Source organism: Curtobacterium sp. SL109, from assembly GCF_026672405.1.
In the GTDB taxonomy this organism is placed as follows: Bacteria; Actinomycetota; Actinomycetes; order Actinomycetales; family Microbacteriaceae; genus Curtobacterium.
The window spans coordinates 1,584,721-1,813,126 of record NZ_JAPPRB010000002.1 but is presented as its reverse complement, the minus strand read 5'-3'; the positions used below and the strand labels follow the sequence as shown (position 1 = coordinate 1,813,126).

Genomic DNA, 228,406 nt, shown 5'->3' with positions numbered 1-228,406 from the left:
CGGTAGACGGCGTTCTCGTTGCCCGGGATGAGCGAGGACGCCAGGATGACGGTGTCGCCCTCGCCGATCTCGATCTGGTGTTCGAGGTTCGCCATGCGGGCGAGGACGGCCATCGGCTCGCCCTGCGACCCCGTCGACATGTAGACGATCTGGTCGTCCGGGACGTTCTTGGCCTTCTTCGTGTCGATCAGCACGTTCTCCGGCACCCGCAGGTATCCGAGCTCGGCGGCGATCGTCATGTTGCGGATCATCGAGCGACCCATGAACGCGACCTTGCGGTTCGCGGCCGCGGCGGCGTCGAGGACCTGCTGGACGCGGTGCACGTGCGAGGAGAAGCTCGCGACGACGACCTTCTTGCGCGCCCGCATGATGATGTTCTCCAGCACCGGGCCGATGTCGCGCTCCGGGGCGGTGAACCCGGGGACGTCGGCGTTGGTCGAGTCCGGCAGGAACAGGTCGACGCCGGCCTCGCCGAGCCGCGCGAAGGCACGGAGGTCGGTGATGCGGTCGTCGAGCGGGAGCTGGTCCATCTTGAAGTCGCCGGTGTGCAGCACGCGCCCGGCGGGGGTGGTGATGGCGACGGCGAGGGCGTCCGGGATGGAGTGGTTCACCGCGACGAACTCGAGGTGGAACGGGCCCATCTGCTCGGTCTGGTCCTCGGCCACGACGAGCGTGTACGGCTTGATCCGGTGTTCCTTGAGCTTGGCCTCGACCAGCGCGAGGGTCAGCGTCGAGCCGATGAGCGGGATGTCCGCGCGGAGCTTCAGCAGGTACGGGACGGCGCCGATGTGGTCCTCGTGGCCGTGCGTGAGCACGACACCGAGGACGTCGTCGAGGCGGTCCCGGATCGGCGAGAAGTCGGGCAGGATCAGGTCGACGCCCGGCTGGTGCTCCTCGGGGAAGAGCACGCCGGCGTCGACGACGAGCAGCTTGCCCTCGTACTCGTAGACGGTCATGTTGCGACCGATCTCGCCGAGTCCCCCGATGGGGATGACACGGAGGGTGCCCGGCTCGAGGGGCTGGGGTTCGGAGACTTGCGTGGGCATTCGGTCCTGACTGCTTCGGCGGCGCGCACCCGCGCGCCGCGGTCGATCAACGGGTGGTGCCTGGCACCTTCGGAAGCGCACCGCCGGCGGCCGCGTTGCGGTCGGGGCGGAAGTTGGAGAAGTCGGCACCGGGGATCCCGTGCACGGCTTCGAGCGAGGTCTCGATGGCGTACGCCTCGGAGTCCTCGGGGCCGACGAGCGGCAGACGGACGCGCGGGCTGCCGATGCGGCCGAGCCCGTGCAGGATGTACTTCGCGGCGACGGTGCCGGGCACGTGCGTCATGACGGCGCGCACGAGGGGCTCGAGGCGCTGGTGCTCCCGCGTGGCGGTCGCCAGGTCGCCGGCGTTCACGGCGTCGACGATCGTGCGGTACGGCGCGCTGGTGATGTTCGCGGTCACCCCGATCAGCCCGGTGGCACCGATGGACAGGTGCGGGAGGACGTTGGTGTCGTCCCCGGAGAAGTACATCAGGTCGGTGTTGTTCAGCACGCGGGAGACCTCGGCGAAGTCGCCCTTGGCGTCCTTCACGGCGAGGATGTTGGGGTGCTTCGACGCCCGGAGGATGGTGTCGTACGTGATGGGGATGCCCGTGCGTCCGGGGATGTCGTACAGGATCACCGGCAGGTCGGTGGCGTCCGCGATCATCCGGAAGTGGGTCAGCACGCCCGCCTGGGTCGGCTTGTTGTAGTACGGCGTGACGATCATCACGCCGTCGGCGCCGGCCCGCTCGCTCTGCTTGTAGAGGTGGATGGCGTGCGCGGTCTCGTTCGAGCCACCGCCCGTGATGATCTTCGCGCGACCGGCGGCGACGGACTTGCCGACCTCCACCAGACGGAGCTTCTCGGGGTCGGTGAGGGTCGAGGTCTCGCCGGTGGTGCCGGTCACGACGATGCCGTCGGCCCCGGCGGTGATGCAGTCGTCGATGTGCCGCTCGACGCCCGCCCAGTCGACTTCGCCGTCGGCGGTGAACGGGGTCACGAGGGCGACGAGGACCTGACCGAAGGGATTCTCACGCGTGGACACGGGAACCAGCGTACCGGGGATGCGCGTCGGAACGGCCGTCCGGACAGACGGTGACGGTCATGCTCGGCGGCGCCACTCGAGGAACCGGTGGCGCAGGCCCGCGCGGGACTCCTGCCACGGCCCGTCGTCGACGAGGTCCCAGCCGTCGTCGAGCACCGGCGCGACGGTGTCGCCGTCGACCTCGACGTCGATCACGGTCTCGGAGACCCGGTCGGCGAACGGCAGGGCCGCGGCGTACACCTGGCCACCACCGATGACCCACACGGGCTCGTCGGTGTCGAGCGCCGCCGCGAGGTCGTGCACGACGACGGCCCCGTCGGCGCTCCACCCGGTGTCGCGGGTGAGCACGACGTTCCGGCGGCCGGGCAGCGGGCGGAAGCGCTCCGGGAGCGACTCCCAGGTCCGACGGCCCATCACGACGGTCGACGAACCGGTCACCTGGCGGAAGTGCGCGAGGTCCTCGGGGACGTGCCAGGGCATCCCGCCGTCGGCCCCGATGACTCCGCCCACGGAGCGTGCCCAGACCATGCCGATCCCCCGGACGGGCTCGACCCAGGTGCCGTCCGCCATCAGACCGCGACCGCGCCGGAGATCGCCGGGTGGTGGTGGTACCCGACGACGGTGAAGTCCTCGTACCGGTAGTCGTCGATGGAGTCCCGCGGGGCGAGCTCGAGCGTCGGGGGCGCGTACGCCGTGCGGGACAGCTGCTCGCGGACCTGCTCGACGTGGTTGTCGTAGATGTGGCAGTCGCCGCCGGTCCACACGAAGTCCCCGACCTGGAGCCCGGTCTGCGCGGCGATCATGTGCGTGAGCAGGGCGTAGGAGGCGATGTTGAACGGCACGCCGAGGAACATGTCCGCGCTCCGCTGGTAGAGCTGGCACGAGAGCTTGCCGTCGTTGACGTAGAACTGGAAGAACGCGTGGCAGGGCGCCAGGGCCATGTCCGGGATGTCCGCGACGTTCCACGCCGACACGATGAGCCGGCGGGAGTCGGGGTTGTCCTTGATCTGCTCGATCACCTGGGCGATCTGGTCGACGTGCGCACCCGACGGGGTCGGCCATGAGCGCCACTGCACGCCGTAGACCGGGCCGAGGTCGCCGTCGGCACCGGCCCACTCGTTCCAGATCCGCACGCCGTGCTCCTGCAGCCAGGTGGCGTTGCCGTCACCGCGGAGGAACCAGAGGAGCTCGTACGCGATCGACTTGAAGTGCACCCGCTTCGTCGTGACGAGCGGGAAGCCCTCCGACAGGTCGTAGCGGAGCTGCGCGCCGAAGACGCTGCGCGTCCCCGTGCCGGTGCGGTCGCCCTTGGGCGCGCCCTCGTCCAGCACCCGCCGCAGGAGGTCCTCGTACGGGGTCGAGACGGAGGCGTCGGGCAGGACGGTCGCGGTGTCGGTCACCAGACGATCGTAAGCGCGACCACCCACACGCGCGAGACGCGGGGCGGGACGCGCGCCGAGCCTCCAGGCTGCTGAGTACCGTGGCAGCCATGGAGGCCCACATGGCGGAACAGCCGCTCTCGATCCTGGTGGCCGGCGCGTCCGGCTTCATCGGGACCCCCCTGGTCCGCGCGCTGCGCGAGGCCGGGCACCACGTGTCGACCCTGGTCCGACGCGAACCGCACACCCCCACCGAGTTCCGCTGGGCACCCGGGCAGCGGCCGCTCGACCCGGCCGTGCTCGACGGCGCAGACGTGGTCGTCAACCTCGCCGGGGCGAACATCGGCAAGCTCCCCTGGACGGACGCCTACAAGCAGGAGATCGAGCGCTCCCGCGTCGACGCCACGAGCACGCTGGTCGAGGCCATGCGCCAGGCGACGACCCCGCCGCGCCTGTTCCTGTCCGGGTCAGCGTCAGGGGTCTACGGCGACCGGCCCTCGGACGTGCTGCAGGACGACGCCGCGCCCGGCAGCGGGTTCCTCGCCGACGTCTGCACCGCCTGGGAGGCCGCTGCCGCGACGGCACCGGAGGGCGTCCGCGTCGTCATGCTCCGCACCGGCATCGTCGTCGGTCAGGGTGGTGGCGCGCTCGCGCCGCTCATCCCGCTGACCCGCTTCGGCCTGGGCAGCCGGCTCGGCACGGGCGGCCAGTTCTGGCCGTGGATCGCGCTCGAGGACGAGGTGGGGGCGATCGTGCACCTCGCCACCGCCGCCTCGGCGTCGGAGGTCCGGGGCCCGGTGAACCTGGCCGGCCCGGAGCCCGCCGTCGCCGACCGCATCACCAAGCGCGTCGCGGAGGACCTGCACCGGCCGTACGTCTTCCGTCTGCCGGAGTTCGCACTGAAGGCGCTGCTGCGGGACGCGGCCGACGAGATGCTCCTGTCCAGCCAGCAGATGGTGCCGACGAAGCTGCTCGAGTCGGGCTACGTGTTCCGCTTCACGCAGGCCGAGATCGCGGTCGACGCGGCGTTCTAGCCCCTGGCGTGCGCGAGTGCGGTCCGCATGGCCGCCCGCGCACGCTTCCGGTCCCCCGCGGCGTCGTACACGACCCCGAGGCGGAACCAGGCACGCCAGTCGTCCGGTGCTGCCTCGACCTCGGCCTTGTACTGCGGGAAGAGCTCGTCCGCCGCGGCGCGGTCGGGACGCCCCGACGGTCGGAGGGGCACGACGTCGGCCGGTGTGCCGTGCTCGCGTTCGAGCCGCGCACCGAGCCGGGTGATCCGCAGGCCGAACCGGAACTCCAGGACGAGCAGGAGCGCACCGATCACCGCGAAGACGGCGAGGGCGACCCCGATCGCGATGCCGATCGGCAGCCCGGTCGCGATGAAGGCCACGGCGCGCTGCCCGACGAGCACGATGTAGAGCGCGAGCAGCAGGGCCATCAGGGCGGCGCCCCAGAACGGCGAACGGAGACGCATCGGCGCTCTCCGCTAGCCGATGCCGAGCACGGAGCCGAGGCCCACGGTGAGCCCGCGCATCGAGCCGACCGCCGCCAGCGCGGCACGGATGCCCGGGGCGTAGGCGACGTCGTCGGTGGTGTCGTGGCGGATCGTCAGGGTCTCCCCCGGGCCGCTCAGCACGACGTCCTGCAGCGCCTTGACGCCCGGCAGCCGCAGCGAGTGGATCGGCACGCTGGCGACCTGCTGGCCGCGGGCGCGCTGGTCGACGTGCGGGGCGTCGACGGGGCCGACGTCGCGCCGGGCCTCGGCGATGAGCTCGGCGGTGCGCACGGCCGTGCCGGACGGGGAGTCGACCTTGCCGGCGTGGTGGGTCTCGACGATCTCGATCGACGGGAACCACGGCGCGGCGATCGTGGCGAGGTGGGTGCCGAGGACCGACCCGATCGAGAAGTTCGGCACCACGAAGGCGCCCTGCTCCGGTCGGTCGGCCAGGGACGTCCGCAGCGACGCCAGCCGTGCGGCTGACCACCCCGAGGTGCCGACCAGGACGTTCGCGCCGCTCGCCAGGGCGTGCTCGACGATCGCGGGGCTGAGCGCCGGGACGGTGACGTCCACGACGACCGCTGCGCCGTTGAAGACCGCTGGCCCGGCTTCGTGGGCGCCGTCCTTCGACGACAGCCGCGCGACGAGCTCGAACTCGGGCAGGTCGTCCACCACGGCGGCCACGAGGCCCCCGAGACGACCGGTGGCGCCGACGACGGCGACGGGAGTGACCATGCGCCCATCCTAGGATCGACCCATGACCACCGATCGCATCCCGGTCACCGTGCGCACCGTCCCGGCGGACCTGCCGGAGGTCGACGCCCTGCTCGACGCCTACCTCGACGAGCGCGAGGCCACCTTCCCGAGCGCGCAGGGCTCCTACTCGCGCAAGCGCACCCCGGCCGAGGAGTTCACCCCACCGCGCGGGGTGTTCGTCGTGGCGTACGACGGCGACACCCCCGTCGGGTGCGGCGGGCTGCGGCGGATCGCCGACGACGGGGACGACGTCCGGTACGAGGTCAAGCACGTGTTCGTGACGCCGGCGGGCCGCGGCCGCGGGGTCGCCACGGCCGTCATGGACGCCCTGGAGCAGGCCGGCGCGGCCTTCGGGGCGACGGCGGTCGTGCTCGACACGAACGACTCGCTCGCCGCCGCCGGCGCCATGTACCGGAGTCGGGGCTACGACCGCGTCGAGCCCTTCAACGACAACCCGAACGCGACCGCCTGGTACCGCCTGGGCGTCTGACCGCTAGAGCGGCTGCTCGACCGGCAGGCCGGTGCGGAGCTCGACCGGCAGGTGCGCGGTGTCGTTGAGGGTGACGAGCTCGGCGGGCTTCGCGGAGCGGATCCGGATCACGGTGAGCGCGGTGTGGGCGACGTTCGTCCCCATCCACCGCCACTCGGGTGCCTGGAAGACCTCGCGGACGAACCAGCCGATCACCGCGTTGTGCGTGATGACGAGGTCGTGGCGGTCCTGCATCGCCGGGGTGAACCACTCGGCCACGGCGTCGCCCATCTGGGCCTGGCCGGCGATGATCTCCTCCTCGGTGATCCCGCCGTAGAACTTCTTGTAAGCCGTGGGCATGTCGGGCGTCGGGCCGGACGGGATGCAGTCGAACAGCAGCGTCGACGGCTCGGGCTGGATCGCGGGCAGGCGCTGCGCCAGGAACGACGCGGTCTCGCTCGGGGCCTCGAGCGGCGAGTGGTACACGCCGTCGAAGGGCACGCCACCGAGGCGGTCGGCGATGAGCATCGACTGCCGCTTGCCGCGCTCGGACAGCTTGCCGTCGCGCAGGCCGTGCTCGGCGTCCTGGTGCTCGCCGTGTCGGACGAGGTAGAGGTAGTGCGACATCTCCGTCATCGACCGCCGGTGCCCAGAGCGGCCTCGAGCGCCGACCGCTCGACGTCGCCGACCACCGCGGTGATCGTCGGGCGGGTCAGCAGGTCGCGGGCCAGGTCCAGGACGTCGCCGGTGGTCACGCGGTCGACGCGCTCCAGCGCGGTGTCGAGGTCGGTGAACTCCCCGGTGCCGAGCTCGGCGCGACCGAGGCGGGTCATCCGGGCGTCCGAGTCCTCGAGCGAGAGCGTCAGCGCGCCCTCGATCTGGCCCTTCGCGCGGCGGAGCTCGTCCTCGGTGATGCCGGCGTCGACCATGCGGCGGAACTCGGCGTCGATGATGTCGATGACCCCGGCGACGTTGTCGGGCGCGCAGCCGGCGTAGACCCCGAAGGCGCCGTTGTCGAGGTAGGCGGGGGCGAAGGAGGACACGGCGTACGCGAGCCCGCGGCGTTCACGGACCTCCTGGAACAGGCGTGAGCTCATGCCCCCGCCGAGGACGGCGTTGAGGACGCTGAGCACGGGACGCCGCTCGTCGCGGAGGTCGAGGCCCTGCGACCCGCGGAGCATGCTGACCTGCTCGGTCGGCCGGTGCACGACCGAGAGCTTCTCGGCGACCGGGTCGGCCACCGGCTTGGCGGTGCGACGGTCGACGGGCCGCGCGCGTCCGGCCGAGGAGAAGACCTCGTCGACCAGGGCGCAGAAGCGCTCGTGGTCCACGGCTCCGGCCGCGGTGATGACCAGGCCGTTCGGGGCGTAGTGCTCGACGTAGTGCGCCATCACCTCGTCGCGCTGGACGGCGCGGATGCTCTCCGGCGTGCCACCGATCGGCCGGCCGAGCGCGTGCCCGTCGAACGCCGACGCGAAGAAGGCCTCCCCGGCGAGGTCGGCCGGGTCGTCCGCGGCCATCGCCAGTTCCTCGAGGATGACCCCGCGCTCGATGTCGAAGGCGGCGGGCTCGAGCACGGAGTTCGTCACCATGTCGCCGATGACGCGCACGGCCATCGGGACGTCGGCGTCCCGCACCCGGGCGTAGTAGCAGGTGTACTCCTTGGCCGTGGCGGCGTTGTGCTCGCCCCCGACCGAGTCGAACGCGACGGCGATGTCGAGCGCGCTCCTGGTGGTCGTGCCCTTGAAGAGCAGGTGTTCGAGGAAGTGCGTCGAGCCGAACTGCCCCGCGCGTTCGTCCCGCGACCCGACACCGACCCAGTACCCGATGCTCGTGGAGTGGGATGCCGGAACCGCCTCGGTCAGCACGCGTACGCCCGAGGGGAGCACGGTTCGGCGGACGAAGGATCCCCCGGACGTCAGGAACGACGTGTCCGGGGCCTCGAGGGGCAACGGCACTGGGTGGTTCATCGCGGTCGAGCCTACTGATGATCCGGCGCGGTCCTGCCAGCTTGTGCGTGTGGGCTCGTTGTGCCGCGAACTGGGGTACAGAAATCGAGGACAGACCGACTCGTCTGTCTGTCCTCCTTCGTGCTACAGTGATGCATGCCGGATCGGAAGCCCCCGCTAGATGCCGATCCGGTGGCTCGGGACATCAGTCCTCGGCGGCACCGAGTTCCCCCACTCAGCCGCGGAGCCGATGACCACCGAGGAGCCATGCTGTGACGGTCGATTCCCCCCAACCGACCGTCCAGCGTCTCCTCGGGAAGAGCACCAGTGGCCTCGCGTCGCCGGACGGGTCGAGCGTCCCCCCGGCTCCCCGTTCCGGCGGCGCGAAGGTCCGCATCCTCGAGACCGCGAACCGGCTCTTCTACGAAGAGGGCATCCACAGCGTCGGCGTCGACCGTCTCATCTCCGAGGCCAGCGTCACGAAGGCGACGTTCTACAAGCACTACGGGTCCAAGGACAACCTGATCCTGGCCTACGTGCACACGCAGCACGACCGTGTGCAGCAGGCCTTCGACGCCCTGGTGGCGGACGCCGGCAGTGCCTCCGACGCCGTGCGCACCTGGGTCACCGCCGTGGCGGACGAGGTGAACGCGCCGACCTTCCGCGGCTGCGCGTTCCTGAACGCCGCGGCCGAGTACCACGACCCCCGCGACCAGATCCGGGTCGTCGTGGCCTCGCACCGCGACTGGTACACGGAGCGGCTCGCCGACCTGCTGCAGGACGCGGGCCACCCGCTGCCCGGCGACGGCGCCGACGAGCTGATGCTCGCCCGCGACGGCGCGATGTCCGGCGCGTACGCGGGCGACGCCATCGCGGCCACCGCCGCGCTCGGCCGCGTCGCCGAACGCGTCCTCGCCGGCTGACCCCGACCGGTTTCCGCGTCGCCCCTGGTGGACGCCCCCGTCCGGGGGTAGCTTCACCCCCACGGTCGACCAACCCGCCGACCGTGCCCAGCCGACCCGTTTCCCTGCAGCGTCGGCAGGGTCAGTGCTGCCAGCACGTCACGAGGACACCGATGTTCGACAACCGATTCATCCGTCACGCCATCGACCGGAGCGCCGAGAACGCTCTCGATCGACGTCGCTTCTTCGCAGCCGCCGGCGTCGCCGGCGCCTCAGCCGGCATCGCCGCGCTGGGCTCCTCGGTGCTCACCACCGACCGAGCCTCCGCCTCCCCCGCTGAGGACGGTGCCGTCTCCGACGCCGCCATCCTCAACTTCGCGCTCAACCTCGAGTACCTCGAGGCCGAGTTCTACCTCCGCGCCGTGTTCGGCACCGGACTGACAGCCAGCATGACCACCGGCATCGATCCCCAGGGACCGGTCGTCGGCGGCAGCAAGGTGCCGTTCAAGACCGCGGCCATCCGCGGGATCGCGACCGAGATCGCCAACGACGAGCGCGCGCACGTGGCGTTCCTGCGGTCGGCGCTCGGTGGTGCGGCCGTCTCGCGCCCGAAGATCGACTTCACGAACGCCTTCACCGCGGCCGCCCGGGCCGCGGGCGTGGTCGGGCCGACGGGGACCTTCGACCCCTTCGCCAGCGAGGAGGCCTTCCTGCTCGGCGCCTACGTGTTCGAGGACGTCGGGGTCACCGCCTACAAGGGCGCGGCTCCGCTCATCACCAACAAGACGTACCTCAGCGCAGCGGCGGGCATCCTGGCCGTCGAGGCGTACCACGCGGGCATCATCCGCTCGAAGCTCTTCGACAAGGGGCTGCAGGTGCCGGCGAACAAGATCTCCGACGCCCGCGACTCGCTCGACGGGCCGACCGACGACGACCAGGGCATCACGACGTCCACCGGCGCGGTGAACTTCGTCCCGACGGACGCCAACTCGTTGGCGTACGGCCGCACCGCGGAGCGCGTGCTCAACATCGTGTTCCTCACCCCGAACCAGATCGACAAGGGCGGCTTCTTCCCCGAGGGCGTCAACGGCGCCATCGTGGCGAGCGGCAACCCCGGGAGCGCGACCGGCCCGGCCTGATCCGCGACGGTCGCGGTGAGCGCGACCACCAGGACGGGAGGCCCGGTGCCAGCTGGCACCGGGCCTCTCCCCTGTCTCCCGGTCACCACCAGTGCCTCCCGGTCTCCACCCGGGCACGGGTGGTTGCCTGGGGACATGGCCAACGACCCGCTCTGGCGCCTCCCCGAGGTGCCCTCCTTCTCCCTCACCAGCACCGACTTCACCGACGGTGGCGAACTGCCCACGTCGGCGCGCGGCTCCGACGTCGGCGGTGAGGACCGCTCCCCCGCCCTCGCCTGGACCGGCGCTCCCGAGGGCACGCAGAGCTACGTGCTCACCGTGTACGACCCCGACGCGCCGACCGGTTCGGGCTTCTGGCACTGGAGCCTCACCGACATCCCGGCGTCCGCGACCGAGCTGGCCGCTGGTGCCGGCACGGACGACGCGCTGCTGCCGGCCGAGGCGCTCCGCCGCCGCAACGAGTTCGGCACGGACACGTTCCTCGGTGCCGCCCCGCCCGCCGGACACGGCTCGCACCGCTACGTCTTCACGCTGAGCGCCCTCGACGTGCCCGTGCTCGAGGCCCCGGCCGACGCCACCCCCGCGGTCGTCGGGTTCGTCCTCCGCGAGCACGTCATCGGGCGTGCACAGCTCACCGGCACGCAGGAGACCCCCGCGGGCTGAGCATCCGCACCCCGCAACGCGGAACGGCCGCCACTCCAGCAGGAGTGGCGGCCGTTCGGTCGTGCTGGGGCTCAGCCCTCGGCGGGAGCCTCGGCGTGCGACCCGTGGTCGTCGCGACCCTCGGTGTCGACGTCGTCGGCCACGACCGGCGCGAGCGAGAGCTTGCCGCGGTCGTCCACCTTGGTGACCTCGACCAGGATCTTCTGGCCGACGCCCAGGACGTCCTCGACGTTCTCCACGCGCTTGCCACCGGCGAGCTTGCGGACCTCGGAGACGTGGAGCAGACCGTCACGGCCCGGGAGCAGCGACACGAAGGCGCCGAACGTGGCGATCTTCACGACGGTGCCGAGGAACTGGTCCCCGATCTCCGGGTTGGTCGGGTTCGCGATCGCGTTGACCTGCGCACGCGCGGCCTCGGCGGACGGACCGTCGACGGCACCGATGTAGACCGTGCCGTCGTCCTCGATCGAGATGTCGGCACCGGTGGTGTCCTGGATCCCGTTGATCGTCTTGCCCTTCGGGCCGATCAGCTCGCCGATCTTGTCGACGGGGATCTGCACCGAGATGACGCGCGGAGCGGTGTCGGCCATCTCGTCGGGGCCGTCGATCGCCTCGTTGAGCACACCGAGGATGGCCGAGCGGGCCTCCTTGGCCTGCTTCAGCGCGGCGTCGAGCACCGACGACGGGATGCCGTCGAGCTTGGTGTCGAGCTGGATCGCGGTGACGAACTCGGACGTGCCGGCGACCTTGAAGTCCATGTCACCGAGGGCGTCCTCGGCTCCGAGGATGTCGGTCAGCGCCGCGTAGCGGGTCTGACCGCCGACGGTGTCGGACACCAGGCCCATGGCGATGCCGGCGACGGGGGCCTTGAGGGGCACACCGGCGTTGAGCAGCGACAGGGTCGAGGCGCAGACGGACCCCATCGAGGTCGAGCCGTTCGAGCTGAGCGCCTCGGAGACCTGACGGATGGCGTACGGGAACTCGTCACGCGACGGCAGCACCGGCACGAGGGCGCGCTCGGCGAGGAAGCCGTGCCCGATCTCGCGACGCTTCGGCGAACCCACGCGGCCGGTCTCACCGGTCGAGTAGGGCGGGAAGTTGTAGTGGTGCAGGTAGCGCTTCTTCGTGATGGGCGACAGCGAGTCGATCTGCTGCTCCATCTTGAGCATGTTCAGCGTGGTGACGCCGAGGATCTGCGTCTCGCCGCGCTGGAACACCGCGGAACCGTGGACGCGCGGGATCACGGCGACCTCGGCGTCGAGCGGACGGATGTCGGCGAGGCCGCGGCCGTCCATGCGGACCTGCTCGGTCAGGATGCGGCCGCGGACGACCTTCTTCGTGACCGACTTGTACGCGGCGCTGACCTGGCTGTTGGCGACCTCGGGCAGCGTGCCCGCGGTGACCTGCTCGGCGATGGCGGCCTTGACGCGCGACTTGAGCGCGTCGTCGGCGTCCTGACGCTCGGTCTTCGCGGCGATCTTGTAGACGTCACCGAGCTCGGCGAGCGCGATGGACTCGACGGCGGCGTAGACCTCGTCGGCGTACGGCGGGAAGACCGGGTAGTCCTGGATCTCCTTGGCCGACTGCGCGGCGAGCTTGGCCTGGGCCTCGACGAGGGACTTGAGGAACGGCTTCGCCGCCTCGAGACCCTGCGCGACGACGGCCTCGTCGGGCTTGGTGGCGCCGCCCTGGATGAGGTCCCAGCTGTGCTCGGTGGCCTCGGCCTCGACCATCATGATCGCGACGTCCTCGTTGCCCGCGTCGTCCGTGACGACACGGCCGGCGACGGTGAGGTCGAAGACGGCCTCGGCGAGCTGCGACGCCTTCGGGAACGCGACCCACTGGTCACCGATGAGCGCGAGGCGCACACCGGCGATCGGGCCGGAGAACGGCAGACCGGAGATCTGCGTCGACGCGGACGCGGCGTTGATGGCCAGCGCGTCGTAGAACTCGTCCGGGGCGATGCTCAGGACGGTGATGACGATCTGGACCTCGTTGCGGAGACCGTCGACGAACGACGGGCGCAGCGGCCGGTCGATGAGCCGGCAGACGAGGATCGCCTCGGTGCTCGGGCGGCCTTCGCGGCGGAAGAACGAGCCGGGGATCTTGCCGGCGGCGTAGGAACGCTCCTCGACGTCGACCGTCAGCGGGAAGAAGTCGAAGCCCTCCCGCGGGTGCTTGCCGGCGCTGGTGGCCGACAGCAGCATGGTCTCTTCGTCCAGGTACGCAGCGACGGCACCCTGTGCCTGCTGCGCGAGACGACCGGTCTCGAACCGGACCGTCCTGGTGCCGTAGCGACCGTTGTCGATGGTCGCTTCAGCGAACTTGATCTCGGGACCCTCCAAGAGGATGCCTCCTTGCGTCTGTGGTGCAGCAGACCCGGCCTCGGGCACACGTGTGTGCACGTGCGCTCCACGACGCGGAACGCATGCCTGGCCAGCAGTAGAAGCAGTCGGGAGCGATCGGCCCGCATGCCACCACCGATGACCAGCTTCGTGCCGGTCTGCGTGCGATGTTGTGTGGCGTCTCGGGAAACGGTCCCCGGACGCCCTGACTTTAGCATTCAGCAGTGCATCGGCGGCGAGGCTGGCGGCGAACGGGCGTGTCCTCGGTACCCTGCCCTCATGCGTCGTGTTCCTGGAAGACGCGTACTCGTCGCGGCCGTCGTGGTCGTGGGTGCGCTCGTCGGCCCCCTCGTGACCGCGGTGCCGGCCAGTGCCACCGAGTACCCGAGCTGGCAGGACGTCCAACAGGCCAAGGGCAACGAGACCGCCAAGCGGGCCGAGGTGCAGCGCGTCGAGGTCGCACTCCGGTCGGCGCAGGCGGACGCCGCCGCCACGTCGCAGGACGCGCTCGACGCCTCCGCGGTCGCCGCGCAGGCCGAGGCGGACCTGCAGGCGGCCACCCAGGCCGCCACGAGCCTCCAGGCTCAGGCCGACGCCGCCAGGGCGACCGCCGAGCGCGCGCGCACGCGGGCCGGACAGCTCGCCGCGAGTCTCTACCGGGACGGCTCGGGCGACCAGATGACCACCAGGATCGCCACGACGAAGGACCCGAACCAGCTGCTCTACCAGCTCGGGGCCATCGACCAGCTCACGACGACGTGGTCCGGCGTGATGGACGACGCCTCCGTCGCGGCGGGGACGGCGTCGTCGCTCGGCGACCAGGCGCGACGGGCCGAGTCCGAGCGGGCGTCCCTCGCCGCGGCAGCCGAGACGAAGGCGACCGCGGCGAAGACCGCCGAGGACCGCGCCGACCGCGCCGTGGCGTCCACCGAGTCGCACAGCACCGAGCTGTACGCGCAGCTCGCCTCGCTGCAGGACTCCACCGCCGAGACGGAACGCCGGTACGCGGTCGGGCGCGCCGTCGCCGCCCAGGCGGCAGCGCAGGCCGCAGCAGCCCGGGCCGCGGCACAGGCCACCGCGGCCGCGCAGGCGTCCGCCAGCACCCCGGTCGCCGCGGCGCCCGGCAACGCCTACCCGGACACCGGCGGCGTCACCGTCGACCCGGCGGCCGCGCAGGCCTACGCCCGCAGCGTGCTCGGCAGCTACGGCTGGGGCGACGACCAGTTCGGGTGCCTGGTGTCCCTCTGGACACAGGAGTCCGGCTGGCGCGCGAACGCCCTCAACGCCTCGAGCGGTGCCTACGGGATCCCCCAGGCCCTGCCGGCGTCGAAGCTCGCCGCTGCCGGCGCCGACTGGCGGACCAACCAGGACACCCAGGTCAACTGGGGCCTGGCCTACATCAAGAGCAGCTACGGCACCCCGTGCGGGGCGTGGAACCACGAGATGAGCGTCGACCCGCACTGGTACTGACGCATCGGCTCGGCAGGGCGGTCAGTGCCCGAGTCCGCCGAGCAGGCTCGCGAAGTCGGTGACCTCCGGCAGGGCGGTCGCGTCCTGCCGCACCCGACGGGAGGCCCCGATCATCCAGGCGAGGTCGGCACCGGCCCGGCGGATGCGTCCGTCCAGAGCCGCCTGGTCGCCGTCCGTGCCCCAGTCGTCCGTCGCGGCGAACACACCGGTGGGCACGACGGCTGCGCGGAGGTAGGCGAACACGGGGCGCATGCCGTGCTCGATCGCGAGCGAGTGGCGGGACGTGCCACCCGTCGCCGCGAGGAGGACCGGCATGTCGGTGAGGGCGTCCGTGTCCAGGACGTCGAGGAACGACTTCGCCAGGCCGCTCATGCCGGCGGTGAAGACCGGCGAGACGAACACGACGGCGTCGGCCTCGAGGACCGCGGCCGTGGCGGCAGCGAGGGCCGGCGCCTGGAACCGGGTGAGCATCGCGTCGGTGATCTCGTGGGCCAGCGGACGCAGGTCGACGTGCACGACGCGGGGCGCAACTCCGTGCTGTGCCTGGAGCGCTGCGACGGCGGACTCTGCCAGGCGGTCGGCGAGGAGACGTGTCGAGGACGGCTCGGAGAGCCCGGCGGAGACGACGGCGATGGTGGTCATGGGATCTCCCGATCTTTCAATGCGTTTGCATGAACACTGTACTGAACTCGGGAGGTCGTGTGCGCATTCCCGCCGCCGTGCCGACCGGGAACGAAGAACGCCCCGGTCCTCACGAGGAGGGCCGGGGCGTTCGGTCAAGCGGTGCGGCGACGACTAGCGGCGCAGGCCGAGACGCTCGATGAGCGCACGGTAGCGGGCGATGTCGACGTTCGAGAGGTAGCCGAGGAGGCGGCGACGCTGGCCGACCATGAGCAGCAGACCACGACGCGAGTGGTGGTCGTGCTTGTGCTCCTTGAGGTGCTCGTTCAGGTCGTTGATGCGACGCGTCAGAACGGCGACCTGGACCTCGGGGGATCCGGTGTCGCCCGGGTGGGTCGCGTACTCTTCGATGATCTCCTGCTTGACCTGTGCATCAAGTGCCATGGTGATCCCCTTCTGTCCGTTGCGCGGTGCCCATGCCTGATGCATGAGCGCTCTTTGTCCGCGGCCGTTCGACGGCAACCTGGAGAGCCTACCAGAGCAGCGGACCGCCGAGGAGCCCAGCTGGGTCAGACCGTGCGGGCGTGCAGGCGCCGGCGGCGGGGTGCCGGCAGCAGGCTGCGGACGAAGCCGACGAGCGTGGCGCCGAGGAGCCCGCCGAGGCCGTTCGAGAGGACGTCACGCGGGTCGGACACGCGGTACGGCAGCAGGGCTCCCTGGGCGAGCTCGATGCCCGCGGACAGTGCGACCGCGACGACGGCCGCGAGGAACCACCAGCGCCGCGGCAACCACATCGCCGCGATCATGCCGACGGGGACGAACATCGCGATGTTGGCGAGGAACTCGGTGCGGTCGTAGGTCAGCCACGACCCGTGAGGCAGGTGCTGTGCCCACGCGATGGCGTGCAGGACGAGGGAGTTCTCCGCCGAGGTGAACACGTGCGGTGTCAGCGTCATCCGCCAGATCACCCAGGCGTAGGCCGCCGTGAGGGCGAGCAGGAGGAGTTTCCGGAGCATCCGGACAGTGTGGGGCACCGTCCTGCGCGCCACCTGGAGCGCTCCTGGGCAGCAGCGGCGGCGATGCTGGGCGATCGCCGGTGCGGGGTGGCCGAGGAGGCCGACGGGATGGAAGCATGGGCATCGTCGCGACGCGCGGTGGTGACCAGGGAGGACCGCTCGATGCCGGACCAGCAGCTGCCACCGGACGACCACGTGCCCATGCCGCGTCGACCACCGAGTGCCACGCGCCAGTGGGCGTGGATCGGCGGGGCCGCCGCGGTCGTCGTCGCGGTGGTCGTCGGGGTCGCCCTCTGGCTGCCGACCGTGCCGAACGGGCCGGACGGCCGCCGGATCGTCGAGCGGCAGAGCGCTGCGCAGGCCTTCCCCGGCGGACTCGCCCGACAGCCGGCCAGCGAGAACCAGCCCGGCCGACGCGAGACCCAGGCACGTGCGGACGGCGACACCACCACGGCGCAGCGGATCGCCGTCATCGCCGACGAACCGATCGCGACCTGGCTCACGGACCCCTCCGTCACGACGACCCGCGAGACCGTCCGGGAGGTCGTGGCGAACGCCCGCCGGCAGGACAAGACCCCGGTGTTCGTGCTGTACACCATCCCCGACCGGGACTGCGGCCACTACTCGAAGGGCGGCTCCACCCCGGCGGAGTACCTGCCGTGGATCCGGTCGGTCGTGCGGGCAGCGGCGGGGTCGCACGCGGTCGTGCTCGTCGAACCCGACGCGATCGCGCAGATCCACGTCTGCAAGCGCCTGTCGGACTCCCGGTTGCCACTGCTCCGCAAGGCCGTGGACGAGCTCAGCGGGCACGGGCTGACCGTGTACCTCGACGGCGGGAACGAGAACCGCGTGCCGACCGCCACGATGGCCGGGTGGCTGCGGCAGGCCGGGGTCGACCGGACGCAGGGCTTCTTCACGAACGTGTCGAACTTCTACCGCGTCGACCAGGAACGTGCCTACGCCGACCGGCTCGCCGACGCCGTCGGCGGCGACCCGCACTTCGTCATCGACGTGTCCCGCAACGGCCGCGGGTGGCTCGGCACCTGGTGCAACCCGGAGGGCGCGGGGCTCGGGCAGTCGCCGCACGTGACGGCTGGTTCCTCGCGGCTGGACGCCCTGCTCTGGGTCAAGACGCCCGGGCTGAGCGACGGCACCTGCAACGGCGGGCCGGCAGCCGGCCAGTGGTGGGAGTCCTACGCGCTCGACCTGGTCGAGAACCGGAAGGACGGCGACGGCTGACGCGAGTGTCGGTGCCGAGGGGTTGCATGGCTGCCATGACCGCTGCCCCGCTCCGCTCCGTCGTCCCGCCGTACCTGCTGCGCGCCATCGCCGACGCGCCGACCGACGCGTTCCCCCGTGCCACCCCGGCGGCACGGACGGCGCTGGCGTCACTCGACGCCGTCCAGGCACCGAAGACCAGGTCCCTGCGTGCGCCGCGCACCGCCACCGCGCCGGATGCGTCACCGCAGCGCACCATCGCTGACGCACACGGCACGACCACGCTGCCGGGCACCGTCGTCCGGAGCGAGGGCGCACCCGACACCGGCGACGCCGCCGTGGACGAGGCCTACGCGGGTCTCGGTGCCACGCACGCGTTCTGGCTCGACGTCTTCGGGCGGGTGTCGATCGACGGCGCCGGACTCCCCCTCGACGCCACCGTGCACTACGGGCAGGACTACGACAACGCGTACTGGGACGGCTCCCGGATGGTCTTCGGCGACGGGGACGGCGAGGTCTTCACCCGCTTCACCATCGCGCTCGACGTCATCGGCCACGAGCTCACCCACGGGGTCACCCAGTACACCGCCGACCTGACGTACCAGGGGCAGTCCGGGGCGCTGAACGAGTCGGTCAGCGACGTCTTCGGGTCCCTCGTGGCGCAGTACACCGCCGGGCAGACCGCTGCCGAGGCCAGCTGGCTCATCGGCGAGGGCCTCTTCACGCCCGCCGTGCACGGGGTCGCACTCCGCTCGATGCGGGCTCCGGGCACCGCGTACGACGACCCGGTGCTCGGCAAGGACCCGCAGCCGGCGACGATGGCCGACTACGTCGAGACCGACGACGACGCCGGCGGGGTGCACACGAACTCCGGCATCCCGAACCACGCCTTCTTCCTCGCGGCCACGGCGATCGGCGGCAACGCCTGGGAGGGTGCCGGCGCGGTGTGGTGGGACACCCTGACCTCGGCCGAGGTGACGGCGTCGATCGACTTCGCCGGCTTCGCCCGGGTCACGGTGTCGGCAGCCGACGCCCGGTTCGGGTCGGGCTCGCAGCAGTCGGTCGCGGTCGCGGATGCCTGGCGCACGGTGGGTGTGCTCGACTGACCACCGACCAGGCGACGGCCCGGCGTAGGGTCGGGCGCATGCAGATCCTCGTGCGTCGGAGCGGTGGGTTCGCCGGCCTCACCCGGGGCTGGCGGATCGACACGGACGTCGACCCCGACGGCTGGTCCGACCTGGTCGACGCGGTGCCCCGTGCGGCGCGGCAGCCGGTGGCACCGGTGCCCGACGACTACGTCTGGACGATCACGGTCGCGAGCACCACGGTGCGGGTGCCCGGCCGTGCGCTGGACGGGCCGCTGGCCGCACTCGTGGAACGGGTTCGGACCGAGGGCGAGCCGGACTGACGGGGCCGACCCGGGCCTCCCGTCCGGACCCGGCCGGCCCCTCGCCGGACCCGACCCGGGCCTGCCGTCCGGGTCACGCCACGTCGATGACGGTGAGCCGCCGCGTGGGACGGGTCATCGCGACGTAGACCGCGGCGGCGGCACGGGCGGCGTCCGCCCCGACCCCGTCCGGGTCCACGAGCACCACGCCGTCGAACTCCAGGCCCTTGGCGTCCGCCCCCGTGAGCACCGTGACCGAGCCCGGTCGTGGCGACCCGAGGCTCCGGACGTCGAGGTCGCCCTGCGCGAGCCGCTGCCGGACGACGTCCACCTGGGCCTCCGGCACGATCACGCCGATCGTCCCCGAGCCGATGTGCGACCGCTCCCCCGCCACCCGGGCGGCGACGGCGTCGAGCACCTCGGCCCGTGACACGGACACGCGCTCCACCGGGTCGCCGTCCCGGACCGCCTGGTTCGCGGTGACGGTGAGCCCGGCCGCTGCGGCGAACTCGCCGGCGGCCTCGACGATCGACCGCGGCGTCCGGTAGTTCACCGTGAGCTCGGCGACGCGGTGGTCGAGCGGTACCTGCGGGGCGCGACCACGGCGACGACGGGCGAGGGCGCCGATGACGTCCTCCCACGTGCGGGCGGCACCGGGTGAGGAGCCCTGCGCCATGTCCCCGACGATCGTGAACGACCGGAGCGGGTTGCGTCGGGCCAGGACCCGCCACTGCATCGGCGAGAGCTCCTGGGCCTCGTCGACGACGATGTGGCCGTAGGTCCACTCGCGGTCCTCGGCGGCGCGCTCGGCGGTCGTACGGGGGTCGCCCCCCTCGGCGAACGCACCCGCCACCTCTTCGGCAGAGACGATGCCCTCGACGCCCATGTTCTCGATCGCCTGGCGGGCGTTCTCGATGTCCCGGTTCCGGCTGGCCTTCGCCTGGCGCTTCGCCGCACCGCCGGTCGGGTCGAACGTGCCGAGGAGCTCGGCGGCCTCGTCGAGCAGGGGGACGTCCTCCACCGTGAAGCCGGCGCCGCGCTCCCGGGCGAGCAGGGCGCGGCGCTCCGGCGACCAGTTCGGCGTGAGGGACGCCAGCCAGTTCGGCCGCGCGTAGAGGTCCTCGAGCAGCTTCTCCGCCGGCAGCGGCAGCCAGGCGGTGTTGAGCAGGACGCGGGCGTCGTACGAGGACCGGATGTCCTCGCGGAGCACCTTCATGTCGGCGTCGTCGACCGTGGTGCCGCGCTGCCGCAGCTGTTCGGCGAGGAGCTTCGTCATGGCGTCGAGCGCGCCCTTGTTGAACGACACCCGGGCGACGTTGTGCGGCTTGCCGCGGTCCTGGGCCCGGTGCATGGCGTCCGCGACGAGCTGCGGCGGCACGACGAGCCGCTCGCCCTCGACGTCGAGCTCGACGGACTCCGTCGGCACGACCTGGCGCGAGCGGACCGCCCGGCGGAGCAGGTCGGCCATCTCGCCCGAGCCCTTGACCGCGGCGACCTCGCGGCGGTCGTGACGGGTGGCGTGGAGCCCCGGGTAGAGCGAGCCGAGCGACGCCATCACCACACCCGTCTCGCCGAGGGACGGCAGCACCTGCTCGATGTACGTCAGGAACGCCGGGGACGGCCCGACGACGAGCACGCCGGACCCGCGGAGGCGCTCGCGGTAGGAGTACAGCAGGTACGCGGCGCGGTGCAGTGCCACGGCGGTCTTGCCGGTGCCGGGGCCGCCCTGCACGATGAGGACGCCCTCGAGCGGGGAGCGGATGATGCGGTCCTGCTCGCCCTGGATCGTGGCGACGATGTCGGTCATCCGGCCGGTGCGCTCGGCGGTGACGGCGGCGAGCAGGGCCCCCTCGCCCTGCAGGTGGGTGCGCTCGTCGTCGTACAGGGTCGCGTCGAATACCTCGTCCTCGACGCCGACGACGCTGCGGCCCTCGAGCGACAGGTGGCGACGGGCCCGCATGCCCATCGGGTACGCGGCGGTGGCCTGGTAGAACGCGCTGGCCCCCGGCACACGCCAGTCGAGCAGCAGCGGGCGGTGCTCGGCGTCACGGAGTCCCACGCGGCCGATGTACCGGAAGGCGGACTCGTCGGCGGGCGGGTCCGCGACCTCGAGCCGACCGAACACGAGCCGGTCTCCAACGCGCTCGAGCGTGTGGATGGTGTCCTCGTAGAGCCGAGCGAAGGCGTCGCGTTCGCTGCGGCTCTGGTGGTTCCCGCCGACGGCCTGACGACGGGTCTCAGCGAGGCGCTGTTCGGCCTCGGCGGTCAGCTCGTCGAGGCGGACGAAGAGTCCGTCGACGTACGTTCGCTCGCGGTCGATCTCGGTCGGTTCGGACACACGCAACCCTTCGGGACAGGGGTATCCAGTGTAGTCCCCCTGCCCATCGGGCTGGTGCCGCGGGCCGTGGTGCCGGACCACGGACGGACGGGAGGCGCGGTGCCAGCTGGCACCGCGCCTCCCGTCAGCGCGTCGGCGCTACATCTCCTCGTGCGTGTCCGGGTCGCCGTCCCAGAGACGCCCGCGCTCGAGGCCGGAGATCGCGGCGACCTCGTCGCCCGTCAGCTCGAACCCGAACACGTCGAGGTTCTCGCGCTGGCGGTCGGCGTCGCCGGACTTCGGCACCGGGACGGCACCGAGCTGGACGTGCCAGCGGAGCACGACCTGGCCGGGCGTGACCCCGTGGGCCTTCGCTGCCGCGAGGACCGGTGCCTCGGTCATGAGCTCCGACTGCTTGGCGAGCGGGCTCCAGCTCTCGGTGACGATCCCGCGCTCGGCGTGCACGGCACGCAGGGCTGCCTGCGGGAAGTACGGGTGCAGCTCGACCTGGTTGACGGCCGGCGCGACACCGGTCGCGTCGATGATCCGGTCGAGGTGTGCCGGCGTGAAGTTCGAGACGCCGATCGAGCGGACCTTGCCGCTGTCACGGAGGTCCACGAACGCCTTCCACGTGTCGACGAACTTGTCCACCGACGGGTTCGGCCAGTGGATCAGGTACAGGTCGACGTGGTCGAGCCCCAGGTTGCCCAGGGTCTCGTCGATCGACCGGTGCGCCTCGTCGTAGCCGTGGTGGCGGCCCGGCAGCTTCGACGTGACGAAGAGCTCGTCACGCGGCACGTCGGCGTCACGGACCGCTCGGCCCACGGCGTCCTCGTTGCCGTAGTTCAGCGCGGTGTCGAGCAGGCGGTAGCCGCTGGCGATGGCCGTGCCGATCACCGCGGCACCCTCGTCGCCGTCGAGCGAGTAGGTGCCGAGGCCGAGCACCGGCATGCGGTGCCCGTCGTTCAGCTCGACGGTCGGGGCGACGGGCGCACCGGACGTCATCAGCGGACGCCGAGCAGGTCGATGACGAAGATCAGGGTCTTGCCGGAGAGGAAGTGTCCGCCGCCGGCCGGGCCGTAGGCGAGCTCCGGCGGCACGACGAGCTTGCGGCGCCCGCCGACCTTCATGCCGGGGATGCCCTCCTGCCAGCCGCGGACGAGCGCCGCGAGCGGGAAGTCGATCGGCTCGCCACGGCCCCAGGAGCTGTCGAACTCCTCGCCGGTCTCGTACTCGACGCCGGCGTAGTGGACCTTGACGGTCGAGCCGGCCGTGGCCTCGTCGCCGGAGCCCTCGACGATGTCGGTGATGACGAGGTCGGTGGGGGCGGGGCCCTCGGGCGCGTCGAACTCGGGCTTGCTGTTCAGGTCAGTCATGTCGGCAAGTCAACCAGACCGCGCACCGAGCAGACGCAGCACCGCTCCAGGCCGCAGAATGGTTCCACCGTGACACCACCGACTCCCCCGCAGGACACGCCCGCACCGCCGCGCCGCCTGTTCGCCGACCTCACGCCGCTCCGTCGGTCCCCCGCGTTCGCCCGACTCTGGGCCGGCACGGCGATCGCCGGGATCGGCACCCAGATGACCACCGTCGCCGTCGGTCTCGAGGTGTACGACATCACGAGCTCGACGTTCGCGGTGTCGCTCGTGGGCGTGATCGCGCTGCTGCCGATGATCGTCGCCGGGCTCTACGGCGGGATGCTCGCCGACGCCTTCGACCGCCGCACCGTGGCCCTGGTGTCCTCGATCGTCGCCTGGGTCGCCGTCGCGATGATCGCCACGCACTCGTGGCTCGGGCTGCACAGCGTCGCCCTGCTCTACCTGCTCGCGACGGTGAACGCCGTGGCGGCGACCGTGAGCGGTGCCTCCCGCTCCGCGATCGTCCCGCGGCTCGTCGGCACCGACCTGCTCCCCGCGGCGAGCGCCCTCGGTGGCATCGCGTCCGGCTTCCAGGTCACCGTCGGCCCCGCGATCGCCGGTGTCCTCATCGCCACCGTCGGGTTCGCCCCGACGTACACGATCGACGTGGTGCTCTTCACGTGCGCGTTCCTCGGGGTGTTCACCCTGCCGAGGATGGCCGCCGACCAGGGCGCCCTCCGCCCGGGGCTCGGTTCCCTGGTCGAGGGAGCGCGGTTCCTGCGGAAGTCGCGGAACATCACCATGACGTTCGTGCTGGACATCATCGCGATGACCTTCGGCCAGCCGCGGGTGCTCTTCCCCGCGATCGGCGCGCTCGTCATCGGCGGCGGGGCCATCACCGTCGGCACCCTGACCGCCGCGTACGCGATCGGGGCGCTGCTCTCGAGCGTGTTCTCCGGTCCCCTCGGCCACGTCCGCCGCCAGGGCGAGGCCGTCGGCTGGGCGATCACCGTCTACGGCGGGGCGATCTCGGCGTTCGGCGTCGTGGTGGCGCTGGCGCACGTGCTCGGCGGGCGCGAGGGCGAGTCCTTCAGCACCGGCATCCTGCCGGCACTCGCAGCCGCCGCGGTGTTCCTCGCCGTCGCGGGCGGCGCCGACAACGTCAGCTCCGTCTTCCGCAACACGATCCTGCAGGCTGCGTCGCCCGACGGCATGCGTGGCCGCCTGCAGGGCATCTTCACCGTGGTCGTCACGGGCGGGCCGCGCATCGGCGACCTCTACGCCGGGCTCGTCGTCGCCGCCGGCATCGCGGTGCCGCCGATCCTCGGCGGGGTCGCGATCATCGGGCTCGTCGCGCTGCTCCTGCGGCTCGTGCCGTCCTTCCGCCGCTACGACGCCCTGCACCCCGACGCGAACTGACGCCGCGCCTGGACGGGGTGGTCCTGACCACCGCCGGACGGGAGGCCCGTGGCGGCGCCGCCACGCGCCTCCCGTCCGGTGGCGGGCCGCCGACGACGTGGGCTGCTCACACAACGGATATTCTCGGGACCATGCCGGACCGCATGACGCGTGACCTCCAGCGGACCGGGGTCCGTGCGGTCGTGCGCCGTACCTACCACTCGGTGATCCGGCACCGGGTCGTCGACGCCGCGGCGTCCCTGACCTTCTTCGCGCTGCTGACAGTGTTCCCGACCACGCTCGCGGTCATCTCCGCGCTGTCGATCGTCGACCGGCAGGGCGACAGCGTCAGCGACGTCATCGAGATCCTCGGGTTCATCGTCCGGCCCGAGACCGCCGTGCACCTCGAGCAGCCCCTCCGGCAGCTCCTCAGCCTGGACAACCCGTGGCTCGGCTTCTGGATCGGCGTCCTGCTGACGCTCTGGTCGATGTCCGGGTACGCGACCGCGTTCGGCCGGGCGATGAACACGGCGTACGAGGTCGAGGAGGGCCGCCGGATCTGGAAGTTCCGCAGCATGATGCTCCTCGTCACGCTGCTGATCATGGTCGGCGGTGCCATCGCGATCGTGATCCTGCTCGGCACCCCGACGATCTCGGCGGCGATCGTCGCGAGCCTCGGCTGGGCGCCCTGGATCGACGACGTCTGGGACGTGGCGAAGTGGCCCGTCCTGGCGGTCGACCTCGTGGTGATGGTCGCGGTGCTGTACTACGCGACGCCGAACGTCAAGACGCCACAGCTGCGCTGGGTCTCCGCGGGCGCCGGGTTCGCGATCGTCACGTGGGCGATGGCGACGTTCGGGTTCGCGATCTACGTCGAGACGATCGGGGGCAGCAGCATCGCGTACGGGTGGCTCGGCGGTGCGCTGCTGCTGCTCGTCTACCTCTACATCTCCAACTTCGTGCTGGTCGTCGGCGGAGAGCTCGACTCCGAGGTCATCCGGCTGCGGCAGCTCCTCGCGGGCATCGACGCCGACGAGTCCATCCGGCTGCCGCTGCGGGACGTCACGCGGAACTTCACGCTCGCCCGGTGGCGCGACGCCGACGTCGCGGCCGCCCGGCAGGTGCGGGTGTCCGCGGCGGAGCTGCCCGGCGAGGAGCCCACGCCGACGCCGCAGCAGCAGCACCTGCGTGACGTCGCCGAGCAGGTCCGGGTGGGCGAGCGGCCGATGCCCTGAGGGGTGTCGGTTCCCCGGCTCGGTCAGCCTCAGTGGCGCCGCGCCTCGGCGTCCAGCATCTCCTCGGTGATCACGGGGATCGCCCCCGTCGCGAGCTCGATCCCCGACAGCCGGGCGGGGCTCAGCACGCGGTGCACCTGCGTCTCGTCCATCAGGCCGGCGGCGGTGACGAGCGTGCTGATCGGCGTCGAGGTGGTCAGCGCGGTGTGGGCGATCGAGGCGGCGGCCGCGTAGCCGATGTACGGCGTCAGCGCCGTGACGACGCCCACGTTCGTGTCGACCTGTGCCGCGAGCTTGGCCTCGTTGGCCTCGATCCCGGTGACGCAGTGCTCGCGGAGCGTCGCGCAGCCCCGGGTCATCCACTGCAGCGACTGCAGGATCGAGTGCGCGATGATCGGCTCGAAGGCGTTGAGCTGGAGCTGCCCGGCCTCGGCCGCCATCGTCACCGTCGTGTCGGCCCCGGCGACCGCGAAGGCGATCTGGTTCACGACCTCGGGGATCACCGGGTTGACCTTGCCGGGCATGATCGACGACCCGGCCTGACGCGCCGGCAGCGTGATCTCGCCGAAGCCGGCCTGCGGCCCCGAGGCGAGCAGCCGCAGGTCGTTACAGATCTTCGAGAGCTTGACCGCGCTCCGCTTCACCGTGCCGGAGAGCGTCATGAACGAGCCGGCGTCGCTCGTGGCCTCGATGAGGTCGGGCGCGGTGACGACGTCGATGCCGCTGGCGACCTGCAGCTGCCGACGGACCTCGTCGCGGTACAGCGGGTCAGCCGTGATGCCCGTGCCGATCGCCGTCGCGCCGAGGTTCATCTCCGCCAGCAGCGGGGTGACCCGGCGGAGCAGCAGGGCGTCCTCCTGGATCGTGTGCGAGAAGCCGGTGAACTCCTGCCCGAGGGTCATCGGCACGGCGTCCTGCAGCTGGGTGCGCCCGACCTTGAGGACGTCCGCGAACGCCTGACCCCGCTCCGCGAAGGCCGCCGAGAGCTGCTCGATCTGGTCGATGAGCCGCCCGACGCCGAAGATCATCGCGATCTTGATGCTCGTCGGGTACGTGTCGTTCGTCGACTGGCTGCGGTTCACGTGGTCGATCGGGTGCAGGTACGCGTAGTCCCCACGCTCGCGCCCGAGGATCTCCAGCGCCCGGTTCGCGAGCACCTCGTTCGTGTTCATGTTCGTGCTCGTACCCGCGCCGCCCTGCACCACGTCGACGACGAACTGCTCGCGGAGGGCACCGTCGCGGACCTCTTGCGCTGCCTGGTCGATCGCGTCGGCACGTTCGGCATCGAGCACGCCGATCGCCTTGTTCGCCCGGGCGGCGGCCTGCTTCACGGTCGCGAGGGCCTCGATGAGGTCCGGGTACACCGAGATCGGGACGCTCGTGATCGGGAAGTTCTCCAGGGCCCGGAGGGTGTTGATGCCCCAGTAGACGTCCGTGGGCACCTCCCTCGTCCCCAGGGAATCGGTCTCCGTGCGGGTCCCAACACTCACGTGCGCCTCCTCGTCGTGGTCCACCACCCGAGGCTAACCCAGTCCGTCCGGCCGGTCCGGTACCCGGGCTGCGGCGGGCACGCACGGTGCGAGTTCCTCGTGCGGTGCGGCGGGCACGCACGGTGCGAGTTCCTCCGCCCGGTGCGAGGGTGCGCACCCCGTGCGCGCCGACGAGCGCGCACCACGTGGGCAACGTCGCACCAGCCGGGCACGCGGCGGACGGGAGGCGCGGTGCCAGGCCGCCACGAGCCTCCCGGCTGGTGGGTCGCGAGCGGGCGGAACCGCCGGCGCGTCAGTGGAACTGGGGGACGATGAGGTAGATGCCGTACAGCACGGTCGCGGCGCAGACCACGAAGCACGCGATCGCCAGGGAGCGGAGACCCCGGACGGCGCCGGTCGAGCCCGCCGGGTTCGGGAAGCCGGCCGTCGCCGGGCCGATCGTGCCGTCGTCCTTCACGGTGAACTTGCCGGCGCGGGTGTCGGCGGCGCTCCAGAAGCGCAGCCCGACCGAGTACACGGAGACGACGAAGCACGAGGCGACGACCGCGACGACGGCCACGGTCAGGAACGCGAACCAGTCGATGCCCATCAGCGGCGTCCTCCCTTGCGAGCACCCATGCGTCGGAGGGTGCGCTCGCGGCTCAGCTCGGCGCGGCGCGCGGCGACGTTCTCGGCGCGCTTCTTGCGCTGCAGGTCACGCAGCTCCTTGCGGGTGTAGACCGCGTTCGCGGCGACGTCGACCTCGATCGCGGAGGCCTGCTCGTGCGGCTTGCGGAGCGACCAGAGGTACAGGCCGAGGATCACGACGCCGCCGATGACCGCGTCGAGGACGAGCCCGACGACACCGAAGCGGGCGATGCCCGAGGCCACGGCACCGACGGCAGCAGAGGCCGGGAGCGTGATGAACCACGCGATGACGATCTTGCCCGCGGTGGACCACTGGATCTTCGAGCCGCGGCGTCCGAGGCCGGCACCGATGATCGAGCCCGAGGACACCTGCGTGGTGGACAGCGCGAAGCCGAGGTGGCTCGACGCGAGGATCGTCGCGGCGGTGGAGGCCTCGGCGGCGAAGCCCTGCGTGGCGCGGATCTCGGTGATGCCCGAGCCGAGCGTGCGGATGATGCGCCAGCCGCCCGTGTAGGTACCGAGGGCGATCGCGAGGGCGCAGGCGATGACGACCCAGAACTGCACGCCCTGGTTCGACGACTGGGCCCCCGACGCGATGAGCGTGAGCGTGATGACACCCATCGTCTTCTGGGCGTCGTTCGTGCCGTGCGCGAGCGACACCATCGACGAGGTGAAGATCTGTCCGACACGGAACCCGCCGCGCTCGTTCGGGAACACCGGTCGACGCGTGATCCGGTACGCGATGCGCGTCGACAGGAAGGACACGAACGCCGCGATCACCGGGGAGAGGAACGCCGGGATGATGACGACGGTCATCAGCGCGACGTAGTTCACCGACTGGAACCCGGCGCCCACGATCGCCGCACCGATGAGCCCACCGAAGAGCGCGTGCGAGGACGACGACGGCAGGCCGCGCAGCCACGTGATCATGTTCCAGACCACCGCGCCGATCAGCCCGGCGAAGATCATCTCCGGCGAGATCGCGACCCCACCGGGGCCTTCGTTGATCAACCCGTGCGAGATCGACGTCGCGACGGCGGTGCTGAGGAACGCACCGACGAGGTTGAGCACCGCGGCGACCGTGACCGCCACCTTGGGCTTCATGGCCCCGGTGGCGATCGGTGTCGCCATCGCGTTGGCGGTGTCGTGAAATCCGTTTGTGAAGTCGAAGAAGAGGGCCAACGCGATGACCAGGACGACTATGAGTGTGATGTCCACCGCGGGCCAGTGAACCAGTCCGCGGCATCCGGGGCAAACCCAGATGGTCACCCGATGTTCACACGGCCTTCAAACTCGTTCAGGTTCGGAAGCATGCCGATGGGAGAATGAGGGCATGGACACCGCCGAGCTCCTCATCCTGCTGGTCGGATCGTTGCTCGTCACCGGGTTCGCGCGGTCGAAGGGACTGCCCGCCCCGCTGCTCGTCACCGCGGTGGCGCTCGCGGCGTCGTTCCTGCCGGGGCTGCCGCCGATCGAGATCGACTCCGAGCTGATCCTCACGGTGATCCTGCCCCCGCTGCTCTACTCGGCGGCGCTCGACGTGTCGTGGCAGAGCTTCCGGACGTCCATCAAGCAGATCCGCCGACTCGGCATCTTCCTCGTCATCGTGACGGCGCTCGCGGTCGGCCTGGCGGCGTACATCATCATCCCGGACATGGACTGGCCGGCGGCGATCCTGCTCGGCGCCATCGTGGCCCCGCCGGACGCGGTGTCCGCCGCCGCGATCGGTCGCAAGCTCGGGCTCCCCCGCCGGGTCATGACGGTGCTGTCCGGCGAGAGCCTCATCAACGACGCCGCCTCGCTGACCCTGGTGCGCGTCTTCACGCTCATCGCCGCGGGCACCTCGCTGACGATCTGGCAGGACCTCGGCATCTTCGGCCTGGCGATCGGGGTCGGACTGGCGGTCGGGATCGTGCTCGGCGTGCTCGTGCACTGGATCCGGATGCGCATCAACGACCCCGTCGTCGAGACCATCATGAGCATCCTGCTGCCGTTCGTGGCGTACATCCTCGCCGAGGACCTCTCCGGCTCCGGCGTCATCGCCGTCGTCACGGCCGGGCTCTACATCGGCTACAACTCGCCGAAGGAGGGCTACGCCACCCGCCTGCAGGAGCGCCCGCTCTGGACGAGCATCGACGTCATCCTCGAGGGCTTCGTCTTCGCGCTCATCGGCCTGCAGCTCAACACCGTCGTGCAGGACCTCATCAAGAGCGAGCGGAGTCTCGGGCAGACCCTGACCGCGGCGGCGGTGGTGCTCGCGGTCGTGATCGTCGTCCGGCCGCTGTTCGTGTTCGAGTCCTACGTGCGCAACCGCTTCAACGGGCGATGGCTCCGACCACTGCGGATCAAGCTGTCCCGCGGGCACCCGTCCCTCCGTTGGATCCGCGGGTCGGCCGAACCGAAGCTGAACTGGCGGGAGCTGACGGTCATCTCGTGGACCGGCATGCGCGGGGTGGTGACCCTGGCCGCGGCGGTGTCGGTCGTGGCGAACCCCGTCGACATCAAGGCCCAGGACACCATCTTCGTGATCGCGTTCATCGTGACCGTCGGCACGCTCCTGCTGCAGGGCCTCACGCTGCCCTTCGTGATCCGGTCGCTCAAGGTGCAGGACCCGGCCGAGGGCGAGGAGGACGTCCGCAGCGAGATGCGTCTCAACCAGCGCACCACCGAGGCGGCGATCGAGCTGCTCGACAAGCGCCGGCCGGAGTGGGCGAAGCAGTACGGCGACCAGGCCGTCGACTCCGTCGTCAGCCGGCTCAAGAGCCGCCTGCAGCGCCAGGCGGAGGTCTTCCGACAGGACGCGATGGAAGAGGAGTCCGAGGACCGCAACGCGCCCGCTCGCCTCCGCGGGTCGCAGATCCAGGACATCCGCCGCGAGCTGCTCGACCGGCGCCGCGAGATCGTGCTCGAGGAGCGCGAGCGCGGGAACCTCGACGAGGAGGTCATGCGCCGCGTGCTCGTCACCCTCGACGCCGAGGAGCTGGCGATGGACTCCGCACAGGCGTCCCGCAGCCGGTCGTAGCGGCGCCGGGCTGCTGCGGCCACTCAGGAGCGCGGTCAGAGGCCGGGCGTATCCTCGGGGGACCCGACACGAGACCAGGAGCACAGCGCGCCAGTGAGCACCCCGCGGAACGACGTCCCGAAGCACTCCGACACCCCGGACCGACCCGGCGCGTCCGGACCGCGACCCGCTCCGAAGCAGCGCACCACGCGCCCCTCCGCCCGCGGCACCGCGCCCCGCCGCGGCGCGAAGGTCGCCGGGTCGTCACGGCCCGTCCGCCGCCAGGCCCCGGTCCCCCAGCCGCAGCACATCAGCGCGTACCGCCGCTGGTTCTCGACGCTGCACCCCTCGCTGCAGCTGATCGGCCTGCAGCTCTGGATGCCGCTGTTCTTCATCGTCGGCTTCTGCCTCTGCTACGTCTTCGCGTTCCACGCACCGCACCCGCACGACGTGCCCGTCGCGCTCATCGGCAGCGACCCTGGCTTCATCGCGGCCGTCCAGAAGGCCCTGCCCGGGGAGTTCGTCTTCCACACGTACGACTCCCTCGTCGCGGCGAAGCGGGACGTGCTCGCCGGCTCGATGGCGGTCGCGTACGACCCGTCGACGAACGAGTTCTTCAAGGCCAGCGCGCACCAGTTCCAGGTCGCGAACCTCGTCCCCGCCACGCTGACCGCCGTGCTCACCGCGATCGGGGTCGCCACACCGAAGGTCACCGAGCTCGCAGCGCTCCCCGCGTACGACGAGTACGGCACCGTCCCGATGTACGTGATGCTCGCCTGGTGCATCGGCGGCTACATGGTCGCGATGTTCATCGGCATCATGGGCGGCCCGCTGCGGCACCGCACCCGGATGACGGTCATCGTCGTCGGCGGCCTCGTCATCTCGCTCATCACGAACACGCTCGCCGGCCCCGTCGTCGGCGCCATCCACGGGCACTGGATCGAACTCGTGCTCATCGCGTGGGGCTGGATCGTGGCGATCGGCCTGGCGGTGAACGGCCTGAGCTACTTCGTCGGCCGGTTCATCGCCGCGCCCGCGATGATCTGCTTCGTCTTCCTGTCCATGCCGTCCTCCGGCGGCGCCTACCCGAAGTGGTTCATGCCAGAGCCCTTCGCCTGGCTCAACAACGTCGTCGTCGGCTCCAGCATGGTCGACATGATCAAGCACCAGATCTACGGCGTCGGCCCCGGCCCCGCCCGCGGCCTGATCACGATGGCGTGCTACGCCGGCGCCGGGCTGGTGCTCATGTACTTCGGCAAGATGTGGTGGGAGCGCCGCCGCATCCGCGCCATCGTCACCGGGCGCACCACGATGTTCCAGGACGCCCAGAACGCCAACCGCGAGTTCCTCGGTCAGCAGCGCGACGTCGAGCTCGAGCGGCACGGGCTGTCCTCCACCGAGACCGGCACGCTGCAGGTCCTGCGCGACGAGGACTGGCAGGACGACCGCGTCGGCGGCGACGTCTTCACCGGCGGACGCGACGGCCTCGAGAACGAACCCCTGACGACGGGGCGCATCCCGGTGGTCCGGCAGACGGACCGGCAGGCGGCGGGCAACCGGACGGGAGGCCCCGGTGCGGGCCCACGCACCCGCCCCGTCCCACGGGCCGACGGCTCCGGCACCCCGGCCGGTCCCACCAGCACGTCCCACAGTCGGCACGCGGCCCGCTGAGGACCGCGGCGCCTGGCGGTATCCTGGGCCGATCATGACCCGCACCGCCTGGCACCGCCTCCTCGTCACGCTCGTCGTCGTCCTGCTCGCGCTCACCGCGGCGCTCTGGGTCTCGAGCGTCGTCCTGGCGCCGGCGGACGGCCGCGACACCGCCGGGCTCTTCGTCGGGTGGGCGATGTTCGCGCTCGTCGGCGCGATCGTGGTGGGCATCGTCGACTTCTTCGTCCGCCCGCTCGGCGGCCGGAGCGGGGACGCCGACGTCATGGCGGAGGCCGAGGAAGCCCGCACGGGCAGCACGCGCACGCAGCAGCGTCGCTGAGACCGACGCCTGCTCCCGACGGCAGTTGCCCGAGCTGTCTAGCGGCTCGGTGCGTCGACGCCGGTGCCCGTGAACCCCGCGACGGTCGCGTCGTCCTCCGCGAACGTGAAGCGTGCGTCGACGGTCCCGCCGCGGAGCACGCCCGGCAGCCAGTAGCGGGCGTCGTCCCACATGGCGTCGTACGGCACCGCGTCGACCGGGACCCATCGTGCTTCCAGCTCGTCGCTCGCGGTGGGTGTGCCGGACCAGCGCCTGCCGACGAAGACGTCGGAGACCTGGGACCAGGACGGGCGGAACGGGAACCGGTAGTCCAACGTGCCACGAGCCTCCAGGTCGGCGGGGTCGAGCCGCAGGCCGACCTCCTCGGCGACCTCGCGGACGGCGGTCTCGACCGCGGACTCCCCCGGCTCGCGCTTGCCGCCGGGGCCGACCACACGTCCCGTCCCGAGGCCGCGGCGCTTCTCCCCGAGGAGCACCTCCTGCCCGTCGGCACCGTCGCGCAGCAGGTACACGACGACGACTCTGGGGTGCTGGTTCTTCGTCTCGTCACGGGTCGGCACGTGTCCAGTCTGGCCGAAGAACTGGCGTACGCTCGTTCCATGGCAGGTGGTCTGCGGGGGCACCATGGCTGAGCACCGTCGGTTCGGGCGCAGCCTCGAAGTGCTGCGTGCCGAGGCTGCCGAGGAGATCTCGATGATCGTCGAGCACCGCAGTCGTCAGGGCGACGACCCGTGGGAGTTCATGCCGATGCTGCCGAGCGTCGACGAGCAGGTCGTGCTCATCCTCCGCGAAGAAGCGCTCGAGATGGACGACGCGATCGGACGCCGGAGTGCGCAGTGGTCGATGCACCCCGCCTCCGGGCAGGGCACCCGGCTCGGCGAGGAGTACCACCGGCTGCGCCGCATCGCGCTGCAGCACCCGGAGCTGACCGAGGCCGTCTGGAAGCTCATGGGAGCCCTGCCGAAGCAGACCTGACCTGCGGTTGGATGGTCGCATGACCGAAACCGTGCTCGCCGTCCTGAACCAACCCTCGCGCGAGGCCGCCGCGCACGACCCCGCCGCGGACGCCTTCACGTACGAGGCGCCCCTCGGCACGAACCTCCAGGTGCAGGACCTCGGGATCATCCGCGGTGACGGCGTCTTCGAGACGATCACCGTCGTCGACGGCCGTCCGCAGGCCCTCGAGGCCCACCTCGACCGCTTCGTGCGCTCCGCCCGCATGCTCGACCTGCCGCTGCCCGACCTCGACGCCTGGCGCCGCGCGGTCGAGGCCGTCTGCGCCGAGCTCGACCCCGTGCACGAGGCCTTCGCGAAGACGGTCATGACCCGCGGCGTCGAGGGCTCCGACCGCCCCACCGGCTGGGTGTACGCGGCGGCCTCCGGCGACTCGACGCCCGCCAGGACGCAGGGCATCTCCGTCGTGACGCTCGACCGGGGGTACCGCCACGACGTCGAGCGCACCTCGCCGTGGCTGCTGCAGGGCGCGAAGTCGCTCTCGTACGCGGTGAACATGGCAGCCCTGCGCGAGGCCGTCCGACGCGGGGCCGACGACGCCCTGTTCGTCTCGAGCGACGGCTACGTGCTCGAGGGCACCCGCGCCAACCTGGTGATGGCGGTCGGCGGACGGCTCGTCACGCCGCGCACCGACATCGGGATCCTCGCCGGCACCACGCAGGCGGACGTCTTCCGGTTCGCCGAGGCCGAGGGCATCGAGACGGCCTACGAGCTCGTCACGATGGCGGACCTGCGGGCGGCGGATGCCCTGTGGCTCGTGTCGAGCGTGCGACAGGCCGCCCCGATTCGACTGGTGAACGGGGACGAGCAGGCGATGGACCTCGACCTGACGGAGCAGATGAACGAGTTCCTGCTGTCGCGGGAGTCCTGAGGCTCGCTACCAGCGGGGCGTGGTGGTCCCCACGCCGTCGGCCCACGCGAAGACCTGCTGGCCGTCGATCCACACCCGGGTCGCCCGGCTGGTGGCGTCCAGCGGGTCGCCCGACCACAGGACCAGGTCGGCGTCCCAACCGGCTTCGAGGCGCCCGACGCGGTCCCCGAACCCGAGGAACGTCGCCGGGTTCACGGTGAGGGCCTCGAGCGCCGTCTGACGGGGCAGGCCGTCGCGGACCGCCATCGTCGCCTGCGTCACGAGCATGGCGATCGGGACGACGGGCGCGTCGGTGGTGATCGCGACGCGGACCCCGGCGGCGGCGAGCGCCGCCAGGTTCGGGATGCCCCGGTCACGGAGCTCGACCTTCGACCGGCTGGTGAAGAGCGGTCCGTAGATCACCGGGATGTCCTTGGCTGCCAGGACGTCGGCGATCTTGTGGCCCTCGGTGCCGTGGTTCACGACGAGCCGGTAACCGAACTCCTCGGACAGGCGGATCGCGGTCGCGATGTCGTCGTGGCGGTGCGTGTGCTGGTCCCAGACGAGCTCGCCGTCGAGCACCCGGACCAGGGTCTCCTTCGTCAGGTCACGGGCGAACGGCTCGCCCTTCGTGGCAGCGGCGTCCCGTGCGGCACGGTAGTCCTGCGCGTCGACGAAGGCCTCGCGGATGACCTTCGCGACGCCCAGCCGTGTCGAGGGCGTCTGGCCCTTGTCGCCGTAGACGCGCTTCGGGTTCTCGCCGAGGGCGCTCTTCACGCTCACGGCGTCCGAGATGAGCTGCTCGTCGATGGTCCGCCCGCCCCAGGTCTTGATCGCCACGGACTGGCCGCCGATCGGGTTGCCGGACCCGGGCTTGACGACGATCGCGGTGACGCCGCCCGAGAGGGCGTCCCGGAAGCCCTCGTCGTCGATGTCCACGGCGTCGATCGCGCGGACCGCGGCCTGGTTGGGTCCGGTGAGCTCGTTCGTGTCGTTGCCGGCCGGGCCGTTCGCCTCCTCGTGGATGCCGACGTGCCCGTGGGCCTCGACGAAGCCGGGGAGGAGCCATGCGCCCGCGGCGTCGATCACGGGGACACCGGGCGGCGGCGCGACGTCCGGACCGAGCGCGGTGATGCGGCCGTCCTGCACGACGACGGCTCCCCCGTCGAACTCCTGGGACGTGACGGGGACGACGTGGGCACCGGTGATCGCGAACGTGTTGGTCATGTCGTCCACGGTAGCCACGGCCGGTGACGACAACGGCGAGATACAACATCCCGACGATGCCCGGCTGGGGCGACGCCGTGCCTACGGTCGGAGGGACGACAGGAGGACACGTGGACGACGACGGCCCCGGTCTCGCCCCGGAGTGGGCGGTCCACGGCACGGCCGAGCGGCCGTGGCGCAGCTCGCGCCGTGGTCCTCGTGCCGACCGGCTCTGCACCGTGGTCACGACCTCCGTGCCGCCGCCCATCGCCGACCGCCGGTACGACCCCGTGCCCGATGACCTCGCGCTGCTCGACCGGGCAGCCGCGGCCCTCCGGAGCCTCGACGAGCACCACGGGGACCGGCTCGGCGCACTGGGCGGACTGCTGGCACGGACCGAGGCCGTCGCGTCCTCCCGGATCGAGGACGAGCACGCCGACCTCGACGACTACGTCCGCGCCGTGGTCGGTGTGCGGGCGAACGGCAGCGCGACGCTGATGGTCGCCGCGACGACCGCGCTCCGCCGACTGACGGCCGACGCCAGCACGGGCTGCGGCGCGAGCACCGGACGCATCACCGAGCGCTCGATCCTCGCCGCACACCACGACCTGATGCGCGACGACCCGCTCGACGGCCGCGCCGCCGGTCGGTACCGCACCGTGCAGAACTGGATCGGCGGGGGTGGCAGCCCACGACTTGCGACGTACGTCCCACCACCGCCCGAGCTCGTCCCCGACGCCATGGCGGACCTCGTCGCCTTCCTCGAGCGTGACGACCTGCACCCCGTCGCGCAGGCAGCGATCGCGCACGCCCAGTTCGAGTCCGTCCACCCCTTCACCGACGGCAACGGGCGCATGGGTCGTGCGCTCATCGGGGCGGTCCTGCGCCGCCGCGGGCTCACCACGACGATCACCGTGCCGGTCGCCACCGCACTCGTGGCCGACCGGTCGCGGTACTTCGAGCATCTGGCCCGGTACCGCTCCGGCCTGGTGCACGACTTCGTCGCCGACCTCGCGGTGGCGATCGGGACGGTCTGCGACGAGGCTGCGCTGGTGGCACTGCTGCTCGACGAGCACGCCGAGGACACCCGTCGGCAGCTCCCCTGGCCGCTCCCCGAGCTCTCCCGTGACGCCGTCCTGACCGAGGACGCCGCCGAGGACCTCGTCGTCGCACTCCGCCGACGGTCACCGGGGTCCGGGCCGGCATCGGTCGACGCCCTGGTCCGGACGCTCGAGCGCAGCGGAGCCGTGCGTCCGGTCACGCAGCGCCGCCGAGGCCGGGCCTGGCTGGTCACCGGGGTCGCCACCGAGCTCGACGCCTTCGCCGAGCGGGTCGCCGTCGGGGTGCACGACGGCGTGCGCCGCGAGCTCGTGCACGAGGACGCGGCCTAGGCTGGCACGGTGAGCAGCGAGCACGAAGCGACCACCCCGCCCACCGCCGACAAGCGGCCCGTCACGCGGACCCACCACGGCATCGACTTCGTCGACGACTACGAGTGGCTCCGGGACAAGGAGTCCCCGGACACCATCGCGTACCTCGAAGCCGAGAACGCGCACACGGCCGCGTCGACCGACCACCTCGCCGCACTGCGCGAGCGCATCTTCGGCGAGGTCAAGGGCCGCGTGCAGGAGACGGACCTCTCCGTCCCGGTCCGCATGGGCCATTGGTGGTACTTCACGCGCACGGCCGAGGGCAGCCAGTACGGCGTCCAGTGCCGCGCCCCGATCAGCGGTCCGGACGACTGGACCCCGCCGTCGCTCGAGGAGAGCGCGGCCACCCTCCCCGGCGAGCAGGTCGTCCTCGACGGCAACACCCTGGCCGACGGGCACGAGTTCTTCTCGCTCGGGTCCTACGACATCTCCGACGACGGCACCCGGCTGCTGTACGGCGTGGACGTCGCCGGTGACGAGCGCTACACCCTGCACGTCCGTGACCTGACCACCGGCGAGGACCTGCCCGACGTCGTCGAGAAGACCGGCTCCGGCGCCACGTTCGACCCCTCCGGCCGCTACGTGTTCTACCCCACCGTCGACGACTCCTGGCGCCCGGACCGCATCTGGCGTCACACCGTGGGGACCGCCTCGACCGACGACGTCGTCGTGTTCGAGGAGCCCGACGACCGCTACTGGGTCGGCATCGGGGTGACCCGCTCGTCGCAGTACATCGTCATCGAGCTCGGTTCGAAGATCACGTCCGAAGCGTGGGTCCTCGACGCCGCCGACCCGACGGGCGAGTTCCACGTCGTCTGGCCCCGGCGCGAGGGCGTCGAGTACGAGATCGAGCACGCCATCGTCGGCGGCAGCGACCGCCTGCTCGTGCTGCACAACGACGGCGCCGAGAACTTCGAGCTCGTGGACGTCCCCGCCGACGACCCGACCTCCGAGACCGACCGCCGCGTGGTCGTCGCGCACCACACCGAACGCCGCATCGAGTCCGCCGACGCCTTCGCCGGCCACCTCGCGGTCGAGTACCGCGCCGAGGCCCTGCCCCGCGTCGCGATCATCCCGATCGAGGGCGACGGCTACGGCGAACCGCGCGAGGTCCCCTTCGAGGAGGCCCTGTTCTCCGCCGGCCTCGGCGGCAACCCGGAGTGGGACCAGCCCACGCTCCGCATCGGGTTCACCTCGTTCGTCACGCCGTCCGAGGTGAGCGACCTCGACCTCGCGACCGGCGAGGTCACGGTGCTCAAGCGCCAGCCCGTGCTCGGCGGCTACGACCCCGACGACTACGTGCAGGAGCGCGACTGGGCCACGGCCGAGGACGGCACCCGTGTGCCGGTCTCCCTCGTGTGGCGCCGGGACGCCGTCGACACCGACGCCCCGGCCCCGCTGCACCTGTACGGCTACGGCTCGTACGAGTACTCGATCGACCCCGGCTTCAGCGTGATGCGCCTGTCGCTGCTCGACCGCGGGGTCGTCTTCGCGGTCGCCCACGTGCGTGGTGGCGGCGAGCTCGGCCGGCACTGGTACGAGAACGGCAAGACCCTGACGAAGAAGAACACCTTCACCGACTTCGTCGCGGTCGCCGACCACCTGATCGCCACCGGTCGCACCAGCCCCGACCGGCTCGTCGCCGAGGGTGGCAGCGCCGGCGGACTCCTGATGGGCGCCGTCGCCAACATCGCCCCGGACCGCTTCGCCGGCATCGTCGCAGCGGTGCCCTTCGTCGACGCGCTGACGAGCATCCTCGACCCGGACCTGCCGCTGACCGTCATCGAGTGGGACGAGTGGGGCGACCCGCTCCACGACCCCGAGGTCTACCGGTACATGAGCGAGTACAGCCCGTACGAGAACGTCCGCTCGGACGTGAAGTACCCGGCGATCCTCGCGGTCACCTCGATCAACGACACCCGCGTGCTCTACGTCGAGCCGGCGAAGTGGACGGCGAAGCTCCGCGAGGTCGGTGCCCCGGTGCTCCTGAAGACCGAGATGGCCGCGGGCCACGGTGGCGTCAGTGGCCGGTACGCCTCGTGGCAGGAGCGTGCCTTCGAGCTCGCGTGGATCCTGGACACGCTCGGACTGGCCGACGTCTCCCCTGCGGCGGCCTCGGCAGCGCCGATCGCGGCGGGCTAGCGCCCGGACAGCATCGAGGGAGCAGACGACGTCGGGTCGCGGTCACGCACCCGACGTCGTCTGCTCCCTCGATGGGTACGCACCCGCACGGGCACGCACGCGCATGCGCGAGCGCGAGCGCACGCAGCGCGTCACACGCGGTTGAGCGCGTGCACCGCCTCGTCGTAGGACTCCTCGGCCAGGCGCACCCGGTCACCGGCCAGCACGCCGTACCCGAACGTCGACTCGCCACCACGCTCAGCGATGGCCGCGTTCGCCCGCAGTGCGTCGAGCGCGTACAGCGACCGCACCCGCTCCGTGAGCACGTCCGCCGCCGCGCCGATGCGCTTCCACAGCGCGTGCGGGAAGGCGTCGTCCCCGAGCAGGTCCATCGCCATCCGGGCCCGCATGGTCGCCTGCCACGCCAGCTCGGTGGTGGCACGGTCGGCGGCCTCGCGGGCAGCGGCGGTGTCCGAAGTGTCGTCGGCCACGGCGTCGCGGACGAGTTCGCGCACGTGGGGCTTCACGATCGCGGAGACGTCCTGCGCGACGTGCTTCGGGGAGCGCAGCGCCCACGCGGTCGGCGCGGGGCGCTCGACGGCGTCGTCGAGGGCGTCGAGGAGCTCCAGGAACGCCTCCGTGTGCAGGAACGCCACGACGTCGCGCGAGGCCTGGTCGCGGCGCTCCCGGGTCGACGCCAGGATGCGCTCGCGGGTCATCGCGTCGACGAGCTCGTCCTGTGCCGGCGACGACGCCCGCGGCAGGCGCTCGATCAGGTACTCGGCCAGCGCGGCCTTCGCGGTGACGGCAGCCAGGGCGTCCGCCGCCTCGGCGGCGCGGTCCAGGTCCTCGGTCGCGGCGAACGCCGGACGGTACGTCTGCAGGACGGCGGCGACTCCGAGTGCGGTCTCGGCCGTCTCACGGAGGCCGGCGGTGTCGCCGGAGCGGAGCCGGGCCTCCTGGCCGAGCAGCGCGGAGCGCAGCTTCTTGAGCCGCTTGGCGACCGCGCGGGCGACGGTGCCCTTGTCCGGCTTCTCGGCGGACTGGAGGCGCAGCGCGGGTGCCCCTGCCAGCCCACGTGCCAGCTTGGACGCGACGGCGGCGGGGCCGGCCCCGACCGCGGCGAAGCGGCCGTCGAGGGACCGGAGGAACTCGTGGGCGACCTGCTGATCGACGCCCTCGACGGTCTCGACCTCGGCTTCCCGCCAGGTGCGGGGATCGGCGGGGGCGTCGTCGTCGAGGCGCTCGGCGCTGACGCGGTCGTCGGCGAGCTCGGCGATCTGGTCGCCGTCCTCGTCGAGGAGTCGCGTGACCGTGCGGGTGGTCGTGATGCGCACGACCGGACGGAGACCGCGGCCGCGGCGCTCGGTGAACAGGGCGGCGAGGACCTCGACCGGCACGGTGTCGGCGTCGTCCGTGAGCGGGAAGTGCTCCTCGTGCCGGACGGTGTCGGACTCGGCACGCTTGATGTGCCAGCCGGCGTCCGTGCCGCCCGTGCGCCGACGGACCGTGACGTGGGCGGCGACGAGGTCGTACCGCTCGGTGTCCCAGTAGGTGGCGTCGAGCTCGAAGGGCTCCTGGTGGTCGACCTGCATGATGCCGCCGACCCCGATGAGGTCGGGGAGGCTGGCGTCGTCGGGCAGGTCGTACGTGCGCTCGATCTCGAGGTGCGTGTCCGTCACATGCCCCTGTCTACCAGGGTGCAGGGTCTGCTCACGACACGGCGGGTTAGCCTGTGGAGATGAGCGAGACGATCACCCGCGACGCGTTCGTGCCCCAGGCCGGCGGCGTCACCATGTTCACCACCACCTGGTGCGGCTACTGCGCGCGTCTGAAGAACCAGATGTCCAAGGCCGGTGTGCCGTTCACCGAGGTCGACATCGAGCAGACGCCGGGCACGGCCGAGCTCGTCGCCGAGGTCAACGGCGGCAACCAGACCGTGCCGACGCTGGTGTTCCCCGACGGCAGCACCGCGACGAACCCGTCCCTGGCCGAGGTCCAGTCGCGCATCTGACGCGCGACCCGGGCGGCGCCTCCCTGCGTCGGGCCGTGATGCAAAACACCGGTGTTCGTGCTCCAGGCCGCGGGAATCCGCGGCGCGACGCACGAACACCGGTGTTCCGCGTACAGACGCACCGGCTCAACCGACCTCAGCCGCCGAGCGCCTCCGTCAGCAGCGCCGCCATGGCGTCGAGCTGGATGTCGCCCGAGTCGACGACCTCCTCGTCGGAGCCGTCGAGCGCACGCGCTGCCAGACCGGCCTTGGAGTCGATGAGCTCGGCGATCTTCGTGTCGATCGTCTGTGCGGCGATGATGCGCCACGCGGTGACCGGTTCTTCCTGCCCGATGCGGTGCACACGGTCGATCGCCTGGGTCTGCTCGGCACTGGTCCAGGAGAGCTCGGCGAGGACGACGTTGGACGCCACCTGCAGGTTGAGCCCGACGCCGGCCGCCGTCAGCGAGCACACGATCACGGCGACGTCGGGGTCGTTGACGAACGAGTCGATCTCGGCCGTGCGCTGCGCCGCGGTCTGGTCGCCGCGGATCGTCGCGGTGCGCAGGTGCCGGCGGGCGAAGACCTCTTCCGCCTGGTCCATCACGTCGAGGTGCTTGGCGAAGAAGACGACCTTGCCGACGTTCGCCGCCAGCTGCGCCGCGTAGTCCGCCGCGAGCTGGGCCTTCGCGCGGCCGATGCGCCGGACCATCGAGAACACGTTCTCCCCGGTGGAGGACGCGTCCTGGTCCTCGAGCTCCCACCGTGCGACCTGGCGGACGAGCTTGTGGTCGATGCCGTCGACCGGCGCCTGGCCGGTGCGGGCGTCGAGCGCCTGGTGGTAGCGCTTGACGAGCTTCGCGGTGAGCTCGCGCTCGGCGTCGCGGATGGAGCGGCCCTCGTCGCCGTCGAGCTCCACCGGGATGTCGGCGATGCGACGGGCGGGGATGTCAGCGGCCACGTCGACCTTGCGGCGCCGGACGATGCCCATGTCGATCACGGCGCGTCGGGCCTCGGCGAAGAAGCCCTGGTCGGCCGGGGTGAGCCCGATGTCCTCGAGCTCGTTCATGAGCTGCGCACGGGGCTTCTTGTCGTCGATCCAGCCGAGGTACTCCCAGATCGTGCGGAAGTCCTCCACCGAGTTGATCAGCGGGGTGCCGGTGAGCGCCATGAGCAGCGGGGACGAGGTGCGCGCGCGGATCTTCTCGGCGAGCTGCAGCACGAACTTCGAGCGCTGCGAGTCCTTGTTCTTGATGAAGTGGGCCTCGTCGACGACCATGCCCTTGAACCCGAAGGCCCCGAGCCAGCCGAAGTGCCGGTCGAGGATCTCGTAGTTCACGATCACGACGTCGGCGAACCCGTCGAGGTCGTCCCCGTCGCCGTGGATGACGGTCGCGCGGCGGTTCGGCACCCAGCGGGCGGCCTCGCGGGCCCAGTTCGTCTTGACGACGTTCGGCACGACGACGAGCAGCGGGTACGCCCCGGCGGCCTCGGCGGCGAGCAGCGACTGCGCGGTCTTGCCGAGTCCGGGTTCGTCGGCGAGCAGGAACGTGCGGTGGCCCTGCGCGGCGGCCGCGACGAGCTCCGCCTGGTGCTGCATCAGCGTGGTGCCCGAGATCGTCTGCACCGAGGTCGGGTCGGGCAGCGGCATCGAGGCCGATCCCCCACCGGCGCCGTACTCGAACGACTTGAAGAGCGGTCCGAAGAGCTCCCAGTTCGCCAGGCGCCGCGGGTGCGCGACGGGCTGGTCGGCGAGGGCGAAGTCCGGCGGCAGGAACGGGTTGGCGAGCTGGCGCTGCACGACGGCCTGCGGCACGACGGCACGCTCCTGCGCGGTGACGACCGGCGCGGGCTCGGCCGCGATCACGAGGTCCTCCGGCTGCATCTCCACGCCGCCGGCGATCATCATGTCGCGCTTGACGGTGCGGGTCGCCTCGGTGACGGGCGACTCCTCGGCCAGGAGCTGGATGACGCTGGTGTCGCGTGCCGCCGTCTTGGCGAGGATGGTCGCGACGCCGTCGAGCCGCTTCATCTGCTCGGCGCGCTGGGCGTCGGTGAGCGTCGTGTCCGCCTTGACGCGGGCACGTTCCTCGCGCATGAGCAGCGCGACCGCCTGGAACTTCGTGCGGTTCGACGCCTTCAGCGGTCCGCGCTGGGCGGCCGCCTCGACCTCGCGCACCGCGCGGGCGAGCACGGGGATGACGCCGTCGTTGTCGAGCGGCCGGGTCCGGCGCGACGCGGTCCGCGTCCCACCGGCTGCACGCCGCGTGCCTGATCGAGCCAAGGCTCCTCCTTGTTCCGTCCCGAGACCGGGGCGAGCCGCCGTCCTGGCGGAAGTCGTCGGTGCGTCCGTCGCACCACTGCCGTGGCGGGCCGATGCGGCCCACCGGTGCGCCGATCCCCACGACGGTCTGGCTGTCGACCGTGCCCGTCGTGGTCACCCGGGTGGTGTCCGATGGGCACGATCTGCGCGGAGGATCCGGCGCTGTCGCACGCACGCGACTCACCGGGAGCGGTCGCGGACCCGGTGCCCGCTCGGCCAACCGGTCGAGTGTCGTGTCCGGAATCGACGCGACGTGCGATCACGCGGTGCGTGCGCGGTCAGTGTACTCCCGGACCACCGACGGAGGCGACTCGGCGCACCCCGCGCGCGTCGGGCCTCCAGGCGGTGGCCGTGGGCCAGACCGCGCGTGGTGGGTGGGATCGCGCGTACCGGGTCGGATCGTCCGACGCTCCACGCGCGTTCCGACGCACCGCGTCACGCGCAGCAGGCAGGAACGCGCGTCGCGAGTGGGAACGCGCGTACCGGGTCCGATTTCCCGACCCACTACGCGCGTTGCGACCTGCCATACGAACAGCGGCAGGCGGGAACGCGCGTCTCAGACGCGGGGTGCGGACCGCGGGCGGCCGGAGCCGTCGGCCGGGAGGCTCGGGGCCGGTTCCGCGAGCGCGGCCCGCGTCGCCCGCAGCAGCTGTTCCGCGGTGGCGATGCCGTTCGCGGAGCCCGTGGTCGCCTGGCCGCCGGCGTGCGCCAGCAGCTGAGCACCGATGGCCGGTCCGAGTCGCTCGGCGGCGGCCGGGTTCCTGGCGGCCCAGTCGCGGGCGATCGCGTCGGCGAGGCGTTCCGCCGCTGCGCCGCGGTCGGCGTCGCCGCGGGAGCGGTGCCACAGCCCGGTGACGACGAGGTGCGCCACCACGGCACCGATGTCGCGGACCGGGTAGCCCCAGCCGGCGGTGTCGATGTCGAGCAGGCCGGAGATGCGCCAGGGCTCGTCCTCGTCGACGAAGACCTGCTCCAGGTGCAGGTCGCCGTGCACGACCTGCTTGTCCGTCGTGGTCCAGCCGATCGACCGTCGGCCGATCGCGTCGTAGAGCTCATCGATCTCGAGCGCGTCCTGCGGCAGCGCCGTGACGAGCGTCTTCCGGTGCCAGTCGGCGTGGTCCATCGCGTCGGCGCGGGCCTGCTGGGTCATCGGCACGGTGGCGATCCGGCCGGTCAGCGCTGCGAGCGACGCCACGAAGCGCGGGTCGTCGGCGATGTCGAGGATGCGGCTGCCCGCCGGCACGCCGCGGATGCGCTCGAGCACGAGGAGCCCGTCGCCCCGACTGGAGAGCACACGCGGCACCGGGAGCCCGGCGGCGACGAACTGCTCGTGCGTGCGGACGATCGGTGCGACGCGGTGGGGCCGGACGACCTTGAGGAAGAGCGTGCCCTCGGGGGCGTCCACCCGGACCACGGCGCGCTTGCCCGGGCGGTAGGCCGCGACGGTCAGCACCGGGTTCGTCACCGGCATGCCGAGGGTGGTGAGGAGCTCGGCCACGGCGTCGCGGTAGGTCACCTGCGGCAGGACCGGCAGACCGGGGTCGTTCGGGTACGCCCAGACCGAGACCGGCTCGTTGGTCGCCGGGTCGGTCACCAGGGCGCTGTTCTGGTCGTGGGTGCCGCCGGTGTCGACGTACGTCAGGACGGTGGCACGCAGGTTGTTCCGGTCGAGGGTGTCGACCTCGTACCCGTAGAGGTACCCGTTGCCCGACGGTTCGACCGAGTGCGCGCGCGCGGCCACCACAGTGGTCCCGGAGCCGACGAAGGCCTCCGGGATGACGCGCTCATGATTCGGCCACACGACACCAGTCAACCGTGTCCGTGCGGTTTCGTCGCGTTCGTGCACGGCTCGGCGTGCGGATGCGTGGCTAGCGTGGTCCTCGTGAACCCGGTCTCGCGCCTCCGCAGCTCGAGCCGCTCCCCCTTCCTGCAGGTCGTCAAGACCGCGGTCGCGGTGGTCGCGGCGGTGCTGCTCTCGGAACTCGTCATCCGCGGACCCTTCCCGACCTTCGCGGCCATCGCGGCGCTGCTGGTCGTGCAGCCGAGCATCAACCAGTCCTTCGTGAAGGGCCTCGAGCGGAGCGCCGGTGTCGTGCTCGGCGTCGTGTTGGCGACCGGGCTGCACTTCCTGCTCGGTGACGCGGTCTGGGTCGTGCTCGTCGTGATCGTCCTGTCGATCCTGATCGCCTGGGCGCTCCGGCTGACCCCGACCTCGGCGACCCAGGTCGGCATCAGCGGGATGCTCGTGCTCACCGCCGGGGTGGTCACGCCGAACTACTCGGCCGACCGGGTGCTGGAGACCGTGCTCGGCGCGGCCGTCGCCCTCGTGGTGAACGCCGTCATCGTGCCGCCGGTGCTGCTCCGGCCGGCACACCTCGCCGTCGGCCGGTTGGCGCGCGACACGGCGGTGGCGTTCGAGCGGGTCGCGATCGGTCTCACCGAGGGCTGGGACCACGACCGGTGGAACGACGCCCTGCTCCGGGCCCGCTCGCTCCGCCAGCAGCACACCAAGGCCGACGCAGCGCTGACCGCGGCGCGGGAGTCGCTCACGATGAACCCGCGCGGCGGCCGACACCGGACGATCCTCGACGGGGACGTCGCCGTCACCGAGCACCTGCGCGTCCTGGTCACCCGGGTCACCGGCATGACGCGGGCCATCCGCGACAATGCCACGCCCGACCTCCGCGCCGACCCGATGGTGGGTCGGATCGCGACCGAGGTGGCGAGGATCGGCGCCGACGTGCGGGCGCTCGGGCGACAGGTCGAGTCCACGGAACTGGCGCAGGCGGAGCCAGAGGCCTTCGCGGAGGAGACCGAACCCGCCCTCACCGCACCGCTCGAGGTCGTCCGGCCGAACTCACGGCACTGGATCCTCATCGGCGCCCTGCTCGAGGACATCCGCCGCGTGCGCGAGGAGCTGCTCGGCGAGGACGACTGACCGCGGTGTCGCGCGCCGGCCCCTCCTACGACAGGGTCGTGGTGGCGGTGGCCGCGACGGTGGCGGTGCCGACGATGTCGCCCCAGATCACGCGGCTCGGCACGGTGGGGTCGGAGGCGACCACGTCAGCAGCTGCGAACCGACGGATCTCGGCGACCACGGCCTCCTGTCCGGCTTCGCGAGCAGCGCGACTGGCGACGTCCGGGACGGCGGCGCGGAGTTCGGCGACGACACGGTCGCGGCTGACGTGCTCGAGCTGCGCGAGCGCTCCGACACCCTTCCACGCGGCGTCGAGCTCGGCTCGCAGTCGGATGACTGCCGGGTGGTCAGAGTGGTCGTCCATGTGTCCCCCAGAGACAGGACGGTCTGTCGGGTACATCCCGTCCTGCCGGGGAGCCTAGCAACGAAGCAAGCAGTCCTCACGTCCCTCGATCACGGGGCACGCTGTGACGAGATTCAGTCAGGATCATGGTCGGAACACCACCGGACGCCGGTTCGATGCCACGATGGGTCCCAGGAGGTCACTATGCGGCTGTTGGTGGTCGAGGACGACGACGAGATGCGCGCCCTCATGGAACGCGGTCTCGCCGCCGAGGGGTACCGCGTCACCGCGGTCGAGAACGGTGTCGAGGCGCTCATCGCGCTCGGGGACAACGCGTTCGACCTGGCGGTCGTCGACGTGATGATGCCCGGCATGTCCGGGTTCGAGCTGGCGCGGCGCATCCGTGAACGAGAGGACCCCGTGCGGATCCTGCTCGTCACCGCCCGCGACGGCGTCGACGACCGGGTCTTCGGCCTGGACGCCGGTGCCGACGACTACCTGACGAAGCCGTTCGCCTTCGCCGAGCTCACCGCCCGGCTCCGTGCGCTCGGCCGCCGTGAGGCCGCCGGGGCACCGCGCATCATCGAGGTCGGCGACGTCGCCATCGACTCCGAGGCCCGCCGTGTCTCCATCCAGGGCCAGCGCGTCGCCGTCAGCCCCACCGAGTTCGCGCTGCTGCGGCTGCTCGCGCGCTCCGTCGGCACGGTGGTCGACCGGCCCAAGATCCTCGAAGAGGTCTGGGACGGCTCGCAGCACGTCGACCCGAACGTCGTGGAGCAGTACATCTCGTACCTCCGCAAGAAGCTGACGTCGCACGAGGCGACGGTCGCCATCTCCACCGTGCGCGGACGCGGCTACCGGCTCGACCTGCTCGGGTCCTGACGCGCCCCGACGTGCTGCGCTTCATCCGGCCGCTCCGGCTGCTCTCGCTCCGGTCACGGATCACGATCGGCTCGACGGCGATCGCCGCGGTCGTCATCGTGCTGCTCGTCCTGGTGATGCGGTTCCAGGTGGTCAGCGTCGTCGCGTCGGCCACCAGGACGCTGCTCGACGCCGACGCCGACCCGTACGTCGCCACGCTCGAGGTCGACAGCAACCCGGACTTCTCGCCGCCGGGCAACCTGCAACTCGTCGCCGTCGTCTCGCCGAAGGGCGACATCGTGCTGTCCACGATGCCGTCCCGGGTCGAGAGCGCCCTCGGCAGCCTGACCACGACCGCCGCCGGCACGAGCGTCATCGACGTGTCCGGGTCGCAGTACCGCGTCGTCGTCGAACACCCCGTGAACCAGGCCGGCCGGTGGACCGTCGTCGCCGCCCGCAACGCGCAGGCCGAGGCGATCGTCGTCGACGACCTCACCACGACGCTCTCGGTCACCGGGCTGGCGATCCTGGTCGCGTTCGGGGTCGCCTCGTGGATCCTCGCCACCGCAGCCCTCCGGCCGGTGAACCGGATGCGCCGCGAGGCTGAACGGCTCTCCGTCGCGCCCGAACGCGCCGAACTGCCGGTCGGGCCGGCGCAGGACGAGCTGGCGTCGCTCGCCGTCACCCTCAACGCGTTCCTGGCACGGACCCGGCAGGCGACCGAGCGCGAACGGCAGATGGTCTCCGACGCCAGCCACGAGCTGCGCACCCCGCTCGCGATCCTCACCACGCAGCTCGACCTCGCCTCGCTCGACACCGGTGACGCCGCCGCGCTGGCCGAACACATCGAGCGCGCCAAGAACAACGTCGCGCGGTTGTCCCGGCTGGCGAACGACCTGCTGACGCTGTCCCGGATCGAGGAGTCCGAGCGCGCTGGTGACACGGACCAGCAGGCGCTCTCGACGTGGTCGGACCTCGGTGACGAGGTCATGGCCGCCGTCGACCGGGTCCGGTTGATCGCGAGCACGAAGGACATCACGGTCGACTTCGACCTGGAGCCGCCAGCGGCGTCCCCGACACCCGACGAGGCCCGGTACCGGCTCGACGCCGGCGGTATGGCCCAACTCGTGACGAACATCGCCGGCAACGCCGTCTCCGCACTCCCCCGAGGCGGCGGCGTCCTCGTCACCTGGCGCAGCACACCCGAGTTCGGCGAGCTCCAGGTGACCGACGACGGGCCCGGCGTACCCGAGTCCTTCGTGCCCGTGGCGTTCGACCGCTTCACCCGACCCGACGAGGCGCGGAAGTCCCGCCCCGCTCCCGACCCGGCGACCGGCGCGATCCCCCTGCCGGGCGGTTCCGGCCTGGGGCTCGCGATCGTCCGTGCCGTCGCCGAACGGGCAGGAGGCACGGCGTCCCTCCGCAACGTCCGCTCCGGTGGTCTCGAGGTCACCGTGCGCGTCCCCGCGGCGCGGTAGCGCGGCGCGGTAGCGCGGCGCGGTAGCGCGGCGCGGCGCCCTCGCCCGCGGTCCGCATCGAGGGAGCAGGAATCGTCGGGTCGCCGCCCGCACCCGACGGTTCCTGCTCCCTCGATCCTCGGGCTGCTGCGCCGCCCCCTTGTGCCAGCCTCGAGTGGTCATGACGCCCCGCGTGCGTTCCGCCGAGAGGGCGGTCGTCGTCGCTGCGCGACGCTCCCACCGACTGGTTGTGGCCGGTCGACGGACCTGAGCGGGGTGTCGCGACCGCTGGTGGTGCGGCGCGGACGGACGGGAGGCTCGGTGCCAGCCCGCGCGGAGCCTCCCGCCCGGCATGTGCCGACGTCCCTCGGCGCGGCCGGCGCAGCGGGCGCAGCCGGCGCGGCCGGCGCAGCGGGCGCAGCCGGCGCGGCCGGCGCAGCGGGCGCGGCACACGTGCCGACGTCTGTCAGCACGGCGGGTGCGGCGGGTACGGCGTCGCGTTGCGCAGATGGGCGAATGGGCCCGTCCACGCGCATGCGCCGCTCCGCACGACGCCGCTCCCCGCGTTGCGCCCCGTGGCGCACATCGCGCCCCACACGGCACCTCGGCGCCGCGGCACCGCGGCACCTCGGCGAGGCACCCGCCTCACTGGAAGTCGCGGGACCTCGTCCTGACCGCCAGCGGGAGGCGCTCGATGCGGTCGGCCACGACGTTCACGACGCCGTCCTGCGAGCGCTCGAGGATCCCGCGCACGACGACCGCCGGCGACTCCCGGGCAACTCGCCGGTACCGCCCCCACACCCCGACGCTGCAGATGACGTTGACCAGGCCGGTCTCGTCCTCGACGTTCAGGAAGGTGATCCCCGATGCCGTCGCCGGACGCTGCCGGTGCGTCACGATGCCGCCGACCTCGATCCGCCGCCCGTTCTCGGCCGTGGCGAGGTCCCCGACGCTGAGCACCCGCTTGGCCCGCAGCCGGTCGCGGAGGTGCCCGACGGGGTGGTCGTCCGTCGTCATGCCCGTCGACCACATGTCCGCGATGAGGACGTCGCCGCTCGTCATCTGTCCGAACAGCGGCGGCTGCACGACGACCTGCGTGTCGGGCAGCTGGTCGGGACGCTCGGCAGCGGCCTGGGCAGCTGACCACATGCCGCCACGGCGGTCGACCCCGAACGGCGCGAACGCATCGGCGGCGGCCAGGGCCTCGAGCTGCGGCGTCGTCAGTCCGACCCGACGGGCGAGGTCGGACATGTCCGTGAACGGCCCGTTGGCGTCCCGCTCGGCGACGATCCGCTCGGCGCTCTTCCGCCCGAGCGAGGCCACCTCGGCCAGCCCGAGCCGGACCGCGGAGGCACCGTCCCGCCGGTGCTGTGCGGTGTCGTCGGGCCGTGCCTTGTCGAACGGCAGCACGGGTGGCTGCTCGCCGGCCAGACAGGCGTCGTCACCATGCGGACCGGCGGTGTGTCCGTCGAGGGGCTCCAGGGTGGCGTCGACCGCCGAGCGCAGGATGTCCGGACGCAGCACCTCGACACCGTGTCGGCGGGCGTCGGCCACCAGGGTCTGCGGTGAGTAGAACCCCATCGGCTGGGCCCGGAGCAGCGCCGCGAGGAAGGCGCCCGGGTAGTGCAGCCGCATCCAGGCGCTGGCGTAGACGATGAGCGCGAAGCTGATCGAGTGGCTCTCCGCGAAGCCGAAGTTCGCGAACGCCTGGATCTTGGCGTAGATGGTGTCCGCGTCCGCGCCGTGGATGCCGTTGTCCGCCATGCCCGCGTAGAGCTTGTCCCGCAGCCGGTCGATCTTCTCGTGTCCGCGCTTGGACCCCATGGCACGCCGCAGCAGGTCGGCGTCGTCACCCGAGCAGTTGCCGACGGCGATCGCCATCTGCATCAGCTGCTCCTGGAACAGCGGCACACCGAGGGTGCGTTCGAGCACGGGCTCGAGCGACGGGTGCATGTAGGTGATGGGTTCCTCGCCCGTGCGGCGCCGGATGTACGGGTGCACCGCGCCGCCCTGGATCGGCCCGGGGCGCACCAGCGCGACCTCGATCACCAGGTCGTAGAACCGGCGTGGGAGCAGTCGAGGCAGCGTGCCCATCTGCGCGCGGGACTCGACCTGGAACACCCCGATCGTGTCCGCCCGGCACAGCTGGTCGTAGACGCCCTGCTCCTCCTTCGGGATGGAGTGCATCTCCCAGCGCTCCCCGCAGTGCTCCGCCGCCAGGTCGAACGAGTACTGCAGCGCCGCGAGCATGCCGAGCCCGAGCATGTCGAACTTCACCAGCCCCATGTACGCGCAGTCGTCCTTGTCCCACTGCAGCACGGTGCGGCCGTCCATGCGGGCGTGCTCGATCGGCACGACCTCCCCCACCGGCCGGTCGGTGAGCACCATGCCGCCGGAGTGGATGCCGAGGTGTCGAGGGAACCCGAGGACGTCGCTGGCCAACCCGACGACCTCGGCCGGGATGTCGTGGTCCTGGCTCTCGGTGACGGACCCCCAGCGTTCGACCTGCTTGGACCAGGCGTCCTGCTGCCCGGGGCTGTGGCCGAGCGCCTTGGCCATGTCCCGCACGGCGCCCTTCGGCCGGTAGGTGATGACGTTCGCGACCTGCGCGGCGTTGTACCGGCCGTACTTGTCGTAGACGTACTGGATCACTTCTTCCCGGCGGTCCGAGTCGAAGTCGACGTCGATGTCGGGCTCCTCGTCGCGCATCGCCGACAGGAACCGCTCGAACGGCAGGCCGTAGCGGATCGAGTCCACCGCGGTGATCTCCAGCAGGTAGCAGACCGCCGAGTTCGCCGCGGAGCCGCGTCCCTGGCAGAGGATCCCCCGCCCCCTGGCGTACTGGACCATGTCACGGACGATGAGGAAGTACCCGGGGAACTTCTTGTCCTCGATCACCGCGAGCTCGCGTTCGATGCGCTCCCGCTTGTGCGGGTCGACGCCGTCCGCGCTGCCCGGGTACCGGCGACGGGCGCCGTCCCACGTGAGCTCCCGCAGCCACGACATCGCGGTGTGGCCGTCGGGGACGTCGATGTCGGGCAGTCCGGGCTGCACGGTCTTCAGGCGGAAGCCGAGTTCGTCGGCGAGCGTCACGCTGTGCTCGATCGCGCCCGGGTACCGCGCGAACCGACGGGCCATCTCGGCTCCGGACCGTAGGTGGGCGGTGTCGGCGGCCGGCAGCCAGCCGTCGATCTCGTCGAGACTGCGCCGTGCCCGCACCGCGGCGAGTGCCGTCGCCACAGGGAAGCGGTCGGGTGTGGCGTAGTGCACGTTGCCGGTCGCGACGACGGGCAGCGCGTGCGCGGTCGCCAACGCGGCGAGGGCGTCGTTCCTGGCGCTGTCGAGCGGGTCGCCGTGGTCGAGGAGCTCGACGACCACGTTACCGGTCCCGAAGCGGTCCAGCAACGCGCGCAGGGCGGTGTCGGCCGCGGACTCGCCGCCGTGTTCGAGTGCCTGTCGCACGGCACCCTTCCGGCAGCCCGTCAGCACCCGCCAGTGGCCGCCGGACCGCTGGGCGAGGTCGTCGAGGTCGTACTGCGGGCGGCCCTTCTCGGACCCGGCGCGCAGGTGGGCGCTCGTGACGGCGCCGGCCAACCGGTGGTAGCCGTCCTGTCCGTCGGCCAGCAGCAGCAGATGGGAGCCCTCGGGGTCGGGGACCCCGTTCTGCGGTTCGGTCAGGCCGAGGGAGAGCTCGGTGCCGTACACGGTGCCGACGGTCGGGTACGCCTCGGCGACCTCCGCCATCCGGGCAGCGCCGTAGAAGCCGTCGTGGTCGGTGAGTGCGAGGGCGTGCAGGCGCAGCCGGGCGGCTTCCTCGAACAGGTGCTCGGGCTGGCTGGCGCCGTCGAGGAAGCTGAACGTGGAGTGCGCGTGCAGTTCCGCGTACGGCACGGTGGGTGCGTCGCCGCCCCGGGCGACCTCGGACGGTTCGTACGGCGCACGCTTGCGCGACCACGCGGGGCTGTCCCCGCCGTCACCTTCGTGCGCCGTCCCCGGGCTGCGCTTGTCCGACAGCGCCCGCTCGAACTGCGACCACGGGATCGGTGGGTTGTTGTACCCCATCAGCTGCTCCTGTTCACGTGGCGACCGCCTCTGCCCACCAGCGGTGGTCCGCGAGGACCAGGTACCAGGCCCGCCCCTCGGCGTCGACGAGCTGCAGCCGGTGCAGGCGCCGACCGCCGGCGTCCCACCAGCGCACGACGAGCGGCCAGGGACCGGCCCACGCGGTCACCGCGCCGAAGCCCCCGCCGCGGTCGCCCTCGGCCCGGAACCGGCCGGGCGTCCCCGAGAGCACACCGCGGTCGTCGACGTCCACGCTGCCGCCGTCGACCGTGACGACGTCCACGGGACGGGGACGCTCGAGGACCGTGGCCGGGGGCGGGCCCGGGAGCTTGCCAGGCCAGGGACGGTCCCGCACGGCGCCGAGGTCGGCGGGTGGCGCGTCACCCCACGGCACGAGCACCATCCGCTCGGACAGGGTGCGCCCACCGCCGATGCGCGGGGTCACCACGCCGTCGTGTCCGACCATGCCCTGCACACGGGCGAGCCCGTGGTGGACCCGCTCGTCCGGCCCCGACCCCCACAGCCCGCGCTCGTGGTTCGCCATGTCGTCGACGGCGACCGGTTCGAGGACCACCGACGTGACCGGCGCTTCGAGCCCGGTGGGGTCGACTCCGCCGGCGAGCTGCCAGCGCACCCGGTCGACCACGTCGGCGGCGTCGAACCACCGGGGATGGGTCCACGTGCGCTCGAGCAGGATGTCCCGCTCGTCGAGGATCCCCACGCGGATGGTCGTTGCGACGAGCCCAGCGGCGCGCAGCCGGGCGGCGAAGTCGTCGGCCGACCGGCGGAACGCGAACGCGATCTGGTCGGCGCGGTCGAGTGCCGGTTCGAAGGAGGCCTCGGTGCGGAGCTCCGGCGGGATCTCGCGCGCGGAGATCTCGCGCGGGTCGCGACCGCCCGCCAGCCGGTGCAGGAACGCCCCGGCGAGCCCGAACCGGTCGCGCACCTGTTCGTCACGCAGTGCGGCGAACGCCCCGAGCGTGGTGATCCCGAGGCGGTCGAGCACCGACGCCAGGTCGGCGTCGCCCAGCACCCCGAGCGGCAGCGGCGCCAGGAAGTCGGACGAGCCGTCGACCGGCACGATGCGCACCCGTTCCCCCGGCCGGACCGGACGGGCCCTGGCAGCCTGTTCCGCCGCGAACGGGGTGTCCGCGACGCCGGCACGGACCCCGGGCGCACCGTGGTCGGCGGCGATCCCGGCGAGCGTGGCCGCCGCGGCGCGCTCACCGCCGTAGTAGCGCGCCGGACCACGGGACCGCAGCGCGAGCGTGCCGGGGCACAGGACCTCGACCCCGGGCACCGCTGCCTCCACGGCCCGGATGACCGGCTCGAACGCACGGTGGTCGAGGGCGTCGTCGTAGGACTGCACGACGAGGTCCGTGCAGCGTGCCTGGGCTTCCCGCAGTCGGAGCCCCCGGACGACCCCGTGCTGCCGCGCGGACGCCGAACTCGCGTACACCAGGCCCTTCGACACCACCGCGAAGGGCTGCTCCGGCGGCGCTCCGGCTGCCCGGGCAGCGGCGATGACGGGCCAGTCCGGGCACCAGAGCACGATGGTCCTGGTGGGTGGGGGCTCGGGCAGGGCCCCGCCGCCACGGACGATCGCGTCGACACGGACGCGCTGCTGCCCGATCACGACGCCACCGCCACCGGCCGCAGGTCGCCGCGCACACCGTGCTCGCCGCCCCCGGGCAGCGCCACCGGCATCGGCGTCGCGGTCCTGACCACGCCGTCGGCCGCCGGCAGCAGCAGTTCGGCACTGAGCGGCCGCACCGCACCGGCACGCCCGGTCGCCGTCACCGTGGCCCGACGCTCCGTCAGGTGGCCGTGCCCCTGTCCGATCCCCGACCACGTGGACGACGTGACCCGCAGCGTGACGTCGGCGCCTGGCCACGACCCGAGGGCGACGAGCGCACCCCCGCGCTGTCGCAGCCGGGCGGACAGCCGCGCCACGTCACCGGGCACGACCCGACCGAGCGGACGGGTCAGGACGATCTGCGCGACGTCGGCCATCGCCGCGGTCACGGCGAGCCACTGGTCGCCCGGGTCGGGCACGAGCACGAGGCGTTCCAGGTCGATCCCGGCCGCCGCCGCGGCTTCGATCCCGAAGGACGGCACCCCGACGACCGCACACCACGCCCCCGCGGCGGAGGCCGCCTGCAGCATGGTCATCGCGAGCAGCACGGACTCGGGCACCGCGTAGGTGCCGCCGACCCGGATGGCTCCCCCGGGCAGCAGGGGCTCCAACGCCGCCGCCGTGGGGAGCCCCGCCGTGTCGACGCGGGTGGACTCCATGTCGTTGACCCGCGACCGCAGCGACGTGATCCGGTCGAGCGCCGCGCGGGCGTCCCGGAGGTGGTCGGCGGCACCGCCGGCACCGCTGACGGCAGCGTCACGACGCCCGGGGCGCTCAGCGCGGTCCCCGGGCGAACGGAGTGCCGTCGCCGTCTGCATGCCCTCATATTCGAACATGTGTTCGATGATGTCAATCGCGTCCGACATTCGTGGACACCGGGTCGAACACCCGTTCGATCAGTTCACCAGGACGTCGACGCCCCCACGCTCCCCAGGACCGAGCGGGTCTTCGTCTCGACCTCGTCTGCCTCGTCCTGCGCGACCGAGGACCAGGTCACCGCGCCACCGGCTCCGAGCGTCCGTGACCGCACGCCGTCCGCACGGACCACCGTCACCAGTGTCCGGATGGCCACCGACAGATCCGCTGCACCGCTCGCCGAGAAGTACCCGATCGCGCCCGAGTACACCCCGCGTGGCACATCCTCCAACCGGTCGGAGATGGCCATCGCACTGATCTTGGGCGCACCGGTCATGGACCCGGGCGGGAACGCCGCCCGCACCACCGCCGCCCGCGAGGTCCCCTCCGGCACCACGGCACCGATCGTCGACACCATCTGGTGCACGCTCGCGTACGTCTCGACGTCGCACAGCCGATCGACGTGCACCGACCCGGGCGTCGCCGTCCGCAGCAGGTCGTTCCGCAACAGGTCGACGATCATCACGTTCTCCGCGCGGTCCTTGACGCTCGCCGCCAGTTCGTCACGGACAGCCGCGTCCGCCTCGGGGTCCTCGAGCCGTCGCCGCGTCCCCTTGATCGGCTCGGCGAGCACCCCGCCGTCCGCGTCGATCCGCAGGAACCGCTCCGGCGACCGGCTCGCCACCCGCAGCGGTCCGAGCCGCAGGTACGCCCCGAACGGCACCGGGTCGGCCGCGCGCATCCGCAGGTACTCGTCGAGCTGCGGGTCCGTGGCGGAACCGACCCGAGCCTCCTGCCCGTCGGTGGGCAGGGCGAAGGCGGTGGTGAGACAGACCTGGAACGCGTTCCCCTCGCGGATCTCGGCGCGGCACGCGTCGACCGCGGTCTCGTACGCGGCGCGCGACACGCGTCCGGTCGCCGCCGACCCGCTCGGGAGGCTCGGGGGCACGTCCGCGACGTCGGCCACCGGTGCCGGGGCGGCCACCGTGTCGAGCCATGCCCGGTTGGCGGCGCTGGCTGCCGGTTCGGCGTCGCTCACCAGGGCGAGTGCCCACGCCGCACCGTCGTTCCGGACGACGACGGCACGGTCGACGAACCGCAGGTCGGCGTCCGCGTGGCCGTCGGCGGTCCGGTCGGGGCCGCCGGACTCGCGGCCGAGCTCGTAGCCGAGGAAACCGACCCATCCGAGCGCGAACCCGAGACCGGCGAGGGGTTCGTCGAGGTGCGGGGTGGCGGCGAGCAGGTCGTCGAGGACGGCGAACGCGGGACGGTCCTCCGATCGGTCGATGCCGAACCACGACCGCGCCGGTGCCGAGACGTCGATGACGGCAGACCGGGCCTGGTGGCGGAACCGGACGGCGAAGGGGCCGTCGCACGGGGCGACGACGGACCACCGTGCCCTGCCGGCTGCCGATTCGGGCGCACCGTCGGGCAGGGCGGAGTCGAACCAGACGAGGTCGCCCTCCTCCGATCGGACGAGGGACGTCAGGTCGACCCCGTCGACCTGACGGGACTCGATCCTCAGACGGCCGCGATCGTCCATGCGGCCGCGTGTGCGGCGCCGGGGGCGAGCACGACCAGGCCACGGTCCTCGCCCGCGTTGAACGCGTCGGGCGCGCAGGACATCGGCTCGACCGCGAGACCCGAGCGGTGGTACTCCGGCACGACGTGGTCGGCGGTGTGCACCTGGGCCCACCCGCACTCCGGGCCGAAGGCCACGCGGACGCCGTGCCCGTCGGCGGCGGTGACGGTGATCGCGGCGGTGCCGTCGGCGTCGCGGTCGAAGCCGGTGAAGGCGTGGTCGATGAACCGCGGCCCGATGAGCGTCGCCGTGCGGAGGTCGAACTCGTCGTGCACGGGGACGAGCTCCGTCGGCACCAGCCGGTCCTCGGTGACCTCGAGCACCTCGGCGGCGGGCAGGGCCAGCGTCCAGTCGTCGACACTCCCGGCGCCCGCGGAGAGGTACGGGTGCGGGCCCGTCCCCCACGGAGCCGGGCGGTCGCCGGTGTTCGTGCCGGTCACCGTCGTGTGGAGGCCCTCGGCGTCGAGGCGGTACTCCACGTCCACGACGACGCGGAAGGGGTAGCCCTCCTGCGCGGGGACGGTGGTCGTCAGGGTGACCCGGTCCGCTTCGTGCTCTCCGACCGCGAATTCCACCCACGCGACCAGACCGTGCAGGGCGTGCGAGCGCTTCGGTTCGGAGAGGGCGAGCTCGTGGTCCTGCCCGTCGAAGGTGTAGCGCCCGTCGACCACGCGGTTCGGCCACGGAGCGAGGACGGCACCGCGGAACACCGGGCGGACCTGGTCTGCCTCGAACGGGACGACGAGGTCGCGGTCCCCCTGCCGGAGTGCGCGGAGCGTGGCTCCCACGGTGGCGATCTCGGCGGTGTACCCGGCGGCGGCGATGGACAGCTGCGTGCCGGAGAGGGGGGCGTCGTTGCTCATGCGCTCAGCGTAGCGAACGGGCGGCATCCGCCAGTGGGGACGTCGGCCCGGAACGAGTGAAGCCCCGCCCTCCGTGAGGAGAGCGGGGCTTCGTGGGTGGATCTGAGGGGACTCGAACCCCTGACCCCCTGCATGCCATGCAGGTGCGCTACCAGCTGCGCCACAGACCCATGATCCGGTGTTGCTGCGTTCCCCGGGTTCCCCCGAGGCACCAGTGAAGCGTACACCATGGCCGACCCGGGGAGCGAAATCGCGATGGCACCCCGGGCGCGTCGGCGTCAGGCGTCGGCCGGGGTCTCCGCCGGGGTGGTCGCGGTGACGACGTCGAGCGGGATGGTCGGGCAGTCCGACCAGAGGCGCTCGAGCGAGTAGTACTGGCGGTCTTCCTCGTGGAAGACGTGCACGACGATGTCGCCGAAGTCGATGAGGACCCAGCGGCCCTCGCTCCGGCCTTCGCGGCGGAGCGTCTTGGCGCCGGCCTGCAGCATGCGGTCCTCGACCTCGTCGGCGATGGCCATCACGTTGCGCTCGTTGCGCCCGGTGGCGAGGAGGAACACGTCGGTCAGCTGCAGCGGGCCGGTCACGTCGAGGGCAACGAGGTCCTCGGCCTGCTTGGCGTCGGCGGCGCCGGCGGCGACCTGCACGAGTTCCAGAGCACGGGTGGAAGCGGTCACGGAGTCCTTCCGGTTGTCATCCGGCAGGACACCGGACGGGACACGATCATAAGCCACGCCACCGACGGCGGCGCGGGGTGGTCGACCGCGGGGGTCGACACGAGTGGGAGGACGCGGACGTCAGGACCCGAAGAAGTTGGTCGAGACCAGCGCCACGACGATGACGGTGGCGGCAGCGACACACACGCCGCCGACGGTGAAGCCGAGGATCATCGGCACCCGCGACTCCTTCGGCTTGGCGGCCGCGAGGACCACCTGCCGCGTCGACGTGTGGCTCGACACCGCACGGCTCGCCCGCACGGGGCTGGCGTCCGTCTCGGGCTGCTCGTCGTGCTGCTCGAGCAGTCGGTCCACCTCGGCGCCGTCGATCGGCCGGTGCGACCCGGTCGAGGACAGGGACGCCGGCAGGTCGATCGAGCCGGTCAGGATGACCTCGCCCGTCGCGTTCAGCGCACCCGTGGGGTCCGCCAGCGCCGAGTTCGGCAGGATGATCGCGTTCGAGCCCGTCTCGGCGACCCGACGGATGCCGGTCGCTTCGTCGTGGACCTCGGTGTCGTTCGAGTCGTGCGCCTGCGTGGACCAGTGCCCGACGGGCGTGGCGAACGTGGTCGTCATCGGCTTCGGCTCGGGCGGGCGGATGAAGGCCACCCCGGGAGCCGACTGCTGCGCCGACACGTCAGCTGAGGCGGGACGGTCGTCGTGCTGGACCGGTACCTCGTTGGTGTCGTCCTCGTCGAGGGACAGCGGGAACACCCCGGGCGTCGCCGCGGCGGGCTCCGGCGCTGCCGAGGTGTCCGTCAGGAGGCCGGTCGGCAACTCGACTGGACCGTCGGTGTCGTGGTCCGTGCTCGCGTCGCGCTGGTCGTCGACGGACGGGACATCGTCCGACGGGGCGTCGCCGGCCTGGGGCGCCCAGGTCGACCGGTGGCGTCGGGGTTCCTCGGCGTGCGCGGCGGCTTCCTCGAGGGGTTCGAGCGCATCCGGCGAACCGTCGGCCGCGGTGGCCTGCTCGACCGCAGCTGCCTCGAGGTGCGTGGTCTCGGTGGAGGGTTCCTGCCAGTCCGACGGTTCGGCCGCGGGGTCCGGGAGCGATGCCGGGGCGGGAGCGGGCGTCGACGGGGCGGCGGCATCGTCCTCGTGCGTCGGGGACGCGGGAGCGGTCGCCCCGGCGAACTCGGCAGGAGCGGTCGGCGGTGTCGTGCCGCCCTGGTCGCCCTGCAGCTCGGCGACCGTGCCGAGCACGTCCTGCACGGTGCGGTCGGACGACTGGGGTGCCGGGTTGCGCAGCGGGACCGGGCCGGTGGCCTGCCCCTCGGCAGCGCGCATCTGGCGGATCTGGCGGCGGGTGAGACCGCCCGACCCCGGCACGATCTCCGTCGCGGAGGCTGGCGGCTGGTCCGGCACGCCGGCGGACGAGGTCGGCGCTGACGGCACGACCGGTCCGGCGGACTGCGCGGGACCGGGCGCCGCCGGCGCGACATGGGAACCCGGTCGACGGCGTGCGCCGTCGACGGAGGTGGGCTGGGGGGCGGCCACGGTCGGCGGCGGGGTCACGGGCTGGCCCCCGGCCGAGGCTGCGCGCTCTCGCTCGCGCGCCTGGCGCCGCGACAGGGGCGGCTGCGCGTCGGACGGACTCATGCAACGCTCCGATACAGGTGGTGCTTGGTGATGTACTGGACGACACCGTCGGGAACCAGGTACCAGACAGGGTTGCCCTGTCGGACCCGGTCACGACAGTCGGTCGAGGATATCGCCAGCGCCGGGACTTCGAGCAGACTGACGTCACGCTCGGGGAGCCCGGTGATGCTCAGGTTGTGGCCGGGACGGGTGACGGCGACGAAGTGTGCCAGGTCCCACAGACCATCGTGGTCTTTCCAGTCGACGATCTGCTGGACGGCGTCTGCGCCCGAGATGAAGACGAGCTGCGCGTCAGGGCGTTGTTCGTGCAGGTCCTGGAGGGTGTCGACCGTGTAGGTCGGGCCAGGACGGTCGATGTCCACGCGGCTGACGGTGAACATCGGGTTCGACGCGGTCGCGATGACCGTCATCAGGTAGCGGTGCTCCGCATCGGTGACCCCGGACTTCATGTAGGGCTGTCCGGTGGGGACGAAGACGACTTCGTCGAGGTCGAACGACCTGGCGACTTCGGACGCCGCGACGAGGTGGCCGTGGTGGATGGGGTCGAACGTGCCGCCCATCACACCGATGCGGGGCCGCCCCGAGCTCTCGAGCATGGAGCGGCGCGTCAGATCTTGGTGTGGCCGTACTCGTCCACACCGGTCTCGTGGGTGCGGGTGGCCTCGAACTTGTTCGAGTGGCGGTACGCGATGTCGCGGAAGGACCACGTGACGAAACCGAGGAAGGCGAAGAACGCAGCAGCCACGACCGGGAAGATGAACGCAGGGACCGACGAGGCGTTCTCGGCGGCTTCAGCGAGGAGGGTCATGGTGCGGTGCTCCGATCGGTCGAGGAAGACTGTGGGCCAGTCTAGCCGCGGATCTGACCCTGTCCGCGCACGACCCACTTCGTGCTGGTGAGTTCCGGCAGCCCCATCGGCCCCCGCGCGTGCAGCTTCTGCGTCGAGATGCCGACCTCGGCGCCGAACCCGAACTCGCCGCCGTCGGTGAACCGCGTCGAGGCGTTGACCATCACCACGGCCGAGTCGACGGCCTGCAGGAAGCGCTCGGCGGTGTCGACGTCGTTCGTCACGATCGACTCGGTGTGGTGCGTCGACCACTTCGCGATGTGCGCCATGGCCGCGTCGACGTCCGGCACCACCCGGATCGACAGGTCGAGGTCCATCGACTCGGTCGCCCAGTCGACGTCGGTCGCGCGGAGGACGCCGGGCACGATCGCCCGGGTCGCGTCGTCACCGCGGAGGGTGACGCCGGCCGCGCGGAGCCGGTCCGCCAGCGTCGGCAGGAGCCGTTCGGCGGCACGCTGGTGCACGAGCAGGGTCTCGAGCGCGTTGCAGACGCTGGGCCGCTGGACCTTGCTGTTGAGGACGATGTCGACGGACCGTGCCAGGGGCGCGGACTCGTCGAGGAAGACGTGCACGACCCCGGCACCGGTCTCGATCACGGGGACCTGCGACTCGGTGACCACCGTCTGGATGAGCGAGGCGCTGCCCCGCGGGATGAGCACGTCGACGAGCCCCCTGGCCCGCATCAGCTCGGTCGCCCCGGCCCGGCCGAACTCGTCGATCGTCTGGACCAGCGCGCGCGGGAGCCCGACGGACTCGACCGCGTCCTGCAGCACCCCGACGAGCACCGCGTTCGTGCGTTCCGCTGCCGATCCCCCGCGCAGGACGACGGCGTTGCCGCTCTTCAGCGCCAGGCTCGCGATGTCGACCGTCACGTTCGGACGGGCCTCGTAGATCGCGCCGACGACGCCGAACGGCACGCGGACCTGGCTGAGCTGCAGACCGTTCGGCAGCACCGATCCCCGGACGGACTGGCCGACGGGGTCGGTGAGCCCGACGACGTGTTCGACGGCCGCTGCGAGCGCGTCGATCCGGACCGGGTCGAGTCGGAGCCGGTCGAGGAGTCCCCCGGCGAGTCCGCCGTCCTCACCCGCGACGAGGTCGAGGTGGTTCGCCGCCACGATGTCGTCGGTGGCCGTGCGGACCGCCCGGGCGATGGCCAGGAGCGCGGCGTCCTTGACGGCGGTGGTGGCCGTCGCGAGGGTCCCGGCCGCGGCGCGGGCCGCCACCAGCTTGTCGGTGAGGGTCGGAGCGGGGGCGGTCAGCGACATGGGTCGATTCTAGGACCGGCACCACCCGCGTGACGGCGGCAGTCAGCGACCGGCACCACCCGCGTGACGGCGGCAGCCGCGGACCGACAGCGTCAGCCCCGCGGCCCCGCGTGGAACCAGGTGCCGACGTGCTCCCCCGCCAGGGCCCGGTCGACCAGGGACGTCGCGGTCACGAGCACCGCGGTGCCCGCCTCGGCCGCCAGTCGTGCCGCCGCGACCTTCGTGCCCGCTCCCCCGGTGCCGACCCCGGCCGCGCCGATGGTCCCGAACGTGACCCCGGCGAGCTCGTCCCCGAACGGCACCTCGTCGATGCGCTCGGCCCCGGGCTGCTCGGGCGGCTTCGTGTACAGGGCCTCGACGTCGGAGAGCAGCACGAGGGCGTCGGCCCCGAGCAGCCGCGCCACCAGCGCCGCGAGCCGGTCGTTGTCGCCGAAGCGGATCTCGTGGGTGGCGACGGTGTCGTTCTCGTTGACGATCGGCAGCACGCGCAGCGCGAGCAGCCGGTCGATCGCCCGCTGCGCGTTGACGCGGTGCGTGGGGTTCTGCAGGTCCCCGGCGGTCAGCAGGATCTGTGCCGCGACGACACCGTGCCGGTCCAGCTGCTGCTGGTACCGGAACATCAGGACGTTCTGGCCGGTGGCCGCGGCTGCCTGCTGCGTGGCGAGGTCGTCCGGCCGGCCCTCGAGCCCGAGGAACGGGAAGCCCGTCGCGATGGCACCGGACGACACCAGGACGACCTCGGTCCCGTGGCCGTACGCGGTGGCGAGGGCGTCGACGAGCGACCCGATCTGGCCGGCGGCGTCGCCCGAGACCGACGACGACCCGACCTTGACCACGATCCGCCGGGCGCGCGGGAGGTCAGCGCGCCGGCGGACGGGGCCGAGGGAGGTCGTGTCGGTCATGCGGTGGTCAGTCCTGCTCGTCCTCGTCGTCGGCCCACATGCCGGACTTGCGCTCCTGCTCGAGCTCGGCACGCGCGGCGGCCTTGGCGTCCATCCGCTCGTAGTAGTTCTGTCGACGTTCGTTGCTCGTCTGCCGACCGGACTGGTCGAGACGGGCGTCGGTGCCACGGGCGCTCGTGATGAGCTCCGCGGTCGACGTCAGGGTCGGCTCCCAGTCGAAGATCATGCCGCCGTCGCCACCGATGACGACGGTGGAGCCGGCGACGGCCCCGGCCTTGAACAGGCCGTCCTCGACACCGAGCTTGGCGAGCCGGTCGGCCAGGTAGCCGATCGCCTCCTCGTTGGTGAAGTCGGTCTGCTGCACCCAGCGCTCCGGCTTCGACCCGCGGACGCGGTAGAAGCGGTGCTCCTCGCCGCCTTCGGCACGGACGGTGAAGCCGCCCTTGGCGTCGACGGCCTTCGGGCGGATCGCGATGCGCTCCGGGACCGGCTCGGCCGCCTTGGCGAGACGGGCCTGCTCGACGATGCCGCCCAGGGCGAAGCTCAGCTCGCGGAGGCCCTGGTGCGACGCGGTGGAGATCGGGAAGACGCGGTAGCCGCGGGCCTCGAGCTCGGGGGTCACGAACGCGGCCAGCTCGGCGGCGTCGGGGACGTCGATCTTGTTGAGCGCGATGAGCTGCGGGCGCTCGAGCAGCGGCAGCTGGCCCTCGGGCACCGGGTAGCGCTCGAGTTCGCGGAGCAGGACGTCGAGGTCGCTGATCGGGTCACGGCCGGGGTCGAGGGTGGCGCAGTCGATGACGTGCAGCAGGACCTCGCACCGCTCGACGTGGCGGAGGAACTCGAGGCCGAGGCCCTTGCCCTCGGATGCACCCTCGATGAGCCCGGGGACGTCGGCGACCGTGAAGCGGACCTCGCCGGACTCGACGACGCCGAGGTTCGGGGTCAGCGTGGTGAAGGGGTAGTCCGCGATCTTCGGCTTGGCAGCGGAGACGGCGGCGATGAGCGAGGACTTGCCGGCACTCGGGTACCCGACCAGGGCGACGTCGGCGATCGTCTTGAGCTCGAGGCGCACGTCGCTGGCCTCGCCGTCGGTGCCGAGGAGCGCGAACCCGGGGGCCTTGCGCTTCGTCGTGGCGAGCGCGGCGTTGCCGAGACCGCCCTGACCGCCCTGGGCGACGACGATGCGCATGCCCGGTTCGGTCATGTCCGCGAGCACCTCGCCGGACTCGTCGTAGACCACGGTGCCGACGGGCACGGGGAGCTCGAGCTCGTCACCGCTGATCCCGCTGCGCATGTCGCCCATGCCCGGCTGGCCGTTGCGGCTGGAACGGTGCGGCGAGCGGTGGTAGCCGAGCAGCGTGGTGACCTGCGGGTCGGCGACGAGCACGATGTCACCGCCGTCACCGCCGTTGCCGCCGTCGGGACCAGCCAGTGGCTTGAACTTCTCGCGACGAACGGACACGCATCCGTTGCCGCCGTTCCCCGCGCTGAGGTGCAGGATCACGTCGTCGACGAACGTCGCCATCGGTTGTTCACTCTCCGTAGACCAGAGGCGACCGGAGCCGCCAGTGACGGCCGGGGCCGTCGAAACACGAATGAGGGGCAGGCACGCGGCCCGCCCCTCATCCAGAGAACTGTGTCGTCAGACGCTCACGGCGTCGACGATGTTGATGACCTTGCGGCCACCCTTGGTGCCGAACTCGACCGAGCCAGCGGCCAGGGCGAACAGCGTGTCGTCGCCACCGCGGCCGACGTTCGCGCCCGGGTGGAAGTGCGTCCCACGCTGGCGGACGATGATCTCACCGGCGTTGACGACCTCGCCACCGAAGCGCTTCACGCCGAGGCGCTGTGCGTTCGAGTCGCGACCGTTGCGAGTGGAACTCGCACCCTTCTTGTGTGCCATTGTCTGCTCCCGCCTTACGCGATCTTCGTGACCTTGACGCGCGTGAGGTCCGCGCGGAAGCCCTGGCGCTTCTTGTAACCGGTCTTGTTCTTGAACTTCTGGATGATGACCTTCTTGCCGCGGAGGTCCTCGAGCACCTCGGCGGTGACGGTCACCTTCGCCAGGTCGGTCGCGGCGGAGGTGATGGTGTCACCGTCCACGAGGAGCACGGGCGCGAGCTCGATGTTGCCCTGGTCATCGGCCTTCTTGCGATCGATGGTGAGGATCGTGCCGACCTCGACCTTCTCCTGACGGCCGCCGGCGCGCACTACTGCGTAAACCACGTGGAAATCCTTACGTAACTCTGCTTGAGGGAAGTCTCGGGTGTCTGTTCCTGCGCGACCACCGGCGGAACCGGTGGCCGGCGACACAGGCAGAACGGCCCGTTGACACCAGGGATCGAGCGTACTCGATGGGCATGGGTCCGGTCAAACGCCGACACGCGCCTAGCATGGACACGTGACCGTGTTGATCGACCCACCGACGTGGCCCGCCCACGAAACCGTGTGGTCGCACCTCGTCAGTGACCTATCGTACGCGGAGCTCCACGACTTCGCAGCACGTGCCGGTGTGCCACGCCGGGCCTTCGACCACGACCACTACGACGTGCCCCAGGCGCGCTACGACGAACTCGTCGCCCTCGGCGCGACCCCGGTGACCGGGCGCGAGCTGGTGCTGCGCCTCATCCGGAGCGGTCTCCGGGTCGCCCAGCGGGACAAGCGCGGCTTCTGAGCCGCCCCAGGACCGGACAGGAGGCCCGTGGCGGGGTCGCCACGAGCCTCCTGTCCGGTGGGTGCCCTGACCAGGGCCGGTCGGGTCAGCGACCCGGCGGCGGTGGTCCCCACTGCTGCTGCGGGGGTGCCCACTGCTGGGTGGGCTGCTGCTGTGGCTGCACGGTCGCCGGCGGGACCGCGTCCGCCGGCCGCACCGTGCCGGGCGTGCCGGAGGTCGGGCGGCCGGTACGACTTCGGGGACGGCCGAGCCAGAGCCACGCCACCGTGGCTGCGGCCAGGAGCATCGCGGTCAGCGGCATACCGCGCTGCAGCGGCGACGTCAGGACGTCCGTCAGCAGGCGCCTGGGGCCCGCGTCGACCGCGCCGTACGCCCCCGTGACGACCCCGACGAGTGCCAGGGCCAGCGTGCCGGCCGCACCGCCGAGGACCGCGCGGAGCAGGACGACGGGGAGCGGGCTGCGCCGCGTGATCGGCGTGAGGAACGCCAGCGCCAGGAAGGCGCCCGCGTAGAACGGGAACGGCGTCAGGAAGACGGCGGTGGCGAAGCTCAGCACGACGTTGTGACCGCCGTAGGAACTGAACGGGCCGACGTACAGGCTCGTGCCGATCATCCCGAGCAGACCGGACAGCGCCTGGACCGCGAGCACCCCGACCACCGCGATGGCCGCGCCCGCGACCGCGGCACCGGAGGCACCGGGCGCGAAGGCCCTGGTCGGGTCCCCCGCACGCCGGGGCGGCCGGGGCGGGAGGAACCCGCCGCCGGCCGGTCCGCCGCCGTGCTGCTGCTGCTGCTGCTGGTACTGCTGCTGCTGCTGCTGCCACCCGGCGCCGTAGTACCCGCGGTCGTCCGGTTGCGGGCGGCGCTCGGGGGTGCTCACGCTCAGCTCCCCAGGATCACGGTGCCGTCGTCGGAGGCGTCACCGTCGGTCGTCGCCGGGGCGCTGATGCTTCCCGACGAGACACGGCGCGACCGGGACCGACCCTGCCCGGGCTGCTTCGGCTCCGGGAGCGCCTGCAGGACGGAGTCGAGGAGCGAGTCCGCGTCGGGCGCCTTGCGGGGCTCGCGCTTCGTCACCGCGACGGGGATGTCGAGGATGGCGACCGTCGTGTCCGCCGGGGTGACCGTGGCGGACGAGGACGCCCGACGACGAGCCGGCGGCGTGGTCGGCTGGGTCGGCTGCTCCGGTGCGGACGCAGCCGGTGCGGTCGTGTCCGGAGCGGACGTGACCGGCGTGGCCGTGACCTGCGTGGCCGGGGCCGCGGTCGTCTCGGCGGTGCGCTCGGTCGGAGCGATCGCCGGGGCGGCAGTGGCAGCGGCGGGTGCCGGCAGCGTCAGGACACCGTCGGTCGAGGCCGGGGCGCTCTGCTCGGAGCTGGCACGACCACCGCGACGACGGCGGCGCTTGGGGCCGCCCTCGGTCGACGCCTCGGGGGCGTCGGTGGCTGCGGGGGCTGCCGACGCGGCCGATGCTGCGGGCGCGGCGGGCGCCGAGGCCGGAGACGACGACGACTCGGGCGTGGTCGGCGACGCGGCCGGCTCCTCGTGGCCGATCGTCGACGCGGCGATCCGGGAGAGCGCGTGCTTCACGTCCTCCGTGATCTGGTGCGCCTGCGACGGCTTCTGCTCGCCGCCGGGACCGTTCGACCCGGACCCGTTGCCGTGCCCGTTGCCGTTGCCGTTGCCGTTGCCACGCGTGTTGCCGCCGGCCGAGGACGTGCCCTCGGAGCCGTTGCCACGACCCTTGCGACGTCCCTTGGAGGGGCCGGGGTCGGCGTTGTTGTCGTTGACCTTCGCGTTGACCTCGTCGAGGGACTCGCGCAGGCCAACACCGATCTTCTTGCGGGTCATCTGCACGAGGCCGAGCGAGGTGACCTCGGCCACCTGGTGCTTCGTGCGGTCGCGGCTGAGGCACTCGACGAGACGACGCAGCACGAGGTCGCGGTTCGACTCGAGCACCATGTCGATGAAGTCGACGACGATGATCCCGCCGATGTCGCGCAGCCGGAGCTGGCGGACGATCTCCTCGGCGGCCTCGAGGTTGTTCTTCGTGACGGTCTCCTCGAGGTTGCCCCCGGAGCCGACGAACTTGCCCGTGTTGACGTCGACCACGGTCATGGCCTCGGTGCGGTCGATGACGAGCGAACCGCCCGAGGGCAGCCAGACCTTGCGGTCGAGGGCCTTCTCGACCTGCTCGTTGAGGCGGTGCTCCTCGAACGAGTCCGGGCCGTCGTACAGCTCGACGCGGTCCTTGAGGTTCGGGCGCGACGGCGTCGAGGTACTCCTCGATGGTCTCGCGGGCCGCGTCGCCGTCGATGATGAGCTTCGTGAAGTCCTCGTTGAAGACGTCGCGGACGATCTTCACGAGCAGGTCGGGCTCCGAGTGGAGCATGACCGGCGCCTGGCCGACCGCGACCTTCTTCTGGATGGCCTCCCACTGCGCGGTGAGGCGCTGGACGTCGCGCGTCAGCTGCTCCTCGGTGGCACCCTCGGCCGCGGTGCGGACGATGACGCCGGCGTGCTCGGGCAGGACCGCCTTGAGGATCTTCTTCAGGCGGGCGCGCTCGGTGTCCGGGAGCTTCCGCGAGATGCCGTTCATCGAACCGTTCGGCACGTAGACGAGGTAGCGACCGGGCAGCGAGACCTGGCTGGTCAGGCGGGCGCCCTTGTGGCCGACCGGGTCCTTCGTGACCTGCACGAGGACCTTGTCACCCGGCTTGAGCGCTGCCTCGATGCGGCGGCCGTGGTTGCCGGTCTCGACGGAGTTCCAGTCGACCTCACCGGCGTAGAGCACGGCGTTGCGGCCGCGCCCGATGTCGACGAAGGCGGCCTCCATCGAGGGGAGGACGTTCTGCACCTTGCCGAGGTAGACGTTGCCGATGAGCGACACGTTGTGCGACTTGGTGACGTAGTGCTCGGCGAGGACGTTGTCCTCGATCACGCCGATCTCGATCTTCTCCGCGCTGGAGCGGACGATCATCTGGCGGTCGACGCTCTCGCGCCGGGCGAGGAACTCGTCCTCGGTCACGACCTGGCGACGACGGCCGGCGTCACGGCCGTCGCGGCGACGCTGCTTCTTGGCCTCGAGACGCGTGGAGCCCTTCACCTTCTGGGGCTCGGTGATGTACTCGACCTCGCGGCGGCGGGGCTCCTGGTGGTCGCGCGGCTCGCGGGGCTCACGGTCGGCGCTGCTGCCACGACGACGGGTGCGACGACGGCTGCCCGACTCCTGGTCATCGTCCTCGTCCCAGCGGTCGTCACGGTCGGACCGGGCGCCACGGACGGGGAGCTCCGGCAGGACCGGGGCGTGGAAGATCAGGCTGAGGGTGGACGTGGCCTTCGGGGCCTCGACCGCGGGGGTCGCGGGCTCGGCGGTCTCGTCGGTCGCCGGAGCGTCCGCGTGGGAGTCCGTCGGGGTGTCGTCGTCGGTCTCGGCGTCGCCGTCCTCGTCGGACCAGCGGAGCGCGTTGCGGGCGGCGGCCGTGGTGGACGCCGTCGCCGCAGCGTCGGTGGTCGTCGCGGGGGCGACCTGCGCGGTGTCGGTCTGCGCCGTGTCGGTCTGCTGGGGCGGCGTCGCCAGCTCGTCCGCCAGCGCCGCGGCGTCGGCCACGGCGGTCTCGGGTGCGTCGTCCGCACCGGCGGCCTCGGCCACCGCGGCGACCTCGGCGTCGGCCGCCTGGGCGGCGACCGCCTCGGCGCCCACGACGGGCAGGTCACCGGTGAGGGTGCTGACGTCGTGGGCGACCGCGGTCGCGCCGGTCTGGACGTCGACCTGCACCGAGACGGAGTCGGTCACGACCGGCTCGGTCGTCTCCGCCGCGGTCGGCTCCGGCACGCTCGGCTCGGGAGACCCGGTGGTCTCGACGGCGTCGGTGGACGTCGGGACACCCCCGGCGGTCTGCTGCCCCGACCGGGCGCGGCGTCCGCCGAACAGGCGGCCCCGTCGCTTCGGTGCGTCGTCGTTGTTGTCGTTCGCGTTGTGTTCGCTCTGCTCCACCATGGACTGGTGCACTCCTCGACCCCGCGCTGACCCTGTCGGGTGGCGGGAACTCTGTGGTTGTGGCGGGCGGCGGCCACGCCACCCGCACTCGCTGGTCAGTGACCGTCCGGCGTCGACATCTCGTGTCCGCCCGAGCGGAGCACCCGGCCCCACCCGGTCCGGCGTCGGAAGTGACGCGTCGTCCGGTCACGGCACGCTGTCACCGTGCCTTGTTCGTCCGGGCTGTCGCCCGGAAAGCTCTCGTCGTCACACGGATCGGCCGTGCGACGACTGTCATTGTCGCACGCGACGACGGAGAACGGTCGGAGGGCCGTGTCATGATGACGCCGTGACCACGACAGCACCCACCACCCGTCGTCCCGTCGCGATCGCGATCCTCCTGCTCGTCACCGGTGTCGTCGCGCTCTACGCGGCGTTCCGCCTGGTCCTCGACGAGTTCGCGAAGTACGAGAACCCGAAGGCAGTGCTCTCGTGTGACGTGAGCCCGTTCGTGAACTGCTCGGACGTCATGACGAGTGCGCAGGGGCACCTGCTCGGCTTCCCCAACCCGCTGATCGGCGTGATGGGCTTCGTGGCACCGATCGCCGTCGGCGTGGTGCTGCTCGCCGGGTTCCGCGGCACCAGGTGGTTCTGGACCGCGTTCAACGCCGGGGTGTTCCTGGCGTGGGTGTTCGTCACGTGGCTCTTCACGCAGACCGTCTGGTTCATCGGCGCGCTCTGCCCCTGGTGCATGCTCGTGTGGGCGATGACGATCCCGATGTTCTGGGTGTTCACCATCTGGAACCTGTCCCGGGGCACGTTCGGCACTGGCGGCCGTCGCGTCGGGAAGGCCCTGCTGCCGTTCTGCTGGGCGTTCCCCCTGGCGAACTACCTCTTCATCGTGGTCACGATCCTGATCAAGTTCCCCACGGTCCTGTCGTTCCTGTGACGCGGACGCCGACGCTGACGCGGTCGCGGACGCGGACGCCGACGCGGACGGCGCCGTCGGATGTCGCCCAGCCCGGGGCGAACTCGGTGACGTGTCACCTTATTCCTGGACTCTTCTCAGCCAGGACGCCCCGTCGGCGCGTCGGCAGCCGTTACGCTCGTTCCCGATGAGCGACAACGAGAGCAAGAAGGCTCGCAGGAACGCGGCCCGCGAGCGCGCCGCCGCCCAGCGCGCGAAGGACAAGGCCCGCAAGCGCCGCAACCGCACGCTGACGATCAGCGGCATCATCCTCGCCGGCCTCGCCGTCGTCGCGGTCGTGGTGCTGGTCATCGCGAACTCGGTGCAGCCGGCGGGCCCCGGTCCGAAGAACATGGCGAGCGACGGCATCGTGCTGCAGGGGCAGAACGGCAAGATCGTCCCCGTGGAGACGAAGGCGATCCCTGAGAAGGGCAAGCCGACCGCCACCAAGCAGGACGAGTCGGTCGCCAACATCACGGTGTACGAGGACTACATGTGCCCCGTCTGCAACCAGTTCGAGACCGGCAACATGCCGCAGATCAAGAAGTGGGTGCAGGACGGCTCGGCCACGCTCGAGATCCACCCGTTCAACCTGCTCGACCGCGTCTCGCTCGGCTCGAAGTACTCGACCCGTGCCGCCGCCGCTGCCGCCTGCGTCGCGAACTACGACCCCGACGCGTTCCTCGACGTCAACTCGGCCTTCTACGCCAACCAGCCCTCGGAGAGCACCCGCGGCCTGACGAACCAGAAGCTCGCGGACATCGCGAAGGACGCCGGCGCCACGAACAAGGACGTCGAGTCCTGCATCACGGACCAGCGCTTCGCGAACTGGGTCGCCGACGCCACGGACCGCGTGCTCACCCAGCCGCTCGCGAACTCGGACATCCCGAAGCTCACCGGCACGCCGACGGTCATCGTCAACGGCAAGCAGTACAACGCCGACAACACCAGCGCCTGGAGCGACACCGACTCCTTCGCCGCGTTCGTCGAGCAGAACGGTGGCTCGACCAAGTAGCCCACACGACGACGGCCCCCGCACTCACTGAGTGCGGGGGCCGTCGTCGTTCGTGGGTGTGCGACGTGTCAGGAGAACCAGAGGCCCAGCTCGCGCGCGGCGGACTCGGCGCTGTCGGAGCCGTGCACCAGGTTCTGCTGCACCTTCAGGCCCCAGTCACGACCGAGGTCGCCACGGATGGTGCCGGGCGCCGCCGAGGTCGGGTCGGTGGTGCCGGCGAGCGAGCGGAAGCCCGCGATGACGCCGTTGCCGGCGACGCGCACGGCGACGACCGGGCCGGACTGCATGAACTCGACGAGCGGCTCGAAGAACGGCTTGCCCTGGTGCTCCTCGTAGTGCGCGTCGAGGAGGTCACGCGGGGCGGTCAGCATCTTGAGGTCGACGATCTCGTAGCCCTTGGCCTCGATGCGGCGCAGGACCTCACCGGTGAGCTGGCGGGCGACGCCGTCGGGCTTGACGAGGACGAGGGTCTCTTCGAAGTCGGACACAGCGGTGCTCCCTGGAGTTCGGGGGTGGATGGGATCAGTCCTCGGCGGCGGCACGTCGTGCAGCGGCGTTCTGGCGGTCGAGCTGCGCGCCCTTGGCGAAGCAGAACACCCACAGTGCCAGGAACACCACGCCCACCGCGAACATGAACGGCTCGATGAAACCGGTCGCGAGGATGGCTGCCTGGAGCAGCCACCCGAACCATACACCGGCACGACTGCCGGTCAGACGCGACGCCAGCGCGAGCACGACGATGGCGGCGAGACCGCCACCGAAGGCCAGTCCGGGCGGCAGCGTGTGTTTGCCGAACACGACGAGCATCGGGAAGAAGAACATGATCGCCTCGAGCACGAGCGTGATGGAGAGCAGGCTCTCCTGGGCTCCGCGGTCGCGTCGCGGTCGCCGCGTGCGCGGCTGCCGACCCGGCCGGGAGGCTCCCCCTGCGTCCGTCACTTCGACCCCCCTTCCCGGTGGACCAGGTCCATCACGGCACCCACCATGACGATGGACCCGGCGACGAGCACCATGGCGTCGTCGGCGTCGTCCTCGTCCGCCAGGTCGCGGGCCTCCTGCAGGGCCTGCGCGAGCACGGGCTCGACGACGACGTGGTCACCGCCGACCTCGTCCACCACGATCCGCGCGAAGGCGTCGGCGTCGAGCGCACGCTCCCCCGGCGGCTGCGTCACGACGAACGTCTGCACGGTGTCGCGGAGCGCCCGGACGAACCCGCGGGCGTCCTTGTCGGCGAGGATGCCGACCACGCCGACGACGTGCCCGGAGGGGAACGCGATCGGCAGCGCTTCGGCCAGGGCCTTCGCGCCGTGCGGGTTGTGTGCGGCGTCGACCACGACGGTCGGTCCCTGGGCGATCGGCTGCAGACGGCCGGGGCTGGTGGCGCCGGCGAGGCCCTCGCTGAGGACGTCCTGGTCGAGCGGCTGCGACCCCCGCCCGATGAACGACTCGACCGCGGCGATGGCGACCGCGGCGTTGTGGGCCTGGTGTGCGCCGAACAGCGGCAGGAACAGGTCGTCGTAGCGGCCGGCGATGCCCTGCACGGTGATGAGCTGGCCACCGACGGCCGGCGTGACGTCCAGCACGCTGAATCCCTGCGAGCTCGGCCTGTCCGCCGCTTCGCGACGGTCAGGTACCGGCTCGAAGGGGCCCACCGTGCCCTCGACCGCCAGGGACGACTCGGTGAGCTCGGCGGCCCGCTCGAGTTCGGCGAGCGCCTCGGGCACCTGCGCACTCGACACGACCGCCGAGGACGGCTTGATGATCCCGGACTTCGTGCGGGCGATCTCGGCGACCGTGGTGCCGAGCTGCTTGGCGTGGTCGATGGCGATCGGGGTGAAGACCTGCACCTGGCTCTGCACGACGTTGGTGGAGTCCCACTCGCCGCCCATGCCGACCTCGATCACGGCGACGTCGACGGGCGCCTCGGCGAAGCACGCCAGGGCGAGCACCGTCAGGGCCTCGAAGAACGTCAGCGGGAGCTCGCCCTTGGCGGTGAGCTCGGCGTCGGTCATCTCGAGGATCGGGGTGATGTCGTCCCAGTTCTCGACGAGACGGTCGGCCGCGATGGGTTCGCCGTCGATGACGATGCGCTCCCGGATGGAGACCAGGTGCGGGCTCGTCATGAGTCCGGTGCGTAGCCCGTGCGCGCGGACGATGCTCTCGGCCATCCGGGCGGTCGACGTCTTGCCGTTGGTCCCGGTGACGTGCACGACCGGGTACGCCAGGTGCGGGTCGCCGAGGAGCTCGACGGCACGCCGGGTCGCGGTCAGCCGGTGTTCGGGCGACTGCTCGCCGATCCTGGCGTAGAGGGCGGCCTCGACGCGCTTGACGTCCTCGTCGTCCCCGCCGAACGGCACGGACTCGGCCGGGCTGGTGTCGCCGGACGGACCGACGGGGATCTCGATCCCGTCGGCGTCGTAGCGGATCTCGTCGTCGTGACCGTCGTCGTGCTGGTCGTGGTTGCTGTCGCTCATGCGCGTGCCACCTCCACGGACACCTTGGCACCGTCACCGACGACGGTGCCCTCGCCGTCGGCGAACGTGGTCTCCACCACGTCGATGGTCGTTGCGAGGGTCTCCCCCGCGATGAGGTCCTGGTGGGTCCGGACGGCGTCCGCGGCCACCGTGTCGGCGCCGAGCGTCAGGACGATGCGGTCGCTGACGTCGAGGTCGGCGTCACGACGGGCCTGCTGCACGGCACGGACGACGTCGCGGGCGAGCCCCTCGGACTCGAGCTCGGGCGTGGTCACGGTGTCGAGCACCACGAACCCGCCGCCGTCGAGGAACGCGACCGCGGTGGCGGCGTCGGCGACGGTGAGGTCGAGCGTGTACTCGCCCTCGACGAGGTCGATGCCACCGACGGTGACGCCGGCGTCCGTCGCCACCCAGTCGCCCTTCTTGGCGGCGGGGATGACCTGCTGCACGGCCTTGCCGATGCGGGGGCCGGCGGCGCGGGCGTTGACGGTGAGCTTGCGCTCGATGCCGTACTGGGCCAGCGACTCCTCGGCCTGGGCCTCGAGCACGACACGATTGACGTTGAGCTCGGCGCGGAGGATGTCCGTGGACGGCTAGACGGCGTCGCTGTCCGGCAGAACGAGCGTCAGCGTGGCGAGCGGCAGGCGAACGCGCTTGCCCGTCGCCTTGCGGAGCGCGAGGCCCTTCGACGCGACGTCGCGCACGCGGTCCATCGCCGTGACGAGGGCGTCGTCGGCGGGGAACTCGGCGGCGTCCGGCCAGTCGGTCAGGTGCACGCTGCGACCGCCGGTCAGGCCCTTCCAGATCTCCTCCGACACCAGGGGCGCCAGCGGGGCCGCGACCCGGGCGAGGGTCTCGAGCACCGTGAAGAGCGTGTCGAAGGCGTCCTTCGCCGAGGACGACGACTCGGCCCCGAGCCAGAACTTGTCGCGCGAACGACGGACGTACCAGTTCGTCAGCACGTCGGCGAAGTCGCGGATGGCCTGCGCTGCGAGCGGGGTGTCGAGGGCGTCGAGGTGCGTCGTGACGTCGGTGACGAGCACGCGGGTCTTCGCGAGCAGGTACCGGTCGAGGACGTCGGTCGAGTCCGTGCGGCGCGAGGCCTGGTACCCGGACGCTCCGGAGGCGTTCGAGTACAGCGTGAAGAAGTAGTACGTCGACCAGAACGGCAACAGGAACTCGCGGACGCCCTGGCGGATCCCCTCCTCGGTGACGACGAGGTTGCCGCCGCGGATCACCGACGAGGACATCAGGAACCAGCGCATCGCGTCGGCGCCGTCGCGGTCGAAGACCTCGGAGACGTCGGGGTAGTTGCGGAGCGACTTCGACATCTTCTGGCCGTCGGACCCGAGGACGATGCCGTGGCTGATGACGTTCGTGAACGCCGGTCGGTCGAACAGCGCGGTGGAGAGCGCGTGCATGACGTAGAACCAGCCGCGGGTCTGCCCGATGTACTCGACGATGAAGTCGGCGGGGCTGTGGCTGTCGAACCACTCGCGGTTCTCGAACGGGTAGTGCACCTGGGCGTACGGCATCGACCCGGAGTCGAACCAGACGTCGAACACGTCGGTGATCCGGCGCATGGTCGAGTTCCCCGTGGGGTCGTCGGGGTTCGGGCGGGTCAGGTCGTCGATGAACGGGCGGTGCAGGTCGACGTTGCCCTCGGCGTCCACCGGCAGGCGGCCGAAGTCACGCTCGATGTCCGCCAGCGAGCCGTAGACGTCCTGCCGCGGGTACGCCGGGTCGTCGGACACCCACACCGGGATCGGCGTGCCGAAGTAGCGGTTGCGGGAGACCGACCAGTCGATGGCGTTGCCGACCCACTTGCCGAACTGGCCGTCCTTGACGTTGTCCGGCACCCAGGTGATGTCCTGGTTCAGCTCGCCCATCCGGTCGCGGATCTCGGTGACGCGGACGAACCACGACGAGACGGCCTTGTAGATGAGGGGCTTGCGGCAGCGCCAGCAGTGCGGGTAGCTGTGCTCGTAGGACGCCTGGCGGAGGAGCCGTCCGGCGTCGCGCACGGCCTTGGTCAACGGCTTGTTCGCGTCCGACCACAGCATGCCTGCGACCTCGCCGAACTGCGACGTGAAGACGCCGCCCTCGTCGAGGGAGAGCACCACGGGGATGCCGGCGGCGGCACAGACCTCCTGGTCGTCGGCGCCGTACGCCGGGGCCTGGTGCACGATGCCCGTGCCCTCACCCGTCTCGACGTAGTCCGCGACCAGGACCTTCCAGCCGTTCTCCATGCCCTCGGTGTCGCTGAGGAAGTCGAACAGGCGCTCGTACTCGACGCCGTCGAGCTCGCTGCCCTGCAGCTCGCGGGTGACGGCCGCGACAGCGGCCTCGGCCGTCTCGTAGCCGAGGTCCTTCGCGTAGGCGGCCACGGTGTCGGACGCCAGCAGGTACGAGACCGCACCGGCGACGCCACCGTCAGCGGAGCCTCCCGGCCCAGCGGGCAGCACCACGTACGCGACCGCCGGACCGACTGCCAGAGCCGCGTTCGTCGGGAGCGTCCACGGGGTCGTCGTCCAGGCGAGTGCCCGCACGCCGTCCAGACCGAGCTCGGAAGCGCGCGTCCCCTGCAGCGGGAAGGACACCGTCACGGACTGGTCCTGGCGCATCTGGTAGACGTCGTCGTCCATGCGCAGCTCGTGGTTCGACAGCGGGGTCTGGTCGTTCCAGCAGTACGGCAGGACCCGGAAGCCCTCGTACGCCAGGCCCTTGTCCCAGAGCTGCTTCCACGCCCACAGGACGCTCTCCATGTAGGTGACGTCGAGGGTCTTGTAGTCGTCCTCGAAGTCGACCCAGCGCGCCTGGCGGGTGACGTACTGCTGCCACTCGTCGGTGTACTGCAGCACCGACTTCCGCGCCGCGGCGTTGAAGACGTCGACGCCCATGGTGTCGATCTCGTGCTTCTCGGTGATGCCGAGCTGGCGCATGGCCTCGAGCTCAGCGGGGAGCCCGTGCGTGTCCCAGCCGAAGCGGCGGTGCACCTGCTTGCCGCGCATGGTCTGGTAGCGCGGGAAGACGTCCTTGGCGTAGCCGGTCAGCAGGTGCCCGTAGTGCGGCAGGCCGTTCGCGAAGGGCGGGCCGTCGTAGAACACCCACTCGTCGCAGCCGGAGCGGGCCTCGATCGACGCGCGGAAGGTGTCGTCGCCCTTCCAGAAGGCGAGGATCCCCTGCTCGACGGCGGGGAAGGAGGGCGACGGGGTGACGCCGTCGGTGTTCGAGGTGAGCGGGTAACGCACGGGGGCTCCTGTGGGTTCGGTTCGTCTCCACGAGGACGGGGCCCGAGGGCTCCGCGGTACCACCTCGCTTGCCGCTCCGGTGGAACCGGGACGGCCGCTCGTCGTCGGGGATGGTGACGGTCCCGAACCCGCCCGGTTCTACTGACGACCCGTCGAGACGGTCCGCGTTCTTCCGGATGGCTCCCCGGTGATGGCCGGATCGATGCCTGTGGAACACGACTTTACCGGACGGGAGCATGCTTGAGTGATGCCGTCGTCTGAACAGCAGCAGGACCGTCCCGAGTCCATGCTGACCGTCATCATCGCCTTCGGGGCGAACCTGCTCGTGGCCATCGCGAAGTCGATCGCCGCGCTCGTCTCCGGGTCGGCGTCGATGGTGGCCGAGGCGGCGCACTCGTGGGCGGACACCGGCAACGAGGTCTTCCTGCTCATCGCCGAGCGGCGGGGAGCGAAGAAGCGGGACGCGGCCCACCCGCTCGGGTACGGGCGCGAGACCTACATCTGGTCGATGTTCGCCGCGTTCGGCCTGTTCACCGCCGGCGCGATCGTGTCGATCTACCACGGCATCTCGGAGCTCGGGGAGACCGGGCCGGCCGAGGACGTCGTGCTCAACTACGTCGTGCTCGGGCTGTCGTTCTGCCTCGAGGGCACGAGCTTCCTGCAGGCGTACCGCCAGGCGCACGGAGCGGCGACGAAGCGGAAGGTGCCGGTGCTGCGGCACGTGCTGCAGTCCTCGAACCCGACGCTGCGTGCCGTCTTCGCCGAGGACGCCGCGGCCCTCGTCGGCCTGGTCATCGCGTTCCTCGGGGTGTTCCTGCACCAGGTCACCGGCCTGGCGGTGTTCGACGCCATCGGCTCGATCGCGGTCGGCCTGCTGCTCGGCGTCGTGGCGATCGTGCTCATCGACCGCAACCGCCGGTTCCTGCTCGGCGAGAGCACCTCCCCCGAACTCGAGAACGCGGTGCTCGTCGAGCTGCTCGCACGGAAGCAGGTGGAACGCGTGACCTACCTGCACCTGGAGTTCGTCGGGCCGTCCCGCGTGTACCTGGTGGCGGCGGTCGACCTCACCGGGAACGAGGACGAGTCCCACGTGGCCGTCCGGCTGCGGGACGTCGAGAAGTCACTCGAGGAGAGCCAGTACATCGAGGAGGCGGTCCTCACCCTGAGCTACCCGGACGACGTGGCGCTCGTGCCCACCGGCGACGCGATCCCCCAGACGGTCCGGGACGGCACCGTGGAGGACGTGGCCTCGGGTGGCGCGGGGACGCTGCGGGCCTGACGCGCCCCGCGCCCCGCGCTTGTGCGCCGGGGCCGGACGGGTGTCCGGGGGCCAGCGCGCGCAGGCCCCTTCAGCGCGCGTCGAGCCCCGCGACCACCGGGGTCAGCGCCGCCGCCACGTACTCGACGAGCGCGCGCCGGCCGACCCCGTCCGCGACCCACACCCCGAACGCCGCAGCGGCCGCCCCGAGCATCGCGCCCGACACCGTCTGCGGCCACAGCGCACCGGCCTGCTCCCCCGTCCGACGCCCGACGAACGCGGCGACCGCGGTGTGCTGGGCCATCACCCGGGCGGCCACGCTGGCGACGAGCTCGGCGCCGATGCCCATCACCTCGGCCTGGGCCACCGCCCACGGCACGCGCTCCGGGTCGTGGGCCCGGGCGGCGGCGAGCAGCGCGTCCTCGACCGCCCGGACGGCCGTGGGCTCGGTGGACGCGGCGAGGAGCTCCGGCAGCGCGGCGACGGCGGCGTCGAGCTCGAGCCACATCACGTCGGACTTGGCCGGGAAGTAGTTGAAGAACGTCGCGCGGCTCACCCCGGCCCTGGCGGCGATCTGGTCCACGGTCGTGCGGCCGTAGCCCTGTTCGAGGAACAGCTCCGCCGCCGCGTCGGCGAGCACCTCGGCGCTCGAGCGGCGTGGCCGTCCACCGCGGCGACTGCGTCCATCCATGCCGCCATTCAACCGCTAGACTCGGATCGCCATGATGTTGGACTCAGTACAGAAAGCTCGGATGCGCGCTGTCAGCGCCGTCGCGGGCGCCGCGACGATCCTGATCGCCCTGACGGCCTGCACCGGTTCGGGTGCGAGCACCACGAGCAGCACCCCGGTCGCCGGCGGCACGCTCACGTACGCCTCCGGGGACGCCGAGCCGACCTGCCTCGACCCGCACGTCGGCGGCAACTACCCGCAGGCGCTGCTCTCGACCCAGTACATCGAGGAGCTCGTCGGGCTGCGGGACGGCAAGCCCGTGCCGGCCCTCGCCACGAAGTGGACCACGAGCGACGACGGCACGACGCTGACGTTCACCCTCCGCGACGACGTCACGTTCACCGACGGCACCCCGTTCGACGCCGCCGCCGTGGTGCGCAACATCGAGCACGTGCAGGACCCGAAGACGGCATCCAGCACGGGGTACCTCGCGCTGCAGTCCGTCAAGCAGGCGACCGCGACCGACGACCACACCGTCACGCTCGCGCTGAGCCGCCCGGACAGCGCCCTGCTCGAGTCCCTCTCGCAGCCGTGGGTCGGCATGGAGAGCCCGAAGGCACTCGAGCGGTCAGAAGCGGCCAACTGCGAGTCGCCCGTCGGCACCGGCCCGTTCACGGTCACGAACTGGAAGCACGGCGACCGGGTCACGCTCGCGAAGAACGCGGACTACTGGGGGTCGACGAAGCCGCGGCTGTCCGGCATCACGTGGCGCTTCCTGCCCGACGCCACCTCGCGCTACGCCGCCCTGCAGGCCGGCCAGGTCGACGTCATCGACAACGCGCAGCCCGACCAGCTCAAGGCCGCGTCCGCGAAGGCCGCCATCCGCGACCTCGACGCCCCGCGCCCCGGTGCGTCGAACCGCCTCGAGCTGAACTCCGGGCACGGCGTGTTCCAGGACGAGGCCGTGCGCAAGGCCTTCATCGCCGGCGCCGAGGTCGACCCCGGCATCACCTCGCTGTTCCTCGGCACCGCCGAGCGCTCGTACTCGGTGCTCTCGAGCGTCGAGCCGTACGGGTACTCCGACCGGAAGCTGTTCCGGTACGACCCGTCGACGGCGAAGCAGCTCCTCGACGACGCCGGGTGGACGGTCGGCAGCGACGGCATCCGCGAGAAGGACGGCAAGCAGCTCACGGTGACGTTCCCGGTCTCGACGAACCAGTCGGTCCCCGCTGAGCGCAGCCTGTTCCAGCAGATCCAGGCGTCCGAGGCCGAGGTCGGCATCAAGGTGCAGCTCGAGGAGCTCGACCTGTCCAGCTGGTACGCAGCCCTGGCGAAGAACCAGTACGACGTCGTCAGCGCCCCGTACACGAAGGTCGGCGCCGACGTGCTCCGCATCCTCTACGACAGCGCGAGCATCACCCCGGCACCGTCGGGCTACTTCGCGAACCTCGCCCAGCTCGACGACCCGGCCGTGGACGACCTGTTGCAGCGTGCGGCACGGACGTCCGACTCCGGCGAGCGCGGCACGCTCTACGAGGACGCGCAGGAGAAGATCCTGGCCAGCGGCACGGTCCTGCCGCTCTACGACCAGCAGAACCACTTCCTGTACCGCTCGGCCGTCCACGGCATCGAGACCACCGCGGTCTCCACCCCGTGGTTCGGCACCGCCTGGATCGACCGCTGACGCGGTGACGGACAGGAGGCTCCCCGCGCGTCCCACGGACGGGCGACGCTCCGGCGCCGCTGCGGTCGCAGGGCGCTGGTCGCGGTGGGCGCTCCGCCGTGCGGCCGGCGGCATCGGGGTGTTCTGGGCGGTGGCGACGATCGTCTTCGTCGCCATCCGGCTCATCCCCGGTGACCCGGCGCTCGCGGTGCTCGGCGGACCGGGGTCGCAGGCCTCGGCCGATGCCGTCGCCCAGGTGCGCCAGGACTACGGCTTCGACCGCCCGCTGCTCGTGCAGTACGCGGTGTTCCTCGGTCGTCTCGCGACCGGGCAGCTCGGGGACTCGTACGCGTTCCGCACGCCGGTCGCGACGCTCCTCGGGCAGCAACTCCCGGTGACGCTGACCCTGGCGGTCGCCGGGCTCGTCGTCGCGTGGGCGCTCGCGATCGTCGCCGCGTGGTGCTCCACGCAGCGCGGCCGGGTCGCCGCGGCCCTGACGAGCGCGATCTCCGTCACGGCGAGCGTCACGCCGCACTTCTGGCTCGGCAGCGTCCTGATCGTCGTCTTCGCGAGCGCCCTCGGCTGGGTGCCGGCGGTCAGCGACGGCAGCGTCCGCGGGTGGGTGCTCCCGGTGCTGACCGTGGCCGTGCCCGTCGCCGGGTACCTCGCCGAGACGGTCCGCGACGGCGTGGTCGACGCCCAGCGATCGGCCTTCGCGCTCGCCGCCCGCGGCCGGGGCGAGACCCGCGCGGGCCTGTTCGGACGCCACCTGCTCCGGCACGCGGCGCTGCCGGGGATCGCCCTGTCCGCCTGGGCCTTCGGGTCCCTGGTGTCCGGCGCCGTGGTCGTGGAGTCGGTGTTCGCGCTCCCGGGCATCGGGCGTGCCCTCGTGACCGCCGTGACCCAGCGGGACATGCCCCTCGTGGCGGGCATCGCCCTCGTCTCCGCGGCGGCCTACGTCGTGGTGCTCGCGGTGGCCGACCTCGTCGAGCGGGCCGTCGACCCGCGCGACCACGGGGCGGGCGCGCGGTGAGCGGGATCGCCGAGCCGAGCCTCCCGGCCGACACCGACGCCGCCACCGTCCGCGGCCGGTCCGAGCGGTTCCGTGGGGGGACGCTCGGACCGGCCGGCACGGTGGCGGCCGGGGTGGTGGCGCTGGCGGTGCTCGCCGCCGTCTGGCCGGCGCTGCTCGGCGGGGCGCACCCGCTCGCGGTGCACCCGACGCAGGCACTCCAGGCACCGAGCTGGTCGAGTCCGTTCGGCACCGACGAGTCCGGGCGTGACGTCCTGGCGCGGGTCGTGGCCGGCACCCGCGCGAGCCTGCTCGTCGGGGTGGTCGCGACCCTGGTCGGCGGGGTCGTCGGGGTGGTGCTCGGCGTGGTGGCCGGGCTCGGCGGGCGGCTCGTCGACGCGGTCGTCGGGCGCGTCACCGAGGTGGCGTTCGCGCTCCCCCTGCTCCTCGTCGCGCTCGTCGCGATCGCCGTGACCGGGCCCGGTCCGGTGCCGGCTATGCTCGCGGTCGGGTTCGCCACGGCTCCCGGGTACGCGCGCATCGTGCGGGGGCTCGTGCGTTCGGCGCGGTCCTCACAGGTGGTCGAGACCGCGGTGCTGCTCGGGCGCTCCCCCGGGCGGATCGTCGTCCGGCACGTGCTCCCCGCTGCGCTGTGGCCGGTCGTCGCCGTGGGCACGCTCGGCATCGGGCAGGCGGTCGTCTGGGCCTCGGCGCTGAGCTACCTCGGTGTCGGGACGCCTCCGCCGGCGCCGGAGTGGGGCGCGATGCTGGCCGACGGCCGCACGTACCTGCTGACCGCGCCGTGGATGAGCACCTTCCCCGGGCTGGCGATCGTCGTGCTCGCGACCGCCGTGACCGTGCTCGGCCGGGCACTCCGACGAACTGGAGCGCTGCGGTGAACGTCCTCGATGCCCACGGACTGTCCGTCACGATCGGCGGCGACACGCTGGTCCGCGACGTCGACCTGCACGTCGCGGCCGGCGAGTGCGTCGCGCTCGTGGGGGCCTCCGGCTCCGGCAAGACCGTCACCGTCCGGGCCCTGCTCGGGCTCTCCGCGTCCGGCTCCGCCGTCCGTGCCGACCGGCTCGAGGTCGCCGGGCTCGACACCCGCGCCTTCACCGAGCGACGCTGGCGGACGGTCCGCGGATCACGGGTCGGCTACGTCGGCCAGGAGGCCCTCGGCGCGTTGGACCCGCTGCGTCCGGTCGGGCGCGAGGTCGCAGACACCCTGCGCCTGCACACCGAGATGAGCGCCAGGGAGCGCGTGGACGCCGTCCGCGCCGCGCTCGAGGGCGTCGGGCTCGACCCCGCGATCGCCTCCGACGGGCGGCTCGCCGGCACGCTCTCCGGCGGCATGCGGCAGCGGGCGCTCATCGCCGCGGCGACGATCGGTGCGCCGGCGCTCGTCGTCGCCGACGAACCGACCACGGCGCTGGACGCCGGGGTCGCCGTCCGGGTGATGGAACAGCTCCGTGCGGCACAGGAGCGGGGTGCCGGGCTGCTCGTCGTGACGCACGACCTGGGACTCGTCGCCGGGTGGGCCGACCGGGTCGTCGTGATGGACGGCGGGCGGGTCGTCGAGTCGGGGTCGGTCGACCGGGTCCTCCGGGCGCCGGAGCACCCGGTGACGCGGGCGCTGGTCGCTGCTGCGGGCGCCGGTGCTGCTGCCGGCGCTGCGGCGGGCGCCGGCGCTGGTCCTGCTGCCGGCGCTGGTACGCACGGTGCGCGGTCTGTCGGCCGGTGCGAGGGTGCACACTCCGTGCGGGGGTCCGACCCATGCACGGAGTGTGCACCCTCGCACGGTCCGGCTGCCGGCACGGCCGTGCTCGTGGCGCAGGACCTGCGGAAGGCCTACGACCGCGTGGACGCCGTGGCCGGGGTGTCGTTCGCCCTGGACCGTGGACGGTCGCTCGGCATCGTCGGGGCGTCGGGCTCGGGCAAGACGACCGTCGTCCGGATGCTCCTCGGCCTCGAGGACCCCGACACCGGCACCGTGACCCTCGACGGCGAGCCGTGGGCACCGCTCCCCGAACGCGAGCGACGCCCCCGACGCCGACGGGTCGCCGCAGTGGTGCAGGACCCGGGCGCGACGTTCGACGAACGCTGGAGCGTGGAGCGGGTGCTCGTCGACGCGCTGACGGACGGCGCTGCCCGACGTGCGACGGGCGACGTCGGCGACCGGGTGGACCGGGCACTGCGGCAGGTCGAGCTCGACCCCGCGCTCCGCAGCCGTTCGCCCCTGACGCTCTCCGGCGGGCAGCGGCAGCGGCTGGCGATCGCCCGGGCGCTGGCGACCGACCCGGCGGTCCTCGTGCTCGACGAGCCCGTGACCGCACTCGACGCAACCGTGCAGGACGCGGTGCTGACGCTCCTCGAACGGCTGCGGGAGCGCACCGGCGTCGCGATGGTGTTCGTCTCGCACGACCTGCGGGCGGTTCGACGCATCGCGGACGACCTGCTGGTCATGCACGACGGGGCCGCGGTGGAGCACGGCCCCGCGCACGAGGTCTTCGCCCACCCGAACCACCCCGTGACCGTCGCGCTGCTCGCCGCCGCGGAGCGGCTGGCGGCGGGCCCCGCCGCGTAGCGGCGCGCGGCCCGCGGCGCGCCCCGCCGAGACTCGGCCAGGCGGACACCCTGCGCAGCCCGGCGGCCGCAGCCTGTCCGCCGGAGCGAGACTCGGTGCCGGACGCACCCACCGACGGGCGGAGGCCCGACCCGCTCACGCAGGTCGAGCCTCCAGGCTGGTGGACGGACGGCCACCGCCGAGACTCGGCCAGGCGGACACCCTGCGCGGCCCGGCGGCCGCAGCCTGTCCGCCGGAGCGAGACTCGGCACCGGACGCACCCACCAACGGACGGAGGCCCGACCCGCTCACGCAGGTCGAGCCTCCAGGCTGGTGGACGGACGGCCACCGCCGAGACTCGGCCAGGCGGGCACCCTGCGCGGCCTGGGGGCCGCAGCCTGTCCGCCGGAGCGAGACTCGGTGCCCGCGGTGCGGCTGGCGCGGGCCCCGGCGCGTGGCCGCGCCGGACGCACCCACCGACGGGCGGAGGCCCGACCCGCTCACGCAGGTCGGGCCTCCAGGCCGGTGGACGGGACGGTCAGGACCCGGCGGTCGCGGCGTCCCTGTCCGCGGCGGGACCGGAGCCGTCGGCGGAGATCACCGGGATCTCGCTCGTCGAGAACTCCTTCGCCCAGTCGGACTGCGCGAGGTCGGAGGTCGGGTCGTTGTAGTCGTCGATCACGCCGGCGACCTCGTCCTCGGAACCGACGGTCGGGCCGGAGCCCATGAGCGGCGAGGAGGCGGTCTCCTTCGTGAAGTACACCGCAACGAGCCCGATGACGGCGGCGAGCATCAGGTAGAAGGCGGGGATGTCCTCGGCCCAGCCGTAGCCGGCGTCCTTCGCGCCGTTGATGAGCGCGGCGGTCGCGAGCGGGGTGGTGCCACCGAAGAGCGACACCGACACGTTGAACGCGATCGCCAGGGCGCCGTAGCGGATGATCGTCGGGAAGAGCGCCGGCAGCGTGGACGGCATCGTCGAGGTGAAGGTCACCAGGACCACGCCGAGGATGAGCAGGCCGGAGAAGACCCCCACGCCCGTGCCGGTCTGGACGAGCTTCAGCGCCGGCCAGGACAGCAGGATGAAGCCGATACAGCCGGCGGCCAGCACCGGACGACGACCGAAGCGGTCCGACAGCCGGCCACCGAACGTGATGACGACCATCATGAGCAGCATCACGACGACGATCAGGATGAGCCCGAAGGTGGCGTTCTGGCCGAGGTTCTGCTCGAGGTAGGTCGGCATGTACGACAGGAGCATGTAGTCGGTCACGTTGAAGACCAGGACCAGGCCGATGCAGATGACCAGCGAGCGCCAGTTCTCGGCGAAGAGCTTGAGGAACGGCGTCTTCTGCGACTCGCGCTCGGCCGCCTGCTCCTGCTGCTTCTGGAAGGCCGGGGTCTCCTCGAGCTTCAGGCGCAGGTAGAGCCCGATCAGGCCGAGCGGCCCGGCGATGATGAACGGGATGCGCCAGCCCCAGCTGAGCAGGGCGTCCTCGGACAGGCCGAACTGCAGGCCGGTGACGATCGACGCACCGAGCACGTAGCCGGCGAGCGTGCCGAACTCGAGCCACGAGCCCATGAACCCGCGGCGCTTGTCGGGCGAGTACTCGGCGATGAACGTCGCGGCGCCGCCGTACTCACCACCGGTCGAGAAGCCCTGCACGAAGCGGGCCACGAGCAGCAGGATCGGCGCCCAGAAGCCGATCGTGTCGTACGACGGGATCAGGCCGATCATCAGCGTGCCTGCGGCCATCAGGATCATCGTCAGCGCGAGGACCTTCTGCCGGCCGATCTTGTCGCCGATGGGGCCGAAGACGGCGCCACCGATCGGGCGGACGATGAACGCGGCCGCGAAGAACCCGAAGGTCGCGACGATGTTCGAGGCCGGGTCGCCCTGCGGCAGGAAGACCTGCGAGATCGTGACGGTGAGGTAGGCGAAGATGCCGAAGTCGAACCACTCCATCGCATTGCCGAGCGCGGCGGCGGCCACGGCACGCTTGAGCAGGGACTCCTCGACGACGGTGACGTCGTCCTTCGTCAGGTCACGGCGAGTGCGCTTCGCAGCGCCCTTCGACCGCACGGGCCGATCGCCGTGCTGGTGGGGTGCGGTGTTCGGTGCCACGTTCGTTCCTCCGGTGTGCTGTGCGTCCTTCGGGCGTCCGGCGGGACGGCAACGGTGCAGCACTTGCGAGCTCCGCGCTCGCCGGACAAACCCCGGAAGACTACCAGGCTCCTGCGTCTACCCGAAACGACGGCGTGCTGGGCGCCCGTGACCGCAGCGTCGACGGCCGGTAGGATTGACCGACCCGCACGCCACGTGCGGGACACTCAGGCACCTCATCACGGACTCGGTGCCGCACATACCGATCGAAAGGCGCAGCCATGACCAAGCCCATGCCCGACAAGCCCACGGTGGACGGACTCGAGCAGGTCTGGGGACCGGTCTGGGACCAGGACGGCACCTACCGCTTCGACCGCGACGCCGCCGGTCACCGCGACGCCGTGTACTCGATCGACACCCCGCCGCCGACCGCCTCCGGCTCGCTGCACATCGGCCACGTGTTCTCGTACACGCACACCGACCTCAAGGCCCGGTTCGAGCGCATGCGCGGCAAGCACGTCTTCTACCCGATGGGCTGGGACGACAACGGTCTCCCCACCGAGCGTCGCGTGCAGAACTACTACGGCGTCCGCTGCGACCCGTCGCTCCCCTACGACCCCGACTTCACCCCGCCGTTCGAGGGCGGCGACGGCAAGTCGAGCAAGGCCGCCGACCAGCTGCCGATCTCCCGCCGCAACTTCATCGAGCTGTGCGACCAGCTCACCGTGCAGGACGAGCAGCAGTTCGAGGAGCTCTTCCGCACCCTCGGGCTGTCGGTCGACTGGACGCAGTCGTACCGCACGATCGACGAGACCTCACGCGCGAGCGCGCAGCGTGCCTTCCTCCGCAACCTCGAGCGCGGCGAGGCCTACCAGGCCGACGCCCCGACGCTCTGGGACGTGACCTTCCGCACCGCCGTGGCCCAGGCCGAGCTCGAGGACAAGGAGATGCCGGGCGCCTACCACGGCATCGCGTTCCACAAGTCGGACGGCTCCGGGGACATCGTCATCCAGACGACCCGCCCCGAGCTGCTCCCCGCGTGCGTCGCCCTCGTCGCGCACCCGGACGACGAGCGCTTCCAGGACCTCTTCGGCACGACGGTCCGCTCCCCCCTGTTCGACGTCGAGGTGCCGGTGCTCGCACACCACCTCGCGCAGAAGGACAAGGGCGCGGGCATCGCCATGGTCTGCACGTTCGGTGACACCACCGACGTGGTCTGGTGGCGCGAGCTGCAGCTGCCGAACCGCGCGGTGATCGGCTTCGACGGCCGTGTCCGCTCCGAGCAGCCCGCCTGGATCGAGTCCGAGCAGGGCCAGGAGCTCTACGCCGAGCTCGCCGGCAAGACCGTCTTCTCCGCCAAGAAGGTCATCGTGGACGCCCTCACCGCGTCCGGCGACCTCGTCGGGGACATCACGACCATCAACCACCCGGTGAAGTTCTTCGAGAAGGGCGACAAGCCGCTCGAGATCGTCTCCACGCGCCAGTGGTACATCGTCAACGGCGCGCGGGACGAGGACCTCAAGGCGACGCTCCGCGCCCGCGGCGAGGAGATCGCGTTCCACCCGGACTTCATGCGCGTCCGGTACGACAACTGGGTCGGTGGCCTGTCCGGCGACTGGCTCATCTCCCGCCAGCGCTTCTTCGGCGTGCCGATCCCGGTCTGGTACCCGCTCGACGCCGACGGCAACCCGGTGTACGACCAGCCGATCGTCCCGACCGAGGCCCAGCTGCCCGTCGACCCGTCCTCCGAGCCGGCCCCCGGCTACCAGTCGGAGCAGCGCGGCGTGCCGAACGGCTTCGTCGGCGAGGTCGACGTGATGGACACCTGGGCGACGTCGTCCCTGACCCCGCAGCTCGCGGGCAAGTGGGAGACCGACCCGGCGCTCTACGACCTGGTGTACCCGTACGACGTCCGCCCGCAGGCGCAGGACATCATCCGGACGTGGCTCTTCACGACCGTGCTCCGCAGCCAGCTCGAAGCCGACGTCGTGCCGTGGAAGAACGCCTCGATCTCGGGCTTCATCGTGGACCCCGACCGCAAGAAGATGTCGAAGTCGAAGGGCAACGTCGTCACGCCGATGGCCGTGCTCGAACAGCACGGCGCCGACGCGGTCCGCTACTGGGCGGCCTCGTCCAAGCTCGGCACCGACGCGGCCTTCGACCCCCAGAACCCGAAGCAGATCAAGGTCGGCCGTCGTCTGGCGATCAAGGTGCTCAACGCCGCCAAGTTCGTCTACGGATTCGAGCTGCCCTCCGGCGCGACCCGCGTCACCGAGGCGCTCGACGTCGACATGCTCGCGGCGCTCCGCAGCACCCTCGAGCAGGCCACCACGGCCTTCGAGGGCTTCGACCACGCCCGCGCGCTCGAGGTCACGGAGCGGTTCTTCTGGACCTTCTGCGACGACTACCTCGAGCTCGTGAAGGAGCGCGCCTACGGCACCGCGCCGGACGCGACCCACGAGACGCAGGCGAGCGCGGTCCTGGCGCTGCGCTCCGCGATCGACGTGCTGCTCCGGCTGCTGGCACCGTTCCTCCCGTTCGCGACGGAGGAAGTGTGGGCCTGGACCCACGACACCAGCGTGCACCGGGCCTCCTGGCCGACCGCCGACGACCTGCCGGTCGACGCTGCGGAGACCGGGCTGCTCGCCGCCGTCGGACAGGCGCTCATCGGCATCCGTGGTGCGAAGACCGCCGCCAAGGCGTCCCAGAAGACGCCTGTGACGCGTGCCGTCGTCGCGGCTCCCGAATCGACGCGTGCGCTCGTCGAGCGTGCGGCCGTGGACCTGGCGGCCGTCGGCCGCATCCAGGACCTGTCCTTCGTGGACGGCCCGGAGCTGGCGGTCATCGAGATCGAGCTGGCCGAGCAGCCCGCGTAGGCGCGCGCCCGACGGACCAGGACCGACAGGACAGCCAGGAGGCTCGGATGCAGTTGGGAACGCGATGGAGCGTGGGTGGGCAGCCACCCGCGCGACTGGCGGAGGCGCTCGTCGTCGCCGTGCGAGGGGTCGAGGACGAGCTCGCGGCGGAGTCCGTGGACGTGTCGACGTGGGGGTGGACGCTGACGTTCCTCGAGGGCAAGCCGATCGTCACGCTCGACGACGGCACGTCGATCCACCTCGACGACGCCGGCCGGGCCCAGGTGACGAACCCGGACGACGCGGCGGAAGAGGACTGACGACGGGACCCCGGGGCGTTCGTGCCCCGGGGTCCCGTCGGTCGTGCTCGGGGTCAGGCCTTCGCGAGCCAGCCGAGCAGGACCTCGTTGACCTCGGCGGTGTGCGTGGTCAGGAGCCCGTGCGGGGCGCCCTCGATCTCGACGTACTCCGCTGCGGGCAGGGCCTTCGTGAACCGGCGACCGGTCGCGTCGATCGGCAGGACGTTGTCGGCCGTGCCGTGCACGATCAGGGCCGGGACGGTGACCTTCGGGATGTCCTGGCGGAAGTCAGTGCCCCACGTCAGCGGTGCGGCGGCGGACGCGATGGCGCCCGAACCGGCAGCGACGTTCCAGGCGTTCCGGACCTGCTCCTCGGAGATGCGGGTGCCGAGGTTCTCGGAGAGGTTGAAGAAGCCCTCGTAGAAGGCCGTGAAGTACGCGTACCGGTCCTTCTTGACGTCCGCGGAGACGCCCTCGAAGAACGACGCCGGCACGCCGCCGTCGGGGTTGTCCTCGGTGATGGTGAGGAACGGCTCGAGGGAGGCCAGGAACGCCACGCGGGCGATCCGGTCCTCGCCGTGGCGGCTGATGTAGCGGGCGATCTCGCCGGTGCCCATCGAGAAGCCGACCAGGATCACGTCGTGCAGGTCGAGGCTCTCGAGGACCGTGTGCAGGTCGTCGGCGAAGGTGTCGTAGTCGTACCCGGTGCTCGGCTGCGAGGACTGGCCGAACCCGCGACGGTCGTACGTGATGACGCGGTAGCCGGCCTCGAGGAGCGCGGGGGTCTGGCCCTCCCACGAGTTGCCGTCCAGCGGGAAGCCGTGGATGAGCACGATCGGCTGCCCCTGGCCCTTGTCCTCGTAGTGGAGCGCGATGTCGACGCTGTTCTCGGTCCCGACGGTGATGGTGCCCATGGTGGATCCTCTCCTCGTACTCCGCTGGAGAACGGTCGTTCTCCGTCGATGTGCCCTACACTAGAGAACGGCCGTTCCCAGCGCAAGGGGCAACGGGTGAACAGCCTGCGGAGGGGTAGGGACCATGGCAGCGACGACGAACACCGTCGACCCGGACGTCCGTGCGCACATCACCGCCGTGGCGGACGAGCTGTTCTACACACGGGGCATCCAGTCCGTGGGCATGGACCAGATCCGCACCGCCGCCGGCGTCTCGCTGAAGAAGCTCTACGCCGCGTTCCCCGGCAAGGAACAGCTGATCGCCGCGGTCCTCGCCGGACGGCACGACTACTGGGAGCGCGGGATCGGGCAGGCAGTCGACGCCGCCACGTCGCCCCGGGACAAGCTCCTGGCGATGTACGACTTCCTCGAGACCTGGTTCGGCGACGAGACCTTCCGCGGCTGCGGCTTCATCAACGCCTTCGGGGAACTCGGCGCGACATCGCCTGCCGTGGCCGAGATCGCCCGGGCCCACAAGGACTCCTTCCAGCGGTACGTCGAGGGGCTGGCGCTGCAGGCCGTCCCCGACCCCGAACGTGCTGAGGAGCTGGCCGCGCAGCTGGCGCTCCTGGCCGAAGGGGCGCAGACCACCGCGGCGATCGCCGGGGACACCGCGCCCGCTCGGCACGCGCGGCTCGCCGCGGCGACGCTGATCGACGTCGCGACGCGCTGAGGCGGTGGGCGTCGCCCGTCGCCCGTCGCCCGTCGCCCGTCGCCCGTCGCCCGTCGCCCGTGCACGGTCCTCCGAGTTCGCGTGGTGCGCACCCGTAGGGTGGAGCGATGACGACGCCGTTCGACGCACCGAGCACCCTCCCCTACGCCCTCCCGCCGTTCGAGGAGGTCCGGCTGGAGCACTACCGACCGGCGTTCGACGCCGGCATGGCCGAGCAGCGGGCCGAGGTGGACGCGATCGCGACGAACCCGGACGCCCCGACCCTCGAGAACACGCTCGTGGCCCTGGAGCGCAGCGGGCAGCTGCTCGCCCGGGTCTCGTACGTCTTCTTCACGCTGAGCTCGGCGGACTCCTCCCCCGAACTGCACGACCTCGAGGCCGAGGTCTCGCCGCTCCTCGCCGCACACCGTGACGCCATCACCCTCGACTCCCGCCTGTACGACCGCGTGCGGGCCGTGCTCGACGGCGCCGAGGCCGCTGGGCTCGAGGGTGAGGACCTCCGCCTGGTCCAGCGCACCGCGACGGAGATGACCCTGGCGGGGGCCGGGCTCGACGACGCCGGCAAGGAACGCCTCACCGCGATCAACCAGGAGCTCTCGACGCTCACCACCACGTTCGAGCGGAACCTGCTCGAGGACACGAACGACCTCGCCGTGCACGTCACGGACGAGGCGTCGCTGATCGGACTCGACGACGGTGCGAAGTCCGCCGCCGCCGGTGCCGCCGCCGACCGCGGACTCGACGGCTGGCTCATCTCGCTGCCGCTGTACACCGGGCACCCGTGGCTGGCGTCCCTCGCCGACCGCGACCTGCGCGAGCGGGTCATGCGGGCGTCGCTCTCGCGCGGGCGCCGGGGCAACGAGCACGACAACCGCGAGGTCCTGCTGCGCATCGTCCGGCTCCGTGCCGAACGGGCCGAGCTCCTCGGGTTCCCGAACCACGCCGCCGTCGTCACCGCCGACGAGACCGCTGGCACACCCGAGGCCGTCGACGGGCTCCTGTCGTCCCTCGTCGGGGCCGCCGCCGCGAACGCCGACGACGAGCGTGCCGTGCGCTCCCGGACCGTCGGCTTCGACGTCGAAGCCTGGGACTGGGCCTACGCGACCGAGATCCTGCGCGGGGAGCAGTTCGCCGCCGACAGCACCGCGATGCGCCCGTACCTCGAGGCCGACCGCGTGCTGCACGACGGCGTCTTCTTCGCCGCCACCGCCCTGTACGGGTTGAAGTTCGCCGAGCGGCCCGACCTGCACGGGTACAACGCCGACGTCCGTGTCTTCGAGGTCACCGACGAGGACGACGCCCCCGTCGGCCTCTACCTGCTGGACCTGTACACGCGGGACGGCAAGCGGGGTGGGGCGTGGATGAACCCCGTCGTCGAGCAGTCCGCGCTGTTCGGCACGCTGCCGGTCGTCGTGAACAACCTCAACGTCGCGAAGCCCGCTGCCGGGTCCCCGACGCTCCTCATCCAGGACGAGGTCGAGACGCTGTTCCACGAGTTCGGCCACGCCCTGCACGGGTTGATCGCGCGGACCACGTACCCTCGGTTCTCGGGCACGAACGTCGAGCGCGACTTCGTCGAGTTCCCGAGCCAGGTGAACGAGATGTGGGTGTCCTGGCCCGAGGTCCTGGCGAACTACGCCAAGCACCACGAGACCGGGGAGTCGATGCCGCCGGAGCTCGTCCTCGGGCTGAGCGACTCCGCCGGCTTCAACGAGGGCTTCTCCACCACGGAGTACCTCGCCGCCGCGCTGCTCGACCAGGCGTGGCACCGCCTCTCGGCTGCCGAGGCCGCAGCCGTCACCGACGTCGAGGCCTTCGAGCGCCAGGCCCTCGCGGACGCCGGCATCGACGTCGTCGCCGTTCCCCCGCGCTACTCGTCCACGTACTTCGCGCACACGTTCTCCGGCGGGTACGACGCCGGGTACTACGGGTACATCTGGAGCGAGGTGCTCGACGCCGACACGGTCGAGTGGTTCCGCGACCACGGCGGGCTCGACCGCGCGGCCGGTCGCCGGTTCGCCACGATGCTGCTCGGCGTGGGCGGGTCGAAGGACCCGATCGAGGCCTTCCGCGAGTTCCGCGGCCGTGACGCCGAGGTCGGGCCGCTGCTCCGACGCCGCGGCCTCGAGTAGGCCAGGCAGCCGGTCGGTCAGACCGCCTCGGTCTCCAGACCCGGGACACACGAAGGGCCCCGCACCGACTCGGTGCGGGGCCCTTCGTGTGGAGCGACTACGCGGACTTCTCGATGCGCTTGGCCCGTGCGCGCGGCACGATCGTCGGGGCGGCGTTCTCGAGCACGGAGGCCCGGGTGACGACCACGCGGGCGACGTCGTCGTCCGAGGGGACCTCGAACATGATCGGGCCGAGCACCTCTTCCATGATCGCGCGGAGGCCGCGGGCACCGGTCTGCCGGAGGACGGCGAGGTCGGCGATGGCCTCGAGCGCGCCCTGGTCGAACTCGAGCTCGACGCCGTCGATCTGGAACATGCGCTGGTACTGGCGGACCAGGGCGTTCTTCGGCTTCGTCAGGATCTCCATGAGCGCGACCTGGTCGAGCTGCGAGACCGTCGTGACGACCGGTAGACGACCGATGAACTCGGGGATGAGCCCGAACTTGTGGAGGTCCTCGGGCAGGACCTCGGAGTACAGGTCCTGGTGGTCGAGCGAGCTGTGCAGCTGCGCGCCGAATCCGATGCCCTTCTTGCCGACGCGGGAGGACACGATCTCCTCGAGCCCGGCGAAGGCCCCGGCCACGATGAACAGCACGTTCGTCGTGTCGATCTGGATGAACTCCTGGTGCGGGTGCTTCCGGCCACCCTGCGGCGGGACCGAGGCGACCGTGCCCTCGAGGATCTTGAGCAGCGCCTGCTGAACACCTTCACCGGAGACGTCTCGCGTGATCGAGGGGTTCTCAGCCTTGCGCGCGATCTTGTCGACCTCGTCGATGTAGATGATGCCCGTCTCGGCACGCTTGACGTCGTAGTCGGCGGCCTGGATGAGCTTGAGGAGGATGTTCTCGACGTCTTCCCCGACGTAGCCGGCCTCGGTCAGCGCGGTGGCGTCGGCGACAGCGAACGGCACGTTGAGGCGCTTGGCCAGGGTCTGCGCCAGGTAGGTCTTGCCGCAGCCGGTCGGGCCGATCAGCAGGATGTTCGACTTGGCGATCTCGACGTCGTCGCGGTCCTCGGCGGCGGTGATCTGCCCCTGGGCCCGGATGCGCTTGTAGTGGTTGTAGACGGCCACCGACAGCGACCGCTTGGCGGGGTCCTGCCCGATGACGTACTCCTGCAGGAAGTCGAAGATCTCCCGCGGCTTGGGGAGTTCGAACTCCCCCGTGCCGGACTCGTCGCTGGCTTCTGCCAGGCGTTCCTCGATGATCTCGTTGCACAGCTCGACGCACTCGTCGCAGATGTACACACCGGGACCAGCGATGAGCTGCTGTACCTGCTTCTGGCTCTTGCCACAGAAGGAGCACTTGAGGAGGTCGGCGCTCTCTCCGATGCGTGCCATGCTCGAGCCTTCCCCTGGTTGACGTGCAGCACTGCTCGTGAGCACGAGGTCGTCGTGGGGTCGAGCCTAACCGCATCCAGCGACACTCACGGCGACGCCGAGCGCGTTTCCGCGGGGGCGTTCGCCCAGGGCGTGCGGTCCTGCTACGGTGAAGGCGTCGTCTCTACAACTTGTAGAAGTAGTCCTCCGGAAGGAACCCCATGCAGCAGCGTCTCGCCCTCGGCGGAGCAGCGACCCTCGGCGTCGCCGCGGTCATCGTCCTCGGCACGGCGGCCTCCGCCAGCGCGCACGTCGAGGCGACGAGCACCTCGACCGCAGCGAACTCGTACACGACCGCCACGTTCTCGGTCCCGCACGGCTGCGACGGCTCGCCCACCACGAAGCTGCAGTTCCACATCCCGTCCTCGGTGATCGAGGTCACCCCCACCGTGAACCCGAACTGGGACATCACGAAGACGACCGCGAAGTACACGAGCCCGTCCGCCGCGGCCGACGACGAGTCCGCCGAGGACGCCGGCGAGCGGGTCACGAGCATCACCTACGCCGCGAAGACCCCGCTGCCCGCCGACGAGCGGGACACCTTCTCGCTGTCGTTCTCGCTCCCAGACGGCAAGCCGGGCGACGTGGTCGCGCTCCCCGTCACGCAGACCTGTGCAACGGGCTCGACCGAGTGGGACCAGGCCCAGAAGGCCGGTCAGGCCGAGCCGGAGCACCCCGCCCCCTCGATCACGCTGACCGCGGCGACCGCCTCCGGTGACGACGACGACGCCACCGCTGCGAACGCCACGGACGACGACGCCACCACGGCACCGGCCGCGTCGTCGGATTCGGCCTCGTCCTCGTCCTCGTCCTCCCAGCCCGACCTCGTCGGTCGCTTCCTCGGCCTCGGCGGCCTGGTGCTCGGTGCGGCCGGCCTGGTCGTCGCCGTCGCCGCCACCCGCCGTCGCGGCGCGAAGTGACGTCCGGCTCGCGTCCGGCAGTGCGCCGGCCCACCACGGCCAGGAGGCTCGTGGCCACGTCCGCCGCGGTCCTCGCGATCGCAGGCGGTGCCGTCCTCGGCGTCGCGGGACCGGCCGACGCGCACAACTACCTCATCGCCTCGACGCCGAAGGTGGACGGCACCCTGACCGCGCTGCCGAAGGCGTTCGAGATCACGACGAACGACAAGCTGCTCGACATCGGCGGCTCCGGGTCAGGGTTCGCGTACCGCATCGTCGGTCCTGACGAGAAGTACTACGAGGACGGCTGCGTCGACATCGACGGCCCCTCGATGACCACGACCGCAGCACTCGGCGCCTCGGGCAAGTACCAGGTGGAGTGGCAGATCGTGTCCGCCGACGGTCACACGGTGTCGGACGAGTACCCCTTCACGTGGGACGCGCCCGCCGGCTTCAGCCCTGCGACCGGCTCGAGCACGCCGCCGACCTGCGCACGGGCGGGATCGTCGTCGTCGGAGACCACCACGGGCACGGCGTCCGGCGCCTCTGACTCCCCCGCGACCGACGCCCTCTGGATCGGCGCCGGAGGCCTCGTCGTCGTCGCGGCGATCGTCGCGGTGCTGCTGCTCCTCCGTCGCCGCCCGTCCCCGTCCCCCGACGACGACCCGTCCGACACCCCGGGCGCCTGACGCCCGCCGACTGACGCCGCTGAGATCGCAGTACGTGTCGGCTCCCCCTGCCGCGACCCGACACGAACTGCGATCTCAGTGCCCGCGCCCGCGCCCGCGCCCGCGCTCGCGCCCGCGCAACCGCCTCGACTGGTCGCAACACCCCGCTCACGTCCAGCGACCGGTCGGAGACCGTCGCTGCGGAGCCTGCCGACCGACACTTCCTGACCGGTCGGCGTCGACCCGACGGGGTGTCGCGACCACTCGGCGGGCGGAAGCAGCGCGGCGGAGGCTCGCTGCGGAGCCTGCCGACCGACGCTTCCTGACCGGTCGGCGTCGACCCGACGGGGTGTCGCGACCACTCGGCGGGCGGAAGCAGCGCGGCGGAGGCAACCCGAGCCTCCCGGCCGGTGCCGGGGCCGACTGACGCCGCTGACATCGCAGTACGTGTCGGCTCCCCCTGCCGCGACCCGACATCAACTGCGATCTCAGCGCCCGACGGCCCCCTCAACCGGTCGCAACACCCCGCTCACGTCCGCCGAGCGGTCGGAAACCGTCGCTGCGGAGCCCGCCGACCGACGCTTCCTGACCGGTCGGCGTCGACCCGACGGGGTGTCGCGCCCACTCGGCGGGCGGCACCAGCGCGGCGGAGGCAACCCGAGCCTCCCGGCCGGTGCCGGGGCCGACTGACGCCGCTGAGATCGCACTTCGTGTCGGCTCCCCCTGCCACGACCCGACAGCAACTGCGATCTCAGCGCTGACGGCCGCCTCGACCGGTCGCAACACCCCGCTCACCTCCGCCGACCGGTCGGAGACCGTCGCTGCGGAGCCCGCCGACCGACACTTCCTGACCACTCGGCGGGCGGACCCAGCCCGGCGGAGGCGATCCGAGCCTCCAGGCCGGCGCCGGACATGACGACGGCCCCGCACCGATGGGTGCGGGGCCGTCGTCATCAGGACTACTTGACGAGCGCGGGGAGGTTCTTCCGGCTGGTCAGGACCTGGTCGATCAGGCCGTACTCCACGGCTTCCTGCGCGGACATGATCTTGTCGCGCTCGATGTCGTGGTTGATCTCTTCCGGCGTCTTGTTCGAGTGCTTCGACAGCGTCTCCTCGAGCCAGGTGCGCATGCGGAGGATCTCCGCGGCCTGGATCTCGATGTCGGAGGCCTGGCCGCCACCCTGCTGGACGGCAGGCTGGTGGATGAGCACACGGGCGTTCGGCAGTGCGAGGCGCTTGCCAGCGGTGCCGCCGGCGAGGAGCACCGACGCGGCCGAGGCAGCCTGTCCGAGGCAGACCGTCTGGATCTGCGGCCGGATGTACTGCATCGTGTCGTAGATCGCCGTCATCGCGGTGAACGAGCCACCGGGCGAGTTGATGTACATCACGATGTCGCGGTCCGGGTCCTGCGACTCGAGCACGAGCAGCTGGGCCATGACGTCGTCGGCGGACGCGTCGTCGACCTGCACGCCGAGGAAGATGATGCGGTCCTCGAAGAGCTTCGCGTACGGGTCCTGGCGCTTGTAGCCGTAGGCCGTGCGCTCTTCGAACGTCGGCAGGATGTACCGATCAGTGGGAGCCGGGACGTTCTGCGCGCCACCGAGCATGGGGAAATGCATTCTCGTTTCCTTTTCTTCGGTGGTGATCAGGACTGGGCGTCGGGGTCGGCGGCCGGGGTCGGCGTCTCGCCGTCGGCGACCGTGCCACCCCCACCGATGACCTCGGCGGACGATGCGCGGAGGTGGTCGACGAAGCCGTACTCCAGGGCTTCCTGCGCCGAGAACCAGTTGTCGCGGTCGTTGTCCTTGAGGACCTGCTCGATCGACTTGCCGGTCTGCTCGGCGGTCAGCTCGGCCATGCGCTGCTTCATGTCGAGGATGACCTTCGCCTGCGTCTGGATGTCCGCGGCGGTCCCGCCGAAGCCACCGGACGGCTGGTGCAGGAGCACACGGGCGTTCGGGGTGATGTAGCGCTTGCCGGGCGTGCCGGACGAGAGCAGGAACTGCCCCATCGACGCGGCGAGGCCGATGCCCACCGTGACGATGTCGTTCGGCACGAACTGCATCGTGTCGTAGATCGCCATGCCGGCGGTGATCGAACCACCGGGCGAGTTGATGTAGAGGTAGATGTCCTTCTCAGGGTCCTCGGCGGCGAGCAGCAGCAGCTTGGCTGCGATCTCGTTCGAGTTGTCGTCGCGGACCTCGGAGCCGAGCCACACGATCCGGTCTCTCAGAAGGCGGTCAAAAACACTGGGGTTCAGTGTTGCTTCGGCCATGGAAAAGCTCCCGTTCAGTTGTCGCTTGATGTCGAACTTATCGGTTGCAACGCAGCACTTCTCGCCTGTTCGCTGTCGGCAATGCGGTCGAGCCGAAACGGACAGGAGGCGCGGTGCCAGCTGGCACCGCGCCTCCTGTCGCTGACGCTGGTCGCGTCGAGCGGATGACTACTCGGCGTCGACCGAGGCCGGCTCGGCGACGCCCGCGGTGAACGCGGACAGGTCGACCGGCTCGCCGTTGGAGTCCTTCACCGCGACCTGCGCGAGGACGGTGGCGACGGCCTTGGACCGAGCGACCTCGCCGACCATGCCGGGGATCTGACCGTTCTGGTCGATGACCTTGATGAACTCGCCCGGCTCCATGCCGTACTGCGCAGCGGCCTGGATGAGGTACTGCGTGAGCTCTTCCTGCGAGACCTGGATCTGCTCCTTCTCCGCGATGGAGTCGAGCAGGATCTGCGAGCGGAAGGCGGTCTCGCTGGACTCGGCGACCTCCTTGCGGTGCTCGTCGTCCTCGAGACGGTTCTCCTGCTCGAGGTGACGGTGGACCTCGTCCTCGATGAGCTTCTCCGAGATCGGGATGTTGACGTCCTCGAGCAGCTTCTCGACGAGCAGGTCACGCGCAGCGGAGCCCTGACCGAAGGTCTTGGACTTCGCGATCTGCTCCTTCAGGTCGGCCTTGAGCTCGTCGATCGTGTCGAACTGGCTGGCGATCTGGGCGAACTCGTCGTCGGCGTCGGGGAGCTCGCGCTCCTTGACGGCGGTGACGGTCACGGCGATCTGGGCGATCTCGCCTTCGCGGTCGCCACCGACGAGCTTGGACTCGAAGGTGGTGGACTCGCCGGCGGTGAGGGACTCGAGGGCCTCGTCGATGCCCTCGAGCAGGTCGCCGGAGCCGAGCTCGTAGGAGACGCCGGTGGCCGAGTCGACCTCGTCGTCACCGATGGTGGCGGTGAGGTCGATCTGGGCGAAGTCGCCGGTGGTGGCCGGACGGTCGACCGTGACGAGGGTGCCGAAGCGCGTGCGGAGGTTCTGCAGCTCTTCGTCGATCTCGTCGTCGGAGACCTCGACCGCGTCGACGGTCAGCTCGTAGGAGGAGTAGTCGGGGAGGTCGAACTCCGGACGGACGTCCACCTCGAAGGTGAGGACGAGGTCACCGGTGAAGTCGTTGACGTTCGGGAGCTCGGCGACGTCGGCCTCGGCACGGCCGAGGATGCGCAGCTCCTGCTCTTCGACCGCCTGGCGGTAGAAGGTGTCGATCGCGTCGCCGACGGCGTGGTTCAGGACCTCGCCGCGGCCGACACGCTGGTCGACGATCGCCGGCGGGACCTTGCCCTTGCGGAAGCCGGGGATGTTGATCTGCTCGGCGATGTGCTTGTAGGCGTGGTCGAGGCTCGGCTTGAGCTCTTCCGGCGTCACGTTCACCGTGAGCTTGACGCGGGTCTCGCTCACCTTGTCGACGGTGCTGTTGGCCAAGGGGGATTCTCCTGATGGTTGGCGGTGGTGTGTCCTGGTCGGGGCGACAGGAGTTGAACCTGCGACCTCCCGCTCCCAAAGCGGGCGCTCTACCAAGCTGAGCTACGCCCCGTTTGACTGGGCCAGGGTGCTCGCGCACACCGGTAGGGCGCATGCGACGCCGATGAGTCTAGCGGGGATGTGCTCCGCCGTCCCCGGGAGCCGCGCGGCCTGTGGGAAGCTCGTCGTCCTCCACAGCCCTGAGTCCCTTGCGCCACTGCACGCCGACGACGATCTGCACGCCGAGTGCGGCGAGCGCCAACACCAGGCCGAGCACGATCCGCCACACGTGCAGGAGCGCGTGCCACGGCTGGGCCTGCGGGTCGCCGAGGACGTCCGGGCGCAGCGAGAGCACGACGGCGGCGAGCACGACGAGTGCGTAGGAGAGGACTCGGGAGCGCCGGATCGTGCGCTGGGAGGCTGCGTCCGGCGGGAGCACGACCACGCTGCCGGGAGCCGTCCGCTTCGGTGTTGGTCGTCCGCTCACGTGCCGTTCGTCCGCTACAGTGGTGGGGCTGCGCCTCGTGCGCAGGCGCGGGGATGTAGCTCAATGGTAGAGCCCCAGTCTTCCAAACTGGCTACGCGGGTTCGATTCCCGTCATCCCCTCCAGTGAAACCGGTACCTCACCAGCACTTTCCTTCTTCTCCAGCCTCCGGCGCTGGATGCGGCTCAGTCGTTCGTGCCTAACTCATGCCTGAACGACTGAATCTTGGGCCGCGTCCTCCGTAGAACCTTCTGGAGGCACCAATGGCAGGCAAGGCATCGTTCGGCACAGTCCGGACTCTCGCGTCGGGCAAGTTCCAGGCGCGCCACATGTTCGACGGCAAGCAGCGCAGCGCCGGAACGTTCGACACGGCACGGGCAGCGTGGAAGGCGCTCAGCGCTGTAGAGACGGACTTGGACCGTGGCGAGTTCGTGGACGACAGCGCGGGCAAGGTGAAGTTCGCGGAGCACGCCCGGAAGGTTCTGGAGCACCGTCGCGGAGACCTGAAGGACTCCACCGTCCGTGGCTACGAGGTTCTGCTTCGTACCTCTCTATTGCCCACCTTCGGGACCATGGCACTGGCGGAGATCACGGTGGAGACGGTGGACCAGTGGTGGAGCCGTCACAAGGACAAGCCGGTCAACCGGAGGAACGCGTACTTCACGCTGTCCATGGTCCTTCGCTACGCGGTGCGCTGGGGCCACATCAACGCGTCACCGTGCGTGGTCGAGAACGCGGGTCGCGACGTCGCCAAGCCGCGGCCGACGTTCACCGTGGAGGACTTCAAGGCCGTGCTGGCCCACGCTCCCCTGGAACTGGGGCCGGTGCCCTGGGTGGTCTTCGGCGCGCACCTCCGAGTGGGTGAGGTATGCGGGTTGAACCTCTCCGACTACTCGGACGGAGCACTCTCCGTGGTCCGGCAGTACACGGACAAGGGGGGACGCCGTGAGTTGGCTCCTACGAAGACGGGCCAGCACAAGCGGGTGACTCTCCTGACCCCGGCCCGTCGTGCGCTGGAGGCTCACCTGGAGGCCGTTGAGGGGCAGTCTTGGGACCCGATGTTCCGTGGACCTCGTGGGCACCGCATCAACTCGAACTGGGTCAGGGCGGAGTGGACCAAGGCCAGGGACGCTGCTGGCCTGCCGGACTTCCATCTTCATGACCTCCGGCACGTCTCGCTGACGTTGGTGGCACAGACCGGTGCCAGGCTTCGGCAGGTGCAGGAGCGGGGTGGCCATGCCTCCGTAACCGCGGCAATGCGGTATCAGCACGTCAGCATGGAGCAGGACGCCCGGGTCGCAGCACAGACGGACGCACTGCTGTGAGCAGGCCCATGGACTTGGCCGTAGGGCAGTCATTCGGAATCTTCACCGTGACGCGCACGGACCGACCATTTCTGCCGTCCGGAAGGCAGGGCGTCTAGGTGCGTTGCCCGAAGTGCAACCGCGAATTCTTCAACTCGGTCTCGAACCTCCGAGTCGCGAAGTCGTGCGGCGCTGACGCCTGCCGGGGCTGGAAGCAGCGAACAGAGCAGACAAAGACCCTGCCGCAAACCCTGCCCAAGCCCAACCGTAGGACCAAGAAGCCCGAGAAGGTCCCAGAGGTAGCCGCTCCAGGCCGCTGGAACACACTTGAAGCCGAGGCAAAGCAGGCCTTTCTTTCCGACCCGCGTTACGTCGAGGACATGGCAAAGGCCTGGCACGCAATGTTGGCGAACCGTAAACTACGCGCAGAACGCGAACGTCGTGTAGGCTGAATCTTGCTTCCTCAGTCAGACGTTGTAAGCGGTCACGGCCCCCTGGTCCTTCAGCCAGGGGGCCACTTCTTTGCCCTCGTGAAGCAAAGAACTTCTTCTTGACACTTAAAGAGTGCTGAGCATTCCGAGCAGTGGAGTCACTTTCGCAGCGGACGAAGGCAAGTCGAGTCATCATCGACTTATCTGACTGGCTGGACTGAAGGAAGCACCATGAGTAACAGGGTCACATCACCCCGAAACTATGTTATTGAGTCCCATCCTGGGGCTGACTCCTCCACCCCCTCTACGTGGGGACAGTTGCCGAAGATGCCTGAGGCTCCGCGTAAGGCGAAGCGGGATGCGAAGGGTCGGACCTACATCACTGAACAGTCGATGCGGACTGAGTTGTATCGCCACCTGTGCAGCATCGCGCAGAGCATCCTCTGGAGCGGCAAGAAGCGCACGTCTGTTCCGATGCAGCGGGATGAGAACCATAAGGTGAAGTTCGTCCGCACTGTCTGGTGGACGACCACTGTCACTGAGGCTGACCTCCTGAGTGCGGTCCAGGCCTATGCGGCCCGCTACGCCGCCAGGATTACCGCTACTGAGCGGCAGTCCTTCCGTTCGCCGTTCGTCTGGCAGCAGGACGTACAGCGCGCTGTGGAGGACGCTGTGGCCTTCGCGATGACGTCCTGGGACTGGACCGTCTTGGAGGCGCACTACCAGGCTGCATCCCGTGGGGGCAGGGGTCACAAGCCGCGTAGCAAGGACGTCACCCTGGACATGGTGCGTGACCGACTTCCCGAAGTTGATGGCCTGACGCTGGCGCAGGCGGCGAAGCGCATGGCTACTTGGACGTGGACCACGCCGACCGGCAGGGAACTGCCGAAGGTGCACGCCGACACCATCCGTGCTCGTCTCGTCGAGCTGGGCTGGACTCCTGGTCCTGCACGGCAGAAGCCTCAGAAGTTCTCCTGGACCGTTCTCGACCAGTTCGACGGCATAACGAACCCCCAGATTGCCGCGGAGCTTGGAGTAAGCCTCAGCACGGTCAAGCGTCTGCAGGCGCAGCGGAAGGCCGCAGGGTCAAACGACACCGAAACTAAGTCGATGTCCGAGACCGCAGGGTCAAACGACACTGAGACTAAGTCAGTACCAACGTCGGTTGAACCTGAGCAGCCCGAGTCCGTAGAACCCGACATGCACCAGGAGGATCACCTTGAAGAGTTCTACCGACTGTTCCGAGAAGGTCAGGACGAGTTGGACCGCCGTGCCCGTGGAGAAGTCGACATCAGTGCAGTCATGACGGCATGGGCCGACGAGCTTCTTGCAGCAGCATGAACGTCGCTCGTCGCATGTAGATTGCATTCAGACCTAGAAGAAGTTCTAGGCAGGACGGAGCGCATCATGGTCGACGACGTACGCAAGTTCATCTGGAAGAAGATGGCCGAGCAGGCGAAGCCCGGGTACATCTCTCAGGAGCAGTACCAGGCAATGGCCCTACAGCAGCGATTGGCTGCGCAGCGAGAGCAGAACCGATAGACTAAGCACGTTCGTTCGCCCGGACATGGACGGCCCTCTGGAACTTAATCCAGAGGGCCGTTTCCCATTTTCAAAGAATCTCTGGAATCCGTTGAGATTTGCCCAGCGGAGGTCGATAGTAGAGGTAGAAGCGGGTAATCCACTTCTCTCCGGGCGAAGGGAAACGACATGTTCAAGCGAACCATCAAGGCATTGACTCCAGAGACGATCAAGGCCGCACGGGCGGAACGACGCGCATGGGCCGTCCTGCACACCATTGAGCAAGAGCGTCAGCAGACGACGCAGAACGGACGACGAGCAGCATGACCGACCTTCACCCAACCGAGAACATCAACGCAGGCATCAGCGTCCTGGTCGACACGGACATGCCCATCGACCACCTGGACGCCATCCTGACCACGCTGGCCAAGCACGGGCTGGCACCGAAGTACTTCGAGTTCGAGCCGGACCGGGACTGACCATGGCAATCGTGTCCAAGGCATACGAAGCGCTGGTCACCGGCACCCTGGGCTTCTTGCCGTCGGCATCGGAGCAGCCATCGCGCCGCTGACGGCAGAGGAGCGGGACCGGTTCACCACCGCCTGGCTCAACGCCACCGAGGAGCAGCGGGACCAGCCCGCCACGGCATGGGTCATCCCGGAAGCAGACCGACAGGACTTCGAGAAGTTCCGGGTCGCCCTGAACGGGCTGGCCATCTAGCCGAATGACAGAAGGAGCAGAACATATGGCACCCCGAGAAGAAGTTCTAGGAGACGCACCACAGTCATGACTGAGACAGACCGCACCTTTCTGATGAAGGCTTACAACCGCGCTCTAGAGCGCGGAGACCACGACGATGACGTAGCCACCGTGGCACAGTTCCTCGACCACGAGGGTGAACCCGATGCGCCGATCCTCAGCCAGGCCATGAGGGCAGCGGGGGTGTACTTCGGTCGAGTCGCAGGGGTGAATCCATGAGCGCCCACCACCGCTCCGCGTCCTGGTCCAAGGTCCTCCGCACCATCAAGCCCCGTGTGCAGGCCATGCTGCCCGCACCGTGCATCGAGCCAGGCTGCCACCACCTTGTCCACCCTGAGGACACGTGGGACCTGGGGCACATCGTCGGTGTCGACAGTGCGCTCCGCATGGGCTGGACGCGTCAGCAGATCGATGACCCGAGCAACCTCGGTCCGGCATGCAGGCGTATGAACAGGAGCAACGGTGGCAAGGCAGGCAGGGCCAAGCAGGTAGCAGCAGCACGACAGACACGAAGGCTCCCACAGTGGTGAAGCACAGCAAGACCATCGCCCTCGCGGCAGTCGCACTCCTCGTCGTCGTGCTGGCCGTGGGCCTCATCATCACTGTGCCGCACCACGCACCGAGCATCAGCAACGACAACCAGACCAGCCTCACTCCAGACCAGCAGCAGCGAGTGGACGAGCGACTCAACCAGTGCTTCGACACTGGCGACTGCTGACCAAGGAGTAACCCGTGACCATCACGCAGTCCGTTCAGACCGGTTCTTTGAGCAGCCCTTCGGAGTCCATCATCTTCGGCAACCGGCCCTTCGACCTCACGTTGGAAGTCGTCTGGTTCCGCGAACTGCCGTCCTGAGGCCTGCCCTAGGCTCCCCGATGTGGACATCAACTGGGACCTGTGGTTCAAGATTGGCACGGTGACCGTCGCTGTCGTCTCAGCGGTCGTGGCATCGGTCAACGTTCGGAACACCTGGCTCTACCGACCCCACTGGGCGCGTGCGTTAGGCGAGTTCGAACGAGAGGGTCAGCGCCTTTACAACCGAACCGGTGAAGACGCGGAGTCGGTCGTGGTGTCCTACATCCCGCGCATCGGTCCGCACAACCCTCTTACCCGGACGAACCTCATTGCCGCGGACGACCCAATCGAGTACACAAACCCTGAGCTGCTAGACGGCTACATCAAGATCGAGTGGATCAGGTCGAAGACACAGCGTCTGTACGTCCAGGACATCGTGGAACCGGACAACCGACCGCTGCGTCAGCGATGGAGTGATGCGCGTCGAGCGTGGTCAGCGAGGCCCGTCCGAGGACGACGAGAGAAGCAGCGCTACGTCCAGTAAGGCTCGTGCCTAGGCACGTGCCTAATCTGCAGTAGCATCAACATCAGCGCCCGGAGGCTCAGAACATCTTTTGAGCCGGTCAGGCCCGGTCTCATGCGGGACAGTGTGGACGACTTCAAGGTCTTCCAAACTGGCTACGCGGGTTTGATTCCCGTCATCCCCTCCAGATCACCCTCACGTCAGTGTCCGCATCGCCGATGGTGAACGCCGTCGCCGCACCACGCACGTCGACGCGGTACTCCCCCCGGAACCCGCGCACCTGCACCTGGCCCCGCTCGTCCGTGCGCATCGTGGTGGGAGCGAGCCACCACTCCTCCTTCACCAGGCGGCGCAGCGCGTCGTACGCGGGCTTCGGTGTGCCGTCAGCCCGGACCAGCCCGATCGGGGCGCCGAGCCACGCGTCGGCGTCGGTGATCCCCCAGTACGTGATCGCCTCGACGGACGGGTGCGCCACCAGGCTCCGGTAGTGCCGCTCGACGTCGTCGGCCTGGCGCGCCTCGCCCTCGGGGGTCGACGGCCACGAGGGCACCTGGTGGTCGTTGAGGTCGACGATGTGCGCGGGCATGAGGTCGCCCGACACGAGCGACGTCTCGGTCAGGTGCAGCGGCAGCCCGTACCGGGCGAACCGGTCGACCATGGCGAGCATGGTGTCCACGCCCCAGTAGCCCTGGTGCATGTGGGTCTGCAGCCCGATGGCGTCGAGCTGCACGCCGGCCTCGAGGACGCCTTCGATGAGGCACTCGTACGCGCTCGACAGGTCGAAGTCGTTGAGCAGGAGCGTGGCGTGCGGGTTCGCCGCGCGGGCCTCCTCGAACGCCATCCGGATCATCGGGATCCGGCCACGAGCCCGGGCGAGCGGGGTGATCGCGTTGTCACCGTTGTCGAACACGGGCATGATCACGACCTCGTTGATCGCGTCCCAGGTGTCGATGACCCCGGCGAACTCGCTGACCTCGCGGCGGATGCGTGCGCGCTGCAACGCCTCGACCTCGTCCAGCGGCAGCCCGAGCAACCAGTCGGGCTGCACGGTGTGCCAGACGAGCGGGTGCCCCTTGAGGGCGATGCCGCGGTCACGGAACCACTGCGCCGTGGTCAGCAGCCGGTCGGTGTCCGGGTGCCCGCGCTCCGGCTCGAACCGCCCCCAGTAGAACGGCAGCGTCGCCACGTTGAAGACGTCGGCGTAGAGGTCGGCGAGGTGGTCGTCACCGACCCCGGGCTCACCGTTCGCGAGCCCGATGAAGTCGAACCCGATGTTGCCGAACGAGAAGGCATGTCGGATCTGCTCGACGGTGACGTCGGCGCCGGGGACCGGGGCGCCGTCCCCGTCCACCACCGTGAGCGTCGTCGTTCCGGTGCGGTGGTCTGTTCCGTGCGTCATCGCGCGTCCTCCGACGTCGTCGTCCGGGTTTTGTTGTGCGCGCCAACATAGCACCGGGCTGCCCGTTCGTGAACAATGTGTCAACTTTCCCGTCGACGGCCCCGAGGTTCGCCACACTGAGACCGGACCCGGCGAGCAGCCACCGTCGCCAGGCCTCCTCCCACCCGGAGCCGCCAGTGCTGGCGGCGTCGCACACAAAGGAGCTCTCATGGGCACGATCACCACGACCGACGGCACCGACATCTTCTTCAAGGACTGGGGCTCGGGTCAGCCCGTCGTGTTCAGCCACGGCTGGCCACTGTCCGCCGACGACTGGGACACCCAGATGCTGTTCTTCCTGGCCCAGGGGTACCGCGTCATCGCGCACGACCGACGCGGGCACGGCCGCTCGAGCCAGACGTCGGACGGGCACGACATGGACCACTACGCCGCCGACCTCGCGGCGCTGACGGAACACCTCGACCTGCACGACGCCATCCACATCGGGCACTCGACCGGCGGAGGCGAGGTCGCCCACTACATCGCGCAGTACGGCGAGGAGCGAGTCGCCCGAGCGGTCCTGATCAGCGCCGTGCCGCCGATCATGGTGCAGACCGACGCCAACCCCGGCGGCCTGCCCAAGAGCGTCTTCGACGACCTGCAGGCACAGCTCGCCGCGAACCGGTCGAACTTCTACCGCGCCCTGCCCTCCGGTCCGTTCTACGGCTACAACCGCCCGGGCGTCGAGGCCTCGGAGGCGATCATCGAGAACTGGTGGCGCCAGGGGATGATGGGCGGCGCGAAGGCCCACTACGACGGCATCGTCGCGTTCTCGCAGACCGACTTCACCGAGGACCTCAAGAAGATCAGCGTGCCCACCCTCGTCATGCACGGCGAGGACGACCAGATCGTGCCCTTCGCCGACGCCGGCCCGCTCTCGGCCGAGCTCGTGCAGAACGGCACCCTGAAGGCCTACCCCGGCTTCCCGCACGGCATGCCGACGACCGAGGCCGACACGATCAACGCCGACATCCTGGCCTGGCTCCGCGCCTGACCCACCGAGGTGCGGCAGCCCGGCGACGGCTGCCGCGCCTCCGGCAGGCGGCCCGGCGACGGCTGCCGCACCTCCTGAAAGCACCACACGTCATCCGCAGCGGTGAAGCGTGTCCGTCGCGCGACCGATGCGACGGGGCGCGGTCCCTTCCCAGACTGGAACCCCGTTCCCCGACCCCGCGCCCGCCGAGGCCGGAGATGACGAGTCGAGCCATGACCACTGTCGCCGAGAAGCTCCAGCAGAAGACGAAACAGCCCGTCAGCACCCGCCAGGTCCGGCTCCGGCTGGTCCACCTCGACTTCTGGTCCGTGGTGAAGCTGTCGTTCCTCGTCAGCCTGGCCGGGGCGATCGTGCTCGTCGTCGCCGTGGCCGTGGTCTGGGCGGTGCTCGACCAGACCGGTGTCTTCGACCGGGTCGACACCCTGCTGCGGGACGTCCTGCAGCAGAAGGCCTACTCCATCGAAGACGAGGTCTCGCTGGGCCAGGTGCTCGGGTTCGCGAGCGTCCTCGGCATCCTCGACGTGGTCGTCGGGACGGTGCTCGGCGCCGTGGTGAGCATCCTCTACAACCTCAGCGTGCTCGTCACCGGCGGTCTGAACGTCGGCTTCGCCAACGACTGACCCGACGCCGCGACGGTCGAACCTCATCGAGGGAGCAGGAATCGTCGGGTCGCCTGACCGCACCCGACGATTCCTGCTCCCTCGACGGAGTGTGCCCATCACGTGTGCCCACCACGCGCGCACCCGCCGGACTGGAGGCGCGGTGCCGGCCCGCACCGTGCCTCCAGTCCGGCCCGTGCCGGCCAGCCGAGTGGTCACGACACCCCGAGTGCGTGCCGCCGAGGGGTCGGAGGTCGTCGCGCCGCGACGCCCCGACCGACGGTCCGTGACCCGTCGGTGGACCTGAGCGGGGTGTCGTGACCGCTCGCCACCCCCAACCGGCCCGACCCGGCCCGACCCGGCCCGACCCGTGAGCGCACCGTGCACACCCTCCCGCATTACATCGTTGACATGCGTTTACAGCGCTGTAAAGATGGTCCAGCGCGACGGAGCGCCAGAGGGAGCAGCAATGGCCGGCAGCAGGACAGGCACCATCGGAACCGCACTCAGTCGACGCGGGTTCCTCACGAGCGCAGCGGGCGGCATCGCCCTCGGCACGATGGCACTCGCCGGGTGCGCGGCCCCCGGCGGAGCAGCCTCGGGCGGCGCGACGACGATCCGCTTCTACGAGCAGAAGCAGGAGGTGATCGCCTACTTCGACAAGCTCCTCCGCCGCTTCGAGCGCGAGAACACCGGCGTCCGGGTCGTCCACGACAGCACCACGGCGATCGCCCCGCAGTTCGTGCGCGGGCAGCCGTCGGACGTGGGCTGCTTCAACGACAACCTCGAGCTCGCCCGGTACGTCGAGCGCGGCGTGCTGCGGGACCTCAGCGCCCTGCCGTCGGCCGACCGCATCCGCCCGAGCATCGTGACCCTCGGCCAGCAGTACGCCACCTACCAGGGCCAGACGAGCGTGCTGCCGTACTCGCTCGCGGCTGCCGGCGTGATCTACAACAAGCGGATCTTCGCCGAGCACGACCTGCCCGTCCCCACGACGTGGAACGAGTTCGTCGACGTGTGCACCGCCCTGCAGAAGGACGGCATCACCCCGATCTACGCCACCGACCGCGACACGTGGACCCTCTGGCAAGGGCTCTTCGACTACTCGGTCGGCAGCCTCGTCGAGCCCGGCGCCTTCTTCCGGAAGATGAAGACGATCGGCGCCGACGTCGGCCCCGACTCCGAGGTGTCGTTCGAGAAGACCCTCGCGGTGCCGATGGAGCGCGCGAAGCGCATCTCCACGTTCTTCAACCCGGACCACGCAACCCGGTCCTACGCCGACGGCAACCTGGCGTTCGGGCAGGGCAAGGCGGCCATGTACCTGCAGGGCCCGTGGGCGCTCGGGCAGATCGCGCTCATCGACGACAAGCTCGAGGTCGGGACGTTCGCGCTCCCCGTGACGAACGACCCCGCCGATCGCAAGGCGCGCGTGAACATCGACCTCGGCCTGTGGATCCCGACGGCGAGCGCCAACGTCGAGCGGGCGGAGGAGCTCGTCGAGTTCCTCATGCAGCCCGAGGTGCTCGACGCCTACAACCGCGACAACCTGGCCTACTCGACGACCAAGGACGCCCCGCCGCAGTCCGACGAGCGACTCGCCGGCCTGCAGCGCTACGTCGACGACGCCGCGTTCTACCAGGGCGCCGGCACCTTCATCCCGACCTCGATCCCCCTCGGCAACTACCTGCAGTCGGCGATCCGGAGCGGTGACTTCACCTCGATGCTGCAGCGGCTCGACGCGGACTGGCGACGCCTCGCCGGCCGGTCCGCCACTGTCTGACCCGGCAGCGACCGAGACCCCCAGGAGCCCTCATGACCATGCAGACCCCGCTGTCCCCCGACACGGACCAGCCCGCGCCCGGCCCCGCCACCGCGGCCACGCGCGTGCACCACCGCGTCGGGTCCATGCGCCGCACCGAGCGCATGTACTACGCGTTCATCATCCCCACGCTCGTGCTCTTCACGGCGTTCGTCGTGGCACCGGCATGCGTCGGCATCTTCTACAGCTTCACGGACTACCTCGGCTTCGGCCGGTGGAAGTTCCTGGGCCTGGAGAACTACCGCGCCCTGGTGTCCGACCCGTCGATCCTCGGCTCGTACGGGTTCACGCTCGGGTTCGCCGTCGTGACGGTCATCGTCACGCAGGTGATCGCGCTCTCGCTGGCCATCGCCCTCACCAAGCGCGTGAAGTTCGCCGCCGGGCTCCGCTCGGTGTTCGTCATCCCGATGGTCGTGTCCGGCATCATCGTCGCCTACGTCTTCAACTACCTGTTCTCGAACACGCTGCCGGCCCTGGCGACCTCGGTCGGGTTCGCACCGCTCGAGCAGAGCATCCTCGGTGACCCGAACCTCGCCTGGGTCTCGATCGTGATCGTCTCCGCCTGGCAGACCGTGCCCGGGGCGCTCCTGGTCTACACGGCCGGCCTCACCTCGATCCCGACGGACCTGTACGAGGCCAGCGCCCTCGACGGCGCCGGGGCGTGGAAGCAGCTGCGGTCGATCACCCTGCCGCTCATCAGCGGGTTCATCGTCATCAACACGGTGCTCGGCGTGAAGGGCTACCTCGGGGCGTACGACGTCATCGTCGGCCTGACCGGCGGTGGCCCCGGCACCGCGACCAGCAGCGTCGCGATGACGATCTTCAGCGGCTTCACCGGTGGCGACTACGCCTACCAGATGGCCAACGCGACCGTCTTCTTCATCATCACCGTCCTCATCTCCGTGCTGCAGCTCGCGGCGACCCGCGGAAGGAACCTGCGACTCGCATGACCGCCCTCGACACCCGCACCCCAGCCCAGCGCCCACCGACGACGTCCGGACCCGACCGCCCACCGCGTCGGCGCCGCGGACGCCTGGGCGGGACCAACTGGATCCTGACCACGGTCCTGGCCATCGCCTCCTTGACGGTGCTCGTCCCGCTCTTCGTGACGGTCGCCATGGCGTTCAAGACGAGCGCGCAGTCCGTCGACGGCAACGCGCTGTCCCTGCCGAACCCGTTCAACCCGGCGAGCTTCGCCGAGGCGTGGCAGCTCACCCGCTTCCCGGTGTCGTTCTCGGTCTCGCTCGGGGTCGCGGCACTGACCGTCGTGGCCACCCTGCTGCTCAGCTCGTTCGCGTCCTACGCGATCGTCCGGAACTGGCACCGACGCTTCTTCCGCTGGTCGTTCGTCTACCTGCTCGCCGCGATGTTCCTGCCGTTCCCGGTGATCGCGCTCCCGCAGATCAAGCTGACGGCCGAGATCGGGCTCGACAACCCGTTCGGCGTGGGCATCCTGCACGCCATGTTCCAGCTGTCGTTCTCGGTGCTGCTGTACTCGGCCTACCTCAGGTCGATCCCGGTCGAGCTCGAGGAGAGCGCCCGCATCGACGGGGCGAGCACGTGGCAGATCTTCTGGCAGATCATCCTGCCGCTGCTCGCGCCGATGAACGCCACGGTCGGCATCTTCGCGTTCCTGGCGTCCTGGAACGACTTCATGCTGCCGTCGCTCATCACCGCGGATCCGACCCTGCAGACGCTGCCGGTGGTGCAGAACATCTTCCAGAGCAAGTTCGGCACGAACTACAACGTCGCCTTCGCCTCGTACCTGATGGCGATGGCGCCGACGATCATCGTCTACCTGTTCGCCCAGCGCTGGGTGATCAGCGGCGTGACCCAGGGAGCGGTGAAGAACTGATGACCGACCAGACGACCCAGGCCGACGCGGCCAGCCAGACCGACGCGATCGCCCAGACGACGGCGACCGCCGACGTCATCCGCCCCTTCCCCGGGTCCGCCCCGCGCGCGGAGCCGGCGGCGGTGACCACGGGCGAGCACTGGCGCGTCACGGTCCTCGGCGACGGCCTGTTCCGCGTCGAGTGGAGCGAGGACGGCGGCTTCGAGGACCGCGCCTCGACCTTCGCCCTCCGCCGCGACCTGCCCGTCCCCGAGCACACCGTCGTCCGCGTCGGCAGCGGGGTCGAGGTCACCACGGCACGGGCCCGGCTCCGCTACGACGGCCAGGCGTTCTCCCCCGGCGGCTTCGTCGTCGAGACGTTCGGACCCGACGCGAACCGCTGGCGCTGGGGACAGCCCGCGCGGGACCTCGGCGGCACGGGCAGGACCCTCGACGACGTCGACGGTCGGATGCCCTTCGAGCAGGGGCTCCTGGCGCGCGACGGCATCACCGTGCTCGACGACTCCGAGTCGTTCCTGTTCGAGGACGACGGCTGGATCGGCACCCGCGTGCCCGGCCGCCGTGACGTCACGGTCTTCGCCCACGGGCGGGACTACACCGCCGCCATCCAGGCGTACTACGCCCTGTCCGGGGCGCCGTCGCTGCTCCCCCGCTGGGCGCTCGGCAACTGGTGGAGCCGCTACCACCCGTACTCGGACACCGAGTACCTGGCGCTGATGGACCGGTTCACCGAGGAGTCCCTGCCGTTCTCCGTCGCCGTGATCGACATGGACTGGCACCGCGTGGACTCCGTGCCGGAACGCTTCGGCAACGGCTGGACCGGGTACTCGTGGGAGCCCGAGCTGATCCCCGACCCCGCAGCGTTCCTCGGCGAGCTGCACCGCCGCGGGATGCGCACGACGCTGAACCTGCACCCCGCCGACGGCGTCCGGGCGTTCGAGGACGCCTACCCCGCGATGGCCGAGGCGATGGGCATCGACCCGGCGACGGAGACCCCGATCCCGTTCGACCCGACCGACCCGACGTTCCTCCGCGCGTACTTCGCCGTGCTGCACCGTCCGCTCGAGGAGCAGGGCGTCGACTTCTGGTGGATCGACTGGCAGCAGGGCCGCACGACGAGCCTGCCCGGCGTCGACCCGCTGTGGATGCTGAACCACTTCCACCACCTCGACTCCGCGCGCACCGGCAGCGCGGGCATGACGTTCTCGCGCTACGCCGGGCCGGGCAGCCACCGCTACGCCGTCGGGTTCTCGGGCGACGCCGTGGTGTCGTGGGCGTCGCTGGCGTTCCAGCCGGAGTTCACCGCGACGGCCGCGAACATCGGCTACGGCTGGTGGAGCCACGACGTCGGCGGGCACACCCGCGGTGTCCGCGACGACGAGCTCGCGACCCGCTGGGTGCAGTTCGGGGTGTTCTCGCCGATCATGCGGCTGCACTCCGCGAACAACCCGTTCATCCGCAAGGAGCCGTGGGCGTTCCCGGCCGAGGCACGCGCGGCGATGGGCGACGCCCTGCGCTTCCGCCACCGCCTGGTGCCGTACCTGCACACGATGAACCACCGCGCCGCTGCTGGCACCCCGCTCGTCCGGCCGCTCTACCACCTCGAGCCGCACCGCGACGAGGCGTACCGCGCGCCGAACGTGTACGCCTTCGGCAGCGAGCTCGTCGTCGCGCCGATCGTCGAGCCGCGCGACCCGTCGACACTGCTCGGACGCGCCCGGGCCTGGCTGCCGCCGGGCAGCTGGACGGACGTCTTCACCGGCACGACGTACGCCGGCGACCGCTGGGTGGACCTGCACCGCGGGCTCGACGGCGTCCCGGTGCTGCTCCGCGCCGGTGGTGTGCTGCCCCTGGCCGCCGCGGACGAGGTCGACGCCACCGTCAACCCGACCTCGTTCGAGGTGCTCGTCGCCCCCGGCACCTCGGGCTCGTTCACCCTGGTCAAGGACCGGGAGGGCGACCCCGCCTCGACCTGCACCACGAGGCTGTCCTGGGACGCGGACACGGCGACGTTCCGCATCAACGCCGCCGAGGGCGACCGCACGGCAGTCCCGACGGCGCGGCACTGGCGCGTGACGTTCCTGGCGGCACCGGCACCCGGACAGCACGTGGACGCTCAGGGGCACGACCGGTTCTCGGTCGACGTCACGGCCGACACCGCCACGGGGGCGTCCGTCACGCTCGCCGGCACGCCCACGGTCGGGCTCGACGCCCGCGACGCCGTCCGCCAGGTGCTGGAACGCGCACAGGTCGGCAACCCGGAGAAGCTCGAGGCGTGGACCCTGCTGGCCCGCGACACCCCGCGCGCGGACCGGATCGCGGAGCTCGAGACCGTCGGCCTGCCCGACCCGCTCCGCGCCGCCCTGGTCGAGTTGCTGGGGAGCGTCCACCCCACGACCTGACGGACGGGAGGCTCGGCGCGGGCCCGCCCCGCACGCTGCGGACCGCACATGCTGCGGACCGCCGGTGCTGCCGACAGGGAGCGGCGGGGCGGGCCGGTGCCGAGCCTCCTGGCCGTGTCGGTGCCCGACCACGTGCCGTGGCGGGCCCGGCAGGCGGGCGGTCAGTCCACGGAACCGTCCGGGTACGGTGCGCTCTCGCCGACGAGCAGACGGTGCCCGACCGACACGGTCCGTCCGGGGCCGTCGTGGCCGTCCATCCGCTCGAAGAGCAGCGTCAGGGCCGTCTCGGCGAGCGCGACGGTGTCCGGTGCGACCGAGGTCAGGCTCGGGACCAGGCTGGCGGCGAGCCCGATGGCGTCCCAGCCGACGACGGCGACGTCGCGCGGGGCCTCGAGGCCGCGCAGCCGCATGGCGCGGAGGGCGCCGACGGCGGCGAGGTCGTCGCGGCAGACCAGGCCGTCGATGACCAGGCCGTCGTCGAGCGCCCGGCCGAAGGACTCCTCGGCGCCGCGGGCGTCGCCGACCTGACGTGCGACGAGCAGGTGGTCGTCGACGGGCACGCCTGCACGCTCGAGGCCGAGGTGGTACCCCTCGAGCCGGAACGCCGAGGTGCGCGAGGCCGGACCGACCTCGTGCCCGAGGAACCCGATCCGGCGGCGACCGAGAGCCACGAGGTGGTCGACGGCCTCGGCGGCTGCGCGGACGTTGTCGATCGCGACCTGGTCGGCGTGTTCGGGCGGGACGTCCTCGCCGAGGAACACGACGGCGGTGTCCCCGCGGATCGCGTCGATCTCCGCCGGCGTCATGATCTGCGGGTGGATGACGACGCCGTCGACCACGCCGGCCTCACGCCCGCGGACGGCCGAGCGCTCGCCGTCCGCCGCACCGCCGGTCTCCTCGAGCAGCAGCTGGTATCCGTGCTGCACCGCGACGCGGGAGAACACGTGCGCGAGCTCGGCGAAGTACGGCCGGCGGAGGTCGGGGAACGCGAACGCGAGCATGTTCGAGCGTCCGGTCGCCAGGCTGCGGCCGGAGACGTTCGGCCGGTACCCGAGCTCGTCGACCGCGGCCTGTACCCGGTCGCGCATCGGCGTGCTGACGTGCCGGTAGCCCCGCACCACGTTGGACACGGTCTTCATCGACACGCCCGCGTGGTCGGCGACGTCCTGCAGCGTGACCTTGCCCATCGGGTCACCGTACCGTTGACGGGTCATTTACAGCGCTGTAAATTACGGGCATGAGTTCCGTCATCGACGACGTCGCCGTCGCCGCCCCTGCCGCTCACCCGCTCGCCAGTCGTCAGGACGGCACCCACCCGCGGCCGCAACTGCTGCGGGGCGCCTGGGCCGACCTCACCGGGACGTGGGACTTCCGCCACGACGACGAGGACGCGGGCACGGACGCCGGCTGGGCGCGGGGCTTCCCCGACGCGCGGGACATCGTCGTGCCGTTCCCGCCGGAGTCCCCCGCGTCGGGCATCGGCGACACCGGGTTCCACCCCGTCGTCTGGTACGCCAGGACCATCCGGACCGAGGACCTCGTCGCCGCCGGCCACGGGACGGACCGCCCGCGGCTGCTGCTGCACTTCGGCGCCGTCGACCACCGAGCCCGGGTGTGGGTCGACGGCCAGTTCGTCGGCGAGCACGAGGGCGGCCACACGCCCTTCACGTTCGACGTCACCGACGTGCTGCGGGGCAACGGTGCCGGCGCCGGCGCCGGCGCCGGCACGGGTGCGGGTGCGGGCGCGCTGGTCACCGAGCACCGGCTCGTCGTCCGTGCCGAGGACGACCCGCACGACCTCACCCAGCCGCGCGGCAAGCAGGACTGGCACCAGGACGCCCACGCGATCTGGTACCGCCGGACCACCGGCATCTGGCAGACCGTGTGGCTCGAGGCCGTGCCCACCGCGTCCGTCGCCACGCTCCGCTGGACCCCGGCCGGGCCGACCGCGGTCGACCTGAGCGTCCGGTTCCGCGGGCGTCCGCCCGTCGGGGCCCGGCTGCGCGTCGCACTGCGGTTCGACGAGCGCGACGAGGACCTCGGCACGACCGAGTTCGACGCGGCCTCGCACCACCCGACGCTCGACGTGACGGTGCCGATCGGCCGACAGCGCAACGGCCAGGCGGAGGACGAGCTGACCTGGTCCCCCGAGCGACCCCGGCTCGTCGACGCCACCCTGGAGCTCCTCGATGCCGACGGCCGCGCGCTCGACACGGTCACGAGCTACCTCGGCGTCCGCACCGTCGGGGTCGGCGGCGGCCGGTTCCTGCTGAACCACCACCCGTACGACGTCCGGAGCGTGCTCGACCAGGCGTTCTGGCCCGAGTCCCACCTGGCCGCACCGGAGCCGCTCGCCCACCGCCGCGAGGTCGAGCTCATCAAGGACCTCGGCTTCACGGCCGCCCGGGTGCACCAGAAGATGGAGGACCCGCGCTTCCTGTACTGGGCCGACCGACTCGGGCTGCTCGTCTGGGCCGAGGCCCCCGGCGCCTACGAGTTCTCCCCCGTCGCCGTCCAGCGGCTGACGGCCGAGTGGATCGCGGTCGTCGAGCGGGACGCCTCGCACCCGTCGATCGCCACCTGGGTGCCGTTCAACGAGTCGTGGGGCATCCAGCACGTCGTCGACGACCCCGCGCAGCAGGCCTACGCCAGGGCCCTCACCGACCTGACGCGGGCGCTCGACCCGTCCCGCCCGGTGATCACGAACGACGGGTGGGAACAGCAGCACACCGACATCGTCACGATCCACGACTACGAGGGCGACGGCACCCGCCTCGCCGCCACCTACGCCGACGACGCCGCACGGACGGCCGCGGTCTCGGGCATCGCGCCGTCCGGGCACTTCCAGTTCGTCGGCGGGGCGTCCGACGTGGGTCAACCGGTGATGTTGACCGAGTTCGGGGGCGTCGACTACCAGCCCGGGTCGAAGCGCGAGGACGGGTGGGGCTACACCTCGGCCACCGACGGCGACGACTGGGTTGCCCGGATCACCGCGCTGTACGACGCCGTGCGTGCGAGCTCGTTCCTCGCCGGGTCCTGCTGGACGCAGCTGACCGACACCATGCAGGAGACCAACGGCCTGCTGAACGCCGACCGCACCCCGAAGGTCCCGATCGAGCAGATCCGGCGCGCGGTCACGGGGCGCTAGCCGGGCGGCTCACGCGAGGGTGAGGAGCCAGTCGCGGGGGGCTGCCTGGTACTCGGGCGGCATCGCCTCGCCGGCGGCGTCGATCGCCCGCTGCCAGCTCAGCGCCCGCGGCACGACGGCCAGCCGGGTCGCGAGGCCGACGATGTGCTGCACGTCCGGGTCCTCGGCAGCGCCGGACTCGTCGAAGAACGTGTCGAGGTAGGCCGCCATCGCGCCCGGCACCTCCTGCTGCCCGGCGACGAGCAGGCTGAGGAACGGGTGCGACACGCAGGCGTCGCCCCAGTCGAACGGCACCGCGCCGGCGGCGAAGGCGTTGCCGTCGTGCAGGTCGCCGTGGTCGAGGGTCGCCATCGGCAGCAGCTCGTCGAGCTCGGCCGCCAGGTCGCGCAGCACGGACACGAACTCGGGCCGCTCGGGCACCCAGCGCGTCACGACCTCGGCGGCAGCGTCGGGCAGCACGGGCAGCCGGAGGTCGGGCACGCCGGCGCGCACCAGGTCCTCGGCAGCCGCGGGTTCGGTCGCCCACTGCACCTCGGCGTAGTGCCGCATGACCGCGAGCCAGCGGGCGTCGCGGTCGGGTGCCGTCCGGACGACCGGTCCGCCGTCGGGCAGCAGCACGTGGGCGCCCTCGACGGCGACGGGGCGCTGCACGTGCGGGACCCCGTGCAGGGCCAGGACCTCCAGCAGCGCGGGCTCCGGCGAGACCCCGACGGGCGCGGTCTTCAGGAACAGGTCACCCGACGCAGCACCACCGGCGACGGCGTCGGCGGCTACGGCTGCGGCTGCGGCTGCGTCCGTGCGCACCCGCCAGACCGTGCTCCACGCTCGGCGGTGCACCTCGTCGACCCCGAGCACCGCGGTCCCCTGCTCGGCGAGCACCTCGTGCGCCCATGTGACGGCGTCCGTCGCCCCGTCGTCCTGCCTGCGGTCCGTGTCCATCCCGACACCGTATTGCAGCCCGCAGCATGACGGATCCGGTCCGCGATCCCCGACGGGAGCGAACCGGATCCGTCACCGCGCGGGAGGAAGTCCTACTTGTAGACCGCCGCCTGGCCGTAGAGCACGTTCGTGAACGAGGACACGTACGCGCTCTCGTCCCCACCCGGCAGGTTGTACGTCATGAACACGCCGTAGCCGTCGGCCTTCGTGCGCTGCGCGAGCGTCACGGCCGTCGCCTGCGGGGTGTTCTGGATGTCGACCGCCGCCGCGGAGATCTTCGACTTCGGCAGGCCCGGGATCGTCGGCGCTGTGTAGGTGCCGTAGTAGGGGTTCCAGGCGTAGTCGAGCTTCTTGCCGATCGACGGGTTCGCGGTCTTCAGGGCGTCGGACGACGGGCCGATGTCGTAGAACGAGATCAGCTTGCCGGGCATGTCCGCCCGCAGGGCCGAGACGAGCCAGCCGATCGACTGCTCGTTCGGCTGCGGGGTGCCGTTGACGCCGTAGTCCGAGTACTCGTCGTCGAGGTCGACCCCGTCGAGCCCGTACTGCTCCACCGTCGCCGCGACCTGCGCCGCGAAGTCCCGCGCCGCGGCCTTCGAGGTGAAGTTGGCGAGCCCGGCACCCTGGTGGTTCCCGAGCACCGAGAGCGACACCTTGATGCCCTTGGCCTGCAGCGGCCGGATCTGCGTCGCCGCCTGGTCCAGCGTGCGCTGCACGTTCTCGTTCTCCACGAGCACGGCCTTGCCGTCCTCGTAGTTGATGTTCGCGGCGAAGATGATCGCCACGTCGAACGCGTTCGCGCCGTTCGCCAACGTGTACCGGCCGACGTTCGCCAGCTCGTCGTTGTTGACCTCGACGTACGCGATGCTCGTCGGCCCCGACTTCGTCGGAGCGGCGTGCCCCGGCCGCCCGTGGCCGTGCCCAGCGCCGTGGCCGTGCCCAGCGCCGTGTCCGTGGCCCTGCCCGTGGCCCTGCGTCGCCGCGGGGGCGGCCGACGCGGCGGCCGGCACCATCGGCACCGCCACCATCGCCACGAGTGCCGCGACGATCCCGATCTTCATGGACTTCTTCATGTCACTCCTCGTCGAGCGGTTGTGCGACGACGGATGCCGTCGCGTGCCCACGGCGGACGCCGCGGACCCGCCGTCGGGACACCCGAGGTCCCGACGACGGGTGTCTCAGATCCGCGGGAAGCGGAAGGTCCTGACCTCGAACGCGTCGACCGGGAACGCGGCCACCCCGTCGGTGACCGCCGCGACGCCCGGCAGCGCCGGGTCGCGCTCCTCGATCAGGGTCACCTCGACCGGCTCGCCGAAGGGCCCGTCGACCGCCAGGCCACCGGTGCCCCGGCGTCCGGACGGCTCGTACACGCGCACGACCAGGTCGCCCGAGCGGTCGTCGGCGAGCTTGACGCTCGACACCACCACGTCGCCGGAGGCCTGTACGAGCGGCCCGAAGCCCGACCCGCCCGTGACCGTCCGCGCGCTCGTGTTCATCAGGATGCCGGCCGTGGTCGCACCGATGACGTCCGTCCCCACGACCAGCCCGTACCGGTGCGTCTGCACGCCCTGGTCGGTCTCGGGGTCGGGGAACCGCGGTGCCCGGAGCAGGGAGAGCCGGAGCGTCGTCGTCACGTGTCCGTCGACCGCGTCGCGCGTGACGTCGAACCCGTGGATCGAGTCGTTCACCAGGGCGACGCCGAAGCCGGGCTCCTCGACGAGCACGTAGCGGTGCATCGAGGTCTCGAACTTGGCGGCCTCCCACGAGGTGTTCGTGTGGGTCACCCGCTTCTGCGCGCCGAACTGGGTCTCCGCGATGGTGTGCTCGGCGCGGACGTCGAGCGGGAACGCCACCTTGAGGAACTTCTCGGTCTCGTGCCAGTCGGTCGTCTGGTCGAACTCGAGCGTCCGCGACCCGGGCTCGAGCACGATCTCCTGCGTCACGGTCGACTCGCCGAACGCCCGGGACACGACGACCCGGGCGACACCGGCGGCATCGACGGACGAGTCGATCGACGTCACCGACACCAGGTCCTCGACCCGGTTGCGGTAGTAGCGGTCGACGTCCCACGCGTCCCACATGTTCGGGAAGTCCTGGTGCAGCTGCAGCAGGTTCGCGACCTGACCCGTGGCGATCGCCTCGCGGCCGGTGGCCAGGTCCACGGCGCTCGTGACGAGCCCGCGGGCGTCGACGACGACGCGCACCAGCTCGTTCGTCAGCACGAACCCGCCGTCGGCCTCGGTCAGCGTGACCGGGGTCGTGGCCTCCAGGTCGGAGGTCAGGACCGCGCTCTGCGCGAGGGCACCGCCCTGGAGGCTCGGGGCCGGGTTCACGACGATCGTGCGGTCCCCGTCCCCAGCGAGGGCCGACAGGGCGGAGGCGATGAGGGCCTCCAGGCGGTCCGCGATCTCCGCGTACCGCTCGACGGCCTCGCGGTGCACCCATGCGATCGAGGTGCCCGGCAGGATGTCGTGGAACTGCTGCAGCAGGACCTGCTGCCACAGCGCGTCGAGCTCGTCGTACGGGTACGGGAAGTCGGTGCGGGCGGCGGCGGTCGCTGCCCAGAGCTCGGCCTCGACGAGCAGGTGCTCGCTGCGGCGGTTGCCCTGCTTGGTCTGGTGCTGGCTGGTCAGGGTGGCCCGGTGCAGCTCGAGGTAGAGCTCGCCGACCCACACGGGCGGGTGCTCCAGCTCGGACTTCGCCCGGTCGAAGAACGCGTCCGGGTGCTCCCACGTCACGCGGGCGCTGCCCTCGAGGTCCGCCAGGCGTGCGGCCGTGCCGGTCATCTCGCGCGTGGTGCCGCCGCCGCCGTCACCCCAGCCGACCGGGGCGATCGAGCCGGACGCCAGACGGTTCTCGCGGAACTGGCGCGAGGCCTTCGCGACCTCGGACCCGGACAGCCGCGAGTTGTAGGTGTCCATCGACGGGAAGTGCGAGAACACCCGCGACCCGTCGATGCCCTCCCAGAGGAACGTGTGGTGCGGGAACTTGTTCACCTGGTTCCAGGAGATCTTCTGCGTGAAGAACCACTCGAACCCGGCACGGCGCATCAGCTGCGGGAGCGCCGGCGAGTACCCGAAGCTGTCGGGCAGCCACACGCCCTTCGGCCGGATGCCGAACTCGCGCTCGAAGAACCGCTGGCCCTGCGAGAACTGCCGGACGATGCTCTCGCCGGTCGGCATCACGGTGTCGGACTCGACCCACATCCCGCCGAGCGGCAGGAACCGACCAGCGGCGACGGCGGCCTTGACCTTCGCGTAGACCTCGGGGCGGTGCTCCTTGATCCAGGCGTACTGCTGCGCGCTGGACATGCCGTAGAGGAAGTCGTCGGTCTGGTCGATGAGCTCGGTCATGCTCGAGGTGGTGCGCGCGACCTTGCGGATCGTCTCGCGCACGGGCCAGAGCCAGGCGGAGTCGATGTGCGCGTGGCCGACGGCGGAGATCCGGTGTGCGGAGGCCTCGGCCGGGGCCGCGAGCACCTCGGCGAGCGCGGCGCGGGCGTCGGGGGCCGTCTCGGCGATGTGCTGCAGGTCGAGGGCGTCGAGCGCGTCGTCGAGGGCCTGCAGGATGCGCATGCGGCGCGGGCCCTGGGGCAGCTCCTCCTGCAGCTCGAGCAGCACGTCGATGTCGAGCGCGAGCTCGTGCACGGCGGACTCGAACACGGCGAGGTCCATCCGCCGCGACGTGTAGAGCCGCTTCGACGACGAGGTCTGGATGTCGCCCTCCTGCGTCACGAGGAAGGGGTGGTAGTCGAGCAGCACGGGGTTCGACGCCGCCTCGACGAAGAACTCGACGGTCTCCCCGCCGACGGCTTCCTCGGCGATGAGCACCCACTGGTTGCGCGGGTTGATGGACTTCACCGGGGAGCCGTCGGCGAGGTACACCAGGCCCTCGCACTGGAAGCCCGGCATGTTCTTGTCGAACCCGAGGTCGATGACGGCCTCGACGCGGCGGCCGGCCCAGGCGACCGGGACGGTGCCGGAGAGCCGGAACCAGGTCGTGCCCCACGCGGCGCCCCACGGCGTGCCGACCTCGTACGGCTCGAACGTCAGCGCGAGCCCCTCGGCCGGGGCGACCGGCTCACCGGGCAGCTCGTGCCAGGCGGTGTCGAGCGGGGTCGCGGTGGCGTGCACCGCCGGGGTGATGCGCTCGTCGAGGACCCGTCGTGCGCGGCCGATGGTGAGGGGGATGTCGTCGTGCATGGTGCCTTCCGGGGCTGGGGAGGGTCAGGGCATGGTCGCGGGGTGCGCGACCGAGATCGGGGTGTGTGCGGTGTCCGCGTCGCGGTCGGTCGGCACGTCCATCGTGCTCGTGACCCCGCGGGCGGTCAGCAGGTCCGTGTCGCCGAGGCGGGAGCGCAGGACGACCTGCGGGCCGACGCCGTGCTCCTCGGCGACGGCGAGCCAGGCGGCGGCGAAGCGTCCACCGGGGGCGCAGTCGGCGCGGACACCGTCGAGGGGTGCGCCGTCCGGGGCGACGTCGTCGAGGACGAGCCCGACGGTCGGCCCGGCCGGAGCCCGGTACGCGCCGTCGCCGAACGCGGTGGCCATGGCACGGAATCGCTCCCCCGTCGGCTTCACCCGGCCGTCGTTCGTCAGGAGGCCGAGGTCGTACTCGAGCTCCGGGAAGTCGGCGAGGGACCGCGACACGTCGTGGGAGCACCACCACGTGACGCCGAGCAGGTGCTGCACGTCGAGGGCGTGCCGGATGGTCTGCTCGGTGAACGACGGGGCGTCGGCGACGTCGACCACGTTGGTCGGGGCGCCGACCTCCTGTAGCCAGTTCGGCCGGGCGGCCTCACGGTTCCAGGCGGCGGCGAGCTGCAGCAGGTACTCCCCGTGCCGCACGGACCCGGCTCCGAGGGCGCCGTGCACCTTCGCGGAGCCGTTGAACACCCACGAGTGTGTGACGGTGGCGTCACCGTGCTCGGCCGCGTGCTCCGGCCCGAAGGGCTGGGTGTCGTCGTACCAGGCGGCGTCGTACTGGGCCACGGTGACCAGCGGCCCTGGGGCAGACCCGCTGCCGGGGGCGACCGGCGCGTCGGAGCTGCGCCGAGCCTCCTGGCCGACGGACGCCAACCCGGACCGTGCCGCGGCGACCATCGCCGCTGCCCACGCGTGCCCCTGCTCCGCCGTGATGGCGTGCGGGGTCGGGTGCGGGGCCTGGGCGAACTGGTTGACCTCGTTGCCGATGGTGATGCCGAGCAGGTTCGGCCGGTCCGCGACCGCGGCGGCGAGGGCCTCGACGTACGCGGCCGTGGACGCGACGACGTCCGGGTCGGTGAACAGGTTGCGCCGGTGCCACGAGTCGAGCCAGGACGGCAGGAAGTCGAAGCTCGACAGGTGGCCCTGCAGGGCGTCGACGTTGACGTCGAGGCCGAACGAGGCCGCGATGTCGACGACCCGGGCGACGTCGGCGAGCGCCTGCGGCCGGATGAGCGTCCGGTTCGGCTGGACGACCGGCCAGAGCGGGAAGACCCGCACGTGGTCGGCGCCGAGTCCTGCGATCGCCTCGAGGTCCCGGGCGGTGTCGTCCGCCGAGAAGTCGAGCCAGGAGTGGAACCAGCCGACCGACGGTGTGTAGTTGACGCCGAACCGCATCAGCCCTTCACACCGCCCTCTTCGACGCCCTTGAAGAAGAAGCGCTGCAGGACGGCGAAGATCACGGCGATCGGGATGAACGCGATCATGGTGCCGGCCGCGATCAGGCGTTGGTCGGTGCCGAACGTGCCGCGCAGGTACTCGAGCCCGACGGTCAGCGTCAGCTTGTCCGGGGACTGCAGGACGATGAGCGGCCAGAGGAAGTCGTCCCACGCGCCGATGAAGGCGAAGATCGCGATGACGGCGATCGTGCCCTGGACGGCGGGCAGCGAGATGTACCGCAGCCGCTGCCAGGCGTTCGCGCCGTCCATCACCGCGGCCTGGTCGATCTCATCGGGGATCTGCCGGAACGCGTTGAACATGAGCAGGACGTTGAGCGCCGCGATCATGCCGGGCAGGGCGACGCCGACCAGGTTGTCGGCGAGGCCGAGGTCCTTGACGGTGACGAACTGGGAGATGATCGTCGCCTCGCCGGGGAGCACGAGCGTGGCGAGGAACAGGCCCAGCATGGCCTTGCGGAAGCGCCACTGCAGCCGGGCGAGCGCGAACCCGGCGAGGGTCGCGAACACGATGTTCCCGAGGACGTCGATCGCGGCGACGATGAGCGAGTTGCCGATGTAGCCGAACACCGGGATCGCGTCGCCCACCCGGAGGTAGTTGCCGATCGTCGGTTGGCTCGGGATGAACGACGGGTTCGCCGTGTAGATGTCCTCCCCCGGACCCTTCAGCGAGGTGGAGAGCTGCCAGAGGAACGGCCCGATCGTGATGAACAGCACCACGATGAGCAGGACGTAGCGGATCGCCTTCTCGCGGGTGGACATGACGCCCCAGACCACGCGGCGTCGCTTGCGGGGCGGCCGGGAGGCTCCCCCTCCGCCCGTCGCGCCGGTCACGTCCGGCGTCGGTGCGGCGGTGCCGGCGTTGCCGCCGAGGACCGGTTCGGTCGTCGTGTTCGTCATCGGTCCGCCTTGCTGTTCATCCGCGCGAGGGCGAGCATCGGGATGAGCGTCACGGCGAAGAGCAGGAGGCTCAGCGCGGACGCGTACCCGAGGTTGCCGGTGAACCCCCGTGCGTACTGCTGGATGAGCATGACGAGGGAGTTGTCCTGGCCGCCGGGGCCGCCCGTCCCGTTCGTCAGGATGTAGAGCTCGCTGAACACCCGGAGTGCACTCACGCACACGAGGATGCCGACGAGGGTCAGGGTGCCGCGGACGCCGGGCATCGTGACCGACCAGAAGCGGCGGGCCGAGCCGGCGCCGTCGAGTGCCGCGGCCTCGTGCAGCTCCTTGCCGACGTTCCCGAGGGCCGCCAGGAAGATGATCATGTAGTACCCGAGGCCCTTCCAGACCGTCAGGCTGATCGCGCTGAACAGCAGCAGCCACCGGTCGGTGAGGAACGGGATGCTGCCCTGCACGATGCCGAGCGACTGCGCCATCTCGTTGATGACGCCGCGGTCGTCGAGGATCCAGTTCCAGATGAGCCCGACGACCACCGCGCTGGCGATGACCGGCGTGTAGTAGGCCGTGCGGAAGAAGGCGATGCCGGGCAGCTTCTGCTGCACGAGCACGGCCATGAGGAGTGGGAGGACCGTCAGGAGCGGCAGGCAGATCGCCATGTAGATGACGCTGTTGAGCAGCGCCTCCCACACCTGCGGGTCGGCGAGCAGGGTCTGGAAGTTCTGCAGACCGACCCAGCGGCTGATCCCACCGAGCGGGCTGGCGTTCGTGAACGACAGCCGGACGGTGTTGATCGACGGCCAGAGGCTGAACGCGACGAGCCAGACGAGTGCCGGCAGGACGAGCAGCCACGGGGTGAACCAGCGGTTGGCGCGCATGGCGATCCTCCCTCTCTCTCTTCTTCGGGGGCCGGATCAGCCGTTGGCGAGCAGGGTGTTCATCTTGGTCTGGGCCGTCTGCAGCGCCTTCTCCGGGCTCACGCCGCCCTTCATCGCCAGCGCGATCTGCTGGTCGAGGAAGTCGGTCATGGCCGAGTTGGCCTCGACCGGGTTGAGGTTCTTCGCCGTCTTCAGGGCGTCGTTGGCGAGCACGCGGGCCTTGCCCTCGACGGTGCCGTCGTCCTTGGAGAAGAACGGGTCGGACTGCGACGAGGTGGTCGACGGGAAGATGTTCACCAGGTGCGCGAAGGCCTCCTGGTTCTTCGCGTTCGTCATGAAGGACGCGAGCGCCTCGGCCGTGGCCAGGTGCTTGCTCTTCGCTGAGACGCTGAGGCCCTGCACGTACAGCGGCGGGTTGTCCAGCGCCGGGGAGACGACGATGTTGCCCTTGAGCGACGGGTTGTTCTTCTCGAAGTCGGTGATGGCGGTGGCCCCACCGGTGGTCCAGGCGACCTTGCCCTGCGTGAACAGGGTCGAGTTGCCGAGGTAGTCGGTGTTCAGGACCGAGGAGGGCATGAGGCCGTCCTTGTACGCCGCGGCGTACTTGCTGATCAGGTCGGCGGCCTTCGACGAGTCCGCGAAGGTGAACTTCGTGCCCTTGTCGTTGATGATCTTCACGCCGGCGAGCGAGAAGTCGCTCAGGCCGGGCTTGCGGCTCATCAGGTAGTCGTCCGGGCACTTCTGGTGCATGGTCTCGGCCTGCGTGAACAGCTCGTCGGTCGTCTTCGGCGGGTTGGCCGGGTCGAGACCGCACTTGGTGAACATCGTCTTGTTCCAGTAGTCGATGTCGGTGTTGAGGTACCAGGGGTACCCGAAGGTGCCCTCGACGCCCTTGTAGTTGTAGGCCGCGAGCGCGCCCTTGACGTAGGTGCTCGAGAGCTTGCTGTCGTCCTTCGCGACGTCCTGCAGGAACCCGCGCTTGGCGAGGGGCAGGGCGATGTCCGGCGGCAGGTTGATCACGTCCGGCAGCGAGTTCGACGAGGCCTGGCTGAGGACCTTGTCCGCGTAGCCGTCACCGGGCTGGTCGACGAGCTTGACCTTCGCGTCCGGGTACTTCTTCTCGAAGGCCTTCACGACGCCGTTGAGGTAGTCCGTGTAGGTCGGCGTGAGGGCCCACGTCTGCAGGGTGATCGACCCGGAGACGTCGTCGCCGCCGTTGCCCGAGGAGGTGCCACCGGCCGAGCAGCCGGTGAGGGCGAGTGCCGCTGCTGCGACCCCCGCGAGGACCGCGACGGCGCGACCCGTCGTCGTACGTGTGGTGGTTCTCATCGCTGCGGACTCCTTCGTGCGTGCGGATGGTCGTGCGCGTCGCCGTGGGTTCTGAAGTGCTGAACCGGTTCAGTTCCGACGGCCGGACGACGTGTGGTGTCGCCGACTATCGACGACTAAAGCGCTATAGTCAAGCCCATGGCCAGCAAGCGCCGGACGACCATCGCCGACATCGCCGCGAAGGCCGGCGTGTCCATCAGCGCCGTCTCGTTCGCCCTCAACGACCGCCCCGGGGTGTCCGCAGCGACCCGGGAGCGCGTCCGCGCCGTGGCCCGTGAACTCGACTGGCAACCGCACACCGCGGCACGTGCGCTCGGGGGTGCGAAGGCCGGGTCGATCGGCTTCGTGCTGAACCGTCCGGCTCGCACGCTCGGCACCGAGTCGTTCTTCGGTGACCTGATCTCCGGCATCCAGCTCGGGCTCGCCGGCACCCACGTCGGCATGACCCTGCTCGTCGCCCGCGACGCCGACGAGGAGCTGCAGACCTACCGCGACTGGTGGAACGGCCACCGCGTCGACGGCGTGATCGTCATCGACCCGCGGCACGACGACGCCCGGCTCCGGCTGCTCGACGAGCTCGGCATGCCCACCGTCGTCGTGGGGTCGCACCCGTCCCCTCCCGGGTCCGCTCCCACGGTCTGGATAGACGACTCCGACGCCACCACCACGGTGCTCCGCTACCTGCACGCCCTCGGGCACCGGCGCGTCGCGCACGTCGCCGGGCGCCCGGAGTTCGAGCACACGGCGATGCGCATCGACCGCCTGCGGGACTTCGCCGCGGCCGAGGGGCTCGACGCCGCCGAGTCCATCCCGACCGACTACTCCGCCGAGAACGGTGCCGCAGCCACCCGGGACCTGCTCTCCCGCAGCGTCCGCCCGACCGCGATCGTGTTCGACAACGACGTGCTCGCGGTCGCGGGCCTCGGCGTCGCGAGCGAGATGGGCGTGCGGGTGCCCGCCGACGTCTCGATCGTGTCCTTCGACGACTCCGCGATGATCCGGTTGGTGCGGCCCGCGATCACCTCACTCACCCGCGACACCGTCGAGCTCGGGCAGCGCGCCGCCACTCTCCTGCGCGCGCAGATCGACGCCGACGACCCGCTGCCGTCGCTGCCCGGCCCGCTGCTCACCCTGAGCGTCCGCGAGTCGACGGGCCGCATCGCCCACTGACGCCTCCGCGGCCCAGCACCCACTGCCCACCGCCCACCGCCCACCGGTTTCCTTCTGCAGTCGTGACGGATTTGGTCGGCGATCCTCGGCGCTCGCGAACCGGTTTCGTCACGGCCGACTCCGGAAACCTGGGGGTGGCGGATACCAGCGTCTCAACGACCCGACCACAGACCCAGCCACCCGTGCGTCGACTCCTGGTCCTCATCGCGCGCCGCGTGCCGACCGCCCGACCGTCGCGTGGTACCCGTCGATCTCATTTCTCGGCCGCGACGGATCCGGTCGGTGAGCCTCGGCCATCGCGATCTTCGCCCGCCGTGTTCCCTCCCTCGGAACGTCCGACCGTCGCCGCGGCGCCCCTTTCTCCCTGTCCCGGTCACGGCCCTGGACCCGGTCCGTTTTGCTTTTCGATCGTGACGGATCTGGTCGGCCATCCTCGGGGATCGCGAACCGGATTCGTCACGGCGGAAACGAAAGTCCAGGGCGGGGCGGAGATGCGCGCGGGACAGACCAGTGGCGGTGGGCGCGGCGGCCGGGTCGGCAGCGTCGGGTGCGGCGGCAGAACCGATCAGGGTGGGATCGGGACGTCGGGGAGTGATCGGTTGAGGCGAGGGGTCGTCCGCTCGACTCGCCGAATGACACGGTGCATCGCGGCGACGGACGGGTACCCGTGGTCGGCGGCGACGCGGTCAGGCGGCGTGCCCGCGGACAGTGCTGCGCGGACGGGCAGCGTGCGGAACCAGCGGGCGAACTCGTCGGGAGTCAGGCCGGTGGTGGCGCGGAAGCGGCGCAGGAGCGTCGACGGCGACACCCGGGTCAGGGCCGCGAGTTCGGGGACGGTCGGGGGTGTGGTGGCCTCGAGGTCGGCGATCGCGTCGATCGCGCACGTCAGGCTGTTGTCCTGCAGGACCGGTGGACGCCAGGCGCTGAGCACGGTGAGGACGAGCATCCGCGCCAGGGCGTCCTGGTACGGGCCGGGCCATCGGCGATGCACCTGCTCGTCGAGGTGCTCCAGCGTGCGGCGGAGGTCGTCGCCGGCGTCGGGGCGCCACACGGTCGTGCAGCAGTCCGGGAGCGCGAGCGCCTCGGGCATGAGCGGTCCGAACGCGGCCGTGCCGTGGTGCACGCCCGTCAGCACCATCGCGACGCCGAGGCCCCAGTCCGGACACGTGCCAGTGACGGTCGGCGGCGGGTGCGCGTGCTGGTCCGTGCCGACCCAGGCCGCTGCACCGGGCGCGAGGAGAGCAGCCGTGCCCCGCTCCAGGCGCTCGCGCTCCTCGCCGCGGCCCACCCAGACCGGCTGGGACCGGGTGGCGACCCAGACGTGGTGGACGCGATCCGTCGGGAACCGCAGGGTCCAGGCGGAGCCCGGGTCAGCCTCCAGTTCGGCGGTGTGGGTGACGTCGAGACCGACGGCACCGATCAGGGCGCGGAGCGCATCAGCCATCCACCCAGCGTCACCGGCGCGCGGGACCCGTGGACGGCCACGCGGTGATCTGTGGATCGTGGGTCAGCGGACCTCGGCTGTGGACCAGAGGTACCGGGCGCCGTCACCGACGGGGCGGACCAGGGGTCCGACGAACAGCAGGGCGGCGGTCAGGAACGCGACGGCCTGGCCGGCGGCAGGGAGCGTGAAGAGCACGGTCAGTGCCTCCTGCGAGACGCCGGGCAGCGTGCCGAGCCAGATGGCCAGGCCACCGACGAGCCAGACCGCTCCGGCACTGGCGACGACCCAACCTGCCACTCGCGCGGCACCCGTGCTCCGACGCAGGACCATCACCCCGAACGCGATGACCAGGGCCTGGGCCGCGAGCGCGAGGATCGAGCCCACCGCGAAGGACGCCCTGCCGAGCGGGAGCCAGGAGAGCGCGAAGCACATGACGGACACGGCGAAGCCGAGTGTGGCGCGGTCCCGTCGGCGTCGTGCGGCGAGGGCCACCACGACCGCTGCGACGCCGCCGACCACGGCCCCCACGATGCGCACCGGTGGCTCCAGGTACCACCCGGCGAACACCACGAGACCGAGCACCCCCGCGAGCGCTGCCACCACCCCGGCGAGCGCGGTCCACTGTTCCTGTCGGTTCGTCGTCATCGACCCCATGCGCCCAGGGTAGGGCTAACCCCACCCGGAGTCCGGGAGGGGGCAGGATGGGGCAGAGCGTCCGACCTCGCGATGCTGGATCCATGACCGACACCGACCGTCTCGACCTGGCCATCACCGTGCCGTTGGACGACGCAGTACCCCCCGGAGCCACCACGCCCATGCCCGACCTGCCCAGCACGAGCGCCGGCGACGACACCCCGCCGGGGACGAACGCGCGGCAGTTCTACCGTGAGGCATGGCAGCGGTTCCCCCGGGACCTCGGGTACATGGCGCTGACGGCGGTGCTGCTCTGCACGCTCTACTTCGCGTTCCCCGCGGCGGTCCTCGGCGGCGGGTTCCGTGACCTGTTCAACCCGTTCGTGCTGCTGATGTTCTTCATCGCGCTGTTCGTCGCGCGGTGGCTCGGACAGTTCGAGCGCCTCCGCATCTCGTGGGCGGACCCCAGGCCGATCCGTCCGGTCGACTGGACCCCGCGCTGGCAGCAGAACTGGTGGACGCGGACCGGCTCGGCCGTCGCGAACCCGCACTACTGGCTGTACCTGCTGCACGCGGCGGTCGTCTACCCGCTGGCGGCCCTCGTCACGGTCGGTGCCGGTGCGCTGCTCGTCGTCGGCTTCTTCGGCCCGTTCGTCGCCGGCTTCACGGCCCTGCGCTACGGCTGGCAGGTGAACCAGTGGCTGATGGTGAACAGCCTGGACCAGGGCTGGGCGTGGGGCCTCGGCTTCGCGGCGTGCGTCGTGAGCGTGGTGGCCTCGGTCGTGCTCCTCCCGCTGTGGTCACGCGGGTCGGTCGCCGCGCACTACTGGATCGACTTCGGGCTGCTCGGCGGCTTCCGCGCCGAGGTGCTCGAGCAGCGCGTGGCCGGGCTGCAGGCCTCCCGGGCCGGTGCCGTCACCGCCGAGGGACAGGCGCTCCGCCAGATCGAGCGGGACCTGCACGACGGCCCCCAGCAGCGGCTCGTGCGGCTGCGGATGGACCTCGCGGCCGCCGAGCGGGCGTTCGACAAGGACCCCGCGGCGTCGAAGCAGCTCATCGCCGAGGCGTCGGAGCACGCCAAGGACGCCCTCGACGAGCTCCGCGCACTGTCCCGCGGCTTCGCCCCGCCGATCCTGCTCGACCGTGGGCTCGTCGCCGCCCTCGAGGCCCTGGTCGCCAGGACCCCGATCCCCGTCGGCCTCGACGTCCGCCTGCCCGACGGGCTGCAGCTCGCGACCGAGATCCAGCGGAACGTGTACTTCACGGTGTCCGAGCTCCTGACGAACACGACGAAGCACGCCGGCGCGTCGACGGCCGGCGTGTACCTCGGGCTCTCCGTCGACGCCTCCGGGGTCTGGTACCTCATGGTCAGCGTGACGGACGACGGCGTCGGCGGCGCGACGACCCGCGAGGGGCACGGCATCCAGGGCCTCATGGGCCGCATGCAGTCCCTCGACGGCGAGCTCACGGTGTCGAGCCCCGCCGGTGGACCGACCGAGGCCACCGCCCGGATCCCGCTCGGCGCGCTGAACGGGGTCCCGACGCCCGCAGCACGATGACGACGGCGCCCTCCGCACGATGAGGACGGTGCCCTCCCACTAGGGTGGGGAGCATGACCGACGGCCCGGATGCAGCACGCATCCGGGCCGTCGTCGTCGACGACGCCGTCCTGATCCGCGAGGGCCTGTCCCGCGTCCTGCTCGAGGCCGGCATCGACGTCGTCGGGCAGCACGCCGACGCGACGTCGTTCCTCGCGACCCTGCCGGACGGCGCCCCCGACGTCGTCGTGATGGACGTCCGCATGCCGCCGACGTTCACCGACGAGGGCGTCCGCGCCGCCGTCGAGACCCGCCGGCTGGCTCCGGGCACCGGGGTGCTCCTGCTGTCGCAGTACGTCGAGGCCACCTACGCCGAGGACGTCCTGGCGTCCGGCACAGCAGGCATCGGCTACCTGCTCAAGGACCGCGTCACCCGGCTCGAGGAGATCGACGACGCCGTGCGCCGCATCGCCGCCGGCGGCACCGTGCTCGACCCCGAGGTCGTGACGCAGCTGATGAGCCGTCGCCGCGACCCGCTCGCCGCGCTGACGCCCCGCGAGCGCGACGTCCTCGGGCTGATGGCCGAGGGCCGCACGAACGCCGCCATCGCCCGCGCACTCGTCATCGGCACCGGCGCGGTCGAGAAGCACGTGTCGAGCATCTTCGCCAAGCTCGGACTCGAGGACACCGGCGAGGACCACCGCCGCGTGCTCGCCGTCCTCGCCTACCTCGGATGACCCGTGTCCCGGCGCCGCTCCTGGCATTCGCCGCGATCGTCTCCGTCCAGCTCGGCGCCGCCGTCGCGAAGACCCGCTTCGACGAGGTCGGCTCGGTCGGCGCAGCGACGCTCCGCCTGGTGATCGGCGCCCTCGTCCTGGCCCTCGTGGTCCGGCCCCGCGTCCGGCACTGGGACCGCGGGCAGTGGACCGGCGCCGTCCTGCTCGGACTGGCGCTCGGCGGCATGAACGTCTTCATCTACCTGGCCTTCGCGACGATCCCCATCGGCGTCGCCGTGACGATCGAGTTCCTCGGACCGCTCACGCTCTCGCTCGTGCACACCCGGCGGTGGCGTGACGTCCTCTGGGCGGTGCTGGCGCTCGCTGGTGTCGTGCTCCTCGGCGTCGGCCCCTCCGCCGTCACCCAGCTCGGCGGCGTGGCCTGCGCCGTCGCGGCCGCCGCGTGCTGGGCCGGCTACATCGTGATGAACCGGCACGTGGGCTCGCTCATCCCGGGCGTCGACGGCCTGGCGGTGTCGATGCTCGTCGCGATGGTGGTGTCGCTGCCGTTCGGCCTGCACACCGCGGTCGACGGCGTCGTGGCCGACCCGACGCTGCTCGTCGTGTTCGGCGCCGTCGCCGTGCTGTCGAGCGTGCTGCCCTACGCCCTCGAGATGCTCGCGCTGCGCCGGATGCCGACGCGGGTGTTCGGCGTGCTGCAGAGCCTCGGCCCGGCGGTGGCGGCGCTCGCCGGGCTCCTCGTGCTGCACGAGGCCCTGTCGCCCGTGGAGGTGGTGGCGCTCGCGTGCGTCACCGCGGCGAGCGTCGGCGTGACGGTCTACTCGGCGCGGAGGAAGTCGGCGTAGGTCGGCTCGTGCGCGTCGCCGGAGAGCAGCGCGGGGTCGTTGACGCGGCGCTCGACGTAGGCGGCGATGACTTCTGGCGGGGTGAGCACGTGTGCCACCCAGGACGGGACCTCGTGACGGGTCACGGCGCTTCCTTCCGGTCGGGACACTCGCGGGACGGATGTCTTGATCGTCGAGAATCTTCGTGGACCCCGACTGCTTGAACGATCCCGCGTCGCCGGAGCCCTGTCAACCGGGTGCGCTATCCGGCGTCCGGTGCACGCGCCCGGCGGTCGGCGTCGACCCGCAGTACCCGGTGCTTGACGGCAGACCGCCACACCCACGCCTGCGCCTGCTGCCCGAACTGCGCCCACTCCACGAGCACGGCATCGCGGGTCCAGCTCTTCGCGAAGGCCTTCACCCGGACGTGGAACGTCGGGAACTGCACCCACGCCCACACCGGCAGCGGGGTCACCGCGTGGCAGACGTCCGGCCCCCGTGCGTCGTCGGAGAGCGTGTAGGCGTGCGGGCGTTCGACCTCCGGGTGCTCCGGGGGCTGCCACCGGTTCTCGCGACGCCGTCCCACCGGATCATTCGAACGTGTGTTCGAACGGACGTCAAGTCCGGTGCGCCCCGGCGGACACCCTGGAGGCTCGGATCGGCGTGTCGACGCCGCCTCCGACCGCGGACCCCGCCGGAGGCGCGAGGGGCAGGGCCGCCGGGTCAGGAGGCGAGTGCGGCCAGGCGGGCGGCCCGGCGGAGCGCCTGCTCCTCGGGGTCCGGGACCGGGGCGGCCTGGATGAGCCGTCGGGTGTACGGGTCCTCGGGCGCGCGGAGGATGGCGTCACACGTCCCCTGTTCGGCGACGCGCCCCTGGTGCAGCACGACGACGCGGTCACACAGGGTGTCCACCACGGCGAGGTCGTGCGTGACGAACAGACACGCGAACCCGAGGCGCTCCTGCAGCTCGCGGAAGACGTCGAGCACCCGGGCCTGCACCGACACGTCGAGGGCACTCGTGGGTTCGTCGGCGATGAGCAGCGCGGGGTCGAGGGCCACGGCACGGGCGATCGCGACGCGCTGCCGTTGGCCGCCGGAGAGCTCGTGCGGGTAGCGCTCCCGGAAGCCGCCGTCGAGCCCGACGTCCGACAGGAGCCGTTCGACGCGGGTCTCGGTGTCCGCGGCCGACAGGCGGAGGATCTGCCGGAGGGGCTCGGCGACGGTCTGCCCCACCGTGTACCGGGGGTTCAGGGAGCGCAGCGGGTTCTGGAACACCACGCCGACGCGACGCCGCATGCTCCGGCGCTCCGCACGACCGGCACCGGCGAGGTCGATGCCGTCGACCGACACCGAGCCGGCGGTGATCGGAGCGAGGCCGACCGCCGCGCGGCCGATCGTGGTCTTGCCGCTGCCGGACTCCCCCACCAGGCCGACGATCTCGCCGCGGCCGACGGTGAACGACACGTGGTCGACCGCGCGGAAGCGCCGGCGCAGCGCGCCGCCGTACTCGACCACGAGGTCGCGGACGTCGAGGACGGTCGACGGGAGGGGCGTGGCGGGGGCGAGCGGAGCCTCCCGGCCGTCACCGGAACCCAGCCGCGGGACCGCGGCGAGCAGCTCGCGCGTGTAGTCCGCGGTCGGCGCCGCGAAGAGGGCGACGGCGGTGCCGGACTCGACCACCTGGCCGCGGCGCATCACGACGACCCGGTCGGCGATGTCGGCGACGACGCCCATGTCGTGCGTGATGAGCAGGATCGCGGTGCCGGTGCGCTCCCGGAGTGCCCGCAGCACGTCGAGCACCTCCGCCTGGACGGTGACGTCGAGCGCGGTCGTGGGTTCGTCGGCGATGAGCAGGTCCGGGTCGGCGGCGAGCGCCATCGCGATCATCACGCGCTGGCACTGTCCGCCGGAGAGCTCGTGCGGGTACTGCCCCAGGCGGCGTTCGGGCTCGGGGACCTCGACGGCCCGCAGGAGCTCGAGCGCCCGGGCCTTGACCGTCGCCCGGTCGGTGGAGGGGTCGGCGCGGCGGACGGCCTCGGCGAGCTGGAACCCGATCGTGAAGACGGGGTTCAGGGCGGCGGAGGGGTCCTGGAAGATCATCGAGACCGTGCGGCCGCGGACCTCGCGGAGGTGCTGCTCGCCGGAGCTGAGCACGTCGACGCCGCCGATGCGGATCGCGCCGCTGGCGACGGCGCCGTCGGGGGCGATGCCCATCGCGGTCATCGCGGTCATGCTCTTGCCGGAGCCGGACTCCCCGACGACGGCGACGACCTCGCCACGGCCGACGGTGAAGGAGGCGTCGTCGACGGCGCGGACCACCTCGCCCTCGACGTCGAACGTGACGGTCAGGTGGTCGACGACGAGGACGTCCTCGCGCGGCTCGGTCATGGGGTTCCCGTCCCTGGTGCGTCGTCGCCCGTGTCGCGGGCGACCTTGAAGGCCTCCCAGTCCTCGAGCATCTTGCGGTGGTGGCCGTGCAGCCACTGCATGTAGTCGCGCCCGTTGCGCAGGCGCTCGCGGACGGGGGCGTCCACGTCGCCGGGGCCGGTGTGGCCGTCCTGTTCGACGACGGCGAGCCCGCGGGCGATGATGTCCCGCTGCCGGTCGAGGTACTTCCGCTCGCTGGCCAGCCAGCTGCCCCAGACGTCGGTCTCGGCGCGGAAGTAGTGGCTCCGCTCCCCAGGCACCGTGTGGCGCTTGACGAACCCGGAGTCGACGAGCCGCCTGGTCGCCATCGACACCGACCCCGAACTCGCGCCGAGGGCCGCCTGCAGGTCGGCGGAGGACGAGTACGGGGCGCGGGTCATGATGAGGTAGCCGAGCACCCGGGCGTCGGTGAGGGGCATGCCCGCGCCGTCGCCGAGCATCAGCGCGAACTCCTCGACGAACGCCTGGCGCACCGGGTCCAGGACGCGGTCGTCGGTCGTGACGGTCTGCTGCTGCTCGGTCATGGTGGTCCCCTCGTCGATCCGTGGTCCGCGCCAGGCTATGCGAGCCCGGCCGCGACCTCCGGAGCCTCGTCGGGGATCGCCCACGGCTCCTCGCTCATGCCGCCGCTGCCGCGGATGCCGGTGACGGTGCCGTCGGCGTCGCGGGTGAACACGATGTCCTCGTCGACGGAGCCGAAGCGGTTGCCGTGGGTCATCCGGAGCGTGTCCGCGTCGACGACCTCGAGCCGGGTCGGCGACTCCATCGGGTCGGGGCCGGAGGGGTCGATCGCGAGCAGCCGGTCGCCGACCCGGACGACGTCGGTGACGCCCCACGGGTTGGCGTAGCGGCCGGTGTACCGCGCGGCGACGTCCTCGGTGACGACCGCGCCGGGTGCTGCCGTGTCGGCTGCGGCGTCGAGCAGGTTGACGATCCCGGTGGCGAGGAGCGTCGCGGGGCCGGCGGCCGAGCTCGTCATCACGGAGACGACCAGGCCGGACTCGGGGTCGAAGAGCGACTGGGTGATGTGGCCGGGGAAGCCGCCGGAGTGGCCGCGGACCTCGCGCCCGTTGATCCGGTCGACGATGAAGCCGGCACCGTAGCCGCGGGCTGCCGGGTCCTCGTCGGAGGCGCTCCACGACTTCCGCTGCGCCAGGCGCTTGGAGTGGTCGCTCAGCAGCTCGCCCTGCCCGAGCACGTGCGCGGAGAAGTACTTGACCAGGTCGGACGCGGTGCCGTGGAAGCCGGTCGCCGCGGCCATCGCCCGGGTGTCGACGTGGGCGATGCGCTGCCGGTGCCGTGCGACGTGGAAGCCGGAGTAGCCGACCACGAAGTCGTCCTCGCGCGACGGGTCCCAGTCGGGCCCGGTGTTCCGCAGGCCGAGCGGTTCGACGATCTCCTGGCGCACGTAGTCGTTGTAGCTCCGCCCGGACGCCGCGGCGATGACGAGCCCGAGGAGCGAGTACCCGAGGTTGGAGTAGTTGAACGAGGAACCCGTCGGCACCTTCTGCCCGCGGTCGAGCACCAGCGCGAGGAGCTCGTCCTCGTCGGGGAACGGCCGGGCGAGGGACCAGTAGTCGCCGTCGTGGCCGTCGCGGATCACACCGGCGCCCATCTCCATCAGCTCGCGGACGGTGGCGTCGGCGATCGGCGACCCGCCCTCGACGAGGGCGGGGACGTAGGTGCCGACGGTGTCGTCGAGCCGCAGGGAGCCCCGCTCGGCGAGGAGCAGCAGCGCCGTCGACGTGAAGGTCTTGGAGTGCGAGGCGATGCGGAACAGGTCGTTCGTCGTCAGGCGGCGGCCGGCCTCGACGTCGGCGTGGCCCCACGCCTCGGAGAACAGCTCCTCGCCCTGGTACCCGATCGCGACCTGCACGCCGGGCACCCGCAGCTGCCAGACCTTGTACGCGATCCAGTCGCGGATGGTGGGCAGCGTCGTGCGGTAGGCGGTGCGGGTGGCCTCGGTGTCGGTCACGGTGGTTCCTTCCAGGGAGAGCAGGGGGTTCGAGTCTGGCGTCAGCGGCGACGCGGGTCGAGTGCGGCCCGCAGGGTGTCACCGAGCGCGATGACGGCGAGCACGGTGACGGCGAGGAACGCCGCGGGTGCGACGAGCATGTGCGGGGCGCGCAGGAACTGGCTGGTGGCGGCGGAGAGCTGCAGCCCCCAGGAGATCGCCGGGCTCTCGAGGCCGATGCCGAGGTAGGTCAGCGACGACTCGGACACGATGACGCCGCCGACGGTGATCGTGGCGAGGACGAGCAGCGGCGAGATCGACGACGGCAGCACGTACCGGGTGGTGATCCGCCACGTGGAGAGCCCCATCGTGCGGGCGGCCAGGACGAACTCGGCGTTCCGGACCCCGCGGACGCTCGACCGGACGAGCCGGGCCATCGTCGGCCACCCGAACAGCGCGAGCACGAGCGACACGGTGAGCACCGACCGCTCCCCGACGCTGTTGAGCACCACGACGGCGCCGAGCAGGAACGGGAAGCCGAGGAACACGTCGGTCAGGCGGGCGAGCACGGCGTCGACCCAGCCGCCGACCATGCCCGCGACGGTCCCCACGACGACGGCGACCATGCCCGCGAGCACGGTGGTGAGCACCGCGACGGCGATCGACGAGCGGGTGCCGTACACGACGTTGGCGTACACGTCGCAGCCCTGCAGGTCGAAGCCGAACGGGTGCCCGGCGGCGGAGCCGTCCCCGCTCCGGCCGAGGTCGCAGACGCGGGGGTCACCGTGGCCGAACAGCCCGGCGAACAGCTGCGGGAACGCGGCGATCGCCAGCACGAGGACGAGGACCGACGCGGGCACCCAGAACCCCGGGGTGCGGGCCGCGGCGGCGAGGGGGCGGCGCTTGACCCCGACGACGGGGTCGACGGTCGCGGCGAGGGCGGAGGTGGTCATGCGGCGGCTCCCGATCGGACGCGCGGGTCGAGGGCGGCGTGCAGCAGGTCGACGAGCACGCTCGTGACGAGGAACACCAGGATGAGGGCGGTGGAGATCCCGACGACGACGGCGCCCTCGTGTGAGCGGATGCCCTGGAACAGCAGGTTCCCGACGCCGGGCAGGTTGAAGATGCCCTCGATGATCACCGTGCCGCCCATCAGGTAGCCGAGGTCGGTCGCCAGGTACGTCGCGGTCGGGATGAGCGAGTTGCGCATCACGTGCACCCCGACGACCCGGCCGGGCGTCAGGCCCTTCGCGCGGGCGGTCCGGACGTAGTCGGCGTCGAGGGTCTCGATCATCGACGTCCTGGTGAGCCGGGACACCGCGGCCAGGCCGAACAGCGCGATGACGAACGCGGGCAGCACGTACGCGGTCGGCCAGCCGGCGGTGGCGCCCGCGACGGGGAACCAGTGCAGCCGGACCGAGAACACGAGCTGCAGGGCGACGCCGAGCACGAAGACCGGGACCGCGCCGACGACGATCGTGCCGACGAGGACGGTCTTGTCGAGCACCGTGCCGCGCTTGAGTGCCGACAACACCCCGAGCCCGATGCCCAGGACGATCTCCAGCGCCCACGCGGTGAGCGCGAGCGTGATCGTCACCGGCCAGCGCGAGGCCATCTGCGCCGCGACGGGCTGCCCGGTGAAGTCGGTGCCGAAGTCGCCGCGGAACAGCCCGCCGACGTACTGCACGTACTGCAGCCACAGCGGCTGGTCCAGGTGGTACTCGGCACGGAGCGCCCGCACGACCGACTCGCTGAGCGGCCGGTCGCCGCCGAGCGCCCGGATCGGGTCACCGGGCAGCGCGAAGGTCATCGCGTAGATCAGGAAGGTCACCCCGAGGAAGACGATGACCAGGCCGCCGAGTCGCCGACCGACGGCGAGCGTCGGACGCATCACGCGCCTCCCGGGATCGTCGCGGACACCGCACGGGAGGCACGGTGCGGGTCCGCCACGTGGCTCGCGCAGGCGAGGATCGCCCCGTACTGCACCCCCACCAGCGTCCCCACCGGGATCGGCGCGGCGTCGGTCACCGCGTCCGCCTGCCAGAGCGCGTACCGCTCCGCGAGGTCGTCGCGGAGCCGCCGGAGCGGCGCGGACGCCGTGCCGGCGGTGGTCTCCGCCTCGAGTGCGCGGAGCAGCATGCCGCCGTAGCGGAGCCGGAAGCAGCGCACCAGGTCCTCGCAGCCGAAGCGCTCGGCGACGGTGGCCATCCGGTCCGCCGGTTCGCGCTCGGCCCGGGCACGGTCGGTCTCCGGGGTCGCGGTGAGCATCGGGATGAAGGCCCGCGAGCCCTGCAGGAAGGGCGTCTCGATCGTCAGCATCGGCGACGCGGCGTCGAGGACCCGCTGGAGCTCGGCCCCGGAGCCGCCGAGGTCGTCCGCGCACCGCCGGAGCAGGTCCGCGTAGGACTCGTCGGTCGGGGTCTGGTCGTCGGCGTCGGGGTGGCTCCAGTACGGCAGCTCGGCCACCATGCACAGTGCGCCGTGGCGGAGGGCCCACGCGGCGCTGGACGCCCCGTGGATGTGCTCGGCGGGGTCGACACCGAGGCCCTCGAGGTAGTCGTGGACCTCCTCCACCCCGTCCATCGCGAACACCGCCGGGGCCAGCTCACGCAGGTGTGGCGACTCCGGCTCCCCGGTGTCGAGCGGCAGCCCGAGCGCCCGGGGCACCGCGTGCAGCACGTCGATCACGTCGGGCAGGTCCTCGGAGAGGTAGTAGTAGACGCCGCCCATCTCCCCGTTGTGCAGGCTCACCAGGAGGTCCGGTTCGGTGTCGTCGATGAGCCGCATGAAGGCGAGCGTCTCCGGCAGCACCTGGTCGAAGTACACCGACTTGTGGTTGTTCGGGAACGTCCACTCCACCTGGCTGTCCGGAGCCGGCCGGTAGAAGTGCCGGGAGTAGAAGACCCGGTCGTACGGGTCGTGGAACCAGGCCTCGTTGAGCCGCATGCCGTCCGGGTCGATCGTCGGGACGATGTGCCAGGTGACGTCGAGCGCGGTGGCCTCCGCGTCGTCCCCGAGCATCGTCTCGGCGAGGTGCAGCGCCGTCCACGAGCCGATCGGTTCGTTCGGGTGCACGCCGCCGACGATGACGGCGGCGTGCGACCCGGTGCCGATACGGTAGCTGTGCAGCGGTTCTCCGAGGCGGCTGGTGCCGATCCTGGTGACCGTGACCCGGTCCGGGTGGGCCGCGGCGAGCGCGTCGAACCGGGCGTGCAGGTCGTCGACGAGCGGGAAGCCGTCGTGGTCGGGGACCTCGCGGACGAGCCGCAGGATGGTGTCGCTGTCCATGCGGCGCCCTACTTCACGGCGATCTTCGCGACCACCGGGCTGCCGGCGACCGCGGGGAGCTCCGCGATCTTGTCGCTGGTGACGTAGGAGTACTTGTCGAAGAAGGTGGGGACGACCGGGAAGTCCTCGAGCACGGCCTCCTGCGTCTTCGTGTAGTAGTCGTTCGCCTCGGCCTGGGTGCCGGCGGAGTCGGCCTTCGCGAGCAGCGAGTCGACCTCGTCGTCCTGGTAGTAGCCCGTGCAGGGTGCGCAGCCGCCGGCCGTGGTGAACAGGGCGCGGAGGGTGTTCTGCTGGCTGATGTAGAGCGCGCCCCAGTGGCCGAAGTGCGGGCCCTTGACGGTCTTGTCCGTCAGCTCGGAGTAGTACGAGGCCCAGTCGGTGGTGGCCTTCGCCTCGGCGTCGACCCCGAGGTTCTGCCGGATCTGGTTCGCGTACGCCTGGTAGAGCGAGTCGAGGCCGTTGCCGCCCGGGTAGACGATCTCGATGCTGCCGTCGAACCCGCCGGCCTTCGCCAGGAGCTGCTTGGCCGCTGCCGGGTCGAACTCGCAGGCCTCGCCGCAGATGCCCTCCTTCGTCCCGGACATCGACGGCGGGGTGAGCGCGGTCGCCGGGTCGTACAGGCCGCCGTAGATGGCCTTGTTGACCTGGTCGCGGTCGATCGACATCGAGATCGCGCGGCGGACGTCGGGGTCGGAGTAGCGCTCGTCCCACAGCGGGAAGCCGAGGTAGTCGATGCCGGGGGCGTCGAAGGAGTGCAGCCGGTCGCCGAAGTCGTCCTTCGCGCTCGTCATCTTGTCCGTCGGCAGGAAGAGCACGTCGGCGTTCCCGGCGAGGACGTCGGTGTACGCGGTGTTCATGTCGGAGTAGCTGCGGAAGGTGACGTTCGGGGTCGCGGGCTTCGCGCCCTCGTAGCCCTTCCAGGCCGTGACGGTGAACTCCTGGTTCGCCTTCCAGGCCTTCGACATCTTGTAGGGGCCGTTGCCGATCGGCTTCTTGTCGTACGCCTTCAGGTCGTCGTACGCGGCGGACGGCATCGGGTAGAACGCCGTCTGCGCCTGGCTGAGCTGCAGTGGGAACTGACTGTCCGCGTGGGTCAGGGTGACCGTGAAGGTGTCCTTGCCGGTGACCTTCAGCCCCGACATCTCCTTCGTCGTCGGGGTGCCCTTCGCCGGGTTCAGGTCCGAGTACCCGACGATCGACGCGAGCTGGCCGCTGTTCTCCCAGGCGTTCGGGCCGTAGGCGACGTGGTTCCAGGCCTTGACGTAGCTCTCGGGGGTGACGGCCTCGCCGTTCTGGAACTCCCACCCGTCGCGGAGCGTGATCGTCCACGTGGTGGCGTCGTCGCTCTCGACGCTCTTCGCGGCGACGTCGTGGAGCTCGCCCTTCGCGTCCGTCTGGGTCAGCGGGGCGAACAGGCTCATCACCTGGTCGAAGGCCACCGTCTGCCGCCCGGGCGTCAGGTGGTCGGGCTCACCGGTGGCGTACACCAGGCTCGCGTCCGCGGCGGGGTCGGCGGTGCCGCTCGCCGAGCAGCCGGTCGCCACCAGGGCCACCGTGGCAGCCGCGGCGAGCGCGGCGATCGTCCTGCGTCGCATGGACAACTCCTTCGATCGGGTGCGTCCGGTCCACTGCCCGGTCGTCGTTGTCCGGAAAGCTAGGCCCGGTCGAATCCCGACCGCAAGGCTTCTTTCAATCAACTCTGAAACTTTTACCAGGCAGAAACACCCGCGAAACGACACCTGTCGCGCGAGCCAGGGCCGGTGTGCCACGCTCGGGACATGCGCCACACACCGCACTTCCTGATGACCGACGTCGCCGAGGTGAAGCGGCTCGTCGACGACAACCCGTGGGCGACGATCGTGTCGCACACGGACGCCGGACTCGTGGCCTCGCACTACCCCTTCGTGCTCGAGGCGCCCGGTCCCGACGAGGACCCCGACCAGCTCGTGCTCGTCTCGCACGTCGGACGTCCCGACGAACAGGCCCACGAACTCGGGCAGCACGAGGTGCTCGTCATCGTGCAGGGCCCCCACGGCTACGTCTCCCCCGCCTGGTACCCGGCAGCCCAGTTCGTCCCGACGTGGAACCACGTCACCGCGCACCTCTGGGGGACACCGGAGATCCTGTCCGACGAGGAGAACTTCCGCGTCCTCGGCGAACTCGTCGACCACTTCGAACGGGTGATGCCCGACCCCGTCTCCCTGCAGGTCGACGAGGACACCGCCAGGCGCATGGCGAAGGGCACCGTGGGCATCCGCATCCGGGTCACCCGCTTCGACGCCCGCGCCAAGCTGTCCCAGAACAAGGCCCCGGCCGTGGTCGACGACGTCATCGCGGGACTGCGCGGCGACGGGCCCTACGCCTCGCCGGCGCTCGCCGACGAGATGGAGCGGGTCCGGCCCGGCGTCGGTGCCGAGTCGCCCGCCGTCACGGTCGCCGGACGGGAGGCACGATGAGCGCCGTCCTGCTCCGTTCCGTCCGCCGCGTCGGCACCTCCGGCACCCCGGCCGACGTGCTGGTCACCGACGGTGTCGTCACCACGATCGCCCCCGCCGGCACGCTGGCACCGTCGGGTCCCGACACCGAGGTCGTCGACGCCGGCGGCGCCTGGCTCGGCCCCGGGCTCGTCGACCACCACACGCACTTCGACCAGTGGGCGCTCGTCCGGCGGCGCGTCGACGTCACCGGCTGCGACTCCGCCGAGGCGACTGCCGACCTCCTCGCCGACGTCGTCCGCACCGGGGTGGCGGACCCGGTCCTCGTCGGCCACGGCTACCGTGACGGTCTCTGGCCGCGCCCCGCCCGACGCGCGCTGCTCGACGCGGCCGCACCGAGCCTCCCGACCGTCGTCATCAGCGCGGACCTGCACGCCGTCTGGTGCAGCACCAGCGCGCTCGCCCACTTCAGCCGGGTCCTCGGGCGGCCACTCGAGGCCGGCGAGGACGGCGTCCTGCGCGAGCAGGACGCGTTCGACGTCACCGGCGCGCTCTCCACCGTGCCGGACGCCGTGCTCGACGGCTACGTCGCGGACGCCGCCGAGGCCGCTGCCGCCCGCGGCGTGACCCGGGTCGTCGACCTCGAGATGCGCTTCGGGCTGGACCGCTGGGTGCGCCGCATCCACGGCGGGACGGACGCACTCCGGGTGGCGTCTGGCGTGTACGCGACGGAGCTGTCCGACGTCATCGCCCGCGGGCTCCGCACCGGCGACGTCGTCGAGGGCACCCGCGGCCTGCTCACGATGGGGCCGTTCAAGGTGATCACCGACGGCTCCCTCGGGACGCGGACGGCAGCGCTCGTGGACGGGTCGGGCTCGCTCGCCTGGGCCTTCGACGACCTCGTCGCGATCACCCGCCGGGCCGTCGACGCCGGACTCACGCCGGCGATCCACGCCATCGGCGACCGGGCGAACACCCTGGCGCTCGACGTCTTCGAGGCCGTCGGCGCCCGCGGCACGATCGAACACGCCCAGCTGCTCGTGGACACCGACGTCGAGCGGTTCGCCCGCCTCGGCGTCGCCGCGTCGGTGCAGCCGGAGCACGCGATGGACGACCGGGACATCGCCGACCGGCACTGGGCGGGCGACACCGACCGGGCCTTCGCGTTCGCGTCCCTGGTCCGTGCGGGTGCCCAGGTGCTCCTCGGGTCGGACGCCCCGGTGGCGCCGCTCGACCCGTGGGTGTCGCTCGCCGCGGCCGTCGGGCGGGACCGTGACGGCCGCGAGCCGTGGCACCCTGCCGAGCGGATGTCGGCGCTGGCCGCGTGGCGGGGCTCGACCGACGGCCGGGTGTCCGTGGCCGTCGAGGACGTCGCGGACCTCGTGCTCACCGAGGCGGACCCGATCGCCGCGTCCTCGGCCGCACTACGGTCCATGCGGGTGCTCGGCACCGCGATCGCCGGGCGGTGGACGCACCTGGACCTGTGACGGCAGGCCCTACTTCTGGTCCTTCGGGCACCAGTAGAGCTTGCGGCCGGCCATGTCGGCGATCCGGATCTCGGTGCCGCACACCCGGCAGGGCTCGCCCTGGCGGTGGTACACCCAGTGGCGGTCCTTCCGGGACCGCAGGGCCTTCCTGTGGTCGGCGGCGGACAGGCCGTCCATCGTCATCATCAGGCCGTCGCGGACACCGTCGTGCAGCAGCTTCGACCAGTCGGCCCAGAGCGCCTCGGCCTGCTTGACGGTGATCTTCTTGCCCACCTTGTACGGGTCGATGCGCTGTCGGAACAGCAGCTCAGCGCGGTAGATGTTGCCGATGCCGCTCACCACGGACTGGTCCATCAGGAGCTGTCCGATCGCGACGTTGCGCTTCCGGACGTTCTCCACGAAGACCTTCTCGGCCTCGGGGCCGTCGTCGTTCATCGGGTCGGGGCCGAGCTTGTCGAGGGCCTGCTGGACCTCGGTCGGGGTCTCCACGACGCACTTCGTCGGGCCGCGGAGGTCGGCGACGGTGTCCTCGGTCAACAGCCGCACGCGCACCTGGCCGACGGGGTCCGGCGGGAAGGCCTCGATCGGGTCCTTGGTCTTCTCCTGCTCGGCCATCCGGTAGCGGGCGAGCCGCGGGGCGCCGATGGAGGACAACGACTCCTCCCGGTCGTCGTCGTCCGACAGGGCCTCGGCGGTGGAGATCACGCCGGCGAAGTCCCACGCCCCGTACAGGCCGAGGTGGACGCGCAGGAACAGGTCGTCCTCGAACTCGAGGAACATCTGCTTGCCGACGGCCCGCGCCGCGACGAGCGTCTTGCCGTCGAGCTGCTCGGCCCCCGCGGCGAAGCGGCCCTGGGGGCTGGAGACCTCGCAGCGCTTGCCGACGAAGTGGCGGGTGAACTGGTTGGCGATTCGGTGGACGGAGTGACCCTCGGGCATGGGTCCTGTTCTACCCGGTGCCGCTGACGGTCGGTGTCCCCCGAGCGGCTGCTACGCGTCGACCTGCTTGCCGGCGATGGTGCCGGTCTGCTCGTACTCGGCGAGCTGCGCGATGCGGCGGGCGTGGCGTTCCTCGCCGGAGAACGGCTCGGCGATGAACAGGTCCACGAATTCGATGACCTCGGCCTCGGTGTGCTGGCGGGCACCGAGCGAGATGACGTTGGCGTCGTTGTGCTGCCGGGCCAGGAGCGCGGTGGACTCGTTCCACACGAGCGCTGCCCGGACGCCCTCGACCTTGTTCGCGGCCATCGCCTCGCCGTTGCCCGACCCGCCGAAGACGACGCCGAGCGCCTGGACGCCCGCGCGCTGGTCCGCGACGACCGCGTGTGCGGCGTTGATGCAGAACGAGGGGTAGTCGTCGAGCGCGTCGTACGCGGTCGGACCGTGGTCGACGACCTCGTGTCCGGCCTCGGCGAGGTGCGAGGCGAGGGTCTTGGCGAACTCGAGGCCGGCGTGGTCCGTTCCGAGGTGGATGCGCATGGACTGATCCTATTCCCGGCCGCGAGCGACCCTCGCCACCACCACCACGTACCGGCACGCGGTCTCGCCGTCGTTCCGGTAGGTCACCTCGGCGGGGTCGCCGAGCTCGATCCGGTCGCCGGCCGCGAGCACGACCGGCTCGCCGCCGACGACGAGCTGGAGCTCGCCGTCGACGACCCAGATGCAGTGCCGGACGAAGGCGTACGCGGCCGCCGGGTAGGTCACGGCAGCCCCGGCCGGGAGGCGCACCTCGGTCACGTCCACGGGGAAGTCCGCACTGGCGAGCGGACGACGGCGGTACCCGGTCTCGGGGTCCGTCCAGTGGTCGGCGGTCGCGGCGCGCTGCACGCCGGTCGCGTCGTCGGGGCTGCCGGGCTCCTGGTCGTCGTGCGCGTGCGTCTCGTGGGAGCCGTCGAGCAGCTGGGAGACCGTGAGCCCGAACGCGCCGGACAGCCGCCCGAGGATGGTGGCCGTCGGACTGGACACCCCGCGCTCGACGCGGTTGATCATCGCGCGGGAGACGCCGGACGCCTCGGCGAGCTCGGTGAGGCTCCACCGCCGGTCGTCCCGCAGCGCGTGCAGCCGGGCCCCGAGGCGGCGCTGGTCGGCGGCGTCCGCGGGTTCCGGTCCGGTTCCGGTAGCGGGTTCCGGTCCGGCTCCGGCGTCGGGTTCCGCTTCCGGTGCCGAGTCGTCTACGATCTGAGACATGACGACAGCATATGCGACGGGTGAGCCGGGGGCGGTCACGGTCCGGGACTGCGAGCCGGACGACCTCGACGTCGTCCACGCGCTGCACGTCGACGCGGTCCTGCACACGACGGCCGTCTGGCAGGACCGGCCGAACCCGCGGACGTGGTTCGACGGGTGGCTCGCCGAGCGTCGGGCGGCCGGGCTGCCGGTCTTCGTGGCCGAGGTCGACGGGGCGGTCGCCGGCTACGTGTCGTACGGCCCGTTCCGGCCGCTCGAGGGCTACCGGTTCACGGTCGAGCACAGCGTGTACGTGGTGCCGGCGTTCCGGGGCCGTGGCATCGCGTCGACGCTCATGCGCGCCCTGGTGGCCCACGCCCGGGAGCAGGACCTGCACATGATGATGGCCGGCATCTGCAGCTCGAACACGGGGTCGATCGCGCTGCACGAGCGCCTCGGGTTCGAGGTCGCGGCCGTGCTCCCCGAGGTCGGGCGCAAGTTCGACCGCTGGTGGGACCTCACCCTGATGCGCCTGCCCCTGGCCTGACGGCGCGCGGCGCCGCCGCGCGCACCGCCGCCGCGCGCCCTGCCGCCGCGCACCCGAGTCTCGGCCCGGCGGACACCCTGCGGCTTCCGGAACCCGTGCGGTGTCCGCCGAGCCGAGTCTCGCCGGACGCGGGTCGCGGGGCGGAGCCGAGCCGGGCCTCCCGTCAGTCGGTGGTGGACGTGTCGAAGATCGGACCGACCGTGCGCGAGCGCTTGAGCTCGAAGAAGCCCGGGTACCGGGCTGCTGCGACGATGCCGTCCCAGAGGTCGAGTGCCTGCTGGCCCTTCGGCGCCGGGGAGATGACGGGGCCGAAGAACGCGGTGCCCTCGACGGCGATCACCGGGGTGCCGACGTCCTGGCCGACGCGCTCGATGCCGTCGCGGTGGCTCGCACGGGTGGCGGCGTCGGCCTCGTCCGACCAGGCTGCGTCGGCGAGGTCGGCGTCGAGGCCGAGCTCCGCCAGGACGGCGGGGACCACCTGGGCGGGGTCGTGCTCCTGGCGGTGGTGGATGTGCTCGCCGAGGGCGTCGTAGAGGGGCTTGACGACCTGGTCGCCGAGGCGGAGCCGCGCTGCCGTGACCAGACGCGGGTAGACCTGCCCCTGCTCGAGGCGTTCCTTGTACTCGGGCGGGACGTCCTGGTGCTCGTTCAGCACGAACAGGCTCATCACGTGCCAGGTGACGTCGAGGTCGCGGTGTCGCTCCACTTCCTCCACCCAGCGGCTCGTCATCCAGGCCCACGGGCAGTTCGGGTCGAACCAGAAGTCCACAGCCGTACGGGTCGTCTCGGTCTTGTCCACAGTCGTCTCGGTCACGGGTGCGAGCGTACGCGCGCTCGCTAGGGTGGTTCCGACACGTCCCGCGGGTGCACGACGCGCAAGTGGGACACAGCTGCGCGGACATCGATCGTCCGTGCCCGCATCGAAGATGGAGCGTCCGTGCCCGGAGAGAACCTCACCCGAATCGAAGCCCAGGAACGCGCCACGATCGTCGACGTCCAGTCGTACGACGTCGAGCTCGACCTCACGCGCGGCGCCGAGTCCTTCGGCAGCACCACCCGCGTGCGCTTCACCGCGACGCCCGGTGCGTCGACGTTCATCGACGCGATCACCAGGACCGTGCACTCGGTCACGCTGAACGGCACCGAGCTCGACGTCGCCGCGGTCAACGACGGCGTCCGCATCCAGCTCGCCGACCTGCAGGAGACCAACGAGCTCGTCGTCGTCAGCGACGCGCTCTACACGAACACCGGCGAGGGCCTGCACCGCTTCGTCGACCCCGTCGACGACGAGGTCTACCTGTACTCCCAGTTCGAGGTCCCGGACTCCCGCCGGATGTTCGCCGTGTTCGAGCAGCCCGACCTCAAGGCCGAGTTCACCTTCACCGTCACCGCGCCGTCGCGCTGGCAGGTCGTCTCGAACTCCCCCACGCCCGAGCCCCGCGTCGACGGTGACGTCGCCACGTGGGCGTTCCCGCCGACCACCCGGATCTCGAGCTACATCACCGCGCTCATCGCCGGTCCGTACGAGGTGGTCCGCAGCGAGCTGACCTCCAGCGACGGCCGCACGATCCCGCTCGGGGTCTTCGCCCGCAAGTCGCTCGCCGAGTACCTCGACGCGGACTACGTCTTCGAGACCACCCGCAAGGGCTTCGCGTACTACGAGGACAAGTTCGACGTCCCGTACCCCTTCGAGAAGTACGACCAGCTCTTCGTGCCCGAGTTCAACGCGGGAGCGATGGAGAACGCCGGCGCGGTGACCTTCACCGAGACCTACGTGTTCCGCTCGAAGGTCACGGACGCCATCAAGGAGCGTCGGGTCGTCACGATCCTGCACGAGCTCGCGCACATGTGGTTCGGCGACCTCGTCACGATGAAGTGGTGGAACGACCTCTGGCTCAACGAGTCCTTCGCGGAGTGGGCGTCGACGATCGCCACCGCAGAGGCCACCGAGTGGACCGAGGCCTGGACCACGTTCCAGGCGATGGAGAAGTCCTGGGCCTACCGCCAGGACCAGCTCCCCTCGACGCACCCGATCGTCGCGACGATCAACGACCTCGAGGACGTCCAGGTCAACTTCGACGGCATCACCTACGCCAAGGGCGGCTCCGTCCTGAAGCAGCTCGTCGCGTGGGTCGGCATCGACGCCTTCTTCGCCGGTGTCTCCGCGTACTTCAAGAAGCACCACCACTCCAACACCGAGCTGGCCGACCTGCTCGTGGAGCTCGAGGCCACCAGCGGTCGTGAACTCGGCGAATGGTCGAAGCTCTGGCTCGAGACCGCCGGCGTGAACACCCTGCGCCCCGAGATCGAGACCGACGCCGACGGCGTCATCACGTCCTTCGCCGTGCTGCAGGAAGCCCCGGCCGACTACCCGACGCTCCGCCCGCACCGTCTGGCGATCGGCGTCTACGCGTTCAGCACCGACGGCTCGGCACCGTTCGGCGCGGACACCGCGTCGGCCGGCGGCAAGCTCGAGCGTGCCGCCCGCGTCGAGATCGACGTCGACGGCGCCCGCACCGAGGTCCCCGAGCTCGTCGGCACGCACCGCGGTGACCTCGTGCTGCTCAACGACGACGACCTGGCGTACGCCAAGATCCGCCTCGACGAGCAGTCCCGGCGCACCGCGATCGAGCACCTCGCCTCGATCGCGAACCCGCTCGCCCGCTCGATCGTCTGGGGTGCGATGTGGGACGCCACCCGTGACGCCGAGTCCCCCGCCAGCGACTACGTCCGCCTGGTCCTCGGCAACATCGCCACGGAGACCGAGTCCACCACGATCCGCACCACGCTCTCGCAGCTGCTGCTGACCGCGCGGAACTACGTCGCCCCGGCCACGTCCGACACGACCGTCCGCACCGTCGGCGACACGCTCTGGCAGCTCGCCTCCTCGGCCGAGGCCGGCTCGGACGCCCAGTTCCAGTTCGTGAAGTTCTTCGCGCAGATCGCCTCGACGCCGGAGCACGTCGCGACGCTCTCCGGCCTGCGGGACGGTTCCGTCACGCTGAGCGGGCTCGAGATCGACACCGACCTGCGGTGGGAGCTCCTCGAGGGCCTGGTCCTCGCGGGCGCTGCCGGTGATGCCGAGGTGGACGCCGAACTCGCCGCCGACCGCACCGCGTCGGGCGAACAGGCGGCCGCACGTGCCCGCGCGACGATCCCCACCGCCGAGGGCAAGCTCGCCGCGTTCTCGTCGCTCGTCGACTCGGACGCCCTGCCGAACGCGATCGTCCGCCAGATCACGGTCGGGTTCCAGCACACCAACGCGCCCGTCGTGCTCGAGGGCCTGGTCCCCCGGTACTTCGACGTGCTGACCCGCATCTGGGCCGAGCGGAGCTACCACATGGCCGACACGATCGTCACCGGGCTGTACCCGGCGCCGCTCGCCTCGGTCGAACTCCGTGACGCCGCAGCCGCGTGGCTCGAGGCCCACCCGGAGACCCCGGCGCTCCGCCGCATCGTGACCGAGAACCTCGCGGGCACCGAGCGTGCGCTGCGGGTGCAGGCCGCGGACGCCTGAGTCCCAGCCCGAAAGCGCGGAACCGCTGACCGGCTGACCCGCTGAACCAGGACGGGGTGTGGTGTTCCTCCAGGGACGCCACACCCCGTCCGTTTACCATCGACCGGACATGATCTCGGCTGCAGACAACAGCGACGTCTCCAAGTGGGCGTCCAACGCATTCACCCAGTTCGTCGACGTGTGGCAAGCGCCGATCACGATCGTCATCACGATCGTCGCGGCGATCCTGCTCCGGTTGATCCTCCGTCGGATGATCAACCAGGTCGTGAACCGCATCGTCAACGGCGTCAAGAAGCGCCAGGGCGCCGACGACACCCAGGCGCTCATCGCCTCCCCGATCCAGACCGCCCGGGTCGTTCAGCGCACCCGGACGCTCGGCAGTGTGCTCGAGAACCTCGCCACCGTCGTCGTGGTGGTCATCGCGTTGATCATCATCGTGACAGCGGTCTGGCAGGGCGCTGCCGTCGGGATCGTCGGTGGCGCGTCGCTCGTCGCGGCGGGGCTGGCCGTCGGCGCGCAGTCCATCGTGAAGGACCTGCTCTCCGGCGTCTTCATGATCCTCGAGGACCAGGCGGGCGTCGGTGACGTCGTCGACACCGGGCCGGCCACCGGGGTCGTCGAGAACGTCGGACTGCGCGTGATGCAGATCCGCGACGTGAACGGCATCCTCTGGTTCGTCCCCAACGGACAGATCCTGCGCGTGGGCAACCTGTCGCAGGGGTGGTCCCGGGTGCTCGTCGACATCACCGTGCCGTACGACACCGACATCGACGCCGTGCAGGACGCCCTGCTCGCCGCCGCCGTGCGGATGTCGCAGGAGCCCCGCTGGCGCCAGCGCATCGTCGAGAAGCCGGAGATCTGGGGCCTGCAGTCGATCAGCGAGGACGGCATGGTGTTCCGCCTCGTCGTGAAGACCCGTGCGTCGGAGCTCGACGTCGTCGGGCGCGAGCTCCGCATCCGGCTCAAGCGCGGGGTCGACGAGCTCGGCGTGACCCTGCCGGCGATGGCGATGATCATGCCGGAGGGCTGGGAGAACGCCACCTCGATCAACGGACTGCGGACCGTGCGGACGCAGCCGACGCCCGTGCCGCCGACGAAGCCCCGTCGCTCTCGGAAGACGAACGTGTACGGGCAGCCGATCGACACCGATCGGCCGCAGCCCCGGAAGGACGACCGATGACCGACCTGCCCTCCCCGAGCGGTGCCCCCGGCGGGTTGCCCGTCGGCACTCCCGGTGGCATACCTGTTGCCGGCCAGCCGATCACGCTGCGGGTCGGGCTCGGCGGGTCGTCCGCGTCCGGGTCGTTCTTCGACCGCATCGGCGGCGCGCCGACGTTCGACCGGTTGGTCCGCCGCTTCTACGACGGCGTGCAGACCGACGACGTCATCTGGCCGATGTACCCGCAGGACGACCTCGAGGGCGCGATCAGCCGCCTGTCACTGTTCCTGCAGCAGTACTGGGGCGGCCCCGGCACGTACAGCGAGGAACGCGGCCACCCCAGGCTCCGAATGCGGCACAACCCGTTCCGCATCACGTCCGAGGCCCGCGAGCACTGGCTGCTCCACATGCGCGACGCGGTCGAGTCGCTCGGGCTCGCGCCCCTCGACGAGGCCGAGCTGTGGGGCTACCTGGACCGCGCCGCCCACGCGATGACGAACACGTTCGACTGATCGGTCGTGGTTGCGGTCGTCGTTGCGGCCGCGACCACCGTTCAGACAGGAGGCTCGGTGCCAGCTGGCGCCGGGCCTCCTGTCCGTCAGTGGGTCGCTGCCAGGTCCTGCAGCAGCGTGGGTCGCGTCGGCACCCAGCCGTAGGCCGAGCGCGCGTGCGCACCCGAGCACTCCTGGTGCATGAGCAGGGCGTCCGCGAAGTCGGCGCCGAGTCGCTCGCGGGACGCGTCGACGCTCTCGGCGACGACCGGGGACCCGTGCGCCCCGGCCTCGGCGATCTCGCGCATCGTGGGGTTGTCCCCGGTCGCCGCGAGGACGTACCCATCCTGCTCGCCCCGTTCGAGCGCGAGGACGTAGAGCTCCGCGAGGTCGTCCACGTGCACGGTCGTCCAGCGCTGCGAGCCGTCGCCGACCAGGCGCACCTCGTGCTCGCCGTCCCCGACGAACATCTGCGGGATGCCGGCGCCTCGGCCGTACACGATGCCCGGGGCGACGATCGTCGTGCGCGCGCTGCTGGCCCGGACGAGGGCCTCGTTCGGGCCGCGCCAGGCGGTGAGCGCCGGCGGGGAGACCGGCGACTGCTCGGAGATGTCCGTCGAGTTGCCGAAGGTGAAGATGCCGCCGGTGTGCACGAAGGGCTTCGGGGTGCCCTCGATCGCACGGAGGACCGTGCGCACGAAGTCCGGGTCGACCTCGGCCGCACTGGCGGTGTGGACGACGCCGTCGGCCTCGTGCACGAGCCGTTCGACGACCTCGGTGTCCGTGACGTCGCCGACGAGGGCAGTGCCGCCGGCCTCGCGGACGACCTGGGCCTTCTCGTCGGAGCGGACGATCGCGGTGACGCGGTGCCCGTGGCTGATCAGGGCGCGGAGGACGGAGGAGCCGATGTAGCCGGACGCACCGGTGAGGAAGACGTGCATCGGTCCAGACAACCACGCGTGCCGGTCAGCACGGTGGGTGCGCGCCGGGCCTGGGTCTCGGTCTCGGTCTCGGTCCGGGCGTGCGTCGGGGTGGTTCGGCTCAGTTCAGGGTCCAGGCGCGGCGCTTGACGAGCACGTGGCCGCGGGACGTGGTGAGACGGCTCCAGGGGCCGGTCTCGAACAGGCGCACCGGGTCGTGCCCGAGGAACCCGAGGCTCTCCCCCGCGAAGCCAGCCGCTGCCGGCAGGTGCTCGATGCCCGGCACCGGTCGGCCCCAGACCTCGGAGCGGACCTTGCGGACGACGGCTTCGCCCGAGTTCGTCGGGACGGCGTCCGCGACCTCGGCGATCCCGGCCTTGGCGGCGCGGCGGAGGAGCTCCGGCGAGACGTCCGGCAGCGGGACCCAGCCACCGCGCGGCGGCGAGATGGCGGCCCAGGTGACCGTGTGGACCTCGTGCGGGAGCTCGACCTCGATCGGGGTGGCACGGGTGGGGTCGGCCCCGTCGGCGTGTTCGGCGTCCTGCGTCTCGCCGAGGACCCGGAGGCGCTCCTGGAACGACGCGAGCGGCACGACGACGTCGATCGTCACGGGCTGGGTCAGCGAGAACGTGCGGAGGCCGAGGACCGTGGGGAGCTCGTCGAGCAGCCCGAGTGGGTACATGATCGCCGTGTAGACGGCCAGCACGCCGGAGTCGGCGATCAGGCGGACGGAGCCGTCCTCGACGCGGGCGGCACGTGCGAGGTACGTGCGGAGGTCCCCGAGCGAGGCGGCGTCGGGCAGCGTGAACGAGGTGCTCATGTCGTGCTGATCCTACCGGGACCCCGCCGTTCGTAGACTGCAGGGGTGGTGATCGGTGAACCGGACTTCCTGCAGACCCTGCGACTCGAGGACACGGGCGCGAGCACGCGCGAGACGATCCTGACGGGTGCGAGCCACTGGTCGGCGAACGGCCGCGTGTTCGGCGGCCAGGTGCTCGCCCAGTGCGTCGTCGCGGCGCAGTCGACGATCGAGGGGCGGGCCATCCACTCGATCCACGGGTACTTCCTGCGCCCCGGCGACATCGAGGTGCCCATCACGTTCGGGGTCGAGCGCATCCACGACGGGCGCTCCTTCGCGACCCGCCGGGCGCAGGCGTACCAGAACGGCGTGCCGATCTTCTCGATGATCGCGTCGTTCCAGACCGAGGACGACGGCGTCGAGCACCAGGACCCGTTCCCCGAGGACGTCCCCGAGCCGGAGTCCCTGCCGTCGGCCGCGTCGGTGCTGTCGGCGATCGACCACCCCGTCGCTCGTGCATGGGCCGAGCGGGCGATCGACCTGCGCCACGTGGACGGCCCGGTGTTCGTCGACGTCGAAGGCGAGCAGGTCCCGCATCAGGCCGTGTGGTTCCGGGTGCAGGGTGCGCTGCCGGACGACCCGGCGCTGCACCGCGCGGTGCTGGCGTACGCGAGCGACCTGTCGATCCTCGAGCCGATCATGCGCCGGCACGCGGTGGCGTGGGGAACGCCCGGGGTGAAGAGCGCGAGCCTGGACCACGCCATGTGGTGGCACCGGGACGGCCGTGCTGACGACTGGATCCTGTACACGCAGGAGTCGCCGAGCGCGCAGGGTGGCCGGGGTCTGGCGTTCGGTCGGATGTTCTCCCGCGACGGGCGTCTGCTGGCGAGCGTCGCGCAGGAGGGCATGATGCGCCTGCCCCGCGGGCGCTGAGGTCCGCGACCGGTCAGGGCCGGGAGAAGACCACCGGCGGCTCGACGTACTGCTCACACGCGGCCCGCTCGTCCGCGGTGAGACGCCTCGGCCGGTTCGTCGCGGCGTCGACCATCACGAGCGTGGTGGTCGCCCGCGTGTAGAGCTCGGCAGGTTCCTGCCCGACGGGCGACCAGACCTCGTAGGAGATGTCGAGGCTCGCACCACCGAGGCGCCCGATCCACAGCTGGATGTCGAGCGGGCGTCGGTAGTACGGCGTGGACGCGAGGTACTCGAGCCGCTGCGCCGCGATGACGGTCATCGTGCCGGACCCGGGTCGGCCGTCGATGACCGGCTGCGGCGCGGACCCCGACTCGTCGACCTCGTCGGGATCCGGCGCCCAGAACGCCAGCACGCGTGCCTCCTCGAGCAGCCGGAGCATCGCCGAGTTGTTCACGTGCCCGTAGGCGTCGATGTCACTCCAGCGGATGCGGACCGGCGTGTGCAGCCGCGCCATGCGAGGTCAGTCCCGCGTGAGCTTGCGGTACGTCGCCCGGCCCGGCTTGGCCGCGTCGGCACCGAGGCGCTCGATCTTGTTCTCCTCGTACGCCTCGAAGTTACCCTCGAACCAGTACCAGTTCGGCGTGCCGTCCTCGTTGAGGCCTTCCCACGCCAGGATGTGCGTCGCGATGCGGTCGAGGAACCACCGGTCGTGCGTGATGACCACGGCACAACCGGGGTACTCGAGCAGCGCGTTCTCGAGGCTGCCGAGGGTCTCGACGTCCAGGTCGTTGGTCGGTTCGTCGAGGAGCAGGAGGTTGCCGCCCTGCTTCAGCGTCAGCGCCAGGTTGAGACGGTTGCGCTCACCACCGGAGAGGATGCCGGCACGCTTCTGCTGGTCCGGGCCCTTGAAGCCGAACTGCGACACGTACGCGCGGGACGGGATCTCCGTCTTGCCGACCTGGATGTAGTCCAGACCGTCGGAGACGACCTCCCACAGGTTCTTGTTCGGGTCGATGCCGCCACGGCTCTGGTCGACGTAGGAGATGTCGACCGTCTCACCGATCTTCAGCGTGCCGCCGTCGAGGGGCTCGAGACCGACGATCGTCTTGAAGAGCGTGGTCTTGCCGACGCCGTTCGGGCCGATGACGCCGACGATGCCGTTGCGGGGCAGCGTGAACGAGAGGTCGCCGATCAGGACACGGTCGCCGAACTGCTTGTGCAGCTTCTCGGCGTCGATGACCTGCGAGCCCAGGCGGGGGCCGACGGGGATGACGATCTCCTCGAAGTCGAGCTTGCGCGTGCGCTCGGCCTCCGTGACCATCTCCTCGTACCGGGCGAGACGGGCCTTGGACTTCGCCTGGCGGCCCTTCGTGTTGCTCCGGACCCAGTCGAGCTCCGAGGTCAGACGCTTGGCGAGCTTGGCGTCCTTCTTGCCCTGGACCTCGAGACGAGCGCGCTTCTTCTCGAGGTAGGTCGAGTAGTTGCCCTCGTACGGGTAGAGACGGCCACGGTCGACCTCGGCGATCCACTGGGCGACGTGGTCCAGGAAGTACCGGTCGTGGGTCACGGCGAGGACGGCACCGTGGTACTGCTGCAGGTGCTGCTCGAGCCACTGCACGCTCTCGGCGTCGAGGTGGTTGGTGGGCTCGTCGAGGAGGAGCAGGTCGGGCTTCTGCAGCAGGAGCTTGCAGAGTGCGACGCGACGCTTCTCACCGCCGGACAGGTGCGTGACGAGCTCGTCCCCCGGGGGGCACTGGAGCGCGGCCATGGCCTGCTCGAGCTGCGAGTCGAGGTCCCACGCGTCTGCCGCGTCGATCTCCTCCTGCAGGGTGCCCATCTCGGCGAGCAGCGTGTCGAAGTCGGCGTCCGGCTCGGCCATCAGGGCGGAGATCTCGTTGAAGCGGGTCAGCTTGCCGTGGATCTCACCGACGCCTTCCTGCACGTTCTCGAGGACGGTCTTCGTCTCGTCGAGCTCGGGCTCCTGCATCAGGATGCCGACGCTGAAGCCGGGCGTGAGCTTGGCCTCGCCGTTCGACGGCTGGTCGAGACCGGCCATGATCTTGAGGATCGTGGACTTGCCGGCACCGTTGGGCCCCACGACGCCGATCTTGGCGCCGGGGAGGAACGACATCGTGACGTCGTCGAGGATCAGCTTGTCGCCCACTGCCTTGCGGGCACGGACCATGGAATAGATGTACTCGGCCATATCTCGCCCAAGTGTAGTGACCCGATCGCCGGACCGTGCGGGGGCGAGCACGTCAGGCGGCATCGCGGTGCTCAGCGTCGCCCTGGACCATCGCCGCCGCGCGGGCTGCGGTCGCTGGGTCGGGGAGCTCGTCGTCCGCCCCGCCGACCGACCCGTGGCTCCCCGGTCCGTGCTGCTGGTCGTCCCCGTGCGGCTCGTCGCCGTGCTCGTGGTCTCCGTCGTGGGGGTCGTCGTGGTGCGGCTCGTGGACCTCCCCCGTCTTCGGGTCCACGGACGGTCCGACCCCGGGTGCCGCCGACCCCTCGGACGCGTGCCGCGGGACCTTGATCCAGTTGCTGATGCCCCACGCGAGGTCCTGGCCGATGCCCTCGGCGTCGATCTCCACCGACGTGCCGCCGCGGCCGTCCCGTTCCCACGTCCGGATGCGGACCCGGCCGGTCACGATGATCCGGTCACCCTTCTTGACGGACTTGTGGACGTTCGCCGCGAGGGAACGGAACGCGGTGACGGTGAACCAGTTCGTCGGTCCGTTGGTCCAGGTGGCGTTGGCGCGGTCCCAGCGTCGGGACGGGGACGCCAGGCGCATGCTCGTGATGGCGATGCCGGTCTCGGTGACGAGGTGGCGGGGCTCGGTCGCGACGATGCCGCAGACGGTGATGGTGTCGTTCATGCACCGATCGTCATCGAGCCCCGGTCCGCCGTGGCGGGCCGGGGCTCGATGTGTGCAGTGGGATCCGAGAAGGCGACCTGTGGAGGAGAAGTCCCCCGGGCCTCCCGACCGGATCACCGATCAGTGCGCGTGGAACTCCGGGCGTGACGCGAGCGGCCCGAGCGCCTTGTGCACGGCACCCTTCGCGGTCTCGAGGGACGGGTACGTCCCGCTCCGACCCGCTCGGAGTCCGTAGAGCTCGACCCGGAAGCCGTCGTCGGCGCGGTGGATCGCGCCCACCGCTCCCGCCGGCCCCACTGCGACCCAGGTCGCGGTGTCACGCGTCGTCGCGTCGTTCGTCGTCGTGTCGTTCGTCATCGTTCGACCACCTCCTCGTGGCCCCGACGCCCGTCGTTCAGGACGCCAGGATGTACTGACTGTAGGCCTTGCGGACCTTGTTCACCTTCGGCAGTGCGACTGCGAGGCAGTAGCCCTGACCGGGGTTCTTCGCGAAGAAGTCCTGGTGGTACTCCTCGGCGGGGAAGAACGTGGTGAGCGGCTCGATCGTCGTGACGATCCCGCCGTCCCAGATGTCCGACGCGCGCTCGATCGCCTTCTCGAACAGCGCGCGCTGCTCGTCGTCGGCGGGGAACATCGCGGAGCGGTACTGCGTGCCGACGTCAGCGCCCTGGCGGTTGAGCTGGCGCGGGTCGTGCAGCGTGAAGAAGACGTCGAGGATGACGTCGGCGGGGATGACGGACTCGTCGAAGGTCACCGCGACGGCCTCGGCGTGACCGGTCGAACCGGTGCACACCAGTTCGTAGGACGGGTTCTCGACCCGGCCACCGATGTAGCCGGACTCCACGTCCTGCACACCCTGGAGCGTGCGGTACACGGCGTCGAGACACCAGAAACATCCACCTGCGAGCACGAACGTGGTCATGGGCACAACCTATCTTCCTGGCCTCCGAGGAGACCGGACTGGGGGATACCTCCTCCACAACACCGGTCCGGCGCCGTCTGTTCCCCAGTGCACCATCGCCCCCTCGGCGTGTCGGTGGTGGCCCGTAGCGTCTCCACCAGACGGACAGCCACCGCCCAGCACCACGCACCGACGAACGAAGGAGACCCCTTGCTGACGAGCACCGAACCCCAGCTGTACATCCGCACGGTCTCCCCCGTCGCCCGGTCGCGCGGCGACCTCCGCATCCTCGACGTCCGTGACGACCTCTCCCGCGTCACCCGGACCAACGGCGAGATCGTCGGGTACGTCGACCGGGTCGACATCGCCGGCGGCACCGCGTACCGCGCCCGTCGCTACGTCCCGGCGGAGCGGCGCTTCGTGGAGCTGCCCAACGTCTGGTCCGCCGACGACGCGGTGGACTGCCTCCGCTGGTGACGCCGGCGCGCGCTCGGCAGCGCTGACGCCGCTGCCTGCTCGGCAGCACTGCCGCCCGTGGGATGCGGGGAACGCCGCCGAAGGTCCCTCAGAAGACGCTCGCTCCTGGATATGGTGCGCGCATGGACTGGTGGAACGACTTCATCGACTGGACTTCGTCGGACACGGGCTGGCGGGTCTTCTCGGGAGCGGTGATCCCCTTCGTGGCAATCATCGTCGCCGGGATCGTCGCCGCCCTCATCGGCCGCAGCGCCACCAAGCGGGTGGTCGCCCTGCAGGAACGCGAGTCGAAGAACGCCGCCGTCGCGGCGATCATCAGCGCTGCTCGCAAGGCCGCGACCTGGGGTTCGCTCGGCCACGACGAGCGGAACTACACGGACCACCTCGCCGAGGACGCCGACATCCGCCTGCGTCTGCTCCCCACCACCGGAGCACCGCTCGCCGCCACCTGGGCGCAGCACGAGATCGCGGACATCAAGAAGAACTCCTCGACCTTCAACTTCCAGGCCGACCAGTCCCTCGCCGAGTTCCGTGACCGACTGCTCGAGTGGCAGGCGCGCCCGGGTCGCGCGAAGAAACTGTTCAAGAGCGACCTCGAGCGCTGGAAGTTCGAGTCCCCCGACCCCGACGCGGACCTGATCAAGCGCCAGCAGAACTGGAGCGCCGACCAGGCCGACGGCAAGCGCGCCCCCGAACCGGCGCCGACGCCGACGCCGACCACCACGTCACTCCGTGCCCCCCAGCGGACAGGAGGCTCCCCCGCCCCCGCCGCGCAGCCCACGTCCGCCGCGTCCGGCTCCACCGCCCCTGCCGCGGTCGGCGGGACGGCCGCCGCCTTCGCCGCCGCGCGCGCCGATGCCGCCCCGTCACGTGGTGACGACTCGGACTCTGGTTCCGACTCGAACGAGACGACTCCGATCTCCGACGGTGCGACGCGCTCGTACGCCGATGGCGTCACGCAGCCGTACTCCGACGGGGTCACCCGGCCGTACTCGGATTCCTCGGACGGGGTCACCCGGCCGTACGCCGGCTCGTCGGACGGGGTCACCCGGCCGTACGGTGACGACCAGGTCGCGCCGATCCGTCCGGCGCTCGGCACCCCTGGCTCCTCCACGCGTGACTCGTCGATCCCGTCGTGGTCCTCCGCGTCGTCGCCTGCATCCCCCGCGTCGTCGGGCTCGTCAGGCTCGTCAGGCTCGTCGGGCACGTGGGGCTCGTCCTCGAGCTCGACGTCGGCGTCCGACTCGGACAACGACGACGCGGTGGACGACACCGTCTCCCCCGAGCGCCTCGCGGAACTGCGTGATGCCCGGACCAGCGACGGCGACCAGGACGCTCCCGACACCAGCTCCGGCACGCCGACGTCGGCGCCGAACCCGTCCGAGAACGCCCCCGCAGATCCGGACGACTCGACCTACACCCAGCCGATCAGCGCGAACGAGCTCCGCCGTCACGCCGAGGACGACGAGTAGTCACCCGCACACCCCGTGCACGGACGAGGGCCGCCATCCGATCGGATGGCGGCCCTCGTCGTCGGTGCCCCCGGCAGGAATCGAACCCGCGGCACGGTGGGTAGAAACCACCTGCTCTATCCACTGAGCTACGGGGGCTGACTCCCTCGATCTTATTCTGGACCGCGGGTGAGGCGGTCGACCCACGCGTCGACCTCCCGCTGCGAACGCAGGCGCACGATGCGCAGATGTGGTGCGGACCGCTCGAGTGGTGGCACCTGCTGCCGCATCTTCCACTGCGTCCGGAGGCTCCACCGGACGATGTGGTCCCGGCTCGTGAAGAAGGTCCAGAACGGCGGCTCGACGTTGCCGTTCCACAGCTCGACCCGTCCGAGTCGCCGCCTGACCGTCCGACGCAGGAGTCGCCAGAAGGCCACAGGGATCGGCAGGTCGAGCCACACCAGGGTGTCGGCGCGCTGGGCCAGCGTCGCCCGCACCTGGCGGTACTGCCACTCGGTGACCCAGGCCGGTTCCGCCGTGTAGGCCTCGACCTCGGCGACGAACTCCGCCCGCGGCTCCCACCCCGGCCCGTGGTACCGGCTGTCGATCTCGGTGTGCGGGATCCCGAGCGCCCGACCGATCCGGCCCGCGGTCGTGGTCTTGCCCACGCCGGTCGTGCCCGCGACGAGCACACGCCGGGGCACCGGATCGAGGACGTCATCGGCGCTGAGCATCCGTCGACCCTACCCACCCGTGCGGGCGCCGGCCGATCGCCCGCGGCCCGCGGTCGCCGACGCCGAGCGGGCGGAATGCCGCGGTCGGCCCGCACACGCACCCCGGCATTTCGCCCGCTCGGCCGTCCGCGCGTCCCGCCTGCCACCCCGCGGCGACGAGCGGGCGAAATGCCGCGGTCGGCCCGCACGCGCACCCCGGCATTTCGCCCGCTCGGCCGTCGGGCTGTCCCGCTGCCACCCCCGCGGCATCGAGCGGGCGGAATGTCGCAGTCGGCCCGCACGCGCACCCCGGCATTTCGCCCGCTCGGCCCTCCGCCGGTTCCGCGCCCGCGGCGCCGCCGGGCGAGCGGGCGGAATGTCGCGGTCGGGTACCCGGCGCACGCGGGCATTCCGCCCGCTCGGGCGAGCGGCCGTCCGCGCACGCCGACCGGCCCCGCAACACGGCGTTGGGCGCGCGCTTGCCCTCCGTTCGCCTCCCGGCCACGCGGCCTCCCTAGCGTTCGAGCATGAGCACCCTGCGCGTCGTCGCCGTCATCCCGGCACGCGCCGGCTCGAAGGGCATCCCCGGCAAGAACCTCCGCACCGTGGGCGGCCGCATGCTGCTCCGGCGAGCGATCGAGTCCGCCCAGCGTGCCCGGCTCGTGGACGGTGTCGTGGTCTCGACGGACGGGGACGACATCGCCGCCGAGGCCGTCGCCGCCGGGGCACGCGTGGTCCGACGCCCGCCGGAGCTCGCGGGCGACGAGGCCTCGTCCGAGTCCGCGCTCCTGCACGCCCTCGACGCCCTGCACGCCACGGGCGACGAGCCGCAGGTGCTCCTCTTCCTCCAGGCCACGTCGCCCTTCATCGACCCGGCCGACCTCGACGACGCCGTCGCCCGGGTCATCGGTGGCTCGGCGGACGCGGTGTTCGCGGCCACGCCCTCGCACGCCTTCCTCTGGCGTGTCGACGCTGCCGGGCACGCCGTCGCGGTGAACCACGTCGCATCCGTCCGCCCCCGCCGTCAGGACCGCGAGCCGGAGCACCGCGAGACCGGCGCGTTCTACGCCCTCCGCACGGACGGGTTCCGGCAGCACCAGCACCGGTTCTTCGGCCGCGTGGAGATCGTCTCCGTGGACCCGAGCGGTGCGATCGACATCGACGACGAGTCCGACCTGGCCCAGGCCGAAGCGCACGCCACGCACCAGGCGCAGAACGCGCAGGCCATGCACCACCCGCTCGACCCCCACCACACCGCGACCCTGCCGGAGCCACTCGACCCCCAGTGGTGGCACCTCGCCACGACGAACGGAGCACCATGACCGTCCACATCGGCACGTCCACGATCGGCGCCGGGCACCCCGCCTACCTCATCGGCGAGATCGGCCTGAACCACAACGGCGACGTCGACATCGCCAAGCAGCTCATCGACGTCGCGGCGGACGCCGGGCTCCAGGCGGTCAAGTTCCAGAAGCGCACGCCCGCGATCTCCACGCCCGAGCACATGAAGCAGACCCCGCGCAGCACCCCGTGGGGCGAGATGACCTACCTCGAGTACCGCTACCGCGTGGAGTTCGACCGCGACCAGTACATCGAGATCGGCGACCACGCCACGCTCCGCGGCCTCGACTGGTTCGCGTCGCCGTGGGACGAGCCGTCGGTGGACTTCCTCGAGGACCTCAACGTCGTCGCGTACAAGATCGCCTCGGCCTCCGTCACGGACCTCGGCCTGCTCGCCGCGGTGGCCGCGACCGGCAAGCCCGTGATCCTGTCGACCGGCATGTCCACGCTGGAGCAGATCGACCGCGCGGTCGCGGCCCTCGGCACGGAGCAGCTCGTCCTCATGCACGCGACGTCGACGTACCCGCTGCCGCCCGAGGAGGCCAACCTCCGCATGATCGACACCCTCGCCCAGCGCTACAGCGGCGTGCCGGTCGGCTACTCCGGCCACGAGCCCGGCCTGCAGATCTCGGTCGCCGCCGTCGCCCTCGGCGCGACGGCCGTCGAGCGCCACATCACGCTGGACCGCACGATGTGGGGCTCCGACCACGCCGCGTCGCTCGAGCCGCACGGCCTGAAGACCCTCGCGCGCGACGTCCGCATCATCGAGACCGCCCTCGGCGACGGGGTCAAGCGGGTCATGCCGGGCGAGCTGGCACCGCTGGCGAAGCTGCGTCGCGTCGACGCGTGAGGGCGGACGGTCCGGTCACGACGGCGCGGTCGCATGACCGCGACGGCACGGCCGGGAGGCTCGTGGTCGGGATCGTGGACACGGACTCCTTCGCGAAGTGGGGCGCCCACCTCCTCGCGGCAGCGCCCGCCGACTGGTCGCTGGAGCTCCTCGTGGTGCACACCCCGCGCACGGCGAGCCCGGCGCAGCTCCGGTCGGCGTTCCGCGGGCTCGACGACCGGCTCGCACACCTGACCACTGAGCCGCCCGCACCGCTCGACGTCGACGCGGTGGTTGAACGCCTCCGCCAGGACCCGCCGGACGCGGTGCTCGTGTCGGTGATCGGTCCGGTCGCCGAGCTGCTGATCGAGGAGGTCCACCGCCGGGTCCCTCGTCGTCCGGTCCTCGTGACCGGACTGCCCGGGATCTCGTTCCCGGCGAAGTGGAAGGGCGTGTTCTCCCGCGCCCGGGCCGACCTGTTCGTGCTGCACAGCCACCGCGAGGTGCGCGACTACGAGGCCCTGGCCACCGAGAACGGCGTGGAACCGTTCTTCGCGCTGGCCACGCTGCCCTTCGCCGCCGCACCCGCCCGCACCGCCCCGAACGGCACCGTTCGGCGCAGCCCCGCTCGGACACCGGACTCCGTGGTGTTCGCCGCGCAGCCGAGCGTGCCGCCCACCCGCGACGAACGCGCCCGCGTCGTGCACTGGCTCGCCGAGACGGCCAGGCAGCACCCGGAGTGGCGCGTCGTCGTGAAGACCCGGGCGGTCGCCGGCGAGCAGCAGACCCACCGAGAGGCCTTCCCCTACGCCGACCTGGTCCCCGCGGACGCGCCGCCGAACCTCGTCGTGGCGACCGGGCCGATGGCGACGCACCTCGACCGCGCGGTGGCCCTGGTGACGATCAGCTCGACCGCCGTGCTCGAGGCCGTCGCCCGCGGCATCCCGGCGCTCACCCTGACGGACTTCGGGATCAGCCGGCCGCTCATCAACGAGGTCTTCGTCGACAGTGGACTCGAGGGCGACGCCATCGACCTGGTGGGCGGAGTCTTCGGAACGGTCCGGCCCGACTGGAGGAGGGACAACTACTTCCACCAGGAGTCGGACGACGACTGGGCGATCCGGACCGATCGGCTGATGGCGCTGCGGGACGTCGGGGCCCTCGTCGACCGACCAGCCGCACGACGGAGCCGCGGCGGGGTGTTCCGTCGGGCGTGGGAACGGAAGAACGCCCTCGGACCGGCCGACCAGTCAGTGCTGGGGCTCGTCGCGCTCGTGGCCGGGGTCCCCGTGCGCACGGCGAAGCGCCTCGTGCGGCAGGTCGTCCGACTGGTTCGTCCGCCAGCACCGGCCGTCGTGAGGGCACCGCGCACGCAGCGGCAGCAGGCCCATGCGCCGGACGCAGCCGAGGGCGCGACGGCGACCACGGCCGTGGCGGCGACCACTCGCTGAACCGGAGCGGTCTCGGGGAGCCCAGCCGGGCCTCCCGTCCGGCTAGTCGACCGCCTTCGCGACCGCCAGCAGCAGCTGGTCGCGCGACGGGACGCCGGGAGAACGGAAGACCTCGGCACCATCCGCCCGCCGCACGATGATCGTGGGGGTCGAACGGATGCCGAGGTCTTCAGCGTCGTCGGGGTACGACGCGACGTCGCGTTCGACCACGTCGAGCCCGGGGACGATCCGTGCCGCGTCGGCAGCCACCCGGCGTGCGGCGGCACACGGTGCGCAGAAGGCGGACGTCCAGAGGTCGAGCTGCATGTGGTCCTGCAACGTCGTGGCGGGTGGGACTACTCCCGGTCGAACTCGCCGCTGCGGTCGCCGCGCTCCTGCAGGTCGTCGAGGTCGTCGGACTTCTCGGGCTCGTACGTGTAGTCGACCGAGACCTGGTCGACCACGTGGCGGGTGTGCGTGGCCTTGTAGGTGAAGGCCGTCTGCAGGCCCTCCACGTCCGCGAAGACCGTCACCTCGTCCTCGATGCCGTCGCCGGTGGCGGTGCGGGTGTCCGTCGTGCCGTCGAAGGGACCCTGGTGGTAGATGGCGGTGTACTCGTCGCCCTCGTGGATGGTGATGTCGCTCATGTCCTCCTGTCTACCAGGGGCCTGCTGTCCAGGACGCCGTTGCCTGTTCCATAGCCCTGCTATATAGTTCAGGCATGGAATCATCGCGCGCCGAGACGGTCGAGACGCTCCTCGTCTCCGTGAACCGCCTGATCCGCACGGCCGTCCAGGCGACCGGCAACAGCACCTCCCCCGCCGTCTGGCGCACCCTCGGGATCCTGGAGACCGACCAGCCACTCCGGGTCGGCGAACTCGCGACCGCCTCGCGCGTGTCGCAGCCGACCATGACCCGACTCGTCGCCGGGATGCTCGACGACGGCCTGGTGTCACGGTCCGTCGACCCCGACGACTCCCGCGGCCAGCACATCGGGATCACCGATGCCGGTCGCGCGCGCCTGATCGAGTGGCGCGCCACCCTCACCCGCACCGTCGGCCCGGTCTTCGCGGACCTCGACGACGACCAGTGGGACGTCCTGCACGAAGCATCGGCCCTCATCGCGACGAGGACCAGAACGGAGATCCCCGCGTGAACGCCCACGCACCTGCTGCCGCCGGTCCTGCGGCTGCCCACGCACCTGCCCAGAAGGGCAGCATCCTCAAGCAGTCGAAGGCGGTCTGGGCGATCGCGTTCGCCTGCGTCGTCGCCTTCATGGGCATCGGCCTCGTCGACCCGATCCTGCCCGCGATCGCCGCCTCGCTCCGGGCGACGCCCGCGCAGACCGAGCTGCTCTTCACGAGCTACCTCGCGGTCACCGGCGTCGCGATGTTCTTCACCAGCTGGGTGTCGAGCCGTATCGGCGCCAAGCGCACCCTGCTCATCGGGCTCGCCCTCATCGTGGTGTTCTCCGTGCTCGCCGCCGTGTCGAACGACGTGTGGACGATCATCGACTTCCGCGCGGGCTGGGGTCTCGGCAACGCGCTCTTCATCTCCACCGCGCTCGCGACGATCGTCGGCGCTGCCTCGGGTGGCACCGCGTCCGCGATCATCCTCTACGAGGCGGCACTCGGCCTCGGCATCGCGATCGGCCCCCTCGTCGGCGGCCTGCTCGGGTCGGTCAGCTGGCGCGGGCCGTTCTTCGGCGTCACGTCCCTGATGGCGATCGCCTTCATCGCGGTCGTCGTGCTCCTGAAGACCTCCGGGCTCGAGAAGCCCACGCCGACGAAGCTCTCCGCGCCGTTCCGTGCCCTCGCGCACCCGACGCTCGCGGCCCTCGCTGCCACCGCGCTCTTCTACAACATCGGCTTCTTCGTGCTGCTGGCCTACACGCCGTTCCCGCTCGGGTTCGGGGCGCTCGGCATCGGGTTCACGTTCTTCGGCTGGGGCGTCGGTCTCGCGATCACCTCGGTGTGGGTCGCCCCGATGCTCACCGCCCGGCTGCGACGGACGACCGTGCTCCGGATCGCGCTGCCGCTGCTGGCGCTCGACCTGTTCGCCGCGGCCGTGGTCGTGACGTCGCAGCCCGGGCTCATCGTCTGCGTCGTGGTGGGCGGCCTGGTGCTCGGTGTGCTCAACACCGTGCTGACCGAGTGCGTCATGGAGGCCACCGACCTCCCCCGCTCCGTGGCCTCGAGCGCGTACTCGGCCGTCCGGTTCATCGGCGGTGCGATCGCTCCGCCCGTGGCCACGCTGCTCGCTGACGCGTACTCCCCGAGTGCGGCCTACGTCTTCGCGGGGACGTCCGTGGCCGTGGCGTTCGTGGTGACGACCGTGGCCGCTCGGGCGCTCCGGCGGGTGGACGACGGCCCGGAAGGCGCGCGCGTCGAGGCCGAGGCCATCTCCGCCGGCGAGGCCGTCTGAGCTTCGGCTCGTCCGGGCTCCACTGCCAGGAGGCCCGGTGCCGGTCCGTCGGACCGGCACCGGGCCTCCTGGCGGTTGCGGCCCCACCCCGTGGTTCCGCCCGCCGCCCGCCCGCCCGCGTCGAGCGGGCGAAATGTCGGCGTCCGCCGCGGAGCCGACCGCGGCATTCCGCCCGCTCGGCACCCGGGCCCGTCTCGTGAACGAGGGGGCGACCGCCCGCCGCGTCGAACGGGTGAAATACCCGCGTCCTCCGCGGACCCGACCGCGGCATTCCGCCCGCTCGGCTGGCCGGGCTCGTCTGGTGAACGAGGGGCGACCGCCCGCCGCGTCGAGCGGGCGAAATACCCGCGTCCGCCGCGGACCCGACCGCGGCATTCCGCCCGCTCGGCACCCGGGCCCGTCTCGTCAACGAGGGGCGCCCACCCGCCGCGTCGAGCGGGCGGGATACCCGCGTCCGGCGCGGACCCGACCGCGGCATTCCGCCCGCTCGGCACCCGGGCCCGTCTCGTCAACGAGGGGCGCCCACCCGCCGCGTCGAACGGGCGAAATGTCGGCGTGCGCCGCGGCCGCGACCGCGGCATTCCGCCCGCTCGGCACCCGGGCCCGTCTCGTGAGCGGAGGGGCGCCCGCCAGGGAGTCGGAGCCGCGCGGGAGCAGGGCGAGCGCGTCCGGCGGTGGCCGCGGTCTGGGGTGTCGGCGCCCGGCAATAGGATCGGGGCATGGCAACCGCGAATGACCGCCTCGTCTGGATCGACTGCGAGATGACGGGCCTCGACGTCGAGGTCGACGAACTCGTGGAGGTGGCAGTGGTCATCACCGACTTCGACCTCAACCCCGTGCACCCCGGGTTCGACATCGTGATCAAGCCCGACCAGTCGGCGCTGGACAACATGAACGAGTTCGTGACGAACATGCACGCGACGTCGGGCCTCAGCGACGAGATCCCGAACGGCGTCTCCCTCGCGGACGCCGAGTACCAGGTGCTCGAGTACATCCTCGCTCACGTCCCCGCCGAGGGCAGCGCTCCCCTTGCAGGCAACACCATCGGCACGGACCGCGCGTTCCTGGCGAAGTACATGCCCCGCGTCGACGGCCACCTGCACTACCGCAGCGTCGACGTGTCGAGCATCAAGGAGCTCTGCCGCCGCTGGTTCCCGCGCGTGTACTTCAACGCGCCGGAGAAGCACGGCGGGCACCGCGCCCTCGCCGACATCCTCGAGTCCATCCGTGAGCTCGAGTACTACCGCCGCGCCGGCTTCGTCGCTGAGCCCGGCCCCTCGACCGACGACGTCCGCGCCGTGGCCGCCGAGGTCGTCGAGGCCTGGGCACCCCGGCTTGCGAGCCCGACCGCCGAGTAGTGTCCCGGACACCCGCTCGCGTGTACTACTATTGAGTGGTTGCCCCGCAGGTCAGGGCGACGGACATGGTGGGTATAGCTCAGCTGGTAGAGCGCCTGGTTGTGGTCTAGGAGGTCGCGGGTTCGAGCCCCGTTACTCACCCCATGGTCGAAGGCCCCCGTCGGATGACGGGGGCCTTCGTCGTTCCACGGCTCCACCGCTCGGCCCGGCGGACGTCCGGGCGGGTGTGTCACGATCGAGCCCGTGATGGAGATGTCCGCCGAGGCGTTCGAGGCCCTCGTGACCGATGAGCTCGACCTGCTGCCGGACGAGATGGTCGACGGGCTCGACAACGTGGTGTTCGTCGTCGAGGACGAACCCGAGGACGGCTCCGAGCTCTTCGGCGTGTACGACGGCGTCGCTCAGACGGAACGCGGGCAGTACGGCTTCGGCGAGCTCCCCGACCGCATCGTGGTGTTCCGGAAGCAGCACCTGGCGGAGTGCGACACCGAGGAGGAACTCCGCGACGAGGTCCACACGACCCTGGTGCACGAGATCGGGCACTGGTACGGCATCGACGACGAGCGCCTGCACGAACTCGGTTGGGCCTGACCTCCGCATCCTCCGATCGGGCAGCGTCAGGAGCGCAGCACCACGTCCGCCAATGACGCGGGGTCCTCCGTTGTGATGAAGATGTCCTCCTGCGCGGCCCACCGGTCCCACTGCGCCGCGAACACCGCACCGTCGCGGTCGATCGCCCGGCGCTTCCGCTCCGCGTCGTCCGCCGACATCCAGATGCGGAGGGTCCCGAGGGGTGCCGACGCGCGGGACAGTGCGCCGCAGCCCTCGACCACGAGCGGCGCGGCCGGGTCGAGCGACACCCAGGCCGCGGGTTCCGACCGTTCCCAGTCCCACTGCCGGTAGCCCGACGGCGCACCGAGCACATCGTCCACCACGGCCGTCGATGCTGCCAGCAGCCCGTCCCAGCCGGGGTAGACATCGTCCAGGTGGACGAGCTGCGCTCCGAGCTCGGCCGCCAGGGCGCCGCCGAGCGTGGTCTTCCCGGTGCCGGAACGGCCGTCGACCAGGACGACGGAGCGTCGGCCGGAGGCGGCGGAGGCGACCCGTGCGCGGGCGGCGAGCGACGTGACCGAGTCGAGCCGAGCCTCCCGGCCGGATGCAGGCGACGCGACCCGATCGGACGACCTCGCCTGATCGGAGGATGCGACCGGACCGACACCTGCCCGATCAGGCACGCCAGGTCCCCGCTGCGACGGCCACCGCGATCGACACCAGCCCGATGCCCACGAGCACCGCGACCGTCGCCCACTCGGGTCCGCCGAACCGCGCCGGGCGCGCCCACGTGCGCGTGCCGGGCGCGCCGAAGCCCCGAGACTCCATCGCCACGGCCAGCGTCGTCGCGCGACGCAACGCCACGACGAGCAGGGCGAACGCCATCGACGCACCCCGACGCAGGCGTCCGGTGTCGCCGAGTCCCCTGGCTCGCCGGGCCATGCCGAGCTGTCGCCAGTCCTCACCGAGGAGCGTCATCATCCGGATCGCCGCGAGCGCACCGAGGACGAACCGGGCCGGCAGCCGCAGCACCTGCCCCATCCCGTCCGCCAGGTCCGTGGGGTCCACGCGGACGAACAGCGCGACCGACGGGATCCCCACGGCGAGCACGCGCAGCATCGTCGCGAGCGCGAGCACCAGGGAGCCGTCGGTGACGTGGGCGAAGCCGAGGTCGAACCACTCCCGGCCGGAGGCGCGCCCGTACAGCGCGATGCTCAGACCCGTCAGGGGCACCGCGAGCAGCACCGGCGACGTCCGCAGCACCAGCGTCCGCACCGGGATCCGCAGGAGCGGCAGCAGTGCGAGCTCGATCGCCAGGGCGACCGCAGCGGACACGACGTCGAGACTCAGCACGAGGCAGACGCCGAGTCCGAGCACACCGAGCAGCATGGCGACCGGCTGGACGGCGTGCACACCGTGGGCACGCCGGACGGGAGGCTCGCCTCGCCACGACGGGGACGCTGGCGTCGTCGGGGCGGTCACCACGCGCCTCCCGTGGTCGCGTCCGTCTCGCCTGGTGCGCCTGGCGCGCCTGGCTCGCCTGGTGCACCCGTCTCGTCCGGTACGCCCGTGTCGTCGTGTGCGTGTCGCGCGCCGGTCGGGGTGAGGACGACCTCGTCCGCGTCGAGCGCGCGGACCAGGTCACGGTCGTGGGTGACCGCGACGATCGCGGTGCCGCTGTCGGCGAGGGCACCGAGACGGTCGACGACGGCCTGCCAGGTGGCGCGGTCCTGCCCGGAGGTCGGTTCGTCGAGCACCACGACCGGCGGGCGGGTGGCGACGACGGTGCCGATCGCGAGGCGACGCTGCTCGCCGCCGGACAGCGTGAAGGGGTTGGCGTCCGCCAGGTGTCGGAGAGCGAAGGCGTCGAGCAGGTCGTCGGCGCGGGCCGCAGCGTCGGGGAGGCCGAGGGCGCAGGGGCCGGCCTCGAGCTCGGCGCGCACGGTGCGGGCGACGAACTGGTGCTCGGGGTCCTGGAACACGGTGCCGATCCGCGCGGCGAGGGCGCGGCTGGTCCAGGCGTGGGGTGCTGGTCCGGCTCCGTCCGACAGGGCCTCGGTGGCGAGGAGCGTGCCGTCGGCGGGGCGGAGGAGCCCGGCGAGCGTCAGGCCGAGCGTGGACTTGCCGACGCCGTTCGGGCCGGTGACGGCGAGGACCTGGCCGCGGGTGACGGTGAGGTCGATGCCCGTGCCGACGCGCTGGCGGCGTCCGCGGGCGGTGGCGAGGCGCTCGGCGCGGAGGAGCGTGTCCTGGTCGAGCGGGCGGGATGCCGGGGTGGGTGGCTCATCATGCGCTGGCATTTCGCCCGCTCGTTCTGGAGTGAGAAGGGGGCGGCGGGCGGAGCCCCTGGCGGGTTCGGAGCCGGGGACCCACACGCCGGCGGCGGTCAGGGCGTCGCCGTGGGTCCGGAGCACCTCGGCAGGGGTGCCGTCCGCGACGACACCGCCGGCGGGTTCGAGCAGCACCAGTCGGTCGACCAGGTCGAGCCACGTGCCGATCCGGTGTTCGACGACCAGGAGCGTGGCGCCGGTGTCCTCGAGGAGGGCCCGGACCGCGTCGTGCACCTGCTCCACACCGTCCGGGTCGAGGTTCGCGCACGGCTCGTCGAGCACCAGGGCGCCCGGTCGCATCGCGAGCACCCCGGCGAGCGCGAGTCGCTGCCGCTGACCGCCGGAGAGCATCGTCGTGGACCGGTCGAGCTCGAGGTCGAGCCCGACGACGTCCAGCGCGGAACGGACGCGCTCCCACGTCTCAGCGCGTGGAACCCCGGTGTTCTCGCACCCGAACGCCACGTCGTCGCCGATGCGGGACATGACGGTGTGCGCCTCCGGGTCCTGCATGACGAGGCCGACCCGGCCGCGGACGGACTCGGGCGGGGTACCGTCGACGAGCACGCTGCCCCGGACCTCGGCCGCGGTGTCGTCGTCGGGGTCGGGTTCGTCGGGCAGGACCGCTGCGACGGCCCGGAGGAGCGTGGACTTGCCGGCGCCGGACGGCCCGACGACGGCCACGCGCTCCCCCGGCTCGACGACCAGGTCGACGCCGCGGACGGCCCAGGTGTCACGCTCGGCGTACCGCCAGCCCCAGTCGCGGAACTCGATCCGGGCGGGGTGGGCGCCCGCCATGCTCAGGCTGCCGACGACGGACGGCGCTTGGCGTGCTCGCGGCCCACCGCGAAGGACGACAGCACGCCGGTGCGGGCGAGTGCCCGGACGACGAGCCAGGAGCCGAGGCCGGCGATCACGGCGCCGGAGATGGTGCCGCAGACGATGTAGACCGCCTTGAAGGCGCCGTCGAGACCCGCGTACCAGAGGACCGAGTCGTTGATGCCCAGCGCGAGGCCGGCGGCAGCGCCCGCGAGGACCACGACCGGCAGGCGGTACACGCGGTACAGGAAGAGCGCGAGGACGAGCTCAGCGCCGAGGCCCTGGACGAGGCCGGCCTCGAGCGTGCTCCACCCCCACTGCGTGCCGAGGAGGGCCTCGACGCTCGCGGCGACGATCTCGGCGTACAGCGCGGCACCGGGCTTCCGCACGATGATCGCGACGATCGGCCCGGCGAGGAGCCAGACCCCGCCGAACAGTGCCTGGGTGCCGGGCAGCAGGAGCGCGACCGCGGCGGAGAGCGGCTCGTAGCCGAACTCCCAGAGCTTGAACACGACGCCGACAGCGACGGCGAGCACACTCGCGACGACGATGTCGACGACCCGCCAGCGCAGGGAGCGCCTGGGCGCGGACGTCGCCGCCGTCGAGTGGGCGGTGGTGGTGGTGGGCGTGCCGGACGGCATCATTCGAGACTCCTCCCTGCGCCGGCATGACCCGGATCAGGTTCGACGGTCGGAGCGCTGCTCGCTCCCTCTCAGCCCGGCGATCCCGGACTCCCGTGTGTGTCCCAGCAGTGTACTGCTTCGGAGCCCTACTTCTTGAGGACGCGGATGAGCTTGCGGAGGACGGTGCCGGTCACCCAGATGACGGGGATGCTGACGACCAGCAGGGAGATGAGGTTGGGCTCGAACTCCAGGTCCTTGCCGGGACGACGCACGTACGCGCCGACGGGGAGGGTCGCCCCGCCGCCACCGCCGCCACCGTTCTGGTCGTCGCCGCCGCCCCCGAAGCCGAACCAGCCGACGGACACCGGGATGAGGGTCTGGTCGCCGACCTCCACCGGGTCCCCGTAGTTCGTGGAGACCCCGACGGGGCGGACCTTGTCTGCGATCTGCGTGACGATGTTGGTCATGGCGCGAGGCTACTCCCGCGGTCCTGGCGACCGCGCGTGCTGTCCACACCCCGGAGCACGCCCGGACGCTGTCCACTGACGGCTCCGGCACGGCGGACAGCACAGGGACCCGCCGATACGTTTGCTGCAACCACCTACGGAGGAACGTTTGCACACCTGGCCCGGCAACCCCTACCCGCTCGGCGCGACCTACGACGGCAGCGGGACGAACTTCGCCCTGTTCAGCGAGGTGGCCGACCGCGTGGAGCTCTGCCTCTTCGACGAGGACGGCACCGAGGAGTGCGTCCCCCTCGTCGAGGTCGACGCCTACGTCTGGCACGCGTACCTGCCCAACATCGGCCCGGGACAGCGGTACGGCTTCCGCGTCCACGCCCCGTACGACCCGGCGAACGGCGTCCGCTCGAACCCGGCGAAGCTGCTCCTCGACCCGTACGCCAAGGCGACGAGCGGTGACATCGACTGGGACCAGTCGCTGTTCTCCTACACGTTCGGCGACCCGGACTCCACCAACGACGAGGACTCCGCGTCGCACATGGTGAAGGGCGTCGTGATCAACCCCTTCTTCGACTGGCAGGGCGACCGCGCTCCGCGGACCCCCTACGGCGAGACCGTCATCTACGAGGCCCACGTCAAGGGCCTCACGCAGACGCACCCCGACGTGCCCGAGGAGCAGCGCGGCACCTACGCCGGCGTCTCGCACCCGGCCGTCATCGAGCACCTCAAGCGGCTGGGCGTGACGACGCTCGAGCTCATGCCCGTGCACCAGTTCGTCAACGACTCGACCCTGCAGGACAAGGGGCTGTCGAACTACTGGGGCTACAACACCATCGGGTTCTTCGCGCCGCACTCGCACTACTCGTCCTCGGGCGACGGCGGACAGCAGGTGCAGGAGTTCAAGACGATGGTGCGCGAGCTCCACCGTGCCGGCATCGAGGTCGTCATCGACGTCGTCTACAACCACACGGCAGAGGGCAACCACCTCGGCCCGACGCTGTCGTTCCGCGGGATCGACAACGCCGCGTACTACCGGCTGATGGACGACGACAAGCGGTACTACATGGACGTGACGGGCACCGGCAACTCGCTCAACGTCGGCCACCCGCACTCGCTGCAGCTCATCATGGACTCGCTGCGCTACTGGGTGACCGAGATGCACGTCGACGGCTTCCGCTTCGACCTGGCCGCGGCGCTCGCGCGGGAGTTCTACGAGGTGGACCGCCTGTCGGCCTTCTTCGAGCTCGTCCAGCAGGACCCGATCGTGTCGCAGGTGAAGCTCATCGCCGAACCCTGGGACGTCGGCCCCGGCGGCTACCAGGTCGGCAACTTCCCGCCGCAGTGGTCGGAGTGGAACGGCAAGTACCGCGACACCGTGCGGGACTTCTGGCGGGGCGAGCCCTCGACCCTCGGCGAGTTCGCGTCGCGGATCTCCGGGTCGGCTGACCTCTACGAGCACGACGGCCGGACGCCCAAGGCCAGCATCAACTTCATCACGGCGCACGACGGCTTCACGCTGTACGACCTGGTGGCCTACAACGAGAAGCACAACGACGCCAACGGCGAGGACAACAACGACGGCGAGAGCCACAACCGGTCCTGGAACTCCGGGGAAGAGGGCCCGACGGACGACGAGTCCGTGAACGCGCTGCGGGTGCAGCGTCGCCGGAACTTCCTCGCGACGCTGCTGCTCAGCCAGGGCGTGCCGATGATCGCGCACGGCGACGAGCTCGGGCGCACCCAGCACGGCAACAACAACGTCTACGCGCAGGACTCCGAGCTGAGCTGGATCGACTGGGCCGCGGCGGACGACGACCTCGTGCAGTTCACGGCCGACGTCGTGAAGCTCCGGCACGACCACCCGACCTTCCGTCGCACGCGCTACTTCAACGGGCGCCCGGTCCGCCGTGGTCAGGACGAGCCCCTGCCCGACGTGGTCTGGCTGACCCCGTCCGGCGAGGCCATGGAGCCCGAGGACTGGGACTCCGGCTTCGGCAAGAGCGTCGGCATGTACCTCAACGGCGACGGCATCCGCGGACGTGACTCCCGCGGTGACCGGGTCACCGACGTGGCGTTCATCACGTACTTCAACGCGCACGACGACACCGTGACCTTCACCCTGCCCCCGGAGGAGTACTCCCCGGGCTGGACGGTCCGGATCGACACCGCCGCTCCGGGCGCCCGCGACGAGGTGCTCGACGCCGGGTCCCCCCTCGACGTGCCGGCGCGCTCGATGATCGTGCTCCGCGCCGAGCCCGACCACGTGGTCACGACCACCCCGGTGGAGGTCCAGGACGCAGCCGCGCCAGGCCCCGACGCACCGCAGGACGCCGTCAGCCCGGTGAACCCGGCCGGCTCGCACGCACCGAGCGGCACCGCGCCCGCCCGCGGAACGACCGGCCCCTCCTCGAACGACCCCAACCCGAACGGAACCTCCCGATGAACCGCCGGATCCCGACCTCGACCTACCGGCTCCAGGTCTCGCCCGACTTCGACCTCACCGCCGCGAAGGACGTCGTCGACTACGTCCGCGACCTCGGCGCCGACTGGGTCTACCTCTCCCCCGTGCTCCAGGCAGAGCCGGGCTCCGACCACGGGTACGACGTCGTGGACCACTCGCACGTGGACTCGCAGCGCGGCGGGGACGACGCCTTCCGGGCGGTCGCCGAAGCCGCCCACGCGGCCGGTCTCGGCGTGCTCGTTGACATCGTCCCGAACCACGTCGGCGTCGCCACCCCGGAGGTCAACCCGTGGTGGTGGTCCCTGCTCGAGCACGGCAAGGACTCCCCGTACGCCGCCGCCTTCGACGTGGACTGGGACGCGGGCGACGGCAAGCTCCGCATCCCGGTGCTCGACGACCGCCTGCTCGACGCCGTCGTGCTGCAGGGTGACCGGCTGCTGGTCGGCGAGACCGCCTACCCCACCGCGCCCGGCACGGTCCAGAACGGCGACGACGTCGAGACCGTGCACGCGCGGCAGCGCTACGAGTTCGTGCACTGGAAGCGTGCGGACCACGAGCTGAACTACCGACGGTTCTTCGCGGTCAACACCCTCGCCGGCATCCGGGTCGAGGACCAGGAGTTCTTCGACGCCTCGCACGAACTCGTCGCGGCCTGGTTCCGCGACGGCCTCGTCGACGGGCTGCGCATCGACCACCCGGACGGGCTCTTCGACCCCGCCGGGTACCTGCAGGACCTGCACGACCTGACGGGCGGCGCCTACACGCTCGTGGAGAAGATCCTCGAACCCGGTGAGCAGCTGCCGTCCTCGTGGCCCGTCGACGGCACCACCGGCTACGACGCCCTCGGCGTGGTCGACCGCGTGTTCGTCGACCCGTCGGGCGCCGAGGCGCTCAGCGCGACCTCCGGGTCCGAGCCGCACGACTGGCAGGCCCTGACGCACGACACCCGCCGTGGCATCGCCGACGGCATCCTCGGCAGCGAGGTCGCCCGGCTCGCCCGCATCCTCGTCGCCGAGACCGACGGACTCCCGCACGAGCGCGTGGTCGACGCCGTGGCCGAGATCGTGGCCTCGTTCGACGTCTACCGCACGTACCTGCCCGAGGGCGTCCACCACCTGGTCACCGCGCTCGAGCGTGCGGCCGAGGCCCGTCCGGACCTCGACGACGTCATCGACCGCATCGCCCCGGCCCTGGTCGACCCGACGCACCCCGCGGCGCTCCGGCTCCAGCAGACCAGCGGCATGGTGATGGCCAAGGGCGTCGAGGACACCGCCTTCTACCGGGTGTCCCGCCTGTCGTCCCTGAGCGAGGTCGGCGGCGACCCGAGCGTCTTCGCCGTGACCACCGACGAGTTCCACGTCGCGCAACGCGAGCGCCTCGCGAGCTGGCCGCACACGATGACGACCCTGACGACCCACGACACCAAGCGGAGCGAGGACACCCGCGCCCGCATCGCGGTCCTGTCCGAGCTCGGGGAGGAGTGGAACGCGACGTTCCAGCAGCTCCAGGCCCTGGCACCGCTCGAGGACACCGTCTTCGCCGACCTGCTCTGGCAGGCCATCGTCGGCGCCCGCCCGGCGTCCCGCGAGCGACTGCACGCGTACGCCGAGAAGGCGTCGCGGGAAGCCGGCAACAGCACGACGTGGACCGAGCCGGACGAGGCCTTCGAGGGGCAGATGCACGCCCTCGTCGACGCCGCGTTCGACGACCCCGCCGTGGTGGCGCTCCTCGACGCCCTCGACGAGCGGATCACCGCCGCGGGCTGGTCGAACGGTCTGTCGGTCAAGCTCGTCCAGCTCACCGCACCCGGCGTGCCCGACGTCTACCAGGGCACCGAGGGCTGGGACCGTTCCCTCGTCGACCCCGACAACCGCCGCGCGGTGGACTACACCGAACGTCGACACGCACTGGCTGCGCTCGACGGTCCCGACGACGACGGCCCCGAGCAGCTCCCGGCGATCGGGCTCGACGCCCGCGTCAAGCTCCTCGTCACCAGCCGGGCACTGCGGCTGCGGCGTGACCACCCCGAGCTCTTCACGCGGTACCTGCAGCTCGAGGCCACCGGCAGCGCGGCGGACCACGTGCTGGCGTTCGACCGCGGCGGCGCCGTCACCATCGCCACGCGACTGCCCCTCGGACTCGAGCAGGTCGGCGGCTGGGGCGACACGCTCGTGCACCCGGTCCCCCTCGACCGCGTCGACCTGCTGACCGGGCGCGCCGTGCCGGCGGACCGTGGCATCGCCGTGGCCGACCTGCTGAGCACCTACCCGGTGGCCCTGCTCGTCCCGGCGGACGTCGCCGGCACGACCGGGCACACGGCGGACGGGACGACCGCGACCGACGCGAGCGGGGCCTCCCGGCCGGCCGCTCCGACCGCAGCCGACCCCGCCGCCGCAACCACCACGACCGACGCATCCTGCGAGACCGACGCGCAGGCCGACATCGACATCCTGGAGGGTCACGCATGACCGAACCTGCCCGCTACGCCGTCTGGGCGCCGAAGCCGGAGCGCGTGCGCCTGGTCGTCGACGGCACCGAGTACCCGCTCGAGCGCGGTTCTGACGACTGGTGGGGCACCGACGCGGTGATGCCGGTCGTCGGCGCCCGCTACGGGTTCCGCATCGACGACGACGACGCGGTCCGCCCGGACCCGCGCAGCCGGTTCCAGCCCGAGGGCGTCCACGGCCCGTCCGAGGTCGTCGACCCCGAGCGTTTCGCCTGGACGGACGAGAGCTGGACCGGTCGCCCCGCGCGCGGCGCCGTGGTCTACGAGATGCACGTCGGCACGTTCACGCCCGAGGGCACGCTCGACGCCGCTGCCGCCAAGCTCGACCACCTGGTCGAGCTCGGCGTGGAGTTCGTCGAGCTGCTGCCGGTCAACGGCGTCAACGGCGAGTGGAACTGGGGCTACGACGGGGTCGCCTGGTACGCCGTGCACGCCCCGTACGGTGGACCGGACGCCTACGACCGCTTCGTCGACACCGCGCACGCGCTCGGCCTCGGCGTCATCCAGGACGTCGTCTACAACCACCTCGGCCCCAGCGGCAACTACCTGCCGCTCTACGGCCCGTACCTGGTGCAGGGGCTGGCGAACACCTGGGGCGACTCGGTCAACGTCGAGGACCCCGAAGTGCGTCGCTTCGTGCTCGACAACGTGCGCATGTGGTTCCGGGACCACCACGTCGACGGGCTCCGGCTCGACGCCGTGCACGCCATCCGCGACACCTCGCGCCCGCACGTCCTCGCGGACATGGCGAGCGAGACCGACGCCTTCTCGGCCTTCGTCGGGCGTCCGCTGTCGCTCATCGCGGAGTCGGACCTCAACGACCCGGTGATGTTCCGGCCGCGCGAGGCTGCCGGGTACGGGCTCGCCGGCCAGTGGTCCGACGACTTCCACCACGCGGTGCACGTCGCCGTCACCGGGGAGACGAACGGCTACTACGCCGACTTCGCCCCGCTGTCGGCACTCGCGAAGGTGCTCGAGTCCGGGTTCTTCCACGACGGCACGTGGTCCTCGTTCCGTGGCGGGCGGCACGGGCGACCCATCGACCGTGGCACCTCCCCCACGACCGCGCTCGTCGTCGCGAACCAGAACCACGACCAGATCGGCAACCGCGCCGCCGGCGACCGCCTGGCAGCGACGGTGTCGGACGAAGGGCTCGTCATCGCCGCGGCCCTGACCCTGCTCGGCCCGTTCACGCCGATGCTGTTCATGGGCGAGGAGTTCGCGGCGTCGACGCCGTGGCAGTTCTTCACCTCGCACCCCGAGCCGGAGCTCGGCAAGGTCACCGCCGAGGGGCGCATCAAGGAGTTCGCGCAGCACGGCTGGGACGAGTCCACCGTGCCCGACCCGCAGGACCCGTCGACGTTCCAGAACTCGAAGCTGGACTGGGCCGACACCACGTCGGAGCGCGGGACGGCGATCCTGCGGGCCTACCGGGTGCTCGTCGCGCTGCGTCGGACGGACGAGGCCTTCGTCGACCACCGGTACGAGGCCAACGCGGTCCGCTTCAGCGAGGACGGCCGCTGGCTCGTGCTGACGCGCGGGCTGCTCGGTCCGACGGCCGCCCCCGTGCACGTGGTCGTCCACCTGGCGGACGGCACCGCCGAGGTCCCTGTCCCGGACACCACCGGGGAGGTCCTCTACGCGTTCGGCGACGTCACCGTGCCGGACGGCACGGCCTCCGTGCAGTTCGACGGTCGCGGCGTGGTCGTCCTGCGCTAGGGCCGACACCAGCACCACACGACGATGCCCGGCCGGGGGAACCCGGCCGGGCATCGTCACGTCCCGAAGAGCGAGCGGGAGCAGCGGCACGGACCTCCGCCGCCCGCGCCCACTCGCGTGCTCAGTTGATCGGGTTCGACACCGCGTGCGCGTTCCGCCGCACCGACGGCAGCGGGTGGTGGTCCCGGACCAGGGCACGGACCTCCCGCACACGGCGGTCGATGCCCCACTTCGTCACCAGGGTCAGGCTCTCGCGGACGATGTTCCCGCTCATCTTCGAGACGCCGAACTCCCGCTCGGTGAACGTGATGGGGGTCTCGACGATGCGGAGCCCGGCCTCGAGCGCCCGCCAGCACAGGTCGACCTGGAAGCAGTACCCCTTCGAGGCGATGCCCGCCAGGTCGATCCGCCGGAGCGCGTCGGCCGTGAAGACCCGGAACCCACCGGTGGCGTCCCGCACCGCGATGCCGAGGGCCAGTCGCGTGTACAGGTTGCCGCCGCGGGAGAGCAGCTCGCGGTACCAGGGCCAGTTCTCGACCTCGCCGCCCTTGATCCATCGAGAGCCGAGGACCAGGTCGTTCGAGTCCGCGAGCTCGATCAGCCACGGCAGGTACTCGGGGTGGTGGGAGCCGTCGGCGTCCATCTCCACGAGCTTGTCGTAGCCCTGCTCGAGCCCCCAGGCGAAGCCGCTCAGGTAGGCGCCGCCGAGGCCGTCCTTCACCGTCCGGTGCAGCACGTGCACCCGGTCGGTCTCGCGGGCGATCGCGTCGGCGATGTCACCGGTGCCGTCGGGCGAGTTGTCGTCGACGACGAGCACGTGGACGTGGTCGTCGGTCGCGGCGAGGGTGCGCTCGACGATGGGGCGGACGTTCTCCGCTTCGTCGTAGGTCGGGATGATGACCAGGGTGTCGCTCATGGTGCTCCTCGGATGGTTCGATCGAACATATCGGTCGGGTGCTGGTTCACCCGTCCGACAGGTCTGCGAAGACGATCAGATTGTCGGTGTAGTGCCCGGTTGCCGTGTCGAACGTGCCGTCGCACGTGATGAGCCGCAGCGTGGGCGTGGGGGTGGTGCCGTACACGTCGCTCGTCGGGAAGGCCGACTTCGACGCTCGTTCGGTCTTCTCGACGGTGAAGGTGCGGCTGCTGCCGTCCGTCATGGCGACGTGGACCTGGTCTCCGGCAACCAGCTCGTCGAGCCGGAAGAACACGGCGGCGCTGGTGGGGCTGTCGACGTGCCCGGCGATGACCGACGGACCGACCTGCCCGGGGACGATGCCGTCGCTGAACCAGCCGGCGTTGTCCCACCCCTTCGGCGGGTCGAGCTCGCCGGCGGCGCCGCGGTGCAGGTCCTCGAGCGAGGCGTCGACCCCGATGGCCGGGATCGTCACCCGGGTCGGGGTGGCGTCGGAGCGGGCTTCGGGAGCGGCCGGGTCCTGGAACCCGGTGATGTCCCGGTCGCCGCTCCCGGCTGCCGCGGAACCGGACGTGGAACCAGCCGTGGAACCAGCAGCCGCGGAACCGGCAGCACCGGCAGCGCCACCGGCGCTCGACGACGCCGAGCTGATCGGGACGGCGGCACCGTCACGGTCCCCGACGGCCACGGCCACCCCGGTCGCCACGGCTCCCGCCGCCACCACGACGGCCGCCGCGGTCCCGACGACGACCCAGCGCCGTCCGAGTCTCGCCGCCAGGGACACCGTGCGGGCTCCGGCAGCCGCAGCATGTCCGCCAGAGCGAGACTCGCCGCCACCAGCCGCGCCAGCGCCACCAGCCGCGCCAGCGCCACCAGCCGGGCCAGCGCCACCAGCCGCGCCGCCGCCGCCGGCCGGGCCAGCGCCACCAGCCGCGCCAGCGCCAGCGCCGCCGCGCCCGGCCGACCGCCGCCCGCGCTCCCCGCTCACGACGCACCCCCGCCCGCGGTCGCGCAGCCGCCGAGCACGTCCGACGTCAACATGGTCGCGCCGAGCGCTGCCCACGCGTCCCCGTAGTAGGTCGGCGTCGTGGCCGAGGTCCGGTCAGCACGCTCCAGGTCGGCCCGCGCGGCACCGGTCGCCCCTGCCGCCTGCTCCGCAGCGGCTCGCGCCGCGTACGCCAGCGCGCTCCGGTCCCCAGTGACGGCCGTACCGCCGAGGTCGAGCTGCGCGGCGAGCTGCGTCGTCCGGCGGAGCGTGGGCGCGACCGACGCGGCGAGCGCCCGGTCGGGAGCCGTGCAGGCCTCGGCGTAGCGCAGCGGCATCCGCATGGCGTCGTACCCGTAGAGCACCCGGGCGTCGTCCCCGGTGGCGGGCATCGGGTCGACGGTGCCGTCGGCGTGCACCTGCGACCAGTCGCTCGGCAGGTCGGACTTCTCGAGCACGGCACGGGTCACCGCGGTGGAGCTCGTCTCGAGCTCCTTCCAGCGGTCGTCCTGCGTCGCGGCGGCGAGCACCCGGTAGGCGGCCGGTGAGGCGTAGGAGGCGTTGTACCGGTACGGCTCGGAGTCGGCCCACGGTCCCGGGAGCAGGATCAGCCCGAGGTCCGTCCTGGCCGTCTCGTGGTCGAGCACGGCCGCGGCCATCCGCTTGCCGGCGGCGGTGTAGCGCTCGTCGTCCCAGGCGTCGCCCGCGAGCACGAGGGCCCTGGCGGTGTCGAGGTCGGCGTCGCTCGCGGACTGTGCGTCCGAGACGCCACCGTCCGGGGTCCAGCGCCAGGCGAGCAGCTGGTCGTCGGTGAGCAGGTGGCGCTTGGTCCACGACCAGATGTCGCCGAAGCGGTCGCGGTCACCAGCGGCGTAGGCGATGAGCAGCCCGTAGGCCTGCCCCTCGCTGACGGTGTCGTTGCCCTGGTCCTTGCGGACGACGCGGCCGTCCTCGACGTACCGGTCGAGGAACGCGGTGCGCAGCTGCGCCGGGGTGCGGGTGCCGTCGGGGGCGGTGGTCGAGGTGGGCGTCGAGACGCCGCCGGCGTCCGGTGCGCGGTCGGACCACGGTCGGACCGCGGCGACGGCGATGCCGCCGGCGACGAGGACCGCGGCGAGCGCCACGGCGGTGACGGGGATCCAGTTCCTGCGGGTCATGCTGGCTCGCTCTCTGCTGGTGGGTGGGGCGTGCGGACTGGAGGCTCGGACCAGGTGCGCGGATCGGCGCACGTGGGGCGGGCCTCCAGTCCGGGTCGGGCGGGACGACCGCCGACCGGACGGGACATCCTCCGATCAGGCGGGACGACCGCCGGTCAGGCGACGGTCAGTTGAAGAGGCCGCGGATCGTGCGGACGAGGGCGTGGAACGCGTCGGTGGAGGGGCGCTCGGCGGCCGTGCCGCCGCCGCCGGTCTGCACGCCGCCGGCCGGGGTCTGCGCGGTCGCGGCCGCGTCGGTGACGGGCACGACCGTGAGGTCGCCCTTGCTGTCGTCGAGGACGAACAGGGTGGAGACGGTGTTGCCGGCGAGGTCCACGTCGGCGCTGCCGACCTGTCCACCGCCGCTGAGGTCGAGGTTCCACTTGCCGGCGCCGACCGTGGCGTACTTCGTCGCGGTGCCGAACTTCGCGTCGGAGGCGATCGCGGTGCCCTCGGAGGTGCTGACGTCGACCGTCTTGGCCGTGGTGGCGGCCTGGACGAGCCGGAGCTTGGCCTTGCCGTCGCCGGGCTGCTGCAGGTCGTCGGTGAACGCGGCGGTCTTCAGCGAGGTGTTCTTGCCGTAGGCCACGACGGTGCTGGCGTTGCCGCCCTGCACGGTGACGTCGGTGGAGATGACCGGGGTGGAGTCGGGTGCGTCGGAGGCCCGCATCGAGAGCACGTAGGTGCCGGTCGGCAGCTCCTTGTAGGGGCTGACCTGGCCGTAGGTCACGTCGTCGAGCTCGAAGACGGTCTTGCCGCCGGCCAGGCTCGACAGTTCGACGTCGACGCCCTTCGTGTCCGGCGAGAGGTGCCCGACGCGGAGCCAGCCGTCCTGCGGGGCGGCGGTGGCGGCGCTGGCGGTCTGCGGGGCGAGGCCGACGGTCGCGGCGACGAGGGTCGCGGCGAGGGCGCCGACGACGACGATGCGGCGGCGAGGGGTGCGGAGGGAGGCGGTCATGATGGTGCTCCTTCGGGTCGGGGCGGTGCTGGTGCGATCAGGGCGATCGTGGTGCGGGTGCTGGTCGTGCGGTCGGGGTGGCCAGCGGCAGGGTCGGCGCTGGCCGGGCGGCGCGGTCAGGACGCGGTGACGGCGGTCGTCGTCGGGTCCATGGGCGACCAGGTGACGGTCAGGGTGTCGCCGTCGCGTTCGACCGACTCGGCGCGGTAGTCCTTCGCCAGGGCGTCGAGGGTCTTCTCGGTGTTCACGGCGGCGGTCGGGCTGGCGGTGTGCAGGACGACCCGTCGGAACGAGCGGCCCTCCTCGCCGGTGAGCGGGGTGAAGCGGTCGACCTGCACGAAGCGGTCGGCGAGCACCTGCCCGAGGGCGATCATGGCGCGGGAGTCGACCTGGCCGGCGCGGAACTGCGACTTCGTGCCGGCGTCGGCCCGGAGTGCGGGGTTCTGCGCGAGCTGGGTGCCGAGCGTCTTGCGGACGTTGCTCGCCGCGGTGATCTCCCGGTCGGCGGCCTGCTGCCCCTGCGGGTGGATCTGGCGGACGTCGACCATCTGGTTGCCGGTGCCGAACGACGCGACGACGGTGGAGTTCTGGATCGCGTCACGCACGTCCTTCGACGAGTTGCCGCCGGTGCGCATCGAGTCCGTCGTGACGACGTAGTCGGAGTCCTTCCAGCCGTTCGGCGACTGGCGCTGCACGGCTCCGTCGGTGTCGAGCTTGTAGTACCAGACCACGTTGTCGCGGGCGAAGCCGTCGTCGACGAGGTCGACCCACATGGCGTCGTCGACGAGCATCCGGGAGCTCTTGTCGACGTTGTCGCCGATCCAGTTCTCCGCCTGTGCCATCGGCTTGTCCAGGTCGGTGATGAGGAACCCGCGGAGCTGCGATCCCCAGAGCGGGACCGCGACGACCAGGGCGGCGGCGGTGACGAGGGCCCAGGTGCCACCGAGGACACGGCGGCTGACTCCGCGAAGCCGGCTCTTCGGGCGGAAGGCGGTGATGCCGGACACGGCGAGCACGGCACGCTCGCCGACGAACGCGACGAGCAGGGCGGCGAACGGCACGAGCATGATCACGTACGGCACGGGCAGGTACCCGTTCGGGCGGAACATGAACGCGAGCAGGAAGACGAGCATCGCGGCGATCGGGCGGACCCGGCGCAGGAACAGCCCCACGACGGCGGCGGCGGAGCCGAGCACGATGAACACCGGGTCGAGCGCCCACCACTGGGCAGCGGCGTCGTTCGCCAGGCTCCCGCCGGAGAACACCGAGCCGCTGGCCTGACGGCTGCCGAGCTGGTACGTGATGCCCTCGAGCAGGCTGACCTTGCCGGCACTGGGCAGGAGTTCGCCCTTGACCGCGGCGAGCAGGATGTACCCGCCACCGATGACGGCGAGGACGGCTCCGGCGACGCTGAGCGTGTACCGGCGGGTGCTCGGGTCGGCCCGACGGACGGCCATCCAGATGAGGAACGGCAGCGCCAGCAGGTAGGTCTCCTTGCTGAGCACGGCGATCCCGAGGCACGCGGCAGCACCGACGAACCCGGCCAGCTGCTGGCGACGGCTGAGCACGAGGACGAACGCGGCGAGGAGCCACGGCGTCGCGACGTTGTCGATGTAGACGGTGCGGTGGTACTGCAGCGCCAGCGGGGAGAGTCCGAAGACGAGGACCGCGACCGCGGCGGCGGGGCGGGAGCCGCCGAGCCGACGCATCAGCACGAAGAGGAGCACCGCGGAGACGGCGGCGAAGAACACCATCGACTCCCGGGCTGCCTCGACCGCGAAGGCGTAGCGGGCGAAGGCGCCGGTCAGCTGCGTGTACCCGGCGATCTGGATCCAGCCGAGCGGCGGGTGGTCGTACCAGTACGTGTAGTGGGTGAGCTCGCCGAGGTGCGTGATCGACCACGCCTGGGCGGTGTACGTGCCCTCGTCGTCGATGCGCTGCGGGGTGCCGCCCATGTTCCAGGACTGCACGGCCACGGCGACGGCCAGGACGGGGAGGAGCCAGACGAGGCTCCTGGCGTGCACGCGGAACCACGTGCCGGCGGCGGACGAGGACCTGGCACCGCGGATCGGGATGCCGGTCGTGTTGGTGATGCTGGCGGTCATCGGTCGTCACCTCCTGTCGAGGGGGCCCCTGCGGAGGCGAGGGCGGGTTCGGAGTCGGGCTGGGTCTGCGTCTGGGTCTGCGGCTGTGCCGCGGTGTCGGGCTCGGTCACCGCGGACGGGAAGCCCACGACCTCGGGCTGCGCTCCGCGGTGCTGGCCGGTGTGCTCGGTCTTCTCCCAGCCGTTCTGCCCGCGGGAGTGGCGGATGACGGCACGGACAGCTGCTGCGGCGAGGAACACCTGGTACGGCACCAGGCCGAGCACGAGCTTCACGTAGTCGCGGACGCGGACCTTCTCCTTGTAGAGCCGGCCGAACTCGCCGAGCCCGGCGATCTCGACCGCCAGGAGCATGAGCGTCGGGGCGAGCGGGATGAAGGAGATCAAGGCGATGGCCGTCGGGACCTTGACGAACGCGATCATGATCACGCTGAGCGGGATGAGGAGCCCGGTGGCCGCCTGGATGAACGGCATCGTCAGCAGGTACCGGGCGAAGAAGCGCTGCTTGAACGTCGGCAGCTTCTTCCACTCCCCCTTGCCGAGGACCTGCAGGAAGCCCTGGTTCCACCGGGTGCGCTGCTTCAGGAGCGACGCGAAGGTGGGCGGGGTCTCCTCGCGGGTGACCGCCTCGGGGCTGTACGCGACGACGACCTTGGCGTTGTCGGCCGACAGGCGGACGCCGAGCTCGCAGTCCTCGGCGAGGCAGTGCGCGTCCCAGCCGTTCGACCAGTCCAGGCGCTCCTTGGTCACGAAGACGGTGTTGCCCCCGAGCGGGATGAACTTCGACTCGGCGTGGAAGTGCAGGCGCGAGCGGAACCAGAAGTAGTACTCGAGCACGTTGCGGAGCGACCACCAGCTGGAGCGGAAGTTCATCAGCTGCACGCCGCCCTGCACGACGTCGGCGTCGGTCTCCTGGAAGCGGGAGTCGACGAGGCTCAGCAGGCGCGGGTAGACCTCGTCCTCGGCGTCGAACACGCCCACGATGTCACCGGTCGCGTACTGCAGTGCCAGGTTCATCGCCTTGGGCTTGTTCTTCGGCAGGGTGTCGTCGACGACCACGCGGATCAGGTCGGGGTGGCGGGCAGCGGCCTCGCGCACGACGCGTTCGGTGCCCGGGTCGTCCTCACCGACGATCGCGATGATCTCGAAGTCGGGGTGGTCCTGCGTGGTCAGCATCTCGAGCGTCTGCCCCATGACCTCCTCCTCGTGCCGACCAGGCACGAGCAGCGTGAAGCGGTGGGCGGCGGGGCGCGGCGTCTGGCTGAAGCTCGTGGCGCGCAGCGCCGAGCGGGAGCGCCACGCGTGCAGCATCCACCACAGGGTGCTCAGCGCGACCAGCGTGAGCAGGACCGAGATGGCGACGAGGGCCGAGTAGCCGATCCACTCGCCCACCGACCAGGCGGCCTGCGCGGCCTGGCCCGAGCCTCCCGTCGGGACGTCGGTGGTGCCCCGGTTCGGGACGTCGCCCCGGGGACCGGTGGGGTCGTTCGGCTGCAGCAGCGGCCCGGCGGCCGCGACCAGCGTGGTCAACATGGTCATTCTGTGAGCTCCTTCGTGCGACGTGCGTCCCGGGAACGGAAGACGAGGGCCTTGTACGCGGCGAACCGGAACACGGTGCCGAGGACGAGACCGACCCCGTTGCCGGCGACGTTGTCGGCGAGGGTGCTGGTGAAACCGAGCAGGTAGTGCGAGACGAACAGGCAGGCGGCGGCGATGCCGAGGCCGATCAGGTTCGTGAGTGCGAAGAGGGCACCCTCGCGGAGCGTCTCGCGGCGTCCGGAGGTGCGCTCCGCCCGGAACGTGATGGACCGGTTGAGGACCCACGCGACCACGGTCGAGATCACGGCGGACCCCACCTTCGCCGCGATCGGCTTGTCGTCGAGGACCGTGATGCGCAGCAGGTTGTAGACGCCCAGGTCGACGAGGAAGCAGAACGCGCCGATGGCGCCGAAGGACACCAGCTGCCGCGAGGTCGCGATCAGCCGCGTCAGACGGCCGGTGGGGACCACCCGTTCGGGTGGCACCACAACGAGGGTGTCGGTCGAGGTCATGCCCCCGATTCGGGGGTGTCGCCTCGGTGGTTTGGGTGGGGTACACGGTTGCCCAGCCGTCTGCCAGGTCCCGGACTCCTGCCGTTCACGAGGGGTACGTCCGACGGCCTGGTTCCGGCGCATTGCGGACGTTCCTGCGCAGGAACGCGGTGCGTCGTGTACGCGGCCCGGGAACGACGGACGGGAGGCGCGGTGCCAGCTGGCACCGCGCCTCCCGTCCGGAGGTTGTTGCGTGTTGCGTGTTGCGTGTTGCGTGTTGCGTGTTGCTTGTTGCTTGTTGCGTGTTGCTCGCTTACGCGGGGCGGCTCGTGGGGCTGACGCTCTTCGAGGAGTCGCGCTCGGGGATGTCCCCCAGGGCGTCGTCGATGGCCGCGAGGGCGTCGGCGTCGAGCTTCACCCCCACCGCCTTCACGTTGTCGGTGACCTGCGCCGGACGCGACGCGCCGACGATCGCCGACGCGACGTTGTCGTTCTGCAGCGTCCAGGCGATCGCGAGCTGGGCCAGCGTCATGCCGGCCTGGTCGGCGACGGGCTGCAGGCGCTGGACGGCCTCGAGGACGTCGTCGCGCATGTACCGCTTGATCATGTCCGCGCCGCCCTTCTCGTCCGTGGCGCGGGAGCCCTCGGGGAGCGGCTGACCGGGCTTGTACTTGCCGGTGAGCACGCCCTGCGCGATCGGCGAGAAGACGATCTGCGACAGGCCGAGCTGCTTCGAGGCGGGGACGACCTCGCCCTCGATCACACGCCACAGCATCGAGTACTGCGGCTGGTTCGAGATGAGCTGGAAGCCGAGCTCCTTCGCCAGGGCGGCACCCGCGCGGATCTGCTCGGCGGTCCACTCGCTGACGCCGATGTAGAGCGCCTTGCCCTGTCGGACGACGTCCGCGAAGGCCTGCATGGTCTCTTCGAGCGGGGTCTCGTAGTCGTAGCGGTGGGCCTGGTAGAGGTCGACGTAGTCGGTCTGCAGACGCTCGAGCGAGCCGTTGATCGACTCCATGACGTGCTTGCGGCTGAGGCCGACGTCGTTGTGCCCCATCGGCCCGGTCGGCCAGTACACCTTCGTGAGGATCTCGAGGGACTGCCGGCGCTCCCCCTTGAGCGCTTCGCCGAGGACGGTCTCGGCGGCCGTGTTGGCGTACGTGTCGGCGGTGTCGAACGTCGTGATGCCGACGTCGAGCGCTGCCCGCACGCACTGGGTGGCGACGTCGTTCTCGACCTGCGAGCCGTGCGTCAGCCAGTTGCCGTAGGTGATCTCGGAGATCTTGAGTCCGGAGTTGCCCAGGTACCTGAATTCCATGGCTCTGACGTTAGTGGTTCCACCGAGGGGCTGCGGGGCCCTGCGGGTGCCTGGTTGCGGGGGCGGGGTGCGGGGTGCGCGGAGCGGGGTGCGGTGTGCGGGGTGCGGGGTGCGGGGTGCGTGCGTGCGGGGTGGGTGCGTGCGGGGTGGGTGCGTGCGCGGGTGGGGCGGTGTGCGGGGTGCGGGGTGCGGGGTGCGGGGTGCGGGGTGCGGGGTGCGGGGTGCGGGGTGCGTCTCCCGCGAGCGGGCGAAACACCCTGGTCGCCCGGCGTCCGCACCCGGACGTTCCGCCCGCTCGGCCGTGTGCGGCTCCGCCGGGAGTCCCACGCCGAAGCCGGCCGGCTAACCGGCTGGCCTGCTGGCCGACTGGCCGACTGGCCGTCTGGCCGGGATGGCCGGGATGGCCGAGCGGGCGAAACACCAGGGCGGTCCTCGGAGCGACCCCGAGGAAGCGCCCGCTCGCGCGAGCAGGCGTTCCTCCACAGCCAGGCCGCGTCAACAGTCATGCACACGGGAGGCTCGGGCCGGCCTCCCGACGACCGCTCGGCACGAGCATGTGGTGATGACCGCACGACGACCGCTCCCGATGGTGCTGCGAGACACCTCGTTCCGGGTCCGGGACGCACTCCACCGAGGCGTCTCGCGCGGCCGGCTCGAGGCGAAGGACCTCGTCCGGGCATTCCACGGGACCCGCTCCGCGACGCAACCGACCACCGTGGACGAACGTGCCCGCGCACTCGCACCGCGCCTCCGTCCCGACCAGGTCTTCAGCCACACGACTGCCGCAGCGATCCTCGGCGTGCCGCTCCCCCGGCGCATCGAGCGGGACCTCCGTCTGCACGTGACCACCATCGGTGTCGACCAGGCACTGCGCGTCCGCGGGGCCAAGGGGCATCGGGCCCGATCCGGGACAGTCCGCCGCTCGCAGGCCCGAGGCGTCCCGATCAGCAGCCCGGCGGACACGTTCGTCGCGCTCGGCGCGATGCTCACACTCGACGAACTGGTCATCGCCGGTGACGCGCTCGTCGGTTGGCTCCGCTGGGTGACACTGGACGAGCTCGTGGCGGCAGTCCGGCGGCGGCGCGGGATCCGAGGGATCGTGAACCTCCGTGCGGCACTCGAGGAGATCCGAGTCGGGTCCAGGTCGCCCGGCGAGACTCGTGCGCGGCTGGCGCTGGTCCGCCGAGGGCTCCCGGAGCCGGTGCTCAACCACGACGTCGTGGTCGACGGACAGTGGATCGCGTGCGTCGACCTCGCGTATCCCGAGGCCCGAGTGGCGATCGAGTACGAGAGCGACCTCCACCGGACCGATCCGGACACGTTCAAGAAGGACCTCACGCGCGGTGAGCACCTGAAGGACGTCGACTGGTGGTTGGTCCGGACGACCGGGGACGATGTGGGACGCGGTGTCGAACGCTTCGTGTGGCGCGTCCGTCGGTTGCTCGAGGCTGGTCGGCGGGGGCCCCACGACAGACGTCTGGCCACGCTTGCGTGAACAATGGTTGACGCTTCAACTAAACAGGTGCAGAATGGCGTAGCATCACCTCGATGCGGGCGCATGGATCGGGCTCCGGTTCGCTCGCGTCGCTCAGACTCCGTCGTCCCGGAAGGACAACACCATGGCTCTCACCGCTTCCGCCATCCCCGGCTACGTCACCGGCACCTGGAAGGTCGACCCGACCCACTCCGAGGTCAGCTTCTCGGTCCGCCACCTCGCGATCAGCAAGGTCAAGGGCAAGTTCGAGCAGTTCGACGCCACCCTGGTCACCGCCGAGAACCCCCTCGACACCACGCTCGAGGCCTCGATCGACGTCTCCAGCATCAACACGAACCAGCCGCAGCGCGACCAGCACCTGGCCACCGGTGACTTCTTCCTCACCGAGGAGCACCCGCACATGACGTTCCGTTCGACCGGCATCCGCGAGGACGGCGACGACATGCTCATCGACGGCGAGCTCTCGCTGCGCGGCGTCACCAAGAACGTCACCCTGAAGACCGAGTTCGGCGGCGTGACCACCGACGGCTACGGCCAGACCAAGCTCGGCGCCGAGGCGACCACCAAGATCGACCGCACCGAGTTCGGCGTGAACTGGAACGCGGCCCTCGAGGCCGGCGGCTTCACCCTCGGCAACGACGTCACGATCAACCTCGACGTCCAGTTCGTCCTCCAGGCGGCGTAGTCCTCACGGACCCACTCGCTGACTGAGTGCACGAAAGCTCCTCACCCAGCACGACGAAGCCCCGACGCCCTTGCGGCGCCGGGGCTTCGTCGTGTCCGGATGCGCTGCCAGGCGTTGAGCGAGCACTGTCGTCCTGCAAGCCGGCACTCCGACCCCTTCCGCAATGGGTGCCTCCGTGTGCCCTCCCGCGGTTGGGTGAGCGGGCGGAACACCGAGGTCGCTCGGCCGACGCACTGCGCTCTTCCGCCCGCTCACCCGCCCACCCGCTCGCTTCCGCGGGAGACGCACGATCGTCGCGGGCCGACGTCGGGGAGCCGAGCCGAGCCTCCAGGCGGCACCACCCAACGGGTGAGCGGGCGGAAGTGCAGGGTCAGCCCGCCCGCGTACCGCGGTATTTCGCCCGCTCACGGGTGCCACGTGTGCCACGGGTGCCACGGGTGCCACGGTGCCACGTGTGCCACGTGTCTCCCGTGTCCGGGTACGCCGCGCCCCGGCCGCCCTCATCCGCCTGCGCCACCCGGCCCGATTCCGCGCTTGGGCCTCCACTTGCCTGACCCGGCCGGGTGAGCGGGCGGAACCGCCGGGTCGCACATCCAACCCACCACGGTGTTTCGCCCGCTCGCGGGCCCGGGGCACTCACCCACCCGCACCCGCCCGCCCACCCACGCACCCCACCCGCCCGCGCGCCCGCGCCCGGACCCCGCCGCACTCGCGACCGCCGCACCCGCAACCGCCCGCGCGCCGCGCCCGTGCACCGCCACCCGCGCGCCGCGCGGGCACGCGCCGCGCCCGCGCGCACCCCGCTACCGTGGCACCACGGCCGGGCGCGGGAATCCGCAGCGCGCCAGGCCGGTTGCACGCCACACCACGACGAACAGGAGCACCCCCATGGCCACCGACTGGATCGCGTTGCAAGCACTGGCGGCAGCCGAGTTCGGCCGCCGCGTCGCCGCCGTCACCGCGTGGGACGCCTCGACGCCCGACTCCGAGTGGACCACCAGGGACCTCGTCACGCACGTCATCGACGAGCAGCGGTGGATCCCGCACCTGCTCACCGGGTGCGACCACGAGCAGGCGAAGGCGGACCTGGAGCCCGTGGGCGAGGACCTCGTGGCCGAGTGGCAGCGATTCGCGAGCGCCGCGACCGAGGCCTGGGCGAAGGCACCGCAGGACACCCCCGTGCACCTGGCGACGGACGTGGTGCCGGCGGGTGAGTACCTCGCGGAGCAGACCTCGGACATCACGATCCACACGTGGGACCTCGCCCGGGCAACCGGCAGCGACGAGACCCTGCCGGACGAGCTCGTCCGGGCGGTGTGGCACCACTTCGAACCGCAGATCGAGTCCCTGGCGGAGACCGGGCTGTACGCCGCGCCGGTCGAGGTCGGCGAGGACGCCCCGCTCCAGGTCCGCCTGCTCGCCGTCACAGGGCGCGATGCCAGAGTGGCTGCATGACCTCCACGAGCGACACGACACCCGGAAGCGCAGGCACCACCACGAACGACACCACCAGCACCACGAACGACAGCAGCACCACGGCGGGGACGGTGCGCCTCGGCCACACCGGACTCGAGATCAGCAACGTCGTCCTCGGGATGATGTCCTACGGCGACCCGGACCGCGGGTCCCACGCCTGGAGCGTGGACATCGACGCCGCCAGGCCCTTCGTCCGCCGCGCGTTCGACGCCGGCATCACGACGTTCGACACCGCCAACGTGTACTCCGACGGCTCGAGCGAGGAGATCACCGGGACGCTCCTCAAGGAGCTCGCCCCGCGTGAGGACGTCCAGGTCTTCACGAAGGTCTTCAACCGGATGCGCCACGGCAAGAACGGCGCCGGCCTGTCCCGCGTCGCGATCATGCACGAGATCGACGCCTCGCTGACCCGCCTCGGCACGGACTACGTCGACCTGTACCAGATCCACCGCTTCGACCCGCTGACCCCGGTCGAGGAGACGATGGAGGCCCTCCACGACGTCGTCAAGGCCGGCAAGGCGCGCTACATCGGTGCCAGCAGCATGTGGGCGTGGCAGTTCGCCCAGATGCAGCACACCGCCGAGCTGCACGGCTGGACCAAGTTCGTGAGCATGCAGGACCAGTACAACCTGCTCGAACGCGAGGAGGAGCGCGAGATGCACCCCTTCTGCGCCGCCACCGGCGTGGGCGTGATCCCGTGGAGCCCCCTGGCCCGCGGCAAGGTCACCCGCCCCTGGGACGCCGAGGGCGCCGGCTCGCGGTCCACCACCGACGAGTTCGGCAAGACCCTCTACCGCCAGGACGAGGACGCCAACCGCACGATCGTCGGCGCCGTCGAGTCGATCGCCGCGGAGCGGGGCGTCAGCATGGCGCAGATCGCACTCGCCTGGATCGCCGGCAAGGACGCCGTCACCGCGCCGATCATCGGCGCGACCAAGGAGCACCACATCGACGACGCGGTCGCCGCGTCCGCGATCGAGCTCACCGAGGACGAGGTCACGCGACTCGAGTCCGCCTACACGCCTCGGGTGCCGTCCGGTTTCTGACGCCACCACAGAGCAGACGGGAGGCCCGGTGTCAGCTGACACCGGGCCTCCCGTCCGTCTGTGGGCGTGTCAGGCCGCCGGCTGCTCCGGGCTCCCCGCCTCGCGTTCCAGCCGCGCGATGCGCGTGAGCGCTGCGCGCTCCGTGCCGGTCTGGTTGCCGAGCACGGCGCCGATGCCGTCGAGGACCAGGCCCGTCGTCCTGGCGACGGGGAACTCGACCGGACCGACACCAGGCGACCGCAGGCCGAGCATCGACCGGTGCCGCGGGTCGAGCGTCGACACGGCACCCTGGAACAGCGCCTGGTAGCCCGGCCGGAGCATGCGGGCGAGCGGCGGGTTCCTGATGAAGCGGACGACCTCGCGCGTGCGGGGCGTGACCGCGAGTTCGCCGCGGTCGAGGTACCCGTCCATCTGGGCGCGCAGCTCGGCTTCGGACTCGGGGGCGTCCTCGACGTGCATCAGGCGTCCGGCGATCGCCCACTTGCGGACGTAGGCGTCGGCGCCGCCGGGGATAGGTTCGCCCCACTGCTGCGCGGCGCGGAGGAAGGCGTCGGTGAAGGCCAGGTGGACCCAGCGGGCCAGGTCGGGGTCGTTCGCGGCGTAGTCCTTCGTCACGCCGTGGCCGTCGACGTACTGCCCGCGGACCCGCTCGTGCAGGCGCAGCACCCAGTTGCTCGCCCCGGTCGCCGTGGCGGTGTCGCCGTGCGAGACCGTGTAGATCCAGCGGATGGTGCCGGCGAGGCGACCGAAGGGGTCCTCGCGGTAGCGGGAGTGGTCGGCCACGCCGGCGAGGGCACCGGGGTGCAGGGCCTGCACGAGGAGCGCGCGGACGCCGGCGACGATCGTCTGCTGGCCGCCGTGCACCGACCACGTCGCGCTGCCCGGGCCGAAGAAGCCCGCGTCCGTGCCCTGCTCGAGTTCGTCGACCCATGCCGGGCTGCCCTGGTCGCTGCCCGTGAACGTGGCCTGGAGGCGGGAGCGGAACGCACCGGTGACGAAGGACATGCACCCATCGTCCGTCCGACCCCTGACAGCCGGCCGCACGCGACGCGTGCCCCGGATGACGGGCCGTGGCTCACAGCCTGCCGCGGGCCCCGCCGCTAGGTTGGACCTGTGAGCATCGACAACGACCGTCCCTGGCTTGCCGCCTACGCCTCCGGGGTCCCGGACGACATCGAGGAGCAGACGGGGTCGCTCTTCGACCTCGTGGAGACCTCCGCGACGCGGTTCCCGAAGTTCGTCGCGCTGGAGTTCTTCGGCCGGACCACCTCGTACGCCGACCTCGAGGAGCAGGTCCTCCGTGCGGCGAACGGCCTCCGCAAGCTCGGCGTGACTGCCGGTGACCGCGTGGCCCTGGTCCTGCCGAACTGCCCGCAGCACGTCGTGGCGTTCTACGCGATCCTGCGGCTCGGGGCGATCGTCGTCGAGCACAACCCGCTCTACACGCCGCGCGAGCTCCGCCACCAGTTCGAGGACCACGGCGCACGTGTCGCCGTCGTCTGGGACAAGTCCGTCGCGACGCTGCAGGACTTCCCCGCCGACGTCGCCCTCGACGCCGTCGTGTCGGTCGACCTGACCCGCGCGATGCCCCGCACCACCCGCCTGGCCCTGTCGCTGCCGGTCGCGAAGGCACGCGAGTCCCGCGCGAAGCTCACGACGAAGGTCCGCGGGACGACGACGTGGGACGACCTCGTGTCCACCCGTCGCCTGCCGAAGCGCCACCCGCGCCCGACGACGAACGACGTCGCGCTGATCCAGTACACCTCCGGCACGACGGGCACCCCGAAGGGCGCGGTCCTCAGCCACGGCAACCTGATGGCGAACGCCGCACAGGCGCGTGCCTGGATCCCGCAGATCCAGGCCGGTGACAACAGCGTCGTGCACGCGGTCCTGCCGATGTTCCACGCCTACGGCCTGACGCTCTGCCTGACCTTCGCGATGAGCATCGCCGGACGCCTCGTGCTCTTCCCCGCGTTCGACCCGGACCTCGTCCTGGCCGCGATCAAGAAGCGTCCGCCGACGTTCCTGCCCGCCGTGCCGCCGATCTACACCCGGCTGCAGCACGCCGCGGACTCGAAGAAGGTCTCGCTCAAGGGCATCGCCATCGGCATCTCCGGCGCGATGCCGCTCTCCCAGGACGTCATCGAACCGTGGGAGGCCCGCACCGGCGGCTACCTCGTGGAGGGCTACGGCCTGTCCGAGTGCTCCCCCGTGCTCATGGCCAACCCCGTCGCCGACTCCCGACGACTCGGCGCGGTCGGGCTGCCGCTGCCCTCCACCGAGGCCCGTGTGGTCGACCCGGACGACGCTTCCAAGGTCCTCGGCACCGACGAGGCCGGCGAGCTCCAGGTCCGCGGCCCGCAGGTGTTCAGCGGCTACTGGGGCAAGGCCGAGGCGACGGACGAGGTCTTCACCGCCGACGGCTGGTTCCGCACCGGTGACATCGTCGCGATCGACGCCGACGGCTTCGTGCACATCGTCGACCGCCTCAAGGAGCTCATCATCACGGGCGGCTTCAACGTCGCCCCGACCGAGGTCGAGGACACCCTCGTCAAGCACCCCAGCGTCCGCGAGGTCGCCGTCGTCGGCATCACCACCGGTGGCAACGAGCAGGTCGTCGCCGCGGTCGTGCCGACCGACCCCGCCACGTTCGACCCCGACGCACTCCGGGCCTACGCGCGCGAGCACATGGCGGCGTACAAGGTGCCGCGCCGGGTCGTCGTGGTCGAAGACCTGCCCCGTTCCATGATCGGCAAGGTCCTGCGGCGCAAGGTGCGGGACCAGATCCTGGGCAAGTAGTCCAGACGGGAGGCCCGCCCCGCGCTGGCAGGGCACCGCGCGCCCCGTCCGGGGCTGGGCTGGGCTGGGCGTCAGGACACGTGGACGCTCGGCCGGCGGCCCACCTCGGGTTCGGCCTCGCGCAGGACCTCGCGTGTCACCGGGGCGACGTCCCCGACGCCCGTGAAGACGAAGCGGATCGCGTTGCGGATCGGGCTGCCCTCGTTCCACTCGAAGTAGATGCTCGGGACGACCCCGGCGATGTCGCGGATGGCCAGCAGCGTCGACGCGATCGTGTTCGGCACGTTGCCGGAGCGGACCCGGAGCACGCGGTGCCCGTGCACGACGTGGCCCTCGACGACCAGGTCCTCCTCGAAGTCGGACGAGTCGGCGGGCAGGACCTCGAGGAACATCGTGGGCACGCGGGCCGGGATGCCGGAGTCGCGGCGTTCCTCGCGCCCCTTCGCCCGGTACGCCGCCGCGGTGCCGGCTCCGGGTTCGTTCGCGATGATGCACACGGAACTGAACTGGTCGGCGTCGGCCTCGACGAACTGCCGTGCGGTGGCGTCGAGCTCGATCGACGATGCCCGCAGCTCGAACGACCGCCGGACCCGCGAGACCAGCGACACGACGACGATCGCGACGATGAAGACGGCCGCGATCCGGACGCCGTCGGGCCGCTCGATGACGTTGGCGATCGTCGTGTAGATGAACACGACCGCGATGACGGCGTAGGCGATCGTGCGCTTCCGCTGCTGCCGACGACGCGCTGACAGCGTCACCGCGACGGCTGCGCTGGTGATGAGCACGAGGACACCCGTGGCGTACGCGCCGCCCTGGGCATCGACGCTGGCCTGGAAGATGAGCGTGATCACGAAGGCGATGAGCGTGAAGATGACCACGAGCGGTCGGGTCGCCCGGGCCCACTGCGGCGCCATGCCGTACCGCGGCAGGAAGCGCGGCACGAGGTTGAGGAGCCCGGCCATCGCGCTCGCGCCGGCGAACCACAGGATCGCGACCGTCGAGACGTCGTACACGGTGCCGAACGCCGGCCCGAGGTACTCGTGCGCCAGGAACGCAAGGGCGCGCCCGTTCGCCTGGCCGCCCGGCTGGAACTCGTGCTGCGGGATGAGGAACGTCGTCGCGATCGACGACGTGATGAGGAACGTGCTCATGATCACGGCCGCGACCGTCAGCAGCCGCTGCGTGCCGCGGATGCGCCCGAGCGGCCGGGGCTGCCCCTCGTCGGCAGCGTCCCCCCGGACCTGCGGCATCACCGCGACGCCGGTCTCGAACCCGGACAGGCCGAGCGCGAGCTTCGGGAACACCAGCAGTGCGATGCCGACCATCGCGAGCGGGCTGCTGTGCTGCGCGGTCAGGCCGCTCCACCAGTCACTGGCGACGGTCGGGCGCTCGGCCACGTGGAGCAGTGCGACGACGACCACGACGGCGTTCAGCGCGAGGAACACCGCGACCAGCCCCGTGGCGATGCCGATGGCCTCCTTGAACCCGCGGAGGAACACGACGCCGAGCAGGAGCAGCAGCACGAGGGTGATCGGCACCGGGATCTCGGTGAACCAGTGCGGGGTGAAGGGGTTCTCGGCGATGTGCGCGGTCGCATCGGCTGCGGAGAGCGTCATCGTGATCATGAAGTCCGTCACGGCGAACCCGAGCAGGACCAGCACGAGCAGCTTGCCCGCCCACCAGGGCAGCAGCTTCTCGAGCATCATGATCGACCCGGCGCCGCGGAAGCTGTCCTGCGCCACCCGGCGGTACACGGGCAGGGCGCCGAACAGCGTCACGAGGACGAGCACGATCGTCGCGATCGGGGACAGCAGCCCGGCGGCGAGCGCGGCGATCGCGGGCTGGTAGCCGAGGGTGGAGAAGTAGTCGACGCCCGTCAGGCACATCACCCGCCACCACGGGTGGGTCTTGTCGACCTCGACCTGGTGGGGGCCCTGGTGGTCGGCGCCGCTGTCGTCCTGGAGCATCCAGCGTCTGATCCGGGCATCTGTCGCGGTCACACGCTGATCGTAGGGCGTCCGGGTGGCGGCGACGCACTCCCCGGACGCCCCGGTGGACAGCGGGCTACTTCGAGCTGATCCGCGTGTACTTGTTCACCGCCCACGGCACGAACACGACCAGCAGCACCGCGATGCCGATGAGCACCGTCACCACCGGGTGCTGCATCGTCCAGATGTCGGGCACGGGCGCCGACCCCACGTTGCCGAACAGCTCGCGCGCGGCCTGCACGAGCGAGGACACCGGGTTCCACTCGGCGAACACGCGGAGCACGAGCGGCAGGGTGTCGCTCGGCACGAACGCGTTCGAGATGAACGTCAGCGGGAACAGGATCATGAACGAGGCGTTGTTGATGACCTCCGGGGTCTTCACGCTCATCCCGAGCAACGCCATCACCCAGCTGAAGGCGTAGCTGAACAGCAGCAGCAGGGCGACGCCGGCCAGGAACTCCAGCGGCGACGAGTTCACGCGCCACCCGACCGCCAAGCCGGTGGCCATCATGATGACCATCGAGATCGTGTTGAGGACGAGGTCGCTGTTCGTCCGTCCGACGAGCACCGCCGACGCCGACATCGGCAGCGTTCGGAAGCGGTCGATGAGCCCTTCCTTGAGGTCCTGCGCCATCGCGGACCCGGAGAACGTCGCCCCGAAGACGACCGTCTGGGCGAAGATGCCCGCCATCAGGAACTGTGTGTAGTCCGTGCCCTGGACCGCGATCGCGCCGCCGTAGACCTGGCTGAAGAGCAGCACGAACATGATCGGCTGCAGGACCGCGAAGACGAGCATGTCCGGCGACCGCTTGATCTTGATGAGGTTCCGCTTGGTGACGGTCCAGCCGTCCTCGAACCACACGGCGAGCGGCGCCGTGACGACGACGGGCAGCTGGCGGCCGGGTGCGGTCGCGGTGGCGGTCATCGGACCGGCTCCTGCTGCTCGGCGACGACGGACGAGCCGCCGCGGGCGCCGCCAGCACCGGCGTCGTCGTCGTCGTCGTCCGTGGCCGCGTGTCCGGTCAGCCGGAGGAACACGTCGTCGAGCGTCGGGCGGCGCATGCCGGCGTCGTGCAGCTCGATGCCGGCGTCTCCGAGGTCGGCGAGCACGTGCTGCAGCGCGGCCGGGCCGGCTTCCACCGCGACGGCCCGGGTGCGGCCGTCCCCCGAGGTCTCCACGTCGCCGACGCCGTACCGCCGGAGCACCGTCGTGGCGGCGTCCCCGTCGGCGTCGTCGACGAGCGTCACGACCACCCGGTGTCCGCCGACCTGCGCCTTGAGCTGGTCGGCGGTGCCCTCGGCGATGACGTGGCCGTCGTCGATGACCGCGATGTCGTCGGCGAGACGGTCCGCCTCTTCGAGGTACTGCGTGGTCAGCAGCACCGTGGCCCCGTCGGCCACCAGGTGCTCGATGATCCCCCACAGCGCCAGTCGGCTCCGGGGGTCGAGGCCCGTCGTCGGCTCGTCGAGGAACAGGACGCTCGGGTTCATCACGAGGGCCCCGGCGAGGTCGATCCGCCGCCGCATGCCGCCGGAGAACCCCTTCACGGGTCGGTCCCCGGCCTCGGCCAGGTCGAACACGTCGATGAGCTCCCGGGCCCGGGCTCGGGAGGCCCGGCCACCGAGGTGGTAGAGCCGCCCGATCATCTCGAGGTTCTCGAACCCGGTGAGGTTCTCGTCGACGGCGGCGTACTGCCCGGAGACGCCGATCGAGCGACGCGTCGCCTGGGGGTCCGCGACGACGTCGACGCCGGCGATGGACGCCGTGCCGCTGTCGGGCTTGACGAGCGTCGTCAGCACCTTGACGGTGGTGGTCTTGCCGGCACCGTTCGGGCCGAGCAGCGCCGTGACGGTGCCCTGCGGGACGGAGAGGTCGAGACCCGCCAGCGCGTGGACGGGTCCCGACTTGGATCGGTAGGTCTTGGTCAGGCCGGAGGCCTCGATGATGGCCATGTCGCTCCCTGGTCGCGACTCAACAGGTCAGGTGACCGGCACGGCCCGACGTGGGTCACACGTCGAAGTCGCCACCGAAGTCGCCGAAGCCGCCACCGGTGTCTGACCCGGCGTCGTCCCAGCCCGCGTTCTCGTACCCGCCGCCGTCGGCTGCGCCGCCGTCACCGGAGTCAGCACCAGTGTCCCCCGAACCGCCGTCACCCGCATCCCCCGATGCGTCCGTTCCGCCGTCGAAGGACGACGGGTCCGGCAGGAAGGCGCTCATCAGCGTCGAACCGATGACGTAGCCGGCCACGGTGCCGAGGATCGAGGCGCCCATCATGCCGCCGAACGACGGTCCCTGGCGGCCGCCGAAGCCCCCGCGGCCGCCCATGCCGCCGTTCATGCCACCGCCGTTCATGCCGCCGAGCGAGCGCTCCATGAACCCGGGCTGCCGGATCTCCGAGCGGGTCGCGGCCTGGGCGAGCGAGCGGGCGTCGTCCCCGCGGGGTGCTTCACCCGTCGGGGCCGTGCGGGTGAACTCGTCGTAGACCATCCGGCGCTGCTCGGGGGTCAGCCGCTCGAAGGCCTCGGCGTGGACCTCCTCGATGCGCTCGGGCGGTGCCGTCCGGAGCAGGTAGCGGTAGCGGTCGACGGCCTGCTGGTCCTGGGACCGGCCGTCGCCGCCCTGCGGCGCACCGTACTGGCCCTGCGGCGCGCCGTACCCGGGGGTCGGGGCGTTGTAGGACTGCTGGCCGTACTGGTAGCCCTGCTGCTGGGGCTGCTGCTGCCGGGGCGCGTTCCAGCCCTGCGGCTGCTGTCGGTCCTCACGGCCGAGCAGGCGGTCGAGGAATCCCATGTCGTTGCTCCTTCGGCACGGACACCGTGTCCGTGGACTGCCACAGTATGGTCGCGCGGCGGGCGATGACTGTGTGGCCGCACAGAATGCGTTGGACGTCACCCACCAGCGGACTGGAGGCTCGTCGCGGCGCCGCCACGCGCCTCCTGTCCGACGCGTCAGCGGCCGGCGCGCAACGCGCCCGTCCACACCTGGTGCAGTTCGTCCGCAGCCCCCGGGTGCGCCACCAGGAACGGCGCACCGAGGTCCGGGAAGCCGGACACCGGTCCGGCCTCGGTCATGACGACCCCGCCGGCCTCGTGCACGAGCAGCACCGCGGCACCGTGGTCGATCGGGTCGAAGGTCGGCACACACGCCCCGATCCCCCGGCCCGCGGCGACCTGGGCGATGGTCAGCGTGCTCGACCCCTGGACGCGCACCGTGCAGGACCGGGCCGCGAGGGCGTCGAGGAACGCGCCGAAGCCCGGCCACGGGCGGTGCCCGTCGAGCTCGGTGCCCACGACCGCACCGGCGAGCGCACGCGGCGCGTGATCGAGTCGGAGCTGCCGGTCGCGGACACTCGCGCCCCGGCCGCGTCGGGCCTCGAGGACCTCCCCGCGCCACGGGTCGGCGACCACCCCGACGACGGGTGCGCCGTTCCGGGTGAGGCAGAGCGACGTGCTCGTCCAGGGGATGCCGTTCGCCAGGTTCGTCGTGCCGTCGACGGGGTCGAGGTACCAGCGGTGTCGGTCGCCCGGGGCGTCGCCGTACTCCTCGCCCGAGAAGCCGTGCGTCGGGAACGCGGCGCGGACCCGGCCGCGGACGTGCTGCTCGACGAGGCGGTCGACGTCCGTGACGAGGTCGGCCGGGTGGGTCTTCGTCGACACCGAGCCGACCGGGTGTTCGCGGGTGAAGGCGATGACCTCGTGCGCGATGCGGTGCGCGAGGGCCTGGGCACGTCCGGCGACCTCGGCCTCGGTCGGTTCCCGGTCGGGCTGCGGCCAACCGTCGCGCTCGGCGGCGGCGAGTGCGGCGCGGATCGTGGCGACGTCGTTCGTCGTGACCAGGTCGGCTCCGAGGCGGACCGCCCACAGCGCGGGCTCGGGGTCGTCGACCGTCCACACGGCCACCTGCAGCCCGAGGGCGTGCGCCGCGGCGACGGTCCTCGGGGTGAGGAACGCCACGTCGAGGTGCAGCGTGGACGGGCTCAGCGCGGCGACGGCCTCGGCGGTCGGGGGCTCGAGCGACTCCCATGCCAGCCACACGTCGGCCTCCGGCAGCACGGTCCGGACCGCGGCGACGGCCTCGGGGTCACCACACCAGGCCACCGCGACGGCCCACGGCGACGCGGACACGGTCTGCGCGGCCACGACGGCGTCGAGCGGGTCCACCACGGTGACGAGGAGCGAGGACCGGCAGCCGTCGAGTCGTTCCAGCACGCCGTCGAGCCGTGGGATGCGGTCCAGGCCGTTGCCGAGCCGGGCGACGTCGCACCAGGCCACGTCCCGGACCCGGCGGGCGTCGCCCCACATCCGGCCCAGGGTCTCGTCGTGGAGCAACACGGCGACGTCGTCCGCGGTGCGGCGGACGTCGACCGCGATGACGTCCGCGCCGAGGGCCTCGGCCACTGCGACGGCGGGCAGGGTGTTCTCGCGCCGGACCCGGGGTGCCCCGCGGTGGGCGACGAGGCGCGGCTGCCGGGTCGTCGGCGCGGCATCGGTGGTGCGGCGGGCGGCGGTGTCGGCGTCGGTGTCGGTGTCGAGCACGGGCGCGTCAGAGGTCCGGACCGTCGTCGTCATCCGGTCATGCTCCCGTCCCTGCGCGAACCCCCGGTGTCCTCTGGGTGAACGCTGCCCGAGCGTGCCGCCGTGCCTGCGACAATGGAAGGCGTGACCGTACGCACCTGGGGTTGGCTCGCAGCCGTCATCGACGTCGTGCTCATCGTCGTCTTCGCGCTCATCGGGCGGTCCTCGCACGGCGAGGCGAACGCACCGCTGGCCCTCTGGACCACCGCGTACCCGTTCCTGGCCGGCTGGGCGATCGCCTACGTCACCAGCGGCGCCTGGGCACGTCCGTTGCGGTTCTGGCCGACCGGCGTCGTCGCGTGGATCCTGACCGTGTTCGTCGGCATGGCGATCCGCGTCGCGACCGGGCAGGGCGTCGTCGACGGCAACCCGCTGCCGATCTCGTTCCTCATCGTCGCCACCATCGTGCTGGGTGTGTTCCTGCTCGGGTGGCGCGCCGTCGCGCGGGGCGTCATCCGGCTCCGCACCCGCCGGACGCCGTCGACCCGCGAGGCCTGACACCCCCCTCCGCACCAGGCCGCCGCGCCTCCGCTAGAACAGCCCGCCGCGCGGCCCGTCGCCGTCGAGCCCGCGGAACATGTCCGACACCAGGGCCTCGATCTGCGGCTCGACCAGCCGTTCGACGGCCTCGGCGATCCGCGGCCGGTGGTCGATGAGCGCGAGGCACACCGCCGTCCCCGTCGCCCTGGCGCACTCGTCGGACAGCTCGATCTCGTGGCGGAGCGCGGCCTTGGCCTCGTCGGACAACGGTTCACGCGGCACGGTGTCCGACGACGCCCCGGTCCCCGCGAGTCCCTCGAGCGTGAACAGGAACGGCGACCCGTCCTGCGGCTGCGGATCGACGTCGAGGCCCTGGAACTCCGGCGACAGCCCCTCGGCGGGCTGGTACCCCGCGTGCCGCTTCCGTGCCGCGGCCCGCTCGAGCTCCCGGTGCAGCAGCGGCAGGTTCCTGGCGGTGTAGTCGTCGACGGCGTCCTCGACGATCGCCGACATCCGGCCGATCAACGCGTGCTGGACGGGGTGCGGCACGTCGGGCCCGAAGCCGGCGGCGCTCGCGATCGGGGACCCGGTGCACTTCCGACAGATCCGCGTGCGCGGGCGTGCGGTGCCGATCTGCCACCGCGGCAGCCACCGCAGCCACACGTCGACGGCGCCCCGCACGCGTCCGTCGATGCCGTCCATGGTCCAACGATACGGACGGCGGGCCGGGCGCGGGGCTAGGTGACCGGCTCGGTGACGAAGTCGATGAGCTCCTCGACCCGGCCGAGCAGCTGCGGCTCGAGGTCGGCGAACGTGCGTACCTGGCCGAGTATCCGCTGCCAGGCCCTGGCGATGTCGGCCTGCTCGGCGTGCGGCCACCCGAGCGCCTGGCAGATGCCGGCCTTCCACTCGATCGACCGCGGGATCGTCGGCCACGCCTGCAGGCCCACGCGCGCGGGCTTCACCGACTGCCAGACGTCGACGAAGGGGTGCCCGACGACGAGCACGTGCGCACCCCACTTCCCGCGCATCACGGCGTCGGCGAAGCGGGACTCCTTGGACCCGGGCACCAGGTGGTCGACGAGCACCCCGACCCGACGCTCGCGGGAGGGCTGGAAGTCGTCCAGCACGGAAGCGAGGTTGTCCACGCCGGAGAGCTCCTCGACGACGACGCCCTCCACGCGCAGGTCCGCTCCCCAGACCTTCTCCACGAGCTCGGCGTCGTGCTTACCCTCGACCATGATCCGCGAGGGCAGGGCCACGCGGGCGCGCTGCTGCTCGACCGCGAACGACCCGGACGCGGTGCGGAGGCGACCACCGTCGGACGCCTGCCGGACAGCCGGCGCAGCCCCGGGCCTCCAATCCGCATGGACGGAACCGACAGGCCCAGCGGGACCACCGCGAGCAGCAGCAGCGGCGGCAGACCGCCCGACCGGGGCCTGCGGACGGCCGAGCGTGACGAGTTCGCCCTCGAGCAGGAACTGCCCCTCGAAGGGGAAGGCGCGGGTGCGGCCCTTCCAGTCCTCGAGCGCGATGTTCCCGGCTTCGAGCCCGACGACCGCGCCGGCCCAGCCGGAGGCCGGGTCCTCGAGCACCATGTCCCGCTCGAGCGGCACCTGCCGCACCTTCTTCACGCCCCGCGAGCGCCAGTCGCCCGAGAGCACGTCGCCGCCGTACCGGTCCTCGTCCACCCGCACGAGCGTACTGTCGAGTGGTCCCGCAACGGCGCCGGCAGACGGCGCGTTCCCCACGCTCCGTCACCCGGCGCGTCCCCACGCGCCGGTACGAACACCGCAACTGAAAGGCAACCCCCGTGCGCGCAGCAGTCATCCACGCCCCTCGTGACATCCGTGTCGAGGACCGCGACAGCCCCCAGCTCCTCGCTCCGACCGACGCCGTCGTCCGCGTCGTCGCCGCCTGTGTGTGCGGCTCCGACCTCTGGCCCTACCGCGGTGTCCGCGACACGAAGGAGCCGCGGGCGATCGGCCACGAGTTCGTCGGCGTCGTCGAACAGGTCGGCGACGCGGCCGGGTCGCTCCGCCAGGGCGACTTCGTGATCGCGCCGTTCACCACGAACGACGGCACCTGCCAGGCCTGCGCCCACGGCATGACGTCCGGGTGCGAGCACGGCTCCACGTTCGGCGTGACGCCGGACGCGTACGGCCTGCCCCTCGGCGGTGCCCAGGCCGAGTACGTCCGCGTGCCGGACGCCGCGGCGACGCTCGTCGTCGTGCCCGGTCCCGTCGACGACGCGCTGGTGCCCTCGCTCCTCACCCTCTCCGACGTGTTCTCCACCGGACACCACGCAGCGGTCTCGGCGGGCGTCGGCCCGGGCAAGACCGTCGTCGTGGTCGGCGACGGCGCGGTCGGGCTGTCCGCGGTCCTCGCAGCGAAGCGGCTCGGCGCCGAGCGCATCATCGCGATGAGCCGGCACGCCGACCGGCAGGCGCTGGCCCGCGACTTCGGCGCGAGCGACGTCGTCGACACCCGCGGCGACGAGGGCGTGCAGGCCGTGCGCGACCTGCTCGACGGCGACCTGGCCGACTGCGCCCTCGAGGCCGTCGGGACCGCGGAGAGCATGGACCAGGCCCTCCGCGTCGTCCGCCCCGGTGGTGCGGTCGGCTACGTCGGCGTGCCCGCCGGCGACCCGGAGCTGCCGATGCCGTTCCTGTTCGCGAAGAACATCACGGTCGGCGGTGGCATGGCCCCGGCGCGCGCGTACATCGAGGAGCTGCTCCCCGACGTGCTCTCCGGTGCGGTCGACCCGGGGCGGGTGTTCGACCTCGAGCTGCCGCTGGAGCAGGCCGCCGAGGCGTACGCCGCCATGGACGAGCGTCGCGCGATCAAGGTGCTGCTGCGCCCGTAGCGGTCGCGTCCGACGCGACCAGGTGACGGACAGCACCTGTGTTTCGCCCAGCGGAACGCGTTGTCCGGAACTGTGAACAACCCTTTCAGTGAAGAAGGTCGTCCGTCACAGTCCTCGACAGGACACCACGAGGACGCGCCCCAGGCAGCCAGCCCTCCTCCGCGTGCTCGACGACCGAGCCGCCGCGCCGGCCCAGCCGGAGGCCGAGTCCTCGAGCACCATGTCCCGCTCGAGCGGCACCTGCCGCACCTTCTTCACACCCCGCGAGCGCCAGTCACCCGAGAGCACGGCGCCGCCGTGCCGGTCCTCGTCCACCCGCACGAGCGGAGCGCCCGTCGTCCTCGCGCGCTGCCTGTACGGTCATTGCATGGAACTGAAACTCCACCCGATGGACACGACCGGCCCGTCGGACCGAGCCGTCCTCATCGAGTTCCTGACCACGAACCGGTTCCCGTTCCACGTGTCCTCCACGTCGACGCGCGACGCCATCGAGAGGCGGATCGACGACGGTGCGTTCTCCGCCCCCGAGCATGCGCTGCTCCGGGTCGACGTGGACGGGGCGTTCACCGGCATCGTGGTGCTCGATGACCTCGACGACTCCGCTCCGATGATCGACGTCCGCCTCTCAGAGCGCTCGCGTGGGCAGGGCATCGGCACCGTGCTCATCCGCGTGCTCGCCGACCACGTCTTCGCTGCGTTCCCCGACGTGACACGGATCGAGGCCCAGACCCGCGACGACAACGTCGCCATGCGCAGATCACTCGTACGGAACGGGTGGGTGAAGGAGGCGCACTACCGGCGGACGTGGCCGGTGGACGACGGGGCGCCGAGGGACTCCGTTGCGTACGGGATCCTCCGCGAGGACCACCTCAGTGGGACGACCACGCCGTTCCTGTCAGACGATGGGCTGACGGCCTGAGCGCGGCGTCGAGCGTCCGAGCCAGCACGTCCGCGGCTGCGAGCGCCGATCGCTGAGCGCCCTCGCCCTCGCCGATGAGTTCGACGATGTCGACGCCCACGATCCGGCGTCGTGACACCAGCCGACACACGAGGTCGATGAGCTCGTGGGTGCTGAACCCTCCGGGTACGGGAGTGCCCGTGCTCGGCATGTACGCGGGATCAAGGACATCGACGTCGATCGTCACGTGCCACCCGAGATGCGCCGGCAGATCCGCCAGGAGATCGTCGATGTCGGCGTCGATCGACGACCGCCCGCCCCAGACGACGGTCTTGGTGTCACGCTCCGGGTCGTCGTCCACCCGCTGCCGGATGCCGAACTGCGCGATCCGCTCGACTCGCTCTTCCCCGGCGACCCAACTCATCACGTTCCCATGGTGGAGCGACGCGCGCGCTGGCAGGCGGGATCGCGCGTAGCGGGTCGGAAGGAACGACCTCCTACGCGCGAAACGACCCGCCGCGCGCGAAACGACCACCCACCGACGTCGCGGGGCGCAGCGCCCGTGTTTCGCCCAGCGGAACGCGTGTTTCAGAACTGTGAACAAACCTTTCAGTAAAGAAGGTTGTCCGTTACAGTCCTCGACATGACACCACGAGGACGCACCCCAGGGCAGCCGGCCCTCCTCCGCGTGCTCAACGACCGAGCCGCCCTCAGCCTGCTGCTCGACGACGGCCCGATGACCCGCAACGAGATCGCCCAGCGCACCGGCCTCAGCAAGCCGACCGCGGCGGAGATCATCCGCCGGCTCGAAGCCGCCGGGCTCCTCCGCGAAGCCGGCACCGCCTCCCAGGCCGGCCGCCGCGGCCCGAGCGCCGTCGTGTACGAGGCCATCACCGACCGCGACCTCGCCGTCGCCGTGGACGTCCAGCTCGTGGACGTCCGCTCCACCGTCGTGGACGCGAGCGGCCGGTCCTACCCGGTCGCCGAGCACCGGATGGACGAGCACGAGATGCGCGCTCCCGGCGAGGACATGGTCGCGGCCGCCGTCAGCCGTGCCGCCGCGGCCGCCGGCATCGACCCCGACCTGGTCACCGCGGTGGCCGTCGGCGTGCAGGCCAGCGTCGACCACGCCACGGACACCCTCATCTTCACCGACGGCCTGCCGGGGTGGCCGCGCGAGCAGGTCTCCCGGACCCTGTCGGACGCCCTCGGTGTGCGGGTCGTCATCGAGAACGACGCCAACCTCGCGGCGATCGCCGAGCGGAACATGGGCGCAGGCCGGACCCCCGGCTCCTTCGCGCTGTTCTGGATGGCGGAGGGCCTCGGCATGGCGCTCGACCTCGACGGCCGCCTGCACGCCGGTGCCTCCGGCGCCGCGGGTGAGATCGGCTACCTGAGCGTGCCCGCCGACGCGCTCCCCCTCGACCCGACGGCGACGATCGTCGCGGACCTCATCTCCGAGTCCGCGATCATCGCCCTCGCCGCCGAACACGGGATCACCGCACCGGACGGCAGTGCTGCCGACTGGCGTCAGGTGCTCCCGCAGCTGCCGGGACTCCCCGCGCAGCACCCCTTCACGACCGCCCTCGGCGAGCGCGTCGGGCACAACGTGCTCCCCGCCCTCGCCGTCGCCGACCCCGAGACGGTCGTGCTGCACGGCCCGACCGGGATCGCGGGCGGCCCCGCGCTGGCCGCCGCCGTGACCGCCTGGCTCCGGACCCGCTCGCGCTGGTCCACGGCCGTGGTGGCACCCGGCGTCCCCGACACCCCCGTCCTCCACGGCGCACGACACGTCCTCATCGACGTCGTGCGGTCCGCGCTCGGCGACCGACTCGAGACCATCACCGACGATGCGCCCGAGCCGGACACCGTCCGGCGCACCTAGACCAGCACCACTCCCACCCGCACCACTCGAGGCACATCCACCCCAGCCCTGTCACAGGGCTCTTCGTCGCGCCCGGAACCGGGCCCGCCGCACGGACGACGTCCGCGCGGTGGGCGCCACCCGGGCACGCGGAGCGAGACCAGAGAGCGAGTACCGCATGTCACTCCCCCGTCCCACCATCCGGCGGATCGTCACCGCGACCGCCGTCGCCGCCACCGGCGCCCTCGTGATGGCCGGCTGCAGCTCCGGCAGCAGCGCGGCGTCGATCGACGAGTCCGCGCCCAAGGAACTCAAGGGCACCGTGTCCCTGTGGCACTTCTTCACCGGTCGCGAGGCCGGCGTCGTGAAGAGCGCCGTCGACGGCTTCGAGAAGGCCAACCCCGGGGTGACGGTCGACATCCACGCGGGGCAGGACGACGAGAAGCTGCAGAAGGCGATCTCCTCGGGCCAGAACATCGACGTGGGGCTGTCGTACTCGACCGCGATCGTCGGCAGCTTCTGTTCCTCCGGTGCCTTCCGCGACCTGTCGCCGTACATCAAGCGCGACAAGGTGGACCTCTCCGACATCCCGAAGGCCGTGCAGGGCTACACGGCCTACAAGGGCAAGCGGTGCACGCTCCCGGCCCTCGCCGACGTCAGTGCGCTGATGTACAACAAGGCGGCGTTCGCGAAGGCGGGGATCACCACGCCGCCGAAGACCCTCGACGAGCTCAAGGCGGACGGCCTGAAGCTGACGACGTACAACGCCGACGGCTCGATCAAGCAGCTCGGCTTCAACCCGCTCATCGACTTCTACGAGAACTCGCCCGAGCACTTCGCCCCGATGATCAACGGCACCTGGCTCGACAAGCAGGGCAACAGCGAGATCGGGACCTCCGCCGCCTGGAAGAAGCTGATCACGTGGCAGAAGGGCTACGTCGACGCGATCGGCTACGACAAGCTCAAGGCCTTCACCTCCGGCCTCGGGCAGGAGTTCGCCGCGGACAACGCGTTCCAGACCGGCCAGGTCGCGATGCAGATCGACGGCGAGTACCGCACGGCGTTCATCAAGGACCAGAAGCCGGACCTCGACTACGGCACCGCCCCCACCCCGGTGCTCGAGGGTGTCGGCAACTACGGCTCGACCTACATCGCCGGCAACGTGGCGGGTGTCGCGAAGGGCTCGAAGAACCCCGAGCTCGCCTGGGCACTGCTGAAGTACCTGTCGACGAACACGGACGCGCAGGTCACGCTCGGCAACGGGCTGAAGAACATCCCGACCATCACGTCCGCCCTGCAGTCCCCCGACCTCGAGGTGGACGCGAACTACAAGACCTTCGTCGACGTCGCCGGTGACCCGAAGACGATCACCTCCCCCGCGACCGCGGACGGCGCCGCCTACATCGGCACCTTCACGAAGTTCTGGCAGGCGTACCAGCAGAACGGCGGGGACCTCGACGCCAAGCTGAAGAAGCTGGACTCGGACATCGACAACGCGAACCAGCTGGCGGGTCCGTGATGAGCGCGCCCACCAGGACCGCCTCCGGCCGGGAGGCTCGGCTCGGCCGCTCCTCGCGGCCCGCGGACCCGACGGGGTCCGGCGCAGCGCCCACTCCGGCACCGCCCCGTCGGCGCCGCTCCGCCGAGTCGCGCCGCCGTCTTGTCGCACTCGGCATGCTGGCACCGGCCCTGGCGGGCCTGGCGGTCTTCTTCGCCTACCCGCTCGTGGCATCGGTCTTCTACTCGTTCACGCGGTACAACCAGCTGCAGGAACCGCAGTTCGTCGGACTGCTCAACTACCGGTTCCTGTTCACCCAGGACCCGCAGATCGGCCCGGCGGTCCTCAACACGATCTGGTTCGTCGTCATCCTGGTACCGGTCCGCATCGTCTTCGGCCTGCTCGTCGCGGGGCTGCTCAGCCGCGCGAAGACCATGACCGGGTTCTGGCGGACGCTGTTCTACCTGCCCGCCCTGGTGCCGCCGGTGGCGAGCGTCGTGGCGTTCGTGTTCCTGTTCAACCCCGGCACCGGGCCGGTGAACCAGATCCTGCGGGTCTTCGGCATCGACGGTCCGCTGTGGTTCAACGACCCGTCGTGGTCGAAGCCCTCGCTCGTGATCCTCGGCGTCTGGGTGATGGGCGACATCATGATCATCTTCCTGGCGTCCCTGCTCGACGTGCCGCGCGACCTGTACGAGGCCGCGTCGCTCGACGGCGCGACCGGGATGCAGCAGGTCCGACACATCACGCTGCCGACCATCTCGCCGGTGATCGGGTTCGCCGCCGTGACCGGGGTGATCGCCGCCCTGCAGTACTTCACCGAGGCCGCGGTCGCGTCGAGCGTCGCGTCCGGCAAGGCCACGATCGGCGGTGGCACGGCGGCACTGCTCGGGTACCCGGGCACGTCGCTGCTGACCTACACCGAGCTGCTGTACCAGCACGGGTTCGCGAACTTCCAGTTCGGGTACGCCTCCGCGATGGCCGTCGTGCTGTTCGTGGTCACCGCCGTCGTGCTCGTGTTCACGCTGCGACGAATCTCTGTCTTCAGGCCGGAGGCCGACCAATGAGCACTGCCCGTCCTGAGGAGTCCTGATGACCGCCGTTTCCCAGTCCCCGCTCGCCCGAGCACCACGCGGCGCCGCTCCCCGAACCGGGAAGCCCCGCCGCAACGCGCTCCTGTGGGTCGCCGAGCACGCCGCACTCGTCGCGGTCGGTGTCCTGACGATCGCGCCGATCCTGTTCGTGGTCCTGACGTCGCTGATGTCGAGCAACCAGGCCCTGACGGCGTCGATCATCCCGAAGCCGTTCGACCTGAGCAACTACGGCAAGGTCTTCACGCAGCTGCCGCTCGCGCAGTGGTTCGGCAACTCGGCGCTGTACGCCGTGCTCGCCACCGCGTTCATGCTCGTCAGCTCGGTGCCCGCGGCGTACGCGCTCGCCCAGATCAAGTTCAAGGGCGCGAACCTCGTCTTCACCGTGATCATCGTCGCGATGCTCCTGCCCCCGCAGGTCACCGCGGTGCCGGTCTACGTGATGTGGTCGCACCTGCACCTGACCGGCACGCTGTGGCCGCTGATCCTGCCGAACCTGCTCGGGGACGCGTTCAGCATCTTCCTGCTCCGGCAGTTCTTCATGACCATCCCGAAGGAGTACGGCGACGCCGCACGCATCGACGGCTGCGGTGAGTGGCGGGTGCTCTGGCGCGTGATCGTGCCGATGGCCCGACCGGGCATCGCGTCCGCCGCCATCTTCATGTTCTTCCACTCGTGGAACGACTACTACGGCCCGCTCCTCTACGCGTCCGAGAACCAGGCCGCCTGGCCGGTGGCGTACGGACTGGCCACGTTCCGCGGACAGCACGGCACCGACTGGTCGATGACGATGGCGATGACCGTCGTCGTCATGGTCCCGGTCGTCGTCATCTTCTTCTTCGCACAGAAGGCATTCGTCGAGGGCATCGCGCTCACCGGCGTGAAGGGATAAGCACCAGTGAAACTCACAGTCGTCGGTGGCGGTTCCACCTACACCCCCGAACTCGTGGACGGCTTCGCCCGGCTCCGCGACCAGCTCCCGATCGACGAGCTCTGGCTCGTCGACCCCGACCCCGTCCGCCGGGAACTCGTCGGCGGTGTGGCCAAGCGGATGTTCGCGCACGCCGGCCACCCGGGCACCGTGCACGTCACCGACGACGTCGTCGCGGGCGTGACCGACGCCGACGCCGTGATGTTCCAGCTCCGCATCGGCGGGCAGGCGGCACGGCAGCAGGACGAGACCTGGCCGCACGAGGCCTGCTGCATCGGGCAGGAGACCACCGGGCCCGGCGGCTTCGCGAAGGCGCTGCGCACCGTGCCCGTGGTGCTCGAGTACGCCGAGCTCGTCCGCAAGCACGCCAAGCCCGACGCCTGGATCGTCGACTTCACGAACCCGGTCGGCATCGTCACGCGGGCACTGCTCGAGGCCGGGCACCGCGCTGTCGGGCTGTGCAACGTGGCGATCGGCTTCCAGCGGCGCTTCGCGAAGGAGTTCGGCGTCGCCCCGGACCACGTGCGACTCGACCACGTCGGGCTGAACCACCTGACGTGGGAGCGCGGCGTGCACGTCACGGGTGCCGACGGGTCCTCGCGCGACGTCATCGACGAGCTGCTCAGCCCGGACGGCGGCGCCCTCGCCCGGATGTCCGAGAGCGTGCACATGGGCGAGGACCTCATCCGGCTCCAGCACGCGATCCCCTCGTACTACCTGCGCTACTTCTACAGCCACGACGTCGTGCTCGAGGAACAGCTCCACGAGCCCACCCGTGCCGAGGCCGTGATGGCGACCGAACGGGCACTGCTGGCGAAGTACGCGGACCCGTCCGTCGTCACGAAGCCGGTCGAGCTCGAGCAGCGCGGCGGTGCGTACTACTCCGAGGCCGCGATCGACGTGCTCTCCTCGATCCTCAGCGACCGCGGCGACGTGCAGGTGCTCAACGTCCGCAACGACGGCACCTTCCCGTTCCTCCCCGACGACCACGTCATCGAGGTCCCGGCGCGCGTCACCCGGCAGGCGATCACCCCGCTGCCCGTGCGCCCGCTCGACCCCGACATGGCGGGGCTCGTCGCCCACGTCGCCGGCTACGAGCGCCTCGCCCTCGACGCGGCCGTGCACGGCGGCCGCGACCGGGTGCTCCGCGCGATGTGGGCGCACCCGCTCGTCGGCCAGCTCGACAAGGCCGAGAAGCTGACCGACCTGCTGCTGGCCGCGAACGCGGACCACATCCCGTGGGCGCGATCGGAGCAGGTCTCGTGGGCGGGTTGAGCCGAGCCGGCGAGGCGGGGACGGCCCGAGCCTCCCGTCCGGCGGCTCCCCCATGGACCGCCGCACCGCAGGCGGCGGACGTCGTGCTCGCCGTCGACGGCGGCGGCAGCAAGACCGACGTCGTCGCGGTCGCCCTGGACGGCTCCATCGTCGGCCACGCGCGCGGCCCCGGCTCGAACCCGCAGACCCGCGGGTGGGAGCTGGCGGGGCCGATCCTCGACGACGTGCGCGGACGGGTGGTGCGCTCGCTCGGCGGTGCCCGGATCCTGACCACGCACGTGTACCTGGCCGGGCTCGACCTGCACGACGAACTCGTCGCGGCCGAGGCGGCCCTGGCTCACTGGGCCGACGACGGCGGCGCGCCGGACGTCCTCGACAACGACCTGTTCGCGCTGCTGCGGGCGGGCACCTTGTCGCCGGACGCCGCCGCGGTCGTGTGCGGCACCGGCATCAACGCCCTCGCGGTCCGTGCTGACGGCGAGACCTCCCGGTTCCCGGCGATCGGCGACGTCTCCGGCGACTGGGGTGGCGGCGCCTACCTCGGCAACCGGGCGCTCTGGCACGCGGCACGCGCCGAGGACGGTCGTGGCCCGGCGACGGCACTCGAGGCCGCGGTGCCGGCGGCACTCGGGCTCGACACCGTGCGCGCGGTCACCGAGGGCATCCACTTCGGCCGGCTCGACCCGGGCGTGGTGAACCGGCTCTGCCCCGTGCTGTTCGCGGTCGCGGGAGCCGGTGACGCCGTCGCCGCCGGGGTCGTGGCCCGCCAGGCGGAGGAGATCGTCCTGCTGGCGGCCGTCGCGCTCGAACGGCTCGGACTCGGCGGGTCGGCAGCGGTGCCGGTGCCCGTCGTGCTCGGCGGGGGCGTGCTCGCGGCGCGGCACCCGCTGCTCGTCGACGCGGTCGTGGACGGCCTGGCCGCCCGGGTCCCCGGCGCGGTGCCCACCTGGGTGACGGTCCCGCCGGTGCTCGGTGCGGGGTTCGCGGCGCTGGAGTCCGTCGGCGCGGGGGCCGCGGCGCTCGAGCGGTACCGCGCGGCGGTGCTCTCGCAGGAGTTCGCGTCGACGACGTCCCTCATCCGCTGAGCGGGCCGCCGCGCGGGCGCCGCCCGGCGCGGCCCGGCCCGGCCCGGCCCGCGCTGCCCGAGTCTCGGCCATGCGGACACGATCCGGCGTACGAACGCCGCGACTTGTCCGCATGGCCGAGTCTCGACGCGGCTGCGGTCGCGACAGTGCGCGGCCGTCGCGACCGCGCACGCTCGCGCGCGGCTCAGGCGTCGCGGATCGCGAGCACGCGGTGCGGGGCCGCCTGCTCGGCACGCCACCCCGACGGCAGCGCAGCGCTGAGCTCCGGCACCGTGAAGCTCCGCCGGATCGAGCGCAGCCCGTCCACGCGGACGAACGTGCCCGCGGAGACCAGGGTCGACCCGAGCGCGTAGGCCCGGTACGCGGCAGCCGACCGGCGGATGTCGGAGTGCAGGCTCCGAGTGGTCGCGAGCGCCTCGGAGTCGGCGAGGAACCCGGCGCGTTCCTCGTCCCCGAGGTGGTGCAGCACGTGGTTCGACACGACGACGTCGAACCGCTCCCCTGACGTCACCAGGTCACCGCTGGACTGCTCGCGGAAGGTCACGCCCCGGGGTGCCCGCCGGGTCGCGGCGTCGATCGCGCGCGGGTCCGGGTCGACGCCCACGACCTCGACGTCGAAGCCGTCGCTCGCCGCCCACCGCGAGATGGCGCGGGCGAGGTCTCCGCCACCGCAGCCGAGGTCGAGCACGCGTCCCTGGCCGTGCGCCGGCAGCGCGGGCACGACGTGCGTCCGCCACACCGACCGCCAGCCGCTGACGAGCGCGTTCACCAGGGCGAACCGCCGGAAGGTCCGCGCGAGCGCTCGCGGATCGCAGTCCGGGTCGTCCATGAGTTCGCGGAGCTCCAGGTCGCGGACGCGCAGGTCGACGGCCAGGAGGCTCGCCCCGCCGTCGTCCGGTCGGCTCACGACGCGACCGTGGCCAGGTCCAGGGCCTCGCTCGCCACCGCGACGGACGTCCCGACCGCGGTGAGCGCGGCGCTCTCCACCGTGAGACCGGGGCCGAACGCGAGCGCGACGACGGGGGTCCCGTCCTCGATGCCGGCGTCGAGGGCGTGGCGGAGGACGAACAGCACGGTGGCGCTCGACATGTTGCCGTGGTCGCGGAGCACGGCGCGGCTGCTCACCATCGCCGAGTCGGGCAGCCCGAGGGCGTCCTGCGTGCGGTCGAGGATCGCGCGTCCGCCGGGGTGGACCGCCCACACGGGGACGTCGGCGGCAGGACCGTCGAGCAGCGGACCGACGGCCTCGGCGACCGTGGCGCCGACGAGCTTCGGGACCGCGGTGCTGAGGACCATCTCGAAGCCCTCGTCGCCGATGTTCCACGCCATCTCCGAGGCGCCTTCGGGCACGACGGTCGTGGCGAACGCGTCGAGCCGCAGCCCGGAACCGTCCGCGGTCACGACGGCAGCGGCCGCACCGTCACCGAAGACGCTGTTCGCGACGATCTGGTCGGGGTCGTCCGACGCGCGGACGTGCAGCGTGCAGAGCTCGGCGCACACGACGAGCACCACGGCGGTCGGGTCGGCCTCGGCGAACGCGGCGGCGCTCCGCAGTGCCGGGAACGCGGCGCAGCAGCCCATGAACCCGATGTGGTGCCGGAAGACGGTGCGGCGGAGACCCAGCTCCGCGACGATCGCCAGGTCGGGGCCGGGCTGGGTGAAGCCCGTGCACGAGACGGTCACGACGTGGGTCACGTCGGCGGCGTCGACCCCGGCACGCTCGAGGGCGTCCCGGGCGGACTCGACGAACAGCGCCGGTGCGAGCTCGCGGTACCGGTCGTTCCGCGTGCCGGTGGACGGCGAGTGCAGGACCCCGTCGGCGTCGCGGAAGGTGCCGGGCGCAGCGGCACTGTCGAGCTCACCGAGGACCGTGTGCCGGTGCTCCACCGCGGAGGCGTCGAACGCGGCGGGGACGATCCGGCTGCCGAGTCGTCCGAGGCCCGGCTGGGCGGAGAAGAGGTCCCGCACGGCGTCCTGCTGGAGGGTCGTGGTGGGGACGGCGGTCCCGATGGCGCGGATGGTTGCTGACACGCCTCATCCTGTCACCGGGTCGTGTCCAGGTGCTCAGGAACGACGGAGGCACCCGGCGCGTCGCCGGGTGCCTCCTGTGGTGTCCGCCGCTACGCCTGAGCGCGCTCGAGCACGAGCTCACGGACGCGGGCGGCGTCCGCCTGGCCCTGCATGGCCTTCATGACCGCACCGATGATCGCGCCGGCGGCCTGCACCTTGCCGTCGCGGATCTTCGCGAGGACGTCGGGCTGGGCCGCGAGTGCCTGGTCGACCGCGGCGGTGAGGGCCGAGTCGTCCGAGACGACCTTGAGCCCGCGGGACTCGACGACGGCGGACGGGGAGCCCTCTCCGGCGATGACGCCCTCGAGCACCTGGCGTGCGAGTCGGTCGGTCAGCTCGCCGGACTCGACGAGCGTGATGAGCTCCGCGACGTGCGCGGGCGACACCAGTTCGGCGGGGGTGGTGTCGCGGGAGTTGGCGACGCGGCTGATCTCGCCGGTCCACCACTTGCGCGCCGACTGCGGTGCGGCACCGGCGGCGACGGTGGCCTCGACCTCGTCGAGCAGCCCGCCGTTGACGACGTCCTGGAACTCCAGGTCCGCGAAGCCCCAGTCGCCCTTGAGCCGACGGCGCCGGGCCACGGGGGCCTCGGGCAGGGCGGCACGGAGTTCCTCGATCATCGCGGGGTCCGGGACGACCGGCAGCAGGTCGGGCTCGGGGAAGTAGCGGTAGTCGTCGGCGTCCGACTTCGGGCGTCCGGCCGATGTGCGCCCGGTGTCCTCGTGCCAGTGCCGGGTCTCCTGCGTGATCGTCCCGCCGTCGGCGAGGATCGCCGCCTGGCGCTGGATCTCGTAGCGGATGGCCCGCTCGACGGCACGGAAGGAGTTGACGTTCTTCGTCTCGGTGCGGGTGCCGAGCTTCTCCTGGCCCCACGGACGCAGCGAGATGTTGGCGTCGCAGCGCAGGTTGCCGCGCTCCATGCGGGCCTCGGACACCCCGAGGGCACGGACCAGGTCGCGGATGACCTGCACGTACGCGGCGCCGAGCTCCGGCGCGCGGTGGGCGGCCCCGACGATCGGCTTCGTGACGATCTCGACGAGCGGCACACCGGCGCGGTTGTAGTCGACGAGCGAGTACTCGGCGCCCTGGATGCGGCCGGTGGCACCGCCGACGTGCGTCAGCTTGCCGGCGTCCTCTTCCATGTGGGCGCGCTCGATCGGGATCTGGAACAGCGTGCCGTCGGCGAGCTCGACCTCGACCTCGCCCTCGTAGGCGATGGGCTCGTCGTACTGGGAGATCTGGTAGTTCTTCGGGTTGTCCGGGTAGAAGTAGTTCTTCCGCGAGAACCGCGAGGACTCGGCGATCGAGCAGCCGAGGGCCAGGCCCAGGCTGACCGAGAAACGCACGGCCTGCTCGTTCACGACGGGGAGCGACCCGGGCAGCCCGAGGTCCACCGGCGTGACGTTCGTGTTCGGCTCGCCACCGAAGAAGTTCGGGGCGTCGGAGAACATCTTCGTCGCGGTCGCGAGCTCGACGTGGACCTCGAAGCCGAGGACCGGTTCGAAGCGCTCCAGCGCCTCGTCGAAGTCCATGAGTGCGTCCTTGGCGGCCATCAGACCACACCTTCCTCTGCTGCCGACTGCTGACCGAGGTCGAGGTCGGGGATCCGGGAGATGAGCGGAGCGCCCCACTGCTGCTCGAGCAGGCGCTCGAGGGCGGCGCCGTAGCGGTAGAGCCGGGCGTCCTCACGCTGCGGGGCCATGAGCTGGATGCCGGTCGGCAGGCCGTCCTCTGGAGCCAGACCGTTCGGGATGCTCATCCCGGGGACGCCGGCCAGGTTCGCCGGGATCGTGGTGAGGTCGTTGAGGTACATCGACAGCGGGTCGTCGATCCGCTCGCCGAGCGGGAACGCCGTGGTCGGTGCCGACGGGCTGATGAGCAGGTCGACCTGCTCGAACGCTGCGTCGAAGTCGCGCTGCACGAGCGTGCGGACCTTCTGCGCGCTGCCGTAGTAGGCGTCGTAGTACCCGGCGCTCAGGGCGTACGTGCCGAGGATGATGCGGCGCTTGACCTCTGGTCCGAAGCCGGCTTCACGCGTGGCGGCCATGACGTCCTCGACCGTGGCGCCGCCCTCGGGCGTGACCCGCAGGCCGAAGCGCACGGAGTCGAACTTGGCGAGGTTCGAGGAGGCCTCGGCCGGGAGGATCAGGTAGTACGCGCTGATGGCGTACGCGAAGCTCGGGGCGTCGATCTCGACGACCTCGGCACCCGCTGCCTGCAGGATCGCGACGGACTCCTGGAAGCGCTGCACGACGCCCGCCTGGAAGCCGTCGCCGCCGGCGAGCTCCTTCACGACGCCGACGCGCAGGCCCCGGAGGGTGTCGGCCTGCAGCCCGTCACGCGCGGCAGCGGCGAACGAGGGCCATGCGTCGCGGATCGAGGTGGAGTCCTTCGGGTCGTGCCCGCCGATGACGTCGTGCAGGAGCGCGGCGTCGAGGACGGTCCGCGCGACCGGTCCGACCTGGTCGAGGCTGGACGCCAGTGCGATGGCGCCGTAGCGGCTCACCCCGCCGTAGGTCGGCTTGACGCCGACGGTGCCCGTGACGGCACCCGGCTGGCGGATCGAGCCGCCGGTGTCCGACCCGAGGGCGAGCGGGGCTTCGTGTGCGGCGACCGCGGCGGCTGACCCACCGCCGGACCCGCCGGGGATCCGGTCGAGGTCCCACGGGTTGTGCGTCGGTCCGTACGCGGAGAACTCGGTGGTCGAGCCCATCGCGAACTCGTCCATGTTGGTCTTGCCGAGCGGCACCAGGCCGGCGCGGCGGAGCTTGAGCACCGTGGTGGCGTCGTACGGCGGCACCCAGCCCTCGAGGATCTTCGACCCGGAGGTCGAGGGCATGTCGATGGTGCAGAGCACGTCCTTGATGGCGACCGGCACGCCAGCGAGGGGGCCGAGGTCGTCACCGGCGGCGCGGCGCGAGTCGATCGACTTCGCGACGCCGAGGGCGTTCTGGTTGACGTGCAGGAACGCGTGCACGTCGCCGTCGACGGCGGCGATGCGGTCCAGGTGGGCCTGGGTGGCCTCGACGCTGGAGACGTCGCGCGCCACGAGGGCGTCGGCGAGCGCCGCGGCGCTCAGCTTCGTGATGTCGTCGGTCACTGCTCTTCTCCAAGGATCGCCGTCACGCGGAACCGCTCGCCGTCGGAGTCGGGGGCGCCGGACAGCGCCTGCTCCTGGGTCAGCGTCTCGCCGACCACGTCGGGTCGGAGGACGTTCGGCAGCGTGACCGGGTGGCTGGTCGCGGGGACGTCCGGCGTGGCGACCTCGGTCACCTTCGCGACGCTGTCGACGATGTGCGACAGCTCCCCGGTCAGCTTCTCGATCTCGTCGGGCGTGAGTGCGATACGTGCGAGGTTCGCCAGGTGGGCGACCTGCTCGCTCGTGATGTCAGGCATGGTGCTCCGTCGATCGGTTCGTCATGTGCGCACCAGTCTATTGGGCGGGTCGAGTGGGGTCCGGACGCCTGTGGACGACGGGGCCGACCCGTGCCCTGGGGAGGACCGCCTGGAGGCCCGGTGCCGGTCCACCGGACGGGTGTCGGGCCTCCAGGCGGTCGCCGTCAGTGCCCGGAACCGGCACCGGCGACCGCACCGGCGACGGCTGCGGCAGCGGATCCGGGAGCCGGGGCTGCGCCTGCAGCGGCCCCGGCGGCCGGGGTGGTGCCACCGGCCGGGGTGGCCCCGGCAGCCGGGGTGCCGCCGGCCGCACCAGCACCGTCTGCCGCACCACCAGCAGCACCGCCGGCAGCACCGGTCGCGGCCGCTCCACCGCTCGCGGCTGCCCCGGGCGCGGCCTTCGCGTGCGCCGGCGTCCCGATGAGCGCCTGGTCCGGAGCCGGCAGCGCGTCCCCGCCGACGTGCGCGTCGAGGTAGCCCATCATCGACTTCGCGACCCCGAACTTCGCGCTGTACCCGGTGGTGCCCTGCAGGAACGGCCAGTTCGCCAGGTGGACCGAGCCCAGGACGTTGCCGATCCAGGTCGCGTTCGTGTACTTCGTGCTCGACGCGACGAGCCAGTTCTGCACGTCGCCGTCGGTGGTGCCCGTCTTGGCGAACTTCGGCGTGCTGTCCCCGGGGTTCGCGGTCGCGGCGGTGCCCTTCCCGCTCAGTACGCCCTGCAGCGCGTAGTCGACGGTGCCGGCGACCTCGGCCGAGACGCCCCGCGTGCACGACGCCGGGGTCGGGGTGATCTTCGTGCCGTCGGCGGTGGTGACGGAGTCGATCGCGGTCGGGGTGCACACGGTGCCGCCGTTCGCGAACCCGGCGTACGCCTCGGCGAGGTCGATCGGCGACAGCTCGTTCACGCCGAGGATCGAGGACGGGGTCTGGCCGAGCGCGGCACCGTCGGCGCGGTGGATCCCCATCGACTTCGCCAGCTCGGCGATCTTGCACAGGTCGAGCTGCTTGCCCATCGCGCCGAACGCGGTGTTGATGGACTCGGTCGTCGCGTCCTGCACGGTCATCGATGCGGGGACGTTCTCGGCGTTCGCGACGGGCCAGGTGCCGCCGGAGACGTTCTCGCACGAGTTCGTGAACTCGGAGTTCTGGAAGGTGTGTTCGGTGGTCGGCACCGACTCGGACAGCGTGTGCCCGCTCGCCAGCCACTCGGCGAGCGTGAACACCTTGTAGGTCGACCCGGTCTGGAACCCGGTCGAGTTGCCGAAGCCCTCGTCGGCGCTGTAGTTCACCGCGGTCTGGCCACGCGTCGCCGAGTCGGACTGGGTGTAGGTCGTGTTCTGCACCATCGACAGGATCCGACCGGTGCCGGGCTCGACGGTGACGTTCGACCCGCCTGCGTCGACGCCCGCCATCGTCGTGGGGACGTACGAGGACAGCGCGTTCTGCGCCTGCCCCTGCAGGTCCAGGTCGAGCGAGGTGTGGATCTGCAGCCCCTTCGTGTCGAGGGTCGCGATGCGGTCAGCCGCCGTCGTGCCGAAGGCCGGGTCCCGCAGCACCTGGGCACGGACGTAGTCGCAGAAGTACCCGGCGTCGTGGTCCGTCGCGGCGGCGGAGCAGCCGTTCGCGGTCTGCGTGACGTGGGGCTGCACCGGCGTCGCGATCGCCTGCCGTGCCGCTGCCGCGGTGATCGAGTGGTGCGCGGCCATCCGCCGCAGCACGTAGTCGCGACGCTGCTTGGTGGCCTCGTACCCGTTCGCCGACCCGTTGTCCGCGTCGGACGGCTGGTCGATGCGCAGGTTCGCGGGGTTGTTGAGGATCGCGACGAGGGTCGCCGACTGCACCAGCGAGAGGTCCTTCGCGTGCACGCCGAAGTAGTACTCGGCGCCGGCCTCCGCGCCGTAGACCCGCCCGCCGAGCCCGACGATGTTGAGGTACCCGGTCAGGATCTGCGTCTTCGTGTACTTCTTGTTCACCGCGATCGCGTAGCGGATCTCCTGCAGCTTGCGCTGGGGCGTGACCCCGGCGGCGTCGTGGTAGCAGGCGTCGATCTTCGCCTGCGTCGCCGCGGCGTCCTTCCCGGTCAGCTGCTCGCACTGCTGCACGAGCACGTTCTTGACGTACTGCTGGGTGATGCTCGAGCCGCCCTGGACGTCCCCACCGACTGCGGTGGCAGCAGCGCCACGGAGGGTGCCGATCACGTCGATGCCGCCCTCGTCGTGGAAGCGCGGGTCCTCGGTGTCGATCGCGGCCTGCTTCAGGGTCGACGCGATCTGGTCGGCACGCACGATCGTGCGGTTCTCGGCGTAGAAGGACGCGATCTTGACCTGCTGCCCGCCCTGCTCGGCGTACACCGACGACACCTGCTGCGGCGTCTGGACGTCGAGGTAGCTCGGCAGGTCCTCGAAGAACGCCGCCGCACCCGACGTCCCCTCGCCCGCGACGGCGACCGCCGGGGTCACCGCGACCGCGACGAGCAGACCGGCGAGCGCGGACATCACGACGAACATCAGGAGGGCGCCGGGCCACTGGACTACATGCATGGTCCGCACGGTAGGGAGCGGTCCTGGGTCGGGGCCGCTCCATCGGCCGCCGTGGCTGCACCGCCGCTCAGGTTCTCCTCCAGGTGCGGTCCGTCACCCCCGCGGATCGGCCTGGAGGCTGGGCTCGGGCCCGTCCCGGCGCGCGCGGTCACGATCCGGTCACGTCCGCCGGAGGGGCGGTCAACGCAGGTCAGTCGCGGGGCTGCAGGTCCTGTGGGCGGACGAGGTACATGTCGGGTGAGGCCTGCACGACGCCGTCGCCGCGGCCGCCGCCGTGCCGCACGCCGTCGCGGACCAGGTCGCCACGCCCCACGGCGATGAGGGCGACGTCGTGCAGCGACGCCGTGCCGGGCTTGAGGTAGTCGTTGTGGCCGACCGGTCGGCGGAACGCGTCCCCGGCGTCCTCCGGGTCGACGCCCCCGGCCAGGTCGAGCACCGTGGAGCCGAACCCGGCGGAGCCCGGGTCGGTGCCGAAGTACCCGGACCCGGCGACGGGGTCCCAGTGCGCTCCCCCGACGAAGACCTGCCCGGCGGCGACGGCGAGGTCGGAGGCGTTCCGGACGTCGCTGCCCGGGGACCCCAGCACGGTGAGGCTGTCGGCGCTCATCCGTCCGGACGCCAGCGCCATGAGGGCCGTCGTCGACCCGTACGAGTGCGCGACGATCCCGAGCCGGGGCTGGGCGCCGTCCCGGACCTCCCGGAGACCGCCGACCGCCCGTTCGAGCCGGACGGCGCCGCTCCTGGCGAGGTCGAGCGAGAGGATGTTCGACAGGTCGGGCGTGCGGTAGCCCATCCAGGCGACGACCGCGACGCCGGTGCCCGCTGCCGGGGCCGCGACGGGCGCGAGGGTCGCCTGTTCGCCCCAGAGGGTGTTCGCGGTGTTCGTGAAGTCGGCCATCTGCCCGGTCACGGTGAAGAACATCCCGGGGACGACCACCGTGACGTCGGCGGCGGTGTCGAGGTCACCGATCGCGATCGCCGCCCGCCCGGCACCACGCGTGTCGAGGGTGATGAGGGAGCGACGGGCACCGGTGGCCTCCTGCACCAGGGCGTCACGGACCTGTCCGAGCATCGCCACCCGGGACGCGTCCGCGTGCGGGTCACGCAGCCCCGCGTCGAGCACGGCGCGGTTCGCCCGGCCGCGGACGGCGTACGGGACCCCCTCGAGATTCCCGACCACGACGGGTGCGTCCTGTTCGAGCCGCGTCTGGTCGGCACCGCGGAGGCCGGACCACCACGTCGCGACCGTCGCCGGCGCGGGCGGGTCGTCCATCGCCGTCGCCACGACACGGTCGTCCCGGTCGGCGGCGGCGAGGGTGTCCGGGGCGAGCGACACGAGGTCGTCGAGGTACGGACGGCCACGCGAAGCTGCGAGGTCGGCGAGCGTGGTTCGTCCCCCGGTCATGACCAGCCCGGGCGCGGTTCCTGGATCATGCGGATCGGCGGCCACGTGCACTGCGGAGTGCGCGGTGACCACGGGCGCGATGGACGTCTCGAGCACTCCGAGAGAGTGGATCGAGGCGGTGAACAAAGCAGCGGCGACGAACAGCAAACCGGTCTCCCCCGGGAAGGCCATCCTGTCGTCTCCCTGCAGACGACAGGTGATGCTCTGTCGAGTCTACGGAGAATCGGGCAGATCAGCCCGTGCTCGTTGCAACTTGTACCCCGAATTGGGGACCGGGTTCCGGCGCGTCGAAGCGTGCGCTCGAGGCCGGAACGTGCTTGTCCGGCGGGTCAGTCCTGCTCGGGCGCGTCAGCGGAGTCGTCGGTCTCGGGCTCGACGGGGTCGCCGAGTGCCGCCGGCCCCTCGGTCACCAGCAGTGCGAACTGCTCAGCGTCGATGATCCGCAGGCCCAACTGCTCCGCCTTCGTCAACTTCGAGCCGGCGCCGGGACCGGCCGCGACGAAGTCCGTCTTCTTGCTCACGCTCGACGCCGCCTTGCCGCCGGCGGCGATGATGGCCTCGAGCGCGCCCTCGCGCGTGTACCCCTCCAGGGAACCCGTCGCGACCACCGTGACGCCGCTGAGGACGCCGCCGTCGGTCGTCGCAGCGCCCGGACCGGGGTGCCCCGGGGTCGTGAACTGCACGCCGGCCGCGGTCCACCGGTCGACGATGTCGCGGTGCCAGTCGACCGCGAACCAGTCGAGGAGGGCGTCGGCGATGATGCCGCCGACGCCGTCGACGGCCGCGAGGTCCTCGCGCGAGGCCGACCGGATGGCGTCGAGCGACCCGAAGTGGTTCGCCAGCGCCCGGGCCGCGACCGGGCCGACGTGCCGGATGCTCAGCCCGACGAGCATGCGCCACAGGGGCTTGGTCTTGGCGGCGTCGATGTTCGCGAGCATCTCGAAGGCGTTCTTCGACGGGTACCGGCTGGGCTCGCCGGTGTAGTCAGCACCGCGGGCGTCCGGGTCGAAGGGCGGGTCGGTCTTCTTGCGCGCACGACTGAACGGGGTGACGCGCTTGGGGACACCGGCGTCGTCGGTCTTCTGCATGCCGGTCTCGGCGTCACGGACGATGACCTCGATCGGGACGATGTCCTCCATCGTCAGGTCGAACAGCCCGGCTTCGGTGTCGAGTGGCGGGTCCTCGGGCGCGAGCGGCTGGGTCAGGGCCGACGCGGCGACCTCGCCGAGGCCCTCGATGTCGAGCGACCCGCGGGACGCGATGTGCTCGACGCGACCGCGGACCTGCGCGGGGCAGCTCCGGGCGTTCGGGCAGCGGAGGTCGATGTCCCCCTCTTTTGCCGGGGCGAGCGTGGTGCCGCACTCCGGGCACTCGGTCGGCATCACGAACTCGCGCTCGGTGCCGTCGCGGAGCTCCTCCACCGGGCCGAGGACCTCGGGGATGACGTCCCCGGCCTTCCGCAGCACGACGGTGTCGCCGA

At 71.4% G+C, this 228,406-nt stretch carries 203 protein-coding genes, 5 tRNA genes, 2 pseudogenes and 1 riboswitch (2 of these 211 running past the window's edge); of the genes and pseudogenes, 91 read left to right on the top strand and 119 right to left on the bottom strand.

What is annotated here, in order from left to right:
- The 4 genes in view from OVA28_RS10110 to OVA28_RS10095 are tightly spaced (at most 57 nt apart) and all read right to left on the bottom strand, a layout consistent with a single transcriptional unit that may run on beyond the window.
- Positions 1-1,046, bottom strand: partial view of a ribonuclease J gene (locus OVA28_RS10110; protein WP_194660780.1) — the 5' portion only. Its footprint begins 631 nt before the window's first position; 1,046 of the gene's 1,677 nt are visible here — the first part of the coding sequence; its start codon is at positions 1,044-1,046; the stop codon falls past the left edge of the window.
- Positions 1,047-1,092: 46 nt separating this feature from the next.
- Entirely contained in the window at positions 1,093-2,070 is a 978-nt protein-coding gene (gene dapA, locus OVA28_RS10105) for a 4-hydroxy-tetrahydrodipicolinate synthase (protein ID WP_194660779.1), read from the bottom strand.
- Positions 2,071-2,127: 57 nt separating this feature from the next.
- The gene (locus tag OVA28_RS10100; RefSeq protein WP_194660778.1) at positions 2,128-2,640 is read right to left on the bottom strand and encodes a dihydrofolate reductase; all 513 of its coding nucleotides are present in this window, start codon (positions 2,638-2,640) and stop codon (positions 2,128-2,130) included.
- A complete protein-coding gene (locus OVA28_RS10095) occupies positions 2,640-3,470 on the bottom strand; it encodes a thymidylate synthase (RefSeq protein ID WP_268096834.1) in 831 nt (276 codons plus the stop codon). The genes OVA28_RS10100 and OVA28_RS10095 overlap by 1 nt, the downstream gene beginning before the upstream one ends.
- Positions 3,471-3,559: 89 nt before the next feature.
- Here OVA28_RS10095 and OVA28_RS10090 point away from each other — a divergent pair, with 89 nt between their 5' ends.
- A complete protein-coding gene (locus tag OVA28_RS10090) occupies positions 3,560-4,483 on the top strand; it encodes a TIGR01777 family oxidoreductase (protein WP_268096833.1) in 924 nt (307 codons plus the stop codon).
- Here the strand turns inward: OVA28_RS10090 and OVA28_RS10085 are convergent.
- Positions 4,480-4,926: a tetratricopeptide repeat protein gene (locus OVA28_RS10085; protein ID WP_268096832.1), complete on the bottom strand. Its 447-nt coding sequence runs from the start codon at positions 4,924-4,926 to the stop codon at positions 4,480-4,482. The genes OVA28_RS10090 and OVA28_RS10085 overlap by 4 nt on opposite strands.
- Before the next feature lie 12 nt (positions 4,927-4,938).
- Complete coding sequence (dapB, locus tag OVA28_RS10080) at positions 4,939-5,685, bottom strand: 4-hydroxy-tetrahydrodipicolinate reductase (protein ID WP_268096831.1); 747 nt, start codon at positions 5,683-5,685, stop codon at positions 4,939-4,941.
- Between the two features lie 22 nt (positions 5,686-5,707).
- Here dapB and OVA28_RS10075 point away from each other — a divergent pair, with 22 nt between their 5' ends.
- Entirely contained in the window at positions 5,708-6,196 is a 489-nt protein-coding gene (locus tag OVA28_RS10075; protein ID WP_194660775.1) for a GNAT family N-acetyltransferase, read from the top strand.
- Between the two features lie 3 nt (positions 6,197-6,199).
- Here OVA28_RS10075 and OVA28_RS10070 read toward each other — a convergent pair whose 3' ends face one another.
- Complete coding sequence (locus tag OVA28_RS10070) at positions 6,200-6,802, bottom strand: histidine phosphatase family protein (protein WP_194628142.1); 603 nt, start codon at positions 6,800-6,802, stop codon at positions 6,200-6,202.
- Positions 6,803-6,807: 5 nt separating this feature from the next.
- Entirely contained in the window at positions 6,808-8,145 is a 1,338-nt protein-coding gene (locus OVA28_RS10065; protein WP_268096830.1) for a M16 family metallopeptidase, read from the bottom strand.
- Between the two features lie 251 nt (positions 8,146-8,396).
- On the opposite strand from OVA28_RS10065, the gene OVA28_RS10060 reads away from it, so the two are divergent.
- From OVA28_RS10060 to OVA28_RS10050, 3 genes are all read left to right on the top strand, one after another.
- Positions 8,397-9,047, top strand: a complete 651-nt coding sequence (locus tag OVA28_RS10060; RefSeq protein ID WP_194660773.1) for a TetR/AcrR family transcriptional regulator — start codon at positions 8,397-8,399, stop codon at positions 9,045-9,047.
- A gap of 152 nt (positions 9,048-9,199) precedes the next feature.
- Positions 9,200-10,165, top strand: a complete 966-nt coding sequence (locus tag OVA28_RS10055) for a ferritin-like domain-containing protein (RefSeq protein ID WP_194660772.1) — start codon at positions 9,200-9,202, stop codon at positions 10,163-10,165.
- Positions 10,166-10,300: 135 nt separating this feature from the next.
- Positions 10,301-10,828 (top strand): YbhB/YbcL family Raf kinase inhibitor-like protein, encoded by a 528-nt coding sequence (locus OVA28_RS10050; protein WP_268096829.1) that lies wholly within the window; start codon positions 10,301-10,303, stop codon positions 10,826-10,828.
- A gap of 71 nt (positions 10,829-10,899) precedes the next feature.
- Here OVA28_RS10050 and OVA28_RS10045 read toward each other — a convergent pair whose 3' ends face one another.
- Entirely contained in the window at positions 10,900-13,173 is a 2,274-nt protein-coding gene (locus OVA28_RS10045; RefSeq protein WP_268096828.1) for a polyribonucleotide nucleotidyltransferase, read from the bottom strand.
- A gap of 279 nt (positions 13,174-13,452) precedes the next feature.
- On the opposite strand from OVA28_RS10045, the gene OVA28_RS10040 reads away from it, so the two are divergent.
- Complete coding sequence (locus OVA28_RS10040; RefSeq protein ID WP_268096827.1) at positions 13,453-14,643, top strand: hypothetical protein; 1,191 nt, start codon at positions 13,453-13,455, stop codon at positions 14,641-14,643.
- A gap of 21 nt (positions 14,644-14,664) precedes the next feature.
- Here the strand turns inward: OVA28_RS10040 and OVA28_RS10035 are convergent, their stop codons facing one another.
- The 3 genes from OVA28_RS10035 to OVA28_RS10025 form a co-directional block, all read right to left on the bottom strand.
- Positions 14,665-15,285, bottom strand: coding sequence for a CE1759 family FMN reductase (locus OVA28_RS10035; protein WP_268096826.1), 621 nt, complete (start codon positions 15,283-15,285; stop codon positions 14,665-14,667).
- Between the two features lie 153 nt (positions 15,286-15,438).
- Positions 15,439-15,708, bottom strand: a complete 270-nt coding sequence (gene rpsO, locus OVA28_RS10030) for a 30S ribosomal protein S15 (protein WP_123653908.1) — start codon at positions 15,706-15,708, stop codon at positions 15,439-15,441.
- Positions 15,709-15,833: 125 nt separating this feature from the next.
- Positions 15,834-16,280 (bottom strand): VanZ family protein, encoded by a 447-nt coding sequence (locus tag OVA28_RS10025; protein ID WP_268096825.1) that lies wholly within the window; start codon positions 16,278-16,280, stop codon positions 15,834-15,836.
- 162 nt (positions 16,281-16,442) lie between these two features.
- Here OVA28_RS10025 and OVA28_RS10020 point away from each other — a divergent pair, with 162 nt between their 5' ends.
- The 3 genes from OVA28_RS10020 to OVA28_RS10010 are packed head-to-tail and all read left to right on the top strand — an operon-like array spanning position 16,443 to position 18,906.
- A complete protein-coding gene (locus OVA28_RS10020) occupies positions 16,443-17,519 on the top strand; it encodes a glycoside hydrolase family 6 protein (protein WP_268096824.1) in 1,077 nt (358 codons plus the stop codon).
- A gap of 35 nt (positions 17,520-17,554) precedes the next feature.
- On the top strand, positions 17,555-18,604 hold the full coding sequence (locus OVA28_RS10015; protein WP_268098190.1) for a M4 family metallopeptidase: 1,050 nt from the start codon (positions 17,555-17,557) through the stop codon (positions 18,602-18,604).
- Positions 18,605-18,642: 38 nt separating this feature from the next.
- Positions 18,643-18,906 carry a protealysin inhibitor emfourin gene (locus OVA28_RS10010; protein WP_194660765.1) on the top strand — a complete coding sequence of 88 codons (264 nt, stop codon included), beginning with the start codon at positions 18,643-18,645 and terminating at the stop codon, positions 18,904-18,906.
- A 73-nt stretch (positions 18,907-18,979) separates the two neighbouring features.
- Here OVA28_RS10010 and OVA28_RS10005 read toward each other — a convergent pair whose 3' ends face one another.
- The 3 genes from OVA28_RS10005 to OVA28_RS09995 form a co-directional block, all read right to left on the bottom strand.
- The gene (locus tag OVA28_RS10005; protein WP_268096823.1) at positions 18,980-21,223 is read right to left on the bottom strand and encodes a HelD family protein; all 2,244 of its coding nucleotides are present in this window, start codon (positions 21,221-21,223) and stop codon (positions 18,980-18,982) included.
- Positions 21,224-21,361: 138 nt separating this feature from the next.
- Positions 21,362-22,207 (bottom strand): aldo/keto reductase, encoded by an 846-nt coding sequence (locus OVA28_RS10000; RefSeq protein WP_268096822.1) that lies wholly within the window; start codon positions 22,205-22,207, stop codon positions 21,362-21,364.
- A complete protein-coding gene (locus OVA28_RS09995) occupies positions 22,207-22,578 on the bottom strand; it encodes an FKBP-type peptidyl-prolyl cis-trans isomerase (RefSeq protein WP_194660762.1) in 372 nt (123 codons plus the stop codon). Before OVA28_RS09995 ends, OVA28_RS10000 begins: the two co-directional genes overlap by 1 nt.
- 69 nt (positions 22,579-22,647) lie before the next feature.
- Here OVA28_RS09995 and OVA28_RS09990 point away from each other — a divergent pair, with 69 nt between their 5' ends.
- Complete coding sequence (locus tag OVA28_RS09990) at positions 22,648-23,979, top strand: MFS transporter (protein ID WP_268096821.1); 1,332 nt, start codon at positions 22,648-22,650, stop codon at positions 23,977-23,979.
- A gap of 131 nt (positions 23,980-24,110) precedes the next feature.
- Positions 24,111-25,193 carry a YihY/virulence factor BrkB family protein gene (locus OVA28_RS09985; RefSeq protein ID WP_268096820.1) on the top strand — a complete coding sequence of 361 codons (1,083 nt, stop codon included), beginning with the start codon at positions 24,111-24,113 and terminating at the stop codon, positions 25,191-25,193.
- A gap of 29 nt (positions 25,194-25,222) precedes the next feature.
- On the opposite strand, the gene OVA28_RS09980 is transcribed toward OVA28_RS09985, so the two are convergent.
- From OVA28_RS09980 to OVA28_RS09970, 3 genes are all read right to left on the bottom strand, one after another.
- A complete protein-coding gene (locus OVA28_RS09980) occupies positions 25,223-26,707 on the bottom strand; it encodes an aspartate ammonia-lyase (RefSeq protein WP_268096819.1) in 1,485 nt (494 codons plus the stop codon).
- A 268-nt stretch (positions 26,708-26,975) separates the two neighbouring features.
- Positions 26,976-27,272, bottom strand: a complete 297-nt coding sequence (locus OVA28_RS09975; RefSeq protein ID WP_268096818.1) for a hypothetical protein — start codon at positions 27,270-27,272, stop codon at positions 26,976-26,978.
- The gene (locus OVA28_RS09970; protein ID WP_268096817.1) at positions 27,272-28,528 is read right to left on the bottom strand and encodes an inorganic phosphate transporter; all 1,257 of its coding nucleotides are present in this window, start codon (positions 28,526-28,528) and stop codon (positions 27,272-27,274) included. The genes OVA28_RS09975 and OVA28_RS09970 overlap by 1 nt, the downstream gene beginning before the upstream one ends.
- Positions 28,529-28,643: 115 nt before the next feature.
- On the opposite strand from OVA28_RS09970, the gene OVA28_RS09965 reads away from it, so the two are divergent.
- The 3 genes from OVA28_RS09965 to OVA28_RS09955 all read left to right on the top strand — a co-directional run bounded on the left by OVA28_RS09965 (position 28,644) and on the right by OVA28_RS09955 (position 32,301).
- The gene (locus tag OVA28_RS09965) at positions 28,644-30,332 is read left to right on the top strand and encodes a cation:proton antiporter (RefSeq protein WP_194660758.1); all 1,689 of its coding nucleotides are present in this window, start codon (positions 28,644-28,646) and stop codon (positions 30,330-30,332) included.
- Positions 30,333-30,425: 93 nt separating this feature from the next.
- Positions 30,426-31,982, top strand: a complete 1,557-nt coding sequence (locus tag OVA28_RS09960) for an ABC transporter permease (protein WP_268096816.1) — start codon at positions 30,426-30,428, stop codon at positions 31,980-31,982.
- A gap of 34 nt (positions 31,983-32,016) precedes the next feature.
- On the top strand, positions 32,017-32,301 hold the full coding sequence (locus OVA28_RS09955) for a hypothetical protein (protein WP_194660756.1): 285 nt from the start codon (positions 32,017-32,019) through the stop codon (positions 32,299-32,301).
- Positions 32,302-32,339: 38 nt separating this feature from the next.
- Here the strand turns inward: OVA28_RS09955 and OVA28_RS09950 are convergent, their stop codons facing one another.
- Positions 32,340-32,861 carry an 8-oxo-dGTP diphosphatase gene (locus tag OVA28_RS09950; protein WP_268096815.1) on the bottom strand — a complete coding sequence of 174 codons (522 nt, stop codon included), beginning with the start codon at positions 32,859-32,861 and terminating at the stop codon, positions 32,340-32,342.
- Positions 32,862-32,925: 64 nt separating this feature from the next.
- Here OVA28_RS09950 and OVA28_RS09945 point away from each other — a divergent pair, with 64 nt between their 5' ends.
- Together OVA28_RS09945 and OVA28_RS09940 are read left to right on the top strand one after the other, a co-directional pair.
- On the top strand, positions 32,926-33,276 hold the full coding sequence (locus tag OVA28_RS09945) for a tryptophan synthase subunit alpha (protein WP_268096813.1): 351 nt from the start codon (positions 32,926-32,928) through the stop codon (positions 33,274-33,276).
- Positions 33,277-33,295: 19 nt separating this feature from the next.
- On the top strand, positions 33,296-34,186 hold the full coding sequence (locus OVA28_RS09940) for an aminodeoxychorismate lyase (protein WP_268096812.1): 891 nt from the start codon (positions 33,296-33,298) through the stop codon (positions 34,184-34,186).
- A 6-nt stretch (positions 34,187-34,192) separates the two neighbouring features.
- Here OVA28_RS09940 and OVA28_RS09935 read toward each other — a convergent pair whose 3' ends face one another.
- Positions 34,193-35,392, bottom strand: a complete 1,200-nt coding sequence (locus OVA28_RS09935; protein WP_268096811.1) for an amidohydrolase — start codon at positions 35,390-35,392, stop codon at positions 34,193-34,195.
- A 110-nt stretch (positions 35,393-35,502) separates the two neighbouring features.
- On the opposite strand from OVA28_RS09935, the gene OVA28_RS09930 reads away from it, so the two are divergent.
- Both OVA28_RS09930 and OVA28_RS09925 read left to right on the top strand, forming a co-directional pair.
- A complete protein-coding gene (locus OVA28_RS09930) occupies positions 35,503-36,762 on the top strand; it encodes a Fic family protein (protein WP_268096810.1) in 1,260 nt (419 codons plus the stop codon).
- Between the two features lie 9 nt (positions 36,763-36,771).
- Entirely contained in the window at positions 36,772-38,943 is a 2,172-nt protein-coding gene (locus OVA28_RS09925; protein WP_268096809.1) for a S9 family peptidase, read from the top strand.
- 131 nt (positions 38,944-39,074) lie between these two features.
- On the opposite strand, the gene OVA28_RS09920 is transcribed toward OVA28_RS09925, so the two are convergent.
- Complete coding sequence (locus OVA28_RS09920) at positions 39,075-40,604, bottom strand: CYTH domain-containing protein (RefSeq protein WP_194660749.1); 1,530 nt, start codon at positions 40,602-40,604, stop codon at positions 39,075-39,077.
- Positions 40,605-40,663: 59 nt separating this feature from the next.
- Here OVA28_RS09920 and OVA28_RS09915 point away from each other — a divergent pair, with 59 nt between their 5' ends.
- On the top strand, positions 40,664-40,936 hold the full coding sequence (locus tag OVA28_RS09915; protein WP_071274277.1) for a mycoredoxin: 273 nt from the start codon (positions 40,664-40,666) through the stop codon (positions 40,934-40,936).
- Between the two features lie 136 nt (positions 40,937-41,072).
- Here OVA28_RS09915 and OVA28_RS09910 read toward each other — a convergent pair whose 3' ends face one another.
- Both OVA28_RS09910 and OVA28_RS09905 read right to left on the bottom strand, forming a co-directional pair.
- On the bottom strand, positions 41,073-43,199 hold the full coding sequence (locus tag OVA28_RS09910; protein ID WP_194660748.1) for a DEAD/DEAH box helicase: 2,127 nt from the start codon (positions 43,197-43,199) through the stop codon (positions 41,073-41,075).
- A gap of 595 nt (positions 43,200-43,794) precedes the next feature.
- Positions 43,795-45,039 carry an aminoglycoside phosphotransferase family protein gene (locus tag OVA28_RS09905; RefSeq protein WP_194660747.1) on the bottom strand — a complete coding sequence of 415 codons (1,245 nt, stop codon included), beginning with the start codon at positions 45,037-45,039 and terminating at the stop codon, positions 43,795-43,797.
- Between the two features lie 81 nt (positions 45,040-45,120).
- On the opposite strand from OVA28_RS09905, the gene OVA28_RS09900 reads away from it, so the two are divergent.
- Positions 45,121-46,176 (top strand): FUSC family protein, encoded by a 1,056-nt coding sequence (locus OVA28_RS09900; protein WP_268096808.1) that lies wholly within the window; start codon positions 45,121-45,123, stop codon positions 46,174-46,176.
- 25 nt (positions 46,177-46,201) lie between these two features.
- Here the strand turns inward: OVA28_RS09900 and OVA28_RS09895 are convergent, their stop codons facing one another.
- Positions 46,202-46,519 (bottom strand): hypothetical protein, encoded by a 318-nt coding sequence (locus OVA28_RS09895; RefSeq protein WP_268096806.1) that lies wholly within the window; start codon positions 46,517-46,519, stop codon positions 46,202-46,204.
- A 183-nt stretch (positions 46,520-46,702) separates the two neighbouring features.
- Here OVA28_RS09895 and OVA28_RS09890 point away from each other — a divergent pair, with 183 nt between their 5' ends.
- Together OVA28_RS09890 and OVA28_RS09885 are read left to right on the top strand one after the other, a co-directional pair.
- Complete coding sequence (locus OVA28_RS09890) at positions 46,703-47,380, top strand: response regulator transcription factor (protein WP_194660744.1); 678 nt, start codon at positions 46,703-46,705, stop codon at positions 47,378-47,380.
- Between the two features lie 11 nt (positions 47,381-47,391).
- Positions 47,392-48,837 (top strand): sensor histidine kinase, encoded by a 1,446-nt coding sequence (locus OVA28_RS09885; protein ID WP_268096805.1) that lies wholly within the window; start codon positions 47,392-47,394, stop codon positions 48,835-48,837.
- A 624-nt stretch (positions 48,838-49,461) separates the two neighbouring features.
- On the opposite strand, the gene OVA28_RS09880 is transcribed toward OVA28_RS09885, so the two are convergent.
- The 15 genes from OVA28_RS09880 to rplU all read right to left on the bottom strand — a co-directional run bounded on the left by OVA28_RS09880 (position 49,462) and on the right by rplU (position 65,369).
- Positions 49,462-52,878: an error-prone DNA polymerase gene (locus tag OVA28_RS09880; protein WP_194660743.1), complete on the bottom strand. Its 3,417-nt coding sequence runs from the start codon at positions 52,876-52,878 to the stop codon at positions 49,462-49,464.
- Between the two features lie 13 nt (positions 52,879-52,891).
- Entirely contained in the window at positions 52,892-54,514 is a 1,623-nt protein-coding gene (locus OVA28_RS09875; RefSeq protein WP_268096804.1) for a DNA polymerase Y family protein, read from the bottom strand.
- On the bottom strand, positions 54,511-55,350 hold the full coding sequence (locus tag OVA28_RS09870; RefSeq protein WP_194660741.1) for a hypothetical protein: 840 nt from the start codon (positions 55,348-55,350) through the stop codon (positions 54,511-54,513). Before OVA28_RS09870 ends, OVA28_RS09875 begins: the two co-directional genes overlap by 4 nt.
- 65 nt (positions 55,351-55,415) lie before the next feature.
- Positions 55,416-56,912: an anthranilate synthase component I family protein gene (locus OVA28_RS09865; RefSeq protein WP_268096803.1), complete on the bottom strand. Its 1,497-nt coding sequence runs from the start codon at positions 56,910-56,912 to the stop codon at positions 55,416-55,418.
- Positions 56,891-57,814: an aldose 1-epimerase family protein gene (locus OVA28_RS09860; RefSeq protein WP_268096802.1), complete on the bottom strand. Its 924-nt coding sequence runs from the start codon at positions 57,812-57,814 to the stop codon at positions 56,891-56,893. Before OVA28_RS09860 ends, OVA28_RS09865 begins: the two co-directional genes overlap by 22 nt.
- Positions 57,815-57,911: 97 nt before the next feature.
- Positions 57,912-57,984 (bottom strand) — tRNA-Ala (locus OVA28_RS09855).
- Between the two features lie 108 nt (positions 57,985-58,092).
- On the bottom strand, positions 58,093-58,488 hold the full coding sequence (gene rsfS / locus OVA28_RS09850) for a ribosome silencing factor (protein ID WP_194660738.1): 396 nt from the start codon (positions 58,486-58,488) through the stop codon (positions 58,093-58,095).
- A gap of 120 nt (positions 58,489-58,608) precedes the next feature.
- Entirely contained in the window at positions 58,609-60,126 is a 1,518-nt protein-coding gene (locus OVA28_RS09845) for a hypothetical protein (protein WP_268096801.1), read from the bottom strand.
- Positions 60,123-60,722, bottom strand: coding sequence for a nicotinate-nucleotide adenylyltransferase (nadD, locus tag OVA28_RS09840; protein WP_268096800.1), 600 nt, complete (start codon positions 60,720-60,722; stop codon positions 60,123-60,125). The genes OVA28_RS09845 and nadD overlap by 4 nt, the downstream gene beginning before the upstream one ends.
- Before the next feature lie 11 nt (positions 60,723-60,733).
- A complete protein-coding gene (locus tag OVA28_RS09835; protein ID WP_071274190.1) occupies positions 60,734-60,934 on the bottom strand; it encodes a hypothetical protein in 201 nt (66 codons plus the stop codon).
- 41 nt (positions 60,935-60,975) lie between these two features.
- The gene (locus OVA28_RS09830) at positions 60,976-62,241 is read right to left on the bottom strand and encodes a glutamate-5-semialdehyde dehydrogenase (RefSeq protein WP_268096799.1); all 1,266 of its coding nucleotides are present in this window, start codon (positions 62,239-62,241) and stop codon (positions 60,976-60,978) included.
- A 92-nt stretch (positions 62,242-62,333) separates the two neighbouring features.
- Positions 62,334-63,143 (bottom strand): glutamate 5-kinase, encoded by an 810-nt coding sequence (proB, locus tag OVA28_RS09825; RefSeq protein WP_268096798.1) that lies wholly within the window; start codon positions 63,141-63,143, stop codon positions 62,334-62,336.
- Between the two features lie 7 nt (positions 63,144-63,150).
- The gene (obgE, locus tag OVA28_RS09820) at positions 63,151-64,668 is read right to left on the bottom strand and encodes a GTPase ObgE (protein WP_268096797.1); all 1,518 of its coding nucleotides are present in this window, start codon (positions 64,666-64,668) and stop codon (positions 63,151-63,153) included.
- Positions 64,669-64,785: 117 nt separating this feature from the next.
- Entirely contained in the window at positions 64,786-65,046 is a 261-nt protein-coding gene (rpmA, locus tag OVA28_RS09815; protein ID WP_071274202.1) for a 50S ribosomal protein L27, read from the bottom strand.
- Positions 65,047-65,060: 14 nt separating this feature from the next.
- Positions 65,061-65,369, bottom strand: coding sequence for a 50S ribosomal protein L21 (gene rplU / locus OVA28_RS09810; RefSeq protein WP_071274205.1), 309 nt, complete (start codon positions 65,367-65,369; stop codon positions 65,061-65,063).
- A 175-nt stretch (positions 65,370-65,544) separates the two neighbouring features.
- On the opposite strand from rplU, the gene OVA28_RS09805 reads away from it, so the two are divergent.
- A complete protein-coding gene (locus OVA28_RS09805; protein WP_194660732.1) occupies positions 65,545-65,817 on the top strand; it encodes a DUF4031 domain-containing protein in 273 nt (90 codons plus the stop codon).
- Positions 65,818-65,902: 85 nt separating this feature from the next.
- Here the strand turns inward: OVA28_RS09805 and OVA28_RS09800 are convergent, their stop codons facing one another.
- Positions 65,903-66,697, bottom strand: coding sequence for a hypothetical protein (locus OVA28_RS09800; protein ID WP_268096795.1), 795 nt, complete (start codon positions 66,695-66,697; stop codon positions 65,903-65,905).
- 2 nt (positions 66,698-66,699) lie between these two features.
- Positions 66,700-69,817: pseudogene (locus OVA28_RS09795) on the bottom strand (Rne/Rng family ribonuclease).
- 328 nt (positions 69,818-70,145) lie between these two features.
- Here OVA28_RS09795 and OVA28_RS09790 point away from each other — a divergent pair.
- Together OVA28_RS09790 and OVA28_RS09785 are read left to right on the top strand one after the other, a co-directional pair.
- Positions 70,146-70,745 (top strand): vitamin K epoxide reductase family protein, encoded by a 600-nt coding sequence (locus OVA28_RS09790; protein WP_268096794.1) that lies wholly within the window; start codon positions 70,146-70,148, stop codon positions 70,743-70,745.
- Between the two features lie 166 nt (positions 70,746-70,911).
- Entirely contained in the window at positions 70,912-71,778 is an 867-nt protein-coding gene (locus tag OVA28_RS09785; protein ID WP_268096793.1) for a DsbA family protein, read from the top strand.
- Positions 71,779-71,846: 68 nt separating this feature from the next.
- On the opposite strand, the gene ndk is transcribed toward OVA28_RS09785, so the two are convergent.
- From ndk to ileS, 4 genes and pseudogenes are all read right to left on the bottom strand, one after another.
- Entirely contained in the window at positions 71,847-72,266 is a 420-nt protein-coding gene (gene ndk, locus OVA28_RS09780) for a nucleoside-diphosphate kinase (protein ID WP_194627893.1), read from the bottom strand.
- Between the two features lie 34 nt (positions 72,267-72,300).
- Positions 72,301-72,717, bottom strand: coding sequence for a DUF4233 domain-containing protein (locus OVA28_RS09775; protein WP_194660728.1), 417 nt, complete (start codon positions 72,715-72,717; stop codon positions 72,301-72,303).
- Positions 72,714-74,252: a bifunctional folylpolyglutamate synthase/dihydrofolate synthase gene (locus OVA28_RS09770; RefSeq protein ID WP_268096792.1), complete on the bottom strand. Its 1,539-nt coding sequence runs from the start codon at positions 74,250-74,252 to the stop codon at positions 72,714-72,716. The genes OVA28_RS09775 and OVA28_RS09770 overlap by 4 nt, the downstream gene beginning before the upstream one ends.
- Positions 74,249-77,503: pseudogene (ileS, locus tag OVA28_RS09765) on the bottom strand (isoleucine--tRNA ligase). Before ileS ends, OVA28_RS09770 begins: the two are co-directional and overlap by 4 nt.
- 247 nt (positions 77,504-77,750) lie before the next feature.
- Between ileS and OVA28_RS09760 the strand changes: the two are divergent.
- Positions 77,751-78,782 (top strand): cation diffusion facilitator family transporter, encoded by a 1,032-nt coding sequence (locus tag OVA28_RS09760; protein ID WP_194660725.1) that lies wholly within the window; start codon positions 77,751-77,753, stop codon positions 78,780-78,782.
- A gap of 70 nt (positions 78,783-78,852) precedes the next feature.
- On the opposite strand, the gene OVA28_RS09755 is transcribed toward OVA28_RS09760, so the two are convergent.
- Entirely contained in the window at positions 78,853-79,452 is a 600-nt protein-coding gene (locus OVA28_RS09755; RefSeq protein ID WP_268096791.1) for a TetR family transcriptional regulator, read from the bottom strand.
- Between the two features lie 61 nt (positions 79,453-79,513).
- Between OVA28_RS09755 and OVA28_RS09750 the strand changes: the two genes are divergently transcribed.
- The 4 genes from OVA28_RS09750 to OVA28_RS09735 are packed head-to-tail and all read left to right on the top strand — an operon-like array spanning position 79,514 to position 84,693.
- A complete protein-coding gene (locus OVA28_RS09750) occupies positions 79,514-81,115 on the top strand; it encodes an ABC transporter substrate-binding protein (RefSeq protein WP_268096790.1) in 1,602 nt (533 codons plus the stop codon).
- Between the two features lie 4 nt (positions 81,116-81,119).
- Positions 81,120-82,127: an ABC transporter permease gene (locus OVA28_RS09745; protein ID WP_268096788.1), complete on the top strand. Its 1,008-nt coding sequence runs from the start codon at positions 81,120-81,122 to the stop codon at positions 82,125-82,127.
- A complete protein-coding gene (locus OVA28_RS09740; protein WP_268096787.1) occupies positions 82,124-83,005 on the top strand; it encodes an ABC transporter permease in 882 nt (293 codons plus the stop codon). Before OVA28_RS09745 ends, OVA28_RS09740 begins: the two co-directional genes overlap by 4 nt.
- Positions 83,002-84,693, top strand: coding sequence for an ATP-binding cassette domain-containing protein (locus OVA28_RS09735; RefSeq protein ID WP_268096786.1), 1,692 nt, complete (start codon positions 83,002-83,004; stop codon positions 84,691-84,693). The genes OVA28_RS09740 and OVA28_RS09735 overlap by 4 nt, the downstream gene beginning before the upstream one ends.
- A 517-nt stretch (positions 84,694-85,210) precedes the next feature.
- Here OVA28_RS09735 and proP read toward each other — a convergent pair.
- Positions 85,211-86,794 carry a glycine betaine/L-proline transporter ProP gene (proP, locus tag OVA28_RS09730; protein ID WP_268096785.1) on the bottom strand — a complete coding sequence of 528 codons (1,584 nt, stop codon included), beginning with the start codon at positions 86,792-86,794 and terminating at the stop codon, positions 85,211-85,213.
- Positions 86,795-87,054: 260 nt separating this feature from the next.
- Here proP and valS point away from each other — a divergent pair, with 260 nt between their 5' ends.
- Together valS and OVA28_RS09720 are read left to right on the top strand one after the other, a co-directional pair.
- Positions 87,055-89,649 carry a valine--tRNA ligase gene (gene valS / locus OVA28_RS09725; RefSeq protein ID WP_268096784.1) on the top strand — a complete coding sequence of 865 codons (2,595 nt, stop codon included), beginning with the start codon at positions 87,055-87,057 and terminating at the stop codon, positions 89,647-89,649.
- 47 nt (positions 89,650-89,696) lie between these two features.
- Entirely contained in the window at positions 89,697-89,948 is a 252-nt protein-coding gene (locus OVA28_RS09720) for a hypothetical protein (RefSeq protein ID WP_194660721.1), read from the top strand.
- Between the two features lie 53 nt (positions 89,949-90,001).
- Here the strand turns inward: OVA28_RS09720 and OVA28_RS09715 are convergent, their stop codons facing one another.
- Positions 90,002-90,841 (bottom strand): alpha/beta fold hydrolase, encoded by an 840-nt coding sequence (locus OVA28_RS09715; RefSeq protein ID WP_268096782.1) that lies wholly within the window; start codon positions 90,839-90,841, stop codon positions 90,002-90,004.
- A 124-nt stretch (positions 90,842-90,965) separates the two neighbouring features.
- On the opposite strand from OVA28_RS09715, the gene OVA28_RS09710 reads away from it, so the two are divergent.
- Together OVA28_RS09710 and OVA28_RS09705 are read left to right on the top strand one after the other, a co-directional pair.
- Positions 90,966-91,553, top strand: a complete 588-nt coding sequence (locus OVA28_RS09710) for a TetR/AcrR family transcriptional regulator (RefSeq protein ID WP_268096781.1) — start codon at positions 90,966-90,968, stop codon at positions 91,551-91,553.
- Between the two features lie 107 nt (positions 91,554-91,660).
- A complete protein-coding gene (locus OVA28_RS09705; RefSeq protein WP_268096780.1) occupies positions 91,661-93,685 on the top strand; it encodes a M3 family metallopeptidase in 2,025 nt (674 codons plus the stop codon).
- A 97-nt stretch (positions 93,686-93,782) separates the two neighbouring features.
- Here the strand turns inward: OVA28_RS09705 and clpX are convergent, their stop codons facing one another.
- Positions 93,783-95,063: an ATP-dependent Clp protease ATP-binding subunit ClpX gene (gene clpX, locus OVA28_RS09700; protein WP_194660717.1), complete on the bottom strand. Its 1,281-nt coding sequence runs from the start codon at positions 95,061-95,063 to the stop codon at positions 93,783-93,785.
- Positions 95,064-95,263: 200 nt separating this feature from the next.
- Between clpX and OVA28_RS09695 the strand changes: the two genes are divergently transcribed.
- Together OVA28_RS09695 and OVA28_RS09690 are read left to right on the top strand one after the other, a co-directional pair.
- Positions 95,264-96,022, top strand: a complete 759-nt coding sequence (locus OVA28_RS09695; protein ID WP_268096779.1) for a YcnI family copper-binding membrane protein — start codon at positions 95,264-95,266, stop codon at positions 96,020-96,022.
- Between the two features lie 50 nt (positions 96,023-96,072).
- Positions 96,073-96,690 (top strand): copper resistance CopC family protein, encoded by a 618-nt coding sequence (locus tag OVA28_RS09690; RefSeq protein WP_268096778.1) that lies wholly within the window; start codon positions 96,073-96,075, stop codon positions 96,688-96,690.
- 938 nt (positions 96,691-97,628) lie between these two features.
- Here OVA28_RS09690 and OVA28_RS09685 read toward each other — a convergent pair.
- The 5 genes from OVA28_RS09685 to OVA28_RS09665 all read right to left on the bottom strand — a co-directional run bounded on the left by OVA28_RS09685 (position 97,629) and on the right by OVA28_RS09665 (position 100,946).
- The gene (locus tag OVA28_RS09685; RefSeq protein ID WP_268096777.1) at positions 97,629-98,288 is read right to left on the bottom strand and encodes an ATP-dependent Clp protease proteolytic subunit; all 660 of its coding nucleotides are present in this window, start codon (positions 98,286-98,288) and stop codon (positions 97,629-97,631) included.
- Positions 98,289-98,314: 26 nt separating this feature from the next.
- Complete coding sequence (locus OVA28_RS09680) at positions 98,315-98,944, bottom strand: ATP-dependent Clp protease proteolytic subunit (RefSeq protein ID WP_071274271.1); 630 nt, start codon at positions 98,942-98,944, stop codon at positions 98,315-98,317.
- Between the two features lie 168 nt (positions 98,945-99,112).
- Positions 99,113-100,420 (bottom strand): trigger factor, encoded by a 1,308-nt coding sequence (gene tig, locus OVA28_RS09675; protein WP_268096776.1) that lies wholly within the window; start codon positions 100,418-100,420, stop codon positions 99,113-99,115.
- Between the two features lie 35 nt (positions 100,421-100,455).
- Positions 100,456-100,532 (bottom strand) — tRNA-Pro (locus OVA28_RS09670).
- A 57-nt stretch (positions 100,533-100,589) separates the two neighbouring features.
- Complete coding sequence (locus tag OVA28_RS09665) at positions 100,590-100,946, bottom strand: hypothetical protein (protein ID WP_268096775.1); 357 nt, start codon at positions 100,944-100,946, stop codon at positions 100,590-100,592.
- Positions 100,947-100,995: 49 nt separating this feature from the next.
- Between OVA28_RS09665 and OVA28_RS09660 the strand changes: the two genes are divergently transcribed.
- The 10 genes from OVA28_RS09660 to OVA28_RS09615 all read left to right on the top strand — a co-directional run bounded on the left by OVA28_RS09660 (position 100,996) and on the right by OVA28_RS09615 (position 106,298).
- Positions 100,996-101,069 (top strand) — tRNA-Gly (locus OVA28_RS09660).
- A gap of 138 nt (positions 101,070-101,207) precedes the next feature.
- Positions 101,208-102,269, top strand: a complete 1,062-nt coding sequence (locus tag OVA28_RS09655) for a tyrosine-type recombinase/integrase (protein WP_268096774.1) — start codon at positions 101,208-101,210, stop codon at positions 102,267-102,269.
- 641 nt (positions 102,270-102,910) lie between these two features.
- Complete coding sequence (locus OVA28_RS09650) at positions 102,911-104,020, top strand: hypothetical protein (protein WP_268096773.1); 1,110 nt, start codon at positions 102,911-102,913, stop codon at positions 104,018-104,020.
- Between the two features lie 66 nt (positions 104,021-104,086).
- Complete coding sequence (locus tag OVA28_RS09645) at positions 104,087-104,221, top strand: hypothetical protein (protein WP_268096772.1); 135 nt, start codon at positions 104,087-104,089, stop codon at positions 104,219-104,221.
- A gap of 168 nt (positions 104,222-104,389) precedes the next feature.
- Positions 104,390-104,527: a hypothetical protein gene (locus OVA28_RS09640; RefSeq protein WP_268096771.1), complete on the top strand. Its 138-nt coding sequence runs from the start codon at positions 104,390-104,392 to the stop codon at positions 104,525-104,527.
- Positions 104,524-104,679 carry a hypothetical protein gene (locus tag OVA28_RS09635; protein WP_268096770.1) on the top strand — a complete coding sequence of 52 codons (156 nt, stop codon included), beginning with the start codon at positions 104,524-104,526 and terminating at the stop codon, positions 104,677-104,679. The genes OVA28_RS09640 and OVA28_RS09635 overlap by 4 nt, the downstream gene beginning before the upstream one ends.
- A gap of 307 nt (positions 104,680-104,986) precedes the next feature.
- On the top strand, positions 104,987-105,178 hold the full coding sequence (locus OVA28_RS09630) for a hypothetical protein (protein WP_268096769.1): 192 nt from the start codon (positions 104,987-104,989) through the stop codon (positions 105,176-105,178).
- A gap of 307 nt (positions 105,179-105,485) precedes the next feature.
- Entirely contained in the window at positions 105,486-105,677 is a 192-nt protein-coding gene (locus OVA28_RS09625; RefSeq protein ID WP_268096768.1) for a hypothetical protein, read from the top strand.
- A 14-nt stretch (positions 105,678-105,691) separates the two neighbouring features.
- Positions 105,692-105,814, top strand: a complete 123-nt coding sequence (locus tag OVA28_RS09620; protein WP_268096767.1) for a hypothetical protein — start codon at positions 105,692-105,694, stop codon at positions 105,812-105,814.
- 22 nt (positions 105,815-105,836) lie between these two features.
- On the top strand, positions 105,837-106,298 hold the full coding sequence (locus tag OVA28_RS09615; RefSeq protein ID WP_268096766.1) for a hypothetical protein: 462 nt from the start codon (positions 105,837-105,839) through the stop codon (positions 106,296-106,298).
- A gap of 154 nt (positions 106,299-106,452) precedes the next feature.
- Here the strand turns inward: OVA28_RS09615 and OVA28_RS09610 are convergent, their stop codons facing one another.
- Complete coding sequence (locus tag OVA28_RS09610) at positions 106,453-107,676, bottom strand: endo-1,4-beta-xylanase (protein WP_268096765.1); 1,224 nt, start codon at positions 107,674-107,676, stop codon at positions 106,453-106,455.
- Positions 107,677-107,884: 208 nt separating this feature from the next.
- On the opposite strand from OVA28_RS09610, the gene OVA28_RS09605 reads away from it, so the two are divergent.
- The 6 genes from OVA28_RS09605 (at position 107,885) to OVA28_RS09580 (ending at position 115,384) form a co-directional block, all read left to right on the top strand.
- Entirely contained in the window at positions 107,885-108,709 is an 825-nt protein-coding gene (locus tag OVA28_RS09605) for an alpha/beta fold hydrolase (RefSeq protein WP_194660711.1), read from the top strand.
- Positions 108,710-108,921: 212 nt separating this feature from the next.
- Positions 108,922-109,329, top strand: a complete 408-nt coding sequence (locus tag OVA28_RS09600) for a DUF3566 domain-containing protein (RefSeq protein ID WP_194660710.1) — start codon at positions 108,922-108,924, stop codon at positions 109,327-109,329.
- 448 nt (positions 109,330-109,777) lie between these two features.
- On the top strand, positions 109,778-111,088 hold the full coding sequence (locus OVA28_RS09595) for an ABC transporter substrate-binding protein (RefSeq protein ID WP_268096764.1): 1,311 nt from the start codon (positions 109,778-109,780) through the stop codon (positions 111,086-111,088).
- A 32-nt stretch (positions 111,089-111,120) separates the two neighbouring features.
- A complete protein-coding gene (locus OVA28_RS09590) occupies positions 111,121-112,077 on the top strand; it encodes a carbohydrate ABC transporter permease (RefSeq protein ID WP_326493750.1) in 957 nt (318 codons plus the stop codon).
- Complete coding sequence (locus OVA28_RS09585; protein WP_268096763.1) at positions 112,074-112,982, top strand: carbohydrate ABC transporter permease; 909 nt, start codon at positions 112,074-112,076, stop codon at positions 112,980-112,982. The genes OVA28_RS09590 and OVA28_RS09585 overlap by 4 nt, the downstream gene beginning before the upstream one ends.
- Positions 112,982-115,384: a glycoside hydrolase family 31 protein gene (locus OVA28_RS09580; protein WP_268096762.1), complete on the top strand. Its 2,403-nt coding sequence runs from the start codon at positions 112,982-112,984 to the stop codon at positions 115,382-115,384. The genes OVA28_RS09585 and OVA28_RS09580 overlap by 1 nt, the downstream gene beginning before the upstream one ends.
- Positions 115,385-115,545: 161 nt before the next feature.
- Here the strand turns inward: OVA28_RS09580 and OVA28_RS09575 are convergent, their stop codons facing one another.
- Positions 115,546-116,598, bottom strand: coding sequence for a LacI family DNA-binding transcriptional regulator (locus OVA28_RS09575; protein WP_268096761.1), 1,053 nt, complete (start codon positions 116,596-116,598; stop codon positions 115,546-115,548).
- Between the two features lie 23 nt (positions 116,599-116,621).
- On the opposite strand from OVA28_RS09575, the gene OVA28_RS09570 reads away from it, so the two are divergent.
- A complete protein-coding gene (locus tag OVA28_RS09570; protein WP_268096760.1) occupies positions 116,622-118,532 on the top strand; it encodes a glycoside hydrolase family 2 protein in 1,911 nt (636 codons plus the stop codon).
- 9 nt (positions 118,533-118,541) lie between these two features.
- On the opposite strand, the gene OVA28_RS09565 is transcribed toward OVA28_RS09570, so the two are convergent.
- The 7 genes from OVA28_RS09565 to OVA28_RS09535 form a co-directional block, all read right to left on the bottom strand.
- Positions 118,542-119,471 (bottom strand): hypothetical protein, encoded by a 930-nt coding sequence (locus tag OVA28_RS09565; protein ID WP_268096759.1) that lies wholly within the window; start codon positions 119,469-119,471, stop codon positions 118,542-118,544.
- A gap of 92 nt (positions 119,472-119,563) precedes the next feature.
- The gene (locus tag OVA28_RS09560; protein WP_268096757.1) at positions 119,564-120,544 is read right to left on the bottom strand and encodes an endo-beta-N-acetylglucosaminidase H; all 981 of its coding nucleotides are present in this window, start codon (positions 120,542-120,544) and stop codon (positions 119,564-119,566) included.
- A gap of 105 nt (positions 120,545-120,649) precedes the next feature.
- Entirely contained in the window at positions 120,650-123,673 is a 3,024-nt protein-coding gene (locus OVA28_RS09555) for an alpha-mannosidase (RefSeq protein WP_268096755.1), read from the bottom strand.
- 24 nt (positions 123,674-123,697) lie between these two features.
- On the bottom strand, positions 123,698-125,071 hold the full coding sequence (locus tag OVA28_RS09550; RefSeq protein ID WP_268096754.1) for a glycoside hydrolase 5 family protein: 1,374 nt from the start codon (positions 125,069-125,071) through the stop codon (positions 123,698-123,700).
- A complete protein-coding gene (locus OVA28_RS09545; RefSeq protein ID WP_268096753.1) occupies positions 125,071-126,030 on the bottom strand; it encodes a carbohydrate ABC transporter permease in 960 nt (319 codons plus the stop codon). The genes OVA28_RS09550 and OVA28_RS09545 overlap by 1 nt, the downstream gene beginning before the upstream one ends.
- Positions 126,027-126,905 carry a carbohydrate ABC transporter permease gene (locus tag OVA28_RS09540; RefSeq protein ID WP_194660700.1) on the bottom strand — a complete coding sequence of 293 codons (879 nt, stop codon included), beginning with the start codon at positions 126,903-126,905 and terminating at the stop codon, positions 126,027-126,029. The genes OVA28_RS09545 and OVA28_RS09540 overlap by 4 nt, the downstream gene beginning before the upstream one ends.
- 36 nt (positions 126,906-126,941) lie before the next feature.
- Complete coding sequence (locus OVA28_RS09535; protein WP_268096752.1) at positions 126,942-128,234, bottom strand: ABC transporter substrate-binding protein; 1,293 nt, start codon at positions 128,232-128,234, stop codon at positions 126,942-126,944.
- 138 nt (positions 128,235-128,372) lie between these two features.
- Here OVA28_RS09535 and OVA28_RS09530 point away from each other — a divergent pair, with 138 nt between their 5' ends.
- Entirely contained in the window at positions 128,373-129,404 is a 1,032-nt protein-coding gene (locus OVA28_RS09530) for a LacI family DNA-binding transcriptional regulator (protein WP_268096751.1), read from the top strand.
- A 565-nt stretch (positions 129,405-129,969) separates the two neighbouring features.
- Here the strand turns inward: OVA28_RS09530 and OVA28_RS09525 are convergent.
- Positions 129,970-130,848: an AraC family transcriptional regulator gene (locus OVA28_RS09525; protein ID WP_268096749.1), complete on the bottom strand. Its 879-nt coding sequence runs from the start codon at positions 130,846-130,848 to the stop codon at positions 129,970-129,972.
- Between the two features lie 63 nt (positions 130,849-130,911).
- Positions 130,912-131,502: a hypothetical protein gene (locus OVA28_RS09520; RefSeq protein WP_268096748.1), complete on the bottom strand. Its 591-nt coding sequence runs from the start codon at positions 131,500-131,502 to the stop codon at positions 130,912-130,914.
- 83 nt (positions 131,503-131,585) lie between these two features.
- On the opposite strand from OVA28_RS09520, the gene OVA28_RS09515 reads away from it, so the two are divergent.
- From OVA28_RS09515 to OVA28_RS09505, 3 genes are read left to right on the top strand one after another with little or no spacing between them, the layout of a single operon-like run.
- Positions 131,586-133,040, top strand: coding sequence for a sensor histidine kinase (locus tag OVA28_RS09515; RefSeq protein ID WP_268096746.1), 1,455 nt, complete (start codon positions 131,586-131,588; stop codon positions 133,038-133,040).
- 53 nt (positions 133,041-133,093) lie between these two features.
- Positions 133,094-133,756, top strand: coding sequence for a response regulator transcription factor (locus OVA28_RS09510; protein WP_268096745.1), 663 nt, complete (start codon positions 133,094-133,096; stop codon positions 133,754-133,756).
- Positions 133,753-134,601, top strand: coding sequence for an EamA family transporter (locus OVA28_RS09505; protein ID WP_268096743.1), 849 nt, complete (start codon positions 133,753-133,755; stop codon positions 134,599-134,601). Before OVA28_RS09510 ends, OVA28_RS09505 begins: the two co-directional genes overlap by 4 nt.
- On the opposite strand, the gene OVA28_RS09500 is transcribed toward OVA28_RS09505, so the two are convergent.
- The 9 genes from OVA28_RS09500 to OVA28_RS09460 form a co-directional block, all read right to left on the bottom strand.
- Positions 134,574-134,726 carry a hypothetical protein gene (locus OVA28_RS09500; RefSeq protein ID WP_194660692.1) on the bottom strand — a complete coding sequence of 51 codons (153 nt, stop codon included), beginning with the start codon at positions 134,724-134,726 and terminating at the stop codon, positions 134,574-134,576. The genes OVA28_RS09505 and OVA28_RS09500 overlap by 28 nt on opposite strands.
- Positions 134,727-134,842: 116 nt before the next feature.
- Positions 134,843-135,166 (bottom strand): hypothetical protein, encoded by a 324-nt coding sequence (locus tag OVA28_RS09495; RefSeq protein ID WP_194660691.1) that lies wholly within the window; start codon positions 135,164-135,166, stop codon positions 134,843-134,845.
- Between the two features lie 137 nt (positions 135,167-135,303).
- The gene (locus OVA28_RS09490; protein WP_268096742.1) at positions 135,304-136,968 is read right to left on the bottom strand and encodes a dipeptide ABC transporter ATP-binding protein; all 1,665 of its coding nucleotides are present in this window, start codon (positions 136,966-136,968) and stop codon (positions 135,304-135,306) included.
- Complete coding sequence (locus OVA28_RS09485) at positions 136,965-137,531, bottom strand: GbsR/MarR family transcriptional regulator (protein WP_194660689.1); 567 nt, start codon at positions 137,529-137,531, stop codon at positions 136,965-136,967. Before OVA28_RS09485 ends, OVA28_RS09490 begins: the two co-directional genes overlap by 4 nt.
- Positions 137,532-137,566: 35 nt before the next feature.
- Positions 137,567-138,982 carry a serine hydrolase gene (locus tag OVA28_RS09480; protein ID WP_268096741.1) on the bottom strand — a complete coding sequence of 472 codons (1,416 nt, stop codon included), beginning with the start codon at positions 138,980-138,982 and terminating at the stop codon, positions 137,567-137,569.
- Positions 138,983-139,023: 41 nt separating this feature from the next.
- The gene (locus OVA28_RS09475; RefSeq protein WP_194660688.1) at positions 139,024-139,914 is read right to left on the bottom strand and encodes an ABC transporter permease; all 891 of its coding nucleotides are present in this window, start codon (positions 139,912-139,914) and stop codon (positions 139,024-139,026) included.
- Entirely contained in the window at positions 139,911-140,852 is a 942-nt protein-coding gene (locus OVA28_RS09470; RefSeq protein ID WP_194629019.1) for an ABC transporter permease, read from the bottom strand. The genes OVA28_RS09475 and OVA28_RS09470 overlap by 4 nt, the downstream gene beginning before the upstream one ends.
- Entirely contained in the window at positions 140,852-142,249 is a 1,398-nt protein-coding gene (locus OVA28_RS09465; protein WP_268096740.1) for a M14 family zinc carboxypeptidase, read from the bottom strand. Before OVA28_RS09465 ends, OVA28_RS09470 begins: the two co-directional genes overlap by 1 nt.
- An 8-nt stretch (positions 142,250-142,257) precedes the next feature.
- On the bottom strand, positions 142,258-143,844 hold the full coding sequence (locus OVA28_RS09460; protein WP_268096739.1) for a peptide ABC transporter substrate-binding protein: 1,587 nt from the start codon (positions 143,842-143,844) through the stop codon (positions 142,258-142,260).
- Between the two features lie 183 nt (positions 143,845-144,027).
- On the opposite strand from OVA28_RS09460, the gene OVA28_RS09455 reads away from it, so the two are divergent.
- The gene (locus tag OVA28_RS09455) at positions 144,028-144,705 is read left to right on the top strand and encodes an FMN-binding negative transcriptional regulator (protein WP_268096738.1); all 678 of its coding nucleotides are present in this window, start codon (positions 144,028-144,030) and stop codon (positions 144,703-144,705) included.
- Positions 144,702-146,171, top strand: a complete 1,470-nt coding sequence (locus tag OVA28_RS09450; protein WP_268096737.1) for an amidohydrolase — start codon at positions 144,702-144,704, stop codon at positions 146,169-146,171. The genes OVA28_RS09455 and OVA28_RS09450 overlap by 4 nt, the downstream gene beginning before the upstream one ends.
- Before the next feature lie 9 nt (positions 146,172-146,180).
- Here OVA28_RS09450 and OVA28_RS09445 read toward each other — a convergent pair whose 3' ends face one another.
- The 3 genes from OVA28_RS09445 to OVA28_RS09435 are packed head-to-tail and all read right to left on the bottom strand — an operon-like array spanning position 146,181 to position 148,358.
- Complete coding sequence (locus OVA28_RS09445; RefSeq protein WP_268096736.1) at positions 146,181-147,110, bottom strand: Fpg/Nei family DNA glycosylase; 930 nt, start codon at positions 147,108-147,110, stop codon at positions 146,181-146,183.
- Positions 147,111-147,161: 51 nt separating this feature from the next.
- On the bottom strand, positions 147,162-147,650 hold the full coding sequence (locus tag OVA28_RS09440) for a ribose-5-phosphate isomerase (RefSeq protein ID WP_194660682.1): 489 nt from the start codon (positions 147,648-147,650) through the stop codon (positions 147,162-147,164).
- 9 nt (positions 147,651-147,659) lie between these two features.
- Complete coding sequence (locus tag OVA28_RS09435) at positions 147,660-148,358, bottom strand: helix-turn-helix domain-containing protein (protein ID WP_268096735.1); 699 nt, start codon at positions 148,356-148,358, stop codon at positions 147,660-147,662.
- Here OVA28_RS09435 and OVA28_RS09430 point away from each other — a divergent pair.
- Complete coding sequence (locus OVA28_RS09430) at positions 148,357-148,884, top strand: GNAT family N-acetyltransferase (RefSeq protein ID WP_268096734.1); 528 nt, start codon at positions 148,357-148,359, stop codon at positions 148,882-148,884. The genes OVA28_RS09435 and OVA28_RS09430 overlap by 2 nt on opposite strands.
- Before the next feature lie 163 nt (positions 148,885-149,047).
- Here OVA28_RS09430 and OVA28_RS09425 read toward each other — a convergent pair whose 3' ends face one another.
- Positions 149,048-149,614 carry a mycothiol-dependent nitroreductase Rv2466c family protein gene (locus OVA28_RS09425; protein WP_442780824.1) on the bottom strand — a complete coding sequence of 189 codons (567 nt, stop codon included), beginning with the start codon at positions 149,612-149,614 and terminating at the stop codon, positions 149,048-149,050.
- A 207-nt stretch (positions 149,615-149,821) separates the two neighbouring features.
- Between OVA28_RS09425 and pepN the strand changes: the two genes are divergently transcribed.
- The 3 genes from pepN (at position 149,822) to OVA28_RS09410 (ending at position 154,072) form a co-directional block, all read left to right on the top strand.
- Positions 149,822-152,401, top strand: coding sequence for an aminopeptidase N (gene pepN / locus OVA28_RS09420; RefSeq protein ID WP_268096731.1), 2,580 nt, complete (start codon positions 149,822-149,824; stop codon positions 152,399-152,401).
- Positions 152,402-152,510: 109 nt separating this feature from the next.
- The gene (locus OVA28_RS09415) at positions 152,511-153,581 is read left to right on the top strand and encodes a mechanosensitive ion channel family protein (protein WP_194660678.1); all 1,071 of its coding nucleotides are present in this window, start codon (positions 152,511-152,513) and stop codon (positions 153,579-153,581) included.
- Positions 153,578-154,072, top strand: coding sequence for a globin (locus OVA28_RS09410; RefSeq protein ID WP_442780777.1), 495 nt, complete (start codon positions 153,578-153,580; stop codon positions 154,070-154,072). The genes OVA28_RS09415 and OVA28_RS09410 overlap by 4 nt, the downstream gene beginning before the upstream one ends.
- Before the next feature lie 86 nt (positions 154,073-154,158).
- Here OVA28_RS09410 and OVA28_RS09405 read toward each other — a convergent pair whose 3' ends face one another.
- Together OVA28_RS09405 and OVA28_RS09400 are read right to left on the bottom strand one after the other, a co-directional pair.
- Positions 154,159-154,992 (bottom strand): NAD-dependent epimerase/dehydratase family protein, encoded by an 834-nt coding sequence (locus OVA28_RS09405; RefSeq protein ID WP_268096730.1) that lies wholly within the window; start codon positions 154,990-154,992, stop codon positions 154,159-154,161.
- Between the two features lie 100 nt (positions 154,993-155,092).
- Complete coding sequence (locus tag OVA28_RS09400; RefSeq protein WP_194660675.1) at positions 155,093-155,791, bottom strand: hypothetical protein; 699 nt, start codon at positions 155,789-155,791, stop codon at positions 155,093-155,095.
- A 51-nt stretch (positions 155,792-155,842) separates the two neighbouring features.
- Between OVA28_RS09400 and OVA28_RS09395 the strand changes: the two genes are divergently transcribed.
- Positions 155,843-156,703 (top strand): acyl-CoA thioesterase, encoded by an 861-nt coding sequence (locus tag OVA28_RS09395; RefSeq protein ID WP_442780823.1) that lies wholly within the window; start codon positions 155,843-155,845, stop codon positions 156,701-156,703.
- A gap of 13 nt (positions 156,704-156,716) precedes the next feature.
- Here OVA28_RS09395 and OVA28_RS09390 read toward each other — a convergent pair whose 3' ends face one another.
- The 5 genes from OVA28_RS09390 to msrA form a co-directional block, all read right to left on the bottom strand.
- Positions 156,717-157,199, bottom strand: coding sequence for an acyl-CoA thioesterase (locus OVA28_RS09390; protein WP_194660674.1), 483 nt, complete (start codon positions 157,197-157,199; stop codon positions 156,717-156,719).
- 6 nt (positions 157,200-157,205) lie between these two features.
- On the bottom strand, positions 157,206-158,891 hold the full coding sequence (gene ettA / locus OVA28_RS09385) for an energy-dependent translational throttle protein EttA (RefSeq protein WP_194660673.1): 1,686 nt from the start codon (positions 158,889-158,891) through the stop codon (positions 157,206-157,208).
- A 52-nt stretch (positions 158,892-158,943) separates the two neighbouring features.
- Entirely contained in the window at positions 158,944-159,561 is a 618-nt protein-coding gene (locus OVA28_RS09380; RefSeq protein WP_268096728.1) for a single-stranded DNA-binding protein, read from the bottom strand.
- A 120-nt stretch (positions 159,562-159,681) separates the two neighbouring features.
- Positions 159,682-159,918: a methyltransferase gene (locus OVA28_RS09375; RefSeq protein ID WP_194660671.1), complete on the bottom strand. Its 237-nt coding sequence runs from the start codon at positions 159,916-159,918 to the stop codon at positions 159,682-159,684.
- 37 nt (positions 159,919-159,955) lie between these two features.
- Entirely contained in the window at positions 159,956-160,483 is a 528-nt protein-coding gene (msrA, locus tag OVA28_RS09370) for a peptide-methionine (S)-S-oxide reductase MsrA (protein WP_194628988.1), read from the bottom strand.
- Positions 160,484-160,672: 189 nt separating this feature from the next.
- Between msrA and OVA28_RS09365 the strand changes: the two genes are divergently transcribed.
- Positions 160,673-160,939, top strand: coding sequence for a hypothetical protein (locus OVA28_RS09365; protein ID WP_268096726.1), 267 nt, complete (start codon positions 160,673-160,675; stop codon positions 160,937-160,939).
- 122 nt (positions 160,940-161,061) lie between these two features.
- Positions 161,062-162,411, top strand: a complete 1,350-nt coding sequence (locus OVA28_RS09360) for a hypothetical protein (RefSeq protein WP_268096725.1) — start codon at positions 161,062-161,064, stop codon at positions 162,409-162,411.
- Between the two features lie 65 nt (positions 162,412-162,476).
- On the opposite strand, the gene OVA28_RS09355 is transcribed toward OVA28_RS09360, so the two are convergent.
- Positions 162,477-162,549 (bottom strand) — tRNA-Arg (locus tag OVA28_RS09355).
- 14 nt (positions 162,550-162,563) lie between these two features.
- The gene (locus OVA28_RS09350; RefSeq protein WP_268096723.1) at positions 162,564-163,124 is read right to left on the bottom strand and encodes an AAA family ATPase; all 561 of its coding nucleotides are present in this window, start codon (positions 163,122-163,124) and stop codon (positions 162,564-162,566) included.
- Between the two features lie 506 nt (positions 163,125-163,630).
- On the opposite strand from OVA28_RS09350, the gene OVA28_RS09345 reads away from it, so the two are divergent.
- From OVA28_RS09345 to OVA28_RS09335, 3 genes are read left to right on the top strand one after another with little or no spacing between them, the layout of a single operon-like run.
- Positions 163,631-164,425 carry an acylneuraminate cytidylyltransferase family protein gene (locus OVA28_RS09345; protein WP_268096722.1) on the top strand — a complete coding sequence of 265 codons (795 nt, stop codon included), beginning with the start codon at positions 163,631-163,633 and terminating at the stop codon, positions 164,423-164,425.
- Complete coding sequence (locus OVA28_RS09340; protein ID WP_194660667.1) at positions 164,422-165,294, top strand: N-acetylneuraminate synthase family protein; 873 nt, start codon at positions 164,422-164,424, stop codon at positions 165,292-165,294. The genes OVA28_RS09345 and OVA28_RS09340 overlap by 4 nt, the downstream gene beginning before the upstream one ends.
- The gene (locus tag OVA28_RS09335) at positions 165,291-166,724 is read left to right on the top strand and encodes a DUF6716 putative glycosyltransferase (RefSeq protein ID WP_268096721.1); all 1,434 of its coding nucleotides are present in this window, start codon (positions 165,291-165,293) and stop codon (positions 166,722-166,724) included. The genes OVA28_RS09340 and OVA28_RS09335 overlap by 4 nt, the downstream gene beginning before the upstream one ends.
- A 42-nt stretch (positions 166,725-166,766) precedes the next feature.
- On the opposite strand, the gene OVA28_RS09330 is transcribed toward OVA28_RS09335, so the two are convergent.
- Entirely contained in the window at positions 166,767-167,030 is a 264-nt protein-coding gene (locus OVA28_RS09330) for a thioredoxin (RefSeq protein ID WP_194628976.1), read from the bottom strand.
- 29 nt (positions 167,031-167,059) lie between these two features.
- Positions 167,060-167,350 (bottom strand): oligoribonuclease, encoded by a 291-nt coding sequence (locus OVA28_RS09325; RefSeq protein WP_268096720.1) that lies wholly within the window; start codon positions 167,348-167,350, stop codon positions 167,060-167,062.
- A 74-nt stretch (positions 167,351-167,424) separates the two neighbouring features.
- On the opposite strand from OVA28_RS09325, the gene OVA28_RS09320 reads away from it, so the two are divergent.
- The 5 genes from OVA28_RS09320 to OVA28_RS09300 all read left to right on the top strand — a co-directional run bounded on the left by OVA28_RS09320 (position 167,425) and on the right by OVA28_RS09300 (position 171,076).
- The gene (locus OVA28_RS09320) at positions 167,425-167,859 is read left to right on the top strand and encodes a MarR family winged helix-turn-helix transcriptional regulator (RefSeq protein ID WP_194660665.1); all 435 of its coding nucleotides are present in this window, start codon (positions 167,425-167,427) and stop codon (positions 167,857-167,859) included.
- Between the two features lie 62 nt (positions 167,860-167,921).
- Positions 167,922-169,127, top strand: coding sequence for an MFS transporter (locus tag OVA28_RS09315; protein WP_268098187.1), 1,206 nt, complete (start codon positions 167,922-167,924; stop codon positions 169,125-169,127).
- 719 nt (positions 169,128-169,846) lie between these two features.
- On the top strand, positions 169,847-170,485 hold the full coding sequence (gene orn / locus OVA28_RS09310; RefSeq protein ID WP_194660664.1) for an oligoribonuclease: 639 nt from the start codon (positions 169,847-169,849) through the stop codon (positions 170,483-170,485).
- A 68-nt stretch (positions 170,486-170,553) separates the two neighbouring features.
- Positions 170,554-170,629 (top strand) — tRNA-His (locus tag OVA28_RS09305).
- A 102-nt stretch (positions 170,630-170,731) separates the two neighbouring features.
- A complete protein-coding gene (locus tag OVA28_RS09300; protein ID WP_194660844.1) occupies positions 170,732-171,076 on the top strand; it encodes a metallopeptidase family protein in 345 nt (114 codons plus the stop codon).
- 26 nt (positions 171,077-171,102) lie between these two features.
- On the opposite strand, the gene OVA28_RS09295 is transcribed toward OVA28_RS09300, so the two are convergent.
- The 5 genes from OVA28_RS09295 to OVA28_RS09275 all read right to left on the bottom strand — a co-directional run bounded on the left by OVA28_RS09295 (position 171,103) and on the right by OVA28_RS09275 (position 175,273).
- Positions 171,103-171,720 (bottom strand): ATP-binding protein, encoded by a 618-nt coding sequence (locus OVA28_RS09295; protein ID WP_268096719.1) that lies wholly within the window; start codon positions 171,718-171,720, stop codon positions 171,103-171,105.
- Positions 171,713-172,426, bottom strand: a complete 714-nt coding sequence (locus tag OVA28_RS09290; protein WP_442780776.1) for an energy-coupling factor transporter transmembrane component T family protein — start codon at positions 172,424-172,426, stop codon at positions 171,713-171,715. Before OVA28_RS09290 ends, OVA28_RS09295 begins: the two co-directional genes overlap by 8 nt.
- Before the next feature lie 89 nt (positions 172,427-172,515).
- Positions 172,516-174,162 (bottom strand): ABC transporter ATP-binding protein, encoded by a 1,647-nt coding sequence (locus OVA28_RS09285; protein ID WP_268096718.1) that lies wholly within the window; start codon positions 174,160-174,162, stop codon positions 172,516-172,518.
- Positions 174,163-174,164: 2 nt separating this feature from the next.
- Positions 174,165-174,824 (bottom strand): ECF transporter S component, encoded by a 660-nt coding sequence (locus OVA28_RS09280; RefSeq protein WP_268098185.1) that lies wholly within the window; start codon positions 174,822-174,824, stop codon positions 174,165-174,167.
- A riboswitch (TPP riboswitch) is annotated at positions 174,821-174,930 on the bottom strand. (Overlaps the previous gene by 4 nt.)
- Before the next feature lie 22 nt (positions 174,931-174,952).
- On the bottom strand, positions 174,953-175,273 hold the full coding sequence (locus OVA28_RS09275; protein WP_194628965.1) for a hypothetical protein: 321 nt from the start codon (positions 175,271-175,273) through the stop codon (positions 174,953-174,955).
- A gap of 148 nt (positions 175,274-175,421) precedes the next feature.
- Between OVA28_RS09275 and glgX the strand changes: the two genes are divergently transcribed.
- The 3 genes from glgX to treZ are packed head-to-tail and all read left to right on the top strand — an operon-like array spanning position 175,422 to position 181,953.
- Positions 175,422-177,710 carry a glycogen debranching protein GlgX gene (gene glgX, locus OVA28_RS09270; RefSeq protein ID WP_268096717.1) on the top strand — a complete coding sequence of 763 codons (2,289 nt, stop codon included), beginning with the start codon at positions 175,422-175,424 and terminating at the stop codon, positions 177,708-177,710.
- The gene (gene treY / locus OVA28_RS09265) at positions 177,707-180,196 is read left to right on the top strand and encodes a malto-oligosyltrehalose synthase (RefSeq protein ID WP_268096716.1); all 2,490 of its coding nucleotides are present in this window, start codon (positions 177,707-177,709) and stop codon (positions 180,194-180,196) included. Before glgX ends, treY begins: the two co-directional genes overlap by 4 nt.
- Positions 180,193-181,953, top strand: a complete 1,761-nt coding sequence (gene treZ, locus OVA28_RS09260) for a malto-oligosyltrehalose trehalohydrolase (protein WP_268096715.1) — start codon at positions 180,193-180,195, stop codon at positions 181,951-181,953. The genes treY and treZ overlap by 4 nt, the downstream gene beginning before the upstream one ends.
- A 121-nt stretch (positions 181,954-182,074) precedes the next feature.
- Here treZ and OVA28_RS09255 read toward each other — a convergent pair whose 3' ends face one another.
- The 8 genes from OVA28_RS09255 to OVA28_RS09220 all read right to left on the bottom strand — a co-directional run bounded on the left by OVA28_RS09255 (position 182,075) and on the right by OVA28_RS09220 (position 191,457).
- The gene (locus tag OVA28_RS09255) at positions 182,075-182,869 is read right to left on the bottom strand and encodes a polyprenol monophosphomannose synthase (RefSeq protein ID WP_194628957.1); all 795 of its coding nucleotides are present in this window, start codon (positions 182,867-182,869) and stop codon (positions 182,075-182,077) included.
- Between the two features lie 46 nt (positions 182,870-182,915).
- Entirely contained in the window at positions 182,916-183,653 is a 738-nt protein-coding gene (locus OVA28_RS09250) for a class F sortase (protein ID WP_268096714.1), read from the bottom strand.
- A 200-nt stretch (positions 183,654-183,853) separates the two neighbouring features.
- Positions 183,854-185,011, bottom strand: coding sequence for a glycosyl hydrolase family 8 (locus tag OVA28_RS09245; protein ID WP_268096713.1), 1,158 nt, complete (start codon positions 185,009-185,011; stop codon positions 183,854-183,856).
- 166 nt (positions 185,012-185,177) lie between these two features.
- Positions 185,178-186,008, bottom strand: a complete 831-nt coding sequence (locus tag OVA28_RS09240; RefSeq protein WP_194660657.1) for a DUF4397 domain-containing protein — start codon at positions 186,006-186,008, stop codon at positions 185,178-185,180.
- A 116-nt stretch (positions 186,009-186,124) separates the two neighbouring features.
- On the bottom strand, positions 186,125-188,113 hold the full coding sequence (locus OVA28_RS09235) for an ArnT family glycosyltransferase (protein ID WP_268096712.1): 1,989 nt from the start codon (positions 188,111-188,113) through the stop codon (positions 186,125-186,127).
- Positions 188,110-189,648 (bottom strand): glycosyltransferase family 2 protein, encoded by a 1,539-nt coding sequence (locus OVA28_RS09230; RefSeq protein WP_268096711.1) that lies wholly within the window; start codon positions 189,646-189,648, stop codon positions 188,110-188,112. Before OVA28_RS09230 ends, OVA28_RS09235 begins: the two co-directional genes overlap by 4 nt.
- Positions 189,645-190,160 (bottom strand): GtrA family protein, encoded by a 516-nt coding sequence (locus OVA28_RS09225; RefSeq protein ID WP_268096710.1) that lies wholly within the window; start codon positions 190,158-190,160, stop codon positions 189,645-189,647. Before OVA28_RS09225 ends, OVA28_RS09230 begins: the two co-directional genes overlap by 4 nt.
- Positions 190,161-190,452: 292 nt before the next feature.
- On the bottom strand, positions 190,453-191,457 hold the full coding sequence (locus OVA28_RS09220; RefSeq protein WP_268096709.1) for an aldo/keto reductase family protein: 1,005 nt from the start codon (positions 191,455-191,457) through the stop codon (positions 190,453-190,455).
- A 562-nt stretch (positions 191,458-192,019) separates the two neighbouring features.
- Between OVA28_RS09220 and OVA28_RS09215 the strand changes: the two genes are divergently transcribed.
- From OVA28_RS09215 to OVA28_RS09200, 4 genes are all read left to right on the top strand, one after another.
- A complete protein-coding gene (locus OVA28_RS09215; protein WP_268096708.1) occupies positions 192,020-192,952 on the top strand; it encodes a hypothetical protein in 933 nt (310 codons plus the stop codon).
- A gap of 124 nt (positions 192,953-193,076) precedes the next feature.
- The gene (locus OVA28_RS09210; RefSeq protein ID WP_071271877.1) at positions 193,077-193,637 is read left to right on the top strand and encodes a YceI family protein; all 561 of its coding nucleotides are present in this window, start codon (positions 193,077-193,079) and stop codon (positions 193,635-193,637) included.
- Between the two features lie 888 nt (positions 193,638-194,525).
- Positions 194,526-195,092, top strand: coding sequence for a TIGR03086 family metal-binding protein (locus OVA28_RS09205; protein WP_267442841.1), 567 nt, complete (start codon positions 194,526-194,528; stop codon positions 195,090-195,092).
- Positions 195,093-195,232: 140 nt separating this feature from the next.
- Positions 195,233-196,159: an aldo/keto reductase gene (locus tag OVA28_RS09200; protein WP_268098184.1), complete on the top strand. Its 927-nt coding sequence runs from the start codon at positions 195,233-195,235 to the stop codon at positions 196,157-196,159.
- Between the two features lie 69 nt (positions 196,160-196,228).
- On the opposite strand, the gene OVA28_RS09195 is transcribed toward OVA28_RS09200, so the two are convergent.
- Positions 196,229-197,164 carry an oxygenase MpaB family protein gene (locus OVA28_RS09195; protein WP_268096707.1) on the bottom strand — a complete coding sequence of 312 codons (936 nt, stop codon included), beginning with the start codon at positions 197,162-197,164 and terminating at the stop codon, positions 196,229-196,231.
- 108 nt (positions 197,165-197,272) lie between these two features.
- Between OVA28_RS09195 and OVA28_RS09190 the strand changes: the two genes are divergently transcribed.
- Entirely contained in the window at positions 197,273-198,958 is a 1,686-nt protein-coding gene (locus tag OVA28_RS09190) for a long-chain-fatty-acid--CoA ligase (protein WP_268096706.1), read from the top strand.
- Positions 198,959-199,029: 71 nt separating this feature from the next.
- Here OVA28_RS09190 and OVA28_RS09185 read toward each other — a convergent pair whose 3' ends face one another.
- The 5 genes from OVA28_RS09185 to OVA28_RS09165 form a co-directional block, all read right to left on the bottom strand.
- Entirely contained in the window at positions 199,030-200,928 is a 1,899-nt protein-coding gene (locus tag OVA28_RS09185) for an amino acid transporter (RefSeq protein ID WP_194660839.1), read from the bottom strand.
- Positions 200,929-201,025: 97 nt separating this feature from the next.
- The gene (locus OVA28_RS09180; protein ID WP_268096705.1) at positions 201,026-201,874 is read right to left on the bottom strand and encodes an ABC transporter permease; all 849 of its coding nucleotides are present in this window, start codon (positions 201,872-201,874) and stop codon (positions 201,026-201,028) included.
- Complete coding sequence (locus tag OVA28_RS09175; RefSeq protein WP_268096704.1) at positions 201,871-202,902, bottom strand: ATP-binding cassette domain-containing protein; 1,032 nt, start codon at positions 202,900-202,902, stop codon at positions 201,871-201,873. The genes OVA28_RS09180 and OVA28_RS09175 overlap by 4 nt, the downstream gene beginning before the upstream one ends.
- A gap of 55 nt (positions 202,903-202,957) precedes the next feature.
- Positions 202,958-203,740: a hypothetical protein gene (locus OVA28_RS09170; protein WP_268096703.1), complete on the bottom strand. Its 783-nt coding sequence runs from the start codon at positions 203,738-203,740 to the stop codon at positions 202,958-202,960.
- 158 nt (positions 203,741-203,898) lie between these two features.
- On the bottom strand, positions 203,899-205,518 hold the full coding sequence (locus tag OVA28_RS09165) for an inositol monophosphatase family protein (protein ID WP_268096702.1): 1,620 nt from the start codon (positions 205,516-205,518) through the stop codon (positions 203,899-203,901).
- Between the two features lie 90 nt (positions 205,519-205,608).
- Here OVA28_RS09165 and OVA28_RS09160 point away from each other — a divergent pair, with 90 nt between their 5' ends.
- Positions 205,609-206,022, top strand: a complete 414-nt coding sequence (locus OVA28_RS09160; protein WP_268096701.1) for a DUF3054 domain-containing protein — start codon at positions 205,609-205,611, stop codon at positions 206,020-206,022.
- Positions 206,023-206,055: 33 nt separating this feature from the next.
- Here the strand turns inward: OVA28_RS09160 and OVA28_RS09155 are convergent, their stop codons facing one another.
- Positions 206,056-206,706 (bottom strand): spermidine/putrescine ABC transporter substrate-binding protein, encoded by a 651-nt coding sequence (locus OVA28_RS09155; RefSeq protein ID WP_268096700.1) that lies wholly within the window; start codon positions 206,704-206,706, stop codon positions 206,056-206,058.
- 35 nt (positions 206,707-206,741) lie between these two features.
- Complete coding sequence (locus tag OVA28_RS09150; protein ID WP_194660643.1) at positions 206,742-207,695, bottom strand: DUF3097 domain-containing protein; 954 nt, start codon at positions 207,693-207,695, stop codon at positions 206,742-206,744.
- Between the two features lie 122 nt (positions 207,696-207,817).
- On the opposite strand from OVA28_RS09150, the gene OVA28_RS09145 reads away from it, so the two are divergent.
- Entirely contained in the window at positions 207,818-208,870 is a 1,053-nt protein-coding gene (locus OVA28_RS09145; protein WP_194660642.1) for a zinc-binding dehydrogenase, read from the top strand.
- Positions 208,871-209,237: 367 nt separating this feature from the next.
- Positions 209,238-209,789, top strand: a complete 552-nt coding sequence (locus tag OVA28_RS09140) for a GNAT family N-acetyltransferase (RefSeq protein ID WP_268096699.1) — start codon at positions 209,238-209,240, stop codon at positions 209,787-209,789.
- On the opposite strand, the gene OVA28_RS09135 is transcribed toward OVA28_RS09140, so the two are convergent.
- A complete protein-coding gene (locus tag OVA28_RS09135) occupies positions 209,740-210,303 on the bottom strand; it encodes an arginase family protein (RefSeq protein WP_268096698.1) in 564 nt (187 codons plus the stop codon). The two genes, OVA28_RS09140 and OVA28_RS09135, sit on opposite strands and share 50 nt — an antisense overlap.
- Positions 210,304-210,411: 108 nt before the next feature.
- Here OVA28_RS09135 and OVA28_RS09130 point away from each other — a divergent pair, with 108 nt between their 5' ends.
- From OVA28_RS09130 to OVA28_RS09105, 6 genes are all read left to right on the top strand, one after another.
- Positions 210,412-211,653 carry an ROK family transcriptional regulator gene (locus tag OVA28_RS09130; protein WP_268096697.1) on the top strand — a complete coding sequence of 414 codons (1,242 nt, stop codon included), beginning with the start codon at positions 210,412-210,414 and terminating at the stop codon, positions 211,651-211,653.
- Between the two features lie 157 nt (positions 211,654-211,810).
- Positions 211,811-213,151: an extracellular solute-binding protein gene (locus OVA28_RS09125; RefSeq protein ID WP_194660637.1), complete on the top strand. Its 1,341-nt coding sequence runs from the start codon at positions 211,811-211,813 to the stop codon at positions 213,149-213,151.
- Positions 213,151-214,197 carry a carbohydrate ABC transporter permease gene (locus OVA28_RS09120; protein WP_228504852.1) on the top strand — a complete coding sequence of 349 codons (1,047 nt, stop codon included), beginning with the start codon at positions 213,151-213,153 and terminating at the stop codon, positions 214,195-214,197. The genes OVA28_RS09125 and OVA28_RS09120 overlap by 1 nt, the downstream gene beginning before the upstream one ends.
- A gap of 25 nt (positions 214,198-214,222) precedes the next feature.
- On the top strand, positions 214,223-215,113 hold the full coding sequence (locus tag OVA28_RS09115; protein WP_194660636.1) for a carbohydrate ABC transporter permease: 891 nt from the start codon (positions 214,223-214,225) through the stop codon (positions 215,111-215,113).
- A 6-nt stretch (positions 215,114-215,119) separates the two neighbouring features.
- Positions 215,120-216,427, top strand: a complete 1,308-nt coding sequence (locus OVA28_RS09110) for a 6-phospho-beta-glucosidase (RefSeq protein ID WP_268096696.1) — start codon at positions 215,120-215,122, stop codon at positions 216,425-216,427.
- Positions 216,424-217,512 carry an N-acetylglucosamine kinase gene (locus OVA28_RS09105; RefSeq protein ID WP_268096695.1) on the top strand — a complete coding sequence of 363 codons (1,089 nt, stop codon included), beginning with the start codon at positions 216,424-216,426 and terminating at the stop codon, positions 217,510-217,512. Before OVA28_RS09110 ends, OVA28_RS09105 begins: the two co-directional genes overlap by 4 nt.
- Positions 217,513-217,696: 184 nt before the next feature.
- Here the strand turns inward: OVA28_RS09105 and OVA28_RS09100 are convergent, their stop codons facing one another.
- The 8 genes from OVA28_RS09100 to ligA all read right to left on the bottom strand — a co-directional run.
- Positions 217,697-218,419 (bottom strand): methyltransferase domain-containing protein, encoded by a 723-nt coding sequence (locus OVA28_RS09100; RefSeq protein WP_268096694.1) that lies wholly within the window; start codon positions 218,417-218,419, stop codon positions 217,697-217,699.
- On the bottom strand, positions 218,416-219,543 hold the full coding sequence (locus tag OVA28_RS09095) for a type III polyketide synthase (RefSeq protein ID WP_268096693.1): 1,128 nt from the start codon (positions 219,541-219,543) through the stop codon (positions 218,416-218,418). Before OVA28_RS09095 ends, OVA28_RS09100 begins: the two co-directional genes overlap by 4 nt.
- Positions 219,544-219,632: 89 nt before the next feature.
- Positions 219,633-221,135, bottom strand: coding sequence for an Asp-tRNA(Asn)/Glu-tRNA(Gln) amidotransferase subunit GatB (gatB, locus tag OVA28_RS09090; protein WP_268096692.1), 1,503 nt, complete (start codon positions 221,133-221,135; stop codon positions 219,633-219,635).
- Positions 221,135-222,682 (bottom strand): Asp-tRNA(Asn)/Glu-tRNA(Gln) amidotransferase subunit GatA, encoded by a 1,548-nt coding sequence (gene gatA, locus OVA28_RS09085; RefSeq protein WP_194660630.1) that lies wholly within the window; start codon positions 222,680-222,682, stop codon positions 221,135-221,137. The genes gatB and gatA overlap by 1 nt, the downstream gene beginning before the upstream one ends.
- A complete protein-coding gene (gene gatC, locus OVA28_RS09080) occupies positions 222,679-222,978 on the bottom strand; it encodes an Asp-tRNA(Asn)/Glu-tRNA(Gln) amidotransferase subunit GatC (RefSeq protein WP_071271805.1) in 300 nt (99 codons plus the stop codon). The genes gatA and gatC overlap by 4 nt, the downstream gene beginning before the upstream one ends.
- Before the next feature lie 164 nt (positions 222,979-223,142).
- The gene (locus OVA28_RS09075) at positions 223,143-225,521 is read right to left on the bottom strand and encodes a transglycosylase domain-containing protein (RefSeq protein ID WP_268096691.1); all 2,379 of its coding nucleotides are present in this window, start codon (positions 225,519-225,521) and stop codon (positions 223,143-223,145) included.
- A 190-nt stretch (positions 225,522-225,711) separates the two neighbouring features.
- Positions 225,712-227,022 (bottom strand): alpha/beta hydrolase, encoded by a 1,311-nt coding sequence (locus OVA28_RS09070; protein WP_268096690.1) that lies wholly within the window; start codon positions 227,020-227,022, stop codon positions 225,712-225,714.
- A gap of 233 nt (positions 227,023-227,255) precedes the next feature.
- A protein-coding gene (ligA, locus tag OVA28_RS09065; RefSeq protein WP_268096689.1) for an NAD-dependent DNA ligase LigA crosses the window boundary here: on the bottom strand, positions 227,256-228,406 show its 3' end. 1,204 nt of this gene lie beyond the right edge of the window; only the last 1,151 of its 2,355 coding nucleotides appear in the window; the start codon falls outside the window, past its right edge; it ends in the stop codon at positions 227,256-227,258.

Bases quoted from the DNA above. Each gene is read 5' to 3' on its own strand.
- OVA28_RS10100 (WP_194660778.1), bottom strand. From the start codon at position 2,640: ATGGCGGACGGCACCTGGGTCGAGCCCGTCCGGGGGATCGGCATGGTC.
- OVA28_RS10090 (WP_268096833.1), top strand. From the start codon at position 3,560: ATGGAGGCCCACATGGCGGAACAGCCGCTCTCGATCCTGGTGGCCGGC.
- OVA28_RS10085 (WP_268096832.1), bottom strand. From the start codon at position 4,926: ATGCGTCTCCGTTCGCCGTTCTGGGGCGCCGCCCTGATGGCCCTGCTG.
- dapB (WP_268096831.1), bottom strand. From the start codon at position 5,685: ATGGTCACTCCCGTCGCCGTCGTCGGCGCCACCGGTCGTCTCGGGGGC.
- OVA28_RS10075 (WP_194660775.1), top strand. From the start codon at position 5,708: ATGACCACCGATCGCATCCCGGTCACCGTGCGCACCGTCCCGGCGGAC.
- OVA28_RS10070 (WP_194628142.1), bottom strand. From the start codon at position 6,802: ATGTCGCACTACCTCTACCTCGTCCGACACGGCGAGCACCAGGACGCC.
- OVA28_RS10065 (WP_268096830.1), bottom strand. From the start codon at position 8,145: ATGAACCACCCAGTGCCGTTGCCCCTCGAGGCCCCGGACACGTCGTTC.
- OVA28_RS10055 (WP_194660772.1), top strand. From the start codon at position 9,200: ATGTTCGACAACCGATTCATCCGTCACGCCATCGACCGGAGCGCCGAG.
- OVA28_RS10050 (WP_268096829.1), top strand. From the start codon at position 10,301: ATGGCCAACGACCCGCTCTGGCGCCTCCCCGAGGTGCCCTCCTTCTCC.
- OVA28_RS10040 (WP_268096827.1), top strand. From the start codon at position 13,453: ATGCGTCGTGTTCCTGGAAGACGCGTACTCGTCGCGGCCGTCGTGGTC.
- OVA28_RS10035 (WP_268096826.1), bottom strand. From the start codon at position 15,285: ATGACCACCATCGCCGTCGTCTCCGCCGGGCTCTCCGAGCCGTCCTCG.
- rpsO (WP_123653908.1), bottom strand. From the start codon at position 15,708: ATGGCACTTGATGCACAGGTCAAGCAGGAGATCATCGAAGAGTACGCG.
- OVA28_RS10025 (WP_268096825.1), bottom strand. From the start codon at position 16,280: ATGCTCCGGAAACTCCTCCTGCTCGCCCTCACGGCGGCCTACGCCTGG.
- OVA28_RS10020 (WP_268096824.1), top strand. From the start codon at position 16,443: ATGCCGGACCAGCAGCTGCCACCGGACGACCACGTGCCCATGCCGCGT.
- OVA28_RS10015 (WP_268098190.1), top strand. From the start codon at position 17,555: ATGACCGCTGCCCCGCTCCGCTCCGTCGTCCCGCCGTACCTGCTGCGC.
- OVA28_RS10010 (WP_194660765.1), top strand. From the start codon at position 18,643: ATGCAGATCCTCGTGCGTCGGAGCGGTGGGTTCGCCGGCCTCACCCGG.
- OVA28_RS10000 (WP_268096822.1), bottom strand. From the start codon at position 22,207: ATGACGTCCGGTGCGCCCGTCGCCCCGACCGTCGAGCTGAACGACGGG.
- OVA28_RS09995 (WP_194660762.1), bottom strand. From the start codon at position 22,578: ATGACTGACCTGAACAGCAAGCCCGAGTTCGACGCGCCCGAGGGCCCC.
- OVA28_RS09985 (WP_268096820.1), top strand. From the start codon at position 24,111: ATGCCGGACCGCATGACGCGTGACCTCCAGCGGACCGGGGTCCGTGCG.
- OVA28_RS09975 (WP_268096818.1), bottom strand. From the start codon at position 27,272: ATGGGCATCGACTGGTTCGCGTTCCTGACCGTGGCCGTCGTCGCGGTC.
- OVA28_RS09965 (WP_194660758.1), top strand. From the start codon at position 28,644: ATGGACACCGCCGAGCTCCTCATCCTGCTGGTCGGATCGTTGCTCGTC.
- OVA28_RS09955 (WP_194660756.1), top strand. From the start codon at position 32,017: ATGACCCGCACCGCCTGGCACCGCCTCCTCGTCACGCTCGTCGTCGTC.
- OVA28_RS09945 (WP_268096813.1), top strand. From the start codon at position 32,926: ATGGCTGAGCACCGTCGGTTCGGGCGCAGCCTCGAAGTGCTGCGTGCC.
- OVA28_RS09940 (WP_268096812.1), top strand. From the start codon at position 33,296: ATGACCGAAACCGTGCTCGCCGTCCTGAACCAACCCTCGCGCGAGGCC.
- OVA28_RS09935 (WP_268096811.1), bottom strand. From the start codon at position 35,392: ATGACCAACACGTTCGCGATCACCGGTGCCCACGTCGTCCCCGTCACG.
- OVA28_RS09915 (WP_071274277.1), top strand. From the start codon at position 40,664: ATGAGCGAGACGATCACCCGCGACGCGTTCGTGCCCCAGGCCGGCGGC.
- OVA28_RS09895 (WP_268096806.1), bottom strand. From the start codon at position 46,519: ATGGACGACCACTCTGACCACCCGGCAGTCATCCGACTGCGAGCCGAG.
- OVA28_RS09890 (WP_194660744.1), top strand. From the start codon at position 46,703: ATGCGGCTGTTGGTGGTCGAGGACGACGACGAGATGCGCGCCCTCATG.
- OVA28_RS09880 (WP_194660743.1), bottom strand. From the start codon at position 52,878: ATGGGGTACAACAACCCACCGATCCCGTGGTCGCAGTTCGAGCGGGCG.
- OVA28_RS09870 (WP_194660741.1), bottom strand. From the start codon at position 55,350: ATGTTCGAATATGAGGGCATGCAGACGGCGACGGCACTCCGTTCGCCC.
- OVA28_RS09865 (WP_268096803.1), bottom strand. From the start codon at position 56,912: ATGGACGATCGCGGCCGTCTGAGGATCGAGTCCCGTCAGGTCGACGGG.
- OVA28_RS09860 (WP_268096802.1), bottom strand. From the start codon at position 57,814: ATGAGCAACGACGCCCCCCTCTCCGGCACGCAGCTGTCCATCGCCGCC.
- OVA28_RS09845 (WP_268096801.1), bottom strand. From the start codon at position 60,126: ATGAGTCCGTCCGACGCGCAGCCGCCCCTGTCGCGGCGCCAGGCGCGC.
- nadD (WP_268096800.1), bottom strand. From the start codon at position 60,722: ATGCTCGAGAGCTCGGGGCGGCCCCGCATCGGTGTGATGGGCGGCACG.
- OVA28_RS09835 (WP_071274190.1), bottom strand. From the start codon at position 60,934: ATGACCCTCCTCGCTGAAGCCGCCGAGAACGCCTCGTCGGTCCCTGCG.
- OVA28_RS09830 (WP_268096799.1), bottom strand. From the start codon at position 62,241: ATGTCGCTGACCGCCCCCGCTCCGACCCTCACCGACAAGCTGGTGGCG.
- proB (WP_268096798.1), bottom strand. From the start codon at position 63,143: ATGACCGACACGACCTCCCTCGGCCCCGTCCGCCGGCGCGCTGACCTC.
- obgE (WP_268096797.1), bottom strand. From the start codon at position 64,668: ATGGCGACGTTCGTCGACGACGTGATCCTGCACCTCAGCGCGGGGAAC.
- rpmA (WP_071274202.1), bottom strand. From the start codon at position 65,046: ATGGCACACAAGAAGGGTGCGAGTTCCACTCGCAACGGTCGCGACTCG.
- OVA28_RS09785 (WP_268096793.1), top strand. From the start codon at position 70,912: ATGAGCGACAACGAGAGCAAGAAGGCTCGCAGGAACGCGGCCCGCGAG.
- OVA28_RS09770 (WP_268096792.1), bottom strand. From the start codon at position 74,252: ATGAGCGACAGCAACCACGACCAGCACGACGACGGTCACGACGACGAG.
- OVA28_RS09760 (WP_194660725.1), top strand. From the start codon at position 77,751: ATGCCGTCGTCTGAACAGCAGCAGGACCGTCCCGAGTCCATGCTGACC.
- OVA28_RS09755 (WP_268096791.1), bottom strand. From the start codon at position 79,452: ATGGATGGACGCAGTCGCCGCGGTGGACGGCCACGCCGCTCGAGCGCC.
- OVA28_RS09750 (WP_268096790.1), top strand. From the start codon at position 79,514: ATGCGCGCTGTCAGCGCCGTCGCGGGCGCCGCGACGATCCTGATCGCC.
- valS (WP_268096784.1), top strand. From the start codon at position 87,055: ATGACCAAGCCCATGCCCGACAAGCCCACGGTGGACGGACTCGAGCAG.
- OVA28_RS09720 (WP_194660721.1), top strand. From the start codon at position 89,697: ATGCAGTTGGGAACGCGATGGAGCGTGGGTGGGCAGCCACCCGCGCGA.
- OVA28_RS09715 (WP_268096782.1), bottom strand. From the start codon at position 90,841: ATGGGCACCATCACCGTCGGGACCGAGAACAGCGTCGACATCGCGCTC.
- OVA28_RS09710 (WP_268096781.1), top strand. From the start codon at position 90,966: ATGGCAGCGACGACGAACACCGTCGACCCGGACGTCCGTGCGCACATC.
- OVA28_RS09705 (WP_268096780.1), top strand. From the start codon at position 91,661: ATGACGACGCCGTTCGACGCACCGAGCACCCTCCCCTACGCCCTCCCG.
- clpX (WP_194660717.1), bottom strand. From the start codon at position 95,063: ATGGCACGCATCGGAGAGAGCGCCGACCTCCTCAAGTGCTCCTTCTGT.
- OVA28_RS09695 (WP_268096779.1), top strand. From the start codon at position 95,264: ATGCAGCAGCGTCTCGCCCTCGGCGGAGCAGCGACCCTCGGCGTCGCC.
- OVA28_RS09685 (WP_268096777.1), bottom strand. From the start codon at position 98,288: ATGCATTTCCCCATGCTCGGTGGCGCGCAGAACGTCCCGGCTCCCACT.
- OVA28_RS09680 (WP_071274271.1), bottom strand. From the start codon at position 98,944: ATGGCCGAAGCAACACTGAACCCCAGTGTTTTTGACCGCCTTCTGAGA.
- OVA28_RS09655 (WP_268096774.1), top strand. From the start codon at position 101,208: ATGGCAGGCAAGGCATCGTTCGGCACAGTCCGGACTCTCGCGTCGGGC.
- OVA28_RS09650 (WP_268096773.1), top strand. From the start codon at position 102,911: ATGAGTAACAGGGTCACATCACCCCGAAACTATGTTATTGAGTCCCAT.
- OVA28_RS09645 (WP_268096772.1), top strand. From the start codon at position 104,087: ATGGTCGACGACGTACGCAAGTTCATCTGGAAGAAGATGGCCGAGCAG.
- OVA28_RS09640 (WP_268096771.1), top strand. From the start codon at position 104,390: ATGTTCAAGCGAACCATCAAGGCATTGACTCCAGAGACGATCAAGGCC.
- OVA28_RS09635 (WP_268096770.1), top strand. From the start codon at position 104,524: ATGACCGACCTTCACCCAACCGAGAACATCAACGCAGGCATCAGCGTC.
- OVA28_RS09630 (WP_268096769.1), top strand. From the start codon at position 104,987: ATGACTGAGACAGACCGCACCTTTCTGATGAAGGCTTACAACCGCGCT.
- OVA28_RS09610 (WP_268096765.1), bottom strand. From the start codon at position 107,676: ATGACGCACGGAACAGACCACCGCACCGGAACGACGACGCTCACGGTG.
- OVA28_RS09605 (WP_194660711.1), top strand. From the start codon at position 107,885: ATGGGCACGATCACCACGACCGACGGCACCGACATCTTCTTCAAGGAC.
- OVA28_RS09600 (WP_194660710.1), top strand. From the start codon at position 108,922: ATGACCACTGTCGCCGAGAAGCTCCAGCAGAAGACGAAACAGCCCGTC.
- OVA28_RS09595 (WP_268096764.1), top strand. From the start codon at position 109,778: ATGGCCGGCAGCAGGACAGGCACCATCGGAACCGCACTCAGTCGACGC.
- OVA28_RS09590 (WP_326493750.1), top strand. From the start codon at position 111,121: ATGACCATGCAGACCCCGCTGTCCCCCGACACGGACCAGCCCGCGCCC.
- OVA28_RS09585 (WP_268096763.1), top strand. From the start codon at position 112,074: ATGACCGCCCTCGACACCCGCACCCCAGCCCAGCGCCCACCGACGACG.
- OVA28_RS09580 (WP_268096762.1), top strand. From the start codon at position 112,982: ATGACCGACCAGACGACCCAGGCCGACGCGGCCAGCCAGACCGACGCG.
- OVA28_RS09575 (WP_268096761.1), bottom strand. From the start codon at position 116,598: ATGACCCGTCAACGGTACGGTGACCCGATGGGCAAGGTCACGCTGCAG.
- OVA28_RS09570 (WP_268096760.1), top strand. From the start codon at position 116,622: ATGAGTTCCGTCATCGACGACGTCGCCGTCGCCGCCCCTGCCGCTCAC.
- OVA28_RS09565 (WP_268096759.1), bottom strand. From the start codon at position 119,471: ATGGACACGGACCGCAGGCAGGACGACGGGGCGACGGACGCCGTCACA.
- OVA28_RS09560 (WP_268096757.1), bottom strand. From the start codon at position 120,544: ATGAAGAAGTCCATGAAGATCGGGATCGTCGCGGCACTCGTGGCGATG.
- OVA28_RS09555 (WP_268096755.1), bottom strand. From the start codon at position 123,673: ATGCACGACGACATCCCCCTCACCATCGGCCGCGCACGACGGGTCCTC.
- OVA28_RS09550 (WP_268096754.1), bottom strand. From the start codon at position 125,071: ATGCGGTTCGGCGTCAACTACACACCGTCGGTCGGCTGGTTCCACTCC.
- OVA28_RS09545 (WP_268096753.1), bottom strand. From the start codon at position 126,030: ATGACGAACACGACGACCGAACCGGTCCTCGGCGGCAACGCCGGCACC.
- OVA28_RS09540 (WP_194660700.1), bottom strand. From the start codon at position 126,905: ATGCGCGCCAACCGCTGGTTCACCCCGTGGCTGCTCGTCCTGCCGGCA.
- OVA28_RS09535 (WP_268096752.1), bottom strand. From the start codon at position 128,234: ATGAGAACCACCACACGTACGACGACGGGTCGCGCCGTCGCGGTCCTC.
- OVA28_RS09530 (WP_268096751.1), top strand. From the start codon at position 128,373: ATGGCCAGCAAGCGCCGGACGACCATCGCCGACATCGCCGCGAAGGCC.
- OVA28_RS09525 (WP_268096749.1), bottom strand. From the start codon at position 130,848: ATGGCTGATGCGCTCCGCGCCCTGATCGGTGCCGTCGGTCTCGACGTC.
- OVA28_RS09520 (WP_268096748.1), bottom strand. From the start codon at position 131,502: ATGGGGTCGATGACGACGAACCGACAGGAACAGTGGACCGCGCTCGCC.
- OVA28_RS09515 (WP_268096746.1), top strand. From the start codon at position 131,586: ATGACCGACACCGACCGTCTCGACCTGGCCATCACCGTGCCGTTGGAC.
- OVA28_RS09510 (WP_268096745.1), top strand. From the start codon at position 133,094: ATGACCGACGGCCCGGATGCAGCACGCATCCGGGCCGTCGTCGTCGAC.
- OVA28_RS09505 (WP_268096743.1), top strand. From the start codon at position 133,753: ATGACCCGTGTCCCGGCGCCGCTCCTGGCATTCGCCGCGATCGTCTCC.
- OVA28_RS09490 (WP_268096742.1), bottom strand. From the start codon at position 136,968: ATGACCGAGCCGCGCGAGGACGTCCTCGTCGTCGACCACCTGACCGTC.
- OVA28_RS09485 (WP_194660689.1), bottom strand. From the start codon at position 137,531: ATGACCGAGCAGCAGCAGACCGTCACGACCGACGACCGCGTCCTGGAC.
- OVA28_RS09475 (WP_194660688.1), bottom strand. From the start codon at position 139,914: ATGACCACCTCCGCCCTCGCCGCGACCGTCGACCCCGTCGTCGGGGTC.
- OVA28_RS09470 (WP_194629019.1), bottom strand. From the start codon at position 140,852: ATGCGTCCGACGCTCGCCGTCGGTCGGCGACTCGGCGGCCTGGTCATC.
- OVA28_RS09465 (WP_268096740.1), bottom strand. From the start codon at position 142,249: ATGGACAGCGACACCATCCTGCGGCTCGTCCGCGAGGTCCCCGACCAC.
- OVA28_RS09460 (WP_268096739.1), bottom strand. From the start codon at position 143,844: ATGCGACGCAGGACGATCGCCGCGCTCGCCGCGGCTGCCACGGTGGCC.
- OVA28_RS09455 (WP_268096738.1), top strand. From the start codon at position 144,028: ATGCGCCACACACCGCACTTCCTGATGACCGACGTCGCCGAGGTGAAG.
- OVA28_RS09450 (WP_268096737.1), top strand. From the start codon at position 144,702: ATGAGCGCCGTCCTGCTCCGTTCCGTCCGCCGCGTCGGCACCTCCGGC.
- OVA28_RS09445 (WP_268096736.1), bottom strand. From the start codon at position 147,110: ATGCCCGAGGGTCACTCCGTCCACCGAATCGCCAACCAGTTCACCCGC.
- OVA28_RS09440 (WP_194660682.1), bottom strand. From the start codon at position 147,650: ATGCGCATCCACCTCGGAACGGACCACGCCGGCCTCGAGTTCGCCAAG.
- OVA28_RS09430 (WP_268096734.1), top strand. From the start codon at position 148,357: ATGACGACAGCATATGCGACGGGTGAGCCGGGGGCGGTCACGGTCCGG.
- OVA28_RS09435 (WP_268096735.1), bottom strand. From the start codon at position 148,358: ATGTCTCAGATCGTAGACGACTCGGCACCGGAAGCGGAACCCGACGCC.
- OVA28_RS09425 (WP_442780824.1), bottom strand. From the start codon at position 149,614: ATGACGAGCCGCTGGGTGGAGGAAGTGGAGCGACACCGCGACCTCGAC.
- OVA28_RS09415 (WP_194660678.1), top strand. From the start codon at position 152,511: ATGATCTCGGCTGCAGACAACAGCGACGTCTCCAAGTGGGCGTCCAAC.
- OVA28_RS09410 (WP_442780777.1), top strand. From the start codon at position 153,578: ATGACCGACCTGCCCTCCCCGAGCGGTGCCCCCGGCGGGTTGCCCGTC.
- OVA28_RS09405 (WP_268096730.1), bottom strand. From the start codon at position 154,992: ATGCACGTCTTCCTCACCGGTGCGTCCGGCTACATCGGCTCCTCCGTC.
- OVA28_RS09400 (WP_194660675.1), bottom strand. From the start codon at position 155,791: ATGAGCACCTCGTTCACGCTGCCCGACGCCGCCTCGCTCGGGGACCTC.
- OVA28_RS09390 (WP_194660674.1), bottom strand. From the start codon at position 157,199: ATGGCGCGGCTGCACACGCCGGTCCGCATCCGCTGGAGTGACATCGAC.
- ettA (WP_194660673.1), bottom strand. From the start codon at position 158,891: ATGGCCGAGTACATCTATTCCATGGTCCGTGCCCGCAAGGCAGTGGGC.
- OVA28_RS09380 (WP_268096728.1), bottom strand. From the start codon at position 159,561: ATGAACGACACCATCACCGTCTGCGGCATCGTCGCGACCGAGCCCCGC.
- OVA28_RS09375 (WP_194660671.1), bottom strand. From the start codon at position 159,918: ATGACGAACGACACGACGACGAACGACGCGACGACGCGTGACACCGCG.
- msrA (WP_194628988.1), bottom strand. From the start codon at position 160,483: ATGACCACGTTCGTGCTCGCAGGTGGATGTTTCTGGTGTCTCGACGCC.
- OVA28_RS09360 (WP_268096725.1), top strand. From the start codon at position 161,062: ATGGACTGGTGGAACGACTTCATCGACTGGACTTCGTCGGACACGGGC.
- OVA28_RS09350 (WP_268096723.1), bottom strand. From the start codon at position 163,124: ATGCTCAGCGCCGATGACGTCCTCGATCCGGTGCCCCGGCGTGTGCTC.
- OVA28_RS09345 (WP_268096722.1), top strand. From the start codon at position 163,631: ATGAGCACCCTGCGCGTCGTCGCCGTCATCCCGGCACGCGCCGGCTCG.
- OVA28_RS09340 (WP_194660667.1), top strand. From the start codon at position 164,422: ATGACCGTCCACATCGGCACGTCCACGATCGGCGCCGGGCACCCCGCC.
- OVA28_RS09330 (WP_194628976.1), bottom strand. From the start codon at position 167,030: ATGCAGCTCGACCTCTGGACGTCCGCCTTCTGCGCACCGTGTGCCGCC.
- OVA28_RS09325 (WP_268096720.1), bottom strand. From the start codon at position 167,350: ATGAGCGACATCACCATCCACGAGGGCGACGAGTACACCGCCATCTAC.
- OVA28_RS09320 (WP_194660665.1), top strand. From the start codon at position 167,425: ATGGAATCATCGCGCGCCGAGACGGTCGAGACGCTCCTCGTCTCCGTG.
- orn (WP_194660664.1), top strand. From the start codon at position 169,847: ATGGCAACCGCGAATGACCGCCTCGTCTGGATCGACTGCGAGATGACG.
- OVA28_RS09300 (WP_194660844.1), top strand. From the start codon at position 170,732: ATGGAGATGTCCGCCGAGGCGTTCGAGGCCCTCGTGACCGATGAGCTC.
- OVA28_RS09290 (WP_442780776.1), bottom strand. From the start codon at position 172,426: ATGCTGCTCGGTGTGCTCGGACTCGGCGTCTGCCTCGTGCTGAGTCTC.
- OVA28_RS09285 (WP_268096718.1), bottom strand. From the start codon at position 174,162: ATGGCGGGCGCCCACCCCGCCCGGATCGAGTTCCGCGACTGGGGCTGG.
- OVA28_RS09280 (WP_268098185.1), bottom strand. From the start codon at position 174,824: ATGCCGTCCGGCACGCCCACCACCACCACCGCCCACTCGACGGCGGCG.
- OVA28_RS09275 (WP_194628965.1), bottom strand. From the start codon at position 175,273: ATGACCAACATCGTCACGCAGATCGCAGACAAGGTCCGCCCCGTCGGG.
- treY (WP_268096716.1), top strand. From the start codon at position 177,707: ATGAACCGCCGGATCCCGACCTCGACCTACCGGCTCCAGGTCTCGCCC.
- treZ (WP_268096715.1), top strand. From the start codon at position 180,193: ATGACCGAACCTGCCCGCTACGCCGTCTGGGCGCCGAAGCCGGAGCGC.
- OVA28_RS09255 (WP_194628957.1), bottom strand. From the start codon at position 182,869: ATGAGCGACACCCTGGTCATCATCCCGACCTACGACGAAGCGGAGAAC.
- OVA28_RS09245 (WP_268096713.1), bottom strand. From the start codon at position 185,011: ATGACCCGCAGGAACTGGATCCCCGTCACCGCCGTGGCGCTCGCCGCG.
- OVA28_RS09240 (WP_194660657.1), bottom strand. From the start codon at position 186,008: ATGACCGCCTCCCTCCGCACCCCTCGCCGCCGCATCGTCGTCGTCGGC.
- OVA28_RS09235 (WP_268096712.1), bottom strand. From the start codon at position 188,113: ATGACCGCCAGCATCACCAACACGACCGGCATCCCGATCCGCGGTGCC.
- OVA28_RS09230 (WP_268096711.1), bottom strand. From the start codon at position 189,648: ATGACCATGTTGACCACGCTGGTCGCGGCCGCCGGGCCGCTGCTGCAG.
- OVA28_RS09225 (WP_268096710.1), bottom strand. From the start codon at position 190,160: ATGACCTCGACCGACACCCTCGTTGTGGTGCCACCCGAACGGGTGGTC.
- OVA28_RS09220 (WP_268096709.1), bottom strand. From the start codon at position 191,457: ATGGAATTCAGGTACCTGGGCAACTCCGGACTCAAGATCTCCGAGATC.
- OVA28_RS09215 (WP_268096708.1), top strand. From the start codon at position 192,020: ATGACCGCACGACGACCGCTCCCGATGGTGCTGCGAGACACCTCGTTC.
- OVA28_RS09210 (WP_071271877.1), top strand. From the start codon at position 193,077: ATGGCTCTCACCGCTTCCGCCATCCCCGGCTACGTCACCGGCACCTGG.
- OVA28_RS09205 (WP_267442841.1), top strand. From the start codon at position 194,526: ATGGCCACCGACTGGATCGCGTTGCAAGCACTGGCGGCAGCCGAGTTC.
- OVA28_RS09200 (WP_268098184.1), top strand. From the start codon at position 195,233: ATGATGTCCTACGGCGACCCGGACCGCGGGTCCCACGCCTGGAGCGTG.
- OVA28_RS09195 (WP_268096707.1), bottom strand. From the start codon at position 197,164: ATGTCCTTCGTCACCGGTGCGTTCCGCTCCCGCCTCCAGGCCACGTTC.
- OVA28_RS09185 (WP_194660839.1), bottom strand. From the start codon at position 200,928: ATGCTCCAGGACGACAGCGGCGCCGACCACCAGGGCCCCCACCAGGTC.
- OVA28_RS09180 (WP_268096705.1), bottom strand. From the start codon at position 201,874: ATGACCGCCACCGCGACCGCACCCGGCCGCCAGCTGCCCGTCGTCGTC.
- OVA28_RS09175 (WP_268096704.1), bottom strand. From the start codon at position 202,902: ATGGCCATCATCGAGGCCTCCGGCCTGACCAAGACCTACCGATCCAAG.
- OVA28_RS09170 (WP_268096703.1), bottom strand. From the start codon at position 203,740: ATGGGATTCCTCGACCGCCTGCTCGGCCGTGAGGACCGACAGCAGCCG.
- OVA28_RS09165 (WP_268096702.1), bottom strand. From the start codon at position 205,518: ATGACGACGACGGTCCGGACCTCTGACGCGCCCGTGCTCGACACCGAC.
- OVA28_RS09155 (WP_268096700.1), bottom strand. From the start codon at position 206,706: ATGGACGGCATCGACGGACGCGTGCGGGGCGCCGTCGACGTGTGGCTG.
- OVA28_RS09140 (WP_268096699.1), top strand. From the start codon at position 209,238: ATGGAACTGAAACTCCACCCGATGGACACGACCGGCCCGTCGGACCGA.
- OVA28_RS09130 (WP_268096697.1), top strand. From the start codon at position 210,412: ATGACACCACGAGGACGCACCCCAGGGCAGCCGGCCCTCCTCCGCGTG.
- OVA28_RS09125 (WP_194660637.1), top strand. From the start codon at position 211,811: ATGTCACTCCCCCGTCCCACCATCCGGCGGATCGTCACCGCGACCGCC.
- OVA28_RS09120 (WP_228504852.1), top strand. From the start codon at position 213,151: ATGAGCGCGCCCACCAGGACCGCCTCCGGCCGGGAGGCTCGGCTCGGC.
- OVA28_RS09115 (WP_194660636.1), top strand. From the start codon at position 214,223: ATGACCGCCGTTTCCCAGTCCCCGCTCGCCCGAGCACCACGCGGCGCC.
- gatB (WP_268096692.1), bottom strand. From the start codon at position 221,135: ATGGCCGCCAAGGACGCACTCATGGACTTCGACGAGGCGCTGGAGCGC.
- gatC (WP_071271805.1), bottom strand. From the start codon at position 222,978: ATGCCTGACATCACGAGCGAGCAGGTCGCCCACCTGGCGAACCTCGCA.
- OVA28_RS09075 (WP_268096691.1), bottom strand. From the start codon at position 225,521: ATGCATGTAGTCCAGTGGCCCGGCGCCCTCCTGATGTTCGTCGTGATG.